The sequence below is a fragment of the Enterococcus xiangfangensis genome (genome assembly GCF_005405365.1).
Taxonomy (GTDB): Bacteria; Bacillota; Bacilli; order Lactobacillales; family Enterococcaceae; genus Enterococcus_A; species Enterococcus_A xiangfangensis.
On the sequence record NZ_BJDX01000005.1, the window covers coordinates 1 to 225,654 of the forward strand.

General features: G+C 40.3%; 223 protein-coding genes, 1 tRNA gene, 1 riboswitch and 2 other annotated features. Of the genes, 44 read left to right on the forward strand and 180 right to left on the reverse strand.

Going from position 1 to position 225,654, the window contains the following annotated elements; translation table 11 throughout:
- Window positions 1–90 precede the first annotated feature (90 nt).
- From kimA to FFM68_RS07130, 14 genes are all read right to left on the reverse strand, one after another.
- Complete coding sequence (kimA, locus tag FFM68_RS07065) at window positions 91–1,914, reverse strand: potassium transporter KimA (protein WP_137618716.1); 1,824 nt, start codon at window positions 1,912–1,914, stop codon at window positions 91–93.
- Between the two features lie 152 nt (window positions 1,915–2,066).
- On the reverse strand, window positions 2,067–4,805 hold the full coding sequence (locus tag FFM68_RS07070) for a YhgE/Pip domain-containing protein (RefSeq protein WP_137618717.1): 2,739 nt from the start codon (window positions 4,803–4,805) through the stop codon (window positions 2,067–2,069).
- Window positions 4,806–4,959: 154 nt separating this feature from the next.
- The gene (locus FFM68_RS07075) at window positions 4,960–5,274 is read right to left on the reverse strand and encodes a hypothetical protein (RefSeq protein WP_137618718.1); all 315 of its coding nucleotides are present in this window, start codon (window positions 5,272–5,274) and stop codon (window positions 4,960–4,962) included.
- Window position 5,275: 1 nt separating this feature from the next.
- The gene (locus FFM68_RS07080; RefSeq protein WP_137618719.1) at window positions 5,276–6,208 is read right to left on the reverse strand and encodes an NADP-dependent oxidoreductase; all 933 of its coding nucleotides are present in this window, start codon (window positions 6,206–6,208) and stop codon (window positions 5,276–5,278) included.
- 228 nt (window positions 6,209–6,436) lie between these two features.
- Complete coding sequence (locus FFM68_RS07085; RefSeq protein WP_137618720.1) at window positions 6,437–8,314, reverse strand: ABC transporter ATP-binding protein; 1,878 nt, start codon at window positions 8,312–8,314, stop codon at window positions 6,437–6,439.
- On the reverse strand, window positions 8,307–10,046 hold the full coding sequence (locus tag FFM68_RS07090; protein WP_137618882.1) for an ABC transporter ATP-binding protein: 1,740 nt from the start codon (window positions 10,044–10,046) through the stop codon (window positions 8,307–8,309). Before FFM68_RS07090 ends, FFM68_RS07085 begins: the two co-directional genes overlap by 8 nt.
- Before the next feature lie 356 nt (window positions 10,047–10,402).
- A complete protein-coding gene (locus FFM68_RS07095; RefSeq protein ID WP_137608874.1) occupies window positions 10,403–10,774 on the reverse strand; it encodes a type II toxin-antitoxin system PemK/MazF family toxin in 372 nt (123 codons plus the stop codon).
- Between the two features lie 110 nt (window positions 10,775–10,884).
- A complete protein-coding gene (alr, locus tag FFM68_RS07100; protein WP_137618721.1) occupies window positions 10,885–12,012 on the reverse strand; it encodes an alanine racemase in 1,128 nt (375 codons plus the stop codon).
- 19 nt (window positions 12,013–12,031) lie between these two features.
- Window positions 12,032–12,382, reverse strand: a complete 351-nt coding sequence (acpS, locus tag FFM68_RS07105; protein ID WP_137608876.1) for a holo-ACP synthase — start codon at window positions 12,380–12,382, stop codon at window positions 12,032–12,034.
- A gap of 145 nt (window positions 12,383–12,527) precedes the next feature.
- Complete coding sequence (gene cshA / locus FFM68_RS07110; RefSeq protein WP_137618722.1) at window positions 12,528–14,102, reverse strand: degradosome RNA helicase CshA; 1,575 nt, start codon at window positions 14,100–14,102, stop codon at window positions 12,528–12,530.
- 330 nt (window positions 14,103–14,432) lie between these two features.
- A complete protein-coding gene (locus FFM68_RS07115) occupies window positions 14,433–15,788 on the reverse strand; it encodes a UDP-N-acetylmuramoyl-tripeptide--D-alanyl-D-alanine ligase (protein ID WP_137618723.1) in 1,356 nt (451 codons plus the stop codon).
- Window positions 15,789–15,941: 153 nt separating this feature from the next.
- The gene (locus FFM68_RS07120) at window positions 15,942–17,006 is read right to left on the reverse strand and encodes a D-alanine--D-alanine ligase (protein WP_137618724.1); all 1,065 of its coding nucleotides are present in this window, start codon (window positions 17,004–17,006) and stop codon (window positions 15,942–15,944) included.
- Window positions 17,007–17,106: 100 nt separating this feature from the next.
- On the reverse strand, window positions 17,107–17,556 hold the full coding sequence (locus tag FFM68_RS07125) for a YaiI/YqxD family protein (RefSeq protein ID WP_137618883.1): 450 nt from the start codon (window positions 17,554–17,556) through the stop codon (window positions 17,107–17,109).
- Window positions 17,557–17,758: 202 nt separating this feature from the next.
- A complete protein-coding gene (locus FFM68_RS07130; RefSeq protein ID WP_137618884.1) occupies window positions 17,759–18,658 on the reverse strand; it encodes a metallophosphoesterase in 900 nt (299 codons plus the stop codon).
- Between the two features lie 128 nt (window positions 18,659–18,786).
- Between FFM68_RS07130 and FFM68_RS07135 the strand changes: the two genes are divergently transcribed.
- Both FFM68_RS07135 and FFM68_RS07140 read left to right on the forward strand, forming a co-directional pair.
- Window positions 18,787–19,185 (forward strand): hypothetical protein, encoded by a 399-nt coding sequence (locus FFM68_RS07135; RefSeq protein WP_137618725.1) that lies wholly within the window; start codon window positions 18,787–18,789, stop codon window positions 19,183–19,185.
- Window positions 19,186–19,214: 29 nt separating this feature from the next.
- Window positions 19,215–19,760, forward strand: a complete 546-nt coding sequence (locus tag FFM68_RS07140) for an LOG family protein (RefSeq protein WP_137618726.1) — start codon at window positions 19,215–19,217, stop codon at window positions 19,758–19,760.
- A gap of 70 nt (window positions 19,761–19,830) precedes the next feature.
- On the opposite strand, the gene gshAB is transcribed toward FFM68_RS07140, so the two are convergent.
- The 10 genes from gshAB to FFM68_RS07190 form a co-directional block, all read right to left on the reverse strand.
- Window positions 19,831–22,092 (reverse strand): bifunctional glutamate--cysteine ligase GshA/glutathione synthetase GshB, encoded by a 2,262-nt coding sequence (gene gshAB / locus FFM68_RS07145; RefSeq protein WP_137618727.1) that lies wholly within the window; start codon window positions 22,090–22,092, stop codon window positions 19,831–19,833.
- A gap of 215 nt (window positions 22,093–22,307) precedes the next feature.
- Entirely contained in the window at window positions 22,308–23,678 is a 1,371-nt protein-coding gene (gene ftsY / locus FFM68_RS07150; RefSeq protein ID WP_137618728.1) for a signal recognition particle-docking protein FtsY, read from the reverse strand.
- A gap of 11 nt (window positions 23,679–23,689) precedes the next feature.
- A complete protein-coding gene (locus FFM68_RS07155) occupies window positions 23,690–24,505 on the reverse strand; it encodes a Cof-type HAD-IIB family hydrolase (protein ID WP_137618729.1) in 816 nt (271 codons plus the stop codon).
- Window positions 24,502–28,095, reverse strand: coding sequence for a chromosome segregation protein SMC (gene smc / locus FFM68_RS07160; RefSeq protein ID WP_137618730.1), 3,594 nt, complete (start codon window positions 28,093–28,095; stop codon window positions 24,502–24,504). Before smc ends, FFM68_RS07155 begins: the two co-directional genes overlap by 4 nt.
- Before the next feature lie 144 nt (window positions 28,096–28,239).
- Complete coding sequence (gene rnc, locus FFM68_RS07165; RefSeq protein ID WP_137618731.1) at window positions 28,240–28,935, reverse strand: ribonuclease III; 696 nt, start codon at window positions 28,933–28,935, stop codon at window positions 28,240–28,242.
- Window positions 28,936–29,167: 232 nt separating this feature from the next.
- A complete protein-coding gene (gene acpP, locus FFM68_RS07170) occupies window positions 29,168–29,413 on the reverse strand; it encodes an acyl carrier protein (RefSeq protein WP_137609056.1) in 246 nt (81 codons plus the stop codon).
- Window positions 29,414–29,530: 117 nt separating this feature from the next.
- Window positions 29,531–30,532: a phosphate acyltransferase PlsX gene (plsX, locus tag FFM68_RS07175; protein ID WP_137618732.1), complete on the reverse strand. Its 1,002-nt coding sequence runs from the start codon at window positions 30,530–30,532 to the stop codon at window positions 29,531–29,533.
- A gap of 103 nt (window positions 30,533–30,635) precedes the next feature.
- A complete protein-coding gene (recG, locus tag FFM68_RS07180; protein ID WP_137618733.1) occupies window positions 30,636–32,669 on the reverse strand; it encodes an ATP-dependent DNA helicase RecG in 2,034 nt (677 codons plus the stop codon).
- 162 nt (window positions 32,670–32,831) lie between these two features.
- Complete coding sequence (locus FFM68_RS07185; RefSeq protein ID WP_137618734.1) at window positions 32,832–34,511, reverse strand: DAK2 domain-containing protein; 1,680 nt, start codon at window positions 34,509–34,511, stop codon at window positions 32,832–32,834.
- A 29-nt stretch (window positions 34,512–34,540) separates the two neighbouring features.
- Window positions 34,541–34,903, reverse strand: a complete 363-nt coding sequence (locus tag FFM68_RS07190) for an Asp23/Gls24 family envelope stress response protein (protein ID WP_137603751.1) — start codon at window positions 34,901–34,903, stop codon at window positions 34,541–34,543.
- Window positions 34,904–35,225: 322 nt separating this feature from the next.
- Between FFM68_RS07190 and rpmB the strand changes: the two genes are divergently transcribed.
- Together rpmB and FFM68_RS07200 are read left to right on the forward strand one after the other, a co-directional pair.
- Window positions 35,226–35,414, forward strand: coding sequence for a 50S ribosomal protein L28 (gene rpmB, locus FFM68_RS07195; RefSeq protein ID WP_010747188.1), 189 nt, complete (start codon window positions 35,226–35,228; stop codon window positions 35,412–35,414).
- Between the two features lie 325 nt (window positions 35,415–35,739).
- Window positions 35,740–38,334 carry a YfhO family protein gene (locus FFM68_RS07200; protein ID WP_137618735.1) on the forward strand — a complete coding sequence of 865 codons (2,595 nt, stop codon included), beginning with the start codon at window positions 35,740–35,742 and terminating at the stop codon, window positions 38,332–38,334.
- A gap of 162 nt (window positions 38,335–38,496) precedes the next feature.
- Here FFM68_RS07200 and truA read toward each other — a convergent pair whose 3' ends face one another.
- The 38 genes from truA to rpsL form a co-directional block, all read right to left on the reverse strand.
- Window positions 38,497–39,243 carry a tRNA pseudouridine(38-40) synthase TruA gene (truA, locus tag FFM68_RS07205; RefSeq protein ID WP_137618736.1) on the reverse strand — a complete coding sequence of 249 codons (747 nt, stop codon included), beginning with the start codon at window positions 39,241–39,243 and terminating at the stop codon, window positions 38,497–38,499.
- A 168-nt stretch (window positions 39,244–39,411) separates the two neighbouring features.
- Window positions 39,412–40,209: an energy-coupling factor transporter transmembrane component T family protein gene (locus tag FFM68_RS07210; RefSeq protein ID WP_137618737.1), complete on the reverse strand. Its 798-nt coding sequence runs from the start codon at window positions 40,207–40,209 to the stop codon at window positions 39,412–39,414.
- Window positions 40,199–41,068 (reverse strand): energy-coupling factor ABC transporter ATP-binding protein, encoded by an 870-nt coding sequence (locus tag FFM68_RS07215; protein ID WP_137618885.1) that lies wholly within the window; start codon window positions 41,066–41,068, stop codon window positions 40,199–40,201. Before FFM68_RS07215 ends, FFM68_RS07210 begins: the two co-directional genes overlap by 11 nt.
- Complete coding sequence (locus FFM68_RS07220; RefSeq protein ID WP_137618738.1) at window positions 41,044–41,880, reverse strand: energy-coupling factor ABC transporter ATP-binding protein; 837 nt, start codon at window positions 41,878–41,880, stop codon at window positions 41,044–41,046. The genes FFM68_RS07215 and FFM68_RS07220 overlap by 25 nt, the downstream gene beginning before the upstream one ends.
- Before the next feature lie 253 nt (window positions 41,881–42,133).
- Window positions 42,134–42,514 (reverse strand): 50S ribosomal protein L17, encoded by a 381-nt coding sequence (gene rplQ / locus FFM68_RS07225; protein ID WP_137603757.1) that lies wholly within the window; start codon window positions 42,512–42,514, stop codon window positions 42,134–42,136.
- 27 nt (window positions 42,515–42,541) lie between these two features.
- Window positions 42,542–43,480, reverse strand: coding sequence for a DNA-directed RNA polymerase subunit alpha (locus FFM68_RS07230; protein ID WP_010742775.1), 939 nt, complete (start codon window positions 43,478–43,480; stop codon window positions 42,542–42,544).
- Window positions 43,481–43,559: 79 nt separating this feature from the next.
- The gene (rpsK, locus tag FFM68_RS07235; protein ID WP_010742774.1) at window positions 43,560–43,949 is read right to left on the reverse strand and encodes a 30S ribosomal protein S11; all 390 of its coding nucleotides are present in this window, start codon (window positions 43,947–43,949) and stop codon (window positions 43,560–43,562) included.
- Window positions 43,950–43,973: 24 nt separating this feature from the next.
- Window positions 43,974–44,339, reverse strand: a complete 366-nt coding sequence (rpsM, locus tag FFM68_RS07240) for a 30S ribosomal protein S13 (RefSeq protein WP_084133244.1) — start codon at window positions 44,337–44,339, stop codon at window positions 43,974–43,976.
- Between the two features lie 18 nt (window positions 44,340–44,357).
- Window positions 44,358–44,474 carry a 50S ribosomal protein L36 gene (rpmJ, locus tag FFM68_RS07245; RefSeq protein ID WP_010742772.1) on the reverse strand — a complete coding sequence of 39 codons (117 nt, stop codon included), beginning with the start codon at window positions 44,472–44,474 and terminating at the stop codon, window positions 44,358–44,360.
- 33 nt (window positions 44,475–44,507) lie between these two features.
- Entirely contained in the window at window positions 44,508–44,726 is a 219-nt protein-coding gene (gene infA, locus FFM68_RS07250; RefSeq protein ID WP_010742771.1) for a translation initiation factor IF-1, read from the reverse strand.
- 174 nt (window positions 44,727–44,900) lie between these two features.
- Window positions 44,901–45,548 (reverse strand): adenylate kinase, encoded by a 648-nt coding sequence (locus tag FFM68_RS07255; RefSeq protein ID WP_137618739.1) that lies wholly within the window; start codon window positions 45,546–45,548, stop codon window positions 44,901–44,903.
- 144 nt (window positions 45,549–45,692) lie between these two features.
- Complete coding sequence (gene secY, locus FFM68_RS07260; RefSeq protein ID WP_137618740.1) at window positions 45,693–46,994, reverse strand: preprotein translocase subunit SecY; 1,302 nt, start codon at window positions 46,992–46,994, stop codon at window positions 45,693–45,695.
- On the reverse strand, window positions 46,994–47,434 hold the full coding sequence (gene rplO, locus FFM68_RS07265) for a 50S ribosomal protein L15 (RefSeq protein ID WP_137608900.1): 441 nt from the start codon (window positions 47,432–47,434) through the stop codon (window positions 46,994–46,996). Before rplO ends, secY begins: the two co-directional genes overlap by 1 nt.
- A 40-nt stretch (window positions 47,435–47,474) precedes the next feature.
- Window positions 47,475–47,654, reverse strand: coding sequence for a 50S ribosomal protein L30 (gene rpmD, locus FFM68_RS07270; RefSeq protein ID WP_010747202.1), 180 nt, complete (start codon window positions 47,652–47,654; stop codon window positions 47,475–47,477).
- Window positions 47,655–47,668: 14 nt separating this feature from the next.
- The gene (gene rpsE / locus FFM68_RS07275) at window positions 47,669–48,169 is read right to left on the reverse strand and encodes a 30S ribosomal protein S5 (RefSeq protein WP_137608901.1); all 501 of its coding nucleotides are present in this window, start codon (window positions 48,167–48,169) and stop codon (window positions 47,669–47,671) included.
- A 20-nt stretch (window positions 48,170–48,189) separates the two neighbouring features.
- Window positions 48,190–48,546: a 50S ribosomal protein L18 gene (gene rplR / locus FFM68_RS07280; RefSeq protein WP_137603763.1), complete on the reverse strand. Its 357-nt coding sequence runs from the start codon at window positions 48,544–48,546 to the stop codon at window positions 48,190–48,192.
- A 52-nt stretch (window positions 48,547–48,598) separates the two neighbouring features.
- Window positions 48,599–49,135, reverse strand: coding sequence for a 50S ribosomal protein L6 (gene rplF / locus FFM68_RS07285; protein WP_137618741.1), 537 nt, complete (start codon window positions 49,133–49,135; stop codon window positions 48,599–48,601).
- Between the two features lie 31 nt (window positions 49,136–49,166).
- Entirely contained in the window at window positions 49,167–49,565 is a 399-nt protein-coding gene (rpsH, locus tag FFM68_RS07290) for a 30S ribosomal protein S8 (protein WP_016179477.1), read from the reverse strand.
- A gap of 32 nt (window positions 49,566–49,597) precedes the next feature.
- Window positions 49,598–49,783 (reverse strand): type Z 30S ribosomal protein S14, encoded by a 186-nt coding sequence (locus tag FFM68_RS07295; RefSeq protein ID WP_028020384.1) that lies wholly within the window; start codon window positions 49,781–49,783, stop codon window positions 49,598–49,600.
- Between the two features lie 17 nt (window positions 49,784–49,800).
- Window positions 49,801–50,340 (reverse strand): 50S ribosomal protein L5, encoded by a 540-nt coding sequence (gene rplE, locus FFM68_RS07300; RefSeq protein WP_137608904.1) that lies wholly within the window; start codon window positions 50,338–50,340, stop codon window positions 49,801–49,803.
- A gap of 26 nt (window positions 50,341–50,366) precedes the next feature.
- Entirely contained in the window at window positions 50,367–50,678 is a 312-nt protein-coding gene (gene rplX / locus FFM68_RS07305) for a 50S ribosomal protein L24 (RefSeq protein ID WP_137608905.1), read from the reverse strand.
- Between the two features lie 35 nt (window positions 50,679–50,713).
- Window positions 50,714–51,082, reverse strand: a complete 369-nt coding sequence (rplN, locus tag FFM68_RS07310) for a 50S ribosomal protein L14 (RefSeq protein ID WP_010742760.1) — start codon at window positions 51,080–51,082, stop codon at window positions 50,714–50,716.
- A gap of 55 nt (window positions 51,083–51,137) precedes the next feature.
- Complete coding sequence (gene rpsQ, locus FFM68_RS07315; protein ID WP_137608906.1) at window positions 51,138–51,404, reverse strand: 30S ribosomal protein S17; 267 nt, start codon at window positions 51,402–51,404, stop codon at window positions 51,138–51,140.
- A 21-nt stretch (window positions 51,405–51,425) separates the two neighbouring features.
- The gene (gene rpmC, locus FFM68_RS07320; protein ID WP_010747210.1) at window positions 51,426–51,617 is read right to left on the reverse strand and encodes a 50S ribosomal protein L29; all 192 of its coding nucleotides are present in this window, start codon (window positions 51,615–51,617) and stop codon (window positions 51,426–51,428) included.
- Window positions 51,607–52,041, reverse strand: a complete 435-nt coding sequence (gene rplP / locus FFM68_RS07325) for a 50S ribosomal protein L16 (protein WP_137603767.1) — start codon at window positions 52,039–52,041, stop codon at window positions 51,607–51,609. Before rplP ends, rpmC begins: the two co-directional genes overlap by 11 nt.
- A gap of 2 nt (window positions 52,042–52,043) precedes the next feature.
- Window positions 52,044–52,700, reverse strand: coding sequence for a 30S ribosomal protein S3 (gene rpsC / locus FFM68_RS07330; RefSeq protein ID WP_137608907.1), 657 nt, complete (start codon window positions 52,698–52,700; stop codon window positions 52,044–52,046).
- Between the two features lie 13 nt (window positions 52,701–52,713).
- Window positions 52,714–53,061 carry a 50S ribosomal protein L22 gene (gene rplV / locus FFM68_RS07335; protein WP_137603768.1) on the reverse strand — a complete coding sequence of 116 codons (348 nt, stop codon included), beginning with the start codon at window positions 53,059–53,061 and terminating at the stop codon, window positions 52,714–52,716.
- 21 nt (window positions 53,062–53,082) lie between these two features.
- Window positions 53,083–53,361, reverse strand: coding sequence for a 30S ribosomal protein S19 (rpsS, locus tag FFM68_RS07340; protein ID WP_071857885.1), 279 nt, complete (start codon window positions 53,359–53,361; stop codon window positions 53,083–53,085).
- Window positions 53,362–53,403: 42 nt separating this feature from the next.
- On the reverse strand, window positions 53,404–54,237 hold the full coding sequence (gene rplB / locus FFM68_RS07345) for a 50S ribosomal protein L2 (RefSeq protein WP_137618742.1): 834 nt from the start codon (window positions 54,235–54,237) through the stop codon (window positions 53,404–53,406).
- A gap of 39 nt (window positions 54,238–54,276) precedes the next feature.
- The gene (rplW, locus tag FFM68_RS07350; RefSeq protein WP_137603770.1) at window positions 54,277–54,564 is read right to left on the reverse strand and encodes a 50S ribosomal protein L23; all 288 of its coding nucleotides are present in this window, start codon (window positions 54,562–54,564) and stop codon (window positions 54,277–54,279) included.
- On the reverse strand, window positions 54,564–55,187 hold the full coding sequence (rplD, locus tag FFM68_RS07355) for a 50S ribosomal protein L4 (RefSeq protein ID WP_137618743.1): 624 nt from the start codon (window positions 55,185–55,187) through the stop codon (window positions 54,564–54,566). The genes rplW and rplD overlap by 1 nt, the downstream gene beginning before the upstream one ends.
- A gap of 28 nt (window positions 55,188–55,215) precedes the next feature.
- Entirely contained in the window at window positions 55,216–55,845 is a 630-nt protein-coding gene (gene rplC / locus FFM68_RS07360) for a 50S ribosomal protein L3 (RefSeq protein ID WP_137603772.1), read from the reverse strand.
- A gap of 21 nt (window positions 55,846–55,866) precedes the next feature.
- Window positions 55,867–56,175, reverse strand: coding sequence for a 30S ribosomal protein S10 (rpsJ, locus tag FFM68_RS07365; protein ID WP_010756438.1), 309 nt, complete (start codon window positions 56,173–56,175; stop codon window positions 55,867–55,869).
- 17 nt (window positions 56,176–56,192) lie between these two features.
- Window positions 56,193–56,480, reverse strand: a complete 288-nt coding sequence (locus FFM68_RS13195) for a hypothetical protein (RefSeq protein ID WP_137618744.1) — start codon at window positions 56,478–56,480, stop codon at window positions 56,193–56,195.
- Window positions 56,481–56,714: 234 nt separating this feature from the next.
- Window positions 56,715–57,902, reverse strand: a complete 1,188-nt coding sequence (tuf, locus tag FFM68_RS07375) for an elongation factor Tu (protein ID WP_137618745.1) — start codon at window positions 57,900–57,902, stop codon at window positions 56,715–56,717.
- Window positions 57,903–58,064: 162 nt separating this feature from the next.
- Entirely contained in the window at window positions 58,065–60,149 is a 2,085-nt protein-coding gene (gene fusA, locus FFM68_RS07380) for an elongation factor G (RefSeq protein ID WP_137618746.1), read from the reverse strand.
- 80 nt (window positions 60,150–60,229) lie between these two features.
- On the reverse strand, window positions 60,230–60,700 hold the full coding sequence (gene rpsG, locus FFM68_RS07385; protein ID WP_137608912.1) for a 30S ribosomal protein S7: 471 nt from the start codon (window positions 60,698–60,700) through the stop codon (window positions 60,230–60,232).
- 45 nt (window positions 60,701–60,745) lie between these two features.
- On the reverse strand, window positions 60,746–61,159 hold the full coding sequence (rpsL, locus tag FFM68_RS07390) for a 30S ribosomal protein S12 (protein ID WP_137618747.1): 414 nt from the start codon (window positions 61,157–61,159) through the stop codon (window positions 60,746–60,748).
- Window positions 61,160–61,568: 409 nt separating this feature from the next.
- Here rpsL and rpiA point away from each other — a divergent pair, with 409 nt between their 5' ends.
- The 3 genes from rpiA (at window position 61,569) to FFM68_RS07405 (ending at window position 63,247) form a co-directional block, all read left to right on the forward strand.
- Entirely contained in the window at window positions 61,569–62,246 is a 678-nt protein-coding gene (gene rpiA / locus FFM68_RS07395) for a ribose-5-phosphate isomerase RpiA (RefSeq protein WP_137618748.1), read from the forward strand.
- Window positions 62,247–62,375: 129 nt separating this feature from the next.
- On the forward strand, window positions 62,376–63,062 hold the full coding sequence (gpmA, locus tag FFM68_RS07400; protein WP_137618749.1) for a 2,3-diphosphoglycerate-dependent phosphoglycerate mutase: 687 nt from the start codon (window positions 62,376–62,378) through the stop codon (window positions 63,060–63,062).
- Between the two features lie 101 nt (window positions 63,063–63,163).
- Window positions 63,164–63,247 (forward strand) — tRNA-Leu (locus tag FFM68_RS07405).
- 134 nt (window positions 63,248–63,381) lie between these two features.
- On the opposite strand, the gene udk is transcribed toward FFM68_RS07405, so the two are convergent.
- The 3 genes from udk to FFM68_RS07420 form a co-directional block, all read right to left on the reverse strand.
- On the reverse strand, window positions 63,382–64,008 hold the full coding sequence (udk, locus tag FFM68_RS07410; protein WP_137618886.1) for a uridine kinase: 627 nt from the start codon (window positions 64,006–64,008) through the stop codon (window positions 63,382–63,384).
- A 70-nt stretch (window positions 64,009–64,078) separates the two neighbouring features.
- Window positions 64,079–64,765 carry a YjjG family noncanonical pyrimidine nucleotidase gene (locus FFM68_RS07415; protein WP_137618750.1) on the reverse strand — a complete coding sequence of 229 codons (687 nt, stop codon included), beginning with the start codon at window positions 64,763–64,765 and terminating at the stop codon, window positions 64,079–64,081.
- Window positions 64,766–64,776: 11 nt separating this feature from the next.
- Complete coding sequence (locus FFM68_RS07420; RefSeq protein ID WP_137618751.1) at window positions 64,777–65,493, reverse strand: 16S rRNA pseudouridine(516) synthase; 717 nt, start codon at window positions 65,491–65,493, stop codon at window positions 64,777–64,779.
- A gap of 408 nt (window positions 65,494–65,901) precedes the next feature.
- On the opposite strand from FFM68_RS07420, the gene FFM68_RS07425 reads away from it, so the two are divergent.
- The 3 genes from FFM68_RS07425 to FFM68_RS07435 all read left to right on the forward strand — a co-directional run bounded on the left by FFM68_RS07425 (window position 65,902) and on the right by FFM68_RS07435 (window position 68,509).
- Window positions 65,902–66,513, forward strand: a complete 612-nt coding sequence (locus FFM68_RS07425; protein WP_137618752.1) for a 50S ribosomal protein L25/general stress protein Ctc — start codon at window positions 65,902–65,904, stop codon at window positions 66,511–66,513.
- A gap of 207 nt (window positions 66,514–66,720) precedes the next feature.
- Window positions 66,721–67,044 (forward strand): DUF960 domain-containing protein, encoded by a 324-nt coding sequence (locus tag FFM68_RS07430; RefSeq protein ID WP_137608919.1) that lies wholly within the window; start codon window positions 66,721–66,723, stop codon window positions 67,042–67,044.
- 106 nt (window positions 67,045–67,150) lie between these two features.
- Window positions 67,151–68,509 carry an MATE family efflux transporter gene (locus FFM68_RS07435; protein WP_137618753.1) on the forward strand — a complete coding sequence of 453 codons (1,359 nt, stop codon included), beginning with the start codon at window positions 67,151–67,153 and terminating at the stop codon, window positions 68,507–68,509.
- A gap of 189 nt (window positions 68,510–68,698) precedes the next feature.
- On the opposite strand, the gene FFM68_RS07440 is transcribed toward FFM68_RS07435, so the two are convergent.
- From FFM68_RS07440 to rpsO, 4 genes are all read right to left on the reverse strand, one after another.
- Window positions 68,699–69,220: a flavodoxin domain-containing protein gene (locus FFM68_RS07440; RefSeq protein WP_137618754.1), complete on the reverse strand. Its 522-nt coding sequence runs from the start codon at window positions 69,218–69,220 to the stop codon at window positions 68,699–68,701.
- 104 nt (window positions 69,221–69,324) lie between these two features.
- Complete coding sequence (locus tag FFM68_RS07445) at window positions 69,325–71,322, reverse strand: KUP/HAK/KT family potassium transporter (protein WP_137618755.1); 1,998 nt, start codon at window positions 71,320–71,322, stop codon at window positions 69,325–69,327.
- A gap of 292 nt (window positions 71,323–71,614) precedes the next feature.
- On the reverse strand, window positions 71,615–73,744 hold the full coding sequence (pnp, locus tag FFM68_RS07450; RefSeq protein ID WP_137608922.1) for a polyribonucleotide nucleotidyltransferase: 2,130 nt from the start codon (window positions 73,742–73,744) through the stop codon (window positions 71,615–71,617).
- Window positions 73,745–74,097: 353 nt separating this feature from the next.
- Window positions 74,098–74,367, reverse strand: coding sequence for a 30S ribosomal protein S15 (rpsO, locus tag FFM68_RS07455; protein ID WP_088934178.1), 270 nt, complete (start codon window positions 74,365–74,367; stop codon window positions 74,098–74,100).
- A 264-nt stretch (window positions 74,368–74,631) separates the two neighbouring features.
- On the opposite strand from rpsO, the gene def reads away from it, so the two are divergent.
- On the forward strand, window positions 74,632–75,195 hold the full coding sequence (def, locus tag FFM68_RS07460) for a peptide deformylase (RefSeq protein ID WP_137618756.1): 564 nt from the start codon (window positions 74,632–74,634) through the stop codon (window positions 75,193–75,195).
- Between the two features lie 29 nt (window positions 75,196–75,224).
- Here def and FFM68_RS07465 read toward each other — a convergent pair whose 3' ends face one another.
- The 8 genes from FFM68_RS07465 to FFM68_RS07500 form a co-directional block, all read right to left on the reverse strand.
- The gene (locus tag FFM68_RS07465; protein WP_137618757.1) at window positions 75,225–75,752 is read right to left on the reverse strand and encodes a transcription repressor NadR; all 528 of its coding nucleotides are present in this window, start codon (window positions 75,750–75,752) and stop codon (window positions 75,225–75,227) included.
- Window positions 75,745–76,587: a chorismate mutase gene (locus FFM68_RS07470; RefSeq protein WP_137618758.1), complete on the reverse strand. Its 843-nt coding sequence runs from the start codon at window positions 76,585–76,587 to the stop codon at window positions 75,745–75,747. The genes FFM68_RS07465 and FFM68_RS07470 overlap by 8 nt, the downstream gene beginning before the upstream one ends.
- Window positions 76,588–76,647: 60 nt before the next feature.
- On the reverse strand, window positions 76,648–77,346 hold the full coding sequence (locus tag FFM68_RS07475; protein ID WP_137618759.1) for an NAD-dependent protein deacylase: 699 nt from the start codon (window positions 77,344–77,346) through the stop codon (window positions 76,648–76,650).
- Window positions 77,347–77,431: 85 nt separating this feature from the next.
- Window positions 77,432–78,382: a transketolase family protein gene (locus FFM68_RS07480; RefSeq protein WP_137618760.1), complete on the reverse strand. Its 951-nt coding sequence runs from the start codon at window positions 78,380–78,382 to the stop codon at window positions 77,432–77,434.
- Between the two features lies 1 nt (window position 78,383).
- Window positions 78,384–79,226, reverse strand: a complete 843-nt coding sequence (locus FFM68_RS07485) for a transketolase (protein WP_137618761.1) — start codon at window positions 79,224–79,226, stop codon at window positions 78,384–78,386.
- Between the two features lie 14 nt (window positions 79,227–79,240).
- Window positions 79,241–80,605 carry a PTS ascorbate transporter subunit IIC gene (ulaA, locus tag FFM68_RS07490; RefSeq protein WP_137618762.1) on the reverse strand — a complete coding sequence of 455 codons (1,365 nt, stop codon included), beginning with the start codon at window positions 80,603–80,605 and terminating at the stop codon, window positions 79,241–79,243.
- A 23-nt stretch (window positions 80,606–80,628) separates the two neighbouring features.
- On the reverse strand, window positions 80,629–80,910 hold the full coding sequence (locus FFM68_RS07495; RefSeq protein ID WP_137618763.1) for a PTS sugar transporter subunit IIB: 282 nt from the start codon (window positions 80,908–80,910) through the stop codon (window positions 80,629–80,631).
- Entirely contained in the window at window positions 80,910–82,943 is a 2,034-nt protein-coding gene (locus FFM68_RS07500) for a BglG family transcription antiterminator (protein WP_137618764.1), read from the reverse strand. The genes FFM68_RS07495 and FFM68_RS07500 overlap by 1 nt, the downstream gene beginning before the upstream one ends.
- Before the next feature lie 339 nt (window positions 82,944–83,282).
- A riboswitch (Lysine riboswitch) is annotated at window positions 83,283–83,456 on the forward strand.
- A 124-nt stretch (window positions 83,457–83,580) separates the two neighbouring features.
- On the opposite strand from FFM68_RS07500, the gene FFM68_RS07505 reads away from it, so the two are divergent.
- From FFM68_RS07505 to FFM68_RS07515, 3 genes are all read left to right on the forward strand, one after another.
- Window positions 83,581–85,176 carry an ABC transporter permease subunit gene (locus tag FFM68_RS07505; protein WP_137618765.1) on the forward strand — a complete coding sequence of 532 codons (1,596 nt, stop codon included), beginning with the start codon at window positions 83,581–83,583 and terminating at the stop codon, window positions 85,174–85,176.
- A 97-nt stretch (window positions 85,177–85,273) separates the two neighbouring features.
- Window positions 85,274–86,017, forward strand: coding sequence for an amino acid ABC transporter ATP-binding protein (locus FFM68_RS07510; protein WP_137618766.1), 744 nt, complete (start codon window positions 85,274–85,276; stop codon window positions 86,015–86,017).
- A 313-nt stretch (window positions 86,018–86,330) separates the two neighbouring features.
- The gene (locus tag FFM68_RS07515) at window positions 86,331–87,833 is read left to right on the forward strand and encodes a helix-turn-helix domain-containing protein (RefSeq protein WP_137618767.1); all 1,503 of its coding nucleotides are present in this window, start codon (window positions 86,331–86,333) and stop codon (window positions 87,831–87,833) included.
- 769 nt (window positions 87,834–88,602) lie between these two features.
- On the opposite strand, the gene FFM68_RS07520 is transcribed toward FFM68_RS07515, so the two are convergent.
- The 7 genes from FFM68_RS07520 to ispE all read right to left on the reverse strand — a co-directional run bounded on the left by FFM68_RS07520 (window position 88,603) and on the right by ispE (window position 96,222).
- The gene (locus FFM68_RS07520) at window positions 88,603–89,574 is read right to left on the reverse strand and encodes a ribose-phosphate diphosphokinase (protein WP_137618768.1); all 972 of its coding nucleotides are present in this window, start codon (window positions 89,572–89,574) and stop codon (window positions 88,603–88,605) included.
- A gap of 97 nt (window positions 89,575–89,671) precedes the next feature.
- On the reverse strand, window positions 89,672–91,039 hold the full coding sequence (gene glmU / locus FFM68_RS07525) for a bifunctional UDP-N-acetylglucosamine diphosphorylase/glucosamine-1-phosphate N-acetyltransferase GlmU (protein ID WP_137618769.1): 1,368 nt from the start codon (window positions 91,037–91,039) through the stop codon (window positions 89,672–89,674).
- Between the two features lie 331 nt (window positions 91,040–91,370).
- The gene (gene purR / locus FFM68_RS07530; protein ID WP_137608936.1) at window positions 91,371–92,189 is read right to left on the reverse strand and encodes a pur operon repressor; all 819 of its coding nucleotides are present in this window, start codon (window positions 92,187–92,189) and stop codon (window positions 91,371–91,373) included.
- A 241-nt stretch (window positions 92,190–92,430) separates the two neighbouring features.
- The gene (locus FFM68_RS07535; protein WP_137618770.1) at window positions 92,431–93,261 is read right to left on the reverse strand and encodes a metal ABC transporter permease; all 831 of its coding nucleotides are present in this window, start codon (window positions 93,259–93,261) and stop codon (window positions 92,431–92,433) included.
- Window positions 93,234–93,914, reverse strand: a complete 681-nt coding sequence (locus FFM68_RS07540; protein WP_137618771.1) for a metal ABC transporter ATP-binding protein — start codon at window positions 93,912–93,914, stop codon at window positions 93,234–93,236. Before FFM68_RS07540 ends, FFM68_RS07535 begins: the two co-directional genes overlap by 28 nt.
- A gap of 156 nt (window positions 93,915–94,070) precedes the next feature.
- The gene (locus FFM68_RS07545; protein WP_174784507.1) at window positions 94,071–95,021 is read right to left on the reverse strand and encodes a metal ABC transporter substrate-binding protein; all 951 of its coding nucleotides are present in this window, start codon (window positions 95,019–95,021) and stop codon (window positions 94,071–94,073) included.
- Between the two features lie 349 nt (window positions 95,022–95,370).
- Window positions 95,371–96,222, reverse strand: a complete 852-nt coding sequence (gene ispE / locus FFM68_RS07550; RefSeq protein ID WP_167483470.1) for a 4-(cytidine 5'-diphospho)-2-C-methyl-D-erythritol kinase — start codon at window positions 96,220–96,222, stop codon at window positions 95,371–95,373.
- Between the two features lie 224 nt (window positions 96,223–96,446).
- Here ispE and FFM68_RS07555 point away from each other — a divergent pair, with 224 nt between their 5' ends.
- Window positions 96,447–96,851, forward strand: coding sequence for an Hsp20/alpha crystallin family protein (locus FFM68_RS07555; protein ID WP_137618772.1), 405 nt, complete (start codon window positions 96,447–96,449; stop codon window positions 96,849–96,851).
- Window positions 96,852–96,882: 31 nt separating this feature from the next.
- Here the strand turns inward: FFM68_RS07555 and mprF are convergent, their stop codons facing one another.
- The 8 genes from mprF to yfmF form a co-directional block, all read right to left on the reverse strand.
- Window positions 96,883–99,444, reverse strand: coding sequence for a bifunctional lysylphosphatidylglycerol flippase/synthetase MprF (gene mprF, locus FFM68_RS07560; protein WP_137618773.1), 2,562 nt, complete (start codon window positions 99,442–99,444; stop codon window positions 96,883–96,885).
- 319 nt (window positions 99,445–99,763) lie between these two features.
- Window positions 99,764–101,320 (reverse strand): ribonuclease Y, encoded by a 1,557-nt coding sequence (rny, locus tag FFM68_RS07565; protein WP_137618774.1) that lies wholly within the window; start codon window positions 101,318–101,320, stop codon window positions 99,764–99,766.
- Window positions 101,321–101,570: 250 nt separating this feature from the next.
- Window positions 101,571–102,626 carry a recombinase RecA gene (gene recA / locus FFM68_RS07570; protein ID WP_137618775.1) on the reverse strand — a complete coding sequence of 352 codons (1,056 nt, stop codon included), beginning with the start codon at window positions 102,624–102,626 and terminating at the stop codon, window positions 101,571–101,573.
- Window positions 102,627–102,837: 211 nt separating this feature from the next.
- Window positions 102,838–104,085, reverse strand: coding sequence for a competence/damage-inducible protein A (locus FFM68_RS07575; protein ID WP_137618776.1), 1,248 nt, complete (start codon window positions 104,083–104,085; stop codon window positions 102,838–102,840).
- A gap of 108 nt (window positions 104,086–104,193) precedes the next feature.
- Window positions 104,194–104,775, reverse strand: a complete 582-nt coding sequence (gene pgsA, locus FFM68_RS07580; protein WP_137608944.1) for a CDP-diacylglycerol--glycerol-3-phosphate 3-phosphatidyltransferase — start codon at window positions 104,773–104,775, stop codon at window positions 104,194–104,196.
- A gap of 118 nt (window positions 104,776–104,893) precedes the next feature.
- Window positions 104,894–105,754 carry a helix-turn-helix domain-containing protein gene (locus FFM68_RS07585; protein WP_137618777.1) on the reverse strand — a complete coding sequence of 287 codons (861 nt, stop codon included), beginning with the start codon at window positions 105,752–105,754 and terminating at the stop codon, window positions 104,894–104,896.
- Between the two features lie 237 nt (window positions 105,755–105,991).
- Entirely contained in the window at window positions 105,992–107,293 is a 1,302-nt protein-coding gene (gene yfmH, locus FFM68_RS07595) for an EF-P 5-aminopentanol modification-associated protein YfmH (protein WP_137618778.1), read from the reverse strand.
- Window positions 107,286–108,548 (reverse strand): EF-P 5-aminopentanol modification-associated protein YfmF, encoded by a 1,263-nt coding sequence (gene yfmF / locus FFM68_RS07600; RefSeq protein ID WP_137618779.1) that lies wholly within the window; start codon window positions 108,546–108,548, stop codon window positions 107,286–107,288. Before yfmF ends, yfmH begins: the two co-directional genes overlap by 8 nt.
- 231 nt (window positions 108,549–108,779) lie before the next feature.
- Here yfmF and mscL point away from each other — a divergent pair, with 231 nt between their 5' ends.
- Window positions 108,780–109,220: a large conductance mechanosensitive channel protein MscL gene (gene mscL / locus FFM68_RS07605; protein WP_137618780.1), complete on the forward strand. Its 441-nt coding sequence runs from the start codon at window positions 108,780–108,782 to the stop codon at window positions 109,218–109,220.
- 28 nt (window positions 109,221–109,248) lie between these two features.
- On the opposite strand, the gene FFM68_RS07610 is transcribed toward mscL, so the two are convergent.
- The 13 genes from FFM68_RS07610 to FFM68_RS07670 form a co-directional block, all read right to left on the reverse strand.
- Window positions 109,249–109,491 (reverse strand): Veg family protein, encoded by a 243-nt coding sequence (locus FFM68_RS07610; RefSeq protein WP_137608949.1) that lies wholly within the window; start codon window positions 109,489–109,491, stop codon window positions 109,249–109,251.
- A gap of 110 nt (window positions 109,492–109,601) precedes the next feature.
- Window positions 109,602–110,159, reverse strand: a complete 558-nt coding sequence (locus FFM68_RS07615) for a sigma-70 family RNA polymerase sigma factor (RefSeq protein ID WP_137618781.1) — start codon at window positions 110,157–110,159, stop codon at window positions 109,602–109,604.
- Window positions 110,160–110,225: 66 nt separating this feature from the next.
- Complete coding sequence (locus tag FFM68_RS07620; protein WP_137618782.1) at window positions 110,226–110,753, reverse strand: NYN domain-containing protein; 528 nt, start codon at window positions 110,751–110,753, stop codon at window positions 110,226–110,228.
- On the reverse strand, window positions 110,753–111,580 hold the full coding sequence (gene rlmB, locus FFM68_RS07625; RefSeq protein ID WP_137618889.1) for a 23S rRNA (guanosine(2251)-2'-O)-methyltransferase RlmB: 828 nt from the start codon (window positions 111,578–111,580) through the stop codon (window positions 110,753–110,755). The genes FFM68_RS07620 and rlmB overlap by 1 nt, the downstream gene beginning before the upstream one ends.
- The gene (locus FFM68_RS07630; protein ID WP_137618783.1) at window positions 111,570–111,968 is read right to left on the reverse strand and encodes a Mini-ribonuclease 3; all 399 of its coding nucleotides are present in this window, start codon (window positions 111,966–111,968) and stop codon (window positions 111,570–111,572) included. The genes rlmB and FFM68_RS07630 overlap by 11 nt, the downstream gene beginning before the upstream one ends.
- Window positions 111,968–113,377, reverse strand: a complete 1,410-nt coding sequence (gene cysS, locus FFM68_RS07635) for a cysteine--tRNA ligase (protein ID WP_137618784.1) — start codon at window positions 113,375–113,377, stop codon at window positions 111,968–111,970. The genes FFM68_RS07630 and cysS overlap by 1 nt, the downstream gene beginning before the upstream one ends.
- Window positions 113,370–113,903 carry a serine O-acetyltransferase EpsC gene (gene epsC, locus FFM68_RS07640; protein WP_137608955.1) on the reverse strand — a complete coding sequence of 178 codons (534 nt, stop codon included), beginning with the start codon at window positions 113,901–113,903 and terminating at the stop codon, window positions 113,370–113,372. The genes cysS and epsC overlap by 8 nt, the downstream gene beginning before the upstream one ends.
- A 143-nt stretch (window positions 113,904–114,046) precedes the next feature.
- Window positions 114,047–114,244 (reverse strand) — a binding site (T-box leader).
- The gene (gene gltX / locus FFM68_RS07645) at window positions 114,241–115,698 is read right to left on the reverse strand and encodes a glutamate--tRNA ligase (protein ID WP_137618785.1); all 1,458 of its coding nucleotides are present in this window, start codon (window positions 115,696–115,698) and stop codon (window positions 114,241–114,243) included. (Overlaps the previous feature by 4 nt.)
- A 97-nt stretch (window positions 115,699–115,795) precedes the next feature.
- On the reverse strand, window positions 115,796–116,950 hold the full coding sequence (locus FFM68_RS07650; RefSeq protein WP_137618786.1) for a PIN/TRAM domain-containing protein: 1,155 nt from the start codon (window positions 116,948–116,950) through the stop codon (window positions 115,796–115,798).
- A 73-nt stretch (window positions 116,951–117,023) separates the two neighbouring features.
- On the reverse strand, window positions 117,024–118,394 hold the full coding sequence (gene radA / locus FFM68_RS07655; protein ID WP_137618787.1) for a DNA repair protein RadA: 1,371 nt from the start codon (window positions 118,392–118,394) through the stop codon (window positions 117,024–117,026).
- Between the two features lie 30 nt (window positions 118,395–118,424).
- Window positions 118,425–118,931, reverse strand: a complete 507-nt coding sequence (locus FFM68_RS07660; protein WP_137618788.1) for a dCTP deaminase/dUTPase family protein — start codon at window positions 118,929–118,931, stop codon at window positions 118,425–118,427.
- A 242-nt stretch (window positions 118,932–119,173) separates the two neighbouring features.
- Window positions 119,174–120,973, reverse strand: a complete 1,800-nt coding sequence (locus FFM68_RS07665) for a glycerophosphoryl diester phosphodiesterase membrane domain-containing protein (RefSeq protein ID WP_137618789.1) — start codon at window positions 120,971–120,973, stop codon at window positions 119,174–119,176.
- 76 nt (window positions 120,974–121,049) lie between these two features.
- Window positions 121,050–122,006: a cation diffusion facilitator family transporter gene (locus FFM68_RS07670; RefSeq protein ID WP_137618790.1), complete on the reverse strand. Its 957-nt coding sequence runs from the start codon at window positions 122,004–122,006 to the stop codon at window positions 121,050–121,052.
- Between the two features lie 243 nt (window positions 122,007–122,249).
- Between FFM68_RS07670 and FFM68_RS07675 the strand changes: the two genes are divergently transcribed.
- Together FFM68_RS07675 and FFM68_RS07680 are read left to right on the forward strand one after the other, a co-directional pair.
- Window positions 122,250–122,465, forward strand: a complete 216-nt coding sequence (locus FFM68_RS07675) for a zinc ribbon domain-containing protein (RefSeq protein ID WP_137618791.1) — start codon at window positions 122,250–122,252, stop codon at window positions 122,463–122,465.
- Between the two features lie 168 nt (window positions 122,466–122,633).
- On the forward strand, window positions 122,634–122,918 hold the full coding sequence (locus FFM68_RS07680) for a hypothetical protein (RefSeq protein ID WP_137618792.1): 285 nt from the start codon (window positions 122,634–122,636) through the stop codon (window positions 122,916–122,918).
- Between the two features lie 30 nt (window positions 122,919–122,948).
- Here FFM68_RS07680 and FFM68_RS07685 read toward each other — a convergent pair whose 3' ends face one another.
- Window positions 122,949–124,490: a zinc ribbon domain-containing protein gene (locus tag FFM68_RS07685; RefSeq protein WP_137618793.1), complete on the reverse strand. Its 1,542-nt coding sequence runs from the start codon at window positions 124,488–124,490 to the stop codon at window positions 122,949–122,951.
- A 232-nt stretch (window positions 124,491–124,722) separates the two neighbouring features.
- Window positions 124,723–125,490, reverse strand: coding sequence for an SDR family NAD(P)-dependent oxidoreductase (locus FFM68_RS07690; protein ID WP_137618794.1), 768 nt, complete (start codon window positions 125,488–125,490; stop codon window positions 124,723–124,725).
- Window positions 125,491–126,017: 527 nt separating this feature from the next.
- On the opposite strand from FFM68_RS07690, the gene FFM68_RS07695 reads away from it, so the two are divergent.
- From FFM68_RS07695 to FFM68_RS07710, 4 genes are all read left to right on the forward strand, one after another.
- Window positions 126,018–126,965: an ABC transporter permease gene (locus tag FFM68_RS07695; protein ID WP_137618795.1), complete on the forward strand. Its 948-nt coding sequence runs from the start codon at window positions 126,018–126,020 to the stop codon at window positions 126,963–126,965.
- Entirely contained in the window at window positions 126,962–127,930 is a 969-nt protein-coding gene (locus tag FFM68_RS07700) for an iron chelate uptake ABC transporter family permease subunit (RefSeq protein ID WP_137618796.1), read from the forward strand. Before FFM68_RS07695 ends, FFM68_RS07700 begins: the two co-directional genes overlap by 4 nt.
- Entirely contained in the window at window positions 127,927–128,685 is a 759-nt protein-coding gene (locus FFM68_RS07705; RefSeq protein WP_137618797.1) for an iron ABC transporter ATP-binding protein, read from the forward strand. The genes FFM68_RS07700 and FFM68_RS07705 overlap by 4 nt, the downstream gene beginning before the upstream one ends.
- Before the next feature lie 76 nt (window positions 128,686–128,761).
- Complete coding sequence (locus tag FFM68_RS07710; protein ID WP_137618798.1) at window positions 128,762–129,721, forward strand: siderophore ABC transporter substrate-binding protein; 960 nt, start codon at window positions 128,762–128,764, stop codon at window positions 129,719–129,721.
- A gap of 56 nt (window positions 129,722–129,777) precedes the next feature.
- On the opposite strand, the gene FFM68_RS07715 is transcribed toward FFM68_RS07710, so the two are convergent.
- The 11 genes from FFM68_RS07715 to FFM68_RS07765 form a co-directional block, all read right to left on the reverse strand.
- Window positions 129,778–130,437, reverse strand: coding sequence for a Crp/Fnr family transcriptional regulator (locus FFM68_RS07715; RefSeq protein WP_137618799.1), 660 nt, complete (start codon window positions 130,435–130,437; stop codon window positions 129,778–129,780).
- 15 nt (window positions 130,438–130,452) lie between these two features.
- A complete protein-coding gene (locus FFM68_RS07720) occupies window positions 130,453–130,986 on the reverse strand; it encodes a ferritin-like domain-containing protein (RefSeq protein WP_137618800.1) in 534 nt (177 codons plus the stop codon).
- Window position 130,987: 1 nt separating this feature from the next.
- Complete coding sequence (locus FFM68_RS07725; RefSeq protein WP_137618801.1) at window positions 130,988–131,218, reverse strand: heavy-metal-associated domain-containing protein; 231 nt, start codon at window positions 131,216–131,218, stop codon at window positions 130,988–130,990.
- Between the two features lie 181 nt (window positions 131,219–131,399).
- Window positions 131,400–132,728: a DUF438 domain-containing protein gene (locus tag FFM68_RS07730; RefSeq protein ID WP_137618802.1), complete on the reverse strand. Its 1,329-nt coding sequence runs from the start codon at window positions 132,726–132,728 to the stop codon at window positions 131,400–131,402.
- Window positions 132,728–132,958 carry a DUF1858 domain-containing protein gene (locus tag FFM68_RS07735; RefSeq protein ID WP_137618803.1) on the reverse strand — a complete coding sequence of 77 codons (231 nt, stop codon included), beginning with the start codon at window positions 132,956–132,958 and terminating at the stop codon, window positions 132,728–132,730. The genes FFM68_RS07730 and FFM68_RS07735 overlap by 1 nt, the downstream gene beginning before the upstream one ends.
- A 101-nt stretch (window positions 132,959–133,059) precedes the next feature.
- Complete coding sequence (locus tag FFM68_RS07740; RefSeq protein ID WP_137618804.1) at window positions 133,060–133,707, reverse strand: HI_0552 family protein; 648 nt, start codon at window positions 133,705–133,707, stop codon at window positions 133,060–133,062.
- Between the two features lie 150 nt (window positions 133,708–133,857).
- Complete coding sequence (locus FFM68_RS07745) at window positions 133,858–134,721, reverse strand: sulfite exporter TauE/SafE family protein (RefSeq protein ID WP_137618805.1); 864 nt, start codon at window positions 134,719–134,721, stop codon at window positions 133,858–133,860.
- Window positions 134,722–135,083: 362 nt separating this feature from the next.
- Window positions 135,084–135,452: a VOC family protein gene (locus FFM68_RS07750; RefSeq protein WP_137618806.1), complete on the reverse strand. Its 369-nt coding sequence runs from the start codon at window positions 135,450–135,452 to the stop codon at window positions 135,084–135,086.
- Window positions 135,445–135,795, reverse strand: coding sequence for an iron chaperone (locus FFM68_RS07755; protein WP_137618807.1), 351 nt, complete (start codon window positions 135,793–135,795; stop codon window positions 135,445–135,447). Before FFM68_RS07755 ends, FFM68_RS07750 begins: the two co-directional genes overlap by 8 nt.
- Window positions 135,796–135,870: 75 nt before the next feature.
- Window positions 135,871–136,176, reverse strand: a complete 306-nt coding sequence (locus FFM68_RS07760) for a hypothetical protein (RefSeq protein ID WP_137618808.1) — start codon at window positions 136,174–136,176, stop codon at window positions 135,871–135,873.
- A complete protein-coding gene (locus FFM68_RS07765) occupies window positions 136,169–137,128 on the reverse strand; it encodes a helix-turn-helix domain-containing protein (RefSeq protein ID WP_137618809.1) in 960 nt (319 codons plus the stop codon). The genes FFM68_RS07760 and FFM68_RS07765 overlap by 8 nt, the downstream gene beginning before the upstream one ends.
- Before the next feature lie 189 nt (window positions 137,129–137,317).
- Here FFM68_RS07765 and proC point away from each other — a divergent pair, with 189 nt between their 5' ends.
- Window positions 137,318–138,130 carry a pyrroline-5-carboxylate reductase gene (gene proC, locus FFM68_RS07770; RefSeq protein ID WP_137618810.1) on the forward strand — a complete coding sequence of 271 codons (813 nt, stop codon included), beginning with the start codon at window positions 137,318–137,320 and terminating at the stop codon, window positions 138,128–138,130.
- A 190-nt stretch (window positions 138,131–138,320) separates the two neighbouring features.
- On the opposite strand, the gene lpdA is transcribed toward proC, so the two are convergent.
- From lpdA to FFM68_RS07810, 8 genes are all read right to left on the reverse strand, one after another.
- Window positions 138,321–139,712 (reverse strand): dihydrolipoyl dehydrogenase, encoded by a 1,392-nt coding sequence (gene lpdA, locus FFM68_RS07775; protein WP_137618811.1) that lies wholly within the window; start codon window positions 139,710–139,712, stop codon window positions 138,321–138,323.
- 11 nt (window positions 139,713–139,723) lie between these two features.
- Window positions 139,724–140,944: a dihydrolipoamide acetyltransferase family protein gene (locus FFM68_RS07780; protein WP_137618812.1), complete on the reverse strand. Its 1,221-nt coding sequence runs from the start codon at window positions 140,942–140,944 to the stop codon at window positions 139,724–139,726.
- A gap of 11 nt (window positions 140,945–140,955) precedes the next feature.
- Window positions 140,956–141,933 (reverse strand): alpha-ketoacid dehydrogenase subunit beta, encoded by a 978-nt coding sequence (locus FFM68_RS07785; protein WP_137618813.1) that lies wholly within the window; start codon window positions 141,931–141,933, stop codon window positions 140,956–140,958.
- A 124-nt stretch (window positions 141,934–142,057) separates the two neighbouring features.
- Window positions 142,058–143,062: a thiamine pyrophosphate-dependent dehydrogenase E1 component subunit alpha gene (locus tag FFM68_RS07790; protein WP_137618814.1), complete on the reverse strand. Its 1,005-nt coding sequence runs from the start codon at window positions 143,060–143,062 to the stop codon at window positions 142,058–142,060.
- 16 nt (window positions 143,063–143,078) lie between these two features.
- The gene (locus FFM68_RS07795) at window positions 143,079–144,035 is read right to left on the reverse strand and encodes a sugar-binding transcriptional regulator (RefSeq protein ID WP_137618815.1); all 957 of its coding nucleotides are present in this window, start codon (window positions 144,033–144,035) and stop codon (window positions 143,079–143,081) included.
- A gap of 347 nt (window positions 144,036–144,382) precedes the next feature.
- Window positions 144,383–146,107, reverse strand: a complete 1,725-nt coding sequence (locus FFM68_RS07800) for an ABC transporter permease/substrate binding protein (RefSeq protein ID WP_137618816.1) — start codon at window positions 146,105–146,107, stop codon at window positions 144,383–144,385.
- Window positions 146,100–147,299, reverse strand: a complete 1,200-nt coding sequence (locus tag FFM68_RS07805; RefSeq protein WP_137618817.1) for a quaternary amine ABC transporter ATP-binding protein — start codon at window positions 147,297–147,299, stop codon at window positions 146,100–146,102. Before FFM68_RS07805 ends, FFM68_RS07800 begins: the two co-directional genes overlap by 8 nt.
- 128 nt (window positions 147,300–147,427) lie before the next feature.
- Entirely contained in the window at window positions 147,428–148,066 is a 639-nt protein-coding gene (locus tag FFM68_RS07810; protein WP_137618818.1) for a GntR family transcriptional regulator, read from the reverse strand.
- A gap of 274 nt (window positions 148,067–148,340) precedes the next feature.
- Between FFM68_RS07810 and FFM68_RS07815 the strand changes: the two genes are divergently transcribed.
- Window positions 148,341–149,516, forward strand: coding sequence for a NupC/NupG family nucleoside CNT transporter (locus tag FFM68_RS07815; RefSeq protein ID WP_137618819.1), 1,176 nt, complete (start codon window positions 148,341–148,343; stop codon window positions 149,514–149,516).
- Between the two features lie 120 nt (window positions 149,517–149,636).
- Here FFM68_RS07815 and FFM68_RS07820 read toward each other — a convergent pair whose 3' ends face one another.
- The 8 genes from FFM68_RS07820 to rbsR all read right to left on the reverse strand — a co-directional run bounded on the left by FFM68_RS07820 (window position 149,637) and on the right by rbsR (window position 154,712).
- Entirely contained in the window at window positions 149,637–149,945 is a 309-nt protein-coding gene (locus tag FFM68_RS07820; RefSeq protein WP_239585119.1) for a hypothetical protein, read from the reverse strand.
- Between the two features lie 3 nt (window positions 149,946–149,948).
- Window positions 149,949–150,278 carry a hypothetical protein gene (locus tag FFM68_RS07825; protein ID WP_137618820.1) on the reverse strand — a complete coding sequence of 110 codons (330 nt, stop codon included), beginning with the start codon at window positions 150,276–150,278 and terminating at the stop codon, window positions 149,949–149,951.
- 194 nt (window positions 150,279–150,472) lie between these two features.
- A complete protein-coding gene (locus tag FFM68_RS07830; RefSeq protein ID WP_137618821.1) occupies window positions 150,473–150,772 on the reverse strand; it encodes a DUF5960 family protein in 300 nt (99 codons plus the stop codon).
- Between the two features lie 40 nt (window positions 150,773–150,812).
- Window positions 150,813–151,214 carry a hypothetical protein gene (locus tag FFM68_RS07835; RefSeq protein ID WP_137618822.1) on the reverse strand — a complete coding sequence of 134 codons (402 nt, stop codon included), beginning with the start codon at window positions 151,212–151,214 and terminating at the stop codon, window positions 150,813–150,815.
- A gap of 167 nt (window positions 151,215–151,381) precedes the next feature.
- A complete protein-coding gene (rbsU, locus tag FFM68_RS07840) occupies window positions 151,382–152,269 on the reverse strand; it encodes a ribose/proton symporter RbsU (protein WP_137618823.1) in 888 nt (295 codons plus the stop codon).
- A 21-nt stretch (window positions 152,270–152,290) separates the two neighbouring features.
- Window positions 152,291–152,686, reverse strand: a complete 396-nt coding sequence (rbsD, locus tag FFM68_RS07845) for a D-ribose pyranase (protein ID WP_137618824.1) — start codon at window positions 152,684–152,686, stop codon at window positions 152,291–152,293.
- Window positions 152,687–152,702: 16 nt separating this feature from the next.
- The gene (rbsK, locus tag FFM68_RS07850; RefSeq protein ID WP_137618825.1) at window positions 152,703–153,608 is read right to left on the reverse strand and encodes a ribokinase; all 906 of its coding nucleotides are present in this window, start codon (window positions 153,606–153,608) and stop codon (window positions 152,703–152,705) included.
- Window positions 153,609–153,719: 111 nt separating this feature from the next.
- Window positions 153,720–154,712, reverse strand: coding sequence for a ribose utilization transcriptional repressor RbsR (gene rbsR, locus FFM68_RS07855; RefSeq protein ID WP_137618826.1), 993 nt, complete (start codon window positions 154,710–154,712; stop codon window positions 153,720–153,722).
- 190 nt (window positions 154,713–154,902) lie between these two features.
- On the opposite strand from rbsR, the gene FFM68_RS07860 reads away from it, so the two are divergent.
- Window positions 154,903–155,823 carry an alpha/beta hydrolase gene (locus tag FFM68_RS07860; RefSeq protein ID WP_137618827.1) on the forward strand — a complete coding sequence of 307 codons (921 nt, stop codon included), beginning with the start codon at window positions 154,903–154,905 and terminating at the stop codon, window positions 155,821–155,823.
- Between the two features lie 22 nt (window positions 155,824–155,845).
- On the opposite strand, the gene FFM68_RS07865 is transcribed toward FFM68_RS07860, so the two are convergent.
- The 24 genes from FFM68_RS07865 to FFM68_RS07980 all read right to left on the reverse strand — a co-directional run bounded on the left by FFM68_RS07865 (window position 155,846) and on the right by FFM68_RS07980 (window position 179,675).
- The gene (locus FFM68_RS07865) at window positions 155,846–156,808 is read right to left on the reverse strand and encodes a sugar-binding transcriptional regulator (RefSeq protein WP_137618828.1); all 963 of its coding nucleotides are present in this window, start codon (window positions 156,806–156,808) and stop codon (window positions 155,846–155,848) included.
- Window positions 156,809–157,030: 222 nt separating this feature from the next.
- Entirely contained in the window at window positions 157,031–157,384 is a 354-nt protein-coding gene (locus FFM68_RS07870) for a PTS glucitol/sorbitol transporter subunit IIA (protein WP_137618829.1), read from the reverse strand.
- A gap of 27 nt (window positions 157,385–157,411) precedes the next feature.
- Window positions 157,412–158,476 carry a PTS glucitol/sorbitol transporter subunit IIB gene (srlE, locus tag FFM68_RS07875; protein ID WP_137618830.1) on the reverse strand — a complete coding sequence of 355 codons (1,065 nt, stop codon included), beginning with the start codon at window positions 158,474–158,476 and terminating at the stop codon, window positions 157,412–157,414.
- Window positions 158,477–158,489: 13 nt separating this feature from the next.
- Window positions 158,490–159,023, reverse strand: coding sequence for a PTS glucitol/sorbitol transporter subunit IIC (srlA, locus tag FFM68_RS07880; protein WP_016179328.1), 534 nt, complete (start codon window positions 159,021–159,023; stop codon window positions 158,490–158,492).
- 18 nt (window positions 159,024–159,041) lie between these two features.
- Window positions 159,042–159,419: a transcriptional regulator GutM gene (locus tag FFM68_RS07885; protein ID WP_137618831.1), complete on the reverse strand. Its 378-nt coding sequence runs from the start codon at window positions 159,417–159,419 to the stop codon at window positions 159,042–159,044.
- A gap of 57 nt (window positions 159,420–159,476) precedes the next feature.
- Window positions 159,477–160,727: an NAD(P)H-dependent oxidoreductase gene (locus FFM68_RS07890; RefSeq protein ID WP_137618832.1), complete on the reverse strand. Its 1,251-nt coding sequence runs from the start codon at window positions 160,725–160,727 to the stop codon at window positions 159,477–159,479.
- Window positions 160,728–161,746: 1,019 nt separating this feature from the next.
- Window positions 161,747–162,388: an L-fuculose-phosphate aldolase gene (locus FFM68_RS07895; RefSeq protein WP_137618833.1), complete on the reverse strand. Its 642-nt coding sequence runs from the start codon at window positions 162,386–162,388 to the stop codon at window positions 161,747–161,749.
- Window positions 162,389–162,401: 13 nt separating this feature from the next.
- Window positions 162,402–163,457, reverse strand: a complete 1,056-nt coding sequence (locus FFM68_RS07900; protein ID WP_137618834.1) for a s-methyl-5-thioribose-1-phosphate isomerase — start codon at window positions 163,455–163,457, stop codon at window positions 162,402–162,404.
- A gap of 1 nt (window position 163,458) precedes the next feature.
- On the reverse strand, window positions 163,459–164,685 hold the full coding sequence (mtnK, locus tag FFM68_RS07905; protein ID WP_137618835.1) for an S-methyl-5-thioribose kinase: 1,227 nt from the start codon (window positions 164,683–164,685) through the stop codon (window positions 163,459–163,461).
- 180 nt (window positions 164,686–164,865) lie between these two features.
- Window positions 164,866–165,219, reverse strand: a complete 354-nt coding sequence (locus FFM68_RS07910) for a PTS glucitol/sorbitol transporter subunit IIA (RefSeq protein WP_137618836.1) — start codon at window positions 165,217–165,219, stop codon at window positions 164,866–164,868.
- Between the two features lie 21 nt (window positions 165,220–165,240).
- Entirely contained in the window at window positions 165,241–166,233 is a 993-nt protein-coding gene (srlE, locus tag FFM68_RS07915; RefSeq protein WP_137618837.1) for a PTS glucitol/sorbitol transporter subunit IIB, read from the reverse strand.
- 62 nt (window positions 166,234–166,295) lie between these two features.
- A complete protein-coding gene (gene srlA, locus FFM68_RS07920) occupies window positions 166,296–166,847 on the reverse strand; it encodes a PTS glucitol/sorbitol transporter subunit IIC (RefSeq protein ID WP_137609004.1) in 552 nt (183 codons plus the stop codon).
- A gap of 2 nt (window positions 166,848–166,849) precedes the next feature.
- Window positions 166,850–167,329: a transcriptional regulator GutM gene (locus tag FFM68_RS07925; RefSeq protein WP_137618838.1), complete on the reverse strand. Its 480-nt coding sequence runs from the start codon at window positions 167,327–167,329 to the stop codon at window positions 166,850–166,852.
- Complete coding sequence (locus FFM68_RS07930; RefSeq protein WP_137618839.1) at window positions 167,326–169,179, reverse strand: BglG family transcription antiterminator; 1,854 nt, start codon at window positions 169,177–169,179, stop codon at window positions 167,326–167,328. Before FFM68_RS07930 ends, FFM68_RS07925 begins: the two co-directional genes overlap by 4 nt.
- A gap of 20 nt (window positions 169,180–169,199) precedes the next feature.
- Window positions 169,200–170,000 (reverse strand): SDR family oxidoreductase, encoded by an 801-nt coding sequence (locus tag FFM68_RS07935; protein ID WP_137618840.1) that lies wholly within the window; start codon window positions 169,998–170,000, stop codon window positions 169,200–169,202.
- A gap of 154 nt (window positions 170,001–170,154) precedes the next feature.
- Entirely contained in the window at window positions 170,155–171,213 is a 1,059-nt protein-coding gene (locus FFM68_RS07940; RefSeq protein WP_137618841.1) for a zinc-binding dehydrogenase, read from the reverse strand.
- Window positions 171,214–171,323: 110 nt separating this feature from the next.
- Complete coding sequence (locus FFM68_RS07945; RefSeq protein WP_137618842.1) at window positions 171,324–172,592, reverse strand: PTS galactitol transporter subunit IIC; 1,269 nt, start codon at window positions 172,590–172,592, stop codon at window positions 171,324–171,326.
- Between the two features lie 267 nt (window positions 172,593–172,859).
- On the reverse strand, window positions 172,860–173,147 hold the full coding sequence (locus tag FFM68_RS07950; protein WP_137618843.1) for a PTS sugar transporter subunit IIB: 288 nt from the start codon (window positions 173,145–173,147) through the stop codon (window positions 172,860–172,862).
- A gap of 17 nt (window positions 173,148–173,164) precedes the next feature.
- Window positions 173,165–173,638 carry a PTS sugar transporter subunit IIA gene (locus tag FFM68_RS07955; protein WP_137618844.1) on the reverse strand — a complete coding sequence of 158 codons (474 nt, stop codon included), beginning with the start codon at window positions 173,636–173,638 and terminating at the stop codon, window positions 173,165–173,167.
- Window positions 173,638–175,713 carry a BglG family transcription antiterminator gene (locus FFM68_RS07960; RefSeq protein ID WP_137618845.1) on the reverse strand — a complete coding sequence of 692 codons (2,076 nt, stop codon included), beginning with the start codon at window positions 175,711–175,713 and terminating at the stop codon, window positions 173,638–173,640. Before FFM68_RS07960 ends, FFM68_RS07955 begins: the two co-directional genes overlap by 1 nt.
- A gap of 416 nt (window positions 175,714–176,129) precedes the next feature.
- The gene (locus FFM68_RS07965; protein ID WP_137618846.1) at window positions 176,130–177,587 is read right to left on the reverse strand and encodes an aldehyde dehydrogenase family protein; all 1,458 of its coding nucleotides are present in this window, start codon (window positions 177,585–177,587) and stop codon (window positions 176,130–176,132) included.
- 213 nt (window positions 177,588–177,800) lie between these two features.
- A complete protein-coding gene (locus tag FFM68_RS07970; RefSeq protein ID WP_137618847.1) occupies window positions 177,801–178,208 on the reverse strand; it encodes a DUF4809 family protein in 408 nt (135 codons plus the stop codon).
- On the reverse strand, window positions 178,201–178,878 hold the full coding sequence (locus FFM68_RS07975) for an HAD family hydrolase (protein WP_137618848.1): 678 nt from the start codon (window positions 178,876–178,878) through the stop codon (window positions 178,201–178,203). Before FFM68_RS07975 ends, FFM68_RS07970 begins: the two co-directional genes overlap by 8 nt.
- Window positions 178,879–179,102: 224 nt before the next feature.
- A complete protein-coding gene (locus FFM68_RS07980; RefSeq protein WP_137618849.1) occupies window positions 179,103–179,675 on the reverse strand; it encodes a TMEM175 family protein in 573 nt (190 codons plus the stop codon).
- Window positions 179,676–179,942: 267 nt separating this feature from the next.
- Between FFM68_RS07980 and FFM68_RS07985 the strand changes: the two genes are divergently transcribed.
- Window positions 179,943–180,137, forward strand: coding sequence for a hypothetical protein (locus FFM68_RS07985; RefSeq protein ID WP_137618850.1), 195 nt, complete (start codon window positions 179,943–179,945; stop codon window positions 180,135–180,137).
- Between the two features lie 318 nt (window positions 180,138–180,455).
- Here the strand turns inward: FFM68_RS07985 and FFM68_RS07990 are convergent, their stop codons facing one another.
- Complete coding sequence (locus FFM68_RS07990) at window positions 180,456–181,274, reverse strand: ZIP family metal transporter (RefSeq protein WP_137609018.1); 819 nt, start codon at window positions 181,272–181,274, stop codon at window positions 180,456–180,458.
- Between the two features lie 316 nt (window positions 181,275–181,590).
- Here FFM68_RS07990 and spxB point away from each other — a divergent pair, with 316 nt between their 5' ends.
- Window positions 181,591–183,312, forward strand: a complete 1,722-nt coding sequence (spxB, locus tag FFM68_RS07995; RefSeq protein ID WP_137618851.1) for a pyruvate oxidase — start codon at window positions 181,591–181,593, stop codon at window positions 183,310–183,312.
- A 39-nt stretch (window positions 183,313–183,351) separates the two neighbouring features.
- Here the strand turns inward: spxB and FFM68_RS08000 are convergent, their stop codons facing one another.
- Complete coding sequence (locus FFM68_RS08000) at window positions 183,352–183,729, reverse strand: PTS sugar transporter subunit IIA (protein WP_239585120.1); 378 nt, start codon at window positions 183,727–183,729, stop codon at window positions 183,352–183,354.
- 138 nt (window positions 183,730–183,867) lie between these two features.
- Between FFM68_RS08000 and FFM68_RS08005 the strand changes: the two genes are divergently transcribed.
- On the forward strand, window positions 183,868–185,487 hold the full coding sequence (locus FFM68_RS08005; protein ID WP_137618853.1) for an ABC-F family ATP-binding cassette domain-containing protein: 1,620 nt from the start codon (window positions 183,868–183,870) through the stop codon (window positions 185,485–185,487).
- A gap of 83 nt (window positions 185,488–185,570) precedes the next feature.
- On the opposite strand, the gene FFM68_RS08010 is transcribed toward FFM68_RS08005, so the two are convergent.
- The 14 genes from FFM68_RS08010 to dnaA all read right to left on the reverse strand — a co-directional run bounded on the left by FFM68_RS08010 (window position 185,571) and on the right by dnaA (window position 202,247).
- Window positions 185,571–186,437, reverse strand: coding sequence for a DegV family protein (locus tag FFM68_RS08010; protein WP_137618854.1), 867 nt, complete (start codon window positions 186,435–186,437; stop codon window positions 185,571–185,573).
- A gap of 75 nt (window positions 186,438–186,512) precedes the next feature.
- A complete protein-coding gene (locus tag FFM68_RS08015) occupies window positions 186,513–187,805 on the reverse strand; it encodes an adenylosuccinate synthase (protein WP_137618855.1) in 1,293 nt (430 codons plus the stop codon).
- A gap of 236 nt (window positions 187,806–188,041) precedes the next feature.
- Window positions 188,042–189,403, reverse strand: coding sequence for a replicative DNA helicase (dnaB, locus tag FFM68_RS08020; RefSeq protein WP_137618856.1), 1,362 nt, complete (start codon window positions 189,401–189,403; stop codon window positions 188,042–188,044).
- Window positions 189,404–189,536: 133 nt separating this feature from the next.
- Window positions 189,537–189,989, reverse strand: coding sequence for a 50S ribosomal protein L9 (gene rplI, locus FFM68_RS08025; RefSeq protein ID WP_137618857.1), 453 nt, complete (start codon window positions 189,987–189,989; stop codon window positions 189,537–189,539).
- A complete protein-coding gene (locus FFM68_RS08030) occupies window positions 189,986–191,956 on the reverse strand; it encodes a DHH family phosphoesterase (RefSeq protein ID WP_137618858.1) in 1,971 nt (656 codons plus the stop codon). Before FFM68_RS08030 ends, rplI begins: the two co-directional genes overlap by 4 nt.
- 148 nt (window positions 191,957–192,104) lie before the next feature.
- Window positions 192,105–192,338: a 30S ribosomal protein S18 gene (gene rpsR, locus FFM68_RS08035; protein ID WP_010742563.1), complete on the reverse strand. Its 234-nt coding sequence runs from the start codon at window positions 192,336–192,338 to the stop codon at window positions 192,105–192,107.
- A gap of 23 nt (window positions 192,339–192,361) precedes the next feature.
- A complete protein-coding gene (gene ssb / locus FFM68_RS08040; protein WP_137618859.1) occupies window positions 192,362–192,874 on the reverse strand; it encodes a single-stranded DNA-binding protein in 513 nt (170 codons plus the stop codon).
- 44 nt (window positions 192,875–192,918) lie between these two features.
- Window positions 192,919–193,221: a 30S ribosomal protein S6 gene (gene rpsF / locus FFM68_RS08045; protein WP_010742561.1), complete on the reverse strand. Its 303-nt coding sequence runs from the start codon at window positions 193,219–193,221 to the stop codon at window positions 192,919–192,921.
- 178 nt (window positions 193,222–193,399) lie between these two features.
- Window positions 193,400–195,916 (reverse strand): DNA gyrase subunit A, encoded by a 2,517-nt coding sequence (gyrA, locus tag FFM68_RS08050; protein ID WP_137618860.1) that lies wholly within the window; start codon window positions 195,914–195,916, stop codon window positions 193,400–193,402.
- Between the two features lie 115 nt (window positions 195,917–196,031).
- Window positions 196,032–197,981: a DNA topoisomerase (ATP-hydrolyzing) subunit B gene (gene gyrB, locus FFM68_RS08055; RefSeq protein WP_137618861.1), complete on the reverse strand. Its 1,950-nt coding sequence runs from the start codon at window positions 197,979–197,981 to the stop codon at window positions 196,032–196,034.
- Window positions 197,982–199,100 carry a DNA replication/repair protein RecF gene (gene recF / locus FFM68_RS08060; RefSeq protein WP_137618862.1) on the reverse strand — a complete coding sequence of 373 codons (1,119 nt, stop codon included), beginning with the start codon at window positions 199,098–199,100 and terminating at the stop codon, window positions 197,982–197,984. It abuts the gene before it with no gap.
- Window positions 199,087–199,329 carry a S4 domain-containing protein YaaA gene (yaaA, locus tag FFM68_RS08065; RefSeq protein ID WP_137609032.1) on the reverse strand — a complete coding sequence of 81 codons (243 nt, stop codon included), beginning with the start codon at window positions 199,327–199,329 and terminating at the stop codon, window positions 199,087–199,089. The genes recF and yaaA overlap by 14 nt, the downstream gene beginning before the upstream one ends.
- Window positions 199,330–199,562: 233 nt before the next feature.
- A complete protein-coding gene (gene dnaN / locus FFM68_RS08070) occupies window positions 199,563–200,693 on the reverse strand; it encodes a DNA polymerase III subunit beta (protein WP_137618863.1) in 1,131 nt (376 codons plus the stop codon).
- Window positions 200,694–200,921: 228 nt separating this feature from the next.
- Window positions 200,922–202,247, reverse strand: coding sequence for a chromosomal replication initiator protein DnaA (gene dnaA / locus FFM68_RS08075; protein WP_137618864.1), 1,326 nt, complete (start codon window positions 202,245–202,247; stop codon window positions 200,922–200,924).
- Window positions 202,248–202,931: 684 nt separating this feature from the next.
- Here dnaA and rpmH point away from each other — a divergent pair.
- From rpmH to FFM68_RS13305, 8 genes are all read left to right on the forward strand, one after another.
- A complete protein-coding gene (gene rpmH, locus FFM68_RS08080; protein ID WP_006703104.1) occupies window positions 202,932–203,066 on the forward strand; it encodes a 50S ribosomal protein L34 in 135 nt (44 codons plus the stop codon).
- A gap of 137 nt (window positions 203,067–203,203) precedes the next feature.
- A complete protein-coding gene (rnpA, locus tag FFM68_RS08085) occupies window positions 203,204–203,539 on the forward strand; it encodes a ribonuclease P protein component (protein ID WP_137609035.1) in 336 nt (111 codons plus the stop codon).
- Between the two features lie 17 nt (window positions 203,540–203,556).
- Window positions 203,557–204,375, forward strand: coding sequence for a YidC/Oxa1 family membrane protein insertase (locus FFM68_RS08090; RefSeq protein ID WP_137618865.1), 819 nt, complete (start codon window positions 203,557–203,559; stop codon window positions 204,373–204,375).
- A gap of 83 nt (window positions 204,376–204,458) precedes the next feature.
- Entirely contained in the window at window positions 204,459–205,220 is a 762-nt protein-coding gene (gene jag, locus FFM68_RS08095) for an RNA-binding cell elongation regulator Jag/EloR (RefSeq protein ID WP_137618866.1), read from the forward strand.
- A gap of 106 nt (window positions 205,221–205,326) precedes the next feature.
- Window positions 205,327–205,974 (forward strand): Dph6-related ATP pyrophosphatase, encoded by a 648-nt coding sequence (locus tag FFM68_RS08100; RefSeq protein WP_137618867.1) that lies wholly within the window; start codon window positions 205,327–205,329, stop codon window positions 205,972–205,974.
- 194 nt (window positions 205,975–206,168) lie between these two features.
- Window positions 206,169–207,566: a tRNA uridine-5-carboxymethylaminomethyl(34) synthesis GTPase MnmE gene (gene mnmE / locus FFM68_RS08105; protein WP_137618868.1), complete on the forward strand. Its 1,398-nt coding sequence runs from the start codon at window positions 206,169–206,171 to the stop codon at window positions 207,564–207,566.
- Window positions 207,567–207,579: 13 nt separating this feature from the next.
- A complete protein-coding gene (mnmG, locus tag FFM68_RS08110; RefSeq protein WP_137618869.1) occupies window positions 207,580–209,481 on the forward strand; it encodes a tRNA uridine-5-carboxymethylaminomethyl(34) synthesis enzyme MnmG in 1,902 nt (633 codons plus the stop codon).
- Between the two features lie 109 nt (window positions 209,482–209,590).
- Window positions 209,591–210,583: a DUF4767 domain-containing protein gene (locus FFM68_RS13305; protein ID WP_137618870.1), complete on the forward strand. Its 993-nt coding sequence runs from the start codon at window positions 209,591–209,593 to the stop codon at window positions 210,581–210,583.
- A 549-nt stretch (window positions 210,584–211,132) separates the two neighbouring features.
- Here FFM68_RS13305 and aroD read toward each other — a convergent pair.
- The 3 genes from aroD to FFM68_RS08130 form a co-directional block, all read right to left on the reverse strand.
- Window positions 211,133–211,888 (reverse strand): type I 3-dehydroquinate dehydratase, encoded by a 756-nt coding sequence (gene aroD, locus FFM68_RS08120; RefSeq protein ID WP_137618871.1) that lies wholly within the window; start codon window positions 211,886–211,888, stop codon window positions 211,133–211,135.
- Window positions 211,889–211,898: 10 nt separating this feature from the next.
- Window positions 211,899–212,777, reverse strand: coding sequence for a shikimate dehydrogenase (locus FFM68_RS08125; protein ID WP_137618872.1), 879 nt, complete (start codon window positions 212,775–212,777; stop codon window positions 211,899–211,901).
- Between the two features lie 172 nt (window positions 212,778–212,949).
- Complete coding sequence (locus FFM68_RS08130; RefSeq protein WP_137618873.1) at window positions 212,950–214,164, reverse strand: MFS transporter; 1,215 nt, start codon at window positions 214,162–214,164, stop codon at window positions 212,950–212,952.
- 147 nt (window positions 214,165–214,311) lie between these two features.
- On the opposite strand from FFM68_RS08130, the gene FFM68_RS08135 reads away from it, so the two are divergent.
- The 8 genes from FFM68_RS08135 to guaB all read left to right on the forward strand — a co-directional run bounded on the left by FFM68_RS08135 (window position 214,312) and on the right by guaB (window position 221,642).
- Window positions 214,312–215,190 (forward strand): LysR family transcriptional regulator, encoded by an 879-nt coding sequence (locus FFM68_RS08135; protein ID WP_137618874.1) that lies wholly within the window; start codon window positions 214,312–214,314, stop codon window positions 215,188–215,190.
- 131 nt (window positions 215,191–215,321) lie between these two features.
- A complete protein-coding gene (gene rsmG / locus FFM68_RS08140) occupies window positions 215,322–216,035 on the forward strand; it encodes a 16S rRNA (guanine(527)-N(7))-methyltransferase RsmG (protein ID WP_137618891.1) in 714 nt (237 codons plus the stop codon).
- Between the two features lie 141 nt (window positions 216,036–216,176).
- Window positions 216,177–216,944: a ParA family protein gene (locus FFM68_RS08145; RefSeq protein ID WP_137618875.1), complete on the forward strand. Its 768-nt coding sequence runs from the start codon at window positions 216,177–216,179 to the stop codon at window positions 216,942–216,944.
- Complete coding sequence (locus FFM68_RS08150; RefSeq protein WP_137618876.1) at window positions 216,931–217,821, forward strand: ParB/RepB/Spo0J family partition protein; 891 nt, start codon at window positions 216,931–216,933, stop codon at window positions 217,819–217,821. The genes FFM68_RS08145 and FFM68_RS08150 overlap by 14 nt, the downstream gene beginning before the upstream one ends.
- Before the next feature lie 60 nt (window positions 217,822–217,881).
- A complete protein-coding gene (locus FFM68_RS08155; RefSeq protein ID WP_137618877.1) occupies window positions 217,882–218,079 on the forward strand; it encodes a DUF951 domain-containing protein in 198 nt (65 codons plus the stop codon).
- Window positions 218,080–218,109: 30 nt separating this feature from the next.
- Window positions 218,110–219,210 carry a redox-regulated ATPase YchF gene (ychF, locus tag FFM68_RS08160; protein ID WP_137618892.1) on the forward strand — a complete coding sequence of 367 codons (1,101 nt, stop codon included), beginning with the start codon at window positions 218,110–218,112 and terminating at the stop codon, window positions 219,208–219,210.
- A gap of 14 nt (window positions 219,211–219,224) precedes the next feature.
- The gene (locus tag FFM68_RS08165; protein WP_137618878.1) at window positions 219,225–219,929 is read left to right on the forward strand and encodes a DUF1129 domain-containing protein; all 705 of its coding nucleotides are present in this window, start codon (window positions 219,225–219,227) and stop codon (window positions 219,927–219,929) included.
- Between the two features lie 228 nt (window positions 219,930–220,157).
- Complete coding sequence (gene guaB, locus FFM68_RS08170) at window positions 220,158–221,642, forward strand: IMP dehydrogenase (protein ID WP_137618879.1); 1,485 nt, start codon at window positions 220,158–220,160, stop codon at window positions 221,640–221,642.
- Window positions 221,643–221,697: 55 nt separating this feature from the next.
- Here the strand turns inward: guaB and serS are convergent, their stop codons facing one another.
- From serS to croR, 3 genes are all read right to left on the reverse strand, one after another.
- A complete protein-coding gene (gene serS / locus FFM68_RS08175) occupies window positions 221,698–222,978 on the reverse strand; it encodes a serine--tRNA ligase (RefSeq protein ID WP_137618880.1) in 1,281 nt (426 codons plus the stop codon).
- Window positions 222,979–223,026: 48 nt separating this feature from the next.
- Window positions 223,027–223,236, reverse strand: a binding site (T-box leader).
- A gap of 30 nt (window positions 223,237–223,266) precedes the next feature.
- Window positions 223,267–224,448, reverse strand: coding sequence for a sensor histidine kinase (locus tag FFM68_RS08180; RefSeq protein WP_137618881.1), 1,182 nt, complete (start codon window positions 224,446–224,448; stop codon window positions 223,267–223,269).
- Entirely contained in the window at window positions 224,438–225,127 is a 690-nt protein-coding gene (gene croR, locus FFM68_RS08185) for a response regulator transcription factor CroR (RefSeq protein WP_137603697.1), read from the reverse strand. The genes FFM68_RS08180 and croR overlap by 11 nt, the downstream gene beginning before the upstream one ends.
- Window positions 225,128–225,654: the final 527 nt, after the last annotated feature.

Genomic DNA, 225,654 nt, shown 5'->3' on the forward strand with positions numbered 1-225,654 from the left:
TGGCTTCCATAAATCACTAAATGATTTATGGAAGCCAATTTTTTCCTATGAAGGACTATGACTTATGTCACGGCCTCCTCTTTAGTGAGATTATTTTTTTAGATGATAGTTATACGTGCCGACAATAATGTCATCACGATAAGATAAACGGAAGCGCAGACGCATCGCTGTTTGATTGTGCAGCGAACGTTTCCACGTACGATTTGGGACAAATTCCGGTATCAAAACGGTCGTAGTATAATTATGTTGTCGTGCATTTTTGCTTACACGGTCAACATAGCGGCTGACTGGATTGACGATTGAACGATACGGTGAACGAACGACAGAGAGTCGAACATCTGGGAATTTCTCACGGAATTCGTGACGGATCTCCCGTTCTTTCTCTTCGTTTTCTTCTAGCGAAACGTGCATAGCGATCACATAGTCACCGATTGAACGCGCGTAGTTGATTGCTCCGATATTTACTTGTGTTACATTTCCGACTAATACGATGACTGTGTTTCCATCATATTCATGCAATTCCACATCATCGACCAAACGTAATTGTTCCGCTACGTTTTTATAGTGTTCATGGATTTTATAAAAACCAAAGATTAAGATTGGCATGATGATAAAGAATGGCCAAATATCTGGTAATCGATAGATGAACAAAATCAAAACGATCGCAAAGGAAATCACCGCACCCACGATATTAGCCAGTGATTTCCTGACCCAATGTGCTCCTTCTTTACGCCATTTCAAGACCATCCCAGTTTGTGACAAGGTAAATGGAATAAATACTCCGACTGAATACAATGGAATCAAACGTTCAGTTGAACCTTGGAAAATAAAAAGCAAAACGATCGAACCAAGTGCCAAAGTGATGATCCCGTTAGAGTAGCCTAATCGATCTCCACGGTCTTGGTAACGATGCGGCAGGAACTTATCCTTAGCCAAGTTGTAAGCCAAGACAGGAAACGCTGAGAATCCTGTGTTGGCTGCTACAGCTAAAATCAAAGCCGTAACAAATTGTAAAACATAATACATGATTCCTTTACCAAAAACTGATTCACCAACTTGTGACAACACGGTAACTTCTGTCGTAGGAACAATCCCGTACCAATAGTTCAAGAATGTGATTCCAGTAAAGAAGAATCCTAATATCAAGCCCATCATAGCTAATGTGCCGGCCGCATTTTTTGCTCGCGGTTTTTTGAAGAATGGAACGGCATTACTAATTGCTTCGACCCCGGTCAATGAAGACGAACCTGATGAGAAAGCCCGCAGCAAAAGCGCCATGGAAATCCCTGGCACGACTGCGCCAACTTGAGCGGTCGCATGCAGAGGGACGGTGCCGGTTAGAATTTTCACTAGACCGACAACAATCAAAATAGTGATGACTGCAATAAAACTATAGACTGGCAACATCAACAGTCCCGCACTTTCGCGCAATCCGCGTAAATTCATCAGCATCAATAATAAAACAATAATGACAGAAATCAAAACACGATGATGATAAAGCGCTGGAATCGCAGAAGCGATGGCTTCAGCACCAGCTGAGACAGAGACGGCTACAGTCAGCATATAATCGACAAGAAGTGAGCCTCCTGCGATCAATCCGGCATTCTTTCCTAAGTTCTCACTGCTGACGACATACGCGCCGCCGCCATGAGGATAGGCATGGATAATTTGACGATAAGATAAAATCAATGACGTTAACAAAACTAAAACGACGATCGCGATCGGCAACGAATACCAAATCGCCGCTGCTGACAAGGTGACTAAAACGACTACGATCTGTTCTGTTCCATAAGCTACAGAAGACAATGCATCTGAAGAAAGCATCGCTAACGCTGCAAAACGCGACAGATTTTGATCATCATTTTCAGATGATTTCAGTGGTCGTCCAACCAGCAAACGTTTAAGATAATCCACTAAGACTCACTCCTTTAATAAAATACAACAAGCGAATATTACTCGTACTCTATCTAAATGTCAATGATTTTTTTACTGACTTTTTACGAGCTGAAAAAAATACAAAAACAGGCAAGAAAACAGCGATCTGCTGTCGTCTTGCCTGTCTTTTTTTAATGGAATATTTTGCTTTCGTGAGCGACTTTCGTCAATTTTTTCAAATGCGGTTGTAAAACAGGATAAGCCCACGTTCCTAAGATCCCAAATACGATGAAAAGTACGACCATCACAATGATATCTTGCGTCGCATTTGGCCAATAAATCCCGCCGGCACTTTCCCGTAACAGATTGACTGCGTGGGTGAATGGCAACCACGGATTGACGGCTTGGAAAAACTTGCCGGATACTTGGATTGGGTAGTTCCCGCCACCACCGGAAATAGAAAGCACTAGGATGATGATTGCGATCCCTTTGCCGACCGTTCCAAAAAGCGCCACGAGCGTGTAAACGATCATCATAAAGGCTAGCGCCACTAAGACCGCAAACAGAATGCTGTACACTGGATTTTTTACGTAAACACCCAGCAAGAAAATATTTCCCAATGTTACGATCAAAGCTTGCCCAACGCTAACTGCTAAATACGTCAGCATACGTGCACCAAATTGTTCACGTTTTGTGTATTTACCGCGCTCTTTTTTATCCAAAAAGAATTCTGTGGTTGTGACACTTGAAAATAGTACCGCGCCGACCCATAAACACAATGCTGTATAAAATGGTGTGCTGGCTGAACCATTATTCGCGATTGGATACATCGCGTTTGTTTGTAGTTCCACTGGTGTTGTGAAGAAATCACTTTCCTTTTGAGCATCCAATTTCAGCAATTTCAAAACTTGGCCAAGATCAACTTTTTGATCTCCTTGCTGGATCGCATTCGCGGCTTTTTGAATACCTGCTCGCAGTGTCGGCCAATCATTTTGAATCAAATCAGTAGCAAGATCTAATGCTTGTTCGACCTCTGGCATTTTATCATTTGCGATTTTCAACCCGCCGGTCAAATCTTCTTTCACCCCTGGCCAATCATTTTGCATGAAGTTTGCGGCTAGAGCTAATTTTTGTTCTACTACCGGCAATTCATTGTTATAAAGATCGGCACCTGTATTGATACCATTCACGATGTCCGTCATATGACCATTCAATAGTACATTCGCATCATGAACTTCCTGACCGATCGCTGGCATTTGTTTTTGATACTTTTCCAAGAAAGTGATCGCGTTGCTGACTGTGCCTTCAGTTGAATTCAAAAGTGAGGCGAAATCAATTTGCTGCGCTTGGTTCAAGACACCTTGGGCCGTGTTGATCATGGCAATCAGCTTATTCAGAACTGTGCTGACTGTCTGCCCTACTTGCTCAGCATTGATACTTCCGACTAAATTAGCAATTCTTCCAGCCGCAGTATTAATTTCGCCTAAATATGCTTTTGCTCTGTCAGTTGTTTCTTCGTTTTGAACAAAGTCATTCAACTGACCGAAACGGTTGCTTAGATCGCCAAGTGAATTACTTATGTTTCCTAGTCGACTTATAATCGTTGCCAAGTTTTGACTTGCATCTGTGTTCCCATTATCATCGGCTACTTTTTTTAAGTCGCTTAAAAATTGGTTTAATTTAGTAATTGCTGCTTGCTGATCAGCTAAATTACTTTGAAAGTCACTAATGATTGCCGCAATATGTGCTTTTTCTTCAGCTGTTAATTTTTCTTTATCTAATAAAGCAGACAGATCACTAGTAATTGATTGTGTCGTCGTAGCTACTTGACCAATGGATTCCAACGTGACTTGAACGCTGCTTGAAATGCTTGGTATAGCCGTTTGGAGTTTTTCTGCGCCGTCTTTTGTTGTATTCGCAAAATCGTTGGCTTGATTGCCAAGCTTTTGAATGTCCGGCAAGATCGTCTGTACTTGATGAATGATGTTCAGCCCTTGTTTGGCTTCATTGATTCCGTCATTCATCGTCGTTTCGATCTCAGAAAAATCATTATCGACTTGGGCGATTTGATCGCCGGCTTGTTGAATCTCAGGGATCTTTTGCTGCAGCGTCAAAATGACACTCGCTTGTTTTTTGATCTCCGGCATTTTTTGATTCAACGTGATCAATTTTTGTCCCATCGCGTCCACTTGCGGCAAATATGCTTGCAATTCATTTGCCTTAGCTAATTTTTCTTTTAGCTCAGGTAGCTTGCCTTGCACTTCGACGACTTCTTGCGTGTATTTATCAATCTCGTCTAAATTATCATTGGTCGTCAGAATCAAATTTTTGACTTTATTGATGCTTACCAAGTTGGCGTCGATGTCGTAGCCAATCTCATTAAAAACTTTCAGCAAGGTCGAACTGGCAGTTTTAATAAATTCTTGGCTAATCTCTTGTTGAATCGAGCTGGCCCCTTTATCAGTGATTTTTGGGGCGATTGCATTGATTTTTTGATTCAAATAATACTCGATTTTTGGTTTTTGGATCTCGCCGGAAGTAAAACTCAATAAATCTTTAGAAAAATTTTCCGGTAAATAAATTCCTGCATAATATTTCCCTGACTTTACACCTTCAACGACTTGTTTTTTCGAGTCGACAAAGCGCCAGCCAAGTTGTTTATTTTTATGCAAATTTTTGACCACTTCATTTCCAATCTCGATATCTTTGTTTTCAAACGTGGCTCCTGCATCCGCACTGTAAACCGCAATTGGCAATTCGCCAGTATTCGAATACGGATCCCATAACGCCTTGATATTGAACCAAGCGTAAAGAGATGGGATGATGACTAAAGCTGCCATCAGAAAAATGGCGATCGGATTTCTAAAAATCCGACGCCAATCTAATTTAAAGAGATTCCATGTATGTTTAAGCGATTGAAAAACGTTCATTGATTTCACCTACTATTTTTTCTTGCTGAACTACTGTAGCATGGATTTTCAGCAAATTTCAATTCTAGCGAGTGTCTGGAATCTGCTTTTTTGACATTCCTAATGATTTGTCACAATTGTATCCCTTTTCATTCAATAAATACTAAAGAAATGCTTAAAAATTAAGATTTTTTCTCATGATAAAGCGTTCCAATAGTTGCTCGGTCAATTCCTCGATCTTAGCTGAATCTGCTTGTGTTAAGTTTAAAATCGGTGTTTCTTCTAAATCGCGCAAGCGAATCGGTTCAACCTGATCATCTACTTGCCGCAATGTCACTTCTGGATGCGGAACTTTTTCGCCGCAAGGGCCGGCTGCTAAATAGGCCAATTGATACCCGTCTTCGATCTCCCGCAACCGATAATAGCCGTCAGCCAGATCTTCTGTGCCATCATAATTTGCTTTTACTAATGACCATTTCTTCTGATCCATGTTATTGCTCCTTTTTTATAATAATTTTTCCCGCCGATGGGTGTCCTTCTAATTTTTCATGTCCGTAAATCACGCTTGCTAGAGTAAACGGCAAAACTTCCGCGATCTTTAACTGGATTTCATCAGCTACTTCTGTTAAAGCTGTTAACGCCTCAAAATCAGAATATTCTTTTGATGGTCCAAACGCCAAATAATTTCCAGTTTTCGTTTGTTCCTTCGGTAAAGCATTCAATGCTACAAAATTTCCGCCGGTTTTCATGATCTGTACGCCCGCTTCTCCAGCAACTCCGCCTTTTGTCGCATCAATCACAGTATCTGCTTGATTGGCAAATACTTTTCCAGCATCTGCTTGATCGTAAGCTGCGAACTGATCTGCGCCCAATCGGGTGACCCATGATTCGTTTCGTTTAGAAGCTGAAGCAAGTATGGTTTTGCCTTGTTTTTTCAAAAATTGGACCAATAATGAACCAACCGCCCCGGAAGCTCCTTGTACCATGACGGTTTGACCGATCGTATCTCCTAATAAATGTGTGACTAGATTATAAGTCGTCAGCCACGGTGTCACCAAACCTGCTGCCACTTCCCACGATAAAGCAGCCGGTTTTTTCACGATTTTTTTCCCTGGAGCAACGATTTCTTCACCGTAAGTCCCGCTGATTGCATGAACGATCACTTCATCACCAACTTTTACATGAGTGACTGCCGCACCAACTTCAGTCACGATCCCTGCACCATCATTTCCTAATACATACGGAAACTTCACTATCCGAAAGTCGCGCATTGCTCCTTGGCGCAAAGCAACATCGTACGGATTAATCGCGAAAGCTAATAACGCTACACGAACATGGGTTTCATCGACTGGACGAGCTTCTGCTTGGATCTCAATCAATACATCTTTGGCTGTTCCATAGTCTTTTAATGCAAATCGTTTCAACTTCATCCATCCTCTCTAACTGCTGAAAATAATTTCTTGCGCCCAATTCTTTTTGATCATAAATTTTTTTACTTCAGGAAACCTGACAAAGCACTTCATAAAATTAAACTCTCCCTTGGAATCGTTTCCTTTTCGAAAATCTTTATCCTTATTGTAGCGATTATCGTTTACTTGTTCCAACAAAAAGGTGTGTCTCGCATATGCAAGACACACCTTTTTTGATAAGCGTTAATCTAATTCAACTTTTCCAGTATACAATTGATAGTACATACCATGTTCAGCCAGTAAACTTTCATGATCGCCACGTTCGATAATTCGACCATGATCCATCACCATGATGACATCTGAGTTTTGAATCGTCGATAACCGATGGGCGATAACAAATACTGTCCGACCTTCCATCAAGCGATCCATCCCCGATTGAACGATACTTTCTGTTCTAGTATCGATACTAGAAGTCGCTTCATCCATGATCATCACTGGCGGATCAGCAATCGCTGCTCGGGCAATCGCTAATAATTGGCGCTGTCCTTGCGACAACCCTTCCCCATCACCGGTAATCACTGTATCGTATTTTTCCGGTAAATGTTGAATAAACGTATCTGCATTCGATAATTTGGCCGCTTGATAGACTTCTTCATCCGTTGCACTCAAATTTCCATAACGAATATTTTCTTTGACTGTCCCAGTAAATAAATGCGTATCTTGCAAGACGATCCCTAACGAAGAACGCAGTGAATTTTTTTCGATTTTCTTGATATTGACTCCGTCATAACGGATTTTTCCTTCTTGAATATCATAGAAACGATTGATCAAATTTGTTATCGTCGTTTTACCGGCACCAGTCGCGCCGACAAAAGCAACTTTTTGTCCTGGTTCAGCGTAAAGATTGATGTCACGCAAGACTAAATGATCATCATTGTACCCAAAATTGACATCCTCAAAACGAACATCACCGGTCAAGCGGACATAAGAGAGTGTGCCATCTTCATGGGGATGTTTCCAAGCCCAGATTCCGGTCCGTTCATTTGTCTCGATCAATTCTCCATTGACCTCTTTGACATTGACTAAAGTCACATAGCCATCGTCAACTTCTGATTCTTCATCTAATAGCTGGAAGATCCGATCTGATCCAGCCAACGCCATGATCACGAAATTGATTTGTTGAGAAATCTGACTGATTGGACCGTTCAATGATCGACTGAGCTGTAAGAATGCAGCGATCATTCCGACTGTCAACGCAGAAACACCATAAACAGCAAATAATCCACCGATGATCGCAACTAAAACATATTGGATGTTCAAAAGATTCATCATAATCGGCATCAACGTATTTGCGGTAGCATTGGCTTTAGTGGCACTTTCTTGCAACTGATCGTTGATTTCATCAAAATCATTGATCGCTGCTGCTTCATGATTGAAAACTTTTACCACTTTTTGACCGTGCATCATTTCTTCAATATAACCATTGACCGCGCCTAAAGAACGTTGTTGTTCGCCAAAATAGCGGCCGCTGCGATTCGTGATGAAACGCAAGATCACAAACATCAGCGTGACTGAAACAAGGACAAAACAAGTTAATGGCACACTCAATGAAAACATTGCGATGAAAACCGAGACAAAAGTCACGAGCGCCATCAGCAAGTTGGGAATACTTTGTGAGATCATTTGTCGCAGCGTATCGGTATCGTTGGTAAAGTGACTCATGATATCACCATCCGCATTTGAATCAAAATAGCGTAGAGGCAATGTCTCCAAATGATTGAACATCTGATCACGGATTTTTTTCTGCGTTCCTTCTGATACTTTTACCATGATCAAATTATATGAGAGCGTCCCTACGATCCCGACAGCATAGATCAACGCCATCGTTAAAATCGCCTTTAATAATCCGGTGAAATTCGGATTGTTTTGTCCAATCAGCGGTGTAATATAATCATCGATCACGACTTGCAAGAACAATGAGCCGCGAACATTGGCAAATGCACTGATTAAGATCATGAAAAAGACAACGATCAGCTGTGCTTTATGTTCTTTTGCCATGATCTTCAATAAGCGTTTGATCGTTCTGAGCGGATTGGATTCAGCTGCAAATTTTTTATTCATCCCGTTCACCAAATCCTTTCTGTTGCGAATCAAAGACTTCTTGATAGATCGTGTTGTCTGCTAACAACTCGTCGTGTGTCCCGACGCCATTGATCTTTCCATCATCTAACACGATGATCCGATCAGCATCTTGGATCGAACTGATCCGTTGCGAGATAATAAATGTAGTGGTACCTGGAATTTCCTTGACTAGACCTTCACGAATTGCTCGATCCGTCTTCGTATCGACCGCACTCGTTGAATCATCCAAAATCAAGATCTTCGGTTTTTTCAATAATGCGCGAGCGATCGTCAAGCGTTGTTTTTGTCCGCCAGAGACATTATTCCCACCTTCAGAGATCATCGTTTCGTATTTGTCAGGAAATTCTTGAATAAAGGGATCCGCCTGTGCGATCGTTGCGGCATGGATCACTTCTTCTTCAGTTGCCTCTGGATTTCCCCAACGGAGATTTTCTGTGATGGTCCCGCTGAATAAAACATTATTTTGTAAAACCATCCCGACTTGATCACGTAGCGTTGCCAAATCATAATGCCGAACATCGTGACCGCCGACTTTGACCATTCCATGTGTCACGTCATAAAGTCTTGGGATCAACTGGACAAGACTCGATTTTGAGCTCCCAGTCCCGCCGACGATCCCAATCACTTCACCAGACGCGATCTTCAAATCAATATTTTCTAAAACTAATTTATTCATGTCATCTTTATAACTAAAACAAACATCTTGAAATTCCACTGAACCATCAGGTACTTCCAGTAACGGTTCAGCCCCATTTTTCAAATCACTTTCTTCACTGAGTACCTCTGTGATCCGTTCAGCAGAAGTACGAGCGATCATCAATTGAACAAAGGTCATCGACATCATCATCAGGCTCATTAAAATTTGCATCGTGTAGTTGAACATGCTGACTAATTCACCAGTTGTCAAATTCCCTTTATCCACGATCAATTCAGCTCCTAGCCATGAAAGCAACAGCATACACGTATAAACTGCAACTTGTAACAGCGGCATATTGAAGGCAACGATCCGCTGAGCTTTCGTAAAATTATCAAAAACCAATTTTGATACTCGGCTGAATTTTTCTTCCTCATATTCTTCTCGAACGTAAGATTTCACTACCCGAATTCCTTGAAGATTTTCATGGACAACGTTGTTCAAGCGGTCATAGGTCCGAAAAACTTTTTCAAATAATGGGTGGGCAAAACGAATGATCAATCCTAGCCCGATGACCATGATCGGTACGATTGCTAAATAGATCATTGATAATTCTCGATTGATGTGAAAAGTCATCACCAAAGAAAAAATCAAGATCAACGGTGAACGGACTAAGATTCGGATTACCATTTGGTAAGCATTTTGCACGTTCGTTACGTCTGTCGTCAAGCGAGTAATCAAGCTGGAACTGGAAAAACGGTCAATGTTTGCAAAAGAAAAACTTTGAATCCGTTCAAATAGATTATGCCGCAGATTTTTAGCAAATCCCGCCGAAGCGACCGCAGCTGTCCGTCCTCCTAGCGTTCCTGTAATTAGTGCGAACAGCGCACACAAAAACAACAATCCGCCATAACGCAAGATCGTATTCGGATTACTTTTGTCAATTCCATGATCGATCAAGCCGGCCATGATCAACGGCATGATCACATCCATCAAGACCTCTCCCATGGTAAACAGTGGCGTTTGTAAACTTTGCTTCTTGTATTCACCGACGTTTGCCAGTAATTTTTTTAACACACACTCACGTCCTTTCATTTCTGTATCCATAATTGCTTCTTATAGTATAGAGACTTTTTCTTAAAAATTCTAATGAATTTATTCCGTTTGATTAAAAAACATGATTGAAATCCCCGTCTTCTTTAGGCCAAATCATTTCCAACCGATAGACAGTTTCAAAGATCAACACCTGTTTTCTAATAGAAAATGTGTTTTTAACCAGCTAGTATAGTACTTGCTGACACCTACTTTTCACACTAACTATCTCCCTCAAACTAATCGCTTCTTTTCATTTCAACGGTTGAATCTTTTTGAACGATTCAAAAAGGACGCAATGCATGATCGCGCCCTTCGAACCAACAAACTTGATTTGATTTTTATGTAAGATTTGGCGCAGCTGCAGACATCGTTTCAATTCCGACACTGATCCGCAAAGCTGCATCTACTTCTGCCATTAAACAGTTGTCTAAATGACACACTTTTTCTTTCAAACGAGTTTTATCGATCGTACGAATTTGTTCCAATAAAATGACCGAATCTCGCTCGATCCCAGTACCATTTGATTTGATTCCAATATGTGTTGGTAATTTAGGTTTCGCCATTTTCGCTGTGATCGCGGCGATGATAATCGTTGGACTAAAATGATTGCCTAAATTATTTTGGATCACCAACACCGGACGAATCCCTCCTTGTTCAGAACCAATAACTGGCGATAAATCTGCGAAATAGATATCACCACGCTTAACCATACTATTCTCCTTACCCCTTTTAAAGTAGCCGTTTTTCTAATGAAAAATGACCCTGCTTAGACCGTTTTTCCAAACACTTTTTACCTTGTTCCATGATATTTTACTTATCTTCATTCTTGATAAATTCTTGGTACCCGTTCTGAAAGCATACAACAAACTTCATAATGGATCGTCCCAAGATGATCGGCTACATCTTGCATCGTGATCTCTTGGTCTTTGCTTTTGCCGATTAAAGTCACTTTTGTTCCGACTTTGAATTCCCGCGGCAATCGGATCATCAATTGATCCATACAAACACGACCAACAATTTCGCAAAATTCGCCTTCTACTAATAACGAAAAACCTTGCATCTTTCGCAGCCAGCCATCCGCATAACCGATTGGAACAGTGCCGATCCATTCCTTTTTAGATGTATCATACGTTTTTCCATAGCCAACACCTTCGCCAGCAGACAATTCTTTGACTTGGATCAATTCAGAAATTAATTCCATCGCCGGTTTCAATGGATACGTTTCAGCTAATTCATGACCCGATGGATTCAACCCGTACATTCCTACACCATAGCGAATCATATTCCCCGGCATGTCTTTATCATGCCATAAAGCCGTCGCGCTGTTGCTGGAATGCACATACCGCGGCAAATGATCAAGTGCCGTGATCACTTTGGTGAAACGATCCGCTTGTTTATGCCAATAGGTCGTGTCTTGTTCATCTGCTGTTGCAAAATGGGTAAACAATCCTTCCCAAAGCAGATTTGGCGAAGCATCAATGATTTCGACCGCCTCTTTGACCGCTTCAGGTGTTTGAAACCCGAGCCGTCCCATCCCTGTATCAGCTTTGATATGAATTTTTATCGGCGTAGTCGTTTTAGTTAAATCTTTTAATACTTCTTGTGCTTCGATCAGCCATTCTTTTGTTGCTACTGTAATCGATAGATCATAGTCGACAACTAATGATAAATAACTTGGAAAAACAACACTCAATACTAAAATCGGTTCAGTGATCCCTGCTTCGCGCAATTCGATGGCTTCGTCCAAAGTAGCTACACAAAATCCAGTCGCGCCGGCAGCTAATGCCTGTTGCGCTGTAGCTACTGCACCGTGTCCGTAGCCATTGGCTTTGACTACTGCAAATAATTCTACCGATTCAGGTAAACGCGCCACCTCATTTTTAATATTTTCGCTCATTGCTTTCCTATGTATGATAGCTCTCGTTGGTCGATGATAGGTTACAACCATAAACTAAGTGTCCTTCTTTCTATTCCTCCAGCAATACTTGTGCAATTGCTAGTTCCTCTGTGTGAGTCAAGCTGACAAAAACTTTTCCCTGATGAGGTGATTTTGTAAAGGCGGGGGCACCATTGTCATTTCGTAAAATCTCTAAATCCTGAAAGCTGACTTTTCCGATGCCGGTTCCCCAGGCTTTAGAAAAAGCTTCTTTACATGCATACCGTCCTGCTAAAAATTCTACCTGACGATGCGGAGAATGACTAGCAAAAAGGGTCTGTTCTGCTGGAGTTAGTATCCGTTCGACAAAATGCGGCCGTCGTTCAATAATTTTTGCGACTCGTTTCAGCTCCGTCGCGTCGATCCCGATTCCTTTGATCATGCTCTCAACCCTTTCAGCAATATCTTTATTTTACCAAAGACTTATTTAAATGCTATGTTTTTTTCAAAGAATTCTTTCAAAAAAACTCCCCAGTCATACAAAAAGGCCATCAATCAAAAAGATCGATGGCTTTTTTACTGATAAATTAATCGTTCGAATTCGTACGGATCACAAAACCGCGTTTTTTGTCATTGCTGCGGTTTGTGTTTTTATTGTTAGTGTGTTGTTTGCTTCCGCCGTAGTTTTTGTTTTTGTTGGTGCTGCTATTGCGGTCACGATCTTTACGATAGTTGTCTTTGCCACGGCCGCCGCCACGGTTGTTACCACCGCCACGATTGTTGCCGCCTCCGCGTTTGCCGCCGTTACCACGATTGAAGCCGCCTTTTTTATTTGAAGGCAATGGACGTTCTGGCGTGATTTTTACAGGTACTGAATCAGCAGGATCTTTCGCAGTCGTCTTCAACAGCATCGCTGCTAATTCTTCTGGCGAATAAGTTGCTAACAATTCTTTTGCTGATTCGGCATATTTTTCTAGACTATCGGAATTTTCTTCCATTTGGCTTTGGATTTGTTCCATCGCCGCGCCTAATTGGCCTTTGAATGCTTCTTTTTCGGTTGGCGGACGAAGTGGTTCCATCCGTTTCTTCGTCAAGTTTTCAATGACATGCAAGTAGCCCATTTCATTTGGTGTAACGAATGTAACGGACATCCCGCCTTTACCTGCACGACCAGTACGGCCGATCCGGTGAACATAGCTTTCTGGATCTTGTGGAATATCATAGTTATACACGTGGGTAACACCTGAGATATCTAATCCGCGAGCGGCAACGTCTGTCGCTACTAAGATGTCAAGATCTCCGCGTTTAAATGAACGCAAAACGCTCATTCGTTTTTGTTGTGATAAATCGCCATGAATTCCTTCAGCTTTATAACCGCGAGCTTCAAGTCCGCGAGCTAATTCATCAACACGACGTTTAGTACGACCAAAGACAATCGCCAAATCTGGTGTTTGTACATCAAACAAACGAGTCATGATATCGAATTTTTCGTAATCTTTTCCACGAACATAATATTGATCGATCAAATCAGCTGTCATTGCTTTAGTCTTGATTTTCACATGTTCAGGATTGTTCATAAATTTAACGCCGATTTTTTTAATTGCATCAGGCATTGTAGCTGAGAACAATAACGTTTGGCGTTCTGCAGGGACTTTACTGATAATTTTTTCGATATCTTCTAGGAAGCCCATGTTCAACATTTCGTCTGCTTCATCTAAGACTAATGTTTCCACTGTTTCTAGTTTTAATGTGTGGCGATTGATATGGTCGAGCATCCGGCCGGGTGTTCCGACAACGATATGCGGACGATCTTTCAATCCACGAATTTGGCGACCGATGTCTGCACCGCCGTAAACAGCTTGAACGCGAACTTTTTTATCGCGGCCTAAACGATACAATTCTTCTTGTGTTTGGATCGCAAGTTCACGAGTTGGTGAGATTACCAATCCTTGTAATGCATTGTTCGTTGTGTCGATTTTGTCTAGCATCGGCAACCCAAATGCTGCAGTTTTACCGGTACCTGTTTGTGCTTGTCCAATAACATCTCTTCCGTCTAAAGCTAAAGGAATAGTTTGTTCTTGAATCGGTGTCGCTTCTTCAAAACCTGCGCGTTCAACCGCGAGCAATAGTTCTGGTGATAATTTTAGTTCTTTGAATTTCAAATGATATCCTCCTAATGTCTGTTGACCTTATCATTTAGAGCGTATGGTCTGGTATCTGCGTTTGGTCTGCAACTGTCCCTTAGTTGCCGTCCTTAGCGATACTACCGAAAAACCGCTCCGCGAAGTCAGGCGGAAGGATCATCTCTCACAAAAAGTGGTTGAGACATCGTTCAATTGAAAAATGCCCCAACCGCTTCTCAAAAATAATTGGTAAGCCAGCAAACAGTTTGCTAGCGAATCTTTAATTTATTGGATGACTCATTCAATCATTACTTCATTTCTCGGCAATGGCTCATTCTAGCACATCATTTCATTTTCTGCAACTTTTCACTACTTCTGTAAAAACTCGACAACTTCCAACAAGCCCATTCCATTACTGCCTTTTAAAACTACGCTGTCATCTGCTTGCAAACTATTTTTTACAGCTTCCATCATTTGAAGTTTTTCTTCTTTATTGAAATAGTGAACGGCTAATGCCGGATAACGATCCGCCAAAGCGACCTTCAATCCCTTCATGTCTTCACCATATAAAAAGATCTCTTGAAAATCTTGATCGTTGATATGTTTTACCATACTGGTATGCAATGATAAAGAATCTGCGCCTAACTCTAGCATATCTGCCAAGACCGCTAATCGGCGACCTTCTGTCGGTAATTTCGCAAATGTATCCAATACAAGACCCATCGCTGTTGGATTGGCATTATAAACATCGCTCAAAATATCTGCACCATTAGCTGCCTTCAACCACTGTGTCCGGTTTTGAGTAACTTGCACATAAGCCAAGCCTTGGAAGATCTCATCATTACTCAAATCAAACCAGCGCCCAATCGCCATTGCGATCAAGGCATTTTGAACATTGTAGCTTCCTGGTAAAGGAATTTGATAGCCGTTGTCTTCTACTGAAAAAACAGTCGCGCCTTTGCTTTCATTCAAGATCGTAGCAGAAAGCTCGCCGTTTTGGATCCCGACTGTTTTGACTGTTTGTGACAATGAGTGCGTCCGTTCTGCTAACAATGGTTCATCTGCTGGAATGATCAACAGTCCATCGGGTGCAAGTCCTGTTGTAATCTCCATTTTGGCATCCGCGATTTTTTCTCGCGAGCCTAAGTTTTCGATGTGGGCTTCTCCGATGATCGTGATTGCAGCAACATCCGGCTCAGCCAATTCAGATAAAACACTGATTTCCCCGGCATGATCCATTCCCATTTCTAAAATTAATTTTTCGGTTCCTTCCGGCATATGCAAAATCGTATAAGGCAAACCGATATCATTATTGTAATTACCTTGGGTTTTATAGGTTCGGAATTTTTGGTTGAGAACCGCTTCCGTCATATCTTTAGTCGTAGTCTTGCCATTTGAGCCTGTGATCGCGATCACGTCTGGATTTTCTTCCAGCAAATAATAGCTTGCTAACGCTTGAAAAGCCAACAATGTATCTTTTACTAAGATCACTGCGATCCCTTCAGGCGCCGTTTCAGCAGCTCGGCTCCACAATGTTGCCGTTGCTCCATTTTCGATCGCTTTTGCTACAAAATCATGGCCGTCGTTTGTCCCTTGCAACGGGATGAACAAATCGCCTGCTTCAATTTTTCGTGAATCGAATTCGACACCAGTAACGGTCACCTCATTTTCCGTCAATACTTCACCTTGAACGGCCTTGCCGATGATTGTCGTTGTAAAATTCATGGTGTTCCTCCCATTTTTTTGGTTTCTGACTTAAAAAGACTACGCAAGCGCGCTAATTTTGATCAAGCAGTCAGCGCATTTGATCCATTAAAAGAAACTTGAGGCATCATTCATCCAGAATCATGTCTCAAGTCCTGTGATTAAGCTGTCTGATTATTCAAAAGCAGCTTGCTGTTCGTAACGTTTCAGTCCTAATTGAATCAATTCTTCAATCAAGTCGCCGTACTTCAGCCCCATGTTTTCCCATAATAATGGGTACATACTGAATTCTGTAAAGCCAGGCATCGTATTTAATTCATTCAAGAACAACTCGTTTTTGTTGGTCAAGAAAAAGTCGCAACGGCTAAGTCCTGATCCGCCTAACATCGTATACGCTAACTTCGCAAAATCACGTGCTTTTTGCATAACATCTTCCGGCACCTCTGCTGGTATTGCCATTTGAATCGTGTTGTCGATATACTTGGCGTTGTAATCGTAAAAAGCAACTTCTTTAACAACTTCACCAGGCAGCGTCGTCCGTACATCGTCGTTGCCTAACACAGCAACCTCGATCTCACGCGCATCGATTCCTTGTTCTACTAACGCCCGTGAATCATAACGATACGCTTCTTGCAGCGCATTTTGTAATTCTTCACGATTTTCTGCACGAGTGATACCAACACTTGAGCCCATGTTGGCTGGTTTGACAAACATTGGGTACAATAACGTTCCTTCACATTTATCAAAAATTTGTTTTGGATTTTCTTTCCATTGATTTTTCAATACAGGTACATATGGAACTTGCGGAATTCCAGCAGCTTGCAAGATATATTTAGTCATGATCTTATCCATCGCACAAGCACTAGTCATCACACCAGTACCCACATACGGCATGTCCAATGTCTCTAAGAATCCTTGAATCGTTCCATCTTCGCCGTTAGGACCATGTAAAACTGGAAAAACAATTGCGTTATCTTCTTTGATATCGCCAGGCGCAATGACTTTTCCGCTGAATCCTTCGACTTCATGACCCGCTGTGTCCCAAGTCAACCGCAATACTTCGTCTGTTTCTGGTGCTTCCGTTAGTAATGGGCCTTGGACCCATTGACCGGTTTTATCGATATAAATAAGCTGTACTTGATAATAGTCAAAATAAACCGCAGAAATAACTGAAAAGGCCGACAAAATTGCAACATCATGTTCTGGACTTTTCCCACCATAAAGTAAAATAATTTTCAAATGAATATCCTCCGTTACTTTCTGATCCTTAATATTTTAGCACAAAAATCAAAATCCCCAAAAAGAAATTTCACAAGTATTACAAAGCTTATCATTTTGATTACATTAAAGACCGTCGAATCAGACTTTCTAAAACTTCTTTAAAATGTTCGCGGTCGTCATTTGTGAAGGGTTTGGGCCCTTTTGTACGCTGCTTGGCTTGCCGCATTTTGCTGCCGATAAATCGTTGGGTCAATAACGCATCAATATTCATTTGAGTATATTCCAACCCGCTCTGATGCAACACGTGCGCCGCTTTTGTCAACGTCAAAGATGCCAATCCATAGTCTTGCGTGATTAAAATATCTTCTGGCTGAATAACTGAAACGATCTTAAAATCAGCCGAATCTGAACCCGGATCGACATAAATAAAAGTCACAAAATCTGGGTATTCTTTTTTTGAATAATGATCGATACTCGTGACGATCACCACTGGCAGCTTGAATTTTCCAGCGACGGCGATCGTTGTATCTTTTACTGGCGAACCATCACCATCGATGATCAAACGCATGTTTATCAACCTCTCCACTTAACCAAGTCTCCTTTGATTGCTTGAGACTTTTTCTCTCCCCATTGTTGCAAGGATCGCAACAGGTTGCAAGTGGTACTGACAGAAAATTTGATCTTTTGTTCTTTCCAGCTGCTGGCTTTGTCATTGAAAACTTGCTGCCTTTTTCGCCAAAAAATTTTTACTGACTCTACGATTCTGCCTTTTAATAAGGAATTAATGTGATTGCTTGGCGGAATTCTTCGATCAAGTGCTGCTCTTGATACGCGGAAAATTCTGCTTGATGTTTTTTTAATAAGCTGCGCATCTTCATCGGAAGATATACTTCTGCTAGTTGATTCGCTAAAACAAAATCTCGTGTAATCTTCCATTCATAATAATAACCTAACGGCCGACAGCTGTAGATCGTATCATGGAATAGTTGATCTTCGAAACGGCGATGGGTATGACCAAAAACGACTTGCCGAATATTGGGGTACTGATCCAGTAATTCGCCTAACGCTTGCGATCCTAAGAAAGCATTTAGTTTGTTCCAAACTTGATAATTGCCACTTTGATGGATCACAAATTCTGCTTTTGGGACAAAATGCGTGGCTAAGATCACTTGATAATTTTTTTGCGCTAAATCATCTAATACTTCCCGCAGTTGGTGCAAAATTGCTTGATTGACTGTCTGATCATCCGAAAAACGTTCAATGATGCGATCAAACCAATAAATATTTTTAATTGAGCGATTCTGCTGCGGATCTTTTGTTTCAGAAAAACTATAATCATACCAGCCGTTGAAACCTAACAAGACTGTCCGCTGATTCAGCGGCAAGTAACGAAGATTTAAAAAATGGCTGTCTGGATAATGTTCAATCATCTGCTCGCCTTTCAGCTTGCCCATCTCGTGATTGCCCAGATTAAACGTTGTCGGCAAGCCGCGGCGGCGGAAAAATTGATTGACCGCCAATGTTTGCTCGATCTGATTGGCCGTGTCGCCTGCAAAGTGCAAACGCGTCACCTGTTGTTCGTTCAACACACTAAAAAGTATTTCCAACTCTTGTTCGTTGAAATGATTGATATCTGCATGCAAATCTGTTATCACAGCTAAATTCCCCATTTGACCGTCTCCTTCTCGTTTACTGTACACAAACCGTTGAAATAATGCGAATCAAATGCTGATCTGCCGGCAAGGTTTTTTTCAGATGTGCTATACTTAATTAACAGATATTTAAGGAGGGAACTTTGATGGTCACTTATCAAAATTTGCAAACCGATTTATTGCAAGCGCTTGATTTACACATCGATATTTTGAAAGAAGTCGATGATATCGAAAAAGAAGAGCTGCCAGGGTTTTTATTTATGATGCGCAGTTTAGGCTTCATGCTGGATCGTGCACCGTTGGTTTTAGCTAGCAGTGACGATGAGGAAATGTACTATATGATGTTCCAATATTACTGCCTCTTAAAAGAATTAAAATTTAATCTGGCGATGAGCTTTCCCCATGCTAAGATCCAAGGCGAGCCTTTGATCGATACTGTCGAGCGCTTCCCTGCCGACTACGAAAAAGAAATGAAAGTTTGGTGGGAAGAAAAAACAGGATTGACTGTTGAAGAAACAAAACAGACGATCGAACTAGCTGAGTAAATTATCCGAATGAATCAGGAGGCGATCGAATGCGCATCGCTGTATATTGCGGAGCTCATCTCGGAACTGATCCAGCCTATCAAAAAGCCGCACAAGAATTAGGCAGCTGGATTGCCGAACAGAATTATGAGCTCGTTTACGGTGGCAGTAAACTAGGGTTGATGGGAACAGTAGCTGACAGTGTGCTGGCTAATGGCGGGACAGTGATCGGAATCATGCCGCGCTTTTTGTATGACGAAGAGCGTGTCCATCCTAACGTGACACGATTGATCACTGTAAATGATTTAGACGAACGCAAGAAAACTATGATGCAGCTGGCAGATGTTTGTCTTGCCCTGCCTGGCGGTATCGGTACATTAGAAGAAATCAGCAAAGCCTATTCATGGTTGCGGGTCGGACAAACGGCTAATCCTTGTATTTTTTTTGATGTAAAAAATTATTATGATTTATTACAAACTTTTTTTGATCAGATGGTCGAACACGCTTTTTTATCAAAAAAAGATCGACAGTTAGTTTTATTTTCCAACTCACTGACCGAAATTCACGCCTTCATCCACACACATTACCAAAAATGACCCGTGCTGACAGCACGGGTCATTTTTTTGAGAATACAACAGAATTGGATGGTTGCTGAAATACTCTTTTTTAGATGTTCATTTCTGGATATAAAAAGCGTAAAACATCTGTCGTCAAACGGCGGCTTTTGCCGATGTATGGATAGATGTGCATATGCATCATCGGATTGAAATTTGCTTCAATGATGCCATAATCTGCTGCTGTTTCATACGGTTTGTCTTTATCCGGGATGATCAAATCGATCCCGCTGATGCTGGCGCCCAAAACAGCGACAGCCTCGATTGCTAATTGTTTGTAGCTTTCATCCATTTCATCAGTTACGTCGATTGAATCGCCGCCAGTCGAGACATTTGAATTTTCCCGTAAGAAGACTTGCTGATCTTTTTCAGGAATACTGTCAATCCGCAGTCCTTGTTCTTTCAACATCAATTGTTCCAACTCGCCTAGTTGAATTTTTTCCAACGGCGACCGATGATTGATTCCTCGCAATGGACTTGCATTTTTTTCAGCAACAAGTTCTTCGATTGATCGTTTTCCATCACCGATAACATTGGCAGGTGTCCGTAATAAAACTGCCTTCACTTGGTGATCGATCACAAAGAAACGATATTCCGTTCCTGCCAAAAATTCTTCAATGATCACTTCATCATCTTCAGCAAAGGCGATCGCTAAACCAGCATTGTAATCAGCAAGTGCCGTCTCGCCTTTAAAGATCGTGATGCCTAAGCCGTAATTCGTCGTTTTGGGTTTAATGACAAAAGCATTTTGGGCAAAACGCGGATAGGCTTTTTGTGCTTCTGCTATCGAAGCGAATGTTTCGCCTTGCGGAACATGGAAACCGGCCCGCGCCAATACGATTTTAGTCACTGTTTTATTCGCCATCAACAAAGGTGCGATGTACGTATCTTTACTGGTCATATTCCCATTTTTAACTAATTCTTGATGATCTTTGTGTTGCAGTTTTACAAATTGATCTTGCCGATCCAATACTTCGGTTTCAATACCTTTTTGGATCGCATCAAACAGCAAGTTCTGCGTGGACAATTCCATTTCTTGGAACCCAGCCAATTGATAAGGGCGAGCCCAAGCTTGTTCATAAAACTGCTGCCCAAGTTCCAACGCGACTGCCGCCTGTCCTTTAGCTTCATCTAAAGCTAAGATTCTAGCTGCCAACGTTTCTTCTGGATGGTCCAACCAACGTTGATAGTTCTTCAATAAGTCAGCACCCGTCAATTCCAACTCATCGACCATTTGCAGCATTTCTGCAAAAATAGCATGGCCTTCTGCTAAATATGCTGTCGTTTCTGTCGGGCGCTCTAATGAAACAGCGTCACTGATACGATTGCCTTCAGCTACCCATTCATCGGCTGACAATTTTTCTTCTGTCCACAACAAATAAAGCATGAATAAATGTAGAAATTCGATCTCATCTGAGCTGATTCCCACACGTTCAAAAGGATTCAAGTCGATATTTCGCAATTCTATATAACGGATTCCGGTTTGGAACAAATCTGCTACTTTTTTCCCGCCGCGCATTCGGATGGGTGCATAAAATTCTTTTTCTTCAGACAAACGTCCTTGCGCAACATTTTCTGCCAATTCTTCACTATAGCGTGCCAACGTTTCATAAGAAACTTGTACGTCTGGCTTATTTACATACCCATAACGGCTCGTTCGAATGCTACGCACCGGTTCTTTCGGGCGGTCAGCGTTGTCAAAATAGCGTGCCTCGCTCAGCGGACTTGCACCAAATAAATAGGTGATCAACCAGCGATAACGTAAAAAATTACGGGCAGTCTTCATATATATCCGGGTCTTGAAGTTTTCCATGGAAGCTTCTTCAGTCTGTGCCAAAAATAATTGTTTGATTAAATCTAAGCCGTATTCAAAATTAAAATGAATCCCGCTCACCATTTGTTTTCGTTTGCCATACTCCCGCGCCAAATAACGCCGATACAAAACATCCGCGTGATTTTCTAATTTTGCGATCTGGATGTCTTCTTCTTTTTCAGGCAGTGCTGGCGGCATCGAAAATGGCCACATCATTTCATCTTTTGGCATACTTCGTTGAGCCACATCGTGAATTGCTTCTAAACTTGCTAACACTTCAGCCACTGATTCAGTAACTGGTGTGATCAATTCTAATTGTGTTTCAGAAAAATCAGTCTGGATGTAAGGGTGGAAGCTCCGACTCCCTACCGAAGCTGGATGATCGGTCCGTACTAGATTGCCTTCCAGTGTAACTCTTTGACTTTCCTTTTCAATTCCATAGCGCGCTTGCAACAAGAAAGGTTTGACCATTTCTTGTACCATCATGTTTTTTGTATTCATTTGTCCATAGCCTCCCATGCTACATTATATAGAAGAACCTCCAGAAACAGAACGGAAATGCTTGGAAAAAAATTTGAAAAATCCCCTAATGCCGTTTCTTTTTAGAAATGTTCCTTGCAGATCCCATTTGGACTCATCCAACGTTTGTTTCAAGTGATAAAAAAAGGCCGCGACAGTTGTCGCAGCCCTTTGCAGCTGAGTTTTGAAATGCTCAACTATTCTTCTTTTAATAATCCTTTGAATAATCCAATCGCAAAATCATTTGAATCAAACACTTCAAGGTCATCGATGCCTTCACCTAACCCTACTAATTTTACCGGCAGATGCAATTCATTGCGGATTGCTAGAACAATTCCGCCTTTAGCTGTTCCGTCGAGCTTAGTCAAAACTAAACCTGTGACATCTGTCGTTTCTTTAAATTGGCGTGCTTGGACTAACGCATTTTGTCCGGTCGTCGCGTCAACAACTAATAGCACTTCATGCGGTGCTGTTGGAAATTCTCGCTGGATCACCCGTTTGATTTTTTCCAACTCATTCATCAAATTGACTTTGTTTTGCAGACGTCCGGCTGTATCAATCAATAAAATATCATAATTTTCATTTTTAGCTTTATCTACCGCATCAAAAACTACTGCCGCTGGATCGCCACCAGCATTACCACGGACTACTTCCACGCCAGACCGTTCACCCCAGACAACTAGCTGGTCGATCGCGCCGGCTCGAAAAGTATCCGCTGCTGCCAATAGAACTTTTTTGCCTTCTGCTTTGTATTGCTTCGCTAATTTCCCGATACTTGTTGTTTTTCCTGTGCCGTTTACTCCGACAAACAAGATCACACTCAAACCAGGTTGTAAATTGATTGCATTATTTTCGTTGATTCCTTCTGCTTCATAGATGTCTACCAATTTTTCGATGATGACATTTTGAATCTGAGCTGGCTTTTTAACATTTTTTAGTTTCACTTCTTGCCGTAGTGAATCTGTCAATTTAATCGCCGTATCAAAACCGACATCGGCACCAATCAATGTTTCCTCTAATTCTTCGAAAAAGTCTTCATCGACTCGACGGAAGCGGGCAAACAATTCGTTCATCCGTTCACCAAATGATTTGCGAGTCTTCTCCAGCCCTTTGTCATATTTTTCTTGAACGCTTACTTCTGCTGAATCTTCTTGTTCAACTGAGACTGCTTGCGGCTCTGCTGGAATCGTTTCTTCCTGTATTTTTTCTTGTGTTTCTTCCAGTGTTTCTTCCAGTGCTTCTTCACTTTCATTTTCTGCTTCTAGTTGTTCAGCTGAAGCATCTGGTGTTGCTTCAAAACGTTCTGGTTCAACTGAAACTTCTGAAGAAAGATCGGGTGACTGTTCAGCCGGTTTCGCAGCATCCGTTATTTCTGCAGTTTCTTCAATTAGTTCAGCAGGCTCTTCATGATCGGTTGCTTTGGTCAATTCGGTCGGTTCTGATTTTTCAGCATCAGCATCGGCATCGACGACATCCGCTGTTTCTTGGTCTTCGATGACTTCTTCTGGTTTTTCAGTTTCTTTTTGTTCACCGGTAAAGGCTTTTTTTATACGGTCAAATAATCCCATTTAAATCCCCCTTAATTCAATTCATCAAAGACAAATTTTTGAATAGCATAGGCAACGCCATCTGCTTGATTCGTTCCAGTTATAAAGTTAGCAGCAACTTTTACTCCATCGGTCGCATTGCCCATTGCCACGCCCATGCCAGCATAGTCGATCATTGAAAGGTCATTGGCTTCATCACCTAACGCCATCATTTCATGGGTCTCGATTCCAAGATGTTTGCCTAAAACAGACAAACCAAAAGCTTTCGTTACGCCTTTAGGCATGAATTCCAATAAATTCGGCCGAGTCTTGAAGATCTCAAAACGTTCATAAGCTTCTGTTGGAATCAAAGCAATCTGTTGATCCAAATATTCTGCGTCGATCGCCGCCACAACTTTATTGTACAACGTATCTTCTTCCAACGCATCGATTGTTTTAGGAACAAAAGTCAATGCTTTGTTCAAACGTGGATAGATTGAAGGATAATCCGCTGCTGTTTCAAATTGGAAACATAAAGCATCTGATAAAACATCCATCGGTAAATCCAGTTTAGTCAGCAGTTGATAAATATCTTTCACATCTGCCAACGGCATCGCTGATTTCCCTAGAATCTCGCCCGTATTCGTTTGAATCAAACCACCGTTGAATGTGATCGAATAATCATTTGCATCAAGCAAGTTCAATTCCGCCAAATAATCTTTGATTGCAACCAATGGGCGGCCTGTACAAATCACGATTTTTACACCGCGAGCTTTTGCTTCTGCTAATATTTTTTTATTTGTATCAGAAATCGTTTTTGCATCTGTCAACAATGTACCATCTAAATCAATCGCAATTAATTTTATCATTCTAAAGAGTCCCTTTCTTTTACTTGAAATTTCCCATCTTCTTTTACTTCTTCAAGCCGAACCGAGATCATTTTGGAAACCCCGGATTCTTGCATCGTTACACCATAAAGGACATCTGCTGCTTCCATCGTGCCCTTTCGATGAGTGACTACGATAAATTGTGTATCGTTTTGGAAAGAACTTAAATAGCGTCCAAAACGTGTGACATTGGCTTCATCCAACGCCGCTTCGACTTCATCTAAAACACAAAACGGTACAGGTCGAACTTGGATGATCGAAAACAACAACGCGATCGCAGTCAGCGCCCGTTCACCACCGGAAAGCAGTGATAAGTTTTGTAATTTTTTACCTGGCGGCTGTGCTTCGATCTCGATACCAGTATTTAACAAATCATCAGGATCCGTTAAAACTAGTTCCGCCCGACCGCCACCAAACATGTTCGGAAAGACTAGATTGAATTTCTCACGGATGGCTTGGAACGTCTTATAAAAACGCGCTTTGACTTCGTCATCCATCTCGCCCATCGTTTCAAACAACTGTTCTTTAGCCGATAATAAATCATCACGCTGGGTCGTGAGAAAATCATACCGTTCTTCAACTTGCTGATATTGTTCGATTGCATTGAGATTAACTGGACCTAAGTCTTCGATTGCTGATTTCAAACGATCCACTTCTGCTTGAACCTTTTGCTGATCGATTTCAAGATCTGCTTGGGCTTTCGCCCCTTCAAAAGTCAAACTATACTCTTCTTGCAAATACGTCAAAGCATTGTCTAATTTTAATTCGTAACGATTTTTTTGGACGTCCGCTTGTGACTGACGTGCCAACAATTGTTTTTGTTCTCGATTGACTTGTGTCAACGCTTGATCAGCTTGATCAATTTGCTGCTGCCATGTTTGCCGTGTTGTTTTCCAAGTTGTTAACTGTTCTTGCAGCTGTTCACGCGCAGTACTCAACTCGATTAAGCGCTGATTCAAACTTTCTTCTGTCTCTTCATGACCCGTCGAATCACTGGAAAGTGCCAGCAGTTGATTTTCCAAACTCGTGATCTGACCATCTAACTCATTGATCTGTTCTTCAAAACTCAACGTTTGCCGCTCCAAATACATCAGCCGCTCGTCTAAGACTGCATGATCTGCACGTAAACGACTCAATTGAGTATTGATGCTAGTGCGTTTTTCTTCTAACTGATCACTTTCTTCATTCAACTGCCGAATTTCTTGATTAATTTTATCTTGTTGGACTTTCAATTCGACTTGCTGGATCTCTAAAATTTCTTTTTGGTCTTGATAGTCCGTTAAAAAGCTTTCCAACTCTTTGACCTCATAAGAGAACAACGCTTGTTCTTTTTGCAAACGCGTCAATTCTGTATTGACCCGTTCTTCGCTGCTTTGCGCTTCTTGATAAGCAAGACGCGTCTGTTCACCTTGTGTTCGCAAAACTTCGATTGCTTCGGTTTGTTCCGCGACTTTTTTCTGTAGCCGACGAACCGTTTGTTCTTTTACTTGCAAAGCTTGATTGATCGCTTCGTGGCGTTTCGTCCACTCCGCCAATTCATGACCTTGATTGAATAAGTTTCCGCGATTGCCTTGCTTGGTCGCCCCGCCGGTCATAGAACCGCCGGCATTCATCACATCACCTTCTAATGAAACGACACGAACTTGATAACGCAATTGTCTTGCAAGTTGATTGGCACTCGTCAAATCCCGCGCGATGACGATTGCGCCTAATAGATTTTGCATGACGGGCGCGACCGTTTCTGAAAAGGAGACTAATTCGCTAGCCAGTCCTAAAAAACCGTCCGCATCTTTGATCGCTTGATATTGATGCGCACCTAAACTGCGTGGCTTAATCGTTGTCAACGGTAAAAATGTGCCACGTCCGCTGCGCTGTTGTTTCAAGAAAGTAATTCCTTGCTGCGCATTTTTTTCGTTTTCCACAATGATGTGCTGGGCAGCTGCTCCTAGTGCTGTCTCGATCGCTAATGTATATTCTTGTGGTACTTGGATCAACTCCGCCACAGCCCCAACGATTCCGTCAAGTTGTTCCTTGTGCTGCAGGACGCTCCGAACCCCTTGATAAAAACCGCTATAATTTTCTTGGATCTCTTGCAGACTTTTTTGCCGTGCACGGGCTTGCTGGACTTGGCTCATCAAGTCATACATCTGTTGCTGGTCTTTTTGTAATTTTTGTTGCGCCGTATTTTTTTCTTCGATCAAATTGCGGTACTTTTCCTGCTCTTCTTTTAAGCGAGCTTCCAATGCTTGTGTCTTGGCTTTTGCGGCATTTTGCTGAGCAGTCAATTCGGTTAACTGTTCCCGCAACGCTTCAAAACGTGTAACGCTCCGTTGATTTTTCGTAGTTTCTTGCGTGTATTGGCGCTCCAAGTGTTTCAATTCATTGCTGACGTTTGCCGATTCTTGCATCAGTTCAACATACGTTCCCCGCAGATCTTCCAATAATTCTTTGGGTGATTTTTGATATTTTTCCGCTTTTTCGGTCAGCTGTTGAATCTCGGCTTCCAATGCCGTTTTTTCTTTTTGTTTGTTAGTTTGCTGTGTTTGAACATCTTGCAGATCCAATTGAGCCGCTGTTTTTTTCTTCCGCTGTTCAGCCAACATCACTTGATACTCCGCACTGGATTTCTGCGTATTTTTTGAACGTTCGCTCAATAATTCTTTTTGGCCTTCAGCTTGTTTCAACGCTTCCGCTAAATGCAATAATTGCTGCTGACCTGTCTCGATTTGTTCATCCAGCGATGTCCGCTTTTCACGTAATCCGCCCAACTGACGTTCAGTTTGTTGAATAAAGCGTCCTTTTTCTTCAACTGTTTTCGACAGCTCATCAAATTCGGTCTTAGCCGCTTGCCAAGTATCGCGAGTTTGTTGAATCTTGGCTACAGTCAAACTGACGTCTGCTGTAGTCAGCTCTTCTTTAAACGTCAAAAACTCCTTGGCCGCTTTGCTTTGCGCAGCTAAAGGAGTCAGCTGATCTTCTAATTCATAAACAATATCTTGGACCCGACTTAAATTGTCCTCTGTCTCAAAAAGTTTTTGTTCTGCTTTGCGCTTGCGCTGTTTATATTTTAAGACGCCGGCAGCTTCTTCAAAGATTCCACGACGATCTTCTGGTTTGCTGGCAAAAATAGCTTCGACCTTTCCTTGAGAAATAATTGAGAAAGATTCTTTTCCTAAACCAGAATCCATGAATAAATCTTGGATATCTTTCAGCCGACAGGCTTTTTTATTGATAAAAAAGTCGCTTTCACCCGATCGGCGATACCGCCGTGTGACGCTCACTTCACTAAAAGCCAGCGGCAAATAGTGATCCGTATTATCCAATACTACCGTTACTTCTGCGAGATTCAGCTGTTTTCGCGAGTCAGAGCCGGCAAAAATGATATCCGGCATTTTTCCTCCCCGTAAACTTTTTGCCGATTGCTCGCCTAAGACCCAGCGAATCGCTTCGGTGATGTTGCTTTTTCCACTGCCGTTTGGTCCAATGACCGCGGTTACCCCTTGCTCAAATTCGATCTTCGTCCGTTCAGCAAAAGATTTAAAACCGGCGATCTCAATTCTTTTTAAATACAAAATGTTCCTCCTAAAATTTCATAAAAAAGGCTGCCTGAATTTTTGGCGGTTTGACTGACCGCTGGGCTGATCAGCACCGTTCACTTTTCCAAACAGGAACTGACAGGAATTGTTTTCCTGCAGCTCACTGTATTTGGAATCGGCTTACTTTGCAGCGATTTTTGCTAACGCTTTTTCAGCGGCATCTTGTTCTGCCAATTTCTTAGATTTTCCTTGTCCTGAACCAATCACTTGATTGTCCGCATACACTGCGATCGTGAAGACTCGTTCGTGCGCTGGTCCTTCTTCATCCACTAACCGATAATCAATCGTCACATCGCCGCCTTTTTGCAAGACTTCTTGCAGACGCGTCTTATGGTCCATTTCACGAGTAAAGACACCCGCTTCGATTTTGGGAAAGACAACGGTTTGGATAAAGTGCAATGCTGTTTCATACCCTTGATCCAAATACAATGCACCTAGGAACGCTTCAAACAAATCACATAAAAGCGCCGCACGCGCACGACCACCAGAATTTTCTTCGCCCTTGCCTAACAGAATATATTGATCAAAATGACATTCTTTCGCAAATTTTGATAAACTTTCTTCCCGTACAATCGCTGAACGCAGTCGTGTCAATCGACCTTCTGGCAAGTTGGGATAATGATGATACAAATAGTCCGATACTTGAAGCTCTAAGACAGCGTCTCCTAAAAATTCTAACCGTTCATTATCTGAAATATTCATGTTACGGTGTTCATTCACATATGATGAGTGGGTAAACGCCTGTTCTAATAAGTTGACATCATGAAAGACGATGCCGTAATTTTCTTTCAATTCGTTGACTAACTGTGTATCCATGGGCTCATTCCTTTTTTTGAGATTTCCATCACGCTCTATTATACTGTTTTTTCTATAAATTTTAAATCAGAAGTCGTGATAGTAAGAAAATTTCAAGGAATCCGTGAAATTTTCGCCTTTATTAAAAAAATCGTTGTCCTAAAAGAAAATTTGCTCGCATCCAACTATTCCTGCGCTCACCGTTCTTTTTCGACAAAAAAGTACACCAGCAAAAGCTGGTGTACTTTTTGTGTTAAGCTTGGTTGTTTTGCATAATGTAATCAACTGCGGCTCCAACAGTTTCAATTTTTTCAGCATCTTCATCTGAGATTTCTGTTCCGAATTCATCTTCTAATTCTAAAACAAATTCCATGATACTGATTGAATCTGCATTTAAGTCGTCTTTGATACTCAATTCAAGAGTCACTTTATCTTTATCGATTTCAAAGTGATTTGAAATTATTTCAGCAACTTGGCTAAATACTTCTTCACGAGTCAACAACATTCACCTCCACTTGATCAACTAATATTCGTCTATGTCTTACCAGAAGGTCACCACTCATTTTACTGGTGTTTGACTTCTTTGTCTAGCTTTTTTAGTAAAATGCTTGGATGCTTACTCGCCTTTAGGTGTCTCGAAAAACTGGACCAATTGTCCAACGACATTCGTCTCTAACATCGTGTGGATTTGACTGATCGTGTTCGCTACTGCTTCAGGCCCGGTCGAACCATGTGTTTTGATCACTGGTGCTTTCAAACCAAACAATACTGCTCCGCCATGAGCAGAATAGTCCAATTTGTCTTTTAGCCCGTATAATGTTTCTTTTAACATCAATGCTCCAAATTTACCTTTGATGCCGGCGTCATTGATGCTGCTTTTGATTAGATTCATAAAGCCCATCGCTGTTCCTTCGATCGTTTTCAAAACGGCATTTCCAGTGAAGCCATCCGTTACAACAACATCCGCAGCACCATTCAAAAGTTCCCGCGCTTCCACGTTACCGATAAAATTGATGCTCTCTTCAGCTTGCAATAATTTGAATGCTTCTTTTGTCAATTCGCTGCCTTTGGTTTCTTCTGTTCCGTTGTTTAACAAACCTACGCGCGGATTTTTTATCCCACGGACATGTTTTGCATAAAAAGAACCTAAAATCGCGTATTGTTGTAGATGTTCTGCTTTATTTTCGGCATTCGCGCCAAGATCCAGCATATCAAATCCACTATCACCGGTTAAAACTGGCAATGTCGACATCAGACCTGGGCGTTCGATCCCTTTGATTCGTCCTACTACGAATAAACCAGCTGCCAATAAAGCTCCCGTATTCCCCGCTGAAAAAATTGCGTCGGCTTTGCCTTCTTTGACTGCTTGCGCAGCTAAAACCATCGATGCCGTTTTTTTACGACGGATTGCTTTGACAGGCTCGTCGTCGCTGTTGATTTTTTCATCTGTATGAATGATCGTGATATTGTTTTCATTCGTAAGGTATTGACGGATCGCATCTTCTTTTCCATATAATTGAAATTCAATATCCGGATGTTTTTTTTGTGCTAACATGACACCTTCAACGATCGCTTTTGGTGCAAAATCCCCACCCATCGCGTCTACAGCAATTCTCATGAAAAACTTCTCTCCTTTTTTCCAATTGATTTATTTTCTAAAAGCCGTTTTATTTAAACGAAACTAAAGTTAAAGCGGCCATGATTTTCTCCAGTATAGCATATTAATCAAAATATGTTTCGCCGGTCTCCGTCGGCTTCAGCGCCTTTGCTAATGCGGAAAAAGCTGGTTGACTCTGCCAATTATCTACTTGCCAGATCTGGTTGGCTTCATCACGTGCAACTTCTAAAACATTGGCATCATTGACAAGATCTGCGATCAAAAATTGCGGCAGCCCCGATTGACGGAAGCCGAATACTTCCCCTGGCCCGCGCAACTCTAAATCTTTTTCGCTCAATACAAATCCGTTGTTCGTCTCTGTCATGATCTTCATCCGTTCTTTTCCCATTTCATTTTTAGGACTAGCGACTAAGATACAATATGAGGCGGCTGATCCGCGTCCGACCCGACCACGTAATTGATGGAGCTGCGCCAAACCGAACCGATCCGCATCCATGATGAACATCACTGTCGCATTCGGAACATTGACACCTACTTCGATCACAGTGGTAGAAACAAGAATCTGACTTTGATTCTCTTTAAACTCTTCCATAATCGCGTCTTTTTCTATATTCTTCATTTTTCCATGCAACAAGCTGACTTGATACGTCGGTGCATAATATTCTTTTAGATGCTCATAAATTTCAGTCGCATTTTTTACATCCAGTGCTTCAGATTCTTCGATCAACGGACAAATCACGTACAGTTGATGTCCGCTTTGCAATTCTTGTTTCGCCCAATCCAACGTGTGTTCTAATTGTTTGGGTTTGATCCAACTAGTTTTAACTGGAATCCGACCCGCCGGCATTTGATCAATGATCGAAACATCCATCTCGCCATATGCTGTGATCGCCAATGTCCGTGGAATCGGTGTCGCCGTCATGAACAAAACATCCGGATGTAATCCTTTTTCTCGCAATACTTTGCGTTGATTCACACCGAAGCGATGCTGTTCGTCAGTAATGACCAAGCCTAAATTAGCAAACTGGACCTCGTCTTGGATCAATGCGTGAGTTCCAATGATCACATCAATCTCCCCATTTTTCAGCCCAGCCAAAATTGCACGGCGCTCTTTTGTCTTCGTTGAGCCGGTCAGCAATGCCGTCGTCAATTCTAACGGATCAAATAACTGATTCAAACTTTCTAAATGCTGCTGCGCCAAAATTTCGGTCGGCACCATCAACGCCCCTTGGAATCCAGCCGTCATCGCTGCATACAGTGCGATCGCCGCGACAACTGTCTTCCCGCTCCCAACATCACCTTGCAACAAGCGCTGCATATGTTTTTTGCTGCGCAGATCGTAACAGATCTCGTTAGTCACTCGTTTTTGCGCATCCGTTAATTCAAAGGGCAGTTTTTGTGTGAATTGTTTTAACCGTTCTACATCGTAACGAACCGCGATCCCATTTTTTTCACTACGTTCATTTTTTTTCAACCCTTGCATTTGCATTTGGAACAAGAAAAATTCTTCAAAGACCACTCGCCGTTTGGCTTGCTGACTCTCTTGAGGATTTTTAGGAAAATGCATTGCCCGCATGGCTTGTTTACGTGGCATCAAACGATATTTTTCTAGCAAATAATCCGGCAGATTTTCTGCCACCTGCTCACCAAATTTATCAAATGCCGTTTTGATCAAATCGACCAGTGTACTTTGACGAATCGACTTTGTCACATGATAGATCGGTGCATATTCTTCCGTCTGTTTGCCGCCTAAGATTTTCATCCCCGTCAAAGACTTGCGTTTCGCATCCCATTTCCCATAGACAGCCAATTCTTCACCGACTTCTATTTTATCTTTCAAATAAGGTTGATTGAAAAAGGAGACCATGAAAACTGCGTGATCTTGCATCATACGAAACTGCAGTCGACTTTTTTTATAACCAAAACGGCTAACAACCGGCGCCGAGACGATCACACCTTTTAAGGTCACTTTTTCTTGGTCGTTGATCTCTAATAGATTTTTTTCTTGAATGTCTTCGTAACGAAACGGGTAATAGCTCAATAAATCTTCGATCGTCACGATCCCCAATTCAATTAATGTCTGTGCACGCTTAGGTCCTACGCCAGGCAAGACCGATACAGATTCTTGCGTTGCCATCACTAGCCTCCTTTCGCTTTTTTAGCTCTTGATTTTTATTTAGGTTCTTCTTTAATTTCTAAAAATTATTGAGAATAAAAATAATTTTTGCTTGCCTTGCCGGAGCTTTTATTAAACTGCAAAAAAAGCCGGGAAAGAATTCCCGACTCTGACTTTATAGGATTATTCCGCTGAAAGCAAGTATGGATAAACTGGTTGTTTTCCTTCGTGGATCTCAACTTCTAAATCAGGATAGCTTGCTTCGATCGCAGCACTTAGTTTTTCGGCTTCTGCTTGTGTACCTTCTTCACCGACGATGATCGTAATGATCTCAATCTCATCATTGATCATTTTGTTCAACGTATCAAAAGTAGCTTGATACTTATCCGCTTCTGAAAGAACGATCTTACCGTCAATCATCCCTAAGTAGTCGCCTTCATGAATTTCCACTCCGTCGATCGCTGTGTCACGGATTGCATTTGTGATTTGTCCGCTGACAACTGATTCAAGCATGTCGGTCATCGCTGTTTTGTTGTCTTCCAAGCTTTGATCGCCATGGAATGCCAACATCGCAGTCATCCCTTGAGAGACTGTTTTACTTGGTACGACTGCAACGGGAATATCTGCGACTTCTGCCGCTTGATCTGCAGCCATGAAGATATTTTTATTGTTCGGTAAAACAACAACTTGATCTGCGTGAACTTCTTTGATTGCTTCTAAGATATCTTCTGTACTTGGATTCATCGTTTGTCCGCCACTGATAACAAAATCAGCACCTAGACTCTTGAATAATTCTTGGACCCCTTCACCTGCCGCGATTGCAATAACCGCTTGTGGTTTGCGTTGAACGGGTGTTGTTTCAACTGTAGATTGTTCATCGTGCTCCAAAATCGTTTCATGTTGCAAACGCATATTATCGACTTTGACTTTGATCAACGCACCAAATTTTTGACCGTAATTCATGACTTCACCCGGATGTTCCGTGTGCACATGAACTTTAACGATCTCATCATCATTGACCACCAATAATGAATCACCGATTCCATCTAAATAATTGCGGAAAGTATCATAGTCGAACTGACTATCCACTGTCGGGCCTTCACCTAAACGAACCATGATTTCAGTACAGTAGCCAAATTTGATATCTGCTGTTGCTAATTGACCTTGGACACTGCGGTGATGTTCAGCATTGACCATTTCGTCCATTTCAGCCGGACTTGGTTCATACGTGTCATCCGCTTGGAATTCGCCATTTAGTGCACTTAAAAAGCCTTCATAAATGAACAACAACCCTTGACCTCCACTATCGACAACGCCGACTTCTTTCAAAACAGGCAGCATATCAGGGGTTTTATCCAATGCTTTTTTCCCATATTGAACAACTGTCGTCATGACTTCGATCACATCATCTGTTTGCTTTGCTTTGCGTTCGCCAGCTTTTGCTGATTCCCGCGCCACGGTTAAAATTGTTCCTTCTACTGGTTTCATGACTGCTTTATAAGCAGTTTCCACTCCGTGAACAAACGCTTTAGCTAAATCTTCAGCGTTCAACGTATCGACTTCTAAGATTGCTTTAGAAAAACCACGGAACAATTGTGACAAGATAACGCCAGAATTTCCGCGTGCTCCCATCAATAATCCTTTAGCTAAAACATTTGCTAATTCGCCGACTTTTTCTGAAGCAGAGTTGACAACAGCAGTCGCGCCGCTGGTCATGGATAAATTCATATTGGTTCCAGTGTCACCATCTGGTACTGGAAATACATTTAACGAATTGACATATTCTGCATTGACTTGCAGACGTTTAGCGCCAGCCTCTACCATTTCTTGGAATTGACTCGCGCTGATTTCTGTTACCTTCACTTACTTAGTCCTCCTTAAGAACGCTGCCTTTAGTCAGGCAGAACACGCACACCTTGAACATAGACATTCACTGAGTTAGCTGTAACTCCAAGCATCGTTTCTAAATTGTATTTCACTTTTTCTTGGACATTGCGCGATACTTCTGAGATCTTCGTGCCGTAGCTGATGATCGTATACACATCGACTGCGATTCCATTCTCTTCTTGACGTACAACAACGCCGCGTGAATAATTTTCTTTTCTTAAAATCTCTGTAATATTGTCTTTGATTTGATTTTTGCTAGCCATACCAACGATACCAAACACGTCAGTAACCGCACCGCCGACAACCGTCGCGATGACGTCGTTTGAAATTTCGATCATACCAGCCTGTGTATTAATTTTCACAGCCATAGTTGTTAGCCTCCTTAAATAGACACACTCGTCCATTTTTTCTACTATAATAGTTTATCATAGCCCTATGACAAATAAAAGAAAGTTCCGTTGCGATTTGCTGATAGGGCGCTCCCTGCTTGCCGCAAATTCCCGCCAACTTTCCTGCATCAAAACTTTTGTTAAAAATTTTTACGCTAACAGTCTATAATTTACCCGCAAATCCCTTGAATGTCAATCTTTCTAAAAAAATTCACTTGCTAAACTTGTTAATCTATGCTAAATTATTTTAGTATGAGCCAAAGAAGCGCTCCAATATCAAGGCAAAAGGAGGAAACATCATATGGCAAAAGTTTGCTATTTTACTGGTCGTAAAACAAGAAGTGCAAATAACCGTTCTCACGCTATGAACGCTACAAAACGTACTGTAAAACCTAATTTACAAAAAGTTCGCGTTTTAGTGGACGGAAAACCTAAAAAAGTTTGGGTCTCAACTCGTGCTTTGAAATCTGGAAAAGTTGAGCGCGTTTAATATTATCCAATCAAGCCAAACCGTTCGATTACGAGCGGTTTTTTTTGTGCCTTCAAAAACTATGTAGCATTTATATATCTATCAAAAAAGACAAGCCGAAAAATCAGGCTTGTCTTTTTTGACTTGCCTTTTCAGTTAGAAAGAAAATCCGTTGTCTTCTCTCATAAAATAACTTATTATCAAAATATTGTTCAGCAGTATTCACACCTGTTTCCATTACAAAATGTTTAAATATTCGTTTGTGTTTCATAGCTCTTTCACAATATTTTGTACTATCTATGGTAAAATTTGGATAGTCTGTTGAAAGAAGTTTGGTGATTTTTATATGAAAAACTATCTTAAAAAAAACCGTTGGTACTTATTGGCCAGTTTTTTTCTGCCACTAGTACTCATGGTAATCGTCTACTTGACGATCGGCATTTATCCTGGCTCGAGCCGCAGTGTTTTAGCTAGCGATGCCTTTTCTCAATTTTCAAATTTCCACGCAAGTTTTCGCAATATGCTTTTAGGCAAACAAGGACTTTTTTATAATTGGAGCGCCTCGATGGGCTTAAATTATCTTTCGTTGATTTCCTACTATCTCGGCGGATTCTTTACACCGTTGGTCCTTTTCTTTCCAAATCAGCTGATGCCAGATGCGCTCTATTTTTTAACCTTGCTGAAGATTGGTTCTGCCGGACTAGCCTTCTGGTTTTATGCGAAAGGCAGTTTCAAATTACCGGATTGGTCGCGTGTGGCGCTAAGTGTCTCTTATGCGTTGATGTCCTTTACCATCGCCCATTCGGAGATCATCATGTGGCTGGATGCCTTTGTCTATCTGCCGCTGATCATCTGGGGCATCAATCGAGTGATGGATTTCAAGAAGCCGACTGTCTTGTTTGTTTCCTATTTAATGTTGTTTTTGACAAGCTTTTACATGGGCTTTATGATCGGAATCTTTTCCGTACTGTATTTTATCGCACGCCTGCTCACGAATTGGCGAACGTATAAAAAAAGTATCATCCCATACGGGATCACATCGCTGTTGGCTGGTTTTGCTTCGATGATCATGATCTTGCCCTCGCTGTTAGATTTACGAACAAACGGCGAAGAATTGACCAAGATTACGACTTTCAAAACCGAAGCAACCGACTGGTGGGATTTTATCGCAAAAAATTTGATTGGTTCTTATGACACAACCAAATACGGTTCGATCCCTTTTATTTACATCGGTCTGTTGCCGTTGGCCTTGTGTCTGTTTTATTTTATCTGTAAGAAGATCCCTTGGAAAAATAAAATTCTTTATGGGGCAGTCGCTGGGATCTTAATCGCTAGTTTTTATATCCAGCCACTAAATTTATTTTGGCAGGGCATGCATGCGCCAAATATGTTCTTATTCCGTTATGCGTACTTGCTTTCCTTTTTAGTGATCACACTTGCCGCTTGGGGCTGGGAAAAATTGGCTCGCGAAAATGTTTTGCAATTAGTCGCCGCCTGCCTTTTATTAATCGCTTGTTTTGCGATTTTCTGGGGCATGAAAGGAAAAGATTATTCTTACCTCAAACCAATCTCGCTTTATATTACTCTCGGCTTTTTAGCAATCTATGCGCTTCTCTTTACCGGTTTTCACTCCAATAAGATTCCTGTGAAAACACTCAGCCTGCTACTTTTGGTATTGATGTGTGCAGAAGCTGCCGTCAATAGCGACTTTATGGTCCGAGGTATTTTAAAAGATTGGAATTATGCTTCACGCAGTCTTTATACCGAACCTTATCCAGCAATCAAAAACTTAGTCGACAAAACAAAAACCGACAATGACGATTTTTATCGTCTTGAAAACTTGGATCCAGTGTCGGCCAATGATTCCTTTAACTATGGTTATAATGGGATTAGCATGTTTTCTTCGATCCGTAATCGCCATTCTTCTGGTTATATGGATCAATTAGGTTTTCGTTCAAGAGGAACTAGTCTGAATATTCGTTATCAAAACAATACGCTGCTAGCAGATGCCTTCACTGGGATCAAATATAACATTGCTAAAGCGAAAAACTTAAATAAATACGGTTTTACGAAGACCGACAGTTCTGGTGAGTACCATCTGTTTGAAAATAATTACGCATTGCCGCTAGCATTTTTGGCACCGACAAGCATCGATAAATTACAGGCATTGCCAAATGATAATCTCGGCACGCAAACACAATTATTTAACGCCTTGTCGCAAGAACAATTCCAATACTTCCAGTTTTTACCAATGACACAAGTTAGAACAAAAAATGCCACTGTCACTAATGCTGGTACTATTACGACCATTACAGAAAAACAAAGCAACGTTTCAAAAGATGTCACTTGGAAAGTTCAAGTCCCAGCAAATACACAGGCCTATTTAAGTCTTTATCCCTATGATTTCTCAGAACTTGAAAGTTCGACAGCAACTATTACAGCTGCTGGTCAAACGCGACAAGCACAGATCAGTATCAGCGGACAATACTACGACTTAGGCTATTATCCAAAAGCCACGACTGTTACTTTTACCGCTAGCTTTTATGGAACAAAATCAATCAGTTTCCAAAATCCACAAGTATTAGCGTTAGATACCATCGCCTATCATCTAGCCATTGATAAAATCAAAGAAAACGGCGTAGCTATGAAGACTGGCAAACAAAGTGCTGAAGGAACAGTAACTACTGAAAAAGCTCAGACACTCATAACGACCATTCCTTACGATAAAGGTTGGACTGCTAAGATCGACGGCAAAAAAGTAAAAACAAAAGCGTTCCAAAACGCTTTTATCAGCATCCATGTGCCAAAAGGCAAACACAAAATAACTTTTAGTTACTTGCCACAAGGCCTTACCATCGGCGCAATTTCGTTTGTCCTTTCGATTGGTCTGTTTCTCCTTTACTTGCGAATATTAAAGCCTAAAAAAGGCCATCGCCATTGAAGAAACTGACACAGAAGCCGCTGAAACAACCTTTATTCAAGAAGAGGAGGTGTGACAAAATGTCACACCTCCTCTTCTTACACAAAAAATAATCAACGGAAAAGCTGCGGACTTGAATAAGCTCGCGGCTTTCGTTGGTTATTTATTCTTAGCTAATTTCCATTATTCATATTTTACTTCTACTAAGTAAAGACCTTCTGGATGTGCCGTTGGTCCAGCGATATTCCGATCTTTTGCTGCAATGATCGCTGGGATACTGTCAGCCGGAATCCGACCATTTCCAATCTTTAATAGCGTTCCTACTAAAATTCGAATCATTTTATACAAAAAGCCGTTTCCGCGAAAAATAAAAGTCAATTCTGTTTCTGCTTCATTTACTTCTAAATCTGCTTGATAGATTGTCCGAACTTTATCTTCAATCGACCCGCCAGTGGCGCAAAAAGAAGTGAAATCATGTGTGCCCAATAAATCTGGCAACGCGCGGCGAATCAGCTCTAAATCGAGTGGGTAGGGATAATAGGCAGCATAATAGCGCCTAAACGGACTCCGCGGTTTAACGATCTGAACTTTGAAATGATAGGTCTTTTCTACCACATGATAACGAGCATGAAAATCATCTGCTGCGAACGCTACCGATGAGACAGCGATGTCATCCGGTGTTTGTGTATCTAAAGCAAAACGCATCCGCTCCAACGGACGCTCTTGCGGATAATCAAAATGGATCACTTGCCCAACCGCATGGACCCCCGCATCTGTTCGCCCCGATCCAAAAATCGTTATCGCTCGACCATCATTCATTTTTTGCAGCGTCTTTTCAACTTCTGCTTGAACCGTGCGGCCATTTGGCTGCCGCTGAAACCCATTAAAATTTGTACCGTCATAAGCAATCACTGCTTTGTATCTAACCATTTTTTTCTCCTTAAAACAACAAAATTCTGCCGGAGTCATTATAACAGCTTTTCTGACAGATTCCAACGCACCAAAATTGAGCATTCATTTTTTCCACATTGATCAATCATTACTGTTAGAAAAAAACGCTGGCAATTTTAAACAAAAAAAGCTTGGATCACTCCAAGCTTAGCTACGTAAAAAGAGCAAAATAATTGTTGCGACTGCAAAAACACCGATAATACTCGTGTCACGTGCTGACCATTGCAATTTCCGATACTTGCTGCGACCTTCGCCGCCGCGATAGCCCCGTGCTTCCATCGCAGTAGCCAGATCTTCTGCTCGATTAAAACTGCTGACAAATAAGGGAATCAACAAAGGCACGATTGCTTTAACTTTTTGAATCAAATTTCCATCACTAAAATCAACCCCACGTGCCCGCTGAGCATTCATGATCTTTTCTGTTTCGTCCATCAACGTTGGTACAAACCGCAAAGCGATCGACAACATCAAAGCGATCTCATGTACCGGCAAATGTAATTTTTTCAATGGATTCAATAAAGATTCGATCGCATCTGACATCGATAATGGCGGTGTCGTTAATGTTAACAGCGTTGACATAAAAATAATCAATACAAATCGGCAAAAGATGAACAAGCCATTTTGAATCCCATAAGATGAAAGACTAAATACGCCCCACGACCAATACAAGGTTCCCCCTTGCGTAAAGAGTACTTGCAATGCGACAGTAAAAATGATCAGCCAGATCAATGGTCTGACTCCTTTTAAGAAGAACGTTAAGTTTATCTTTGATAGCAACACCGCAACCATCGTAAACACCGCTAAAAACAAATAACTTTGCCAATTATTTGCCAAAAAGATGATCCCGATAAAATAAAAACTGGCGACTAATTTCGCACGCGGATCTAGCCGATGGATCAGAGAATCACCGGGGATAAAACGTCCGAATATCAATTTATTCATCATGTGCAGGACCTCCTGCTTGTTCAACGATCCAATCCGCTAATTCATTTTCGGTCAACGGCAGCTTATCAAAAATCGCCCCGCGTGCCTGCATCTCTTCCGCAAAAGCACTAGCTTGAGGAACTCCTAGTTGTTTTTCTTTCAGCCAAGCCACATCATCAAAGACTGCTTGAGGTGCACCAGCTTTTACTACATGCCCTTTTTCCAAAACGTAAACATAATCAGCAAAGTTTGCGACGTCATCCATTAAATGCGTCACCAGTACGATCGTCATGTTCTTTTCTTGATGCAGTCGCCAAAACATCTCCATCATTTCTTTGCGCCCCAATGGATCCAAGCCCGCTGTCGGCTCATCTAAGACTAGAACTTCCGGTTCCATGGCTAATACTCCCGCAATCGCTACACGGCGCATTTGACCGCCAGAAAGCTCAAAAGGCGAACGCTCAAGATATTCTTCATCTAGACCAACTAATTTTAAATTTTCTTTTGCTAATACTTGTGCTTCCTCGTCACTGATCCCAAAATTTTTCGGACCAAAGGCGATATCTTTTGCAACAGTTTCTTCAAATAATTGTGCTTCAGGAAATTGAAAGACGATCCCAACCTTTTTTCGAACCGGTTTCAAATTTTTATTATCCGTCGTCGGTGTGATTCGTCGATCTCCAATGATGACTTGACCCTCCGTTGGTTTCAGCAAAGCATTTAAATGTTGCAGTAAAGTCGACTTTCCACTTCCAGTATGACCGACTAAAGCAGTATAAGAACCTTCTTGGATATTTAGATCGATATCATACAGCGCACGCTGTTCAAAGGGTGTATTTGGTTGATAAACGTAACTTACTTTTTCAAAACGGATGTCCATAACCAATCCATCATCCCTTCTTCATCTAAATAGTTTGTCGGTACATTCACACCGCGCGCTTTTAACGCCGCTTTCAATTTTTCAGGAAACGGTAGATCCAGTCCTAACGCAACTAGCTCTGGTCCAGCAGAAAAAATTTCTTCTGGTGTTCCTTCTTGATACAGTTCGCCTTCACGCATCACAAAGATCCGATTGGCACTAGCTGCTTCATCGATATCATGAGTGATCGAAATAACCGTCAGATCACTTTCTTCTTTGATCTTTTGAATCGTAGAAATGACATCGTCGCGTCCTTCAGGATCCAACATACTCGTTGCCTCATCCAAAATAATGATATCTGGACGCAAAGCTACTACACCAGCAATTGCTACCCGTTGTTTTTGTCCACCAGATAAGCGGGCTGGTTCGCGAGTCGCAAAATCTTGCATCTTTACTTTCTCTAATGCGTCTTGAACTCGACGCTGCATTTCACTTCGTTCGATCCCTTGGTTCTCCAAACCAAAGGCGACATCATCTTCTACAGTTGCTCCGACAAATTGGTTGTCTGGATTTTGAAAGACCATTCCTACCATTCGGCGAATATCCCAAACAGATTCTTCAGACAGCTCCATCCCACCGACTGTTACAGTTCCTTTTTGCGGTAAATGAAGACCATTGATTGTTTTGGCTAAAGTCGACTTTCCTGATCCATTATGTCCGACGATCGCAATCCATTCACCTTTTTTTATCGAAAAGCTGACATCTTTTAATGCCGGTGCTACTTCTTCCTGATAACTAAATTCAATTTGACTGATCTCAATAATTGGCTCCATGGTTACACCTTTCCACTTCTTTGCAAATATGTACTAAGACTAGCAAAAAAGCCACGTTTTATCAATCGTTGATACTCAATAAAATGCTTTTGTATACCGACCTGTCTTGACAGTATTTTTGGGTATAAAAAAACACTTTATGATGAGTGCCAGCTTCCCAGACAATCTGGGAAGCGGCGCTGAGCTAGACTCGGAGAAAATCTCCAACATCATAACACTCTAAAAGAATCATCTATAAAGTGAAGAGTGATTATTATACAAGTTCTAAAACAACCATAGGGGCGTTGTCGCCACGACGAGGTTCAGTTTTTAAGATACGAGTGTATCCACCTTGGCGTTCAGCGTAACGAGGAGCGATGTCATTGAATAATTTTTGTAATGCAGATTCAACAACGATTGCTTCGTTTTCTTCGCGAACATCAGCGACTTCATTACGTACAAAGCTTGCAGCTTGGCGACGTGCATGAAGATCCCCGCGTTTTCCTAAGGTAATCATCTTTTCAGTAGTTGAACGAACTTCTTTCGCACGAGCTTCAGTCGTAACGATACGTTCGTTGATAATTAAGTCAGTTGTTAAGTCACGCAACATTGCCTTACGTTGGCTAGATGTGCGTCCTAATTTACGATAACTCACGTAGGTTTCCCTCCTTTGTCAACAATATTAATCGTCTTTACGTAGTCCTAGACCAAGATCATGTAATTTAGCCTTAACTTCTTCAAGAGATTTACGACCTAAATTACGTACTTTGATCATTTCAGGTTCAGACTTATTCGTTAATTCTTGAACCGTATTAATTCCAGCACGTTTCAAGCAATTATACGAGCGTACAGACAAGTCTAGTTCTTCGATGGTCATTTCCAACATTTTTTCTTTTTGTGTTTCTTCTTTTTCGACCATGATTTCAGCGTTTTTCGCTTCATCAGTAAGATTTACAAAAATATCCAAATGTTCAGTTAAAATTTTCGCTGCAAGACTCAATGCTTCTTGAGCAATGATCGATCCGTCAGTCCAAATTTCCATCGTTAATTTATCGAAGTCATCACGACGACCAACACGTGTATTTTCAACTTGATAGTTTACTTTACGAACAGGTGTATAGATGGAATCGACTGGAAGGACACCAATTGGCATGTCTTCCTTTTTGTTTTCGTCTGCTTGAACATAGCCTCGACCAGGTTTTACCGTTAGGCGGGCATGGAATGTCGCACCTTCAGAAACAGTACAAATGTACATATCTTTATTTAAGATTTCAACGTCGCTGTCAACGATAATATCGCCGGCAGTTACCGTAGCTGGTCCAGTAATATCGATCTCAAGGGTTTTTTCTTCTTCAGCGAATAATTTTAACGCTAAACCTTTAATATTCAAAATGATTTGTACAACGTCTTCTCTTACACCTTTGATGGTTGAAAATTCGTGTAGCACCCCATCGATTTGAATATTTGTAATGGCAGCGCCCGGTAAAGAAGAAAGTAGAATACGACGTAGAGAATTACCTAAAGTAGTTCCATAACCTCTTTCCAGAGGTTCAACAACGAACTTGCCATAATCTCTGTCTTCATCAATTTTTGTGATTCTTGGTTTTTCGAATTCAATCATTCTTGTCTTTTACCCCTTTCAAAACGAAAAGTGTCTTGTTCAATGACGTTCCTGTAAAACTCATAGAGTTGGGCACTCATTAAACACGACGGCGTTTTGGAGGGCGGCATCCATTATGAGGTACTGGAGTCACGTCACGAATTGCAGTTACTTCTAAACCAGTTGCTTGCAATGAACGAATTGCTGCTTCACGACCAGAACCAGGTCCTTTAACAGTTACTTCAACACTTTTCAAACCATGTTCCATTGCAGCTTTTGTTGCAGTTTCAGCAGCCATTTGAGCAGCGAAAGGAGTTGATTTTTTACTACCTTTGAATCCTAACGAACCTGCAGATGACCATGCTACAGCGTTGCCGCTTGCATCAGTAATCATGATGATTGTATTGTTAAAAGTCGAATGAATATGAGCGATACCTGTTTCGATATTCTTCTTCACACGACGTTTACGATTGACTTTCTTTGCTACCATGAAGATTTAAACCTCCTTCACTAATTATTTTTTCTTGCCGGCAATAGCGCGAGCTGGGCCTTTACGTGTACGAGCGTTGTTCTTAGTGTTTTGTCCACGTGTAGGTAAGCCGCGACGATGACGGATTCCACGGTAAGAACCGATTTCCATCAAACGTTTGATGTTTAAGTTAGTTTCACGACGAAGATCGCCTTCAACCTTTAATTTATCAACTTCAGCACGGATAGCGTCTGTTTGTTCGTTTGTTAAGTCACGTACACGAACATCTTCAGAAACGCCTGCATCGGCTAAAATTTGTTTCGCTGTAGTATTTCCAATTCCGAAAATATACGTAAGTGAAATTACCACGCGTTTATCACGAGGAATATCTACTCCTGCAATACGAGCCATACTTAATTACACCTCCAATTATCCTTGACGTTGTTTATGTTTTGGGTTTGCTGGGCAAATCACCATAACACGTCCATTACGACGAATTACTTTACAATGTTCACACATTGGTTTTACTGATGGTCTTACTTTCATGATTATACCTCCTGAAGTTTTACGGAGTACAACTTACTTAAAGCGATAGGTAATACGACCACGGCTCAAATCATAAGGAGAAAGTTCAACTGTAACCTTATCTCCAGGTAAGATTCGAATATAATACATCCGGATTTTACCAGATACGTGCGCAAGAACTTCGTGTCCGTTTTCCAACTCGACTTTAAACATTGCATTCGGCAAAGTTTCGACGACTGTTCCTTCGATTTCAATCATATCTTCTTTTGCCACGCAGAGTACCTCCTTGTAGTTGTTTCGCATTTTCACACGATAAAATGGCGGAAACTGCAGTTCCCACCCTAATTCTAAAGTTAACTTCCAAAAAAGCCAGAAGTCAGACTGACAAATTCTATCATAAAACATCGAACTTGGCAAGATAAACTGCATCTCAAGTCGGTAGGCAAATTATTTCTTGATAATTTTTTCTACATCCGCAAATACGGCATCAATTTCACGATCTCCATCAACTGGATACAACAGACCTTCTTCATCATAATAAGCTAAAATAGGTTCACTATTTTTAACATTAATAGATAAACGATTTTTAACAGTTTCTGGCTTATCATCTTCACGTTGGTAAAACTCATGACCCCCGCAGCGATCACAAGTTCCTTCTACTTTCGTAGGGTTGAAGACTTTATGATAAGTCGCACCACAATTGCGGCACATGAAGCGTCCTGCCAAACGATCAACCAACACTTCTTCTGCTACTTGAATATCAATCACAGCATCAATCTTTTTGTTCAAGTCTGTTAACATTTCAGCTAATGCCTTGGCTTGATCTAAAGTCCGAGGGAACCCGTCCAATAAAAACCCTTTGTCTGTGTCTTTTTGGGCTAAACGTTCCTTCACGATACCGTTAGTAACTTCATCTGGGACCAAATCCCCTGCATCCATATAAGATTTTGCTTTCAATCCGAGTGTTGTCTCGTTTTTGATTGCTTCTCGGAACATATCCCCCGTGCTGATATGCGGAATATTGTACGTCGCAACAATTCTTTCTGCTTGTGTTCCTTTTCCTGCCCCCGGCAGTCCCATTAAGATCAGGTTCATTGCTTTCCCTCCTAGAATATTACCAAAGAATTCAAAAAGAATTCCATTTCATTCATATATAGATTTATTCATTTCAGACTGGCAGCTGACTTCAGTAAATGTAAAAGTGAGAACGGCGTTGAGGAAATCCCTCAACACACGAATCTACTCTTCATCCATGAATCCGACATAGCGTCGTTTCAACATAAGTCCTTCTAATTGTTTCGCAGTTTCTAACGCAACACCGACAACGATCAAAAGACTTGTACCGCCCAAACCAATCGATTGAGGCAAGTTCCAAACCATTTGTGCGATAATCGGAATCAAGGCGATCAGACCTAAGAAAATAGATCCGACTACACTTAAGCGCATCAAAATTGCTGAAACGTATTCTTCTGTTCCTTTACCCGGTCTTACACGCAGAATGTAACTTCCTTGTTTTTGTAAGTTCTCTGCCAATTTCTCAGGATTAACCTGAACAAATGCATAGAAAAAGGTGAAAGCAACGATCAGAACTGTATAAATCGCAGCACCTGGAACCGTGTTATAACTAAATAATTTTGTTAAAACATCGTACCAGCCTTCCGCGCTATATTGGCTAGCTAGTGCTTGCAACACCGCATTGGGAGTAGCAATAAACGAGCTGGCAAAAATAACTGGGATTACTCCGGCAGCATTTACTTTTAACGGTAGATAACTGCTCGTTGGAGCGCCAACGACTTGTTTTGTATATTGAATTGGGATTTTTCTTTCCGCTTGTTGAAAATACGTTACAAAGAAGACAATCAACACGATTGCGATAAGTAAAATTACGACAAAAATAATTGATTTCCATAGATCACTTGGATCGATGTTCACAAAATAATCATCGTAAATATCTTTGATCCCTTGTGGCAAACCAGAAACGATCCCCGCAAAGATGATCATCGATACCCCATTACCGATTCCTTTTTCAGTAATCTGTTCTCCCAGCCAAGTCACGAACATCGTACCGGCTGTAAGAATGATACCGATCGTAACGAACGTTTGAACATTACGATTTGGCACGAAACCAAATTGAGCAAAATAGTCAAATCCAGCCGTGATACTCACAGACTGAATGAAAGCCAAGACTAAAGTCAAATAGCGAGTTGCTTGATTCAACTTCTTACGACCGACTTCCCCTTGTTTTGACCATTCGACAAATTTAGGAACGATATCCATCTGCAACAACTGAATAACAATCGAAGCAGTGATATATGGAGAAACCCCCATTGAGAAGACCGAGAAGTTTTGCATGGCCGAGCCGCTCACCATATTCAGCATTCTGAAAAATGGCATTTCGCTCAACCCTTGCAAACCACGCGCATCAACTCCCGGTACAGTGATCTGTGCACCTAACCGGAAAACCAATAACATTAAAACGGTAAATAAAATCCGTGATCGGATGTTCTTAACTTTGAATGCATCTTTTAAAAGTTTGAACATTAGATCACCTCGATTGAACCACCGGCAGCTTCAATTGTTTCTTGAGCATGTTTAGAGAATTTTGCTGCTTTAACGATTAGTTTTTTATCTAATGATCCGTTTCCTAGAACTTTGATCCCAGCTTTTTCGTTTTTCACGATTCCAGCTTCAACTAAAGCAACTGGCGTTACTTCAGATCCATCTTCAAAACGATTTAAGACATCTAAATTAATTACAGCATATTCTTTACGATTCACGTTAGTAAATCCACGTTTTGGTAAACGACGGAATAAAGGAGTTTGACCACCTTCAAAACCTAGACGCACACCGCCACCTGAACGAGCTTTTTGTCCTTTTTGGCCACGTCCAGCTGTTTTCCCGTTACCTGATGAAGTACCACGTCCAACGCGGTTGCGAACTTTACGAGAACCTTCAGCAGGTTGTAATTCATGAAGTTTCATTATATTGGGCACCTCCTTAGATTTAAATTATCAATATTGATTAAACTTCTTCTACGTCCACTAAATGAGACACTGTGTTAACCATACCTTTGATTGCATCATTGGCAGGTTTAACAACTGTGCTGTTCATTTTTTTAAGACCCAACGCTTTAACAGTGTCGCGTTGGTTTTGAGGACGTCCGATAATACTGCGTTTTAAAGTAATTTTTAATTCAGCCATTTCATTCGTCCTCCTTAATTAGCTAAGTTTTCAACAGAGATACCGCGTAATGCAGCAACATCTTCTGCTTTTTTCAATTGAGTTAAACCTTCAACAGTTGCCCGAACAACGTTGATTGGTGTGTTTGAACCTAAAGATTTAGAAGTTACATCGGCAACCCCAGCTAATTCCAAGACGGCACGAACTGGTCCACCAGCGGCAACTCCAGAACCTTCAACGGCTGGTTTCATCAAGATGCGTCCACCACCGAATACACCAATAACTTCGTGAGGAAGCGTAGTTCCTACCATTGGTACTTCGACTAGGTTTTTCTTAGCGTCTTCGATTGCTTTACGAATTGCTTCAGGTACTTCTTGAGCTTTACCGGTACCAAAGCCTACATGACCGTTTTTGTCACCGACAACAACTAGTGCTGCGAAACGTAGACGACGTCCACCTTTAACAACTTTAGTAACACGGTTGATCGCTACAACGCGGTCTTCTAATTCCAAATGTTTTGGATCGATATAAACCATGAATGGTGTTCCTCCTTCTCCTAAAATTCTAGTCCATTTTCGCGAGCTGCTTCGGCTAAAGCTGCTACACGGCCATGGTAAAGGTATCCACCACGGTCAAAGACTACTTTCTTAATACCTTTTTCTGATGCACGTTCTGCTACTAATTTCCCAACAGCTTGTGCTTGTTCAGTTTTTGTTCCACCTGAAATTTCTTTATCCAAGGCAGAGGCACTTGCTAGCGTCACACCCGCTACGTCATCAATTACTTGCGCGTAGATGTTTTTGTTAGAACGGAAAACGTTCAAGCGTGGGCACTCAGCAGTACCAGAGATCTTACCACGAACGCGCATGTGGCGTTTTTGGCGTGTTTTATTCTTGTCTGGTTTTGTAATCACAATTGTCACCTCTTTAATTAAGCTGGCCTAAGCCGCGTGTAGGTTTGACCTACTATTTACCAGTTTTACCTTCTTTACGACGTACGTATTCGCCAACATAACGGATACCTTTGCCTTTATAAGGTTCTGGAGGACGAGTTCCGCGGATTTTCGCAGCTAATTCGCCTACTACTTCTTTGTCTGATCCTTTAACAACTACTTGAGTGTTAGCAGGAACTTCGATTGTAATACCTTCTGGTGCTACGATCTCAACTGGATGTGAGTAACCAACATTCAACACAAGTTTTGAACCTTGTAATTGTGCACGGTACCCAACCCCGATTAATTCTAGTGCTTTTTGGAACCCTTCTGAAACACCAACAACCATGTTATTGAAGTTTGCACGAGTTGTTCCGTGAATTGTTTTCATTTCTTTGCTGTCATTTGGACGAGTAAATGTTACTTCGTTTCCTTCGATGCTCATTTTGATATCAGAAGAAAAAGTACGAGTTAATTCACCTTTAGGTCCTTTAACAGTAACGTCGTTTCCGTTTTGAGTTACTTCAACTCCTGCAGGTAAAACGACTAATTTATTACCAATACGGCTCACTTATAGACACCTCCTCATGGATTGTTTGATCTTACCAAACGTAAGCTAGCACTTCGCCGCCGACGTTTTTGCCTCTTGCTTCTTTGTCGGTTACTAAACCTTCAGAAGTAGAGATGATTGCGATACCTAAACCGTTTAATACTTTTGGTACTTCGTCAGCTTTGACATAAGCACGCAAGCCTGGTTTAGAAATACGTTTTAAGTTCGTGATAACACGTTCGTCATTTTTACCGTATTTAAGGAAAACACGGATCATGCCTTGTTTGTCATCTTCGATATATTCAACATCACGTACGAAACCTTCACGTTTAAGGATTTCCGCGATGTCACGTTTGATTTTTGAAGCAGGTACTTCTACTGTATCGTGCTTTACCATGTTGGCATTACGAATACGAGTTAGAAAATCTGCAATTGGATCTGTCATGACCATTGAACTATTTACCTCCTTTATGCGAGTATATTTTACCAGCTAGCTTTCTTCACGCCGGGAATTTGACCTTTGTAGGCAAGTTCGCGGAAGCAAATACGGCAAAGATGAAATTTACGATAAACTGAATGTGGACGTCCGCAACGTTCGCAGCGAGTATATTCTTGCGTTGAATGTTTTGCAGGGCGTTTGTTTTTAGCAATCATTGATTTTTTAGCCAATTTTTTCGCCTCCTTGATTATTTTTGGAATGGCATTCCAAGTTGTGTTAATAATTCGCGAGATTCTTCGTCTGTTTTAGCAGTTGTAACAACAACGATATCCATACCGCGGACTTTATCAACTAAATCATAATCTACTTCAGGGAAGATCAGTTGTTCTTTGACACCTAAAGTAAAGTTACCACGGCCATCAAAGGATTTTTTGCTTACTCCGTGGAAGTCACGTACACGGGGAAGTGACACAGTCACTAATTTGTCTAAGAATTCATACATTCTTTCTCCACGTAGTGTTACTTTCGCACCGATAGGCATTCCTTCACGTAAACGGAAACCAGCGATTGATTTTTTAGCTTTTGTGATGATTGGTTTTTGACCAGAGATCAAGGCTAATTCTTCAACAGCTTTATCAAGGTTTTTTGTGTTTGATACCGCATCACCAACACCCATGTTGATGACGATTTTTTCAACTTTAGGAACTTCCATAACTGAATTATAGTTAAATTTTTCCATCAAAGATGGTGTAATTTCACTTACAAATTTTTCTTTTAGGCGGTTCATCTATAAGATCCTCCTTTCTCGTTTAATTATTTATCTAGAGTTTCGCCGGTTTTTTTAGAAACGCGGACTTTCTTGCCGTCAACCACTTTGTAGCCAACGCGTGTCGCTTCTCCATTTGAAGGGTCGATCACCATAACATTAGAAGCGTGAATTGGTGCTTCTACCTCAACGATTCCGCCTTGAGGGGCTTCTTGAGAGGCTTTTTTATGTTTTTTCACGACATTGACACCTTCAACAACGACTTTGTCTTGTTTAGGAAGGGCTTCTAATACAACGCCTTCTTTATTTCTGTCTTTGCCAGAGATAACTTTTACTTTATCGCCTTTTTTAACGAACATTACTGTTGCGCACCTCCTTTAGTTGAATCTCTCGATTATAATACTTCCGGTGCCAATGAAACGATCTTCATGAAGTTGCCTTCGCGTAGTTCACGAGCGACAGGTCCGAAGATACGTGTTCCTCTTGGGCTCTTGTCATCACGAATGATAACAGCTGCATTTTCATCAAATTTAATGTAAGAACCGTCAGTACGACGAGCGCCTGATTTAGTTCGAACGATAACGGCTTTAACGACGTCACCTTTTTTGACAACACCACCTGGCGTTGCTTGTTTAACCGTAGCAACAATCACATCACCGATATTGGCAGTTTTGCGACCAGATCCGCCAAGAACTTTAATAGTTAAAATTTCACGGGCGCCTGAGTTGTCCGCGATTTTTAAACGGCTTTCTGCTTGGATCACTTGTGTATCCTCCTTTCAGATTTAAAGAACATCTATATAGGAAAATCTCGTGTGATTAGATAATCACTGCTTTTTCAACGATTTCAACCAGACGGAAACGTTTGGTAGCTGATAACGGACGAGTTTCCATGATTTTCACGATATCGCCAATTTTTGCTTCATTGTTTTCATCGTGAGCTTTGTACTTTTTAGAATATTTCATGCGTTTACCATAGATTGGGTGGTTCTTTTGGGTTTCAACGATAACAGTGATCGTTTTGTCCATTTTGTCAGATACCACGCGTCCTTGATAAACTTTACGTTGATTTCTTTCTTCAGTCATACTGGAAATGGCCTCCTTCCACTATTTGTCAGCTTGTTCACGCAACACAGTTTTGATGCGTGCAATCGATTTACGTACTTCTTTAATACGTGCAGTGTTTTCTAATTGACCTGTTGCTAATTGGAATCTAAGATTGAACAATTCTTCTTTTAATTGTTTTTCTTGATCTAGCATTTCGGCAGTGGTTAATTCTCTGATTTCTTTAACCTTCATTCGATTCACCACCCATTTCCTCACGTTTTACGATCTTAGTTTTCATTGGTAATTTGTGAGAAGCAAGACGTAATGCTTCACGAGCAACTTCTTCAGGAACGCCGGCGATTTCAAACATGATCTTGCCGCGTTTAACTGGTGAAACCCAGCCTTCAGGAGCACCTTTACCAGATCCCATACGTACACCAATTGCTTTGGCAGTATAAGATTTGTGAGGGAAAATTTTAATCCATACTTTCCCACCACGTTTCATGTAACGAGTCATTGCAATACGGGCAGCTTCGATTTGACGGTTAGTAATCCAATGTGAATCAACAGCTTGTAAGCCGAATTCTCCAAATGCGATTTCTTTACCACCTTTAGCTTCTCCACGCATTTTACCGCGGAATTCACGACGGTGTTTTACACGTTTAGGTACTAACATGATTATTTCCCTCCTTTCTCAGTGTTTTTCTTTGTAGGAAGAATTTCTCCACGATAAATCCACACTTTAACTCCTAGTTTTCCGTATGTTGTATCTGCTTCTTCCCATGCGTAGTCGATGTCAGCACGTAATGTATGAAGAGGAACTGTTCCTTCTGAGTATCCTTCTGAACGGGCGATATCCGCACCGTTTAAACGACCTGATACTTGAGTTTTGATTCCTTTAGCGCCTGAACGCATTGTGCGTTGGATCGCTTGTTTTTGTGCACGACGGAAAGCAACACGGTTTTCTAATTGACGTGCGATTCCTTCTCCGACTAATTTTGCATCTAAATCTGGTTTTTTGATTTCAATGATGTTGATATGAACTCGTTTACCAGTTAATTTATTTAATTCTTTTCTTAGGCTTTCAACTTCAGATCCGCCTTTACCGATAACCATGCCAGGTTTGGCTGTGTGAATTGAAATGTTTACACGATTTGCAGCGCGTTCGATTTCAACAGTTGACACAGCGGCATCAGCAAGCTTAGTTGCGATGAACTTACGGATTCTCAAATCTTCGTGTAGAAATTCAGCATACTCTTTTTCGGCATACCATTTAGCATCCCACTCACGGATAATGCCTACACGCATCCCAATAGGATTTACTTTTTGACCCACTGATTATCCCTCCTTATTTTTCTGATACCACAACGGTAATATGACTTGTACGTTTGTTAATTGGTGAAGCTGAACCTTTTGCACGCGGACGGAAACGTTTCATTGTTGGTCCTTCGTTAACAAATGCTTCAGAAACTACCAAGTTTTCAACATCTAAGTCAAAGTTGTTTTCTGCGTTAGCAACTGCTGACATCATAACTTTTTCGATGATTCCTGCAGATTTATTTGGTGTGAATTTCAAAATTGAAATTGCTTCTGCTACGCTTTTTCCTCTGATAAGATCGATTACTAAACGTGCTTTACGAGGAGAAGTGCGAACTGTTCTCGCAGTTGCCTTAGCTGATGTAATTTGTTCTGCCATGTTAATATCCTCCCCTCAAAATTAACGTTTTGTTTTCTTATCGTCGGCGGCATGTCCACGATAAGTTCTTGATGGTGCAAATTCGCCTAATTTATGTCCTACCATGTCTTCTTGGATGTAAACTGGCACATGTTTGCGTCCGTCATAAACAGCAATTGTAAATCCTACAAAACTAGGGAAAATTGTTGAACGACGAGACCAAGTTTTGATAACTTTTTTCTTTTCAACACCTTGTTGCGCTTCGACCTTTTTCATCAAATGATCATCGACGAAAGGTCCTTTTTTCAAACTACGACCCATGGTGTACCTCCTCTCAAAATATGCGACACATAGTCAATGGTTTTATTTAGTCTTACGACGACGTACGATAAGCTTGTCTGATGCAGCTTTCTTATTACGTGTTTTGTAACCCAATGCAGGTTGTCCCCAAGGAGATACTGGAGCTTTGCGTCCGACTGGAGCTTTACCTTCACCACCACCGTGTGGGTGATCGTTAGGGTTCATTACGCTACCACGTACAGTTGGACGTTTGCGCATCCAACGAGAACGACCAGCTTTACCAATGTTGATCAATTCGTGTTGTTCGTTACCAACAGAACCGATAGTAGCACGGCAAGTAGCTAAGATCATACGAACTTCGCCAGAGTTTAAACGTACTAATACGTATTTTCCTTCTTTACCAAGTACTTGAGCACTTGTACCAGCTGAACGGATTAATTGTCCGCCTTTGCCAGGTTTCATTTCGATGTTGTGGATAACAGTACCAACTGGAATGTTTTCTAGTGGTAGTGCGTTTCCGATTTTGATATCTGCATCTGATCCAGACACGATTGTCATGCCAACTTCTAAGCCTTTAGGGGCTAAAATGTAAGCTTTCACTCCGTCTGTATAATGAACTAATGCAATATTTGCTGAGCGGTTTGGATCGTACTCGATCGTTTGTACTGTAGCAACCACGTTATCTTTATTACGTTTGAAGTCGATAACACGGTATTGACGTTTATGTCCGCCACCTTGATGACGTACAGTGATGCGACCGTTGTTGTTACGACCGGCGTTGTTTTTCAATGGTTGTAATAACGTCTTTTCAGGCGTTGAAGTAGTGATTTCAGCGAAATCAGAACTTGTCATATTACGACGACCATTTGAGGTAGGTTTGTACTTTTTAATCGCCACGTCTAGTTTCCCTCCTATTTACTAGTGATTTTCTAACGCTTATTCAGCGTCGAAAAGTTGGATTTCTTTTGATTCTTCAGATAAAGTCACAACAGCTTTGCGACGTTTTTTTGTGAAGCCTTGGTATTTACCCATACGTTTTGCTTTTGGTTTAGCATTCATAATGTTTACGTTTTTAACTTTAACGTCAAATGCAGCTTCAACCGCTTGTTTGACTAAAGTTTTATTTGCGCGAGTGTCCACTTCGAAAGTATATTTCTTTTCGTCCATGTCTAACATAGATTTTTCAGTGATCACTGGGCGTTTGATTACGTCTAGTAAGTTCATTATGCAAGCACCTCCTCAATTTGAGTAAGAGCGGTTTGCGTTGCTAAGATTTTTTCATTAGCGACTACATCTAATACAGTAACGTTGTTTGAAGTAGTTACAGTCACGTTTGGTAAGTTACGAGCAGCTAAGCCTGCAACTTCGTTTTCTGTTTCTAAAACAACCAATACTTTTGAATCGATAGACAAGCTAGTTAAAACTTGTTTGAATTCTTTTGTTTTAGGAGCGTCAAAGCTTAAAGCGTCAACAGCAACTAAATTATTTTCAGCAACTTTTTCTGATAAAACAGATTTGATTGCTAAGCGACGAACTTTTTTAGGAAGTTTGTAGCTGTATGAACGTGGTGTTGGTCCGAAGACGATACCACCTCCACGCCATTGTGGTGAGCGGATAGAACCTTGACGAGCACGTCCAGTTCCTTTTTGGCGCCATGGTTTGCGACCACCGCCACGAACTGCGCTACGATTTTTCACAGCGTGTGTTCCTTGTCTTAATGAAGCACGTTGCATGATGATTGCATCGTAAACAACATTTTCATTTGGTTCGATTCCGAAGATTTCTTCATTTAAAGTGATGTCACCGTTTTGAGTTCCATCTTGTTTGAATAATGCTACAGTTGGCATTCCTTAGTTCCTCCTTTCCTATAACTAATTATTTAGCTTTCACAGCTGATTTGATAGTGATTAAAGATTTTTTAGCGCCAGGAACATTTCCTTTAACTAAGATAACGTTGCGGTCAGCGTCAACACGAACAACTTCAAGATTTTGAATTGTCACGCGGTTGCCACCCATACGGCCAGCTAAACGTTTGTTTTTAAATACACGGTTTGGTGCAACAGGACCCATAGATCCAGGACGACGGTGGTAACGAGATCCGTGAGCCATTGGGCCGCGGCTTTGTCCATAACGTTTGATAACGCCTTGGAATCCTTTACCTTTAGTCGTTCCGGTAACATCAATGATGTCTCCAGCTTGGAAAGTATCAACTTTCACTTCTTTACCTACTTCATAGTCTCCTAGCTCAACATCTTTGAATTCTCGAATGAAGCGCTTAGGAGCCGTGTTTGCTTTTGCAACATGACCTTTCGCAGGTTTGTTAGACAAAACTTCACGCATATCTTGGTAACCTAATTGAACTGCTTCGTAGCCATCGTTCTCCATTGTTTTCACTTGTAAAACAACGTTTGGAGTAGCTTCGATAACAGTAACTGGAATAAGTTCGCCAGATTCTGTGAAGATTTGAGTCATTCCCACTTTTTTCCCTAAGATTCCTTTGGTCATGATTACACCTCCATTTTCTTATTATAGTTTGATTTCAATATTCACACCTGATGGTAAGTCAAGCTTCATTAAAGCATCAACTGTTTTCGGTGTTGGGTTCACAATGTCAATTAGACGTTTGTGAGTACGCATTTCGAATTGTTCACGCGAATCTTTGTATTTATGAGTCGCACGGATTACAGTGTAAAGACTGCGTTCAGTTGGTAATGGAATTGGACCAGACACGCTAGCTCCAGTTCTTTTTGCAGTTTCCACAATTTTATCCGCTGATTGATCTAAAATACCATGTTCATACGCTTTTAAACGGATACGAATTTTTTGTTTTGCCATCTTATTCCCTCCTTCGCCTATTTTAAAAGTAGACATAGCTCCACGAAAATCTCCGTCACGCTCGTTCGTGGCAAAGCGTCCGGGCGTGTCGCAACCTCTCGTTTCAAAGCCGGTGGATTCTTTTTTTGAACCCCCAGTGTCATTCGCACTTCTGCAAACAGCACCTTTATGATTATATTACATGAGGTTAACGATTGCAAGGATTTTCTCAGCTTTTTTGGATTTTCTAGTACGTTTTCAGAAAACACCCGAAACACATAATCGATAATTTTTTCTTCTATAGTAATAGCATTTATTTTATCCACCCAATCCGATCTTCGCCTTTTAAAAAATCCGCATCCCAATAACTATTTCAGTTTTCGCAACCGCATCCGATCATTGCAATCGATTTCCGTTATATTTTTTCAATAGATTTATTCTCGAGTTAAAAACTTCAGCGTTTTCGGATCATCGAACGTATCAATTAAAGCGACAAAAAAAGAGCCGCCAGAAACTGGCGACTCTTTACGTCCGAGCATAATTTTAAAATGTAAAGCTAATTAAGCTTTGATTGCAGTTACAACGCCTGAACCAACAGTACGTCCGCCTTCACGAATTGAGAAACGAGTTCCGTCTTCGATAGCGATTGGGTGGATTAATTCAACTTCCATAGTTACGTTGTCACCAGGCATTACCATTTCAGTACCTTCTGGTAGATCAACTACACCAGTTACGTCAGTTGTACGGAAGTAGAACTGAGGACGGTAGTTAGTGAAGAATGGAGTATGACGTCCACCTTCTTCTTTAGTTAAAACGTAAACTTCTGCAGAGAATTTTGTATGTGGAGTGATTGAAGCTGGTTTAGCTAAAACTTGTCCACGTTGGATATCTTCACGTGCAACACCACGTAATAATGCACCGATGTTATCGCCGGCTTCAGCGTAGTCTAACAATTTACGGAACATTTCAACACCTGTAACAGTTGTTTTAGCAGTATCTTCAGCGATACCAACGATTTCAACTTCGTCACCAACGCGAACTTGTCCACGTTCAACACGACCAGTTGCAACTGTACCACGACCAGTGATTGAGAATACGTCTTCGACTGGCATCATGAAAGGTTTGTCAGTATCACGAACTGGTGTTGGGATGTATTCGTCAACAGCAGCCATTAATTCTAAGATTTTTTCTTCGTATGAAGCGTCGCCTTCTAAAGCTTTTAAAGCTGAACCTGCGATAACTGGAGTGTCGTCGCCTGGGAAATCGTATTCTGTTAATAGATCACGAACTTCCATTTCAACTAATTCTAGTAATTCTTCGTCATCAACCATATCCATTTTGTTTAAGAATACAACGATGTAAGGAACACCAACGTTACGTGATAACAAGATGTGTTCACGTGTTTGAGGCATAGGGCCATCAGCAGCAGATACTACTAAGATAGCTCCGTCCATTTGAGCAGCACCAGTGATCATGTTTTTAACGTAGTCCGCGTGTCCTGGGCAGTCAACGTGAGCATAGTGACGGTTTTCTGTTTCATACTCAACGTGTGAAGTGTTGATTGTGATTCCGCGTTCGCGTTCTTCTGGAGCGCCATCGATTGAAGCGTAATCCATAGCAGTCGCGCCGCCTTGTTTAGCAAGTACAGTTGTAATTGCAGCTGTTAAAGTTGTTTTACCATGGTCAACGTGTCCGATAGTACCAATGTTAACATGGGGTTTTGAACGGTCAAATTTTTCTTTAGCCATTTAAAATGTTCCTCCTAGTAAATGAGATTAGTTTTTTGATAGGTCCGTACTGCAAAATACAGCACGAGCCCATATCATCAGTTAATAATATTACATGAAATACCATAAAAAATATAGTTCTTTTTAGTAGAAATCTAGCCAAATTCAATTGACTTTTAAGAATTATTCAGCTTTGCCGCCGTTTTTCTTAATAATTTCTTCTTGAACTGATTTAGGTACATCTTCATAGTGGTCAAAGACCATCATGAATGTTCCGCGTCCTTGCGTAGAAGAACGAAGAGTTGTTGCATAGCCGAACATTTCAGCCAACGGCACGATTGCATTCACGATTTGTGAATTACCATGTGCTTCCATACCTTCAACTCGACCACGACGTGCAGTTACGTGACCCATTACATCACCTAAGTAATCTTCTGGAACAGTAATCGTAACTTTCATCATTGGTTCAAGAATTGCTGGGCTAGCTTTTTTAGCAGCAGCACGTAGCGCCATAGAAGCAGCTACACGGAAGGCTGTTTCATTTGAATCGACATCATGGTATGAACCATCATAAAGCTTAGCTTTGATGTCAACTAATGGATAACCAGCTAATACACCGTTTGCCATTGCATCTTCTAAACCTTTTTCAACTGCTGGGATGTATTCACGAGGAACCACACCACCGACAATTGCATTTTCGAATTCGAAGCCAGCACCTTCTTCGTTTGGTGTGAATTCGATCCATACGTGACCGTATTGACCTTTACCACCAGACTGACGTACAAACTTACCTTCTGCATTTGTCGCAGAACGGAATGTTTCACGGTAAGATACTTGAGGCGCACCAACGTTTGCCTCTACTTTGAATTCACGACGCATACGGTCAACTAAAACGTCCAAGTGAAGTTCACCCATACCAGCGATAACAGTTTCGCCAGTTTCAACGTTTGTTTCAACGCGGAATGAAGGATCTTCTTCAGCAAGTTTTTGTAAAGCAACACCCATTTTATCTTGGTCAGCTTTTGATTTAGGTTCAACCGCAACTTCGATAACTGGATCAGGGAATTCGATAGATTCTAAGATAACTGGTGATTTTTCATCACAAAGTGTATCCCCAGTTGTTGTATCTTTCAAACCAACAGCAGCAGCGATATCGCCTGAGTAAACCGTTTCGATTTCTTTACGGGTATTCGCGTGCATTTGTAGGATACGTCCGATACGTTCACGTTTGCCTTTTGATGCGTTCAAGACGTATGAACCAGAATTTAGTACACCTGAGTAAACACGGAAGAATGTTAGACGACCTACGAATGGGTCAGTCATAACTTTAAACGCTAGTGATGAGAATGGAGCTGAATCATCAGCTGGACGTTCAGTTTCTTCGTCAGTTTTAGGATTGAATCCTTGGATTGCTTTTACGTCAGTTGGAGCTGGAAGATAGTCGATGACTGCATCCAACATCAATTGAACACCTTTGTTTTTGAAGGCTGATCCACATAGAACTGGGAAAAAGTCTACAGCTAAAGTAGCATTACGGATACCTGCTTTTAATTCTTCTTCAGTGATTTCTTCACCTTCCAAGAATTTCATCATTAGGTCTTCATCAGTATCAGCAACAGCTTCCACTAATTTTTCGCGCCATTCTTCAGCTTGTTCTTTGTATTCTTCAGGAATTTCAGTCTCTTGGATTTCAGTTCCTAAGTCGTTTGTGTAGATTTCAGCTTTCATTTTAACTAAATCGATGATACCAGTGAAGTCATCTTCTGCACCAATTGGTAATTGGATCGGATGAGCATTCGCTTGTAAACGATCGTGTAAAGTGCTTACTGAGTAAAGGAAGTCCGCACCGATTTTATCCATTTTATTACAGAATACAATACGTGGAACAGAGTATTCTGTTGCTTGACGCCAAACAGTTTCTGTTTGTGGTTCTACACCTGATTGTGAGTCCAAAACAGTTACTGCGCCATCAAGAACACGTAATGAACGTTGTACTTCGATTGTGAAGTCCACGTGTCCTGGAGTATCGATGATGTTTACGCGGTGACCTTTCCATTGCGCTGTTGTAGCGGCAGAAGTGATCGTGATTCCGCGTTCTTGTTCTTGTTCCATCCAGTCCATTTGAGAAGCGCCTTCGTGGGTTTCACCAATTTTATGGATTTTACCAGTGTAGTACAAGATACGCTCAGTTGCTGTAGTTTTACCTGCATCAACGTGGGCCATGATCCCGATATTACGAGTATTGTCTAGAGAAAATTCTCTTGCCATTTCTTTGTTTGCTCCTCTCTTAAATTAAATTCAGCATTGTCTAATCATTTTTCTGTTGGTTTTAACCAACAGAAAAAATCTTACCAACGATAATGAGCAAATGCACGGTTGGCTTCCGCCATTTTGTGTGTATCTTCGCGTTTCTTCACAGAAGCACCAGTGTTGTTAGCTGCATCCATAAGTTCTTTCGCTAAGCGTTCTTCCATTGTGTGTTCGCCGCGCAAACGTGCGAAGTTTACAACCCAACGTAAGCCTAAAGTCGTCCGACGTTCTGGACGTACTTCAACGGGAACTTGATAGTTAGAACCCCCAACACGGCGAGCTTTAACTTCTAATACAGGCATGATGTTTTCCATTGCTTGTTCGAAAACTTCCAACGGATCATTTCCTGTTGATTCTTTGATTGTGCTAAAAGCATTGTATACGATATTTGAAGCAGTACCACGTTTGCCGTCAACCATTACACGGTTGATTAAACGAGTTACTAACTTAGAGTTATACATAGGATCTGGCAAAACATCACGTTTTGCAATAATTCCTTTACGAGTCATACGTAACTCCTCCTTCCGAAAATATGTCTTTATCTATTCGTTTGATTAAGCTTTAGGTTTTTTAGTACCGTATTTAGAACGGCTTTGTTTACGATCGTTAACGCCGGCAGTATCTAGCGCGCCACGAACGATATGGTAACGTACCCCTGGTAAATCTTTTACACGTCCACCACGTAATAGAACAACACTATGTTCTTGTAGGTTATGGCCGATACCTGGAATATAAGCTGTTACTTCGATTAAGTTTGACAAACGAACACGAGCATATTTACGTAACGCTGAGTTAGGTTTCTTAGGTGTCATAGTCCCCACACGTGTACAAACTCCACGTTTTTGTGGTGAGTTCACGTCTGTTTGAGCTTTCTTAAAGCTGTTATATCCTTTGTTCAATGCTGGTGAATTTGATTTTTCCACCTTTGATTTACGAGGTTTACGTACTAATTGGTTAATTGTAGGCATTCCTTGTTTCCTCCTTCCTCGATTCGCATTCTAGTACCACACATCCTGGTGGTTCTTTTTTAGCGATAAAAAATAATGCATCCCTGCATTCTCTATCAAGTGTACTTCGACACAGTCAGCACGTCTCATGTGAGAGACCTGTTCACAAAGCACCTTTGATAGCATATCACGATTAGTTTTAGCTGTCAACAAACTATCCAAGAGTTTTTTTCTTTCATCATAAGTCGATCTTTTTTATTCATAGCCGCTTGATAAGAAAATTCTTATTCTTAAGCAAAAACTGTCTCTTTGTTGCAACTGCAACAATTAAAACGCTTTTTTATTTTTGGTCTTTTCTACTTAAAAGCCTATCTTTTTTCTTTTTTTGCGATTACAATAGAAACAACTTAATAAAAGGTGGGATATTTCAATGAATTTGAAAGAGTTAGTTGGGATCGAGGCGGCTAAATTTGTTAAAGACGGTATGATCGTAGGCTTAGGAACGGGTTCAACAGCTTATTATTTGGTCAAAGAGTTGGGTCGGCGCGTAAATGAAGAAGGTTTAAAAATCACAGGTGTCGTGACCTCTTCAAAAACTGAAGAACAAGCAAAAGAATTAGGGATTCCATTAAAAGCGATCGACGAAGTAGAATCAGTTGACCTTACCATTGATGGTGCTGATGAAATCAGTGCAGATTTTCAAGGAATCAAAGGCGGCGGCGCAGCTTTGCTTTTCGAAAAAGTAGTTGCAACATATTCAAAAGATTGCATTTGGATCGTTGACGAAAGCAAAATGGTCGACAAATTAGGGAAATTTCCTTTACCGATTGAAGTCGTTCCTTTTGGCAGCCACAATATCTTCCGCTTGTTTGAAGCAAAAGGCTACAATCCAACTTGGCGTAAAAATGAAGCCAACGAACTTTTAACAACCGACGGCGGCCATTACATCATCGATCTGCACTTAGATGTCATTGAAGATCCACGGGCCTTAGCAAAAGAATTGGATACTTACGTCGGTGTAGTCGAACACGGCTTATTTATCGACATGATTTCACGCGTGATCGTGGGTACACCGGAAGGACCAAAAACTTTAGAAGTCCCAAATTAATTTGAAAAAAGTCTCCTTAATGCTCCTGATTTAACAAAAATGAACTCAATTTAATGGAAATCACAGCTGAAACATTGTACAATGAATCAGAAATTGAAAATTTCAGAAATTTCAAAAGGAGAGAATGATATGCCAAAATTAGTTTTTTCTCGTCATGGCTTGAGCGAATGGAACAAATTAAACCAATTCACAGGCTGGGCAGACGTTGATTTGGCTCCAGAAGGTGTCGAAGAAGCAAAAGAAGGCGGCCGTAAAATTAAAGAAGCAGGAATTGAATTTGATGTAGCTTACACATCTGTTTTAACTCGTGCGATCAAAACTTGTGACTTGATCTTAGAATATTCAGATCAACTTTGGGTACCAACTTTAAAATCTTGGCGCTTAAACGAACGTCACTATGGTAAATTACAAGGATTGAACAAAAAAGAAACTGCTGAAAAATACGGTGACGAACAAGTTCATATCTGGCGTCGTTCTTACGATGTATTACCTCCATTGATGGAAGCAACTGACGAAGGTTCAGCAGCACAAGACCGTCGTTACGCTACATTAGATCCTCGCGATATTCCTGGTGGAGAAAACTTGAAAGTTACTTTGGAACGTGCATTGCCTTTCTGGCAAGATGAAATCGCTCCTGCATTGAAAGACGGAAAAACTGTCTTAGTTGCCGCTCACGGTAACTCACTACGTGCATTAGCTAAACATATTGAAGGTATTTCTGACGAAGACATCATGGATTTAGAAATCCCAACAGGCCAACCGCTTGTTTATGATTTGAATGATGACTTAACAGTTGCTAAAAAATACTACTTATAGAAATTTTTCCCGACTCGAACTTGAGTCGGGATTTTTTATTTGCTGAGGACTCCCCCTTTCATAATATTTTTTTTGTGCTAAAATAAATAAGTAATTTATTTGCGGTCGTGGCGGAATTGGCAGACGCGCTAGCTTCAGGCGCTAGTGATAGCAATATCGTGGAAGTTCGAGTCTTCTCGGCCGCATAAAAAAGTTGTACAGAAATAGGCAGCTTCAAAAAATAAAAAAGTTTCGAAGACGCCGTTGGAACGCTAAATACAAAAAGAGTCTGTGATACTCACAGACTCTTTTTGTATTTAAATTTTTTGAGACGTTTGATTTAATCATGATTCAAAAAACTTGCGACCTTAGTAGCAATCAGATCGATCGCCACATGATTTTCGCCACCTTCTGGCACAATGATATCTGCATAGCGCTTCGTCGGCTCGATAAATTGGTGATACATTGGTTTTACTACAGTCAAATATTGGCCAATAACTGATTCCAACGTCCGTCCCCGTTCATTCATATCGCGTTTGATTCGGCGGATAATCCGGATGTCGTCATCAGTATCCACATAGATTTTGATATCCATCATATCTCGCAGACGTTCATCTTCTAAAATCAAGATTCCTTCTAATATGATGACTTCTTTTGGTTCTTGGACATAAACTTTTTCACTACGCGTATGAGCGACATAATCATAGATCGGAACTTCGACCGATTGGTATTGTGTCAATTCTTTTAAATGTTCGATCAACAGATCCGTATCGAACGCAAAAGGATGATCGTAGTTTGTTTCTAATCGTTCTTCAAAGCTGATACCACTTTGATCCTTATAATAAGAATCGTGCTCCAACATCATGATGGAATGATCGGGAAACCGATTGTAAATCGCACGGCTGACGCTTGTTTTTCCACTTCCTGAACCGCCCGTTACACCAATAATGATCGGCTTGTTTTTCATGTAAATAAAACCTCTTTCGTTTTTCATTAGTCCTATTATAGCGAAACACCGTCAAATTACTATCAAAAACTTAAAATTCTTCCAAAATCTGATAGAGGTCAGTTAATTCTTTAATCTGAAATGTCGGTTTGATTGCTTGTGCTTGCTTTGCTTGCGGATTCATCCAGATTGTGTCAATCCCTGCCACTTGCCCGCCTTTGATATCTGAAGTCAAAGAATCACCCACGATCACTGCTTTTTCTTTATCAAAATGCGGAATCTCAGCAAAAACAATATCAAAAAATTCTTTCATCGGTTTATGTACACCCAGCTCTTCAGAAATAAAGAACTTTTTGAAATACGGTGCCAAGCCTGATTTGGTCAAACGTTGGTGTTGCGTTGCAGAGACGCCATTAGTCACTACATACAGATCTTTTTTCCGACTCAAGGTTGCGACAACTTCTAAACTATTAGCGATCAGTTGATGGCCTTGATTTAAATAATGACGATAGCGTGCTTCAGTCTTTGGTCCATCCACTGCTTGCTCGTATTGAGCAAAAAATAAACGGAAGCGATTGTCTAACAACTCTTGCCGCGACAGCAAACCGGCTTCATGGTCTCGCCAAAAGCCTTGATTCATTTCTTTGTACGCATTTTTTACTGCGGACGAGGGCTCTATCCCCATATCTTGGAACAGCCAGCTCAATGCTTGTTCTTCTGCTGCTTTGAAATCTAACAGCGTATCATCAATATCAAATAAAATCGTCTCGTAACTCATTATTAACCCTTCTATCTAAAATATGTTTTTAATTGTTGGAGCTCAGCAAGTGTCAGAGGGCGGTACTCGCCTTCAGCTAATTCTTGCGGTAATTCTAACGGCCCCATCGTCAGCCGTGTCAGACTAGTTACTTTTTTTCCGCGGGCCAAAAACATTTTCTTTACTTGATGAAACTTGCCTTCTTTGATTGTCAGCAAAACCTCTGAACGTCCCGCTTCTGCGCTTAAAATGTTTAGTTGTGCCGGTTGACAGCGAACGCCGCCATGAAAAACGATCCCACTAGCAAAAGCAGCTACATCTGTTAATGTTACTTGCTCATTGACTACTGCCCGATAAGTTTTCTCAACTTTTGAATGAGGCTGCAAAAGATCGTAGCCTAACTGTCCATTATCAGTCAACAGCAGCAAACCAGTCGTGTCCCGATCCAATCGTCCAACCGGATACAACTCAAGAGGTCGTTCTCCTTTTGCAATCAATTCGGTTGCAGTTTGAAAGTTCGAATCTTTTTTGGCTGTTACAACACCGGCTGGTTTGTTCAGCAAATAATACACGTGATTGGTCGTTAACGCTTGTCCTCCAACAAAGATTTTATGCAGACGGCTATCCACATTGCGTTGCGGATTAAGTTCGACTCTTCCATCGACAAAAACTTTTTTCATCAGAAAAAGACGCTTCATCTCTTTGCGCGTCGTTTGTAAATTTTGTTCGATTACTTTGTCTAACCGCATCTCGCAAACCTCCAAATATACCGGCCTTATTATACCGAAATTTCATTGAAAGACCAACTGTCCAAAGCGGTACAAATCATTGGAATTCATTTATTATAAAAAAAAATATTATTTTTGCCTAAATTAAAAAGGGTTTATCCTTGCTTTTTATTGGAAGGAGTCCTACACTTTTAATATACGGATCAGAGATTCGTATATTAAGTGAATCGACACCCTGGTGTCAAAGGTTTCTCATACACAGCGTTACGACCTGGTAGAGAAAGTTGAACTTAGACTTTTTTGGACAGTTGTGTAGACAACTGTCTTTTTGCGTTTTTTCGCAAAGCCATTGTGCTGAGAATAACCCGTCACTTAAATAAAATCTGTCTGACAACCGCAGACAGTCACATTTTAAGGAGGAATTTGGTTATGGCAGTATCATTAAAAGTAGAAGAAAGAGCAACTCGTCCCCGTTCCATTCGTAATAAACTTCGTCACGAAGGCAGAGTTCCCGCAGTCGTTAACGGCTACCAAGTGGAAAGCACAACTATCTCAATCGACGAACGTGAATTTTCAAAATTATTACGTGAAAATGGCGCAAACACAGTTTTTGCCATTGAAATTGGTGGAAAAAAGGTAAATACGTTATTACGTGATGCACAATTAGATACCTTCACTCGTCACTTGACCCACATTGAGTTACTATCCGTTAACTTAACAGAACAAACGGAAGCTGAAACAGAAATCAACCTAGTTGGTGAAGCAGCTGGCGTAAAAGCTGGCGGTGTGTTGACTCAAACACTTTACACAGTCACTGTTTCTGCAACTCCAGAAAAACTGCCTGAAGGTATTGATGTCGATATCTCTAAATTAGAAATCGGTCAAACAATCGCAATCAGCGATCTACCTAAGAACGCTGACTACACGATCATTACAGATGCAGAAGAACAAATCGTTGCGATCCAAGAAGCACAAGAACTTCCTGAAGAAACAGCAACTGAAGGCGCTGAACCAGAAGTGATCGGCGAAACTAAAGAATAAACTATTGACCAGAGGTTGTGACAAGAGTCTTGTCACAACCTCTTTTTTTGTACAGACAATTCAACTCGTCAATCCCCCTCTTCAAAAATTATTTTTTAGATATTGAGCGTAATGAGTGGTTTTTTTAGTCAAAAAGAATTACAATTAAACACTACAAAGTTTATTTGTACTTTAAGTAAGTGATTCCAACTAAAGGAGGAAACATCTATGTTTGAAACATTTGATTCGAAAAAAAGCCGTTATGCCTCTGTCGGTGTGGTATCCAGCTTGCCAGGCGAGCTGATTGATAGTATCTGGTATATCATTGACTTAGACTTAAAGGGATTGATTCCCTTAGACAATATCTTAAGTTTTGATCTGGTCAACAACGACGGCCGTGTCACGATGCACTTTTCACAAGAAGGCAGTGAGGTTGAAATGGGGATCGATTTGCCATTTGGCTATTCTTACGATTTCCCACAAGAAGTCTATGCTTATGACGACGGCAGCCGTCAAACGATCTTGTTACCAAACGAGATTCGTCAACGTTAATTTATCAGACAGCCTTAGAGGTTGTCTTTTTTTTGGCAAAAGATTTGTTTCCGATAATTTTTGTGGTACGATCAAGCAGAAAAAATTATTAGAGAGCGGGAAAAAAATGAAAGAATTGACGCACGGGAATCCAGCAAAACTAATTATTTTGTTTGCCTTGCCGTTGTTTGTAGGAAATGTTTTTCAACAGTTTTACAGTATGGTCGATATGGTCGTCGTTGGTCAAACATTAGGCAAGGAAGCGCTGGCAGCTGTAGGCGCTACCAGCAGTGTAAGTTTTTTGATCATTGGGTTTGCGCAAGGTTTGACTGCTGGTTTGTCAATCATAACGGCACAGCGCTTCGGGGCGAAAGATGCCCAAGGTGTCCGAAAAAGTTTTGCGACCTCCATTATCATCAGTCTTGGCGTAACGATTGTTTTAACGACAGTAAGTCTCGTCTTCTTACGCCCTTTATTGCTCTTGATGCAAACTCCGCCTGAGCTTTTAGATCAAGCACAGGAATTTATTTCAGTGATCCTTGGCGGGATTTTTGCCGCAATGAGCTTCAATCTCTTATCAAATATGGTCAGAGCCTTGGGTGACAGCCGAACACCGCTGTTCTTCTTAGCATTTGCGGTAGTAGTCAACGTGGTCTTGGATCTGATTTTTATTACTCGTTTTCATATGGGCGTCGCGGGTGCCGGTTACGCTACTGTGATCGCGCAAATTTTAGCTAGTTTGATGTGTCTTTGGTTCATTCAACGAAAGATCCCTTTACTGCAAATCAGTCGCAAAAATTTTGTTTTTGAAAAAAATGATTTTCGGGTTCATTTGAACGCGGCACTGCCGATGGGATTTCAATCTTCGATCATTGCAATTGGCGCAGTCATCTTACAGGCGGCTCTGAATACATTAGGAACCGATGTCGTAGCGGCTCAGACGACTGCCAATCGTATCGATCAATTTGCTATTTTACCGATGATGTCTTTTGGTATCACTATGGCGACTTTCACCGCCCAAAATTTAGGCGCGAAAGAATACGGTCGGATTTTGAAAGGTGTAAAACAATGTTTAGTGATGAGCGGCGCCTTCAGTATCTTTGCGGGGATTTTAGTGATAACTTGCGGTCATTATTTTGTCGCTCTTTTTGTCAACCGCAGCGAAACGCAGGTCTTTGAACTGGCACAAGTCTATTTCAACATCAATGGTTCCTTGTACTGGATCTTAGCTATTTTATTTATTTTGCGTTATACCTTGCAAGGTTTAGGCCAAGCAACGATTCCCACGATCGCTGGGATTATGGAACTGGTCATGCGTTCCTTTGCTGCGATCATCTTGACGAATGCCTTTGGTTTTATCGGAGCCGCCTTTGCTTCACCACTGGCTTGGATCGGTTCGACTGCCGTCTTGTTAGCTTCATATTTCAAAGCGATGCATCATTTGAAACAGCTAGATCAGGCACAGCAACTCAAAAGCGAGGCATAGGACTCTTGATGAAATTTTTAACAACGGCGTTAAAAGAAGTCACGGCAAAAAGAAATAACTTCAAGAAATAAACAGACCCTCCCCAAAATCGCTGCTCAATTTTCGTGGCCTTTCAGCTTATTTTAAAAGATACTAGAATACCGATTATTCCAAAAAAATGGAGGTGACAAAAATCTTGTCACCTCCATTTTAATTTTGGATTTTTTCTGCAAAAGCCACAAAATCAATGACAGCTGGCGATGTTTTCTCGAAAGCTTGCAACATCATTTGAGCTTGAGCATCTAATTTTTCAGGTTTTTTCTTTTTAAAAACTAACAGCATTGGTTTAATGAGCATTTTGTGTTTCAAAGCCAACGTTTCATAATTTACCGCACCTTGAAGATGGTAGATTCCTCTTAATTCCAACTGTTTTTCCGCGATTTTTTTACGCAGCGGTTGTTGAAGCTCGGTAAGCAACGTGGGATGGGCTGGATCGGTCATTCCGACTGTCACAAGGGTCAAACGATGTTTCTCCGGTTCCAATACTTGCAAAACTTTTTTCAGTCCCGTCATACGTCCAGCATAAAGCGCGCCGACAAAAACTACTTCCGGTTCGTCGATGTTTCGCGGCAGCTTGCGGTAATCAACGGCAGCAGCTCCCATGATCGCCGCTAATTTTTCTGCATAGTTCTTGCTTGTTCCATATTGTGTTCCGTAAATAATCAAGCTCATTTTCTCCACCACCCTTTTTTTAAGTATAACAAAAGCTGCGATCACAACAAAAATTATTGCTGTAATCGCAGCTTTAAATAAACCGTGAGAAGTAATTTTCAACTTTATTGGTTTCGTTCTTTCAACCAAGTCTTTCTTGTCTCACCGACAACTAACGGTACTGTCTCATAGGTGACTTCGCTGTATTCAATTCCGAACCAGCGTTCTGGCGTTACCGCATGATGTTTGATTGCAAGCCGAGCTTGCATAACTTGACGGTCCCATTTATCAATTCTCGTCATATTCGACAACTCTTCTTGGATCATTACAAAACGAAAATCTCCGACTTCTCGGCCTGGTGTCAATGAATAGTGCTGCGGTTGTTTTGGCAATCGGCCTTGTTTCATCAAGTCATGAATGATCTGACGCAAATAGACATTGACTTCTTGCGCGATTCGGAAACCTAAATACAGTTTTACTTTCACGATGAAATCAGTTCCCATCATGTCAACACTGTATTCTTCGGTATAAGGCTCATCAGTCACTTCGACATTGACGAACCAATAAACTTTTGCTCGTTTCAAACGTTTATCTAAAATTGAATAAACAAATTGTTGCGGAATCATGTCTCCTTCTAAACGAGGAACTAAGAAAACGACATTGGTTTGGTAATAAGGGATCGTATCGTCTTCGTGCAGCTCTTGTAGTTGCGGCAGATACTCTTTCAGACTGACATCTTGGCTGGCGTCTTCTTGGACGCGATTGCTGCGATGCCAAATATACATGATAGCTAAGATCAGCAAAGCCATTGCTACTGCTACAAAACCACCATGGAAAAATTTCGTGACACTTGAGATAAAGAAGAAACCTTCTAATGTACCAAAAAAGAGCAGCATCAAACTAGCTAAAATTTTTGGTGTCCCATTTTGTAGCAAATAATGATACAGCAAGAAGGTCGTCATCAACATGGTGACGGTGATCGATAGACCATAAGCCGCCTCCATATGACTAGAAGTCCGGAACGTTAATACGATCAATGAACAGGCTGCCCATAAGATCATATTGACCGCCGGAATGTACATCTGTCCGATACTTTTCCCGGGATAAATGATCCGCATTCTTGGCAACAATTTTAATTTGATTGCTTCAGAGACTAACGTGAATGAGCCGGAAATCAATGCTTGCGAAGCGATGATCGCCGCGATCGTTGCAAAAACAACACCAAAAATCATCCAACCTTCCGGTAAAATTTGGAAAAATGGATTTAAATTTTCGATTCCTTCAATCGCTGGATTGCCTTTTGCGTGCAAGATCCACGCCGCTTGCCCAGCATAATTCAGCATCAAGCAAAGCAAGACGTACGGCCAGCTGAAATGAATATTCTTCTTGCCGACATGGCCCATGTCAGAATACAACGCTTCGGCACCCGTCGTTGCCAAAAAGATACTGCCTAAAATAAAGATCCCTATTTTATTATTAGGATCAAACAGCAAGTGGATCGCGTAATAAGGATTCAATGCTCGAATCACACCAAAATCATAAGGGATATTCAAAAGTCCCATCAATCCTAAAAACGTGAACCACAAAAACATGATTGGTCCAAAAGCTTTGCCGACAAAATCAGTTCCAAAACGTTGAATCAAAAATAAAAAGAGCAAGATCACTAATGTAATGATCACAATAATATTTTGATTATTGCCAAACTCTTGATAAAAACTTGGTATCCCCCGCAGACCTTCGATCGCAGTCGTCACGGTTACCGCTGGCGTCAATACACCGTCAGCTAACAAGGCCGCACCGCCGATCATCGCTGGCACGATCAAATATTTCCCGCCTTTACGCACCAAAGTATATAAAGAGAAAATTCCGCCTTCACCGTGATTGTCCGCCCTTAAAGCAATCAATACATATTTGACTGTCGTTAAAAGCATCACCGTCCAAAAAACTAACGAAACGGCTCCCAGTACAAAATCTTGCGTAACTGTACTCAGCCCGCCATTTTCTTCTAAAATAGCTTTCATTACATACAGCGGACTCGTTCCGATGTCTCCGTAAACGACACCTAATGTGATCAATAACCCAGCTGCTGAAAGCTTTTTGGCATGATCTTTCTTTTTTTCCATTTTGCACACTCCTATTACAGTTAACTACTGAATTTCTCTTTCATTTTTGATACTCGTTAAGTTTTATATTTATTGCAGCAACTGCTTGATCAGAACAATTGAACTAAAAAAAGACCTAAACAACAGCTTTCACTATTGTTTAGGTCTTGCAAATTATCTCTTAGACCAGCGCTAAACGCTAGATGTTGATCTAAAAGCATAGAAGCGATTCTATGTTGCTACTCCCCTAAAACTTATCTCGTATTATCCAGTCTGCAGAGAGAATTGTCAACGAATATCCTCAGAATATAGACTATTTTTCTTCTTTTTTGCTTTCTTCGTCTTTCAATAACGCTTTGCGCGAAGCATTCACACGACCTTGACGATCGATTTCTGTTACTTTGACTAATACTTCGTCGCCTAATTTCACAACATCTTCTACTTTGTTTACACGTTCATTAGCCAGTTGTGAGATGTGGACCAATGCGTCTTTGCCTTTAATCAAGTTTACAAACGCACCAAATTTTTCAATCCGAACGACTTTACCTAAGTAAACTTCACCGACTTTGACTTCTTTCGTTAATTCTTCAATGATCTTGATGGCTTTTTTGATCATATCTGCATCAGAAGAAGCGATGCTGACATTTCCATCTTGATCGATGTCAATCTTCACGCCGGTTTCATCAATGATACCGTTGATTGTGTCGCCGCCTTTACCGATAACTGTCTTGATCTTATCTGGGTCGATTTGGATCATTTCAATTTTCGGTGCATATTGGCTTAATTCTTCACGTGGAGCAGCTAACGTATCCGTCAACACTTCAAGAATTTCCATCCGAGCTTTTTTCGCTTGCGTCAATGCTTCTGTCAAGATTTGTTCAGTGATTCCTTGGATTTTGATATCCATTTGTAATGCAGTGATCCCTGCTTTCGTTCCGGCAACTTTAAAGTCCATATCGCCTAGGTGATCTTCCAACCCTTGGATATCTGTCAAGATTGTGTAATTTTCGCCATCAGAAACAAGTCCCATCGCAATCCCAGCAACTGGTGCTTTGATTGGTACACCCGCATCCATCAAAGCCAATGTTCCGGCACAGATACTTGCTTGTGAGGAAGAGCCGTTTGATTCCAATACTTCCGCTACTAAACGGATTGTATAAGGGAAATCCTCTTCACTTGGAATAATTTGTGCTAACGCACGTTCGCCCAATGCTCCATGTCCAATTTCACGACGACCAGGAGATCCGGCACGTCCTGTTGAACCAACAGAAAATTGTGGGAAGTTATAGTGATGGATGAATCGTTTGCTTTCAACGGAACCTAAACCGTCAATGATTTGATGTTCGCCAAGCGGCGCCAATGTACAAGCAGACAATGCTTGCGTTTGGCCACGAGTGAACAGCCCTGAACCATGAACACGCGGCAATAAACCAGTTTCAGCAGCCAACGGACGAATTTCATCCAACTTACGACCATCTGGACGGATTTTGTCGATCGTGATCAATTCGCGAACAACATCTTTTTCAAGATCCTCAGCGATTTGTTTCACTTCTTTTGTGATTTGAACGATATCTTCAGTTTCGACTGCTGCAAATTTTTCTGCATAGACTTCTTTGACCGTTTCTTTTACTTTTTCGATCTCGTCTTCACGTGCCAATTTGTCCATCGTCATAACAGCTGTTTTCATTGTTTGATAATAGCTGGCAAAGATTTCTTTTTTCAATTCAGGATCGACTTGCAATAAAGCAACTTCCATTTTTTCTTTGCCGACAGCGGCAACGATTTCTTCTTGGAAAGCAACTAATTCTTTGATAGCGTCAAAACCGAATAACAATGCGCCTAACATGTCTTCTTCAGAAACTTCTTTTGCACCGGATTCAACCATGTTGATTGCTTGTTTTGTTCCGGCAACAGTTAAATCAATATCTGATTCTGCATGTTGTTCTACTGTAGGATTCAATACATATTCGCCATTTACACGACCAACATCGACACCTGCGATTGGACCGTTAAATGGGATGTCTGAGATCGATAATGCTAATGAAGAACCAAACATCGCTGCCATTGAAGGGGAACAATCTTGTTCTACACTCATAACAACATTTGTTACTTGTACTTCATTCCGGAAGCCATCCGCAAACATTGGACGGATCGGACGGTCGATCAAACGGGCTGTCAATGTTGCTTCGGTACTTGGACGACCTTCACGTTTGATGAAACCGCCAGGGATTTTCCCTACTGCATACATTTTTTCTTCATAGTTGATCGTCAATGGGAAAAAGTCGGTATCTTTAGCTTCTTTTGAAGCGACTGCCGCACTTAATACAACTGTGTCGCCATAACGAACTAATACTGCGCCATTGGCTTGTTTGGCAAGTTGACCGATTTCAACTTGCAGAGGGCGTCCGCCCCAAGTGGTTTTAAAAACTTGTTTTTCTGACATAATTTCTCCTCTTCCCTTTGACCAGTGCGACGCTACTAAACAAATGGAAACAGCGAAAATTTCGCTTCTTGCATTTGGTTAGTAGAGTGACAACACGCCAATCAAAGGTTTTTTATTTTTCTGAGCACTCTCAGTGTTAGATTGATTTAGAAACAATTAGCGAATACGTTGAGCTTTACACTATCATCCAGCAGTCTACTCATTTTCAAATTATTTTTCTACAAATAAGAAAAATGAACGGATCTTCGGATGCATAAAGTCTATTGCTAGAACACAAATGTTCACTACTGCAAAAAACCAAACTGTCAAAAAAAGTGAGATTCCTAGGAACCTCACTTTCATAGTAGTACGAATTAACGACGTAGTCCTAGACGTTGGATTAATTCACGGTAACGTTGTACTTCATTCTTACGTAGGTAAGCTAACAAGTTACGACGATGACCAACTTTTTTCATTAGACCGCGGTATGAATGGTGGTCTTTTTTGTGGACACGTGCATGCTCATTTAGTTGATTGATTTCTTCCGTTAATACAGCGATTTGTACTTCTGGAGAACCAGTATCTCCTTCATGGCGAGCAAATTCATTGATGATTTCGTTTTTACGTTCTTTTGATAATGCCATGGTTTTCACCTCTTCCTTTTTTCTTCCTATGACTGAGTAAAGCGTTGGTGAATCGCCTAACCAAGTGATAGGTAGTGCGTTATACACACTTTAACACTTTACTTGATTTGTTCCAAAAAATCAAGCTGTACACTAATTTAAGCCGATTTTTTATAATCATTATATTTTTTTAAAGACGCTTGCTGACAAAAATATTTTTTTTACCTTACTTACTTTTTGTGTTAAACTAATATGATGAAATCATGTCTGAGAGGAGACTTTTTATTGATTACAATGGATGATATTATTCGGGAAGGCCATCCAACCTTGCGGGCAGTTGCCAAAGAAGTCCCGCTTCCTCCAACTGCTGAAGAAGTAGAGCTTGGAAAAGAAATGCTGCAATTTCTTAAAAATAGTCAGGATCCCGTAAAGGCAGAAGAACTGCATTTGCGCGGTGGTGTCGGACTGGCAGCTCCCCAATTAAATATTTCAAAACGGATCATTGCTGTCCACGTTCCAAGTATTGATCCAGAAAAACCAGAAAATGGACTTAGTACTGTGATGTACAATCCAAAAATATTAAGCCATTCGGTCCAAGAAGCTTGCTTAGGTGAAGGCGAAGGATGTTTATCTGTTGATCGTGAAGTACCAGGCTATGTTGTTCGTGCGGCACGGATCACTGTTTCTTATTTTGATGACAAAGGGGAAAAACACAAGATCCGTTTGAAAAATTATGAAGCAATCGTTGTACAACATGAGATCGATCATATCAACGGCATCATGTTTTACGATCATATCGATGAGAAAAATCCATTACATTTAAATGACGGCGTTTTAGTCATCGAATAATGGATCCAAGCAAAACAAAACCGTCACGTTTACGCGTGACGGTTTTCTTCATATAAAATACCTTTTTCCGAAAGTGCCTGTTTGATTTTTGTTAGAACCTCCAACGATTCATAAGCAATCGTGTGCAGATGGATTCCTGCTGTCAGCTCTGACAACAGTGTCACACCTGAACTGTCCGCTTCTTTGATGAACATGGCAACGTCTTGCACTGTCGCCAAATGCAGACCGCCGACTAATTCACCGTACAAAGGATGCTCCACTACGACATCAATGACTTCGCCGCCTTGCTCGATGATCGTTCGCAGTTCTTCTTCTGTCTGTTCAGGCGTATGCTGAACGGCCAGTTTGCTGATCAATTTTTCAGATTCACGTTCTAATAAATACCCGCGTGCAGTGGCGATGATCGTCGCGCCGGACGCTCGCAACAATGCCACGTCGCCGACAACGATCTGACGGCTCACGCCAAATTTTTTCGCAAAACTTGTTGCGCTGATCGGTTTTGTTGCCTGCTGCAAGGCAGCTAAAATAGCAGCTTTCCGCTGATCACCATCAATCATCTTGTTTCAACCGCCCTCCTTGATAGTTTCGCGACTGTTTCATAATATCTTTGAAGGTCTCAACGATCGTCTCACGATACTTTTCATCTTGCACCAAATCCGCTACATTTTTCAAAACTGTCTCTTCACGACTAGTGTCTAAGACTGCTTTTTTTGTCTGTGCTTTGTAAGCAACAACTTCGCTGACTGCCGACATCCGTTTTTCTAATAATGCTACGATTTCACGGTCGATGTGATCAATCTTTTCCCGCGCTTGGACCAAGGCATCTTTTTCAGGTTCTTCTTCGATTGTTTTGATAATCTGTGCAGGATTTCCGCCGACCACGACATTGTTTGGAAATGATTTAGTCACCACGGCCCCCGCAGCTACGACTACATTGTCGCCTAGCGTTACGCCAGGAACAATTACTGCCGAGCCGCCGATCCAAACGTTATTGCCAATTTTGATCGGTTTTCCTAGCTCCAACCCACTATTACGCTTCACCGGTTCAATCGGATGGCTGGCCGTATATAATTGAACATTCGGACCAAACATACAATTGTCACCGATTATGATTGGACAAGAATCCAAAAAGATATTGTGAAAGTTACAATAGAAGTTTTCTCCTACAAAAATATTGTAGCCATAGTCAAACGAAATCGAAGGCTCCACATACACATGTTTTTTCGTTCCGCCAAACGCTGCCTTTACAAAGGTTTCCCGTTTTTTCTTATCTTGTTCATGATTGATCGCATGTAATTTAACACGAGCATCTTTTCGATCAGCTATTAATTCAGGATCCCCTGCAAAATATAATTTGCCGGCAATCATTTTTTCTTTTTCAGTCAGCTCCATTACTTGCCTCCTAGTTAGTATTTTCAGCTAATATTCTGCGTCTTCAACATCGCCGCCAGTTTACAATTTTTCAAAAACCGCTACGCCATTTGCTTGGACAAAATTGTTGTCGCCCGCCAATTGGATCGGTGTTTGGTTGATCACCAAAATTTTTGCCGCGCTACTTTTTTCATAAATTAAATCACAAAATGGATGAACTTGGAAGCTCGTTCCAACAATTACGAGCAACTCCGCTTCTTTGACTGCCCTTATCGCTTGCTCAATGACTGACTCTTCAAATCCCTCACCGTACAAAACAATATTCGGCCGAATCTGTCCGCCACAATCCTTGTGCCGATCTGACTTTAAATAGTCTTGCCAAGCCACCGCCTGATGACATTTTTGACAATAACAATCATAAAGCGATCCGTGAAAATTCACCAGCCGCTGACTCCCAGCCGCTTCATGCAACCCATCAATATTTTGCGAAACGACCCAAGTCTTTTTCGTTTTTTCCAACTGTGCCATCGCTTGATGAATAACATTTGGACGCGCTTCTTCATGATACAAATGTTTCACGAAACCATAAAATTTCTCCGGTTCCCGCAACAAACACTCTTTGCTCAGTAAATACTCCGGCGCTTCCAAGCCATGATACACCCCTTGCAATGAACGATAATCCGGCACCCCTGAAGGCGTTGAGACACCTGCTCCTGTTAAAAATGTAATGGCCTTACTTTGCTGAATCATTTCTACCGCTCGCTCGATCGTAATTTCCATTTTTGTCACCTCACAAATAAGTATAGTATAAAAAGAGAGAAAATAAAAAGAGACCCCTGTCAAAAAAGACAGAGGAAACTTCTTTTTACAAACCTGTGATTTGTTCTAAAATCTTTTTCGTAGTTAAACCAAACTCTTCTTGTAAGAAACTTGGTGTTCCAACCTGACCAAAAAGCTCATTAACACCAATGCGTGTCAATGGTATCGCTAATCCGTTATCTGCTAAAACTTCAGCAACGGCACTACCTAATCCGCCTGTGATTGAATGATTTTCAATGGTTATAACAGCCTTTTTCCCAATAAACCGTTCGTTCAATAATGTTTTGTCGAGCGGCTTGATGGTAAACATATCGATTACCTCAGCTGAAATGCCTTTTTCTTCTAGTGCTTCTGCGACTTCTAATGCCTCAGATACAAGTTGTCCCGCGGCAACAATCAAATAATCTTGTCCCTCACGTAACAAATTCCCTTTACCAAGTTCAAAAGTTGCTCCAGGTGCATAAATATTTTTTACACCTTTTCGATTTCCTCGAACGTAATGGACACCATTTAGTTTTGCAAACTCTTTGATGATCCAATCCATTTGTACCTCATCAGCCGCATCACAAATGACGACATTTGGAATCGATCGTAATAATGCGATGTCTTCCCACGTTGTATGTGTACCACCATTATGACCTGCCGTGAAACCTGGATCAGAACCGTAAATATTAATGGTATTCTTTGCATAAGCACCAGAAAGATACAGTTGATCTAATACTCGTCGTGTCGCGAAGGGACCAAAAGTATGGATAAATGGTGTATAGCCCGTCAAGCTTAGTCCTGCTGCTACTCCAACCATATTGGCTTCTGCAATCCCTACATTAATAAAATGATCAGGTGAGCTTTTGACAATATCTGTCCATTTACTTGCTCCGCCAAGATCTGCATCTAGTGCAACAATTTTTTCATTGCTTGATATCAAATCTTTTAAAGCATCAACGACCGTTACTCGTAATTCTTTTCCAACCTCATGATTATCTGCTAATGTAAACATATTAGATATGCCCCTTTCTTAATTCTTTTAGGGCTTTATCTGTTGCTTCTTGCACAGCTACACTGTTAAATTTAACTGAATGATTTGCATCCATTTCTTCAAAGAATTTTACACCTTGCCCTTTAATGGTATCCAAAACGATACAAACAGCTTGATCTTCAATTTTTTTACAGTCTTCGATTGCTTGATCAATTGCTCCTAGATCATCGCCTTTTACTTTTTGGGTAGCAAATCCGAACGCACGCATTTTTTCTGCTATATCAAAAGGATTTAGAATATCTTTTGTTGTTCCATCCAATTGTTTTTTATTCTCATCAATGATTACAATACAGTGATTTAACTTGAAGTGAGCGATATACTGGAAGGCTTCCCAACATTGGCCTTCATTCAATTCTCCATCACCTACAATTAAATAAACATAATTTTCACTGCCTTGCATCCTCAAACCAGTTGCGATTCCAGCTGCTAACGAGGTCCCTTGCCCTAATGAACCTGTGGTAGCATCGACCCCAGGAGTTTTTATCCGATCAGGATGTGAGGGTAAGTTTGTTCCGCCTTCATTCAAAGTCCATAGCCACTCTTCTGGGAAGAAGCCGACTGCTGATAATGCACTATACAAAGCTGGACCTGCATGCCCTTTTGATAGTACCAAACGATCCCGCTTTTCCCATTTCGGATTTTTAGGATCATAGGTCATTTGTTTCCCATAAAGCACAGCTAATAAGTCAGCAATGGAAAGTGAACCTCCAATATGTCCTGATCCGACTTTACGAATCGCTTCGATACTATTGATTCGAATTTTTGCCGCCAAGTCTTCTAATTCTGCAGTTAATTCTTTATTCATTTACTCTTCTCCTCTTATTCTGAAACAGCGTCAACTTTTTTATTTTTAAAGAAGACAGTTAAACCAATTAGGACCGCTAGCACAGCAATGATGCCTGAAATAACTGCGATTTGTCCACCGGCGTTAGCCAAGTTTCCTAAAAAGATTCCTACAACTCCGTAATCAGTATCTGAGAAAGTTGAGCCTTGGAAACCTAAGTCACCCATGACTGGCATTAAAAGAATTGGCATGAAGCTGATAATAACTCCGTGAACAAAAGATCCAATCACAGCACCACGCAATCCACCCGTCGCGTTACCATATACGCCCGCAGTTGCACCACAGAAGAAATGAGGAACAACTCCTGGAATAATAACGGTCGTGCCTGTAAGAACCATGATTACCAAGCTAAAGATTCCGCCAACAAAACTTGTCAAGAAACCAATCAATACAGCATTTGGTGCGTAAGGGAAAACAATCGGACAGTCTAATGCTGGAACAGAATTTGGAACCAATCTTTCTGAAATACCTTTAAATGCTGGGACAATTTCCGCTAATATCAAACGAACTCCAGCCAAAATAACAAATACTCCAGCTGCAAATGAACCTGCTTGTTGTAATGAATAAATAATATAATTTGTACCATCACTTAAATTCTTCGTAACAAAGTCATTTCCTGCAAACAATGCTACGATCACATAAACGACCGCCATTGTTAGAGTGATGCTGACTGTTGAATCCCGTAAGAACGACAATCCTTTTGGAAAGTTGATATCTTCGGTCGATTTTTCTTTGTTACCGACATATTTCCCGATCAGACCGCTGAGTGCATAACCAAAATTTCCGGTATGCCCTAATGCAACGGTATTATTTTTAGTAATTTGTTTCGTAAATGGTTGGGCGATTGCTGGAAAAATCGTATTAGCTATTCCCAATGCCAAACCACCGAAAAAGACTAACGGAACCGTTCCCATTTTTGTTACACTCAAGATTACCGCGATCATACAAGACATATATAGAGTTGCATGACCTGTTAAATAGATGTATTTAAAGCGTGTGAATCGTGCAATCAAAATATTAAAAGCCATTCCTACTAACATAATAAGTGCTGTATAAGTACCATATTTCGTCAAGGCCAATGCAACAATTGCTTCATTGTTAGGCACAACTCCTTGCATATTGAACGCCGCTTGAAACATTTCGCCAAAAGGTGCTAATGACCCTTCAACAACTCCAGCTCCAGCAGTTACAACTAAGAACCCAACAAAAGTTTTAATTCCTCCCTTAACAATTGATGCAGTGTCTTTCTTCTGCAAAACATTTCCCAAGACTGCAATCAGCGCAACTAATAGAGCTGGCGTACTTGCAATATCAATTAATATATCTAAAATCCCGTTCATTTGTATTCCTCCTGTTTAATTGATTATAATAAGTCTTTTTCTTCGCAAACAGATTGAACTTTTGTTTTTAATTCATCCATATCGATGATACTGTCTAAGACGATAACCTCTCCCAAATGTTGCGCGCTATCAGCTAAGTCAGATCCGACAAAAAAGACATCTGCAAGGTCGGGCGTTGCGCTTCCCATGTCATAATGTGAAACTTCCACATCACTTACTCCTAATTCTTTCAAAACACTGTTGATATTCATTTCTACCATAAAGCTTGATCCTAAACCTGATCCACATACTGCCGCAAATTTCATTATTCATTCTCTCCTCTAGCTAAAATAGTCATAATTTCTTCTTTTGTTGTTGCTGCTAATAAATCATCTAAGTTTTCTCGATTAGATAATAATTTAGTTAAACTCGATAAGGCTCGTAAATGGGCTTCATTGTCGATTGCCGCTAGACAAACAAATAATTGAATGTCGTGCTTTTCATCATCTAGCAATAAAACCGGTTTTTCCACCTTCAATAGTGACATCCCTAATGCTTTGACACCTTCTTCTGGTCGTGCATGAGGTAAAGCAATACCTTTACCAATATGAATAAATGGTCCATATTGTTTAACTTTTTCGATCATAGCATCTGAATAGCGGTTCTCAATTTTTTGGCTGTCTACCAAAGGCTGTGCCGCTAAACGAATCGCCGTTTCCCAATCAGCAACTTCATCGCTGATTTGAATCATTTCTGGAGTAATAAGTTCTGTTAGCATTGGACGATTGTCCTCCTTTTGTTCAATTAATCGATTCATTTTTTTATTCAGTACTTTGTATAACTTCTCCTCTGTCACACCTTTTTTCAAGTCAATATATGGACTTAACGCTTTGATGATTTCCTCAGCGCTGGGCATTGAAAAACCGGGAACAAGCAACTCTTCCTGAACTTGATTGATCAATTGATTTTTTTCTAATTGCGACATCAATGGTTTGACAAGGTAGACACGTTTTTTACTATTATCTAAAGGAATCGTTGAGAAAACTACATCGTACTCTTCTTCCGAAACACTCTGCAATTGATTCACCGAACTCGCTTCCTGAAAATGAATAGTTGAGAACATTTTTTTTAATTCTGTTTGTAAAATTAATGAAGAACTAATTCCACTTGGACAAACAATCAATGCTCGTATTTCTTTTTCAACCGCCTCAGCTTGTTGATTCGTAATCTCTCCGCCAAATAAAATTGAAAAGAAACCAACTTCTTCGATTGGAATTTTTTGTTTCATAACTTTTTCTAGCGGAGCTAGAGCTTTTTTTGTGAAATCAAAAATCTCTGGATAATCCATTTGAATATTTTGAATTAAAACATTGGGTAAATAAAAGCCAAAATGAATCCGAAAATATGCTGGAACAAGATGATAAAATAAGTTCATTAACAATTCTCGGAAGTTTGAAAATCGAATTGCCGAATAATTCTCCATACGATGGATTATTTCAGCTGAGCAACTCAGCAAAAAATCTAATTGTAAATCACGAATTTCACCTTGTACGATGGTCATCAGTACAATTGTCATGTATCCTACTTCATCTGGGCTTCCTCCATTAAAAAAGATCTGAAAGAAATTCTTACTAGCTTGATAAACTGTTAATGATTGTAAAAGATTCAGATCAGCTAGATCAATCAAATACTGTTGTTGGATCCGTTTGTAGGATAACCCAATCAATAAACTAACTTCATCGATCCGGCTAGGTACAATAGTCAGTCCCAGCTCACTTGTCTGTTTTTGAATCACATCACGTATTTTGGCATAAAGCGTCAGATCAAATTGATTCAACCAGTAAAATAAACCAAATTTACCAACAGTATCTTGTACTAGGCGTGCAACATAATTTTGTGCAACACGACGAATTTCTAATTCATCTCCAGCTAGAAAAAAACCTTCTTTTCTGGAATAAACAAGCTCAATTTTTTGTGTAATTAAATGTTTACGAAGTTTCTTAACGTCGGCAATTGCCGTCCCCTTCGAGATCTCTAGAAAATCCTGAAAGTGAAAAAGTGATAATTCTTCAAAAGCAGAGTAACTTAGCAAGTAAATTAATGCCTGCCGTTGTTCTTCAGAATATACAAAATACTCTTGTGTTGCATTCACGAGCTTTTTAGTCCATTGTTCTGTCGTTATCGGTGTGATAAATACTTGTTGTTCTTCGGTACCAACAATTGACTCCATAGTCAAATTTAATTCTGCCAATTGAGTCGCGATCTCTCTAGCAGATAAACCGGTTTGTTGTGTCGCTTCTTTTAATGTTACGTAACGATTAAAATTGTTGGATAGGAGATAGCTTATCTTGTAATTCACTTTCTCCTCACCTCCTGACTAAAGTATAGGTTGTAACCGTTTTATTATCGACTGTTCTTCAGTACAATTTACGTTTCAAAAATTCATTTGATTGTACCAAAACCATTTTGGATAGATGTATTGCAATACATAACCCTATCATTAACCATTAAATTTATCAGCTATATCTTGCCAAAAAAATTCGAAAAACGGACTTTTTTAGTCTTTTTAATTAAATAAATTAATATTAATTAAAAAAATGAAACATTTTTTTATTCATTTCAAATGGTTTCCATTGACTTTTTCATTTTTAGCCTTTAGACTGTGAAACATAATAACTGAATACGAGATGCCTCAGTACAATGAGGTAGAGGTCGCGAACCTTATTAACCCTATGGAGTGTAGAGACACGTTGAGATAGGTCTAGGAAGTTTCGCCGAAATATGCAGGATTCTCTTTGTTCTGTATGTTGGGACGCAAGCAAATAACTTGCGGACTGTCTTAGCAGTGATGCTAAGTTGCGCTATGTTTTTGTGAGAGGGGATACCATCTTCTTATTATCTGCAAGCGGCCTTATATTCAAATCGGCGGCTTTTTTTGTTGCAGATTTTCAAAATCACCCTTACCCAATCTCGTCATTTCAAGAAAGGGAAAAATTATGAATAAAAGAAAAGCTTCAGTTGTCGCACTTGTCGCATTGTTTGTCGCATTTTTAGGCGCACCGCTGATCACGCAGGCTGACGAAAAAACACCTGACGGAGAATTACGTGTCGGAATGGAGGCTGGCTATGCACCGTTCAACTGGACGCAAAAAGATGATCGAAATGGTGCTGTACAAATTCAAGGAGACAAAGCATATGCCAGCGGCTATGATGTTCAAATGGCGAAAAAGATCGCCGAGAAAATGGATCGCAAACTAGTCGTTGTTAAAACCGAATGGGATGGTCTGCTGCCTGCCTTGCAATCAGGCAAAATCGATGCCATCATCGCTGGGATGTCGCCAACTGCTGAGCGTCGCAAAGAAGTTGATTTTTCTGATCCTTATTATGAATCACAACTAGTCATCGTTACACGCAAAGATACAACTTATGCAAAAGCGACTTCTATTAAAGATTTTGCTGGTGCAAAAATTACTGCACAATTAAGTACGTTTCATTATGATGTAATTCCGCAGATCCCTGATGTGAAAAAACAAGGTGCGATGGATAATTTTCCAGCGATGCGGGTCGCTTTAGAATCTGGCACGATCGATGGTTATGTCAGCGAACGTCCTGAAGGTGTGACAGCTGAAAGTGTTAACCCAGATCTAAAAATGGTGGAATTCGATGAAGCAAACGGCTTCCAAACAAATCCAGAAGATGTTCAAGTTTCAGTCGGTATGCGTAAAGGCGATACGGACATCGCGCAAGTGAACCAAATTTTAGCTGGAATCTCACAAGATGATCGGGTCGATATCATGGACCAAGCAATCAAAGATCAACCAGCAGCAGATGAAACAGAAAGTTCGACTGGTAAAAAAGAAAATGTTTTTGTTCGTATCTTAAAACAAAATGGTTCGATGTTCTTACGTGGAACCGGTGTAACTTTATTGCTGGCAATCGTTGGTACGACCGTCGGAACATTGATTGGATTATTAGTCGGCGTCTTTCGGACAATTCCCGAATCAGCGAACCGCGCAAAACGCGGACTGCAAAAAGTTTTCGGCTGGTTGTTGAATGCTTATATCGAAATTTTCCGCGGAACGCCGATGATCGTTCAATCCGCTGTGATCTACTACGGAATCGCGATGGCTTTTGGGATCGATTTGAATCGGATAGCAGCCGCTTTGTTCATTGTTTCTATTAATACGGGTGCCTATATGTCTGAAATTGTTCGCGGTGGGATCTTCGCCGTTGATCAAGGACAATTTGAAGCCGCTCATGCAATTGGTATGACTCACGGGCAAACGATGCGCAAAGTCGTTTTACCGCAAGTATTGCGCAATATCTTGCCGGCAACGGGGAATGAATTGATCATCAATATCAAAGATACTTCCGTATTGAGTATCATCTCTGTTTCCGAATTGTTCTTCCAAGGTAAATCAGCAGCGGGAACAAACTACATGTTCTTCCAAACATATTTCATCATTTGTGTGATTTACTTCGTCTTAACATTCACAGCTTCTCGTATCCTGCGGGCAGTTGAGAAGAAAATGGATGGTCCTTCTGCCTATGTTCGTTTAGACGATACTGACGCAGCAGTTGAAGACAACTAATTTTCATCCATTTTAATTGGTAAATGTTGCTTTGGATTTAGTGAACAGCTGAAGTTTCAGCAGAAATGATTGATTGAATCGTATAAGGAGGATCATTATGAGCAGTATCATTGAAATTGAACATCTGAAAAAAAGTTTCGGCGATAATCTCGTCTTAAAAGATATCAGCATGAACGTCAACAAAGGAGAAGTCGTGACCATCATCGGTGCATCCGGTTCTGGTAAATCGACGCTGCTGCGTTGCATCAACTTATTAGAAACACCGACTGACGGAAAAATCATGTACCAAGGAGAAAATGTTTTAACACCCGGTTATAACTTGCCAAAATACCGGACGCATTTAGGAATGGTTTTCCAATCATTCAATCTCTTCAACAATATGAATGTTTTGCAAAACTGTACGAGTGGGCAAATGACTGTCTTAGGCAGAAAAGAAGCCGAAGCCAAAAAAATCGCATTGGAAAACTTGGAGAAAGTTGGTATGGATCGTTTTATCGATGCCAAACCTGCACAACTTTCCGGCGGACAAAAACAACGGGTCGCGATTGCACGTGCTTTATCGATGAACCCGGAAGTAATGTTGTTTGACGAACCAACTTCTGCACTTGATCCAGAAATGGTCGGCGATGTATTGCAAATCATGAAAAAGTTAGCTGGAAGCGGCTTAACGATGGTGATCGTCACTCACGAAATGGCTTTTGCCAAAGAGGTTTCTGATCGGGTAATCTTCATGGATAAAGGCGTTATTGCCGAAGAAGGTAGCTCAGAAGACATCTTTGTTCATCCGAAAGAAGCCCGAACCAAAGAATTCTTACATCGAGTATTGCATCCACAACCTTAAAAAAACGCGACAGGGGCTCCTTCTGTCGCGTTTTTTAATAATATACAACAATAACACGCGTGAGTGTTCAAATAACCTGGATAAAAATAAGAAAAATGAACACAATTTCCTTGTTCAGAAACGCTATCAATCGCAAGCTGGTCGTTTTTTGCGTTCTTTCTTAGAAGAGCATGAAAATTATTTTTTCTTGTATAATTTTACCGGCTCTTTATCAATTAATAACTGACAGGTTTATGTAAATAAAGTACAATATAAGAGAATATACTTAAAATAATTCAGATTAATAACCTTATTTAATAAAGGGGGAAAAAAGATGTTATACGAGGAACTTATGTTTGATACGTCGCTCCTCTTACGTTTTAGTATCTTTAAATACTTGAACCAATCGACTAAAAAAGTTTTGGCGATCAGCCAATTGTCAGAAGACTTAGATTTAAATTATCAACAAAGTGTTATCGAATTAAATGAAATAGATCAAGAATTAGCAGAGATTCGGCCAAATTATGAAACGATCATGATGCGGGCAGGTAAAGTAAACCTGGAAAATTTGAATGCTTCGATTGATGAGTACCGTTATCACTTGCTGAAACAAGCGGTACCTTTTCAATTTATTCTATATTTCTTGAATGAAGAAGAACCCACGATCGAACAGTTTTGCGAGAAATACTTCGTGAGCCGCTCCACCGTTTCCCGTAAGATCGATAAACTAAAAAAACATTTGAAACGTTTCAACATTCGTTTTACTTATACCGAAGCCGGTATGTCTGGTGACGAACGCTTGATTCGGTTGGCTTTGTTTGACCTTCTGTGGCTTGGAACCCGCGGGATCGAGTGTCCAGTAAACGTTGAGCCGCATCAATTGAGTCGGCTGGTCGACAGTTATAAAGATTATTTCCCGCTGTCACGGACCTATTTTGGTACGCAAGAGCTTAGATTGTTCGCTGCTATCGATTTGACCCGCATCAAAAATAAAAAATTTGTCAAATACGATCCGCGCTATAATTTCTTGATGAAAGACAATTCATATTATGATTTTACTTCATTGCGTGAGTTGATCGATGTCCCTATGACGACGCGTCAATTGAAAGGCGAAGCTAGCTTTATTTATTTCTTAGCACATTTTGCGCCATTCTATACGATTCGTGAGGATCAAAGTTTAAAACAAACATTGCTTGATTTTGATGCTAGACAAAATCCCGTGAACGACTTTGTCATGGAGTTTCGTAATTTTGCGAAAAAAGCATTGTTCCCTGATCGAACAGAAATAATGGATGATCCATTAGTCATTGGTAATCTGTTGAATATCACTTTCGGTTACTTTATTTTCCGGCAGCCGTTTCCAAATATCATCGATCTAGTAATGGATCCAAATGAGAAACAAACGCGCGGAGAATATATTTTATTCCAAAATATCCAAAATTTTATCCAAATGGCAAAAGACAATCCGTCTTACAGCTTTATCAGTTCCGTTCATCCATTGATTACACGAGCGTTCAAACGATTATTGTTGCCATATTTCAATCAGTTTCCTTATACACATAATCTAAAAATCGGAATCGCCTTAGAACACAACGCGATCTTCGTTCGCGAACTGTATCGTTTCTTAGAAGATCTGCGCTTTATCGATGCGGAGCCGTATGATATTTCCTTAAAAGATGATTATGATTTGATTATCAGCACTTCTTCTCTGCTGAAAAAAGAAAAACCAAATATTCCATTATTTCAACTGGATTTTCCTTATACGAAGAGCGAACTTATCTCCTTGTATTTAGATCTGCGTAGTATTTACGACAAAAAGAATCGAGTCTACGAATAGAAATCACTAGCTTCAAGAAATAAGAAAAGAGTGTGACAAAATTTTTGTCACACTCTTTTTTTGATAAATTTGTGCATCTTTTTAGCGCTTCAGCACAATTTTTGATAATTAATAGTTTCGCTATTCTTTCATCACATTTTATTCATAACTAGTTGCTATTATATAGACATACCAACAAACAACCCTAATACTTTTTCATTTTTTAACTCCTTTACTCATCGGCCACCCACCGATGGGTTCTTTTTTTATCCGCTCGACAGCCGAAAGATCTTCCATTTTCTTTAAAATTAGTTTGTTTTTATGCCAAACTTCATTCACAAATAATTCACAACTGGTTGCTATTATATAGACATACCAACAAACAACCCTAACACTTTTTCATTTTTAACTCCTTTGCTCATCGGCCACCCACCGATGAGCTCTTTTTCTGCATTATTTACTTATCCAATTAAATTGCATTTTCTTTAATAATTTTTAATTTTTTTGACAAACTTCGTTCACAAATAATTCATATTTAGTTGCTATTATATAAACATACCAACAAACAACCCTAACACTTTTTCATTTTTTAACTCCTTTGCTCATCGGCCACCCACCGATGAGCTCTTTTTTTGTTGACTCAAAACAAAATTCCTCTCTCGTCTTTGTCGACATATCCTTATAAAATCCTTTAAAAATAATTTATCCGACTTAAGCAACAGAAATTACAAAAATTGGACTAACCGTACAAAAAAATAGGTACCCCGCATGGAGTACCTATTGGATAGAACTATTTTTTAGGTGTTTCAAATAATGGACTAACTGGTTTGTTTTCGTGGATCCGTTTGATCGCATCGCCCATCAATTCACCAACACTGATTTCATCAATTTTATCGATTTTACGTTCATCAGATAAGTAGATTGAATCCGTCACAACTAAATGTTCGATGGCTGAATCTTGGATCCGTTGCATTGCTGGACCAGATAAAACAGGATGCGTACATGAAGCATAGACTTGTTTTGCGCCAGCTTCTTTCAACGCATTTGCAGCTAGTGTGATCGTACCCGCTGTATCGATCATATCATCGATGATGACACAAGTTTTGCCATCGACTTTTCCGATAATATTCATTACTTCAGCAACGTTTGCTTTCGGACGACGTTTGTCGATGATCGCGATCGGTGCTTTTAAAAATTCTGCCAATTTACGTGCGCGCGTTACGCCGCCGTGGTCAGGGGATACGACAACAACATCATCGCCGTAAATTCCATTTTCCAAGAAATAATTAGCAATCAATGGTGCACCCATTAAATGATCCACAGGGATATCAAAAAATCCTTGAATTTGAGAAGCATGCAAATCTAAAGTCAATAGCCGTGTTGCACCAGCTTTTTCAATCATATTAGCAACAAGTTTAGCCGTGATTGGTTCCCGTGCACGTGCTTTACGATCCTGACGAGCATAACCGTAATAAGGCATTACGACGTTGATTGTTTTTGCACTCGCCCGTTTTAAAGCATCAATCATAATCAAAAGTTCCATTAGATTATCATTTACAGGACTACTTGTTGACTGAACCACATAGACATGGCAGCCACGAATACTTTCTTCAATGTTTACTTGAATTTCACCATCACTAAATTGGTTTACTGAACTTTTTCCTAGCTCAACACCAACCTCTTCGGCAATTTTCTCAGCTAAGTGACGATTTGAATTCAAAGCAAAAATTTTCAATCTTGGATCAAAATAATGTTTCGACATGGGGACCTCCACTTTCTTTTTAAACATACGTTATCGATTATATACCATTTCAAATAAAATACTAGTCATTTCCATTTAAGAAATCAAGAGATTTCCCTTAGAATGGCAACCGGTTGGCATAGCCGGCTTTATTTATTTGACGTGCACGCGCGATCGCCATATCGCCAGCAGCGATGTCTTCTGTAATCGTTGAACCCGCCGCCGTCACGCTGTTGTCTGCAATCGTGACCGGTGCGATAATATTTGTTCCAGAACCGATGAACACGTGGTCACCCACAGTTGTATGATGTTTGTTTTTGCCATCGTAATTGACAAATACAACGCCGCAGCCGACATTGATGTCTTTGCCAAGTGTTGCATCCCCGACATAAGTTAAGTGGCCAACTTTGGTATTTTCGCCAATCGTCGCTTTTTTCACTTCTACATAATTACCGATATGCGCATTTTCGCCAATTTCTGCCTGCGGACGTAAATGCGCGTTCGGACCGACATCCGCATTTTTGCGTACAATAGCTTCTTCTAAAACAGACGCTTTGATTTCCACCGCATCTTCGATCGTGCTGTCCACAATTTTTGAATGAGCTCCGATGATACAATCTGAACCGATCACGGTATTTCCTTGGATCAGTACACCCGGTTCAATAATTGTATCAGAACCAATCTCAACCCCAGCATCAATATACGTCGTTGCTGGATCAATAAATGTCACCCCATTGACCATATGTTGACGATTGATACGGCGACGCATGATCTCATTAGCCGTGGCTAAAGCGATCCGATCGTTCACACCGATTGATTCTTCAAAATCATCTGTTTGATAAGCCGCAACTGTTTGGCCTTCATTTTTTAAAATTTCAACGATATCCGTTAAATAATATTCGCCTTGCGCATTATTCGTACCAATTTTTTCCAACGCTGCAAATAACTGTTCATTATCAAAACAATACGTTCCCGTATTGATTTCTTGTACACGTGCTTCTTCCGCTGTCGCGTCTTTTTGTTCGACGATTTTTTTCACGATACCAACATGATCCCGTAAGATTCGGCCATAACTGGTTGGATCCTCTGCGTGAGCCGTTAAGATCGTTGCACTCGCTTTTTTTCCTTGATGATAATCAAATAGATTATTCAACGTTTGCGTTGTAAGCAGCGGTGTATCTCCGCTAATAACTAAGGTCGTTCCTTTTTTTCCTTTTAAAAATTCAGCAGCTTGCATGACCGCATGACCCGTTCCTAATTGTTCCGCTTGCAGCGCATATTCGCTGCGCTCGCCCAACTGTTCCTTGACCATTTCTGCACCATGTCCAACAATTGTTACGATCTCAGTCGGCTGTGTTTCGATTACTCGTTCGATAATATGTTCCACCATCGGTTTTCCTGCAACCGAATGCAAGACTTTATATAACTTTGATTTCATTCGGGTCCCTTTACCCGCTGCTAAAATAATCGCATAACGATTTTCCAAAAGAAGTCACTCCTCATTCATTTTAATGAAATAATTTTCTGATAAAATTATCTCTGATTTTCATTCCGTATACCATTCCACTACTATACTACACAAAGTGGAACTGGCATCCTCATTCATTTTAATGAAATAATTTTCTGATAAAACTATCTCTGATTTTCATTCCGTATACCAGTTCACTACTACACTACACAAAGTTGAACTGGCAGTCTATTTTGATTTAATGATTATTTACTTTTGTCTTTTATTATTTTACTAGCCTGACGCAAAAAAGGCTAGCCGGTTAGACTCTTTGTAAAAAAGAATCCAACCAGCTTAGCATTTCTTTCAGCTATTTATCAAAGCAGTTGCCGGGTACAACCGTAATTGTTTTTGTGCTTGTATCAACATCTTGCACAAATAATAATGAGTTGTAGTCGTCGATGGCACGTTCGCCCTTAAACTTAGATTCAGCAAAGACTGTGATCCCTACAAGCTCGGCTTCAAATTCTTCAATTAAGCTCTTCATGCCGTTGACGGTCCCGCCGCCTTTCATGAAGTCATCCACGATCAAGACTTTTGAACCACGTTTCAAGCTGCGTTTTGACAACTCCATTTTTTCTATCCGCTCAGAAGATCCTGAAACATAATTCACACTAACTGTTGAGCCTTCCGTGATTTTAGAATCACGTCGAACGATCACAAACGGCGCATTCAAATAATAAGAAACAGCTTGGGCGATTGGTACGCCTTTTGTCGCAACCGTCATAACTGCATCAACTTTTTTATCTAAATATTGAGCTGCAATGATTCGACCAACTTTACGTAATAAGTCGGGTTGTCCTAACATATCAGATAAATACACATACCCGCCTGGCAATAAACGATCTTCCTCTGATAGACGTTCAGCTAAAGATTCGATATATTCTTGCGCCTCTTCATCCGTAATACTCGGTGTAAAAACGACACCGCCGGCAGCACCAGGAATTGTTTCTAAAAATCCTGTTCCTCGTTCTCTGAAAGTCTTTTTAACAATGGCTAAATCTTCACTGATTGAAGACTTCGCCGAATCATATCTAGCTGCAAAAAAAGTCAATGGGATCAAGTCGTGTGGATGATCCAACAAATATTGTGTCATGTCGATTAATCGTTCGCTTCGACGCACTTTCACGTAATTCACTCCTATTTCATTTTAGTATAATTATTTTTCAGCGCGAAAAACAATTCTGATTCTCACTGTCTGTCATTGCTTTCCCCTTGCGAGCAAAGGACATTGACAACACATTCTGATTTATCGTTTCCCATTATAAGGGTTTAGTTGATAAAATTCGAGCATTTTCTCATTTTAAAGTGTAAAAGTTCGGAGTTTATTAATTATTCCACAAAAAAAGAGGAAAAGCTTTCGCTTTCCTCTATTTTTGTGCTTGTTTTCGTTGGATCATTATCCGTAATTGTCGAATTCCGTTGAGTATTAAGAACAATAAGATAAAACCAAGTGTGATCGTCGCTCCTGGCGGCGTGTCTAAATAATAAGAACTGGTCAATCCACCGATCATCCCAATGAATCCGACAAGAACGCTGACTAAGATCACAATATTAAAACTTTTTCCTACTCGCATGCCAATCGCAGCTGGCAATACCATAATCGCAGAAATCAATAACGCGCCGGCAATCGGAATCATGATCGCAATCGCAATTCCAGTCACTACATTAAAGATCATCGACATCATACGAATCGGCAAACCGTCTACAGCAGCGATATCTTCATCAAACGTCAATACATACATCGGACGCTTGAACAACAAGAACAAGATGCCGACTAAAACAAATAAAATTCCTAGGAAAATAACTTGTTGTTGCGTGATCGTCACGATCGAACCAAATAAATACGATTGGATGCTGACAGCGGAATTTCCCGGTGCTAAGCTCATCAATACCAATGCTACAGCTAAACCAGCTGCCATTAAGATTGCGATCGATATCTCAGAATAAGAGCGGTACATATTTTGCAAATACTCCATGATGATCGCCGCAATCACAACGACAAGCAATGTCGTTCCCGTAGGATTTAAATTCAAGAAAAATCCTAACGCGACCCCAGCCAACGAAACATGTGACAACGTATCTGCCATCAAAGACTGGCGGCGAATAACTAGAAAGACTCCCAGCATTGGCGCGATTCCAGCAATAAAAATCGCGGCTAGAAAGGCTCGTCTCATGAACTCATATGAAAGCAACGCCATTTGGAATTCTCCTTTCGCACCAATCGAATATGACGATCGATATATTTTTTTGTATCTTCATGATCGTGAGTGATCATTAAAATACTTTTATCATGTGCATGCGCACTATGCCGCAATAATTCATAAAAGTCATTCCGTGATTTTTCGTCCATCCCAGTTGTCGGTTCATCCAAGATCAATAAATCAGGATCTTTAGCAAATAAACGCGCCAAACTGATCCGTTGTTTTTGTCCACCAGATAATTCTCCGACTTTTTTATGACGCATATTCCACATATCCACCGATTCTAATGCTTTTTGAACATGCTCATGGTCACGTGCAGATAATTTTTTGAACCATTTGCCTTGCGGGTAACGGCCAGATGATACCAGTTCTAAAACTGTGCTGGGAAACCCAGCATTGAATGACGCTACTTGTTGCGGAATGTAGCCGATACTCAATTTTTTACCTTGAGCATTTTTTTTAGCGATCGTTACTTTCCCGCTAGTCGGTTTTAATAAACCTAATGTCGCTTTGATCAATGTCGATTTTGCGGCACCATTTTCTCCAGTTAAAATGACGAACTCACCCGGATCTACGTGATAAGACACATTTTCTAAAACCGGCTCATTGTCATAATAAAACGAAAGATCTTCCACCTCGATATACGACATTTTCGTCTCCCCTTTTTCCTACTAACGTGGTCTTTTTCAATGAATGAAAAAGACCACACGATCGAGTCTGCCATTTCTCTAAGTACACTTTTTTCAAAAGATTCCTGTCCTTGTCCATTGAACAAAGAAGAACTGGCATCCGTTTTCCTACTACTATTAATGGATCGCTTGCTTCAATGCTGTTAAATTCTCACGCATAATAGAGAGATAATTTTCGCCAGCTTTGATTTGTTTTTCCGTCAAACTTTCTAACGGATTCAATACTGCTAATTTTACACCAGTTTCTTTAGACAGTGTTTCGGCAACTTTTGATGAAGCATTTTCTTCAAAATAGATCACTTCGACTTGATGATCGTCGACATAATGCTTCAATTCGCTCAAGCGACTTGGTGACGGTTCTTGATCTGGTGAAACCCCAGAAATTGCTTCTTGTGTTAGCCCATATTGTTTTGCCAAATACCCAAAAGCCGCATGCTGCGTTACGAATGTTTTGTTTTTCGCATCTTTAAAAGCTGTTTGGTACTCAGCATCCAATGCTTTTAATTCATCGATATAACTTGCAGCATTTTTTTCAAATGTTGCTTGATCATCAGGATATTTTTTACTTAATTGATCACGAATCGTTTCAACTTCTTTGATTGCTAATGCTGGATCTAACCAAACATGCGGATCTAGTTCGTGTTCATGATCATGATCGTCATGGTCGTGATCGTCTTCATGGTCGTGTTCTGCACCATCCATCAACTCGATCTCTTTTGCCGCTTGGATGATCTTCGTCTTGTCAGTATCGATCGTATCAGTCAGGTTTTCTGTCCATGTTTCTAGTTCTGGACTATTATACACAAATACGTCTGAATCTGAAATTTTTGCCAAGTCTTTGGCAGAAGGTTCAAAATCGTGCGGTTCAGTCCCCGCTGGAATCAACAGTTCCACGTCTCCTTTATTGCCCACTACTTCTTTGGTAAATTCATACATGGGATAAAAAGTCGTCATTACTTGAATCTTATCATCAGCTGATGCCTCTTTTTTCTCTTCGCTGCCGCAAGCAGTCAGCAAGATTGATACTAACACAGTTCCTAATAAAAGTAGTCCTTTTTGCATTTTCATTTATCTACACACCTTCTCTTCGCTTTTTAAGACAAGAATTAATTTAACAGATGTTTTTCTATCCGTCAACACAAACCGTAAAATTTACGATTTAAGTCGCCATAAACGTGATAAACCGTAATATAGATGACATTTCATTCATATGTATAACGAAACCTGTATCCGTTTTAAAATCTGTATCGCGTTATTTAATCGCTGATTTATACTCAATAAAAATTCGTTTTTTGAAGCAGACTACTTGAAGGTCCAACAGATCATTTATTTTTTGAACATCGCTGTCAACTTTCGTTTTCCCGACTTCGACTTAACTGAAACAAACAGTCTATTAAAAAAGCAGACCCCGCAGGATCTACTTCAATGTACGAACAAGATAAACTTCCTCACAAAACCCTTTTAACGCATTAAATACGTGCTTGGCGCGCGAGTATTTGTGACACAAGGCATAAACCGTCGGACCACTACCGCTCATCATTGCCGCATCTGCGCCATATTTCAGCATTCGATCTTTTAACTGCTGGATAATTGGATGCTTTTTGATCGTCACGACTTCCATAGAATTACCCAAGTTTTCAGTCATCTTCTGATAATCATTTTCTTCAATAGCAGAAACAAGCGCTGCAATGTCTGGATGATATAAATCTTCCATCACGATTTTAGCAAAAATCGTTCGAGTCGACACACTCATCCGCGGCTTGACTACCACAACCCAGCACTGGGGCATTGGTGCAAGCGGTGTTACTTTTTCGCCGAAGCCTTCTACCAATGACGTTTGACCATAAACACAATAAGGAACGTCTGAACCAACCTCGGCACCAAGGCAAGCTAATTCTTCGATCGACAACCCTAGGTTCCATAAACGATTAACTGCACGCAAAGCCGCCGCTGAGTCTGTTGAACCGCCTCCCAAGCCGGCTGCCACTGGAATTTCCTTATGAATTTTGACTTGCAGGCCTTTTTTTATATCAAAACGTTCTTTGACTAATTCCAACGCTTCATAAACGTGGTTCTTTTTATCCGTGGGCAAAAAAGCCTTATTGGTCTCAATGATGATTTTATCTTCAGGAATCTCTTCTAAGTACAAACGATCTGCTAGATCGATACTCGCCATAACCATCGCCAACTCATGCAACCCATCCGGTCGTTTGCCTAAAATGTCGAGGCCTAAATTAATCTTCGCTGGGGCTTTCTCCATAATTTCCATTTTCTCACCCGTTCAAATTTTTCATTAGACGATTCTATCACAGCCCATAATAAATGTATAGATAATTCATTTTAGCATAGACGCTTCAAATAATTTGAATATTTTTAGCTGAGATTTTATTATTAAAGAAAGGGCTGTCATCAGCACTGCAACACGCTCCAAAATTTCTAGTAAGAACCGATTTCCATAAGATCCAAAAAATTATAATTTAGGAGGAATAGTGTATGAATTTACTACCGAAGAATGATTGGTTGGATGGCGAAGATTTAGTTGGAAAACTGATGAACACGTTTTGGGAAGATCGAAAAATGAGCGTCGATATTCGGGATTTGGATGATCACTATGAAGTGAAAGCAGACTTGCCTGGATTTGAAAAATCAGAGATTTCTGTACACTATAACAATGACCTGTTGTCCATTGATGCTGAACATACTACAGAAAACGAAGTCAAAGACGATGGTCGGTTTGTTCGCAGAGAACGTTCCAGTAGTGCTTATCGTCGGCAATTTGTCGTCAAAGATATTCTTGCAGAACAAATCAACGCAAAATTTGAAAATGGCGTACTTACTTTGAAATTGCCTAAAGCTCCTCATGAAGAGAAAAAAGGCAACTCCATCGCCATTGATTAGCAAAAAAAAGACGAGCCGCGGCTCGTCTTTTTTAAAGTTCGATCATTTCTTCTGAAATGGTCACTCCCTTGTTTTTTCCTCGACCGATTAGCAACAGTAACTGCAAAGCAGAAAATAAGAAGCTGCTGTCTTTCATATAAGCAAAGTAGCGCGGCCGCCAACGATCGACATAGACGGTCTTTTCTTCTGCCACTTGTTGAAAAGCATAGATTGAATGACCATATTTATAGATCAAATTCATGATTCGCTCACCCAAAAAGGCAAACGAAGTCTCTCCGACTTTTGCTAACGGCGCCATTCCTTGATACACTTCCCGATACCCTTGTTCTTTCAATTCATCCATCAAATGCAATTTCAAGAAAGTCGGTAACTCATTGGGAACATCGTTTCGAAAACGTAAAAGATCAAATGAAGCCTTTTCTTGATTGACCGGTTGTTCAGTAATAAAGCCAACGATTCGATTTTGCGGGTCCCGTGCGATTCCGACATTGCTAGTCTCGATATAGGCGCGGTTAAAAAGTCCCACTGAAAAACATTTCTCTTTTTCTCCATTCAACCACTCATCTGAAATCTCTTCTAGTTCTTCAAAGACTTCCTCCGGCAACTTTTCAAAATAAATAAATTGATAGCCTTCATTCGCCAAGCGTTTAAATTCAAAACGATCAGAAAAAACATCGTGCTCGTGACGTGTGAAATCAGTAACTCCGGTCTCACCGATCTTATCAAAATGAAAACCTAAATCGTGTAACAGCAGCACATATTTTTCCGATATCTTATAGAACGCCAGCTGATAACCAAGTTTGTCGGCATGTTCCATAAAAGCAAATGTGGCCGCTTGCCACTTCTCAGGATTTCCTACGGGATCACCTAATACGAAACATTTATTGGCCCGTGTTTGGAAGCCAAAAATAATTTGATCGTTCCCATTTTCTTGATAATAAAAATACTGATACCCAGACACCCGCAAATAATGACTCGCTGGTGTTCCTCCATAACGATTGATCAAATAGTTGAACCGTTTTTCATCCCAAAGATCGCCTAGTTTCGTCTCGCTTTGCGTCAAATATTGATACAAAAGTGCCAAACATAAAATAGATAAAATCAAGCCGACCAACCCTGAAAACCAGATATCGCCTGAAGGAAAAGCAAAATATTTTGTTGTTAAGCGTTCGGTACTCCAGATTTGACCACTATGGTATCCCGCTACCGCATAAAAAACAAACAACAAACCAAACAAGATACCATCAAAAACTAACGCACCCCAAGAATAAACAAATCGTTCACGATAAAATTCCCGCCGTGACAGCCAAACGACCAATAAAATCACCAAGTACACGACGATCAGCCGAATCGAGGCAGTCCGTGCGACAGTATTGATAATTCCAAAGATTAATAACAAAATCGTCGGCCAAAACGCCCGCTTCACTTTTTGCGAGATCCCTCGTGCAAATCCTAACAGTAAAAATCCAATCAATAAATTCAATGTCTGATCCAAAAAATCAAAAGAAAACGGCAGCAAGACTTGAAACATCCGGCTGATGTTAGATAAATTGGTCAATGTAGATAATAAGATCATCATGATCCCCGCAAAATAAACAGCACTGACCATGATCACATGGGCAACTTTTTGTGAAAGTACACGCGGCAAATTATCAAAGTAGCGATTCATTTTAACACTAGTATTTGTCAAAAAGATCACGATTCCTGTGATAAAAGGAATCAAGTAATAAAAGATCCGATAAAACAAGATCCAAACTACTGCGGTACTTTGATCTAATCCGAGATGTCCAAGACCTAAAATCATCATGACATCAAAGGTCCCTGCTCCACCTGGCACCATCGTCAACATTCCTAACCCTGTTGCGATCACAAACATTGGATAGACTTCACCGATATTCAGATCTACGCCCATCAAGTAACCAACGACTAAAAAGACCATCAACGCGCCCAGCCATTGACCTAGCGAAGCTACATACAATTCAAGGATCTGCTTCAGGCGAAATTCTTTGAATATCGTGCGACGGCGGCTATAAACTAGCCAAAACAGCAACGGTGCGAATGCGCCGCCGGCTAACAGCCAAAAACGATAACGAACAAATGAATTTTCCGTTCGAAAAAACAACAGATCTAAAGACGTGATAAATGCCATGATCGAAAGTCCCGCTAACATGAAAATAGCGATCTTAGAAATCACAGCCAGTACTTTTTTCTTTTCCAGTCCTTTACCGTAAAAACTTGAGCGCAGACTCACACCGACGACTCCGCCAAAACCGGCTAAGTTATTGATTGTATTCGTAGTCCATGCAGAAACGAACCACTCTTTGCGATTCATCCGGGGCCGTCCCGTCGATTCAAGTATTGTGATCGCCACATGATCATATAAAAGCATCGGCAGAACACCACATAGCCCGATTCCAAACATACTAAATAAAGCGATATGGTCTTGTTGCTGAATTGTTTGCCAAACTGTCTGCCAACTCATTCCATGGGCAATATTTTTCACTTGATTGGCAACGAAAAATAAGACAATTCCAAAGAATATAATTTTGAGCAAGGTGGCATAGCGTTTAAACCAGCGACTGATAGTCGTCATCCTTCTACTCCCATTCTTTCTTTTCTTATAGTCTATTTTAAATGAATTCTTGTTTTGAAGCTATTCTTTTAAATGCAGCTCCAATAAAAAAAGCCGTTCTTCCGATCCCAAACTAACTGGAGAAACAGTAACAAAAAAAGGGACTCCCAGCTTACTTCCAATGAAATTTGAACTTTATTTATCCAGAAAAAAGGGGATGTGACAAGACTTTTGTCACACCCCCTCTTAACTACAAACGAATCCTATTTTTGAAACAGTTTGTAAAGAAATCGTTTAACTTCATTTCTTTACAAAACTAAATGTTTCATTCACAACTAGTCTATTTTGCGTAGTCAGTTGCTCGTGTTTCGCGAATAACGACCACTTTGATATGTCCTGGATAATCCAATTCATCTTCGATTCTGCGACGAATATCGCGAACTAAACGAGTCGTATCCAAATCAGAGATTTCTTCTGGTTTAACCATAACACGAACTTCACGTCCAGCTTGGACGGCGAAGCTTGATTCTACTCCATCAAAACTATTTGAAATATTTTCTAAGTTTTCTAAACGACGGATGTAGTTTTCTAGCGACTCGCTCCGTGCACCTGGTCTAGCAGCAGACACTGCATCCGCAGCAGCAACTAAAACAGAAATAACTGAAGTTGCTTCAGTATCTCCATGGTGAGAGGCGATCGCGTTGATCACAACCGGGTTTTCACGATATTTAGCGGCAAGTTCTGCCCCAATCTCAACGTGCGAGCCTTCGATCTCATGATCTAACGCTTTACCGATATCATGCAGCAAACCTGCGCGTTGTGCTAACTGAACATTTTCGCCTAATTCTGCGGCTAAGACACCAGTTAATTTAGCAACTTCGATTGAGTGATTCAACACATTTTGACCATAGCTGGTACGGAAATGCAATCGGCCTAAAATCTTGATCAAGTCTGGATGCAAGGTGTGGGCGCCCACTTCAAAGGCCGCTTGTTCCCCGTATTCACGAATACGTTCATCCATTTCTTTGCGAGATTTTTCAACCATTTCTTCGATCCGAGCCGGATGAATCCGACCATCTTGAATCAATTTTTCCAATGTCATCCGGGCAATTTCCCGTCTGATTGGATCAAAACCGGATAAAACAACCGCTTCTGGTGTATCATCGATGATTAAATCGATTCCCGTCAACGTCTCTAATGTACGAATGTTACGGCCTTCACGTCCAATGATGCGACCTTTCATCTCATCATTTGGCAATGTGACTACCGAAACAGTCGTTTCAGAAACAGCATCCGCACCGCAACGTTGAATTGCCATCGCCAAAAGATTTTTCGCTTTGCGATCCGCTTCTTCCTTAGCGCGTTGTTCAGATTCCTTGACCATAACGGTTAATTCATGGTTCAATTCCTCTTCAGTCGTCTTCATGATTATTTCTTTTGCTTCATCTTTCGTTAAAGCAGCGACGTGTTCCAATTTTGTTTGTTGTTCTTCAATTAGTTGTTCTACATCTTTTTCTCGCTCGTCAATTAATTGCTGTCTAGCACTGATTTTTGTTTCTTTTTCTTCCAGTGAGTGCTCACGCTTCTCGAGAGAGTCGTCTTTACGATCTAAAGTCTGTTCTCTTTGAAGCAAGCGATTTTCTTGTGATTTTAATTCTTGTCTGCTTTCTTTCAACTCACTTTCAACTTGTGCGCGATACTGCTGGTTTTCTTCCTTGGCTTCCAACAAAGCTTCTTTCTTCAAGGTTTCCGCTTCTTTATTTGCATGCGTAATGATCCCTCTAGCTGTGTTTTGTGCCCCATCAATTTCCTTTTCATGACGTGCTTTCGCTGCCATGAAACCCAAACCAAGACCGACAATTAAACCGATGATAGCGAGGAGAATAGGAACTAACATTAAATCCACCTCCGTACTATCTTATTTACCTATCTGTAGTTTTTTGATAAACGAATGTCAAATTATCAATATGCCTACTTGCATATGTGCTTGTCACACAACTTTATTCTAATGTTTGTCTGATAGCGTGTCAACTTTATTTCTCTTTTGACGCGTTCAGCCATGCACGGCTTCCATTTAGTACAAAATAGTGCAAAAAAAACACTAATAACTGCGCAAAAGCACGAGGTTATTAGTGTTAATTTTATTTTTATTCTTCTAAAGGCAATTCTTCTTGCCCAGCGTCTTCTTTTTTATCCGTTTCTGTTTCCAGCTCTTCACCAATACCATAAGCTGCTCGTACACGTTTCGCAACTTCTGCCATCATCTCTGGATGATCTGCAAGATATTTCTTCGCATTTTCACGGCCTTGACCGATCCGATCTTCTTTATAGCCATACCAAGCACCGCTTTTATCGACAATGTCCTGTTCGACTGCCATGTCTAATAATTCGCCTTCTTGTGAAATTCCTAAACCGTACATGATATCGACTTCAGCAACTTTGAAAGGCGGCGCAACTTTATTTTTCACGACTTTGATCTTCGTCCGGTTACCAATGATATCTGTTCCGTTTTTCAATTGTTCCGCACGGCGCACTTCTAAACGAACCGTCGCATAGAATTTCAATGCGCGTCCTCCCGGTGTGATCTCTGGATTCCCAAACATGACACCGACTTTTTCCCGAATTTGGTTGATAAAGACTGCGATCGTTTTGGTTTTATTGATCGAACCTGATAATTTACGCAAAGCTTGCGACATCAATCGAGCTTGCAGGCCAACGTGTGAGTCGCCCATTTCGCCATCGATTTCCGCACGGGGAACTAACGCTGCTACAGAGTCGATCACGATGATATCGATCGCGCCACTAGAAACTAAGGCATCAGCAATCTCTAACCCTTGTTCACCCGTATCCGGTTGTGAAAGTAATAGATCGTCAATGTTTACGCCTAGACGTTGTGCATATTGAGGATCCAGCGCATGTTCGGCATCAATAAATGCTGCCGTACCGCCATGTTTTTGCACTTCTGCGATTGCATGAAGCGCAACGGTTGTTTTACCTGAACTTTCTGGACCGTACACTTCGATGATCCGTCCGCGAGGATAGCCGCCTACACCTAATGCGACATCCAATGCCAAAGAGCCACTTGGGATTGTTGAAATTTGTTGATCGATCTTTTCCCCTAATTTCATGATCGAACCTTTTCCGTAATTCTTTTCAATCTTCTTCATTGCAGCATCTAAAGCCGCTTTACGATCATTAGCCAATAGCTGATCCTCCTATTTCTTGATGTAATTTATTTCGTTTAAAAAAATGATTTTGATATTCTTACCGTAGATTTTTCTATCTTGTCAAAAAAATCCACAGCCATTCATCTCCATCAATCATACGGTCACATCATTATTGCTTTTTCAATATCCTTAGTTTATCGGTTTGAAATCAAAAAATCAAGCAAAAAGCGAACAAACATTCGGTTTTTTAATTTTTATTTAGAATTGTTCGACGGACCATATCCAAACCTTTCATTACGGAGCTGTGACGGATATATGAACGGTCGCGAGTAAAGTGATTTTTAGTAACGATCGTTTCGCCATTTTTTTGTGCTAATCCAATATAAACGGTCCCTTTTGCTTGGCCTTCTAGTTCATCCGGACCTGCTACACCGGTAAATGCTAAAGCGTAATCCGTTTTAGCAAGTTGCAGCGCTGCTTCCGCCATTAATTTCGCGCATTCTTCACTAACAACTCCGACACGATCCAATACTGTTGAATCAATACCTAAAAAACTTGCTTTCGTCGCTGAAGAATATGTTACGAATCCGCCTGGAAAGACTTCAGAAACACCGGGGATCGTTCCTAAAGTAGCTTGGAATTCCCCGGCCGTCAAGCTTTCAGCAGCAGTGATCGTCGCCTGCTTCTCTTTTAAAAGTCCAACTACAACTTCAACTAAACTAGTTTCTTCTCCATAACCATAGAAAAATTCACCGACTTTTGCTAGGATCTCTGCTTCTGCTTGATCTAATAAAGTATTGGCCGAGATTGCATCTTCCGTTTTAGCTGTGATCCGCAGTGTTACTTCATTTGGCTTAGCATACGGAGCGATTGTTGGATTGGATTGGTGTTCGATCATTTCCGCCAGATCGGTCACTAATTTCGATTCCCCGATCCCGAAGAACCGTAAAACCCGTGACGTTAATTTTTCCGTTGTTGGAAATTCTTTTTCCAGCAGCGGACGCGCTTGTTCTAAAAACATCGGTTTTAATTCACTTGGTGGTCCCGGTAGTAAAATATAATTATTTTTCTCGCCTTTATATAAACAACCGATTGCTAGTCCCGTTCGATTCGGCAATGGGATTCCATCTTGCAACGTTTCGATCTGACGCAAGTTGTTTGGCGTCATCGTACTTTGACGCTGTTCAAAAAATTCATTCAACGCTGCTAGTCCAGCTTGATTTTGGACTAGCGGCACACCTACATGATCTGCTAAAACATTTTTTGTTAAATCATCATCTGTGGGTCCTAAGCCACCACATAAAACAATCAATTCACTGCGCGTATCTGCTAATTGAAGCAATTCTTCCAAGCGTTTAGGATTGTCTCCTACGACTGTGTGAAAATACACCTCGATTCCCATATCCGCTAATTTTTCTGATAAAAAGGTCGCGTTTGTATTTACGACTTGTCCCAATAAAAGTTCTGTACCTACAGCAATGATCTCTGCTCTCATTTTTTTCTCTTCTTTCTAACATACGCCATTTTTCCTCAACTATAACAGAAAAAACGATCGGTGCGACAAATTTCACATCGCACTGACCGTTTTTTTCTTGCTTTTTTCTTACATTGAACCTTTGAAAAGAGCTGTGTTTTTTGCAAAATAATCATACCCTGAATAAACCGTAAAGAATAAGCAGATGTACAACATGATTTGGTCCATCGGAATGCCGATGAAATTAAACGGCACATTGTTCAAGTATAATAATACGATCCCAACCATTTGTGTGGCAGTTTTGATTTTTCCAGGCATTGCTGCTGCCATAACTCCGCCACCTTGTTCTACGATCAACAACCGTAGCCCAGTTACCGCTAACTCTCGACAAACGATAATAGCGATTACCCAAGAAGGGGCTTTTCCTTGTTCTACTAAAATAATAAACGCCGTCATCACCAACATCTTATCTGCCAGCGGATCCGCAAATTTCCCGAAATTAGTAACCAATCCCCGCGCACGCGCGATTTTTCCATCTAAATGGTCGGTGTAACTAGCTATTGCAAAAATAATTGCTCCGACTAACTGTGTTACTGCTAAACTCGTATTGCCAGCTTGCAGCGTTCCCCAATCCCATGGGACTAAAACAATGACCATAAATAACGGAATCATAAAAATTCGAACAACGGTCAATTTATTTGGTAGATTCATTGTACTTCCTCCTAATTCTTACTAATATACTTGTTTCTCTTCAGCAAAAATATATTGTTCTGATCGTCTTTGATTATTGAAAACACGTCAGATAATTGTTTGCTGCTTCAACACGTCATCAAGCGGCATAGGCAATGTTCAATGTCACATTTTTTTGCAACAGTGACTCTCCCGGTTGGAAATCAAGCGCTTGATCATTGACTTTGATCTCTGCGTATTTTGCCATCCCAACTGTAATGACCGCTTGTGCAGTATCTGCAGGCAGTTCCGTTGTTTGCGACTCTCCTACTTGCAAAGTATATTGATAAGTCAAAGTACCATTGATCTGCACACCGACCCACACGCGCTGTTTACCAGTGAACGTGATCTTTAACGGTTTTTCTGCATGCTCGACTTTCATCGTCGCGGCATTTGCTGTGTTTGATTCCATCGCAAAAGCCATTTGAGGTTTTTCCTGCTTTTGAGAAGACTCCGTCGTTTGCTCTGGTTGAGACGAAACTTGTTCTGTCGATGAAGAAACGCCGGAACGCTCGACTTGAACAGAACTATTTTCTGGAATAATAGCAGTCTCTTGATGATCTAACCAAGTCACATAACCTACCACTGCAATAATGGCCAGTGCTACCAGACCTAAAGAAATCATTGGCAGCGTCGCTCTGAAACGAGCATGGGTAGGATTTTCAGCATGTTTATTTTTTCTCAGCTCGTCAACTGTTTCAAGCTCAGGATAAGACGGCAACGGCCGATCCTTACCATCTAGCACGTCGATCAAATAATCACTGTCTAGTTTTACCTCATCAGCATATTGTCGAATGAACGTCCGCAAATAATAATCACTAGGCAATGCTTGAAACTCATTTTCTTCAATCGCCAGCAAATAACGTTTCTGAATCTTTGTACGCTGTTGCAGTTCATCTAAACTAATTTTTTTGTCGATACGGGCTTTGCGTAACGTTTCTCCAATATTAATACTAGCCACTTAATTTTCTACTCCTAGTTCGTAATAATGAAATTTTTGCTTCTTTCAACATGTCTAAGGATACCATAAAAAAAACTTGCTGAGGATAACGTTTCGGTAAGTCTGAAACGAAATTTAAGACTTTTTTGACGATTAGAGCAGCACAAAGATCTGCTTTACCCAACCGCTTTTTTTCAAACAGCTATCCTCATCGTCTCAGCCGTTGTTCCGTTTGTTTTCAAATCGTTTTTTCCTGATTTAATCCACACTGACCGTTTTTTCCATATAAAATCGGGTGAAGGCTTTTTCTTGGATAAATAATTCACCGGCAGCCAAGATATCCTTCAATTCGATGGCTTGAATAATCTCTGGCATATCAAACAGTGTCCACTCGCCAAATAACGACTGCGTAAATTGATTCGCAACGTATTCCAACGAATTTAGTGATTGGAAATATTTTCCCAACATTTTTTTCTTTAATAAGTCCAGATTTTCTTGATTAACTTCTGAATCGCTGGCAAAGGCCTGCAAAATCTCAGTCAAACGATCCGCAAGCTTTTGCGGTTCTTCACTATCTCCGCCAAAATCTGCAAAATAAAAACTACGATCCAATGAAAATTCAAAACCGAAGCTGTCGTCTAATAATCCTTCATTGTACAAGCGCAAATAATTTTGCGATGTCGGACCAACGAGCATTTGGAATAATAAATCCAATGAGACTTTGAAAATCAGCCGTTTCTTATCATCTTCAGGCAGTTCTGCTAATCCCTTGATCCCAACAATGGCTTTTGGTAGTGTGATCGGCATCTTTTCTTCGCTAAGTCTGATGATTTCTTCGGCAGTTTCTTCTGGGAAGCGCCGTTGAATCGGTTCTGGTGCTTCAAATGTTTTAGCTGCTTGATTTTCACGAATAAAAGTCATCAACGTTTCCGGTTCCAAATTGCCTACGACAAATAGGGTCATATTGCTAGGATGGTAGAAGGTATTGTAACAAATATACAGATCTTCAGCTGTGATCTGTGCGATCGAGTCAATCGTCCCAGCGATATCGATGTGCAGTGGATGCTTGGGATACATATTTTTCAAAATAGCGAAAAATTGTTGCCAACTTGGATCATCTTGGTACATTTGGATTTCCTGTCCGATGATCCCTTGCTCTTTTTGAACCGATTCTTCCGTAAAATAGGGTGCTTGAACAAAGTCTAATAATGTCGCCAAGTTCAATTCCAATTGATCTGTGGTAGAAAACAAATAGCTGGTTCGTGTAAAACTAGTGAATGCATTAGCTGATGCACCTTGTTCACCAAACTTTTGGAAAACATCCCCATCTTCTTTTTCAAACATCTTATGCTCTAAAAAATGGGCAATTCCATCAGGAACTTTGATATAGTCTTTGCCACCACGGGGAATAAACTCATTGTCGATTGAACCGTAATTCGTACTAAATAACCCGTAAGTCTTGTGGTACCCTGCTTTTGGCAGTAAATAGACCGTCAATCCATTTGGCAAAACTTCCTTATATAAGGTCTCATTGATTTTTTGATATGCTACTTTATCCATTTTGCTGTCCTCCATCTAAAAAGAAGATCGCTTGCAGACGAATTTTCTTCGCAACTTTTTGAACATCTTGCGGTGTCACCGCCATCAAATGTCTCAGCCATTCTTCATCCGTTAGTTTACTTTGCGGCAGCCAGTGCGCCAAGTAAGTTGTCTCGATCGTATTTTGCATACTATCTAACCCAAGCAAATAGTGATTTTTTAACATCGCCTTTGTTTGTTGGAAAGCCAATTCAGTAAAATTACCGGCTTGCAATTCAAGCAATTGTTCGTTGATCAAGTGCAAGGCTTTTTCGCGATTGTCCCCGTTGATACCTGTTTGTACTTGCAAATATCCGCGGAAAGTATCTAGCGAGCTAGACGCATAATAAGCCAACCCAGCTTTTTCGCGAACATTCATAAATAATTTCGAATGTGGGAAGCCACCGAATAACCCATTAAAAACTAACAACGCAAAGCGATCCGGATCTTCATAGTAAACATCTGTTGCATAAGCAAGATTTAGTTTCCCTTGGATCACTGCTTCTTGCATTTGTTGTTCACGAATCACATTATCTTGAGTCTGATAATAATAAATTTCCGGAGAATTTTCTTCTCGTTCAACAAACGGCAGTCGCTGGAACAATTCTACTATCTCCGCTTCGTCCACATCGCCGATCACAAATAGATCGACTTGATCTTGTGTGATCATCGCTTGATAATAAGTGGCCAGGCTCGCACTCGTCTCATCTGCTAAAGCTGCTACGGTACCAAAACTTGGCAATTTTTGCGCTTCATCCGTGAAATAAGTCTCTTTGATTTTTAAAGAAGCTAGCGTTTGTTTATCTTCTTGCAACGTTTCGATATAGCTTTGCAAATTTTCTTTTTCTAGTTGGAAAGTGGCTTCGTCAAATTTTCCTTCATGGATATTGGGATAAAACAATACTTCTTTCAAAAAATCCAACGCTGCCGGCAAAAGTTGTGGATCATCAACATATTTTCCATTAACAACACCTAAGCCGATATCTAGCCAATGTAAATTTCCTTTGCGTCCAACATTCAAGCCAAAACTTGCGCCGTAAAGTTCTGCCAACTGGCCGCTTAATTTAGTTTGGTCGGGATAGTGCAGCGAGTTTGTCTCCAATAGATTAGCCAACAATGCTCGTTTAGTCATGATTTCTTTAGTCAAACGAGTTGTAAAACGTCCATAGATTTGAATCGTTTTATATTTTTTGGTCGGGATAACGTGCAGATGCACGCCTGTTTTTAGTTCGATCATTACAAATCTCCTTATTCAATCGATTTATTTTTGTATGGGATCAGCCAATTTTTTGAAAAAAAGTTGGTTCTTAGTTAAAAAATCCAACTACTATTTTTAGTCTTCATACTAAGCCTAATTATAGCACAGGCATAGGCTAAGAATCGCGATTAGCGCTAGCTGAGAATCGCTTTTATTTCAAAATTTTTCTTCTTTCGCTATACTGAAAATAAGAAAGAGAGGAGTGACAAGATGTTTAAAGAATTTAAAGAGTTCTTGATGCGCGGCAACGTCATCGATCTTGCCGTTGGTGTAGTCATCGGGACTGCTTTTACCGCAATCGTAACGAATGTCGTCAATGGATTGATCACGCCGCTAGTTGGATTGATCGTTTCATTATTTACTAAAGGGAAAGATTTGAACGAGGCAATGTCTGTTTTAGACTGGACACCAGTCAAAGGTGTAACTTTTGCTTTTGGCGATGTTGTCAGCGCGTTGATCACCTTTGTTATCACTGGTTTTGTATTATTCTTGATCGTTAAAGCAGCGAATAAAGCCAGAGAAACTGCTGCTAAGAAAGAAGCCGTCGTTCCTGAAGTTCAAATTCCGACAGCCGAAGATTATTTAGCGGATATTCGCGATCTTTTAGTTGAACAAAAAAAAGCGGCGCAAGAAACACACGAGGACAAATAAAAACCATGGAGCAGCTGCTCCATGGTTTTTAAATTGCTTCTAGAAATTCGATTTCTACTGTGCGAGTCAATACATCGGAATAGCTGTATGAAACACGTTCGAAAGAATTTTCCTCTTGATCCAAATCAACTACAAATACGGAAGGGTATGTCTCAGTTAAGATTCCTTTGCGTTGAGTTTGACGCTTGCGCCCTGTTTGAGCTACGAGCATGATTGGCGCACCAATCCGATCTTCCAAATTTTTCTTGATAGACGCTAAAGTTGTTGGCATACAGTTCACCTCAATATACATTATAGCACAATTACAAAACTTTACAATGTTATCATAAGATAAAAAGATTTGCAAACTTTTGTCTATCCAATAAATTCGCACGATTTGCCTTATATTTTTGCGGTGCTTAGTTTTTTCTTCAATTTATTTTTTGCACGATTCAACGCATTATGGACCGCCTTTTCAGACTCACCCAATCGCAGCCCAATCGTCCAAGGCTCTTCCCCTTTTAAATAAAAGTACAGCGCACGTTTTTCTAAAGAGGAGAGTGTGAGCTCGCCACTTAGCAGCATCTCACTGATATAAATGCTTTCTTCCACACACTCATGATAGTGAAACTGCTCACTGAAAGTCTCCAAACCGACTTTTTCGATCGATACGGCTTGTTGCTGTGCCAATCGTTTTTGGGCTTGTTGACGGCGTAAAAGAGAGCGGATCCGATTTTCAAAAACCATCTTATAATACAGCCCAAATGTTGTTCCTTGTCCTTGACGGTAACTGCGCAACGCGTCGTTCAGCGCGATCCGCCCCTCTTGCAACCAATCATCTGCATCAAAATCACGAATCAAGTAACGCGACTGCATGCTGTAAACAATTGGCAAATACTGACTGAACATTTCCTCAAAAGCTATGCCATCGATTTCTTCCAAACGTGTTGTTTCTTTCATTTTCCACACTCCTCTCAACAAAAGCATACACGCTGAGAGGATGGTCAGGGGAAAATAATTAGCGATTTATTTTTTTCGGCTTAATTCGTCCAGTTTTTGCGACAATTTTTGTAATTGTTCATTATCCCATGGAGAATTGCGACGAAAATTTTGAAAATGCGTATCTTTAGTATCTCCAGCAATCAATGCTTCAGTTTGCTGAACCGTTTTGTACAATTCGCGGGCAGATGTTCGGAGTGCTCCTTGAGAAAAAATGGTCCATTGCTCCGCCAAGTCACTAGTTGCCACCGTTACTTGTGTCAATCGATCATTTAATTCACCAGCGATCCGTTCGATGTAACTATCAGCTGTCTCATCTTCCTTTGTAAAAACGACGGTCAGCTGATATTTTTTATAACTCTGCGTGATCCCCGGAACAAATTGTGCATCAAAGACAATAATTGTTTCTAATCCCTGATACTTAGCAAAGTTAGAAAGCCGAAATAGTAGTGCTTCCCGTGCCTCTTCTAATCGATCTTGATTTTTTAATGCGACTAATTCCGGCCAAGCACCGATCATATTATATCCGTCAACAATCAGTAACTGTTTTTTCATCACAGTTCACTTCGCTTTCGGAAAACTTCATACATCAATAAACCCGCAGCCACACCCGCGTTCAAACTTTGAACATGTCCAGTCATGGGAATCGTCAACATTTCATCGACTTCTTTTTTCAAGCCGGCACTCATGCCTTTTCCTTCATTGCCGATGATTAGAGCGATTGGTCCCGCCACTTTCCATTGACGATAATCAGTCCCTGCCATGTCCGTGCCGAAGATCCAGTAACCCGCTTCTTTTAATTGTTTGATACTTTGAGCTAAGTTTGTCACTCGTGCGATCGGTACATATTCTACTGCGCCCGTCGATGCCTTTGTCACAACTGGCGTGATCCCGACTGATCGATGTTTTGGAATGATGACACCCGATACACCGCTCGCATCTGCTGTTCGCAAAATCGAACCAAAATTATGAGGATCTTCTAAACTATCTAAAATAAGCAGAAAAGGCGCTTCTTCCGAAGAAGTTTTTGCTAATAGATCTTCTAGCGTTAAATATTCATAAGGTGTGATCCCTAAAACGACGCCTTGGTGAACACCGCCGTCACTTAAAGTGTCTAATTTTTGTTTTGGTACCCATTTCACTGGAACCGCTTGTTCTTTCGCTAATTTTTTTAACAGATCGATTTTGTCGCCGTGTGCGTCTTCTTGTAAAAACAATTTATTTCCGCGGCCCGCTTGCAACGCCTCAACGCTGGCATGATGACCAAAAGCAAAGTTGTTTTCTTCTGCTTCAGCTGCCTCAACAGGTTCATGCCGTTCTTTTGGGCGGGTATTTCTTTGCTTGCGTCGATCATTTTTTTGCCATTGTTTTTTATCCTTCACTTGCTTCACCTGCTTTCTCTAAACACCATGTAGTCAATTCTTCTAATCGTTCTTGCCGTTCTAATAAATGTAGATAACCCATCAATGCCTCAAATCCTGTCGACATTCGATATGTCATGATATCGGTATTTTTAGCAGAAGTATAACTTTTAGCATTCCGCCCGCGGCGATAGATCCCCTGCTCTTCTTCTGACAACATATTTTCATCCAACATTTTTTGGATCAGTGTCGCTTGGGCTTTAGCTGAAACATAATGCGTCGCTAAATGATGTAGTTTATTAGGCCGTGTCTGACCTTTGCGAACGAGATGATCTCGGACATACGTTTCATAAATCGCATCACCGACATAAGCCAGTGCCAATGCATTCAATTGTTTATAATCTGTCATTATGCTCGTCTCCAACGGACGCCTTGTGGGGTGTCCTCTAAAATAATTCCTTGCTCTTTCAATTGATCACGAATCTCATCACTACGAGCGAAATTTTTATCTTTCCGTGCCTGATTGCGTTCTTCGATCAATTGATCGATCTCTTCATCCAATAATCCCGCCGTTTGAAATTCGATTCCAAATACTGTCAGCATCTTTAAGAATTCATCCAGTGCAGTAGATAAAATCGCTGCAGAAACACGGGCTTGTTCGCTATAGTGATTCAACCATTTGGCAACTTCGTAAACGACTGTGATTCCATTAGCCGCATTGAAATCATCGTCCATCTCTTCGATGAAACGGTCTTTTAAGTGCTGTAATTCTGCTGCTTTTTCTGGATCATCAGGTAATTCTGCTTCAGCGGTCGCTTGACGGAAAGTCGCGTTTTCAAAAGCTGTCCGTAATTTTTGAAGATTTGCTTGTGCATCTTTCATCGTCGCCTGACTGTAGCGAATCGGACGGCGATATTGAGTCGTCGCCATGAAGAAACGCAACACTTGCGGATCAATTTCTTTGACTAGATCATGGACCGTCACAAAGTTGCCTAGCGATTTGCTCATCTTTGCGTCGTCGTCACCAATCGTTACATAACCGTTATGCATCCAATAATTAGCAAAACGTTGACCGGTCTTCGCTTCACTTTGTGCGATCTCATTTTCATGATGAGGAAACTCTAAATCTTGACCGCCGCCATGGATATCGATCGTGTTACCTAAATGTTTCGTCGCCATCACAGAACATTCAATGTGCCAGCCTGGACGTCCTTCGCCCCAAGGAGATTCCCAATGGATCTCATCTGGTTTGGCACTTTTCCATAAAGCAAAGTCTAGCGGATCTTCTTTAATTGCTTGTTCAGCGCCTGTCCGTTGGCTTGCACCAATTTCTAATTCATCGATTGATTGATCACTCAACTCACCATAATGCTCAAATTTACGCGTCCGATAATAGACGTCGCCTTTTGCTTCATACGCAAAGCCTTTTTCAATCAAAACTTCGATGAAGGCAATAATATCTGGAATATGATTGATCACTCGTGGGTGCAAAGTCGCAGGTTTTACATTCAATGCCGCCGTATCTTCTTCAAAGGCAGCGATAAAACGATCCGCTACTTCAGGCGCAGTGATCGATAATTCTTTGGCAGCTTTGATGATCTTGTCATCTACATCGGTAAAATTCGATACATAATTCACTTCATATCCCCGATACTCAAAGTAGCGGCGAATAACATCAAAAGCGATTGTGCTACGGGCATTGCCGATATGGATATAGTTATAAACCGTCGGTCCGCAGATGTACATTCGGACTTTATTCTCTTCAATTGGTTTAAATAGTTCTTTTTCTCGCGTCAACGTATTGTGTATTTTAATCATGTTGAACCTTCTTTCCTTTTATTCTGACTACTTTTGCTGGTACTCCTACAGCAGTCGTCTCAGCTGGTACATTTTTTAAAACTACGGCTCCAGCACCGATCTTGGCTTTTTCACCAATTTCGACGGGACCTAAAATTTGTACATTAGCAGAAATAAATGCGCCTTGCCGTACCGTGGGATGGCGTTTCCCCGTATCTTTTCCTGTTCCGCCCAATGTCACACCATGGAACAAAACCACATCGCGTTCAATTTCCGCCGTTTCGCCGATCACTACACCCATGCCGTGGTCGATAAAAACGCCCGGAGCGATCTTAGCACCCGGATGAATCTCGATCCCCGTCAAACAACGCCAAATCTGTGAGTGGATCCGTGCCAATAAAAAACGCCGATGTCGATAAAGAAAATGCGAAAATTTATGAAAAAATAATGCATGGACTCCCGGATATGTAAGAACTACTTCTAAGCCTGACTTGACTGCCGGATCATTTTTTTTCGCAGCCGTGATCGCTTCTTGCCACCAATTCATTCACTTCAACTCCTTCACCTTCATTTTTTTAACTGTTGTCAGCTCTTCAAACGCTGACTTTGACAACTGTTTTTTTGCGACATTTTTATGTATGCTTGTTCATCAGACTTTTACTAGAAAAAAAAAGCGTCTTTTGAGTTTCCTCAAAAGACGCTTTTACGTGGTCCCACTTTTGTTTGCAGTTATGCCTTGAAACAGGTAACGTCTGTGAACCGTTCCCAGCTACATATCGCTGAAACCACTCCGAGATGCATTTCGTAAACGTTGATTCAACTGCTCTCACCATCCGCAGTCTCTCTGAAAAATCGCCGCTTGCTACTTCTTCTCTTCATCATGTTTAGATTACTTGATTTAAATGTGCTAAGGCTTTTTCTTTGCCTAATAATTCAACTGTTTCTGGTAATTCTGGTCCGTGCACCATGCCGCTGACCGCTACACGAATCGGCATCCAAAGATTTTTACCTTTTATGCCTGTCTCTTTTTGAACTGCTTTGATCGCTGCCAAAACACTTGCCGCGTCCACTGTCTCCAACGCTTCTAATTGTGCTTTAAAAGCATTTAGTACGGTTGAAACATCCTCGCCAGCTAAAACTTCTTTCGCTTCATCTGCTAAATCAAGTTGCTCTTGGAAAAACAAACTAGAAACTTCAGTGATTTCTGCTGTATAACTCATTTGCGGTTGATACAAGCTGACTACTCGTTTCACCCAAGCTTTGCGTTCAGGTGTCGGATTTTCTTCGACTTTACCAGCCTTGATTAAATAAGGCAAGCATAATTCCGTCAATTTATCCAAGTCCAGTGCTTTGATGTAATGGTTGTTCACCCATTCCAATTTCTTCTGATCAAAAGCAGCGGGTGACTTGCTCAAACGTTCCGTATCAAAAATCTTGATCAATTCATCTTGCGAGAAGATTTCCTCTTCCCCCACTGGCGACCAGCCAAGCAAAGCAATAAAATTAAACATCGCTTCTGGTAAATAACCTAATTCACGATATTGTTCGATGAATTGTAAAATACTTTCGTCCCGTTTGCTTAATTTTTTACCAGTTTCGGTATTGATGATCAGCGTCATGTGCCCAAAGATCGGACGCGGCCAGCCAAATGCATCATAAATCATTAATTGTTTCGGTGTATTAGCGATATGATCGTCGCCTCGCAGAACATGCGTGATCTTCATCAAATGATCATCTACTGCCACTGCAAAGTTGTAAGTCGGCATTCCATCACGTTTTTGGATGATGTAGTCGCCGCCGATATTATCAGATTCAAAACTGATCTCACCTTTGACCATGTCGTCAAAAGCAAAGCTAGTATTGCGAGGAACACGGAAGCGAATAACTGATTCCAATCCTTGTGCTTCTTTTTCTGCTTGTTCTTCTGGTGTTAAGTTTGCACATTTCCCTGAGTAGTGGGGCATCTCACCACGCGCACGTTGCGCTTCACGTTCAGCTTCCAACTCTTCAGATGTACAGTAGCATTTGTAGGCTAAGTTGCTGGCTAGTAATTGATCAACTAACGGTTGATAGATTTCACGCCGTTCGGATTGACGATAAGGACCGTACTCGCCAGGATTTTCTGGTGATTCATCCCAGTCAATTCCCAACCATGCTAAATTTTCTAACTGGCTTTTCTCGCCGCCTTCAATATTTCTTTTTAAATCGGTGTCCTCGATTCGAATAATGAAATCTCCATCATTGTGGCGAGCAAATAAATAATTGAACAAAGCTGTTCGGGCATTTCCGATGTGTAAGTGTCCGGTTGGACTTGGTGCGTAGCGCACACGAATTTTCGACATATATTAGTTCCTCTTTCCCGCTTATTTAGCAAATCAAAATCATTTACTACTCAACCCAAATTGTACAATCAATCGACTGTTTAGTAAAGCTGCACCGCTATTTTGCTGCTTTTTCTTGCGTGTAATCCAATTTTTTGTCCGGCGATTCATCTTTGATATTTCGGCTTGAATGCGCTGGTTTAGCAAAAATCATTCGACCGGCAGCCGTTTGCAAGGCACTCGTCACGACAACTTCGATATGTTCATTCATATAATGTTGACCATCTTCTACGACTACCATCGTACCATCATCTAAATAAGCGACCCCTTGTTGTCGCTCAGTTCCTGCTTTTACAACTAAAACATTCATGTTCTCGCCTGGAATCACGACTGGTTTTACAGCATTTGCCAACGCATTGATATTCAATACGGCAACATTTTGGAACTCTGAAACTTTATTTAAATTGTAATCATTCGTCACAATGACGCCGTCTAATAGCTTAGCTAATTTGATCAACTTGCTATCAACTTCGCTGATGTCTTCAAAATCACCATCATACATCTCAACGACGATTCCTTCTTCTTTTTGCAATGCGTTCAAGATATCTAACCCGCGACGGCCTCGGACACGCTTCAAACTGTCGCCGGAATCAGCAATATATTGCAATTCATACAAAACAAAATTAGGAATCATCAAGACACCTTCTAAAAAACCGGTCTTCGCAATATCGTAGATTCGACCATCGATAATGACACTTGTATCTAAAATTTTATATTTGTGAAAATGATCATCGGCTTTGCGTTCAAGCACTTCACCTTCATTTGTTTCCGCTTTTTTATTGCGGCTGCTGAAAAATTTCTTCAATTCATCGATCCGCGTCGTTCCCATCCGAAAGCCCAAATAACCTAACAGCAGCATAATCAAAATCGGCAGCGCGTTATTGATAAACGGAATCGGAATCTGATAAAGCGGAGTTGTTCCGATCAAGCCCAAAGTCAATCCTAAGATCGCACCGACTACTCCAAATAAGATATAAGTCAAGCTGAATTCATTTAATTGTTTTTCAATTCTTTTCACACCAATCGAGATTGGTTCTACGATCGCCAAAGAAATAATATAAAAAATAATTGCACCGATTAGGCCATCCGTAAGTGAATTATTCAGCCATATGTTGTCTGCATAGCCAATTGCTGTCCACGCTGCTGGTAAGAAAGTAATTCCTAAACTGATTCCAACCAGTAACACGATTACTGTCAACACACGTTTTTGCATGCCATCCCTCCTAAATTCTATCAAACTATTTTTTTATAGGCGTGCCAGAAATTAACTCTGGCACTGCCATTTATTAACGAAATACTTTTCTCAATGTTTCTGCTAACGTTGCCACCGGGATCAATTCAATCCCTTTTGGCGGTGTCCAATCGCCCATGTTGTTCTTGGGCAGATAAATTTTCTTAAAACCTAACTTGCTCGCTTCTTTGACCCGTTGTTCGATACTGTTGACTCGCCGGATCTCACCAGTCAAACCAATTTCACCAATAAAACATTCGGTCGCATCCGTACCATTTTCTTTGTAACTGGAAGCAATCGCCACCGCAACAGCCAAATCGATTGCTGGTTCATTCAATTTCACGCCGCCGGCAGCTTTTAAATACGCATCTTGATTTTGCAGCAACAAGCCCGCGCGTTTTTCCAAAACCGCCATGATCAATGAGACACGATTGAAATCAAGCCCCGTCGTCGTTCGTTTGGCATTACCAAAAACAGTCGGTGTCACTAGCGCTTGCACCTCGACTAAGATCGGCCGGCTGCCTTCCATCGCTACCACGATCGCCGAACCGGTCGCACCCTCTAACCGTTCTTCTAAAAAAACTTGCGAAGGGTTCGCAACTTCGACTAACCCGCCTTCCCGCATCTCGAAAATTCCGATTTCATTGGTCGAGCCGAAGCGATTTTTTACTGCTCGTAAAATTCGAAAGCTGTGATGTTTTTCGCCTTCAAAATATAAAACAGTATCGACCATGTGCTCCAACATTCGCGGTCCTGCGATGTTTCCTTCTTTTGTTACATGGCCTACGATAAAAATTGCAATGCCATTCGTTTTTGCCAGCTTTAACAACTCTGCAGTAGTCTCACGAACTTGACTGACTGAACCCGCCACACTGGAAATATCTGGTTGGGTCATCGTTTGAATCGAGTCGATGATTACATAATCTGGTTTGAGGTTTTCAATCGTCCGGCTAATCTCGCCCATGTCCGTTTCCGCATACAAATAAAAATCCGTATCACTTGAACCTAAACGTTCCGCTCGTAATTTTATTTGCTGTGCACTCTCTTCACCGGAAACATACAAAACGTTGCCGCCAGTTGCCGCTAATTGATGAGATACTTGCAACAGCAAAGTCGATTTCCCGATACCGGGATCGCCACCGATCAGTACCAATGAACCTGGAACCACACCACCGCCTAAAACACGATTCAATTCGACTAATTCTGTTTGAACCCGCGTTTCTTTTTTAAAAACGACATCTTTCAGTTTCGTAGGCTGCGCGCGTTCTCCCGTCAGACTGACCCGATTGCGCCGATCGTCGGTATTTTGTTCCACTTCTTCCACCATTGTATTCCAATTGCCGCAGTTAGGACATCGGCCTAAATACTTAGGCGAAACATACCCGCATTCTTGGCAGATAAATTGGGTCTTGGATTTTTTTGCCAAAATATTCGCCTCACTTGTTTGCTTAAATTTTTATTGATTGTCTGAAGAACCGAATCCCCCGGTTCGTTCAACGGTCGCTTCATCATTATCCGCTTTTAGAAACGGTAAGAAGATGCCTTGCCCGATTCGTTCACCTTTTTTGATTTGAACATCGGCCAAACCAAAATTTGAAAATTGGAACATGATATGTCCTTCATTATCAGGATTATCATAATAGTCACTATCAATCACGCCCACACCATTGCTTAATGCCAAAAAACGTTTCAGCGGATTACTCGAACGATTGGCTAATTGTAAATATTCATCCTGATTCATGTATGCCTTAATACCAGTAGGAACTAAGACTGGTTTGACAACTTTTTCGGCAACAGCCGAACCTTTGACAAAATGTTGGATGATCTGTTTCCAAACCGCTGGGATCACGATATCTTCTGCGGCTTCAAAATCATACCCTGCCGCGTTTTTTGTTGCGCGTTTTGGTAAATTGATTGCCTGATCCTGATACGCTGCGATTACTTCAAAACCTCGTTTTCTCATTGTAAACTCCTTTTTATAAAGAATTGATTTTCTAAAAAAAACAATTCTATTTTCAACTAGGAAACTCTCATACTTCTTGAATCACTCTTCAACTCAACCAATTCATTTCGTGCTGAAAACTGCGAAAAGTGAGACAGATTCCTATTGTGAAATCTATTGTTATTCTACCATAGAGCAGGCAGCACTTCGAAAATCTTTTACGAAAACTCTATGGAAATTTAATGAATTTTTTTCGCTTTATTTTATTGTTCGCTGATTCGTTCATCCAACGAAGGCAAACGATTGATATAGATATCGAGCCGCTTCGCATAGGAAGGATTTTCCTTATATATTTCGATTTGTTTTTGCAACGTTTTCAGATCATCCGTCACGATACCATTGACATTCAATGAGACCATTCGATCCATCGAATCTACATCATTGACCGTCCAAGCATAAACATCTTTTCCTGCTTGATGCGCCTGTTGAACAAAATCTCCTGTCAATGTGGTTTCTTCCATTGTATACGCGTCAGCCGACGTTTGTGGAAACACCAAATTGTACGGCAAAACATAACTAACATACAATTTAGGCGCTTTTTGTTTCAACTCGGTCACTACGTCATAGTCTAAAGAATGGATCCGATGCTGATGAGTCAAAATAGTTTGTTGGTACTTTTTGATGAAGCGATCTATCATCTGCTTAGAGTCAGCAGAAGTTGTTTTGATTTCAATCAATAACTTTTGCTGGTGCTCATTAGCAAAAGCTAAATAATCATCAAAACTTGCGATCGGAGCTATGTGGCCATTTTCAACGGCTTGAAGACTTTGCAATTCGCTTAAAGTCAGATCATGCGTCGTTTTGTCCTTGCCAGTCAAATTTTTTAGATTTTCATCATGAAACACAACAAATTGATGGTCTTTGGTTTCTTGTACATCCATCTCAATATAATCTGGTTTTTCTTTGATTGTAGCTGCCATCGCCGGAATCGTATTTTGAACACCATTTCCATTATCAACACCGCGATGAGAGATCGTTAAGGGAATGGAATCTTTTAATCCCGCTAAATAAAGGACATTGTTAAACAACTGCGAGCCGCCGAAAAAGATGCACAAAATAATCGCCGCGATTCGCGTCCACAAACTAGGTCGGATCATCTGCAAAGGACGTTCCCCACTAATCACTAGAGGATAAAATTTTTGAACTAAGATACTAAAGTATAAAACAGTCGCCCAAGCCAACATCAGCTGACTGAAAAATTGGATACTCGTCAACGTGATCATCGCACCGACTGCTGGAAACGGCTGCGGCAACAAATCTATAATAGCTTGCACGATAAAACTTACGCCGTAACCTGCATAAGAGACTAGCGTTAAAAACATCGTTAAAATAAAGATCCGCCAACCATAATGCCAAAAACGCTGATGAGTCAGCGCCAAGCTTTTAGCGACTGCTTGTCTTGGTGCTTGATCTGAAAAAATCATCAGCGGCAGCACGAACAACAGACGAATCCCGATATAAGTGACGACGAATGAAGCAATCAGCAAAAGTGAAAGGATCAATAGATTCTCACTCAAATGTTCCAAAACGAAAACAGGAATCGTCACTTTGCTCAACAATGGTGTCCGAAAAATAGCATTGGCAAATGGCAAGATCAATAAAAAGTAAAATAGAAAGAAAAAGAATGTTCCCGGACGCAAGTGCCGCATGTGATACAGCGATTGTTTCAACAACTCCCACAACGAACGATCTTCTTTTGTTTGGATACTTTTAATCCCGAATAACTGAAAAGTAAATTGCAAAAAAATCAGAGTCAAAACTAACGCTAAAAGCAGTAGCAAAGCCACTAAAACCGCCGGATGTTGCGTTAAAATCGTTAGTATATTTGTATTTGACACATAAGGGATGTTCCCTTGCTGTAAAATAAAGGCGATCAAAAATTGAACGCAAGGAATAACGATCATTTCTAAAGCGATATTCGTTCCAACGATCAGAAGAATGTAACTCCCCCAATGGCGTAAAAACTCTCGTGAATAAGTAAAGAAAAAGCGTAATGAAGACATCTCTTGCCCCTCCTTTCAAATAATTAATGCAGATTCCGACAAGGCGCAAAGAATGTTAAAAAATCGGGCACAAAAATTATGTGCCCGATGGATTCTGACGTTTTCGATCATAGTCAGGATCAAACTCGTCGGTCTCAATATAAATATACGCTTTTTTGTCAGGTAAAGCTCGACGGATTACCTGTTCAATCTGATTCACGACATCATAACTGACCCCTTCATACGCGTCTGCAATGTCGATCTTGGCCGCGATCATAACCTCAGTTGGCCCTAAATGAACAGTTTTGATATCAATCACTTTTTTTACTTCAGCGCGTTTGAAAGCATTCCGAATTTTTTCCAGATCATTTTTAGAAACACTTTCACCGATAATTAGACTATAAAATTCTCGTGCCAAAAAGATAGAAGCAAATAATAGCATCAATCCGATCAATAACCCGCTCAGCGCATCAAATACCGGATTTCCCGTTGCCATCGTCAACAGCGTTCCGACCACTGCTAAGACTAAACCAATCACCGCACAAAAATCTTCCGTAAAAATAATCAAGATCTCGCTGTGACGACTCTCGTGCAAAAACTTTAAGAGCGGTAATTTTTCTGTATTCAACTCGTGAATTTCTTTCACGGCTACTCGCAAAGAACTGCCTTCAACTAAGATTCCGAAAATCAAAATTCCTAATACGATCAAAGGATTTGTGACTTCATGGCTGGGATGAAATAGTTTTTCCAGTGCTTCCCAGATTCCTAACGCGCCCCCACCAAAAAATAGCATTGTCGCTACGATCGTACTGAAAAAATACTTTGCTCGTCCTTCACCAAACTGATGCAGCTCACTTTGTCCCCGAGCTGCTCGGCGATTGCCAAACAATAATAAAATTTGATTGCTACAATCGACAACACTGTGGATACTTTCATTCATCATTGCAGCACTGCCGCTAAGCATGTAGCCGATAAATTTGCTAACAGCCACTAGCACATTAGCTAGCAATGCCGCCAAGACTGCCATCGACCCTTGCGTTTTTCCTTCTTCCATCTAGTTCACTCACTTCCTAATTCATTTCTATTATAAATCAGAAAGTAAAAATCATAAAAGCAAAACCTCTAGTTTGTCCCATGATTTAACAAGTAAAAACTTCGAACTGCTAGTCTAAATCATGCCATTTCAATGATGAATCCGCACTCAGCCACCCATTTGTCTCTAAGAATACTCCTAAAGACGGAGGAAGATCTGCATAAATTTGCTATAATCAACTCATCAAAGAGGAGTGTGGAGAAGATGGAACGGAAACAATATGTTTGTGATAAGTGTGGCGGACAAGAATACACTTCCGATCAGTTCCAAGCAACTGGCGGAAATTTTGCAAAAATGTTCGACGTCCAAAACAAAAAATTTACTACCATCAGCTGTAATCGCTGTGGTTATACAGAGCTTTATCGCAATGCGACTTCCGACGGCTGGAATGTCCTTGACTTCCTGATGGGCGGAAACTAAACACGCCATAATCGATCAGTTGCCAAAATATTTTTTCGGAGTGGAGAAATCCACTCCATTTTTTTATCCAGCGTTATAATTTATAGAAGTTTCTTTTAAAAATAGGCAGAAAAATAATGATGAAAGAGGTATACTACAAATTGAACATGTAAGAAGGAGAAAAATACGATGGATTCAATTATTTGTATCGTTTTAGGTATGCTGTTCGCGAATGGTATTCCACATTTTATCAAAGGAATTACCGCTGAAAGATGGGATGTTCCTTGGAAAAAAGCCGCTTCTGCTCCCACAAATGTATTATGGGGCACCACGAATTGGTTGATTGTCGTGATCCTCGATGCCCTCTTCAAACCAGACATAAATAGTTTCGATGCCGCATGCTTTTTAATTGGTATGGGTATTACTGGTTATTATCTCGCCTTGCATTGGTCAGAGAAGAAAAATAAAGATTAAAAAATGGATGCCGTACTTGGCATCCATTTTTTAATTTCCATTATCCACGGTCTCAAAGTTTTCTACACCGCCAAGATTGTCGATCTGAAACTTGTCTTCGTCCTCGTTATAATGGAGCGTGGCTTTTTTGTAACGGAAGACTTGGTTCACATCAGCGGTGTCATCAAGATAGATTGTGTCGTAATAAATCAAATATTGCACGGTATAGGTATCTTTTCCTGTCATACTGAAGGTTTCTACTTCGGCTTCGGCGTCGACTCGTGATTTATTTTTACTCGTCCGAATATCGTTGATAAATTTCTCAAAATCTTTTTCCTCTGTATTGTTCAGTCCGTTAACGAAATGCTCGGCTAATTCGCTTTTTTCTGATGCACCAAAATCGCTGTACGTTGAAGTGTATGAAGCTACATCACTATATAAACTATCCAAGTAGTTCTGAACATCGGCTTTTGATTGAACATCGGCAAAATCTAAATTGATTTCTGAAGTGTAGCTGTCTTCATTGTACTCATCAGCCAAATATTCGTTGTCGCCAATTTGATACGAATCACTTTTCAGCTGATCATTTGCCGCAGTAAAGGATAGCTGAACATCCAATCCTTGATGCCAAACGACATCTTTGATCTCTGCTTGTCCATTGCTGATCGTTCCGACTTCTTTCCCATTCAGTAAAACTTTTGCCCCATCGATATTCGAAGTGACCTTGAAAGAGATCTTGTGCAAATTGATTGTAAGATGACTATCGGTCTCGAAGTCAGAATTATGATAGCGAACCAAATTTTGAGTAGAGACCGCTTTTTCGCCGGCTAAATCTCCTTCAACTTGGTAACTTCCCGGTGTCAGCGGTCCAAAAGTCGTTTGGTAATCATGACCTTTAGAAGTGGCCAACTTTTTATTGTCCAACGCTAGTCGCATATCTGCTTGATCTGTCGCAACCGTCAAATAAACAGGCTGAATCACTAACTGATAACGAGGAAACAAGCCAAAAAATTTTCCTTTTTCCTGAATCGAAAAATCTGCTAACTGGCTCGGATCATTTTTCAGATCGTTCAAAAAGCTAGCAAAATCTTTCTTATGCGCGTCTTCTTGATAATAACTGACAAATTTTTTGAGCGCGGTCGCCGATACGTTGTAGTTTGGATCTTCTGAAGTAGTGATCTCTGCGATCTTATCTGGATCTTGTGTTTTAAAAGTCGCTGCAAAACGGCTCAACTGTTGCGGGTAACTATAATAATGATGACCAACTATCAAACTGCCCACTAATAATATAAAAACGGCCAATCCCACACCCAATCCAGTTTTTTGTTTCTTTGATAACGACCGTTTCACAGAAGCCGTTGGTCTGATCACTTTTTTTAATCCATGCCCGCAGTTGGGACAAAACGCAACATTCGTTGGCACCGTTTTTCCGCAATTAGGACAAACTTGTTCATCGCCCGATTTCTTTGCCGGCAACTCCTCTTGTAAAATTTTTGTTTCTTTAGAATCTTCCCCTTCAAACACCTGTCCGCATTCTTCACAAAAACGAGCACCTGCCAGATTTTCGTGACCACACTTAGGACAATTTTTCATTTATCTCACCCTGTTCTTTTAACCTTGATTTCAACTACTTAATAATACAAGAATTATTTATTAATTGTAGCAAATATCCCGGTAAAAAAGGAATTTTTTTATAAAATAGCTAATGCTGTGATAAAAGCGGCTAGCTTTGATAATTTTCGACTTGTTTTAAAAAAACATTGCTCACTTATTGGGAAAAAGGACGTGTGACAAAGTTTTTGTCACACGTCCTTCTAAATTTGCTTTAAACAATCGACATACCACCATCAACAACGATAAATTGCCCATTCGTATAACTTGATGCTTCACTTGAGAAATAAAGAATTGTTCCATTCAGTTCTTTGTGTTTTCCCGGACGGCTCATTGGATTCAATTTCTGATATAGATTTAAGAAATCAGCTGATTTGAATAAAGTATCTGAGGTCATCTCGGATTCAAATAGACCAGGCCCAATAGCGTTAGTAGTAATATTATATTTTCCATAACTAGCCGCCATGCCTTTGGTCACCCCTAAGACTGCGGCTTTGCTGGCATTATACGAGTGGCGAATAAATAGGTCTTCTTTATCCGCCATGATTGCATTGATCGAAGCGATGTTGACGATTCTACCATAATTATTAGCGATCATATGTTTCACTACATATTTGCTGACTAAAAAAATTCCTTTCACATTGACATCCATCGACTTATCAAAGTCTTCCACTGATAAAGAGTCTACTCCGCCGCGCACGGCAATCCCTGCGTTGTTCAATAAAATATCCAGCTGACCAAAATAATCATATGCTTGTTGGATCCCGGCTTTGACATTGGCTTCATCGGTTACATCCATTTTGATGGCTAACACATCGCGTCCCATTTTTTTGATTTCTGCTGCTACTTCTTCTAATCGTTCCAAGCGTCTCGCTAATAAAACTAAATTTGCTCCCGCTTCTGCATAGGCGATTGCCGCATCGCGACCTAACCCGCTGCTTGCACCGGTTACCACTGCTACTTTTCCATTCAAATCAAACATTGAACATTCCTCCGCTTCATGATAACGCATTCACAACCGTTTTGTTAACGGTACCTAAAATGATGTAGGTCTGTCAATAGCTGTTGCCAAAAACAGTCTTTAAAAAAGAATTCTTTAAATTCCATGGCTAGAAGTATGTCTGATAAAACAGACTAATTTTTGCTTGTACCGGTTCTTACTGATTGGATTTTTTTCAAGGACGCTTCTCATAACAATGAAAAAATTTAATCGCAATACGCTTTCTTACAGCCGTTAAGAATAATAATAAATAACACTTAGATCTAATCAAGGAAAAACCTTTTACCTCCTTATTTGTCACTTAATTTATTTTTCTCTACCATTCATTTAAAACAAAATCGCTAGCTATTCTCTTTCATTTATTCTACTGAATAGTTCATCGGAACCTCATCTGTTATGAAAAGAAGATTCCTTTTTGCTAAAAACAACTTGCATTTGTTTTGTTTTTCCCCTAAACTTTATAATTAAAGAGAATGAGAATCATTATCATTTATGAAAGAGGTGAGTGATTGAGACGAAGCCGAATTTTTTTTGCATTAATTTTGTTAAGCGCTCTCTCGATTTTTATTGGGGTAAAAGATTTGATGCTGCAAGCGTTACTTCAAGGTGACTCTCAGCAATGGCTGATTCTTTTGACCACGCGGATTCCTCGAACTGTTAGTTTGATTTTAGCTGGAGCAACGATGAGTGTTTGTGGATTGATCATGCAGCACCTGACTCAAAATAAATTTGTTTCACCGACAACTGCTGGGACAATGGACAGCGCGCGCTTAGGAATTTTGATCGTGATGCTTTTTTTACCCAATGCTTCTACTACCGTTCGAACTTTTGCAGCGTTTATCTTCGCCTTTTTCGGAACGATGATCTTTTTAGCATTGAGTCGTTTGCTTCCAACAAAAGATCCCATCTTTCTACCGCTGTTAGGTGTGATGTTCGGTAACATCGTTGGGTCAGTCGCTACGTTTTTTGCCTATCAGTTTCAATTGATTCAAAATATGTCCTCGTGGCTGCAAGGAAATTTTTCGTTAGTGGCTAAAGGCAGCTATGAATTGCTTTATCTGACGATCCCGCTATTTTTTATTATTTATGTATTTGCTTATTTCTTCACAATCGTTGGTTTGGGTGAAGATTTAGCGGTTAATTTAGGGATCAATTATCCTTTGATCCAACTTTTTGGGATTGGGCTAGTTGCCGCTGCCAGCGGATTAGTCTTGATCATGGTCGGGACTGTTCCTTTTTTAGGGGTGATCGTGCCAAATATCGTCTCGCTGATTTACGGCGATCATGTAAAACAAAATTTATTGATCACTGCATTATGCGGCAGCCTCTTTCTGATGTTTTGCGATATTCTTTCACGTATAGTCATTGCGCCTTATGAAATTCCCGTCAGCTTGACCGTAGGCATTTTAGGCAGTCTAATCTTTATTTATTTGTTGGTAAGGAGGCGGCACGCATGAACACTTTTCGACCAAAAAAATTGCTGCTATTGCTTAGCCTCTTCATTCTTGCGGTACTCTTATGTGGATTTTATTTAACTTATAATACTTATGGAAATTTTCAATTTGCATGGATGCTGCGCGGAAAAAAAATTGCTGCTTTTCTATTGGTCGCTTTGGCAACGGGAATGGCTACGGTTAGTTTTCAAACGATGACCCAAAATCAATTTTTGACACCCAATATTCTTGGTCTAGACTCCTTGTACGTTTTGATCCAAACGCTGCTGTTTTTCAGCGTGGGCGGTGTCAATATGTTGGTCCAAAAACAAACGGCGACTTTTTTGATCAGTATTTTATTGATGGCACTCGTGAGTTTATTACTCGCGAAACTATTATTGAAACGCCAGCAAAATGATTTATTTATCTTGTTGATGCTAGGCATGATTTTAGGAACTTTATTCAGCAGTACGAGTAATTTCTTGCAAGTGATGATGGATCCGAATGAATATGATCTGCTACAAGGTCGACTTTTTGCCAGCTTCAGTAATATCAATACCGTCCATCTGAACTGGGCGGCTGGGATCATTTTGCTGGGATCACTTGTTTTATTTGCAGCAAATCATTATTTGGATGTTTTGCATTTAGGTAGTGACCAAGCGACCAATTTAGGGATTTCCCTCAATAAATTTCAGATTTTGTTATTGTTTTTGATCAGTCTTTTGACTGGGACCGCGACTGCTTTAGTTGGACCGATCACCTTTTTAGGTTTCATCGTCGCGAATATCAGTTACCAATTGATGCCGACGTATCGTCACCGTTATCTATTTCCCACCGCGATTTTACTCGGAATCATTTTTTTAGTTGGTAGCCAATTTTTAGTTGAACAAGTTTTTCAATTAAAAACGACAGTCAGCGTCGTTACGCAATTCATCGGCGGACTGTATTTTATCTGGAAAATTATTTATGAGCGGAGGAGACAAAAATGATCGATATCAACGACGTGTCAAAAAATTATGGAACAAAAAAAGTGATCTCCGAGATCTGCTTACCGATCAAAGAAGGTCAGCTGACTGCTTTTATCGGACCTAACGGCGCTGGAAAAAGCACCCTGCTTTCAATGATCAGCCGATTGATCACGATCGACGCGGGACAAATTTACCTCGATCATAATGAAGTGAAAGCTTGGCGCTCCAATGAATTATCAAAAAAATTATCGATCTTAAAACAAAGCAACGGCGTCAATTTGCGGATCACTGTCCGTGAATTGGTCAGTTTTGGCCGCTTCCCATATTCAAAAGGTCGCTTATCGGCTGAAGATCGAACTTGGATCGATTATGCTTTAGAAAAACTAGGATTAAATGAAATGGCAGATGCGATGATCGACACTTTATCTGGTGGGCAGCTGCAACGGGCATACATCGCCATGATCTTGGCACAAGATACAGATTATATTTTACTGGATGAGCCGCTGAATAACTTAGATATGAATCATGCGGTCCATCTTATGCAGACTTTGCGGCGTTTAGTAGCAGAGGATCATAAGACCATACTGCTGGTCATTCATGATATTAATTTTGCGGCCAGTTATGCCGATGAGATCGTTGCGATGAAAGCCGGTCAAATTTTTGCCCATGGAACGACCGATGAAATGATCCAACCGCAGATTTTGAATGCACTATACGAAATGGATATCAAGATTTGCGAACTAGACGGCAAACGTTTTTGCATGTATTTCAACTAAAAAATGATAACTAGTCATTATTTGGGAACTCGTTTTATAAAAACAATACATCATACAGAAACTAGGAGGAAACAAAATGAAAAAATATATCGTTGGATTGTCGATTGCCCTACTGAGTCTAGGATTGGCGGGCTGCGGTTCGACCAATAGCGCTGAGACGGATAGTTCGGCCAATACAACTAACAGCACAAGTACAGAAAAAACCATCGAAGTAACTGATTCTAATGGCAAAGTGACCGTTCCAAAAAATCCGGAAAAAGTCGTCGTTTTCGATAACGGCTCGCTAGATACTTTGGATGCTTTGGGGGTCGGCGGTAAAGTCGTAGCGGCAGCAACTGATAATTTGCCAACTTATTTAAAAGATTATAAAAAAGTGGAATCGGCCGGCGGGATCAAAGAACCTGATTTAGAAAAAATCAATCAGATAAAACCCGATTTGATTATTATTTCTGGTCGGCAAAGTGATTTTCTAGAGCAATTAAAAGCGATCGCACCAACGATGTATTTAGCTGTGGATACTTCTGATACTTGGAATTCGATTAAACAAAACGTTTTGACACTAGGACAAATCTTTGACAAAGAAAAAATGGCTGAAAAACAATTATCTGCACTAGAAGCAGACATCAAAGAAACAAAAACTAAAGCAGAAGAAGGCCAAGATAAAGCTTTGACAGTTTTGATCAATGAAGGCCAACTCTCTACTTATGGAAAAGATTCCCGTTTTGGAATCATTTATGATACGTTTGGTTTTACAGAAGCAGATGATACGATCAAAGCCTCTACTCACGGACAAAGTGTCGCTTATGAATATGTCTTAGACAAAAACCCAGAAATCATCTTTGTCGTGGATCGAACAAAAGCGATCGGCGGCGATACTAGCGACAACAATGTTGCGGACAATGAATTGGTTGCTCAAACAACTGCTGGTAAAAATAATAAAGTCATTACATTGCAGCCCGACGTTTGGTATTTAAGCGGCGGTGGACTAGAATCTGCTAAAATGATGCTAGAAGACGTCAATCAAGCATTTGAATAATCGCAAAAAAAAGGTTGTGACAAAAATTGTCACAACCTTTTTTGCTGATTGAAAAACTATAGATCTTCTAATCCATCTCGATCTAACAAAGTGATGGTTCGTCTCTTACGACTGATCAACTGTTTGCTTTCTAACAGTTTTAGTTTTCTCGACAATGTCTCTGGTGTCGTTCCTAAAAACAAAGCCAACTCTTTCATTTTCATCGGCAAGACTAATTCGTTAGATTCCGCTACTTTTGCCAAATCAAGTAAATATGTCGCTAAACGTTCCTCGACTTTTTCCATCATCAGAAACTGGGTCTGCTGTTCTGTCTTCACCATCTTTGTCGCGTTGATTTCTAATAGTTTTAGACTTAACTGCGGATATTTCAATAACAAGTTAGAAAAATCTTGCTGTCTTAAAATACAAACTTCGGTAGGTTCTAACGCTTCGCCGAACAGCGCATCGTTTTGCACGCCAAATAATTGGTTTTCCCCTTCATATTCACCCGGCTCTACTACCCGTAAAACTTGTTCTTTTCCATTGGAAGAAAGCTGGTACACTTTCATATTTCCACGAGCAACGATGACCAGCTGTTTCTCGCCGTCAGGTGTGAAGATCTGCTCACCTTTATCTACCATCCGATGTTTGACCAGCGCGTGGATCTTTTTTTGATCTGCTACCTCCAGATGATTGAATAATGGTACTAAAGAAACGCATAGGTGTTCTTGACTCATGGAAATCCTCCTCAATTAATCGTCTTCGTCCTCTTCAAGCTCGGTTACGTCATTTCCTAAGTAACGTTGCCAAACTAAGACTTGATGTTTGATCCAAGCATACAATGTTTTTAGAAATTCAGCTAACCCAAATTTCCCTTCTTTTTCGGCCAACACGATTCCGCGAGTGATAAACAAGTTTTGTGTAGCTAAATCTGCCACGATCTCATTAAGGATCGTTTCGGCATCTTCATATTTCAACTTGCCGCTGTCTTTGATCATGGCATACTCTGTAAACTCAGCCAAAGTCGTTGGGATCAGTTCCCCTTCATCTAACACCTTCTGACTCAATTCGTCAAATAACTGATCTTCTTCAGCGATCATAGCTGCTAGCTTAGGTTCTGCAAACCCCCGGACAGATCCTTTCAAATAATAATCAGCTTGTCGTAATTTGACTCTGTGAACAAATAAATTGGACAAAATATGGCTGATCATCGCGCCAGCTGTCGGGGTGTGGTGATCTTGATCGCTTTTGATTTTTTCTGCTTGATACTTTTCTTCAATCGTCATCTTATGCCAACTCCTTTACTTTGATTCCTTCTACTTCATAACCTAAATTCTCGATCACTTGTTTTAAGGCTTCTGGACTAGTCTTATCTGGTTCAATATCCGCTTTGACCTTGCTGGCATTGAACAAAACTTTGACTTTATCGACACCTGATTGTTGACCCACCGCATTTTCGATTTTTTGCATACATGATGGACACGTTAATGTTCCTAATTGGATAATTACTTTTTGCATGACTGTTTCCTCCTCGTTCATTTGATACTCTTATTCTAACGGTTCTTTGGGTTTAACAAATTGACCTCTATCAAGTTTTGCTTGTTTTATTTGACCATTATCGAAAAATCCGCGGATACTTTAAACTAATTGTTTCGAATCAAAAAAAGAGTTCCCGTTGTGACGAGAACTCTACTGATTTTTATTCTGTTTTTCCATCCAACAAACGATTTTGGCCTTTGATTGCTTGGATCTCAGTGATATCTTGCGTTGCTTCTAAACAACCAAGATACTCGCCTTGTTCATTTTTTAATGCAAAGTAGCGGATATAGACTTTCTTACCGCGGATATCGATCCAAAAATCGGCTTCTGAGCGAGCACCCGAACGAAAATCATCTAAAATCTGCTGAACGATATGCATACTTTTTGGCGGATGACAATTCACAACTTCACGTCCGACAACAGATTTTGTCCGTGGAAAGACACGATTTTTGCCTTCTGAGAAAAAGCGAACGCGGTCGTCTTTATCTACAAAAGTCAAATCAACTGGCAATACTTGGAACATCGCAATCATTTCTTCCAACTTCATAGTTCCAGTCGGTAAAACGATTGTTTCTGCTGACGTTTCATTTTCCCAATCATAATGCTCTTCAAGCACGGCTTCCTCAGCTTCAGCAAGACCTGCCGCGATTCCTTCAGTTGTTTCTTTTGCTTGTTGAATCGCCAGCTGGCGGGCTGGTTCGCGTTCTTGCTCTTTTTCTAATGCGGATTTGCTGGCTTTCCATGGAAGCGGTTCTGGAATGAAAGCAAAACCGATATCAAAGCTGTCTTCGGCGATTTTTTCCCAATCCTTCAAACTAAAAACATCAAGTGTCATGGGTGCCATGATTTCTTCTTCTTTAAAAATCATCTCTTCAATTTCATTTTTAGCTTCTTCCCATTTTTCAGCTAGCGGGTTATAAGCAACTTTTTCTGAAGCGACTAATTGGATTAATGCTTTGACTTGGTCACGAACATCATCGTCCACTCCCCACATAACTTTAGGCGGCGCTGTGATTCCATATTTTTCCATGTAAGAAAAAATCAGTGTTTCTTTGCGAGCATAGTGTTTATCGATCTGCATCAGATCTCCTAATGCACGTAGCAAGCGATCTTTTTGCGACCAATCCCCTGCTTTGATCTTTACTAACAGACCATCGATTTCATCTGTCAATAAAGATTGCAAGACTTGATTTTCTAATTTCAGTGTATGGATCGGGTGTCCTGGCTGTTCGTGTTCTAAATTGGAACGATGGATTTCATTGATCGATCCTTTGAAGACTGCCGCATGGATGTTGCATAATTTTTGAATTTCTTGCGGATTCAAGCCACCTTGGATCAGCGCCTTTTCGGCTGCAGTAATCTCAGTGACATCCACCCCTTCAAATTCTTGGTTGAATAAGTCTTTAGCTTCTTCAAATGAACCGCCTTTGTGTAGCAGCGACAAGATCTCTACGATTCTTTCTTGGCGCTGTTCTCTTGTTCGTTCCATTAAACCACTCCCTTCACTGTAAAGCCATTTGCTTCAAATGTTTCGATGATTTGTTCCATCGGGATATGTTTCATTTTTGCTCCTTTAGGGATCGTCACATAGCGGCCTGCCGTTTGCAACATTCCCGGTTTTGCAATCGCGTCAAAACCTAATTTATACATTAAATCCTTAACTTCAGGATAAAGCGTGACCAATTCGAATAAAGATTTAGATAAGTCTAATTCCTTCATATACGGCTCTCCTTTACATGCTGTTTATTCATTATACGCATAACCTAAATATTTCACAGCACTTGTTGAAAAAACTTTGAAAAAATCCTTTGATACCCAGATCAACTTAATGCAAAATACAAAGGCGCAAGTTCTTCTAATGTTCGCACCGTTTCTTGGACGATGCTCGGTGTAGCTTTAAATGTTAATTTTCCTAATTGGAAACTGCGATCTTGCATTGCTGCTTGTAATTTTTGCGGCTGGTTGTTGTCGGCTAAAAATTCTGTCAGCGGCAAGTGATCGTCTAATTCATGTTCTACTTGCGGCCAAATATAATAGTCCTCAATATTTGCCACACCTTTGCTCCATTCATGTAAGCTGGTCAACAATTTATTGTATTCGGCTAAACTCCCTGCCCGTTCGTCGCTTTTATAATGTTGGAACATCAAATAGACTTGAAATTGTTTTCTATTTAACAATGCGGCCAAACAGGCATTTTGATTTCTGTGTTGCGGATCACGATAGGCGCTCCAAAAATGATTCCGTAAATTCCATCCATTGGTCCAACTTTCAATTTTGGGTTTTTCCATATGGTATTCTGTCGGCAGCTCCTTAGCAACAGCTTGCTGCCATGCTTTCCACTTTTGCCAGTGTTCTTTGTACTCTTGTTTTATTTGTTCCACTTCTTCTATTGAATAAAATTCCTTTAATTGTTTGAAGGCAAAAAAATCACGTTCAAATAATTGAAAGTCATCGCTCATTAATTCCATGAAATCGCCTCTTTTCCTTAAATCATCCTTATTGTAAACATTTCAAAATATTTATTCAAACAAAATTTGCAAGCAGAAAAAGACCCCTTCCTCAAACTGAGAAAGGGGTCGAGCGGTTTTAAAATTTTTTTGTAACCGTCCGAACTGTAATTAACGCAAGCCTTTGCGAATATAGGTGACACCTGAGTAGATAACTACTGCGATCACGATCCAAGTCAAAACATCCATGTTTAATCCAGTAACGAATCTAGTCGCAATGACGACGCCGATAATCCCACCGATTGTAATAGCCAAACTAACTTTTCGTGCATAGTCACCAGATTTGATGAAGTTCACGCCGGCAACTGGCATCAAGCCCGCACATGAAGCCATCATGATTGGAAAAGCGACTAATGGATTCAAGCCCAACATATAAACTAAAGCCATACATGGTGCATACAAACCAACACCGATTGTCATCAACGCACCTAAGATAAAGTTTCCAACGATCCCGATGATCAATTTGATTCCCGTCAAGCCAGTCAACGCATTTCCTGTTCCTAACATATCAAGCAAGCCTAATTGTTTCAAAGCCATCAAGCCAGCCGTGATGATCAGAGCGATCCCCATGTAGAACTGTACTTTTTTCTCTGGCAGTTTGCTGACTGTTTTAGAACCTACATAGGAACCAACGATTGCAGCAATAACTAGCGAGAATAATGTCAACGGTGCCACTTTTACAACGGTAATAAAAATAAATGCTTCGATAATTACTGGAACCGTGTGGGCGACATTCAATGTTCCCGGTAGTTTGCGGTCATTGTCTAACTGTTTCGTCATTTCCAACAACATCGTCGTCGGAGCGAAACTTCCAATTCCTAACGTATCCATCGCATCAGTCACCAGACCGATCACTCCTGAGACTATGGCGTTTCCGCTGCCCCAATTTCCTCGTTCCGCAGCTAAATCGCGAATAAAATAAAAAAGATAATAAACTAATAGGACGCCTAGCAATCCCAACAAAATTTGTACCATGATTTTCTCCTTTGACAATTTAATAATAAAGCGCTTTTTCCTTATAAAATAATACAGCAATCCACAAGGAATTTAACTTAAATCAACTAACAGTTTGATGATATTCATCCAATAAACAGTACATTATTCAAAGGGGACTGTCAAATCGTTTTCAAAAAAAAGAAAGCGGATCAAAAGTGAGCCGCTTTAAGAAATAAGCAGGTCTTTTCAAAAATCGCTGTTCAAATTTTTATGAAATTTCAGCGTGTTTCTAAAGATGCTGCTAAAACACCATTGATCCAGAAAAAAAGGCGTGACAAGAATTTTGTCACACCCACATGGTTGCCGCATTCGAAAATTGGATACTGCTGTGTTAATTCTGATTATTCTTCACTCAAGACAAAATAATTATTCTCAGGATCTGAAAAATTGAATAATTTTTTGCCTGCTTGTTCTACGATTGGATTTACCACTGGACTGATCTTTTGCAGTCGCTCATGATAGCCCTCCAAGTTCGATACTTTTAATAATAATGAAGGGAAATTATCGACGACTTCCGGAGAATACTCCGCAATGAATCGCCGATCAAACAAAACTAACTGGACCGACTCAAACAATTCTACCGTTACTTGCTGCGAGCCATCGACCATCGTTTGCTGCGAGCGGATCGTTCCACCCAATCCTTCTTGCCAAAAAGCCGCACAAGCAGCGACATCATTGACATACAACATGATTTCGATTCCTTTAAGCATCGTTAGTCACCACCTCTTCTAAACGAAAATGAACCATTCTTTTGATCAACTCGATCGGTAATTCTTGCTCATACGGAAACTGCACGGCACCTTTTGAAGTTTTGTAGTCTTTCAACTGTTCTTGAAAAGCCGTCAACACGCTAGGTGTCGGGTAAAATCCCAAATGCTTTTTCATCGCGCCAAAGTGGACCAAATTTTCTTTTAAGTAAAAAGTCGGCAGCCCATAAGAAATTTTTTCAGTTGTTTCTGCTGGAACGATTTCTTTGATGAGCTGATAAAGCTCTTTCAGCAAAGCTTGTTGCCCTTTTTCAGCATCGTTGATGTAAATTTCAATCGGCGACATCCATTCAGCTCCTTATTCATAATAGCCTTTTCATCTAGTTTAGCGAAAATAACTAAAAAGCGATATAAATTTGCTCTACTCTTTCAATAAATCGCCTAACGAAAACCCGTCAAAAGTTTCACCGTCATAGTATTTCAACAACTGATCAGCCGTCAATAAAGAAGACGTCATTTCCTCCTCTTTATCCTCAACTTGGTTCAAGGCTACATATTCTTGGTATTGCTCAGCCAATTGGCGATACATCGCTTTTTTTGATGGACCTGCGCCAGTGATAAAAGGCAGTTCTTTGATGTGTCCACGATAAAACGGCAAGCCATCAACCCATTCGATTGGCTGTTCTGCAACAGTCAGCTGAACTTCGGCAAAAATTTCTTCATACATTCATTTTCTTCCTCTCGTTTTTTCGATACTGACTCGGCGTGACTCCTTCGATCTGTTTGAAACGTTTATAGAAAAAGGCTTTGTCTTTATAGCCTAAGCGTTCCACAATCGTTTGCACCGTCAATTCTGTCTGTGCTAAATAACTTTTACATCGCTCGATTTTTCGAAATAAAACAACTTCGGTGAACGATTGACCCGTTTTTTCCTTTAGTAAATTGGACAAATAATTGGGATGAAAATGAAATTTCTGCGCAACTTCTGCTAATGTCACTTGTTCTAATCGTGCATCGATGTATGCTAAGATTTCTTCAGTCAACTGTCCATTCGAAACAATATCATCTTTAGCGACTAAACGTTCCGGCGCCGCCTGACTGATCTCAACGATCAAGAGCACAAACGCTGATTTGGTTACTTTATTATTAAAATAAGCCATTTTGACGATTTGTTTCAACAATAGTAACGCATAAAAATGGACATCCGTCTCCTCAGTAAAATCATAGACCAAATAACGACCAATGCCGCTAAACTCCTCGCTTAACGCCTCAATAAAAAAACGATAAAGCAGCGGTTCTTCGAAAAATTGTCCCAGCAACGACTCAGTGAAATAACTCGGCTTGAAATAAAAGGCGAGTACTTCAGAATCAACATCTCCGCTGTAAGAAAGGTTTGCCGCAGTATTTGTTACGATCAGTCCTCCCGCGTTTAGTGTCGCTGCTGAGTTATCTGTTCTAACAACTGTCGAACCTTTTATCATGTATAAAATCCGAATAAAACCTGTAGGAACACAAATCTGATCACATGTTTTTTTAGTCACGAAGGCTGCAATTTCTCGTTGCGGATTTTCTGTAAAACGCCGAACTTCACCGAGCATTTTACCATTGTCGTCTAAATAGCAATCCAATGTTTTTAGGAATCGATAAAAATCAGCATATTGTGTCGCTGTTACATCCAATGAACTTCCCACCTTAGAATCAAACACTTTCTTCTGTTTCTAAACTATTTTAAATAAATGCCTAACAGCATATACTTACTTTATTGATTGTACCATTTTTTCAAATTTTAAACATTTGATTCAAACACTTTCATCATTAGTTTAATTTTGTAGCTTAAAAACTAGCTGCAAAAAACGGGAGGAATAAACATGAAAATTGGTTTTATCGGTGCCGGCAATATGGCGACGGCAATCGTTACAGGAATTATCCAAAAAGGTTTCAGTCAACCAGAAGACATTTATCTATACGATATCTCAACTAAAAAAGTCCAAGCCTTTGCAAAAGAAGTTGGCGCACACGCATTGGAAAATCCGCAAGAAGTTATCGAAACCGTTGACACTTTGATTTTAGCGGTCAAACCGAACGTCATCAAAGGCGTTTTACTCACCGCAAAAGACGCAATCTTAAAAAATGATCCGCTGATCGTTTCCATCGCCGCTGGAACTAGTACCGAAACGATTTATGAAGTCTTTGAGACCAATCAGCCGATTCGGATTGTCCGTGTGATGCCGAATATGAACGCAATGGTCGGCGAAGGCGCAGCCGCTGTTTGTGGAAACACAAGTGCCACACAAGCAGATATATCAACAATCATCGACCTGTTTAACGCTGTAGGCAAAGCTTGGCCGCTAGAAGAAAAATATTTTTCCATCTTCACAGCGATCGCTGGAAGCTCTCCCGCCTATGCCTTTTTATTTATCGATTCCATCGCTCGTGCTGCGGTGAAAAACGGCTTGCCAAAAGACCTTGCTTTAGAAATGGCGACCCAAGCCATTTTAGGCAGTGCAGAAACGTTGGCTCAGAGCAAAGAAAATCCGTGGACCCTAATCGACCGCGTAAGCTCTCCCGGCGGAACAACCGTTGCTGGCATTGTCGAATTAGAAGACCACGGCTTCATCTCCACTGTGATCAAAGGAATCGACGCAACCATCCGCAAAGACGAAGAATTAGGGAAGAAATAAACTACGGGCAATATTATTAAGGAATATGATTTCTAGAGCCATGAAAATATAAATCGATACCATACACACAGGGTCTAGCTACATTTTAGATATCATGAATTACTTTGGATATTTTTCTATATTGCAATTTACACTCTATAAAAAATTAGATACACAAAAAGGTATGTCGAATATTCAACATACCTTTTTGCTATATATGAATTGGTAGCCCTAATCCAACTTCACAAGTATCCATAACCATTTCTGATAACGTTGGATGGCCATGAATCGTTAGAGCAATATCTTCTAAAGTTAAATATGATTCAATCGCTAAAGTAATCTCAGCCACTAGATCACTAGCGTTAACTCCAACGATTTGGGCACCTAAAACTAATTCTGTCTCTGCTTCAAAGACCAACCGGACAAACCCTTCGGTAGCATTCAAGGATAAGGCACGCCCATTTGCCTGCATTGGAAAGCTCGCAGTCTTAGCTTTAATTCCTAATTCCTTAGCCTCTGACAAAGTATAACCTACAATTGCAACTTCTGGATCAGTGAAACAAATTGCCGGAATTGCTCGATAGTCTTTCGCCACATTTTTCCCACCAATTACTTCTGCTACAACCTTTGCTTCGTAACTTGCTTTATGAGCGAGTGCTAACCCTTCTACAATATCGCCAATCGCAAAAATAGTTCTTTGCGAGGTCCGATATTGTTCATCAACTTTGATTAATTTCCGCTCAGTCAATTTGACACCAGCTTTTTCTAAGCCTATGCCTTCCGTATTTGGCCTCCGACCGACTGTCACCATCACATAATCGGCTTCGATAGTTTGTATCTTACCTTCAGCCTCGAATTCTACGACTACACCATTTACAGATTCTACAGCTTTTTTAGCTTGTGCATCTGTAAAAATCTTCACACCGTTTTGTTTAAAACGTTGTGCAACAATCTTTTGAATATCTGCTTCAAAACTTGGTAGGATATTTGAACTCCCCTCAATAATTGTTACTTCTGAGCCAAGATTTCTATAAGCGCCGCCAAGCTCTGAGCCAATTATTCCACCACCGATAATAATCAATTTCTTTGGAATCTCTTTTAAGTTTAGTCCGCCAGTAGAATTTATTACACGGCTACCAAAGGAAAAACCAGGAATTTCGATTGGATGGCTGCCTGTTGCAACGATTGCATGCTTGAACTCCAGTTTCTCTTCACCCATTTTTGTTGCAATCGTTAGACTCTGTGGACCAGTGAATTTGGCATACCCCATAATAATGTCCACACCATTTTTCTTCAAAAGCATCTCAACACCTGATGTTAGTATTTTTACAACCTGCTGGTCCTTCCATTTTTGTGTCTTAGTAAAATCTAGGTCTGCTGATTTGACACTTAATCCTAGAAAATCAGAGTGCTGTGCTTCTTGATAACGATGCCCTGCTGTGATCAATGCTTTAGATGGAACACATCCTACATTCAAACACACACCACCAATATAATCAGCTTCTATCACGGTGACTTTTTGTCCCAATTGCGCCGCCCGAATTGCTGCTACATAACCACCAGGTCCTGCACCAATTACGACTGTTTCAGTTTTTTTTATCATTTCGGTGCCTCCTATAACAACAAGCTCATTGGATTTTCTAACAGGTCAACGATCATACTTAAAAATGCTGCAGCTGGTGCACCATCTACGACCCGATGATCGAAGGATAGACATAGATTTAATGCAGTAATTGTCGCAACTTGAGAACTTTCTGATGTATCTTTTACAACTAATTTCTCATAACTGCCGCCAATCCCCAAAATTGCCACTTCTGGTAAGTTGATGATTGGATTAAATGTTTGAACTTTACTACGACCTAATGAACTGATTGTAAAGGTTCCTCCACTCATTTCTTTCGGCATCAATTGACCGTCCCGTGCTTTTTTCGTTATGTTTTTTACTGCTACAGTCAACTCACTCAAGCCTTTTTGATCAGCTTGCTTTATGACAGGTACTACTAAACCATCAGTAACTGCTACTGCTACTGCTACTCCAAGATTAACATGATCAAATTGCTGAATACCGTCTTCATAGGCATTGGCATTGAATTCTGGGTATGCTTTCAATGCAACCATCACCGCTTTTGCAATAATTTCTAAGAAAGACAACCGTTCACCAGTACATTCTTCTACCATTGGCAATAATTGCTCCCGTAGTTCGATCACTTTTGTCATATCGACTTCCGCATTCATTGTGACATGCGGGATCGTGTGCTTGCTTTCTGACATCTTGTCTGAGATTACTTTACGCATACCGCTCCAAGGAATCAGCTCGTCTTCAGTTGCTTGTGTTGTCGGCATTGATGCAGTTATAGATTCTTGGTAGTCTTTTACATCTAATGATTGGATTCGTCCTTTCGGCCCTGTTCCTTGAATTTTTTGTAAATCGATTCCTTTTTCCCGTGCAATTCGTCGAGCTGCTGGCGTTGCTCGAATTTTTTTTGTCGCAACCATTGTTTCCTCGTCCGATTCAGCTGCTTCCACTACTTCATCATATTTATTTTCTTCCTTGCCTGCTGTTTCAACCTCGGATATTTTCGAGGGAACGTTCTCACCCACTTCACCGATGTAGGCGATCACTGAATTCACCGGAGCACTTTCACCCTCACCGATGTATTTTCGGAGTAAAATCCCTTCATCATAGGCTTCCACTTCGATCGCGATTTTATCAGTCATCACTTCAAAAATTGCTTCTCCGATTTCTACGGAATCACCTTCACTTTTTAACCAAGTTGTGATTGTTCCAACGTCCATTGTGGAACTTAACTTTGGCATCAATACTTCATTCGCCATCTTTATCCCTCCTATGCCATCAATCCACGACAAGCTTCAACAATATCTTCTACTTGAGGAACGGCTTTTTTTTCGAGCTCTGGATGATAAGGCATCGGAATTTCCTTGCCTGCTAAACGAATGATTGGTGCATCTAAGAAATCAAAACATTCTTCTTCTGCAATCACACTAGCTAGTTCAGCACTGAAACCACTACGTTTTACTGCTTCCGTTACCACGACTGCCTTACCTGTTTTAATAACTGATTCAATAATCGTTTGTTTATCTAATGGCACCAATGTTCGTGGATCAACAACTTCAATCTGAATGTCCTCTTTTGCTAAGATATCTGATGCTTCCAATGCTTTATGAACCATGATTCCTGTAGCTACAACGGAAATATCTGTTCCTTCTCTTTTTATATCTGCTACGCCAATCGGAATTGTATACTTTCCTTCCGGTACATCTGAACTTGTTCGATAGCAAAGCTTGTGTTCATAAAACATTACTGGATTATTATCTTCAATCGCCGCATGCAGTAATCCTTTTGCATCATATGCAGTCGCTGGTTGAATAACTTTCAGCCCCGGGACATGAGCTGTCCAGTTTTCTAAACTTTGTGAATGCTGTGCCGCCGCACCTGTTCCAGACCCCCCAGGAGTTCGCATTACTAAAGGAATTTTCGCTTTTCCACCATACATATAGCGAATTTTCGCTGCTTGATTAACTATTTGATCTAGTGCAATTGTAATGAAATCTGAAAATTGAATTTCAAAAATCGGACGCATCCCTGTCATTGCTGAACCGACTGCCGCACCAGCAATCACAGATTCAGAGATTGGAGTTGAGCGAATTCGCTCTTCACCAAATTCTTCTACCATACCGCGGCTTACCCCGAAAGCGCCTCCATAAACACCGATATCTTCCCCTAACATGAAAATATCTTCATCTTCTCGCATTGCTTCAGACATCGCTTCTCTGACCGCTTCCGCGTACGTGATTTCTCTCATTTTTTCTCCTCCTATTTCATACTGAAGTATTTATTTTTCTAAAAGAAAAATAAATCTGATTTTCACCACGTCTACTATTTTAATAATCTACTAAAGTAGAAAGTAAAACTGGCATCCACTTCTTCTACTCGGAATAAACGTCTTCATACATGCTTTCAATTACTGGCATTGGACTTTCTTCCGCAAAGGCTACTGCATCTTCAATCGCTTGCTTTGCAGCTAAGCGAATCTCTTCCGCCTCTTCTTCAGTAAAGAGTCCCGCTGTAACAAATTTTTCACGAGCCAATTTGATTGGGTCATGATTTTTACGCCAATCTTCTTCCTCTTCTTTTGTACGATATTTTTTCGCATCAGATTTCGAATGTCCTTTCCAGCGATAAGTCATTGCTTCAATTAACGTTGGTCCTTGCCCTCGACGTGCTTTTTCCACCGCATCATAAGTTGTATTAATTACTTCAATAACATCATTTCCTTCAATTGTTATCCCTTCGATTCCATAAGCTTTTGCTCGTTCAGATAAACGTTCGACATTCATCATCGTTTTGAATGGTCCGCTCATGCCATATTGATTATTTTCAATAAAGAAAACGACCGGTAAATCCCAAATAGAGGCTAAATTCAATGATTCATGGAAGCTGCCTTCATTGGTTGAGCCGTCTCCAGCATATGCTAATGCAACCGCATCCTTTTTTTTAAGTTTTGAAGTTAAAGCCGCGCCGGTAGCGATTGGGAATCCTCCCCCTACGATACCATTTGCTCCAAGATTTCCTGTATCAAGATCGGCAATGTGCATAGATCCGCCTTTACCATTATTCGTACCTGTTGTGCGGCCGAATAGTTCCGCCATCATTTCATTGATATTCGTCCCTTTAGCAATTGTTTGTCCATGGCCGCGATGTGTAGCAGTGATCCAATCTGTTTTTCGCAGAACAGCACCACTGCCAGCTGCTGTTGCTTCTTGACCAACCGCTAAGTGTGTTGTCCCGTGAATTAACCCTTTGGCAAATAACTGGTCAACTTTCTCATCAAAGAACCGAATTTCCCACATTCTTCGATAAAGTTCTACCAAATTCTTATCCGTCAAACCCGCTCGATTTGGAATTGAGATATTTTTTGTTGCTACCATCATCTATGCGCCTCCATTTTTATTTATCTTCATCTAGTAATGTTTTAGCTGTTTCTTCATCGGTGATCAAAATATTAACTAATTTTCCTTTTAACGCAGCACGGATTCCACTGACTTTCTCTTTTCCCCCAGATACACCAATACGTTTTTGAATTTTCTTGAGTTCTGCTAGACTAATCGCCAAAACCTGATCGTTCCAAGTGCAGTCTGCTAGTTTGCCCTCCTCATCAATAAAGTTGTAACAAATATCTCCCGACACATTGCCAGCAGATAGTTCCTTTCTTAAAGGTACTTCTTCATTTGGCAAATACGCTTTAGTCATCGTGGAATATGCTGGTAGGCCACCGATTCCAACTAATGCAACATCGGCTTTTTTTCCTTTATCAAAAACTTTCCTGATGAACGACTGTTTCATAAAAACTTTTTTTGCTTCGGCAGAATCTACGGTAATCGGTGCATGTAGTTCTAGCACTGAACCACCACTCTTACGTGCAAAAATCTCACAGACTACATTTGCTTGTAATGCTGTATGCTCTTGACCTAAACCACCAACTAACGGAATAAAACGAACATCGTCCATTTGATTTTTTGGCAAGAAATTTTGTGCTGTTTCGTGAACCGCCATGCCTGCTGAAACACCAACTGTCTCATCTCCTTTTAAAATTCGAGACAAGTATTTTCCCGCCGCAATACCAATTCGTTTGTTTAGCATCTCAGCTCCCACAGGTGCAATACAAATTACTTCCGTTAAACCATACTTCTCTGTCAACTTTTCTTCTAATAAACGATATGGGTGAATTAAATCATCGTGAATTATGATTTCTACTAATCCTAAAGATCGTGCCTTTGCTAAATACTTGGAAACTAGTGAACGGCTGATGTTAAACTTTTTTGCAACATCTGATTGTTTAGCGCCTTCCTCGTAATACATCGAAGCGATCTCTGTCAGTAATCGTGCATCGTCAGAATAACTCATTTTTTATTCCCTCCTAAAGCGAATATTTCCTAGCCGTGTTGTTTTTTGTCATATGCTATACCATTTAACATATGACATAATATCATCATAAAAGTTATCACGCTGAGTGTCAACGCTTTCAATAAAATGATTTTGTTCACAAACTAATATTTACAAAATGTTATGTCTGTGTCATTTTCGGAACATATGTCACAGATTTTCACAGTTATCTAATACTTTCAAATTTTATAGTACATATAAAAATACCATAGTGAAAATCATAAGTTATCGGAACTATTTTGGTAATCAGTCAATTATCTTAGAAAAAAGCATGCAGATTCTTTAGAATCAGCATGCTTTTACATATTTTATTTCTTCCACTCTGCAACTTCTTTTTGGTGGTCTTTGATCCAATCTTTTGCGGCTTGGGAAGGATCTTTGCCTTCATTGATTGCTAACATGACACTTTCCATATCTTTTTGTTTCCAATGGAAATTATTTAATACGTTGTACGCTTCAGGTTGATCTTTTTCCAATCCTTTGCGGGCCATCGTATGAATGGCTTCTGCTGTTCCCATCGTGCCTTTTGGATCTTCTAAGTATTTCAATCCATATTTGGCAAACATCCAATGGGGAGACCAGCCTGTAATGACGATTGGTTGTTTCTTTTTGATTGCTTGATTGAGTGCAACGGTCATAGCGCCTGAAGAGGATGTTGAGACTTTCCAATCTGCAAGGTTTGGATAAGTCTTCACTGTATTCTCTGCTGCAGTGACTACACCCGCACCAGGCTCGATTCCCGTGATTGTTTTATCGGCTTGGTCCGTCAAGTCTTCGATCGAATCCACATCCATATAGTCTGGTACAACGATTCCGACTTTGGCACCTTTTAAATTGACACCAAGATCATCTACTTGATCTTTGTATTGAGCATATTGTGACTTGTGGGTATTTGGCAGCCAAGCAGCGACCATCGCATCCGATTCGCCTTTTACTACAGATTCCCACATGATCGCATTGTCTAGCGGTGTCAGATTGACGTCGTAGCCCATCTCTTTTAAGACTTCGCCGACCACATGTGTCGACGCGACTTCTGAATCCCATTCAACATAGGTCAGGTTGATTGTGCCTTTTGTTTCTTTAGACATTCCGTTAAGGCCAAATGAAGCGAACACGATTACTGCCGCGACTACACCCGCAATGATCCCAATTTTTTTCTTATTTGTTTTTGGTTTCTTTTCAACCGCGTGTTGTTTTGGTTTGTTGATGTTTTGTGTAAACCGGTCAATGATAATGGCTAAAATCACTAACGCCAAGCCATTGACGAAGCCATTTCCGACCTGTGCACGCTGTAAAGCAGATAAGACGCCCCGACCTAGACCGGGAGCACCGATCATCGATGCGATCACAACCATTGATAAAGCTAACATTGTCGTTTGGTTGATCCCGGCTAAAATCGTACTTTTAGCTAACGGTAATTCTAATTTAAACAGTTTTTGTTTTCCGGTTCCGCCAAATGAATCCGAAGCTTCGATCAATTCTTTAGGAATTTGACGGATTCCCAAATTAGTAAAACGAACGGTCGGCGGTAATGCAAAGATCACAGAAGCAAATACCCCAGGTACCATTCCGATTCCAAAGAAAGCAACCGCTGGAATCAGATAGACAAATCCCGGCATCGTCTGCATGAAATCTAAAACCGGTGTGATGATTTTTTTAGCTGTTTCATTTTTAGCCATCAAAATTCCTAGCGGTACCCCGATGATAATCGACAATAGACTAGATAAAAGAACTAATGTAACAGTACTCATCAGATCGATCCATAATCCCTGATTATAAATAAACAATAACCCAATCAATGTAAAACTCGTCAGTCCCCATTTTTTATTCGAGATAAAAAAGGCGATAACAGTCAAAACAAGAATAAATAATAACGGTGGAATCATTGTTAATAGATTGGTCATTCCATCCATCAAAAATTGTCCCGCATGCTGCAAGACAGAAAATAGTCCGGCAAACGTTCCAGTCAGCCAATTAGTAAATCCTTCGACCCAATCAGCAACAGGTAAGGATTGTTGTAAAAAATTAACCATGGATTTCCACCTCTTCCGCTTCTGTATTGGCTAATGCCTCTAACACACTGCCGCGAATGACGACGCCCACTAAGCGATCGCCTTCGACTACCGCCAGCGGTGCCGGCGAGTCAAAAATCAGATTGAAAATATCCGTGACCAGCATATCTTTAGGAATCCGACGGACATTTTTATCGATGACTTCTTTCAACGTTAAATTATTTTTACGAGCTTCTAACGCTTTTTCTGCCGTCAGACTGCCTTTTAATTTTCGTTTGCGATCTACTGCTAAAAGCATGCTGACTTCTTCTTTACGCATTCGATTCAACGCGACATTGGGTCCATCGACTTCGATATTTGTCGTAAATGCCGGAACCATGATATTTTGTGCAGTTAACACTTTTGAACGATCCACATCTTCAACAAAATCGCGTACATACTGATTGGCTGGATGGGTTAAAATTTCTTCGCCGGTACCGATCTGCATGATTTGGCCGTCTTTCATCAATGCGATTCGATCACCGATTCGCAAAGCTTCATTCAAATCATGCGTGATGAAGATGATCGTTTTCTGTACATTTGATTGCAAGTCTAACAATTCATCTTGCATTTCACGGCGAATCAACGGATCCAACGCAGAGAACGCTTCGTCCATCAACAAAATTTCAGGATCATTGGCTAAGGCTCGTGCCAAGCCTACTCGCTGCTGCATTCCGCCAGATAATTGATTGGGATATTGATCTTTGAAGCTCAATAAACCAGAATTTTCTAATGCTTGTTCTGCTTTAGCTTGACGCTCGGCTTTTGGTACGCCGCGCACTTCAAGTCCGTATTCTGTATTTTCTAAAATCGTCCGATGAGGAAACAAACCAAAGTTTTGAAAAACCATATTGATTTTATGGCGGCGCACTTCTCGCAGTGCTTCTTTATCCATTTTGGCAATATTTTCTCCATCGATGTAGATTTCCCCTGAAGTTGGATCGATCAAGCGATTTAATAAACGGATCAGTGTGGATTTTCCGCTACCGGAAAGTCCCATAATAACAAAAATTTCTCCTTCATTGACTTCAAAATTTGCGTCATACACACCAACAGTTGCACCTGTTTGTTCTAAAATTTCAGTCTTTGCGCGATTTTCTTGGATCATCGCAAGGGCTTGTTGCTGTTTCTTACCAAAGATTTTAGTCAGATGTTCTACCTTAACTTTACTCAAAAACATATCCTCCTCTTAAAAGTGACCATACAACCTTAACATCATGTGGTCACTTTTGTCAAAAAAGATGATGAAAATTTTCTGCAAACAAAAAAAGAAAAAACCGCAGCTTTTTCTTTTGGACTAAATTATTTATCTGGATAGAACAAATGCTGCATCCGTTGCAAAACCAATTCATTGCCGACAAAAAATAATGTGTCGCCGGCACAGATCTTGGCGTAAGGTCCAGGAGACAACAACAATTCGTTTTTTTGCTGGATTGCGATGATGGTCGCACCGGTTTCATGCCAAATATTCAACTCATTGATCGTTTTTTCCAAGTGTGCCGCGGCTTCTGTCAGCGTCAATTCATAAGGGACAAACGGCGCAACATTATGGACGCGTTTTGTTTGTAAGATCAATTGATTCAACAGTTTGCTAACAGAATCCAACTCTTGTTTCTGTTTTTCGACACGAGCTTGGATTTCGGTATTTATTTCTTGGATCGATTGCACATCTTGATACTTTTCAAAATAAACTTGCGCTTTTTCCCGCGAACGGACGTAGGCTCCGCTGCCGTGGCGGACTTCCATGATCCCAAGATCTACTAAAACATTGATCGCTTTGCGCGCCGTTTCTGGCGAGACATTAAAATTACTGGCCAATGTCGAACGTGCATGGATCTTTTCTCCTACTTGATATCGTTTATCGGCGATTCGTTCAGCGATTTCTACTGCTACTTGTTGGTAGCGCGGCAACAAAATCCGCTTCTTGTTTTCCCCTTCCATTCCGATCCCTCTTTTTCTGCAGAATTCTTTCCAAGCATAGCATATTTTTTTCAGAAAAGCTGTAATCACCCTGTATCGATAAAATGAATTTGTTAGTGTTTTCCTCTTTAGAATTTAATCATAGAAGCAGATTTTTTTGAGATATCTTTCGCAATTTCGGCTAAAAAAAGTTACGCTATCTCAGATTGCCGATTCTGCTGAATGTTACGGCAGCATGATGAGGGAAAAGGCATGAAAAAAATGAAGTGAATTTATAGAAACTAGGAGTGATTTTTTGCATTTTTTGATAGGTATTATTGGGTTGATCATTGTTTTAGCGTTAAGTTTCTTGATCAGCAGTGATCGTAAAAATATTCGCTATACGCCGATTTTGGTCATGTTAGTATTGCAATTTTTATTAGGATTTATTTTATTACGAACGACTGTAGGAACGACCATTGTCAGCGGCTTAGCGGGTGTATTTGATTCCTTACTGAGTTTTGCCGGTTCAGGGGTCGCATTTGTTTTTGGCGGGATCGCCAACAAAGGCAGTTTTCCGTTTTTCCTAAATGTTCTGATGCCGATCGTCTTCATCTCTGCGATCATTGGAATCTTGCGCTACATTAAGATTTTGCCGCTCTTCATGAAAGGGATCGGGCTCGCACTCAGCAAAATCAATGGCATGGGAAAATTGGAATCTTACAACGGAATTGCTTCGGCGATCTTAGGACAGTCTGAAGTATTTATTTCCATTAAAAAAGAACTTCCTTCATTATCTGAACAACGTTTAACGACTATGGGAATCTCGGCAATGTCGACAGTTTCTATGTCGATTGTTGGTTCTTATATGGCATTGATCCAACCGCAGTATGTGATCACTGCGTTAGTGTTAAATCTATTCGGCGGCTTTTTGATTGCCTCGATCGTGAATCCTTATCAACTGGAAAATGACGAATTAGTGATTGAAGAAGACAAAGATCAGACCTTCTTCCAAATGTTGGGTGAATATATTTTAGACGGCTTCCACGTAGCCGTGACTGTAGCGGCGATGTTGATCGGTTTTGTGGCATTGATCGCGATGATCAACTTTATTTTTGCTAAGATCACCGGTTTGACCTTTCAAGAGATTTTAGGTTATGTATTTGCACCATTGGCTTTCATCACAGGGATTCCTTGGAAAGAAGCAGTTGACGCCGGTAGCTTGATGGCTACAAAACTAGTGACTAACGAATTTGTAGCTATGACTGAGTTAGCAAACGGCAATTGGGATTTCTCAGCTCGTACGACTGCGATTATTTCCGTTTTCTTAGTCTCTTTTGCCAACTTCTCTTCTATCGGGATCATCTCCGGTGCTATGAAGGGTTTGAATGAAGAAAAAGGCAATTTAGTTGCCAAACACGGCTTAAAAATTTTGTTAAGTGCCAGTTTAGTCAGCTTTTTAAGTGCGATTATTACGGGCTTGATCTTCTAGCCAAAAACACCGATCAACACCCAAAACGGGCTGTTGATCGGTGTTTTTTTACATTCTGATAGTCCTACTCCTCTAGGATCAAGGGAGCATGATACTTGTCATCATTTTTATTTTAGCTGATTAGATTGTTTTTAATTTGATAAAATGCCCCGCGGCAGATTCAATAACTTGTTCTACTTGATAATGAGGAACAAATTGCGGCTCATCGATCTCAAATAAAGTGACTTCCTTACCAAAGCCGGGAATCCCCACGACTAAGTTTTCTGTTTCTAAATGCAATTGCATCACATTTTGCAGTTTGCTTGAGATATCCAAGACTGTCTGCTTGTCTTGGCTTTGATACCAACTTTTTTGACGCAGCAGTCGCAAGCCATTTCGCAAGATGGTATTTTGAATCGTTTTTTGGCGAATAACTTCTTTCCACATCATCTGCTAAGCCACCTGCTCTTTTACTGTGACCGTTACTCTGACTCCTAAAGCGCGGCCAGTGTCGATCAGCTGTTCTGCGATTTCTGTAGGGCAATCTAAGTAAAAGACAAACGCTGTATAATTTTTAGCAAACCGCTCTAAAAACTGTTTCCCTTCAGCGAGTAAAGATTCTCCAGTCAGACTTTCATAAAAAATAACTTGTTTGTTGCGTAAGAAGGTCTGCGGAAGACCTTTTTTTACTCCTACGACAGCTACTTTCTCACCTTGATAGTGACGTTTGATATGGTTCCATATCTGTTTTTCTGGTTCCGCTTTCTTTTTAAGAATAAACAATTTATTAACTTCCTTTCAGATTTTAATTCATCGCGTGCAGGAAATAGTCCTGCTGCTGGTAAATCATGCAAGACCATCACCTCCCATTCTTGAAAAAAATAACAAACCATATTATATCTATCATATCAGCTTCTAATTTTAAAGCAAGCCAAAAAAAGACTTTTGAGTTTTTCTAAACTCAAAAGTCTTTGGATTTACGGTTGTTCGTCTTCAACAACTGCGTATTCATAAGGGGAACCTTCATAGAAAAATTGGGTCGAAACTGTCGCTTCATTATCCTGCGCGATCAATTCTTTACGAAATGGAAATCTGACTGCTTGTCCGTTGACTGTTTGATCACTAGGTAAAATGTAGACAAGTTGATCATCTGGGATCGGTTTATTCAACTGTTCCATCACTTCATCGATCACTTGCTGATCGGTCATTGCCGTTTTTGCCACCTTTTGATAATCTTCTAAAAATGCTGTTTGTCCTTCAAAATAGGTCTTATCCATTTTTTCCGTCCTTCCCTCTGCATTTATTTTAAAGACTCGCTCAATCAGCCAAGTCCAGATGCCCTGCTGCTGTTTGATATACTGGCCAACTGCCTGCCAATTCCACCCGAATTAACGTCAATTCCGGATATTTTTTGATCGTTGTCACAATGGAATCAATCAATTTTCCTTGCATCGTCAACTGTTCTTGCGGTGATAACAACGTATCTTGATCGAGTATTTTTCGGTATTCTTGATTTGCTTGAACGATCCCACGAAAAGCTGCTTTAAAAGATCGTTCAATTTTGCGGGCAAATTTTGCTTCATTATCAGTTGTGTAAGCTATTTCTGCCTTTTCTACTGAAAAAGTTGTATAGATTAACGGTACCGTCGAAACCGGTTTGACCGGCGATACATAATAAAAAGCCTCTTCTAAAATATCTAATGAGATTGTTAGTTTCATAACTTCTCCTCTTCTTTACTGAAGGAATTTCCAAAAACAGTCTTCTTTTCTATATTTTGATTATACCATTGCCTTCAACTTTTTTACTTTGATTTATCTCCCGCAAAAAAAAGGGATGCGACAAAAGTCACATCCCTTTTTCCGAATAAATAGTCTGTTACAACCGCTTAGAGCATCACTGTCATCGTTGCGGCAGCTAAAATCAATACCAAGCCAATGATCGTAATCGTCATTTCTTTTTTTGTTTTTCTTTGTCCTAAGAACCAAATACCTGTCAATGTTGCTAATACAACTGATGTTTGAGATAAAATGAAGCCGGTCGCTAAACCGTTCATATTTGGTTGTGCAGAAATTAAGTAAGTCAATGCAGCAAAGGCGAAAAAGAAACCAGAAAAAATATGTTTATAAGAAACGGCTTCTGCAAAAGCAGATTTTTCTTTACCTTTAACACTCAGAAATGCTGAATACACAACAGCAACTAAGAGCATACCGATTGCTTGCGGTAAGAAGGCATGCATGCCATCGATGCTTGTTGCTTGCGGTGCAGCTGAATATGCCCAATAACCAATTTCTCCAACTGCTAATAAAATTACGGCTTTTTTCAAAATGCTTGCTTTTTCTTGTGTTTTTTCTTCTGTCCAAACAGTCATCCATGCACCAAGAATAATTAAAATCAAAGCTAGTCCGCCTAATAATTTTGCGCTTGTTCCTGGCCAGTTTCCTAATGCAAGTACGCCCCAAAGAGAAGCTCCTAACAATTGGAAGGCAGTAGTGATCGGCATTGCTCGTGATGAACCGACCATTGTGAATGATTGGAAAGTAATGATCTGTGCAGTCGCCCAGCCGATACCTGAAAGAATCGAGAAGACCAGATCCATTCCGGTTGGCAAGCTGATACCGTTAACTGCTGCGAAAACTAGAGCAAAGATCAATGTTCCTAAAGTGGAACCTAAAATTTGATTAACTGGCCGTCCGCCAATTTTTGATGCGATTGTAGGATACAATCCCCAACCAAGTAATGGTCCTAATCCGATTAAAAGTGCTGTTGCGTTCATATTTTTTCTCCCTTCACCCGTCTAGAATACGACGCCGCTTTCTAATAAAATATTGGCATAAGGAGTCATTTCTCCTGTCCGAATAAATGCTCGGCTATCATGCAGTGCAGCTTTCATTTCACTATGCGGGATAAACGTTATCGGCATTTCTGGTAATCGTTCTTGAATTTGTTTCAACATTGTTGGATTTTCTGTTTTGATTTCTTCAGCTAAATAAATTCTTTGAACTTCTAATTCTTCCAACACATTATTTAAAACATCCATAAAACTTGGAATACCATTATCGACCGCTAAATCGATTTTTTCTGTTGTCATAGGGACCGGCATACCGGCATCGCCGATACTTATTTGATCGAAGTGCCCCATTTGTGAGATCACGCGTGAAATATCTGAATTAATAACTTTTCCTTTTTTCATTGTAAACATCCTCTCCTTATTTCAATTCATTTTTGTATGGGATAGAAGGTTGCGCACCAAAACGTTGAACAGTTAGTGAGGATGCTTTGTTTCCATATTCGATGGCTTCTTCTAAATTACTAAAATCATGGGCTAAGACACTACTCATCGCACCGATAAATGTATCTCCTGCCGCAGTCGTATCCACTGCATTTACTTTGAACGCTGGTATGATCCCATTTCGGCCTTGCACGTCATAATAGGCTCCTTTGCTGCCGATCGTGATGATCACTGCTTCGATTCCTAATTGGTGTAACTGATCTGCTGCTGCTTTCAAGCTAGCTTCATCTGTAACTTTGATCCCAGTCAAAATTTCTGTCTCAGTTTCATTTGGAACGATCATATCCGTAACTTTCAATAATTCTTCAGGAACATGTTCTAAAGCAGGCGCTGGATTTAAAATTGTCTTTACTCCAGCTTCGCGGGCAATTTTAAAAGCTTCGACAGTGCTTTCTAAAGTGCTTTCAAATTGAGCAATCACGAAGTCACTTGCCTTGATCACATCGGCTTGTTCTTGTACTTGTTGCGGCGTGAATACATTGTTGGCACCTGAATGGATCATGATGCTGTTTTCTCCTTGATCATCCACAATGATGTAAGCTTGACCGGTTGCTTGCTTTTCTAAGGTTTGTACACCAGCCAATTCAATCCCTTCATCCGCTAATAATCCGCGCATCATTTCACCAGCTGCATCGTTTCCGACTGCACCGATAAAATTTGTAGCTGCTTCAGAACGTTTAGCTGCAACGGCTTGATTTGCGCCTTTGCCTCCGCCGGCTGAGAAAATTTCTTTCGTATGCATCGTTTCACCTGGTTTTGGCATTTGCTTCACTCGGATCGTACGATCAAGATTTATACTTCCAATGATTGTAATCGTATTCATTTTATTCACTCCATCTCTAATTCTTAAGATTTATTTGCTCATTTAGTTTGAATTAAAACGTTTTATTAAAACGTTTTAATTCGACACCAAAAATATAGCACAGCTTGAAAACTATTTCAAGTGTGCAGTTGAAAAACGTTTAATTAATTGTACGGGCAAGGTTTTCTCTTCCCAATCTTTCTCAGGCCGTTCCACTCTTTCCAGTAATAATCCCGCCGTTGTCTGCCCCAATTCATAGATGGGCTGAGCGATCGTTGTCAATTGCGGTGTCACGTATTCACACATATCGACATTATCGTAACCAATCACACTATAGTCTTGCGGAATTTTTTTCCCCAGCTCAGCAAAACCTAAATACAAACCAAAAGCCAATTCATCATTAATCGCAAACACCGCCGTCACGTCTGTCTCCACAACTGCTTTGGCTGCTTGGCGCCCACCCTTTTTAGACATTTTTGCATAAATTAAAACAGCATCCGGATAAACTGTTTGAAACCCTATCAGTCGTGTTTGAATATTTTCCGTCGCATTTTCTGGTAAAACAACGGCAACACGTTGATGACCGAATTGTTTCAAATGTTCGGCAGCCATGTTTCCGCCTGAAAAGTCATCAGTCAAAACAGCATCACTGAATCCTTCTGCTTTTTTTTGATCCAAAACAATATATGGAAAATTCTTTTTTCGCAGCGTCTCGTTGATCGCTCGGTTAGAAATCGCCGAACTAGCAATAATGTAGCCGTCGACACCGCGGCGACTCAATTCTTCTAAATAATCCGTCTCTTTTTTTGTATCCAAATCGGCATTGCACAACATCGTCACAAAATTCTCACGATATAAAACGCCTTCAATCCCACGAACTAGCGTACTAAAAAAAGGATTCGTGATGTCTGGGACCAATACACCAATGGTCTTGCTTTTTTTCATGATCATTCGCCGTGCAAAATAATCCGGTTCATAATGCAAATCGGCTTTAGCCGCCAAGACTTTTTCAACTGTTTTCGGACTAAACTTTTGGTCATTTCCATTTAAAATCTGGGAGACTGTGGCAATTGAGACCCCTGATCTTTTGGCAACATCTTTAATGGTGATTTTTTTGTTTTTCATCTGATCTCTCCTGACTCAACTGCTACATTTTCTCATGAAAAATCGACCCTGTAAATACGCTCAGATGTAAACTTGCTATGCCGTGCAGTTTTTTCTATACTGCTAATGATGGCTTGATCAATGTTCTCGGCTCAGTTTTTTTAATTGTAATCGATCGATTAACCGTTAAAAAATAGAAAGAAGTGAAAGAATGAATCGAACGGCAAAAATCATTTTAGGTATCGCTTTGTTTCTAGTTGTTGGACTGATTATTGCGGGAAATTATTTTTACGCGTATGCTGTCATTCCAACCAAAAAAGACTTCATCGCAACGCGTTCTGAGAAAAAATCGACCCAATTAAGCGAAGCTGAAAATTGGTTCAAAAATAATCATCGTACATGGCGGCTCACTTCAAAAGACGGTTTGAAACTAGCGGCGTATTATCTGCCCGCCAAAACGACTCAGCATAAAACAGTTATCATTGCCCATGGCTATATGGGACAAGCAACTGATATGCCGCAATACGCCAAGATCTATCATGATCTCGGCTACAATGTCTTGATGCCTGATGCTCGTGGTCATGGCAAAAGCGAAGGGGATTATATCGGTTTCGGCTGGCCAGAACGAAAAGATTACCTTCAGTGGATTAACCAAATCATTGAAAAAGATTCCCATGCCGAGATCGTGCTTCACGGAGTCAGCATGGGCGGAGCAACAGTAATGATGACTAGCGGTGAAAAATTACCGAATAATGTCAAAGCCTTTGTGGAAGACTGCGGCTACAGCTCAGTCACGGCTGAATTGAGTTATCAATTAAAACAACTCTTCAATCTTCCCGCATTTCCGTTGGTCCCCGTTACTAGTTTGATCACAAAAATTCGAGCAGGTTATTTCTGGAGCGAAGCAGACGCAATCAAACAATTGAAAAAAAATCACCGTCCAATGCTCTTTATTCATGGCGACAAAGATGATTTTGTCCCTTATTCAATGCTTGCTGAAGTCTACCACGCAACAAAAGGACCAAAAGAACGCTATGTCGTCCACGGTGCCAAACACGCTGGATCATTGACCAAAGATCCCGATATGTATCAAGAAAAAGTCACTCATTTTGTTCAGCAATATGTTCCGTGATCTACAAGAGAAAACGAGACTTTCAATATGTCTCGTTTTTTACTTGTTTTAATAAATATTCAGCTATACTATCCGTCACTATAATATGAGTAAAAATTTTCGTTTTCATACCTATATATAGCACATCTTTTTTATTATCTTCATAGCAAACTACTGCAACATTAGGAATTTTTCGTATATCGTCGATACCTAAACCAATTACATTCTCGTTTATCTTACAATTGACTTCCTGTCCTGCCTGATCAATAAACCTTGAATTGATATCCCCGATTACATCAAGCTTTTCCAATTCATCAATATCTTGCTGATTCACATAGCCAATTTCTGTCATTGTATTATTTTTAGAAAACGGGTTAGCAAATCCAACTAATGCAAAATCAACATTCTTTCCTGCCTCCAATACATCGTGGATTCCATCATTTTCAAGCAAGCTTTTTTTTATGAGTATATTATCTACTAATGCCGGTGCATATAAATATTTGCACTTTGCTCGTAGCTTCTTCGCCAAATCATAGGCCAATTGATTAGAATGAACATCCACCATCTCAGTTCCCAATCCACCTATTAGGGGAATGATGGTAGTATCTGAATGATTCTCATAAGGATATTCATCAACAATTCCCCGCATCATTTTACCCCACGAAAGTCCAATTGTCTTTGCTTTTACGATTTCTTTTTGTAAAGCAATGATCGCTGTTTGAATTAATAATCGTTCAATCTCATCTTTTCGCAAACTACTGGTATCTAAGACCACTGCTTGTTTTAGCCCGAATTTCTCTTCTAAATTCATCTCCAATTCAATCGAGTAGGCACTCTCACTCTTAATAAAAATATCAACTATACCTTCATTTTTTGCATCATTTAAATACTTGGAAACTAGCGAACGGGAGATTCCCATGTGTTTAGCAATTTCCGACTGTTTTAGATTTTTTTTATAATACATCGTGGCCACTTTTACGATGTCACGATTATGTTTTATGGCCATTTTGATCCCATCCTCTAAATAGCTTTTGATTCTCATTCACTATACGAGTGATTCTAAGTGCATGCAAGTAGTGTGGGGGACAAAATCTATTTTCTAAAATAACTTAGAACAACAAAGAAAAACTTCTGTCCCAAAAATTTACTTCTCCCCTTATCGTTTTGATAAATAAGTTGAACTAACAAATGAGGATGCACCAGATCTGGTACATCCTCGACCTTTTAACTAAATAATCTCTATCACGCCACCGATTTCAAAAGTTGGAAAAATGCCAGGGGTGACGATAATTGCTCCAGGTAATATTTCTCCAATTTCGTTACGGAAATAAATTGAAATATGTCCTAATTCTTCAAAATTTGAATTAGCTTGTGATCCCACCTCTTCAATTGTGAACTCTTGATCTCCAAACTTGATTTTACCACCAATTTTCAACGTACCTTTAGGGCGATCCTCAAATTCATGAATCACACAAATATCTCTCAATTCTGCTGGCGCAGAAGGACCAAACAAAATAATTAAGCGTTCTTCTTCGAAAGCTGGAACCATGCTACCGATTTCAATAATTTTAGATTTTACCATTCATCTATTCACTCCATTCAAATAATTTTAATACATACCAAAACTAGCTAACCATGCTAAAATTACAGCTGTAAATCCAGTCAACATTCTGCCATATAAAATTGCGGGCACTCCGATTGCCACTGTTTCCGGTTTTGCTTCCCCTAATGATAATCCTACTGGAATAAAGTCACACCCTACGTGAGCATTGATTGCAAACAATGCTGGTAATGCATACTGCACTGGAATTGATCCATTGGCAATTTGAGTACCGATCAACACGCCAATAACTTGTGAGATTACCGCTCCTGGTCCCAAGATTGGAGACAAGATCGGAATGCTACAAATTAAAGCTAGAATGATCATACCTGGTAATGAACCTGCTAATGGTGAAAGTACATTAGCCAACCAATCGCCGATTCCTGTATAATTGATAATACCAACAATCATACTAATAAATGCCATGAATGGGATGATATTTTTCAATAGCATATCTAGTGCATCACGCCCCGATTGATAGAATGTACTCATTACACCACCGATACCGCGAGAAAAACGCACTAAGAAGCTATCTTTTTTTGCTTGTTCTTCCTGATGCTCTTCTTTAATTTTTGAATATCTTTCTCGAAATTCTTCTTCAGTTTCTCGACCTTCAGCTAGCATCTTTTCAGTTGCTGCTGCCGATTCTGCATCTTCAGCATGTGCATGATTGATTGCTGCGATTTGTTGATCTTCTAAATTTGCATCTTCTATCTGGCTTACATCCTCTGGTCGAACACCAGAAACAAAAATATCTTCTGTAATATGTTTTGATAGTGGTCCAGATGGAGATGACGATAACACGTCAACTGTTGGAATTCGTTTCATTGGATAAACACCAATTCGCGCTGTCCCACCACAGTCAATAATAGCGCATAACATTTCGTCTTCTGGGATCGCATTTTTGAACCCATCACACGCAATTCCCCCCGTTAAATCAGCAATTTGCTGCGCTACCGGATGGATACCTCCGCCTGTAACAGAAACAACTTTATTTTTTTTATCCGTTGGTGTTAATTTTAGTCCAACGCCCCAACCTTTATTTCCAGGTTTTACAAATACTGTTTTGTACATCACAATTCCTCCTTTACGCGGTTGCCTTTTTTGCTTCTCTAGCCATCATAAACTTAGTAAGTCTCTCAGTTACGATTCCTCGAATCAAAATCACGACAATCCCAACTAAGAAATAGCGAACAGCCAAACTTGATTGACTAAACCCAGCTTTAGTCACACCATTAGCGATTCCTAAGTAAACAAATAATTCGCCCGCATTAGCGTAAGGAAATAGACCAGTAACCGGATGAACAAATGATACTGCTGCATCATAAAATGCTGGTTTTTCTTCTTCTTTAACAAATTTACCAAACGTATAAGCCATTGGGTTCGTTAGCATCAGAACAGCTAAAATCGGCATTAACGAATAACGTAGAATCATGTATTTTGAACAATAGCGGATAGCCCTGTCAACACGTTCTTCACCAATAAACGCAATAACTGAATAAGTAAAGGTTAAAAGTACAATCAATAATGGTACGATTCCAGTCATATATCCCATGAATTGTTCACCACCGGCTTCAAACATACCAATAAAGTTTTTTCCTGCCCATTCGATATATTTCATTATAAAATCCTCCCTCTTTTAAGTAATCGCTTTCAATTTCCGTGTATAAATTTTCGATAAAGCCTTCTCAATTTGTGATCCTTTTTTCTCTTGTGTAACTTCTCTATAATTGACTAATTGTGCTCCTCTGTAGGACTGTTCTTCTTTAAAACGGGCAAAAATGGTTAATCCTTTGCAGATATAACACTGAATAACTTTCCCCTCTGAATTGACAACAACTGCAACAATTGTACGTAATACTTTCCCTTTAACAACTTCAGTGTAAAACTCATATTCTGTGCCAGCCTGTTCAGTTGTAATTTTTTTGATAAAATTTTGATAGTACTTCACCTGAACGATACTTAGCAAACTTTGGCTAAACATCAAAACAATTAAAATAATCATTAAGCCACTCATGATGTCCATCCTCTCCAAAAGCAGATGAGGAGTATCCCCATCTGCTTTAAATTTATCTTAGTCGCCGAACGTTGAATCTTGAAGTTTCCGTAAGCGATAAACTGTTGTTGATTCATCAATTTCAATATCATCGTAAGTCAAGAAGGTACCATCCTTGATATCACGTTTTGCAACAGAAGATCCACCAACTAAGCCAATCGGTACATTATTATTTTTGACTAAATCTTCGTGGGTCTCTAATACACCCCGTACGCAATACCCACCGATACCATCAATCTTTTCTCCAGCTTTGATATCTTTTTTTGCTACCGCAACTGTTTCTGAAATCGGTGAGCCTAGTGGCACAATCGCGTGATCATGATTTAAGACTGCTTTAGCAATCGTAAGTGGTGTTTCTAAACTAGCCAAGTGGAACGGGCGATATAGAATATGGTGATCGCGATCCCCTTTTTTCATCAAATAACTTAATTCATGACGAACACCTTCATTTTGTCCCTTGACGATGACAAACACACCAGGTGCTAGTCCATCAACATACTCAACCACACCGTATTTATCTAACACTCCGCCATTTTCTTTCAAGTCTAAATCATTAACTACTGAATCTAGGTCTCCACTAATGCCATGCATCCCTACTTTATCAGGAATAAATCCGATAGAATTTGATAATAAATTCATTTCAGCCATGGTCTTCGTACCATCTTGGAAAGCAGCTAACATGTGACTAGACATTTTTTTTGAATCAGCTTCTGCTTGGGCGGTATCAGGATTGGCACCGACTTTTAATTTATTATTTTTACCTTTACCAGCAACTAAAACTTCCATTCCCATACTTTTTGCAAATTCAAATAATTCTGTTGTCGCAGCTGGTTCATCACCGTCAGACCCTGTATAAACTAAGTTTGCTGAATCATACATCTTTTTCATCAATGGCCCAATCGTGATGTCTACTTCCACGTTTAACAAGACAATGTGTTTTTTCGCCAATAGTGTTTCCAAGGAAATTTGTGCGCCTACTTCTGGAACTCCTGTCGCGTCGACAATAACTTCCACTTTATCCGAATGAATAATTTCTTTAAAATCTGAGCTGACTAGAATATCTACTTTTTTCTCAGCACTTGCGTTATAAGCATCTGCCGCACGTTGTGCACTATCCTTATTAATATCACTAATTCCTGTTACTGCCATTCCTGGAATTGTTGAAATTTGCGCAACCATTCCAAACCCCATCTGGCCGGCACCAATTACTCCAACTTTGATTGGCGCACCGTTCTTTTCTCTTTCTAAAAGCTTTCCATAAAGTGTCATTATTACTCCCCCATATTTTTTGACATATGACAATATATTTGTCTTATGCCATAAGATAGCTTTAGTATAACATTAGGTTGTTTTGTGTCAACGCTTTCTTTTCACAAACTATCTTTGTATATTAATTAGAACATATGTTACCAGCTGATTAACATCTATAAAAAAAGTGATATAACTCTAAATTTATGAATTCCCCTATTAAATTAATATGTCTCATTGAAATTAAAATCACAATCATACTATTTTTAAAATAACTAATGTTGGATTAGCTACCCTCTTTAGAATTTTCAATACGAGAGTAACATGATTCTATTTAGACTTTTTTCACAATGTATATAAAATACAACCGATCTATAAACCATGTTATTTATTAGTAAATAATACCTGACTTTTCTTTGCCAAGACAGCTTATTTCCAATTGTTGTGAAAATAAATACTATACGATTTTTTCAGAATTTTTTTCAAATATCAATGTTTTACTGAATAAAAAAATAGCGAATTTATTTAATAGATGGAGTAAGAGCATATACAACTAGTTTTGGGGAATTATTAACAAAAACTAGAAATATCAATTTGAAACACCCAAAATAATAATTTCCCATTCTGTATACCAAATTTTCGTCATATAAATATTAATAAGAGTATTGAAATTAAATCAGATCTATGTAAAGAATAAGCTGTCAGAGAAATTTTTTTCTCTGACAGCTTGACAAGAATATCTCTAGCTTTTTCTGATTCAATTGTACTTACGCAATATCCTTTTGACTAAAAGCTCTCATTCCCATATTGACAGGATAAATTTCTATATTACTCTCAGATAATTGTTGTACTCTTTTTCTTCAAAAACTCAATTAATTGCGTGCTACTTACAATTTCATCTAATGTATGATAAATATTTGTTGCCACTAGACATAGAAAAACTCCCTTCGCTAAATCAGCAGTTGGTAACCACTTATTTTATAGAAGGAAGTTTTTATCGCTAAATCTGGTTTGTCCGTATGTTTCTACATATGATTTTTTTATTGTTGTCCATATGTCGCAAATTTCTCCAAGACTTCTTGCATTTGTGTTTGATTCAATAGTTTTGGTGTCCCGATACAGCGGGCGCGATAGTCTAGTTTTGCTAAGAATTCAATATCTTTTGCCACGCTGAAAGCGCTGGGAAGATCTGGACCAATCGTTAAGACGCCATGATTTCCCAATAAGATTCCATTGTCTTCATGGATAAAATTAAAGGCTTCTTCAGCTAATTCGTAAGTTCCAAAGGTTTTATACGCGCAGCACCGGACTTTTTCACCTACTGAACCGATAATGTAATGCAACGGCTCGATTGCTTGCTGCAGACAGGCAAAAGTCGTCGCGTATTCTGAATGTGTATGAACGACAGAGTGTACCTCTGGTCGATTCGCATAAAAAATACTATGCAGTTCATACTCACTTGATGGTTTACGCGTTCCTTCCAAAACATTTCCTTGTAGATCCATCAAAACGATGTCTTCGGGTTTTGTTTCAAAATAGGGGACACCGCTTGGACTGATCAGCATGACTTGTTCTTCAGGCAAATACAGACTGATATTGCCCCCAGTTCCGGTAGTTAAGTTTTCAGTGATCAGCTTTTTGCCGTATTCGACAATCAACTCGCGTTCTTTTTGGTACTTCATTTTTTTGCTCCTATCAATAAAAATTATTTTCAGGTTGTTCCGCTAAATAGCGAGTTAAATCATAAGGTGAAAAAATTCCCCGATCAGTCACGACCGCACCGATCAATTCCGGTGGCGTGATGTCAAAGGATGGATAAATGGCTTTGACTCCTGCTAACGTGTGTTTGATCCCATTTAATTCCATGACTTGTTCCGGATCACGCATCTCGATCTTGATACTTTTGTGCGTCAGTTTATCTGTATCTGGAATTCCAGTAACAAAATAAGGGATGCCAAAACGTTGCGCTAAAATAGCAATTTGATACGTACCGACTTTATTGGCGATGTAGCCGTCTTGGGCGATTGTATCGGCTGCCGAAGTAAAGAGGTCGATCGTCTCATGTTCCATCAAATACGCGATCATATTATCAGAAACGACTGTCGTATCAAATCCCATTTCCGCACAACAACTAGCAGTCAGCCTAGCCCCTTGCAAATACGGACGTGTTTCAGCACAAAAAAAACGCAGCGTTTTTTGCTGTTCCAGTGCTTCACGCAACAACATTCCGATGATTGTTTCACCGAAACATTGCGTTAAGACGGTTCCGTTGTCAGGAATTTTTGCGATCAAGTATTTTGCCACTTGATTCATTGTGTAATAGCGGCGATTCAAAGAATCAATCGTATTTTGCTTGATTGCTTCGGTGGGATCTTCGCCCTTTGCTAATACTTTTTCTGCGACTGCCACACATTTTTCAGTGATCAATGTCATCCGATTAGCAGTTGTCGGACGCGCATTAGCAATCGTTGTTGCCGCTTTTTTTAAATACAACAGCTGAGCTTCAGGCGCTAAGTTTTTGCTTTCTTCTGCAGCTAATGCCATACCCATTCCTGCTGCAGTGTATGGTCCGGCACTTTGTGTCACCATATCTGTAATGGCTTGTGCGACAGCTTGATGGGTCTCGCATTCGACAAACTCTACCCGTGTCGGATAAATCCGCCGATCTAAGATACGAACTTTACCGTCTTCGTACCAGGCGACATTTTCATATTGCAGCAATGTCGGCATCGTATAATCTTGTCTTTCCAACTTATTCACCTTCTAATTCATTAATTCTATCGATCAATTGACTGCCGCTAGTCATGTGCTGGCGATCGATAATTAATTGGATTCCTAATTTTAATAGCATTTGCTCTGCTTCTACTTTTTTCTCTAACGGGATCAAAGACAGTTCTTTGACCTTTGAGTTGCCTACCACCCGTCGAATGATCTCTGTTCCGGCATAACCCACCGCATCCGTCAAAATCTCTTGCAACAGCGTCTCTTTAAATGCCTGGTGGCGATAAAGCGAAAAAGTCACCGCTTCATCGTAGAATTCAGCTAATTTTCGTCGTACTTGATCATAAACTGTTCCGATTGTCTGTTTGATCCACTGATGGAACGCTTGATCGACTGTCGGATCAAATAAGTTTTTGACTAGCGGAAAATAAAGATGCGCGAGAACATTGCCGATGTCATAGCCCGCTGGTCCATAAAAAGCAAACTCCGGATCGATGACTTTCAACCCGGTTTGATTGATAAAAATAGAACCGGTATGAAGATCCCCATGCACCAATGATTGGGCATTGTTCATAAATTTATTGCGCAATAGTGCGACCTCGACTTGCAGCGGGGCATTCTCATATAAATTTTTGATAACAAACGGCTCGTTGCCAGGAGTCAAAACATTTTGTTTTTTATAGTCATCGTAAGGTTCGGTAAAAACCAAATCTTCACTGATGTCACACATCTCAGGATTAATAAACTTTTTAACCCGCAGCTTTTTCACTTCACGGTCCAAAACAAGATCACTCGTAAAAAGCAGGGTTCGAGCCAAATACTCCGTGATTTCCTCACTAAAATCAGGGAAAATTTTCTTTTCGATCAATTCATAACGCATATTTTGATAATCTGAGATATCTTCCATCGTCAACGCATACATTTTTTGATCATAATGATACACTTCCGGTACAAATCGCGGTGCCAACTCATTTTGCAACCATAAGATTTCCACTTCGATCCGATTGCGATCGATGGTCAATGGCCGCCCAGAAGAACGCAGTAAGACGTCCGCTTGCTTAATGATCAGACTTTCTTGCGTCGCTTGATTTACCACTCGAAAAATATAATTGATGTTCCCATCGCCGATTTCAGTTACCGTTAGCGGATCAGCGCTGGAAAAAGCACCTAATTTCTCCACAACATATTTCTTGACCGCTGCGCTGTCCATTAAAAAATGCTCTTGGTATGCCGTTGTTTCATTCGGTGTGATCCTCATAATATCACCTCATTCATTTCATTTTACTATCGAGAAACGTCTTGCATACTCGATTAGCTTTCTAATACGCCATGTCTTTTTCTTTCGCTATCGGCAAGAAAACCTAGTTTAGCAAGAAAAAAACACCCACCTAAAAGTTTACATTTAAACAAGTCAAATGCAACTTTTCGGTGAGTGTTCTTATTTAATCATAATTTTTGTGCCAATGGTAATGGTCGGTAGTTCTTTGTCTTCCACATAGAGTGTACCCGGAAGTTCCGCCGTTTCTGATCCATCGAAGCGTAAAGTGATATGGCCTAAGTCATCTAAATTTTTCTTTACCACGTCTCCGACTGCGGTGATTTTGTAGCTTTGATCGTCAAAGAAAAATTCCATTCCTGCGATAATCTCATCGGTCGATGGCGACAACTGGATATTGTAACAGTAATCTGCTAATGTTTCCGGTGCGTCATTCCCAAAAAGAATCAACATTTTTTCTTGTCGAAACATCTCTGCTTCAGGTCCAATGTGCGTAACATGTGTCTCAAAAATCATCCTTCATCTCTCCAAACATTTTTAACTATATAATCCAAAACTTGCTAACCAAGCAACAATTACTCTTGGTACCCCATTTAAGAAGCGGGAATACAAAACGGATGGTACCCCAACTTCAACTGTTTCAGCTTCGGCTTCTTCTAATCCTAAACCAACTGGGATAAAGTCACAGGCATTTTGCGTGTTGATCGCAAACAATGCTGGCAATGCTAATTGTGGCGGGATATTTCCTTTTCCGATCTCAACCCCGATTAAAGTTCCTAAAATTTGGCTGATAACCGCCCCAGGTCCTAACAATGGGGATAAGAATGGCAATGAACAGATGAAACCAATAATAATCAATCCAAAAACATTTCCTGCCAGTGGTTTCATTAAATTAGCAAAAACTGTCCCAATCCCAGAACCTTGAATGATCCCAATCAATAATGAAACAAAAGCCATGAACGGAATCACAGTGTTAATCATTGTCTGTACGCCTTCACGTGCAGATTGATTGAAGGTTGCTACAACTTTCCCTGCACCCATCCCGATTTTAGCGATAAAACTTTGCTGTTCTGCTCGTTGTTCCGTAATTTTTTTGTCAGTTGAATATTTGTATTTCTTTTCAGCGGGTTCTTCCGTTGCGTGAAGGGTTGCACCTTCTTCAGTCAATGTGATTTGATTGGGACCTACTGCGGAAACATAAATATCTTCAGTAATATATTGTGCTAACGGACCGCTTTTTCCAGTAGGGACGATATTGATCGTTGGAATATTTTTCTTTGGATAGATTCCACAACGTAATGTTCCGCCACAGTCGATGATTGCTAAAGCGATTTCATCATCAGGAATAGATGTTTTGAATCCATTAACAGATTCCATACCCGTTAACTCAGCAATTTTATCTACGATCGCCGGTTTTTCACCGCCGCCGGTTACATAGATAAATTTATGTTTTTCTTCAGTTGGTGTGATTACTAAAGGGCCGCCGAATCCGCCATTTCCCTTCACTACTTTAATACTATTATAAGCCATGTTTGTTCCTCCTAATAGATTCTTCTCTACTTTTTATCTTGGATACAACGTCATAGATCGTGCTAGTCGACTAATTTAACTTCTTTGCTTAGTTCGATTCCTTGCTGTTTGCAAACAAATGCCGTCGTGAAGTCTGTTACCCAGCCGCCGATAAAGTTCATTACGATCCCAACGAACATATAGCGAATGGCTAGTTCCATCGAGTTTAGACCTAGTTGAGTAATCCCTTGGGCAATCCCCATCCAAACAAATAATTCGCCGGGATTGATATGAGGGAAAACACCGTTACTTGTATGACAAAATTGCGCTTGAGAAGCATAATAACTTGGTTTGTAATATTCTGGTAAAAAGCGCGCCATAGTGAAAGACATTGGATTTCCTAACATAAAAGCGGAAACAAATGGCAAAATTAAATAGCGCGTAAATGGATTTTTTGAAGACGCTTTCGCTATTTTCGTTACACGTTCTTCTCCTAAAAAGGCAATCAATGTGTTCATGGCAACCATCAACATCAAAACAACGGGAACAATCCCCGTCATCCAGCTAATAAAAGTTTCTGCTCCAGTTTGGAAGAGACTCATAAATCCTTCCGCAAATTTTGTAATGTAATCCATTCTTATACACGTCCTTTAGTGAATTTTGTTTGAATCGAATGTTTCATCAACGATAGCTGAGTCCCTAAATTCATCAATGGAGAAACAGGTTTCGTTTCTTGATAATTTCCTTTTTCAACTGCTAAATAGACCTTTTGTGCATTTTCTGCTGCTTGTCGCGTTAATTTATTTTCCTTTGCTAAGATTGTTGACTCCATTAATTGATGGATATCGATCCCGACAAATTGGGGACGTGCTTTGAACCGAGCCACTACGGAGATTCCTTGCATCATCTCTGCTTCTTGAATGACCCCCTCATCTGAAACACCTAATAATAAAATCGTTCCCGAAGCAATTTTTCCAGGTCGGCGGCCAATCGCCACTTTTCCTTTACGTTTCATCCTGATATAGACTGTGTTAAAATTCTTAATTTGCTTCATTCCTAACAAAATCTGAAAAATGTAAGCAATAATAGCAATGACTCCTAAAACGATGATGTTCATTTGACTCCGTCTCCTTCCACCATCAACTGACAGTAATCTTCTTTATTATTGATTCGTTTGACTTCTTTTCGCAGCGTATCATTCGCTGAAATGACAAAAATCGTATCATAAAAACTCAATAATTCTTTTTCCATAGCGAGTGTTAAATTTTCTGGAATTGCCACTAAAAAAACTAATTCAATATCTTCCAAAGAAGAGCCTTCTGCATAGGTTCCAATCATTACTAAAATCTCTTCGATCTGATGATTGATTCCGTGAGGAAAAGCAATTCCATTGCCGATTACGGCAGATTCTTCTTTAGCTTTTTCTAAAATATAACTTCTAAATGTCTCATCAACCTTCTGTTTGACCATCAATTTGTCTAACATCATCGTTAGATTTTCTTCATAAGAACGTTGTTTTTCCAATTGTATGAAGTCCATCTGAATATGATCAAAAATAGCCGCTTTCGTCGCAACGATCCGTTTCCACTCACTCAGCAGCCAATTTTCGTTGAACAAATCCGTCAACTTGATCACTACGGTCGTCGCCTTTGTATGCTTCAATGGAACCGTGGTAAAAACTGCAAAATAACGATCCAGGTCCTTGGTCTCATATTCTTCTTCAGAATAATGCGAGATTCGAATGTTGGGACCTAGGACGGTCTCTAGTTGACGTTTGATCATCAATGCTGTTCCTTTGCCTGTGTTGCAGACGACGGCGATTTCTTTCATCTTTGTCTGATTATCAGATTTTAATGCGAGTTCAAAATAGATCGCCAAGTAAGAGATCTCTGAAATTTGCTTTGGCTTTTGTAAAAATTGTGCCAAAGCATTGATTCCTAATTCTGCCAGTTCATGAGCAAAAGCATGTTTTTGCTTGAATTCCTCGTGAAAGATATCATACGTTTCCACTTGAAAAATCAACCGATTGATTAAAAACATGAAATGAGTGCGCAGATTAATGAACAATTCTGCTTGATCCAAATTAATAATGACCGCAGCATCGATCTGATCCATCATGAATTGAAATAATTTTTTCACTTCAGCATTATCAGCTTTCGTTTCAAGCACCAAATTATTGTTAAAAATATTCAGTGGAAAACATAGAAAGTCAAAATCAAATTGACTAATCGTCAAACTATATTCTGTCGCCAAACTGACAAACAAGTCTTCTAACAGCGAGTCGCCTTCAAAATAATTGATATAATGAGGGACTTTTTGTGTAAGAGCATTGCCTGAACGAATCCGTTGAATAGTTAAAATGATCGTTTTTTTCATCAAACCTAACGTTCGGAAATCTAATTTTTTATCCAACGCGATCGAATCGATTTGCTGCAATAATTCCTCACTCAAGCTCGACTGTTTCAAGTAATCATAAGCATGATGCAAATACAATAGGCGTAGTTGTGCTTCTGCTCCTTCCATCAACAGTCCTTTATTAGGTGTACCAATTAAAGAGACTTGATAATTTTTCATGATTTTTTTCAGATGATTTAAGTCTTTATTCACTGTTGACCGACTGACTCCTAGAATTTCAGATAAATCATCAATCACGATATAGTCTGTTTGGTTCATAAAACAATCAATCAAAACAGCCATTCGCTTCGTACTTGAATTGAAATCTGTTTGTTGTTTTAAACTTCCATTCATGATCTCTGAAAATTGTTGAGAGTCGATTATTTTCAATGAATAAATAGTGTTATTTTCTTCAACAATTGCCGTACGTTCCATCTGATCGTTTAATAATTGAATTGTTTTTTTGGTGGTTTGAGCACTCGTACCAGTTATTTTCTGCAATTCACCCAAACTCAAATAATCTTGAGTAATAAAATGTTGCAGTAATTGATACCAGCGGTTAATTAATGCCATCTTGTTACCCCACCTTCTGTTTATCCGCGAGTTTTTCCTCCAGCAACATTGGTTGTAATACCGGTAATGTAACTAGACCGGTCAGATAGATAATAGCATACCAAATCGGCAACTTCACTGAGTTTTCCACTGCGGCCTAACGGGATGGTGGTTGTCTTGCTATAATTTTTTCGCAAATCATCGACACTGATTCCGCGAGTATAAGCTAATGCCGTTTCATATTTCACCGTTCGCAAGCCTGTTTCTTCCATAATGCCTGGAGCAATTCCTACTACACGAATTCCTTTTTTGCCTAATTCTTTTGCCCATGAACGCGTATAACTATTAACTGCCGCTTTTGTTGCAGCATATGGACTCTGACCTTCTGAACCTTCAAGCCCGCTTTCAGATGACATATTGATGATGACACCTTCACTTCTTCCCACCATATTGCGTACAACAGCTTGCGTCATTAAAAATACACCTTTTTGATTGATGGCTATAATCTTATCAAAGACTGCATCTGACAATTCAAATTCTCCATGAGGATCAGTTGGATCTACTAATAACCGCGGCACATTGATTCCCGCATTGTTCACTAATCCATCAATCTGACCAAAATCTTTCATAACTTGTGCCACGTTTTCTTCCACTTGCTGACGATTAGAAATATCTGTTTGATAAAAGTGCAGATTTTCATGCGCCTGCTTTCCTTCTTGCAGATCAAAATTCGCTACCGTTACATCTTGTTCCAGTAATTCATCAATGATACTTGCGCCAATCCCTGAAGAACCTCCTGTTACGATTACTTTCTTTCCTACAATGTCTAACCAATCTGACATCCATTGTTCCCTCCTCTTATTTACAAACTGAGTATAAAGCGCTTTCCGCAAATGATTAATACACTCTTTTTTTTATCAGCAAAAAAAAAGAGAGACTAATTTGTGAAAAAAAAAAAGCTATACCAGAATTTCTGGTATAGCTTTCTTGATTTAATTAGAATTCTCCGGGATTGGATTCGATCATTACTTTGATCTCATTGCCTTCCATTACTTTGTCAAAGGCTTCGCGCCATTCTGTTAATGGGTATTTTTTCGTGATCATTTCATCGATATTGATCGCACCTTTGGCTAATAGATGGATCGCGATTGGCCAATCGTAAGGATTTTGTGACCGGCTGCCGATGTATTCAATTTCTCGTTGGATAATCGATTCAGTATCTAAGTCCACCATTTTATTAGCAAACAGACCAACTTGGACGAATTGTCCTTGTTTGCGGAGCAATGGCAAGCTGGCATTAACTGCTGGTACCGCTCCTGATGCATCGTACACTTTATCAACCCCGTAGCCATCGGTTACTTCATTGACGATTGCTGCTAAGTCTTCTTTCATTGTGTCGACTACGATATCTGCGCCAAGTTTTTTAGCCAAAGCTAAGCGATGGGCATCTTTTGTGATCCCTGTCATGATGACAAAAGCACCGATTTCTTTAGCGATTTGTAACAGGAATAAGCCGATTGGGCCAGGTCCCATGATAATGATCGTATCTTTTAATTCTAGATGGCTTTTTTGATACATCGCATGGACACAACAAGCCAATGGTTCACTCATCGCAGCACCTTCATAACTTAAATGGTCTGGCAGTAGATGGATACTTTCTTCTCGTGCCAATACGTAATTTGCCATCGAGCCATTTTGCTGCGTCCCGATTCCTTTACGGTGCGGACATAAGTTGTATTGTTTTTCTTTACAGTAGTCACATTCGCCGCAGACATAAAAAGTAGTTTCACTTGTTACGCGATCACCAATTTTGACTTTGGTTACCTTGTCGCCGACTTCCACAACTTCGCCGGAAAATTCATGACCCAGCACAACCGGTGTGGTAGGGTTTTTATATTCGCCCTTAAAAGTGTGGATGTCTGAACCGCAAATACCGGTATAAGCAACTTTGATCAAGACTTTATCTTCTGTCGCTGTGGGAACTGGCAGATCGATAAATGCCATTTTGTCATATCCTGGTTCTTGTTTTGAAACGCCCTTCATCATTTTCGTCATTTCTGTCTCTCCTCATTCATATTAAGGAAAATAATTTTTATCGAAAAAATTATTTTGATTACTTTTTTTTAATTTAAATACCTTTTGATTTTGTAATCATTCGCTAAAGATTAGATCACTTGTGCAACTAGTTCTGAGAATTTCAAGAAGATCCACTTCAAGAAGTTACCGCCAGTGTCTAAGTTTGTGATTTGAGCTGCACCATCAGGAAATTTTACGATTCCTTGCGCCATTTCAGTAATAACTGGTGAAAAATCAGTCGCCATCAATAATGCTAAAGCCATAACGACAGTCAATGAAATAACTGAATGCAAGATATTTCCTTTACGGCTAGGTACAACTAAAGCTGCGAAGAATGGAATCGTTGCTAAATCACCAAATGGTAATACACGGTTTCCTGGTAAAATGACTGCTAAAAATAATGTGATCGGTACCATCAAAAGACCTGTCGATAATGCTGCTGGTGAACCGGTTGCTAAAGCTGCATCCATTCCTAGATAGATCTCGCGATCGCCATAACGGCTTTGTAATAATTTTTGTGCGCCTTCTTGAATTGGGATCAAACCTTCCATCAAGATTTTTACCATCCGCGGCATCAAGAACATTACACCGCCCATGTTCATTCCCATTTGTAAAATACCGATAAAGTCATAACCGCCTAATAAACCAAGGAACATCCCGATGATAATACCCATGATCATTGGTTCCCCAAAAATACCAAAACGTTTTTGAATTGTTTCTGGTTTCACGTCTAACTTGTTGATACCAGGAATTTTATCGACTAACCAGCCAACTGGTAATGCCAAAATAGCATACCCTTGAGCAGAACCGGTTGTAATACTGATTCCTTCTAATCCGTAATACTCTTGAACTTTTGGTGCTGTTTTATCCGCGATGATTTGAATGATAATCGTGAATAAGATGCCGCATAAGATGCCAAAGAAAAAGCTTTTTGTTACAATATAACCAGTTGCTGCTACAGAACTAACGTGCCAGTAGTTCCAGATATCGATGTTTAGTGTTTTGGTCCGATTCAATGCTAACATGATCAAATTTACCACTAAAATGACTGGAATCATTACAGCCGCGATTGGTTGCGCCCATGTCCCGGCTGAGACTGCTGGCCAGCCTGCATCAATAATCGTCAAGTTCAATCCGAACCGTTCAACCATTGCTTGTGCTGCTGGACCTACATTTGTGGTCAAGACATTGATGACCAAGTTGATCCCGATCATCCCAATACCTACAGTGATTCCTGAAATAATTGCTTTTTTAACTGGAACTCTAAAGATAATCCCAACAATAAAGATGATGATTGGCAGCATAACACTTGCGCCAGCACCTAAAACACTCTGTACTGCATTCATTAAACCATCCATAAATTCCTTCCTCCCAATTCGTTTTAGTCTAGTTTTCAAAGACCTTGCTGTTGTTTAACTATCCAGCAAACGGTCGTTACATGGTATTAACATCATTTTTCGTACATCTATTGCACTATACTTCGTCTTATTCAAAATCTGTATTCACAGCTTTGTCACTTATAAAACAGCATTGGAAAATCGCGCTAGTCGCCAAGCATCAGACACCCGTTTACAGAAAAACGAACGTACTTTGAAACTCATGAACTAGCGCCTTGTCCAAAGTTATTAAATTCCTTTAGCTGCTTCAATGATTTGATTTTCAACTTTTTCTGTTCCAATCCCTGTTAAAAATGCCATTGCAGAAATTGCTGGAATTTTGTATTGTGTTGGCAACATTGTTGTTGAAATCAACATGTCTGCACTGTCTTGTCTTCCGGCTGCTTCTGAAATTTTGATTTGTGTGATTTCTACCGGCAAATTATTTTTGGCGAATAACTCCTCAACTTTTTTCATTACTACTGTCGATGTTGCGATTCCTGCTCCACATGCTACTAATACGCGAATTGTTTTCATAATAGTTCTCTCCCTTTTTATAATTGATTGTTTTTAATCGTGCTGATTAACTCAGCTGCTGTTGTCGCTAATAATAATTCTGATAAAACTGTTTCATTTTGTAATAAGCCCATCAACGATTGCAGCATTTCTAATTGCGCATGAGGTTGATTCAGTCCCAATACAAAGACGATCTGAGCTTCTACTTGCTTGCTGTTGTCTTCCATGCTTTTGAAAGCTACTGGGTCTTGCAAAGTCACCACTGCAACAAATTCTTCCAATACACATTCTGCATCAGTATGGGGAACCGCCGCGCCGAAATTCATTAATTGAATACCAGTGGGAAATGTTTCTTCCCGTTTTTTGATTCGTTCTAAAAAGTCTTCTCGAACCCACCCTAGGTCTGAGGCTTTTTGATTAACTTGTTCAAACAACTCATCACTTGAAGAAAAGTTCTCTTGTGCGAAAACTAACGGTTCTTTCACATAGGAACTTAGTGTCGCTTCTGTCATTATTTTGCCCTCCAATATTCATCGTTGAAATCAATCAGCGATTCCCGAATTTCTTCTTTCGTTGTTGCTTTCTCTAATTGTGCCAATTCATCGGCGCCTGCCAAACTCATCATTTCAAAAATCAAATCTAAGTGTTCTTCTTTATCGTTTGAAGCGAGCAAAATTACTGTATGGATTTTTTTGCCATCCTCCGTGAGAATCCCTTTTTTCACCAGTCCTAAACTGATTCCTACACCGATTGCCCCAGCTTCAGCTACTGTATGAGGCAATGCGATTTTATGACGTAAAACGGTATAGGCTGGCGGTAACGGCATTTCTTTTTTCAGCGTCTGTACATAATCAGTTGTGATGACTTGTTGCCGTTCCAACGGTTGTGCCAGCGCTTCTAAAACATCTGGCCAGCTGATCGCTTCTTCAAAAATTTGGATCGTTTCTCCTTTTAAAAGATCGATCAAATGCGGCCGTTTCTTTTCCAGAATTTTAGATTCTTTTGACGCAAATAGGCTTAGCAATTCGTCATAAAAACTCGTTTCGTCTGCGATGACCGCGTGTTTTTTTACCACTGCCAAGATTTTTTCCGGTGTGACGATCTCCGTTTGAATGATCGCTGTGGAACGTAAAACGCGTTCTCTTAATTGCCGTTTTTCTTGTTCTGACAAAAAATTGTTTACGACAAAAATTTTCTTTTCCGTTTTTAGCGGAACTGCCGAGAAAATAAAGTCCACATCATAATCGGTCCGATAAAATTCACGTGCTGACATCGATGTGACAAAATCAATTTCCGGCAATAAGTTTTTCAATGTGTTTTCCAATAAAACGGTGATCGAGATTCCATTCGGACAAACGACAATTGCTTTTTTTCGATTTTCCGGATGGACGATTTCTGAGCTTTCCACGATATGACTGCCGATGAACAACGAAATAAAAAATAATTCCGCATCTGGAACTGATTGTCCAAAATAAATCTCCAACGGTCCGCTAGCTTCCTTGACTAAATAAAATAGTGAAAATAAATTAGCATCTTTATTTTCTTGATAATACTGTGTCTGCAGATTCAAGTGATATTTGATGCGATAGTAAGCTGGCCGCATATGGACAAGCAATCGCTCCAATAATTTTTCTTTTTCCTCTAAGCTGACACTAGCGATTTGTTCAAAATTTGCGATGACTTGTTCTAAAGCTTCCTTCATTTTGTTGATCTCTTTCACCGATAAAATATCACCGCGGGAAAGATTAGTCGTCAGCAGCAGCATCGTCAAGTAAACGCGTTCATTTTCACTTAGACCATCCACATCCCAAATGACCCGATCAGCAGCTAAATATTCTTTCGTGTCTGCAAGTTCGCGATAATTGACTTTAAAACTGTACGAGATCAGCTTGCCTTTTTGCGCCCGACGAATCACTAAAATAATCAATAGCGGTAAGGTTCTTAATCGTTCGTCCGTAAATTGGACTTTCAACTCTTCTTCTACTAACTCCACTCGCTTGCGAAAGACTTCGATCTGTTGCGGATCAATATTGGCAAATTGACCGATAAAATTGATCCCATTGTACATCGCCGCCAAATTATTTAATAAATTGGAAAGAACATTGCGTTTGTTCCACTCATCTCCTTGAATGAAATACCCTTTTTGACGGGTGTATTTCAAAACCAATTGATTTTTCTGCAACTGCTGAGTGACTTCTTTCAAATCCCGCAGTACAGTGTTGCGGCTAACGTTCAATTCATCAATAAAATGATTCAGCGATATATAATCTTCTTTGCTAAGTAACATCAATTCAATTATGGCTGCTCGTTCTTTCCCAGAAAAAACATAATTTTCTGTTGATTCTCCGAGCTGTTCACCACCACCTTTATAATTTGAGAGAATCTCATTTGCGATGAGAAAGTGACCATTTTTTGTTCGTTTGATCTCACTCAACTTTTCATCTAGCAAAGAATCATTGATTTTCTTCAACGCATAATTCAATTGCCCGCGCGTCAAGTCGAATTTCTCGCACAATGTTTTGCTAGTGATCTGTGGATTGTTGATTAACTCAACAAAAATCTGATTGGTTCGTTCTTCTAAGTTCATCCTTATCCCTCTTTACATCCTTAAATTTAAATGAAAAACGCTTACATTTCCATCATATTTGTTCACCATTAATTCAGTGTTCTTTATTTAACCTGGTACTGATAAACCTTATTTTTTTACAAAAAAAATAAGCGAAAATAAGAAACGCTTAAATAATAGCACGAATCAGTCGTCCAATTCCTATTTTTTACTACGTATTATGCAACTTGATTCTCTTATTTTCTCCCCATTCTATCAAGAGTCTCATTGTTTGTCTGTTTTTTATGTAAGCGAGACTTTCTCATTTTTACAGTTAAAATAGCTTTAGCCTAGGTCTAAACGCTAAATAATCTAAAAAAGAGACTGAAATGGACGAATTCTCATCCTTCAGTCTCTTTTTTCGTCATGATTTCTTTGATACTTTTTTCAATGATAATTTAAAAGGGGTACTGTTTTTTTCCAGTTTTGGTTGTCACCCATTGAACACGAGTAAATTCTTCTAATACCCACTCGCCGTTGAAACGTCCGATCCCAGAATTTTTTTCACCGCCAAACGGTGCGTTCGGCTCATCCGCAACAGTTAATCCATTGATGTGGCACATGCCGGATTCTAACTCATTGGCTAACATCCTACCGTGAGTTAAATCCCTGGTAAATAGTGCGCTGGATAACCCATAATCTGTATCATTTGCTGCTGCAATCGCGGCAGCTGTGTCTTTTACTTTTAAAATTGGTAGAACTGGACCGAAAATTTCCTCATGAAAAACTGCTAGGGCAGGATCTTCTGAAACTAAAACGAACGGCTCGACAATCTGTTCTTTGATTGTTCCTTCTATTAAAAATTTCGCCTTAGATGATCGTGCCTGTTGGATGATTTCTTCGATATGGTCGGTTTGTTTTTGATTGATGATCGGACCGATGATTGTCTGCTTATCGGCAGGATCACCGACAACTAATTTTTTCACTCGTTCGACTACTTTTTCGACAAACGCATCAAAAACCGCTTCAACTACGATGGCGCGATTAGCGGCCATACAAATTTGACCGGAATGCATAAATTTGCTGACGACCAGCGCATGGGCAGCTTCATCGAGATCAGCGTCTGCCAATACGATAAATGGGGAATTCCCGCCTAATTCCAAGGCTACTTGTTTAATCCTTTTTCCGCTCAGCGCATGACGGGCAATATTTTTACCGACTGGTGTTGATCCGGTAAAGGAAATGAAGGTGGGAATGGGATGGCTGACAAAATAATCCCCGATCTCGCTGCCGCTGCCGATCGTCACATTCACTAAACCTTTGGGAACACCGGCTGCTTCAAAAATTTTTGCTGGCAGCAGACCACCGGTCACCGGACTGTCGCTTGCTGGTTTGATGACTACACCGTTTCCCGCAGCAAGTGCAGGCGCCAATGAACGCATGGTCAAATGAAAAGGAAAATTCCAGGGACTGATGATTCCAACGACACCGACTGGGCGGCGCATCACAAAACTTTCTTCACCAGTACTTGCTGGCAAGATTCGGCTCTCGATTCTCAATGGAAAACTAGCTGCTTCTTCGGTGATGCCTTTCGCCAAATTGATTTCAAGTCCGGCTTTTATTTTTGTAGCTCCGCCCTCTTTGACTAACCATTCCATAATTTCAGCTTGCTGTTCTTCAATTAAATCTGCCGCTTTTTTTATCACTTGTCGGCGTTCTTGAGGTGTTTTGGCGATCCATTCTTTTTGCGCTTTTTGAGCGGCCTGATAGGCTTCATCAACATCTTGGGTATTTGCACCTTGGATCGTAATGATCGTCTCTTGAGTATACGGATTTTTATCTTCATTCACATGATCTAAATCATTGCCTTGCTTCCATTTTCCGCCAATAAACTGCTTATCGAATTGTCTTTCCATAGTTTCCATCCCTCCTATCTTCTCATCATAGAATACGCTTTCATTAAAAAGCAAAAAATAGGCTTACTCCATTAGAAACTAAAATGAGTTCGCTTATCTATTTACCTAATGGAAACTTTGCTAAGGTTATCGGCAGTAAAGTTTTACAATCTAGCACAGCAAAAAGGAGCTGTGACAAGAAGTCACAACTCCTTTCAATAAAAGGTACGCTCACTAATCAACTGCTATTCTGATTTCGTAAGGGTCGATTTTGAACAGCCTTGCTAAAATTTGATTGACTTGATCAAACAATTGGTCATTGTCATCAAAATTTTTTTGGGTTTGAATCCGTTGTGAGGCTGTTTGATAAATGATTTGGTCCCCAAGCGGTTTAGGTTCAATCACGTCGTTGCCTTTTTTCAAAACGATTGTCTCTTCACCAATCCCTGTCGGAATGACCGCCTCCCGCCAACCATTTTTCTGGACCAATGTTTGAACAAGTGATGGAACATCAAAATTATCCAATACTTCAGACAAATGATCTTCAAAATGAATAGTGAATGTCTCTGTATTCTGCATCTTACAAGCGTTGCATCCGCCATCAACTAAAAATGCTCTACTGGAAATTGCTGCTTTAGGCATGCGGCTCTCTTCCTTTCTGATAAATAGTATTAAGCTTTTTAGCATCCAATTCAGCAAAAGTCGTTATGATTTGATCTGCAAAAGCTAAATCTTGCTTAGGAAAAGCTGGATTGGCAAAGCCGACACAAACCATTCCAGCATTAGAAACAGCACCTGTACCGTTTTTCGTATCTTCAATTCCCAAACAATTTTTAGGATCTACTCCCAACCGTTTAGCGGCCGCTAAATAGACATCCGGCGCTGGTTTTGAATGCGCCACTTCTTCGGTACTGACGACTTCTGAAAAATAGTCAGTCAACCCGAGCGCTGCTAAATTTGTTTTGATCTCTGCTAATGAAGAGGATGACGCCACCGCTAATTTTAATCCGCTTTCATGCAATCGTTTAACAAAATCCTGTACATATGGAATGACTCTGATACCGTCGCGTTCAATCATCGCTTGGCGCAAAGATGTCATTTGCTGAACATATTCTGGTACGGATAAAGGCAATGAAAATTCTTGTTTCATCTGCTCCCACATATATTCTCCAGTTGTGCCCATAAATTGAAAATGGTAACTCTCCGCCACTTCATGACCCGCTTCTTTTAAAATCTGTGATTTGCTTTGAAAATACGTATATTCTGAATCGACTAATACGCCGTCCATATCGAAAATAATCGCTGCTAACATACTGTTCCTCCATGCAAGTATTTGCTTAAACTCTACCATAGATCTCAAAAAGTGGGTAGCCTTCTAGCAAAAAGACTTCTGCTGACCTGTTCTATTGCTTCGCACTTTGACTCCTTCTAAATTTTCCCAAACAAAAAAGCTGTGATTTCTCACAACCTTTTTTGCGCTTCAAGGAGCGTTCAAGCATTCCATGTGTTAATTAATTTTTTGCAACACTAGCCGTTTTATAATATATTCTCAATTGCTTTTTCTGGAATAAACCACATCAATAAAATCAAAACATTGACAATCAACACCGCGATTGGGGCGATCAACTTGCCTAAAATCAACGCCACGATGGCTAAACCGATGGTTAAATATAATTTGGGATAATGTCTGAACATCTGACCAATCTGAGAATCTTTTCCATTCGCGCGAACCAATGCTCGGACTAGTAAATAATAAGCAAAATCGGTCCCTAGAATAATTAGTCCGTACAAAGCTTGCGGCGCCCAATCAAAGGGATAGTTGCCGACCCAAGCCGTCGCATACGGAAACAAGGTCATCATCAAAATCAAAAAATTATTGGCCCATAATACCCAGCCATCTACTTTTTTTACTACTTGAAAGAGATGGTGATGATTGTTCCAATAAATCGCCAAACTAACAAAACTAATTAGATAGACAATAAACTTATGTTTCATAACAAAAAAAGCTGACCATTCAGCTGAAGCAGGCTCATGCAATTCCAAGACGAGCAAAGTCATAATGATCGCAATGACCGCATCGGTAAACGCCTCTATTCGTGATTTTGACATTTTTTTCTCCTAACTTTTTTCTCCTACAGTTACTAACAAAAAATAAGTTCCCTCTATGGCTTCTATTAAACAAAAAAAATCACAAAATATCAAGGATAATACTGCACTATCGGGCGATTATCAGTCGTTTCTCATTATTCAAAGCGGTTGATGTTTCACTTTGAATCAAGAGAAATCTGATCATAAATACGTCTTAAGTTGGACGTAAATCAAAACTTAATTTGCTAAACTAGATTCAGTTAAACAAATGGAAAGAAGGAATTTAAAATGATGAAAGATTATCCTCTAGTTGTCCGAATTTTAGCTGTTATCGGCTTCTTTTTAGTTGGTAGCTTGATTTTAAGTATTGTTGGTCCAGTACTCGCTGGTTTGATCAAATTATTCTTTAAGGTTGCTATTCCGTTAGCCGCAGCCTATTTCTTGGTTAACTGGTTAACTAAACGCCGCGGGCGGACTTATTAAGCAGTCAAAAATCGTAGAAAATCAGCTTTTTACTGATTTTATCTACGATTTTTTTGCTATTTATCTGAGATTCAGTTTATTCAGATCCATTTAAGCTTCAATTAAGCTTCGGCTATTATATTATGTTCATCCCAAATAATCTTTTTCATTTTGCCAGTTGCTTCGGTGACTGGCACCCTTTTTTTATATCGAGAAACGATTTTTTAAAAAAAGAAAAATTTGATTGATCCATTGGGTTTTAGCTGTCTTAGATTTCTATTGTTAAACAAAAAAAGCTGGAAACCTTTTTTATCAAGACTTCCAGCTAATTGGACGTTGCTATCCTAACGCAACATCTAGGATCATCATAATAATAAAACCAGTCATCGCACCAAACACACCGAAATGATGCTTGCTGTCTGTTGTTGCTTGGGCTTCTGGGATCAACTCTTCCACTACAACGTAGATCATAGCACCTGCGGCAAACGATAGTGCATACGGCAAGAGCGGTTCGACACTAGTTACTAGCAGCGCCCCGATCACAGCTGCGATTGGCTCTACTAGACCGGATGCTTGTCCATAAAGGAAGGACTTTGTTCGGCTCAAGCCTTCTTGTCGCAAAGGAATCGAAACTGCGGCACCTTCTGGGAAATTTTGGATCCCGATCCCCAATGAAACAGAGATTGCTGCTAAAACCGCCACCGCTGGATTCGCTGCTTCGCTTGCAGCTCCAAAAGCTACTCCGACTGCCAACCCTTCTGGAATATTGTGCAAGGTGATCGAAAATACCAACAAAATCGTCCGTTTCAAATGACTCGGCAAGCCTTCTTTTTCCTTATTCGGTCCAAAGTGCATATGGGGAATCGTTTTATCCGCGATGTATAAAAACAATCCTCCTAATCCAAAGCCTAAACTAACTACCAGCCACGGAATTGAACCATTCTCTTCTGCAGCTGCGATCGCTGGGTCTAACAATGACCAAAAGCTGGCTGCGATCATTACGCCCGATGCAAAACCTAACATCAAATTTAATACATTCCGATTGATATTCTTAAAGAAGAAGACTAACGCGGCACCTAATGCCGTCATCCCCCAAGTAAACAGTGTTCCTACCAGTGCCTGCTGCCAAGCCGCTAAACCTAATAACCACCCAATCATAACGTCCTCCTACTTTTTATTATTCTGCTATCTAATTATTACAAAAAATTTGATCTGATGATTCCATGACACTTTTTGAAATAGATCACGCATTCCCTTTAGTTTAGGAATTTTCAACAGTCGCTCTTTTGATTATTTGAAAATAATTAAAAAAAACAACTAACTATCCTTTTGAAACCGTTTTGTTCGTACTAACTTTATCATATTTTAGGTATACCTGTAAACTTTTTCTCCCGAGACACTTTCTTTGCCGGTTTTTTTAAGACACGTTATAATTTTTAATAAGAAACTTACAAAAAGAAAGTGAGTGAAGAAAATGTCAGAAATTAATGCAGGCGTTGCAATGGTCAAAGTTTTAGAAGCTTGGGGAATCGATCATATTTATGGAATTCCTGGCGGTTCTTTCAATTCAACAATGGATGCGCTTTATAAAGAACGTGAATCAATCAAATACATCCAAGTTCGTCATGAAGAAGCTGGTGCACTTGCAGCAGCAGCAGATGCAAAATTGACTGGTAAAGTCGGAGCGGTCTTTGGTTCTGCGGGACCGGGGGCTAGTCATTTGATTAATGGACTTTATGATGCACAGATGGATCATGTCCCTCTTTTAGCTTTGTTAGGACAAGTTCCTTCTACTTCGATGAACTACAATGCTTTTCAAGAGTTGAATGAAAATCCGATGTTCGCAGATGTCAGTGTATACAATCGAACAGTGATGACTCCTGAAAGTTTGCCGCATGTAATCGATGAAGCAATCAAAGCAGCCTATCAACAAAATGGGGTCGCCGTTGTTACTATCCCTGTTGATTTTGGTTTTGAAGAAATTGAAAAAGTTGAGATCGCGACTGCAAAAAATCATAAGACCGGCGTACTTCTTCCAGCTGAAGCAGATTTAAAAGCGGCACTGCCATTAATCGAAGCGGCTAAACAACCGGTACTTTACATCGGTCAAGGTGTTCACGGTGGATTTGATGCGATTAAAGCATTCGCTGAACATTTTTCAATGCCAGTTGCATCAGCCGTCTTAGGTAAAGGGATCGTTCCAGATTTATATGAAAATTTTTTAGGCTTTGCGGCACGGGTAGCAACTAAACCCGCAAACGAGGCGTTAGCTGAAGCAGACTTGATCCTATTTGTCGGCAGCGATTTTCCATTTGGACGTTACTTCTTTAATCCCGCTGCGAAATTTATCCAAGTCGATATCGATGCAGCGAAATTTGGCCGGCGCCATCATGTCGATTACTCTGTTTTAGGTGATGGCGCAACGGCGCTTCGTAGATGGGTCGAACTTGGAAAAGCCCGCCCAGCAGACGACTGGTTGAAAGCCAATCAAGCAAATATCCGTAACTGGCACACTTGGCGCAAGAGCTTCTACAATGACGATTCGACGCCATTACGTGTAGAACCAGTCTTTAAAGAAATCAATCGTATCGCTGAACAAGATGCCGTCTATGTTGCCGATGTTGGAAATGTTACTTTGAATGCGATCCGCCACTTAGAAATGAATGGTGAACAGCAATTTACTACTTCCGGCTGGTTTGCGACGATGGGCAATGGTGTCCCTGGCGGAATTGCCGCTCAATTGAGTTATCCAAACAAACAAGTCTTTACATTCAGCGGCGATGGCGGCTTTGCAATGCAAATGCAAGATATCATCACACAAGTAAAATATGATTTGCCAATCATCAACGTTGTTTTTTCTAACAATGCTTTTGGTTTTATCGAAGCTGAACAAGAAGATACAGAACAACAAAAATTCGGTGTCTTTTTAGAAGAAGCAGATTTTGGTAAAGTCGGTGAAGCGCTAGGTGCTGATGGCTTCACGATCACTGAATACAGTCAATTAGAACCTGCGTTCACTGCTGCTAAAGCAAGCAAACGGCCGGTCGTAATCGATGTCAAAATCAAAGACGAACGTCCCTTGCCAGTCGAAGCTTTAGAATTAGAGCCAGAAAAATTCTCAGCAGAACAAATCAATGCCTTCAAAGAAAAATACCAAGTTCACGATATGCCAACTTTGCGAGAATTATTGAAATAAAATAAAAGGAGCTGTGACAGACTTTGTCATAGCTCCTTTTTACATTCTGCGAATCGTTTGTTTTGTTTCTAATTCTAACTGTGTTGTCAACGCTTCAGCTGACAGCTCACGATTCACTAAGGCTTGTAAGACCATCGGCAAATTGACTCCGGTCACTAAAGCTTGCCGGGAATCATTCATCACGCAATAACTGGCGTAGCGAAATGGTGTACCACCGAACATGTCTACTAACCAAACGAGTTCGTCGACTTCTTTCAATAACTCTTCAGCAAAAACTTCGATTTTTTTTTGCAAACCTGTCGCCCCAGGATCAATATTTAATGTTCTTACATAACTTTGTTCACCTAAAATAGCTTCAGCTGTTTTCAACAGACTATCTGCTAAATGGTCATGGGTCGCGATTACTATCCCAATCATGCGGACACATCCCTTCAATTTCCCAGTCTATCCTATTTTAAACTGCAAGTAAATTCTTAAGGAAGCTTGAAACTTCAGATGTTCCCCGATATAATGCAAAGAGGCCTTAAGCCAATACTGATAAAGCGAGGAAAATCATTGATTACAGTAAGTGACGTTAGTTTACAGTTTCCTGACCGTAAATTATTTGATGACGTAAATATTAAATTCACTCCCGGCAATTGTTACGGGTTGATTGGTGCAAATGGTGCCGGCAAATCAACTTTTCTTAAGATTTTAGCAGGTGATATTCAGCCTTCTACCGGCTCTGTTATTTTGGGTCCTAACGAACGAATGGCTGTGTTGAAACAAAACCATTTTGACTTTGAAGAATATACTGTTATGGAAACAGTCATCATGGGCCACCAACGTTTATACCAAGTCATGCAAGAAAAAGACGCCATTTACATGAAGGAAGATTTTTCTGACGAAGATGGTATTCGCGCAGCTGAACTAGAAGGCGAATTTGCTGAACTAGATGGCTGGGAAGCTGAACCTGAAGCAGCCGTCCTATTACAGGGCTTAAACATTCCTGAAGACTTGCACCAACAAAAAATGAGTGAATTGACTGCCGGACAAAGAATCAAAGTTCTTTTAGCACAATCACTTTTCGGTAAGCCCGACGTTCTATTACTAGACGAACCAACGAACGGATTAGATATCCAATCAATTAACTGGCTGGAAGAATTCTTGATCAATTTTGAAAATACCGTAATCGTCGTATCCCATGACCGTCACTTTTTAAACAAAGTGTGTACCCACATGGCCGACCTTGATTTCGGCAAGATCAAATTGTATGTCGGCAACTATGACTTCTGGTTGGAATCAAGCCAATTAGCAGCAAAATTACAATCACAACAAAACACTAAAAAAGAAGAGCAGATCAAAGAGTTGCAAGACTTTATCGCTCGTTTCAGCGCCAACGCATCAAAATCAAAACAAGCGACTTCACGGAAGAAAATGTTGGATAAAATTACACTAGATGATATTCAGCCTTCTTCTCGCCGCTATCCTTTCGTTCAATTCAAACCAGAACGGGAAATCGGCAATGATTTATTACAAGTAGACAATGTCAGTGTGACACTCGATGGCAAGAAGATTCTTGACAACATCTCTTTTACTTTGAACCGCGACGACAAAGTGGCGTTCATCGCTGAAAGCGACTTAGTGACGACGACACTGTTCAAAGTCATCATGGGCGATCTTACACCGGATACAGGTACGATCCGCTGGGGTGTGACAACAAGCCAAGCATACTTGCCAAAAGATACAACAAAAGAATTCGATAACACAATGCCGATTCTTGACTGGCTGCGTCAATATGCCAGCAAAGAAGAAGATGACAATACTTTCTTACGTAGTTTCTTAGGTCGGATGTTGTTTTCTGGCGACGAAGTCATGAAACCAGTCAACGTTTTATCCGGTGGCGAAAAAGTTCGTTGTATGTTATCAAAATTGATGTTGTCAAAATCAAACGTCTTAGTCTTAGATGATCCAACAAATCATTTAGACTTAGAATCGATCTCAGCATTGAACGATGGCTTGATTTCATATAAAGGTTCGCTTTTATTTGCTTCCCATGACCATCAATTCATCCAAACGATCGCCAACCGTATCATCGCGATTTCTGAAAATGGTGTCGTGGATCGTGCTGAAACGACGTACGATGAATTTTTAGAAAATCCTGAAGTTCAAAAACAATTGAGTCAATTGTATTAAACAAAAAAAGACTATGACAAAAATTTTTGTCATAGTCTTTTTTTGTTTAACTGGCATTCCCGCAGCTTCTGTCACAACTTTTTTTAATTGCGTTTTTCACCGCGAGTAAAGACTGCGATACAGCCAAGTCCTGTATGACTGGCGATCGTCGTGCCTAATGGAAAGATCCGAACTTCTTTCGGCTGGATACTTTCTTCTAAATGACGCTTCACTTCTTCGGCGCCTTCTTGGTCAGCACTGGTGGTAATAAAAATCGTTTGATTTGCGGGATCTTTCGTCGCTTCGCTGATTTTATCAGCAACTAACTGCAACGCTTTTTTGCGTCCCCGCACTTTTTCAACATTTTGCAATCGACCTTCAACATCAACCGTGATGATCGGCTTGATGTTCATCAATCCGCCAATTGCGGCACTCGTTTTAGAGATACGACCGCCGCGTTGCAGATGTTTCAAATCATCGACAGTTACCCAATGATGATAGGTTAGTTTATTTTCTTCTAGCCATTCGTACAAATCGGTCAGAGACATTCCTGCTTGCTGTTTCTGAGCCGCTTCATAGACCATTAGCCCTTCACCGCCGCTGGCAGCTAACGAATCGACTACGTAGACTTCTGCCGCTGGCAAATCTTCTTTCAAGATCTCAACTGCCTGCATCGCACTTTGATAAGACCCGCTCATGCCAGAAGAAAAGCAAATATACAAAATCGGGATATTTTTCTCCGCATAGCTGCGGAAAAATTCGACATAGCGGCCAACATTTACTTGTGAAGTTGTCGGCATCGCGCCATCTTTGATTTGTTGATAAAAATCGGCAATCTTAAAATGACGCCCTAAATCATCAGCGAATTCGGTATCGCCGATCGAAACATGCATTGAAATAAAATCAACGTTGTTTTCTTCTAGTAATTCATAAGGCACATCGCAACATGAATCTGTCAGAATTTGATACATTTTTAAAGTCCTCCAAATACCCACTTAATAGTAAATCTATTTTACTAGATAATTGGTTGCTTGTCTCATAATATGTTAGATTTGTGCCCAAACACTCTCCATAATGTTTGTTTGTGTCCGATCAGGGCCGACAGAAAACGTTGAGATACGAACACCGACAAGTTCAGAAACACGACGAACATAATTTCTTGCATTTTCCGGCAGATCAGCTAGATCACGACAACCAGTAATATCTTCGCTCCAGCCAGGTAATTCTTCATAAACTGGTTTGCAGCGATTCAATTCTTTCAAACTTGCTGGATAATGATAAATCAATTCACCGTCTAATTCATAAGCGGTACAAATTTTAACCGTCTCTAATCCGCTCAAGACATCGATTGAATTCAAGGAAAGATTGGTAATGCCTGAAACACGTTTAGAGTGACGCATAACAACAGAATCGAACCAGCCCACACGACGCGGACGGCCGGTTGTCGTTCCATATTCATGACCCACTTCACGAATCTGTTCGCCAACTTCATCAAATAATTCTGTTGGGAAAGGTCCATCACCAACACGTGAGGTATAAGCTTTACATACACCGACAACTTTATCGATCTTCGATGGGCCGACACCGCTGCCGATCGTTACACCGCCGGCAACTGGATTAGATGACGTAACAAATGGATATGTTCCTTGATCGATATCTAACATAACCCCTTGGGCGCCTTCAAACAGTACCCGTTTGCCATGATCCAACGCATCATTCAAAATAACTGAAGTATCCGTTACATATTTTTTGATTTGTTGGCCGTATTCATAATATTCTTCAAAAATATCATCAAAGTTCAATGCTTCATCATCAAACATTTTAACGAATTGACGATTCTTTTCTTCTAAATTGATTTTCAAGCGTTCTTCAAAAATTTCCTTGTCTAATAAATCAGCGATCCGGATACCGACACGAGCAGCTTTATCCATGTAAGCTGGTCCGATTCCTTTGATTGTCGTACCAATCTTGTTTTCGCCTTTTGCATCTTCTTGCAATTGATCCAGTTTGATATGGTACGGTAAAATCACGTGCGCGCGATCAGAGATTCGTAAATTATCCGTCACAATGCCTCGTTCATGTAAATAAGCCAATTCTGTCACTAATGATTTCGGATTGACTACGACACCATTCCCAATAACACTGATCTTTTCTTTGTAGAAGATCCCCGAAGGAATCAAGTGCAATTTATATGTTTCATTGTCAAATTTGATTGTATGACCTGCATTGTCTCCACCTTGGTAGCGAGCAATGACTTCTGCATTCTCACTTAAAAAGTCCGTGATCTTTCCTTTACCTTCATCGCCCCACTGCGTCCCTACAACTACTACAGATGACATCTGAACACCTCATTCAATTTTATTTAATCCTGAATCATTGTATCAAGAATAGCCTGATACTTCAATTGAAATTCGAATATTAAAATAATATATATGAAAAAAACAAGTAAATCACGAACATTATTTTTAGTTTTTTCGATAAATCTAGTGAAGACCCGTCATGCCAAGATTTTTTTATGAGCTGAAGATTATACCGATAAAACACAAAACAAAAAAGCACAAGTTCAAAACTTGCGCTAAAATTCTTCTCTAGGTGATAACGAAGAAAACTTATTGTATTGTTTGATAAAGAGCAGCTCAACGGTTCCTCGTGCTCCGCTCCGATTTTTTTCGATAATTACTTCAATCACGTTTCGGTTTGCAGTCGATTCTTCCTCTTCTTCGCCTTCACGTTCATAATAGTCTTCACGATATAAAAACGCGACGATATCAGCATCTTGCTCAATGGATCCAGACTCTCGGATGTCACTTAATACCGGCCGTTTGTCTTGCCGTTGTTCGACACCACGGGAAAGCTGTGACAACGCAATGATCGGAACTTTTAATTCTTTGGCCAGTTTCTTTAACTGTCGTGAGATTTCAGAAACTTCTTGTTGCCGGTTTTCACGACCTGTTCCTTCGATCAGTTGCAGATAATCAATTAAAATTAAACCAAGATTGCCTTTTTCTTTGGCTAATTTATGACATTTCGCCCGAATCTCGGAAATTTTGATGCCGGGAGTATCATCAATAAAAATATTTGCGCGGGACAAGCTTCCCATCGCAACGATCAAGTTTTGCCATTCTTCTTCAGACAATTGTCCTGTTCTAAGATGGCTCGCTTCAATCGAACCTTCCGCACAAAGCATTCGGTTGACTAACGACTCTGCTCCCATTTCTAAACTGAAAATAGCAACGGATTTATCCGTCTTCGTTCCGACATTTTGTGCGATATTCAAAGCAAATGCTGTTTTCCCTACCGCAGGCCGCGCCGCTAAGATGATCAATTCTTCCGCTTGCAAACCAGCCGTCATTTTATCTAACGCCGCATAGCCCGTTGGTAACCCGGTGATTTCTTCATTGTTTCGCGCTAGCTGATCGATATTTTCGATTGCAGTATTCAGCACCTCGCTGATGGTCAAAAAACCGCTCTTGTTGCGTCGTTCTGATACTTCCATAATATTCCGTTCGGCAGTATCTAAAATGGTCTGTACGTCGTCTCCTTGCTCGAATCCTTGGGTCACGATATTCGTAGCTGTTTGGATTAAGTTTCGCAATAACGATTTTTCTTCAACGATTTTAGCATAATAGCCTACATTCGCTGCTGTTGGAACACTCAAAGCCAGTTCAGACAAATAACTCAAACCGCCAGCATCTTCCAGCTGATTTTGCTGTTCGAGCAATTCTTTGACTGTTACGACATCGATCGCTTCATTGCGATCATTTAATTGAATCATGCCGCGGAAAATCAATTGATGGCCGCGACGATAAAAATCTTCTGGAACTATGTACTCCATGGCTGTAATCAAAGCATCAGTCTCCAAAAAAATAGAGCCTAGCGTCGCTTGTTCGGCTTCAATGCTTTGGGGTGGCACACGATCTTGTAACATTTCGCTCATGTCTATTTACGCTCCTCTTCGTCCATCTATTTTACAAAATCTACCCACTAAATACAACAAAGAAAAGAGTACAAGGGATTCTCTTAATTTCAAGAACTCTCATACTCTCTTGCAATTATTCGTTTATTATAAGTTATTCCTCGACTACATGTACGTTGATGATTCCTTCAACTTCAGTATGAAGTTTGACTGGAACTTTTGTATAGCCAAGTGTGCGAATCGGATTTTCTAATTCGATTTTACGTTTATCGATTTTTAGATCGTATTGTTTCTTCAAACCTTCCGCAATTTGTTTTGAAGGGATTGAACCAAATAAACGACCATCTTCGCCGCCTTTCGCTTTGATTTCAACGACTGTTTCTTCTTTAGCTAAAAATTCGGCTAGTTTTTTAGCTTCGGCCAAAACTTCCGCCGCTTTTTTATCTTGAGCTTTCTTTTGACCGCTCAATTCAGAGATACTACCTTTAGTAGCTTCTTTAGCTAAATTGTTTTTCAATAAATAATTTTGGGCATAACCTGTTGGGACTTCTTTAATATCGCCCTTTTTGCCTTTGCCTTTGACATCTTGTAAAAAAATTACTTTCATTCTTCTGTCCCCTCCGTCAACTGTTTATTAATGACATCTAATAACTGTTTCTTCGCTTCAGCGATCGTACTATCCGTCAATTGAGTCGCCGCATTGGTAAAATGTCCACCGCCGCCTAATGCTTCCATCACTATTTGGACATTAATCGTCCCAGAACTGCGTGCACTGATTGCAATGACTCCGTCGGTTCTTCTAATAATGACAAACGCGGCATTGATATCCACCATCGATAATAATGTATCTGCCGTTTTTGCGGCTGTTACACTATCATATTCTTGTTCATCCGTTCCGGTAGCAACTACAATGTCATCTTTGACGTACTCGCTTTCTCCTACTAGTTTACTAATTTCTAAATAGGATTGAATATCTGTACTCAATAAATATTGTACTAAAGAAGCATCCGCTCCACAAGTCTTTAAATAACTGGCAACATCGAAAGTTCGTGCCGTTGTTCTTATTGCAAAATTCTTTGTATCGACCGTGATACCTGCTAACAACAGACTTGCTTCCATTTTACTCATTCTTTGCCGTTCATTGCTCTCGAATTGGATCAGTTCTGTGACTAATTCTGAAGCTGAAGATGCTGAGGACTCGATATAGGTCAATAAAGATTTTTCAGGAAATTCTTCGCCTCTGCGGTGATGATCGATGATAACAATATTTTCAAACTGTTCATATAATTCTTGATCGATCGATAAAGAAGGACGATGATAATCCACCATTACTAATAAATCACCTAATCGTCGTTGTTTTTTAGCAGCCTCTGGTGCGATCAATAGATCTTCCAACTCGCCATTCTTATGGATTTCCTTCAAACAACGTTCCACATCAGGGATCGTTTCTTCTTCATTGATAACGATTCGAACTTTCTTGTCATGGTAGCGAGCCAGGCAGGCAACACCAAATGCCGAACCGATCGCATCCATGTCAGGAAAACGATGTCCCATCACGAAGACGTTTCCTGTTCGATCAAATACTTTCTTCAGTGCCATTGACATAGCTCGCGAACGAACTCTTGTCCGTTTCGCCGCGCTGGCAGAATTGCCGCCATAAAAGATCGGTTTTTGGCCTTCCTGCGCATTTTTAACGACGACTTGATCGCCGCCGCGAACTAACGCAATATCTAAATTATTTTGCGCCTCAGCTCCGATTGTTTCCACTGACTCTGTTCCATAGCTGATTCCCATGCTGACTGTGATCAACATATCTTGTTTTTCAGCTGAGGTTCGAATATGTTCCAACAAATCAAAATTGTTCTCAATCATTTTTTCCAAATCATCATAACGAGCAAAAATAAAAAAGCGCTCAGGATTCACACGTTTATAAAAGATGTGATAAGAATCCATCCAATCAGAGATGATTGTTGTGATAAATGAATTTAGATTGGAAATTTCCTTATCATCTCGCCGATCGATCACATCATCATAATTATCGACTGAAAGAATCCCAACCACCGCTTGCTGCTGTTTCTCTTTATTTTCTAATGTATATTCTTTGGTGACATCAATTAAATAAACGACTCGTTTTTCCTGATTCAGTTCAAAATGATACAAAATAGTACCTATCTTGTAAATACTCTTGCCTTTTTCTGCTCGCTGCAGCAACTCATTGATCATATCCTGCTGATCTTCTTTAGTTAAATTTCGAACGCTCTCAGTTATTGCTGGATTCGTCCAACTAAACTTATAGTCATCATCCCACGTGATGATTCCCACCGGCATGTCATCAGATACATAAGTCAAAGCCTCTTGAGCTCGTCGAGAAGCGTATTGAATCTTTTGTTGATTGGTGATTTCGATTCGATTACGCAAAACGACCGTATAGATCCACAACAAAAGATCGATTAGTATAACAATTCCCGCCGTCAAAACATTAAAGGTAATTGGCAGTAAAAAAAGCGCAGCTAATTGAATCAGCAGTAAACAGAGCAAGAAAAAGGACCATTTTAACTGAGGATTCTTTTTCATCTATGACCTCCTACTCCTTATCTCTAAGATCAGACAAGCTAACAGTGTAATTTTATCACAGTCTCCTTGCGTGTGCGACTTTCTTGAATGTTTCACGTGGAACACAAAAAAGAGACTTCATAATGAAGTCTCTTTTGAAAAATGCTTTTTATTCTTCAGAAACGAATGCTAATAAGCCCATAATACGTGCGCGTTTGATAGCGATCGTTAATTTACGTTGGTTTTTAGCGCTTGTTCCAGTTACACGACGAGGTAAAATTTTACCACGTTCGCTGATGAAACGTTTCAATAATTCAATATCTTTATAATCGATGTACTCGATATGATTTGCAGCAATATAGTCTACTTTACGACGTTTGCGACCTCTTCTTTGTTGTGCCATTCCGTTTCCCTCCTATTCAATTGTTAGAATGGTAAATCATCATCTGAAATGTCGATTGAGGATCCACTAAATGGATCTGAATCTCGATCGAAGTCAGGCATAGTGTTCTTAGCTGACTGAGAGGATTGATTATAATTGTTGTCAAAACTATTTCCTCCACCTTGGAAGCTGTCGCTAGAACCTGTATTTGGATTCTGTTGACGCTGTTCATTTGCAGAACGCGATTCCAATAACTGGAAGTTTTCAGCAACAACTTCTGTCACATAGACACGTTGCCCTTGCTGATTTTCATAATTTCTGGTTTGGATACGGCCAGTCACACCTAAAAGAGTTCCCTTGCGCGCATAATTAGCTAAAGTTTCAGCCGATTTCCGCCAAATCACACAATTGATAAAGTCCGCTTCGCGATTCCCGCTTTGATTCGTAAAATTACGATTCACCGCTAAGGTAAACGTTGCAACACCTGTACCATTTGCTGTATAGCGCAAATCAGGATCCTTTGTTAAACGACCAACTAATACAACATTATTAATCAAAGTAAAGCCAGCTCCCTTCTCGTCAATTGTTTCACATGAAACAATTATTCTTCAATCTTAACGATCATGTGACGAATAATATCGTCATTGATTTTTGCAAGACGATCGAATTCGTTAACTGCACTAGCTGTTGTTGGCGCAGTTGCATTGACGATATGGTAGATGCCTTCACGGAATCCGTTCATTTCGTAAGCGAAACGGCGTTTTTCCCAATCTTTTGAATCGATAATTTCTGCTCCATTATCTTTCAAAATTGTATCGAAACGTTCTACTAAAGCAGTTTTTGCTTCTTCATCAATGTTCGGACGAATAATGTATGTGATTTCATACTTCGTGTTTTGACTCATTGATTTTCACCTCCCTATGGACTATAAGGCTCTTAAATGTCTTAAGAGCAAGGAGAGCGATCTAAAATATATAGACTACTCACAAATATTCATTATACATAATCATCCTGCAAAAATCAATTGTTTCTTTACTTTAAGTTACGAAAAAAGACTGAGATTGCTCTCAGTCTCTAAAATTTTATTCTTCTGTGTCTGGCGTTTCTTCAGAAACTTCAATAACCTCACTTGTTTCAACTAGCTCAGGTGTCTCTGTCTCAGGTACTTCGTCTTCTTTTTCGACGATCGCCATCGTGACAACTTTTGTGTTTTCTTCCATCTTCATCAGACGAACACCTAATGTTGCACGACCTGTTTGTGAAACACTACCAACGTTGAAGCGGATGATGACACCTTTATCTGTGATCAATAGGATATCTTCATCGCCGTTAACCGTAGCTAAACCAGCTAATGGGCCATTCTTTTCTTTGATATTGGCAGTCTTGATCCCTTTACCGCCGCGACCTTTGATTGGGTATTCAGCAGCTCTCGTCCGTTTGCCGTAACCTTTTTCCGTGATAACTAACACTTCTTGATCTTTCTTCAGCATCGCTGAACCGATTACGTAATCTTCCTCACGCAGTCGGATACCGCGGACCCCGCTTGCTGTTCGACCCATATCTCGGACAGCTTCTTCTTTAAATGTCACAGAATAACCATTGTGTGTCCCGATAATAATCGTTTCATCGCCTTCTGTTGACATCACATTTACCAATTCATCGCCTTCGCGCAAACCGATCGCAATCAGACCATTTGCTCGAATATTTGAAAAGGCGGTAACTGTTGTCCGTTTGACCGTTCCTTTTTTTGTAACGAAGAATAAGAAATGACCGTCTTCTGCTTGTCCGTTGACCGAAATCACCGCTTGGATCGTTTCATTTGAATCGATTCCCAGCAAATTAATGATCGGGATTCCTTTAGCTGTGCGTCCATATTCAGGCACTTCGTAACCTTTCGCCCGATAAACACGTCCGCTGTTTGTAAAGAACAACAACGTATCATGCGTCGAACAAGAAATCAGCGTCTTCACGAAATCATCATTGTGGATGCCCATTCCTTGCACGCCTCGTCCGCCGCGGCGTTGTGCGCGGAACTCTGTTGATGCAACCCGTTTGATATAACCGTTGCTCGTCAAAGTGATAACGACATCTTCTTCTTCAATCAAGTCTTCGTCTTCTAAACTTAAAACTTCACCGATTAAAAGTTCCGTACGGCGAGCATCACCGAATTTTCCAGCAATTTCTGCTAGTTCTGTACGAATGATTTCTGTCACACGCTCAGGACGCGCTAAAATGTCTTCTAAGTCGCTGATTGTCTTCAACAACTCTTGGTATTCATTTTCTATTTTCTCGCGTTCTAAGCCTGTTAAACGGCGCAGGCGCATATCTAAGATTGCTTGAGCTTGGCGATCAGATAAATTGAAACGTTCGATCAATGTCGCTTTCGCAATATCATCTGAAGCGGAACTGCGGATCGTCGCAATGATCTCATCGATATGATCCAATGCGATTCGTAATCCTTCTAAGATATGTGCACGTGCTTCAGCTTTTTTCTTATCAAAAATTGTCCGGCGAGTGATGACTTCTTTTTGATGTTCGATATAGTTTTCCAAGATTTGTTTCAAATTTAAAATTCGAGGAACACCTTTTTCGATTGCTAACATGTTGAAACTAAATGATGTTTGCAACGAAGTCATTTTATACAAATTATTCAAAACAACTGATGCGCTGACATCGCGGCGAACTTCAATCATGATCCGCATGCCTTCGCGAGAAGATTCATCCCGCAAATCAGTGATCCCTTCGATCCGTTTATCACGATGCAGTTCAGAGATGCGCTCGATCAGTTTGGCTTTATTGACCATGTAAGGCAATTCAGTAACGATGATTCGTTCTTTGCCGTTCTTTTGTTCTTCAATCTCGATTTTTGCTCGAACAGTAATCGAACCTTTACCTGTTTCATAGGCCCGACGAATACCAGATTTTCCCATAACTAAACCGCCAGTTGGGAAGTCTGGTCCTGGAATCACTTCCATCAGTTCTTGGGTCGTAACATCAGGATTTTCCATCAATAATTCGATTCCTGCTGTGACTTCTTTAAGATTGTGCGGCGGGATATTGGTCGCCATCCCGACTGCAATCCCGGTAGCTCCGTTGACTAATAAGTTAGGAAAACGTGCCGGCAATACATCTGGTTCTCGTTCGCTGTCGTCATAGTTGCCATGAAAATCAACCGTATCTTTATTGATGTCTCGCAACATTTCCATCGCGATTTTACTTAACCGCGCTTCGGTATAACGCATCGCTGCCGCACCATCACCATCGACAGAACCAAAGTTTCCGTGACCGTCGACCAACATATTGCGGTAGCTGAATGACTGAGCCATCCGTACCATTGATTCATAGATCGCACTGTCGCCGTGGGGATGGTACTTACCCATTACATCCCCAACGATACGCGCAGATTTTTTATGAGGCTTATCAGGGGTGACCCCTAGCTCATTCATTCCGTATAAAATTCGACGATGAACAGGTTTCAATCCATCCCGTACATCGGGTAAAGCACGTGCCACAATAACGCTCATTGCATAATCAATGAAGGATTCTCGCATTTCACTGGTTAGGTTGACGTCATGTATATTCTCTCTTCGATCTTCCAAATTGATCCTCCTAGTTCGTGTTAATGAATTTATTTTTCTTAAAAAATAAATCTGCTCCTCATCACGCGAGTCATTTCGCTACTCACACAAACGTAATGAGAAACTGAAATCCTCACTAAATATCCAAATTCTTAACGTAATGTGCATTTTCTTCAATGAATGCGCGACGTGGTTCTACACGGTCACCCATCAACATTTCAAAGACTTGATCCGCTTCAATCGCATCATCAACACTGACCCGCAGCATCAACCGATTTTCTGGATCCATCGTTGTTTCCCACAATTGATGATCGTCCATTTCACCTAGCCCTTTATAACGTTGGATATTTGGTTTAGGTGATGCAGGCAATTCTGATATTTTTTGCGCCAATTCTTCTTCTGCATTTTTACCTGGTTGGATATACGTAATATTTTTACCTTGCTTGATCCCGTACAATGGTGGCTGTGCGATATAAACGTAACCTGCTTCCACGATTGGTCGCATGTAGCGATAGAATAATGTCAGCAACAGTGTACGAATATGCGCACCATCGACATCGGCATCCGTCATGATAACTAATTTGTGGTAACGAGCTTTTGATACATCAAAATCCGCACCAAAACCAGTTCCCATTGCAGTAAACAATGACCGGATCTCTTCATTGGCCAAAATTTTATCCATTGAGGCTTTTTCCACATTCAAGATTTTCCCACGAATCGGTAAAATCGCTTGAAATTCTCGACTACGGCCTTGTTTAGCTGAACCGCCGGCGGAGTCTCCTTCGACGATGAACAATTCGCATTTTTCTGGATCATTACTTGAACAATCGGCTAATTTCCCTGGCAAATTGCTGATCTCCAATGCGCCTTTGCGCCGGGTTACTTCCCGAGCGCGCTTAGCAGCTAAGCGCGCTTTGGCTGCCAACATTCCTTTTTCGACGATTCGACGGCCAACCGATGGATTTTCCATCAAAAACTTCAAGAAATTCTCTGAGAAAAGACGGTCCGTAACGGTCCGAACTTCAGAATTACCAAGTTTTGTTTTAGTCTGACCTTCAAACTGCGGTTCTGGATGCTTGATTGAGATAACCGCCGTCAACCCTTCTCGTACATCTTCCCCGGAAAGATTTTCGTCGTTGTCTTTCATGATTTTTTGCTTACGAGCATAATCATTGATCACGCGAGTCAACGCTGTTTTAAACCCGAATTCATGGGTCCCGCCCTCATAGGTATGAATGTTGTTCGCAAAACTCAAGATATTGGTGTGATAGCCGTCTGTGTACTGCATAGCCACTTCGACCGTGATATCATGTTGTTCACCTTCCACATAAACCGGTTCGTCAAAAATAACCGCTTTGCTATGGTTTAGATGTTCAACATAACTTTTGATCCCGCCTTCGTAATGAAATTCACGCAAAACAGGATTTTCTGCACGTTTGTCTTCAATCGAAATTTTCAATCCGCGATTCAAAAACGCCAATTCGCGAACACGAGTAGCCAATTTATCAAAATTGAAAACAATCGATTCAGTAAAAATTTCAGGATCGGGAACAAAGTGAACCGTTGTTCCGTGCTGATCAGTATCACCGATCACTTTTAAATCGTCTACGACTGCTCCGCGACGATATTCTTGGAAATAGATTTTACCGTTTTTGAAAACACGCAAATCCAAGCTGGCAGACAAAGCATTTACGACAGACGCCCCAACACCGTGCAACCCGCCAGAAACTTTGTATCCGCCACCGCCAAATTTTCCGCCGGCATGCAAGATTGTATAAACAGTCTCGACCGCTGGACGACCTGTTTTCGCTTGAATATCTACTGGAATTCCGCGTCCATCATCGCTGACCGTGATACTGTTATCTTCTTCAATCACTACATGGATATGCGTCGCAAAACCTGCTAACGCTTCATCGATAGAGTTATCCACGATTTCCCATACAAGGTGGTGCAATCCTTCCGTACTAGTCGAACCAATATACATTCCAGGACGCTTCCGGACAGCTTCTAGTCCTTCTAATACCTGGATCTGACTAGCATCGTACTCTTGAGCACGTTCTAGTAAACTCTTTTCCTCTTCTGTCATCTACGTTTCTTTCCTTTCTATCTGTCCTTGCTGGACATAAAAAATATCCGGATGGACCGTCATTTTTCCTGCAACATGATTCAACGTCGTTGTTGTCAAAAACGTCTGGACTTTGTTTTCGATCGTCTCCAATAAATGGATCTGACGGCTGTCATCAAGCTCACTCATGACGTCATCTAAAAGTAAAATCGGATATTCGCCTGTTTCTTCTTTCATCAAATCGATCTCTGCCAATTTGACGCTTAATGCAGTAGTTCGTTGCTGACCTTGCGATCCATAAGTCTGCACATTTTGCTGATTGACCTTAAAGATCAAATCGTCTCGATGAGGGCCTAAAAATGTATTGCCTTTAAAAATCTCCCGTTTGCGGTTTTTCTGTAATTCAGCCAGAAAAACACTGTGGATCTCTTCAACACTCTCGCCTTTTAAAGGAATACTTGCAGCATATTCAATCGCCAATGCTTCTTTTTGATTAGTGATCTTGCTGTGAAGATCATTGGACCAATATTCCAGCTTTTTAACAAATAGAAGACGACTGGCTAAGACCTTGCTGCCAAAATCTACTAACTGCTCCGTTAAGATATCGAGATAAATCTCATCTGTCTGCTTTTTCTCGGACAGCTGTTTCAAATAAAGGTTGCGCTGTTTCAACGTCTGCTGATATTGGGCTAAGTCATAAAGATAGACCGGATTAATCTGGCCTAATTCCATGTCGATGAAACGTCGTCTCGTTTGCGGACTTCCCTTTACTAAGGAAAGATCTTCTGGCGCAAATAAAATGACGTTCAATTGACCAATATAACTGCTTAGTTTCTTTTGTTCGATATGATTGACTTTGGATTTGCGGCCTTTTTTTGTTAGTAACAGTTCCAACTCCAGCTCGCTCGTCTTGCGTTCGATTCGACCTTTGATCTGAGCAAAATCATCTTGCCAGCCGATTAATTCCTGCTCACTGCTGGTTCGGTGGCTGCGAGTCAACGCTAAAACATAGATACTTTCCAAAAGATTGGTTTTTCCTTGGGCATTCTCCCCTAAAAAAATATTCAATCGATTTGGAAATTCCAACTGAAGTTCTAAATAGTTACGATAATTTCTTAGCTCAAGCTTATTCAGCCGCATCTTGTTCTTCCTTATTTTTGACCATAAAAAAAGTTCCTACCTCAGGAATCTCGATCATCATTCCCGGATAGAGCTTTCGGCCGCGGCGGTTTTCCAACTCGCCATCTACAAATACTGTTTCTTCCGCTAAAAACCACTTGGCTTGTCCACCGCTAGAGATCACATTGATCTCTTTTAATAACTGACCAAGCGTCATGAACTCTGTTTCTAAAAAAATTTTTTGTTTCACATTCATCCCTCATTTTCATGCTAGAAACACCTCTTTATTATACCCTTTTTTTACCGATAAAACAAATGAACTTGTTGTATTTTTCGATTTAAGAAGTTTTAAGCCGTTTTAATTATTTTACTCAAAAAAAAGAAAAAGGTCTTAAAAACGATTTTAAGACCTTTTACTGGAATTTTATTCTTTTCATATTTTTTCATATTTTTCAAAAAACTTGTGAAACTCAGTGTGTTTTTTTAGTTCGTCCGCACTGGCGTAATCAATTGGATAAAGGAAACATCCCCTTCGCTAGGTTCCAACGTAAATGGACGGATCGCTGAGATGAATTGGATCTTGATACTCATATCCCCAAAAGCACGCAACGCATCTTTCATGTAATCAGGATTGAACGAGATCTCTAACGGTTCGCCTTCAACTTTTTCATAGACCAATTCTTCTTCTACTTTACCGATCTCTGGTGAATTCCCGTAAAGAATTACTGAGTTGTCGGCAATAGCTAGACGAACGATATTATTGCGGCCTTCATGTGAAAGTAAGGAAGCCCGTTCAATCGCTGCTAATAAAGTCGGGACGGAGAAAGTCAGTTCCGTATTGAAGCTAGTCGGGATCAAACGATTCGTATCAGGATAGTTTCCTTCAAGCAAACGAGAATAGAAATACATGGACGGTGTTTTGAACAACACTTGATTTTCCATGATGCTGATCTCAACTTCTGCTTCTTCATCAGATAACGAACGGGAAAGTTCAACTAAACTTTTCCCTGGAATCACGATATCAAAATCATTGTTCGCATTTTCAACAGGAACGATTCTTTGACTCAAACGATGAGAATCCGTAGCCACAGCTAAAAGCTGTCCATTTGCCATGGTGAAATGGACACCTGTCAAAATTGGACGGCTTTCATGTTGCGAAACAGAAAAGACCGTTTCACTGATTAATTTTGTCAACATGTGGACAGGTAATTTCAATTGATTTTGTTCTTCCACTACTGGCAGATGTGGATAATTGTCGGCATCTAAGCCATTCACGGTAAAGTGCGCGGCTCCAGAAGTGATCAATACTTGATGATTTTCTTGGACTTCGAGCGTAAAGGTCGCTTCTGGCAAGCGGCGGATGATTTCGCTGAAGAAACGTGCTTGTAAAACAATTGTACCTGTTTCTGCAATCTGTAATTCAGCTTTTTCATCGTCAGCAGCTAAAAAAGTTTCGATAGAAATATCTGCATTGCTCCCGGTTAGGTTCAGCCCTTCATGATTCAACTCGATTTTTACCCCGGTTAAGATCGGAATAGTCGTTTTGGACGAAATAGCACGTTGAACAGTTTGTAATTCTTGAATGAAGCGAGCACGATTGATCGTAAATTTCATAATGGAACTCCTTTTTCAGTTTAATTAGTTTCAAATGTAAGTCGTTAAGATTTCTTTTGTCCAGCGAATAAGCCGTTAGTTTTATTATTTAGTTAATAAATTAAGTAATAACAGTAATAGGCCCTGTTGATCATGTGGAAAAGTCAACTAAAAGCTTGAATTAATAAGTTTTCCACTTGTGGAAAAGGTGTGGATAAGAAAAGTCTTTTTGCACTGATTTTCCACAGGTCAGCCAAGTAGCAGATTTTTGATCTCAGCGAGTTCTTGCTGGATGCTGCTGTCCTCTTTCATTAAACGAGCGATTTTTTCGTGAGCATGGATGACGGTCGTATGATCTTTTCCACCAAATTCAGCTCCGATTTTCGGTAATGAATTTTCGGTCATTTCACGAGCTAAATACATCGCGATCTGCCGTGGGACAACGATTGCTTTGACTCGTTTCTTCCCTTTTAGATCTTTTACTTGGATATGATAGAACTTGGCAACTTCCTCTTGGATCTTGCTGATGGAAAGTTGCGCATTGCTGGTCCCTTTCAAACTTTTCAGGGCATCCGCCGCAATACTTGTAGTGATATCAGCACTATTCATTGTAGCGAAAGCTTGTACGCGGACTAACGCGCCTTCTAATTCGCGAATATTGGAATCAATCTGTCCCGCGATATAACTCAACGTGTCATCAGGGATCTCAAGATTTTCTGCTTGTGCTTTTTTCCGCAAGATCGCTGTTCGCGTTTCTAAATCAGGCGGTGTGATGTCAACAGACAATCCCCAAGCAAAGCGCGAAACAAGCCGCTCTTGCAGTTTAGGAATCTCATTTGGCAGCCGATCACTAGTTAATACAATCTGTTTATTATCATTATATAGATTTTCAAAAGTATGGAAAAATTCTTCTTGGGTCGCTTCTTTGTCCGCGAAAAATTGAATATCGTCGACCAATAACAAGTCAACTTTGCGGTACTCTTGACGAAATTCTTCCGATGTTTTGTTTTTGATCGAATTGATAAAATCATTTGCAAAAGTCTCGCTGGATACATATTTCACTTTTGCTTGCGGGTTGATAGCCAACATTTGATGGCCGATAGCATGCATCAAATGGGTCTTCCCTAAACCAACACCACCATAAAAGAATAGTGGATTATAAATCGACCCCGGTTCTTCCGCTACGACTAATGCTGCAGCGTGGGCCATTTGATTGCCTTTTCCGATGACAAATGTATCAAAGGTATATTTTGGATTGAGTATTGCTCGCTTTGTTGTACCAACTTTAGGAGTTTCTGCTTTTTCTACGATGCTGACGGGCGGTGCTTCATCCGGTGTGACAAATAGCGGCATGATTTCATCCCCTGTTACTTTGAACCCAATCTCAACGATTTTTGCAGCCAAATGTTTCTCCCAATAGCGTTTATGAAGATCACTGGTCACTTCGATCGTTAATTGATTGTTTGTTAAAGCTAAGGGTCTAGCCGTGCCTACCCAGGCATCATAACTGGCGGGATTGAGGTCATTTTTGTAACTATCCTTCAATTCTTGCCAGAAACTTTCCAATGAGGTCAAATAAGTCGCCTCCTCTTTAATAAAATTCAGATAGCCTTACTTTATCATTTTTTCAAAGAGTTTTCCACAACTAGCGAAAAACTAGCTCAAGCTTTTACCTTTTCCACAAATTGTATAAAAATACAAAAAAGTTGTTAACTAGCAGGTAAAAACATATCCACAACCATGGAAAAAAATGTGGGAAGTTCCTGTTTTCCACGAAATTATCGACAAACAAGCCAAAATAGAGCCCTTGATAGGTCAAGCAGAGGAAGAGTTATGAACAAAAGTTATCCACCTTGTGGAAAAGTTGTTAATCACGACTATTTTTGGGGAAAAGCTCGGTAAAAATTCTATACAAGTTTTTTTGCTGAAAAATGTTGTGCACAATTTTAACGGAATTATCCCCAAAATTTGTGGATAATTTTTTTATTTTCATAAAGTTGTTGACTGCTGATTCTTTAGCAGTTTTTGTCCAAAGATTATTTTCAAAAAAATAGAAAAACAAATGAAGAGAAACGAGGAATTGTTTCAAAGATTGTGAATGAAGGAAGTATTTAACAAAAATAAATGGAAAAAAGTCCTTATAATGTGAAAAATCAGCAAGTTCAGCGATCCTTTTTCATTTCATGATTGACAAAGTAGGGGATGAGTCGCTATAATATTCGAGTATGTCTATGTAATGTTATATGGAGGTGTATTTAAATGAAAAGAACTTATCAACCAAATAAACGTAAACGTCAAAAAGTTCATGGATTCCGTAAACGCATGAGCACTAAAAACGGCCGTCGTGTATTAGCAAGCCGTCGTCGTAAAGGAAGAAAAGTACTTGCTGCTTAAGCCACTGCCGGTCAGTGGTTTTTTTTGTATCTAAAATAAGCTTTTTAATGAGTTTTTCTGTTAAATAAGGATGATTCCTTAATTTGAAGTATGGTATTATTGTCAGGTATAGATTTAAAAGAAACGAAGGAAACTAGATGAAAAAAAAATATCGGGTCAAAAAAGAACGAGAATTTCAAAAGGTGTTCCAAGAGGGGGCTTCTTTTGCGAATCGAAAATTCGTAGTTTATCGTCTAGAACCTTCTGGTCAAAAACATTTTCGAGTAGGTCTGTCAGTCGGTAAAAAAGTCGGTAATGCTGTCGCACGAAATCAAGTAAAGCGCCAAATCCGGGCGATTTTACAAGAATTAAAAACCGAATTGCCGCCATTAGATTTTATTGTAATCGCGCGGCCAGCCACAAAAGATCTGCCTCATGATGAAATGCGTTCGAATCTTATACACGTTTTAAAATTAGCAAAAATATTGAGTTAGGAAGGAAACAGATCTAGGTGAAGAAATATAAAAGAATAGTATTAATGACAGGATTACTGAGTCTCGTCTTCTTATTGTCGGCCTGTGGAACTAAAAACATCAGTGCAGACAGTACTGGGATATGGGACCGCTACGTAGTTTATTACTTTGGGCAAGCGATCCAAGGACTCTCTTTTGGCAATGTCGGAGTCGGAATTATTTTATTTACGATCATTGTTCGGATCATTTTGATGCCGTTGATGCATTTCCAAACGAAGAGCATGCGCAAAACACAAGAGCTGCAACCAAAAATCAAAGCATTGCAAGCTAAATACAGTACGCGCGATCAAGAAACACAACAGAAACTGCAAGAAGAAACGAAAAAGTTATACGCGGAAAATAATGTGAGCCCTTACGCTGGTTGTTTACCGCTATTAGTTCAAATGCCGGTCATGATGGCTTTGTATCAAGCGATTTTACGAGTTCCGGAGTTACGTTCGGGTCATTTTTTATGGTTGAATTTGAGTGAAGCGGATCCTTATTTTATCTTGCCAGTCCTTGCGGCAGTCTTTACGTTTGCCAGCACGTACTTATCTAGCATGAGCCAACTTGAATCCAATGCTTCAATGAAAATCATGAACTTCGCGATGCCAGTCATGATCTTCGTGATGGCGTTGAACCTTGCGAGCGGGTTATCCCTTTACTGGGTGATCTCAAATGCTTTCCAAGTCGTTCAAACTTTCTTGATCAATAATCCGTTTAAGATCCGTCGTGAAAGAGAAGAAGCTGCACGTCAGATCCGTGAAAGAGAACGAGCACTTGAAAAAGCAAAACGTCCGAAGAAAAAACGGAAATAGCAACCATTGTTTCAATCAGTGGTTGTTCCGCATTAACATCAGCTTTTCATAAATATCACTTATAAAATAAGGAGGTTTAAAAAATGCCTGTTTATGAAGGTCTAACGATCGATGAAGCAATCGCACATGGATTGCGTACTTTAGGGTTGAAGAAAGAAGCTGTCGATATTGAAATTTTAACGGATGCCAAAAAAGGTTTCCTAGGAATGGGAAAAAAAGCGGCACGTGTTTCGATTGAACCAATCAACGTTGAAGTAGAACAAGAACCAGCAGAAGAACTTGTGAAAGAAGCCGTACAAGAGCCAGTTGAAGCAGCAGAGTTTGAAGAGAAAACTGCAGAAACGGCGCCAAAACAAGCCAGTCACTTAGAGGAATTAGAAAAAGAAGAAGCCGTCAAAGAATTGGCGCTTTACTTGACGACTATCACTAATGACATGGGTGTACCGGCACTAGTCAAGATTCAGCATGAAGCGAATGGTTTGATCGTGATGAATTTAGAGACTAGCAAGCAAGGAATGCTGATCGGTAAACATGGAAAAATCTTGAATGCTCTGCAATACTTAGCACAAGTTTTCTTACACCGAATTGCAAAAGAAAAATTGTCAGTAGTTGTGAATGTTGGGAATTACCGCCAAAAACGCGAAGAAGTTCTTACGCGTTTAGCACAGCGTACAGCAGAAAAAGTAAAAGAAACCGGTCGACCAGTCTTTTTAGAACCAATGCCGGCTTTCGAACGAAAAATGATCCATTCAGCGTTGAGTAAAGATGATTACATCAAAACTCATTCTGAAGGCGAAGATCCTTATCGTTATTTAGTGGTCGAACCAGCGAAGAAGTATTTTTAATTCCTGGAATGGTTAATCAGCGTTAAGTAGCTTTCGTCTGCTTAACGCTTTTTTTGAATCTTTTTTGAAAATTACGGACTGTGAATTGTAAGAAAGAAGGGGTATCGTGGAAAAATTTTATTTAAGCTACAGTTCTGGAAAAGACTGTATTTTGGCATTAGATACATTGACTAAACAAGGCTTTCAACCGGCTGGATTGATCACCAGCTTAAATGAAGAGATCGACCGTTCTTGGTTTCATGGGGTACCTGAACGTGTTTTAGCCAATGCAGCTGCGGCATTAAACTTACCGTTGGTGATCGTGCGGACAAATGGCGAGAACTATGAAGAACAAATGACTCTGGCGCTCAAAAAAATTAGGGAAGCTGGAATTACAAATATTTGTTTTGGTGATATTGACATCGAAGAAAACGGTGATTGGGACAAACGAATCGCAGCAAGTGCCGGACTAACGCCGCATTTGCCATTATGGCAGCGTGGTCGGAAAGAACTTGTAGCAGAATTTCTAGCTAGTGGCTATCAAGCGATGATCAAAACTGTTAGTAAAAAATCAAGCATTCCGTTAGAATTTCTAGGCAAACCGCTAGATAAAAATTTTGTTGAATATTTAGCGAAACATGAATTAGATGTTTGCGGGGAAAATGGGGAGTACCATACACTGGTGACGGATGGACCGCTATTTTCACAGCCGCTAGCTTTCAAAACAAAAGGAATCTATGAAAGTCCGCATGCATATTCTTTGATTATTGAGTAATCAGTTATTTTTTATTTACTAAAATTTTAGAAAATAAACGGATTTCGGTGAGGAAGCTTGAATTGTTAAAAAAAATATGCTAACCTTACACCAGAATTTTGTAGAAAAAGCAGTCAAAGTGCTCAATCTGCTCCTTTAAGGGGTGGAGTAGGCACTTTTTTTATGCTCTTAAAGACAAAATAGGAGGAAAAAAAGTGGCAGAAATCACCTTAGAATTTGATACGATCGCAGCGATTTCGACCCCGCCAGGCGAAGGTGCGATCAGTATTGTCCGCTTGAGCGGCGATCAAGCAGTTGCGATCGCTGACAGTGTGTATCGCAGCGGGAAAAAAAGTTTGACAGATGTCGCAACACATACGATCCATTATGGACACATCGTTGATCCTGCAGATCAGCAAGTAGTTGATGAAGTGATGGTTAGTGTGATGCGGGCACCTAAGACGTTTACTAGAGAAGATGTCGTTGAAATCAATTGTCATGGCGGGATCGTAGTGGTCAATCAATTGCTGCAGCTGATTTTGCGATCAGGCGCGCGCTTGGCAGAACCAGGTGAATTCACTAAAAGAGCGTTCTTGAATGGCCGTGTGGATCTGTCTCAAGCAGAAGCAGTGATGGACTTGATTCGGGCAAAGACAGATCGGGCGATGAACGTTGCGATCAATCAATTGGACGGCAACTTGTCTCAATTGATTCGTCAGCTGAGACAAGAGATTTTAGAAACGTTGGCGCAAGTCGAAGTGAACATCGACTATCCAGAATATGACGATGTCGAAGAATTGACGACACAATTATTATTAGAAAAAGCCCAACAAGTCGGTCAGCAGATCGATGCTTTGTTGCTGAATGCTAAACAAGGAAAGATTTTGCGAGAAGGCCTAAGTACGGCGATTATTGGCCGCCCTAATGTTGGAAAATCAAGTTTATTGAATTACTTGCTGCATGAAGAAAAAGCAATCGTGACAGAGATTGCCGGTACGACTCGCGATGTGATCGAAGAATACGTCAACGTTCGCGGTGTACCGTTGAAATTGATCGATACAGCAGGAATTCGTGAAACAGATGATGTAGTAGAACGAATTGGCGTAGAACGCAGTCGAAAGGCGTTAAAAGAAGCCGATTTGATCTTATTGGTCTTGAATCAAAGTGAGGCTTTGACGGCCGAAGACAAAGGATTATTGGAAGCCACGCAAGGTTTGAAACGAATCGTTCTATTAAATAAAACGGATCTGCCTAGTCAGTTAGCACAAGCAGAACTAGCGGCTTATTTAAGCGAAGATGAAGTTTTTGCAATCTCAGTTTTAGAAAAAGCCGGTTTGGATCAATTGGAAGAAGCCATTGCGAAACTTTTCTTTGGCGGTCAAACAGGAGAAAAAGACGCAACGTATGTGTCGAATACGCGCCACATTGCGTTGCTTGAAAAAGCTGGACAATCACTGAGTGAAGTTCGCAATGGGATCATGGCCGGGATGCCGGTAGATTTAGTTCAAATTGACATGACGCGTTGTTGGGACTATTTAGGCGAGATCGTTGGCGACAGTGTGCAAGACGAACTGATCACACAATTATTCAGCCAATTTTGTTTAGGAAAATAAAAGGAGCAGTGCAATGGAATACAAAGCAGGAAATTATGACGTAATCGTCGTTGGCGCCGGACATGCAGGCTCTGAAGCAGCCTTAGCAGCAGCACGGATGGGTCAAAAAACTTTATTAATTACGATCAATTTAGATATGGTGGCATTTATGCCTTGTAATCCGTCGATCGGCGGGCCAGCTAAAGGTGTCGTTGTACGGGAAATCGATGCACTTGGCGGAGAAATGGGGCGCAACATCGATAAGACCTATATCCAAATGCGGATGTTGAATACTGGGAAAGGCCCAGCAGTACGAGCGTTGCGAGCACAAGCAGACAAACATGCTTACGCAGAAGAAATGAAACATACAATCGAAAAAACTGAAAATCTGACGTTGAAACAAGGCGTGGTGGATCGTTTAGTCGTTGAAGATGGGATCTGCAAAGGAGTAGTGACTTCGACCGGGGCAGTCTATTCAGCCAAAGCTGTAATTATTACAGCAGGAACAGCCTTGCGTGGTGAGATTATTATTGGTGAATTAAAGTATTCATCAGGACCAAATAATTCACAACCAGCGATTAAATTAGCGGATCACCTACAAGAATTAGGTTTGGAGATTCATCGCTTTAAAACTGGAACGCCGCCGCGAGTAAAATCAGGCTCGATTGACTACAGCAAAACAGAGATCCAACCAGGTGATGAGAAACCCAACCATTTTAGTTATCAAACGCCAGACAGTCAATATCTGAAAGAACAAATTCCTTGTTGGCTGACTTATACGAACCTAAAAAGTCATGAGATCATTCAAAATAATTTGCATCGTGCGCCAATGTTCACGGGGATCGTTGATGGAGTAGGTGCTCGTTATTGCCCGTCGATCGAAGACAAGATCGTACGTTTTTCAGATAAAGAGCGTCATCAATTATTTTTAGAGCCAGAAGGTCGCCATACAGAAGAAGTTTATGTGCAAGGATTGTCTACATCATTGCCGGAAGATGTTCAAAATACTATTTTACATTCCATCGAAGGATTGGAAAACGCAGAGATGATGCGGACAGGCTATGCGATAGAATACGATATGGTAGCACCTCATCAATTGCGCCCAACATTAGAAACAAAGGTAATCGAAAATCTTTATACAGCTGGGCAAACCAATGGAACGAGCGGTTATGAAGAAGCTGCCGGACAAGGTTTGATGGCCGGAATCAATGCAGCATTGAAAATCCAAGACAAAGAACCGTTTATTATGAAACGCAGCGATGGCTATATCGGCGTCATGATTGACGACTTAGTAACTAAAGGAACCAATGAACCTTACCGTTTGTTGACTTCACGTGCGGAATACCGTTTGATTTTACGTCATGACAATGCGGATTTGCGTTTGACTGAGATTGGTCACGAGATTGGTTTAGTAGAAGAAGAGAGCTATCAAGCATACTTAGCTAAAAAGGCCCATATTGAGGCAGAGCTGGCTCGTTTACGATCAATTCGGATAAAGCCTAATGAAGCAGTTCAAAGCTTCCTACGAGCTAAAAACAGCGCAGAATTGAAAGACGGTGTTTTGGCGAGTGATTTCTTGAAACGTCCCGAGATCTCTTACCAAGAATTGTTGCAATTCATTCCTGCTAACGACGAATTAGCAGAAAAAGAAATTGAACAAGTAGAGATCCAAATCAAGTATGAAGGCTACATCAAAAAAGCGATGGAAAAAGTAGAAAAATTGAAACGAATGGAAGCAAAACGTATTCCAGAACGGATCAATTACGAAGCGATCAATGGTTTAGCTACAGAAGCAAAACAAAAACTACAAAAAATCCAACCAGAAACAATTGCCCAAGCCAGCCGGATCAGCGGTGTGAATCCCGCAGATATCAGCATTCTTATGGTTTATGTGGAACAAGGGAAAATTGCGAAAGTGGATAGTGAAACGGCTTAGTCTTAAGCCGTTTTTTCTTTTTTCTAGAACTCACAGCAGCTTCAGCAAGAAAAGCTCTTTTAATCCTAGCGGCTATTTGCTAAGCTAGAGGCAGACTGGGAGTGATTAAGTGAAAAAAGTAATAGTTGGTTTCAGCATTGGTCTTTGTTTGCTTGGTTTAGCAGGGTGTAGTAGTAAAAAAGAAGCCAGTGAAACAAAAAGTAAAGATACGATCAAAGTATCAGAGACGTATTCAACAACTGAAAAAAGTGAGCGCAAGTCCAGCAGTTCGAGTGAAAAAACGGCGGAGTCTTCAGCGGAAAAGTCTAAGAGTTCTGCTAAGGAAGCTGCTCTTTGGGATTCTCAAAAGGCCAGCACACTTCAAAGCTTTATGAATGATTGGGGCAGTACGATGGGGCAAACGTACAAGGAATATCAGCCGAAGCAAAACGTTGATTTCTATGGGTTGGATTTGCCGGATGGCGTATTAGGAGATACTAAAATCCAGCCAATCGCAGTCAACGATCAGATTGTCTCAGCAGAATGGTCTGAAAATGGAAAATCAGCAGCTGAGTACACGATTGTTTCCGTCTATTCAGATGCAGAAACAGCCGCTTATGCGGTCAAACACGTTTATTTCTTTGGATTTAATAATAATCAGCCAATTGTACTAGTCTCGATGCAAAACCAAGGAATGCCAGACGGGGCGTTACACTTTAGCGCAACAGAAAATAAAGAGCTGAATGCGGGCTTTCAAAACATCGCAACAGGGACAGCAAGTCAGACGACTCAAACAACTCAGACAAGTAATGCATGGACTATGGATGAAGCCGTTCAATTTTATGAAGAAACGTACAAAAATCCAGCAAATGCAATCAGTAAAGATTTGATTTGGGAAAACTACGATAGAAGTTGTTGGAGTGTAACAGAGCAGAGTGGAGATCGAATCGTCTTACACTGGACTAATCTTGGGGCAGGCGGTAGTTATGATGAATTCATCAAAGGCGGTGATACTACTGAACTGATCGTTTATGGTGGCAATGCTGCGTATCCTAATGATCCCAGCGCCAAATATACGATCCGAAATAGCGATCATGTCGTTATTAAGACAGAAGAATTTTGAGATGAATAACGTAAAAATAAATTATAAATAAAATGTTAGCAGTAAAAACAGCTCCTTGATTTATTCTCAAGAGCTGTTTTTTTACTTAATCCTAATAAGTAGTTGAAACGTATTTAAATGATGAAAACAAGAAATTTTAACGAATCCAACCAATAACAATCATTTTGGTAATAGAAAAAATGGGAATCTAGTTCAAGGAAATCAATCCAAAGCGAATGATGCAAAAACTACTGACGGATTCTTTTTTATCTGAATAAAATTTTGTAATATTCAAGAGTTGTATGGGGTAGAAGGATTCGGAAAAGAAAGTTAGGTAGTAAATTTTTGTTTGAGCCATTAAAAATTTTAACAATGAAACAGGTGTTTTTGTTCTATGTATGTTATTTTCTTGTTGAGAAAAAATTAAAGGTTAGGAATGTTTCATGTGAAACATTCCTAACCTTTTTTGAAAGAGTATTTCTTGCTGAGGTATTTTTAACAGATCAATAAATAACGATAAACGAAAATTAGAATAACGAAAATATATTTTTGTTTATCTGTCAGTATTGATTAAGTTAATTGCAGTGTCGTCAACATTTTTCGTAATTCCGCAACGGGAACTTGTCCGGGCGCAGAAGCTGTGGCAGCTGAGCCAAAAGTTGCGGCCGAGCCGAAGAGTTGACCGGAAACGCGGCTGATCATGCCCAGTGCACCCATTGACATCGTGATCAAAGGAACTTCAGCGTGTTCTTCGTGCATTTCGCGAGTAGCTTCTAACAGCGTCAGCACGTCAGCGGAACTCTGTGGCATCACTGCGATCTTGCAAATATCGGCGCCTTTATTTTGCATCGCTTGCAGACGTGTGACGATCTCATTTTTTTCAGGTGTTTGGTCAAAATCGTGGTTGCACATAATGATTTGAACAGCGTTTTGATGTGCCAAATCAATCGTTTCAGCAACTTGTTTTTCTGGCATGAATAATTCCACATCTAATAAGTCTAAAGCGCCCTCAGTGAGGATCGTTTGATACAAAGCGAAGTAATCATTGTCGGATAATTCATGCACACCACCTTCTTTTTTTGTCCGGAAAGTAATCAATAGCGGTTTTTCCAGCAGCGTTTTTAAGGTGTGTGAAAATGCAGCAACTGCTTGCGCATCTTGAACTTGCTCAAAAAAATCGATCCGCCATTCTACTAAGTCGCAATCCAATGTCTGAATCAATTTTGCTTCTGTTAAGAGTTCTTTTTTGTTTTTTCCCACCATCGGCACGATGATCTTAGGCAGACCGGCACCGATTGTAACGTTGCCAACAGTTACTGTTTTCATGTTGTTCCTCCTAGTCTTTAAATAGCAGCTCTTTGATGTAGCTGACCGGCATGTCTTCACCGGTGAATAATTTGAAGGCTGCGGCACCTTGATAGAGCATCATACCAAGTCCATTGATGGCTTTTTTGGCGCCGTGTTCTTTGGCGAATTTCAATAATTTTGTCTCACGCGGAGCGTAAACGACATCAAAAACAACTAAATCTGGGCGAATGACAGCTGGATCTGTGATCAAACTCAAATCTTCTAATGGCTTCATGCCGACACCTGTTGCATCGATGTAGATACTGCTTTCGGCGATCGATTGTTTGAAAGCTGTTTGATCGGCTAAATCAGTGACTGTTGCGCGACAATCGGTATTTTCGTTGATTTTACGTGCAGTCTCTTTAGCGTTTGCGAAGACACCGTCATTGATATTGAAAATTCGTAACTCTTTCGCACCATCAAAGGCTGCTTGGATCGCAACGGCTGTTCCTGCACCGCCAGCACCTGTTAAGGTAATGATTTGATCGTTTACTTCGACTCCTTCATCTTTCAATGCGGACATCGCGCCAATCCCATCTGTATTGTACCCTACAAGATGACCTTTGCCATCAAGATTGGTTACAGTATTGACTGCACCAATCAATGTTGCTTCAGGCGATACCTCGTCTAAATAAGGAATAATCGCTTGTTTGTTGGGCATTGAAACGTTCGACCCGCGAATTCCCATGGCACGAATGCCTTGCACGGTATCCTTTAATTCTTCATTACCGACTTCAAAAGCTAAATAAGCGTAATCAAGTCCTAACTTAGCGAAAGCTTCGTTGTGCATCGTAGGAGACATGCTGTGACGAATCGGTGTTGCGATCAAGCTGATTAACAAAGTGTGGCCAGTAAGTCGTTCAGTCATTGGTAAATTCCTCTTTTCAAATTTATTTGTTCAATTATTCTCAAGCGAAGCGTTTTCTAAAAGTGCCGCTTATGAATAAAATCACAAGTTGCTATCTCCATTTTAGAATGGAATCTGCTTAAAGACTAATGCTTTATATTGATGAAATCAATAAAGCAAATGAATAAAACGACTAGCTCAAGACTAGTCGTTTCACTAATTTATTGTAACGATAGGCGATCACGAGTGAAGCCGCTAAACCAATTGCATTTAAAAGAATCACGAACCAGAAAACATAAGTAGTTTTTTGCTCGCTGAGCAGACCGGTGATATAGGGGGTGACCATAATCGAAACGGAGGTAGCCAGCGAATAATAGCTAGTGCATTTTCCTTTTTGTTTCGGAAACAATTCCAGCATCAAAGCCAGTCCTAATTGCCAAATACCGCCGGCAGCAAAGATCCCGATACAGATTGCCGCTAAAATGACTGTGACAAAGTTTGGATGGATCAACATAGCCAGCAGCGAAAGTCCTGAGACGCTAAGGCAGAAGCTGATGAACTTTGGAATATTCACGCCTTTTTTTACGATCCCTGAGGTGAAAAAGACTGAAATAAATGAGCCGGTACTGTAAAGACTGACGAGGATCAAACTGTTTTCGTGAGAAACGACCCGCGTATTTTCTGCGTACTGCGGAATCCATAAAATAAAAATATTGAATAATGAAACAGACACAAAAGAAAAGATCAGCAAAGCAACGCCATCGATCTTAAACTTTCCACGATTTTTGGGGAGGGTCGTCGCGACAATGTCCTCGTTGGTTTCTTTTTTTATAATCGTCGCAGATTTTGGAAAACGAGCAAATAATAAATAGAACATATTGGCAAACAAACACAAGGCAGCCAAGATAAACGGCCAGCCGAAAAACAGATCGTGCTGCAGTAAGTAGCGAGTGATAAATGGAAGTAGGAATTGGCCAAGTGAGATGAATGCTTTATTTAAAACACTCAAAGAACTATTTACCCGCTCGTCAGGATACGCTTCCACAAGAGTCGGATAGGTACTAGTGTCCAAAAACGCGTTGCTGACCCCACCGAACATAGCTAAGAAAAAGGCTAGTTGATAGTTTGGGCTGACGAGCATGCCGATAAAAAAGATCATATAAGAAACAATAGCGATTAGCACCGTTTTTTTGCGGCCAAATTTATCTGAAAAGTACCCGGAAAAATACAGGCTCAAGATCCTGCCTAGCCCGATGGCGCTCATAACTAATGTAACTTGAGCAGTAGTGGCTTGCCAATGGAGTTTCAAGTTGGCCATATTTTGTGACAAAAGAATGGCTGCCATTCCTTGAAAAATATAGTTGAAATAGAGACTTGAGATCAATAGCTGATAATTATCTTTTTTCATTGAAGACTCCTCTCATGTGATTTAATTCACTTAAAGTCACACACATACTAACGTAAATTTATTATAAAAACTAATGATTTATATCAATAAAATTGATAAACTCTATTTATTGAAAGCGGCTCAATTTTTAGCAAATGAGGTGAAGAAATGAATTTGCGGCAATTAGAATTTTTTGTGACACTCGCTCAAACGGAACACATGACCCAAGCAGCCAAGAAATCCAACACTTCGCAGCCAAACATCAGCCACGCGATGACGATGTTGGAACAAGAAGTTGGCGTCACGCTGTTTGAAAAAAAAGGACGAAACATTCAGTTGACTCGCCATGGTCGAATTTTTTATGAATATGTTGCACCAGCGTTAGCTGAGATTGAAAAAGGTCAGAAAACATTACAAGAAATGGTCAATCCTGATTCAGGAGAGATCCAGTTTGGATTTATTTTTACGATGGGGGCCGAATTAGCACCGCGATTGGCACAATCTTTCCATCGTCAAGGCAATGACAAAATCACTTTTGAATTTCAGCAAGGAAATTCGAATCAGATCATTCAGATGCTGCTTGAAGATCGAATCGATATTGGTATCTGTTCAAAAGTAGGCAGTGAATCTGAGTTAATCTATCAAATTTTAACACAAGAAGAGATGGTATTGGTAGTTCCGTTGGATCATCCATTAGCAAGTTGCGACAGTATTTCATTAGTTGAAACGGCGGAGTATCCGTATGTTTACTATAATAAACAGAGCGGTCTGCGCCCTTATCTGGATCGGCAAATCAAAAATTTACAGTTAGATTTGGAGATCATTTGCGAATTAGAAGAAGATCACAGTATTTTAGGCTTTGTTGGTCAAGGATATGGGATCGCCATTATGCCTAATATTCCGTCGATCAATTCATTTCCAGTCAAAAAAATTACGATCACAGATACACTGGAGGATCGCAATATTTACTTAGCGGTCAAAAAAACTAATTTGGAAATTCCAGTCTTGAAAAAATTCTATGATTTTTGTCTGGAAAATCGCATTTAAAAATGGGGTTAAAGCTTTCTTAATCTCCTTGTGAAACATACGGAAACCATTGCATGTAACGTAATAATGCGTTAAAGTAGAGGATAGTCTGTGAAACATTTTGCTGTTTCACGAAAATGAAAGGATTTCTTATGACACCAGAAGAATTTCAAGCGGAATTAAAGAAACAAGGGATCGAATTGACTGCAAAACAGCTGGATCAATTCGCAACTTATTTTCACTTATTGGTTGAATGGAACCAAAAGATGAATCTTACCGCGATCACTGAACACGAAGAAGTTTATTTGAAACATTTTTATGATTCGATTACTTTGGCTTTTTCTGATACGTTCAAACCAGCTGGAAAGTTATGCGATGTCGGGTCAGGCGCGGGGTTTCCCAGCTTACCATTAAAAATCGTGTTTCCAGAATTAGAAATTACAATCGTTGATTCATTGAATAAACGAATCACTTTTTTGACCACCTTAGTAGAGGCTTTGCAATTAGAAGGCGTACAGCTTTATCATGATCGTGCTGAAACTTTTGGGCAGAACCCTGAATTTCGTGAAGCATTTGATTTTGTTACCGCTCGAGCGGTGGCACGGTTAAATGTTTTGACGGAACTTTGCTTGCCATTAGTGAAAAAAAATGGCTACTTCTTTGCTTTGAAAGCAGCAAAAAGTGAAGAAGAGTTAACTGAAGCACGACCAGCAATCGCATTATTAGGCGGCAAGCTGATTCAAGCTGAAGATGTCTCGTTGCCCAATGGCGATACACGTCACATCATCACGGTGCAAAAAAAGAAAGAGACCCCCAAAAAATATCCGCGCAAACCTGGGGTACCGAATAAGCAGCCATTGAAATAAGTTGTTTTGAAAACTCAAAACCAATAGAAAAGACCAGTTTTGCAAGTGACTGTTAGGATGCAAAAAAGGCTATGCGGTGAAAATCAGACTTATTTTTCTCAAGAAAAATAAATTCTTTAGTATGAACTAGGAGGAAATTAAATGGCACGGATCATATCTGTTGCAAACCAAAAAGGCGGTGTCGGAAAAACGACAACGACTGTTAATTTGGGTGCGTGCTTAGCCTATGATGGTAAGAAAGTCTTATTGATCGACAGCGATGCGCAAGGAAATGCTACAAGCGGTCTAGGCGTGCGCAAACCAGACGTGAAACAAGATATTTATGATGTTCTAGTCAATGAGGTCCCTATCAAAGAGACGATCATTGAGACCTCACGAGAAAATTTATCAATCGTTCCTGCAACGCTGCAATTAGCCGGTGCAGAGATCGAATTAACTTCTATGATGGCTCGGGAATCTCGCTTAAAGAGTGCACTGGCAGAAATCAGTGACGAGTATGACTTCATTTTGGTGGATTGTCCGCCATCTTTGGGGCACTTGACGATCAATGCTTTTACAGCCAGTGATGCGATTTTGATTCCAGTTCAATGTGAATATTATGCTTTGGAAGGATTGAGCCAACTACTGAACACGGTTCGTTTGGTCCAAAAACATTTTAATCCCGGCTTAGAAATCGAAGGCGTATTGCTGACGATGTATGATGCCCGGACCAACTTAGGCGCGGAAGTGGTCGAAGAAGTTCGTCGTTATTTCCAAGAGAAAGTATATGATACGATCATTCCGAGAAATGTTCGTTTATCGGAAGCGCCTAGTCATGGCAAACCGATCATTGATTATGATCCACGCTCAAAAGGTGCCGAAGTTTATCAAGCTCTAGCAAAGGAAGTGTTAGCTCGTGAGCAAAAATAAAGGGTTAGGCCGCGGAATCGATGCGTTGTTTCAAGATTTGTCTGAGATTGAAGAAGTCGACATGAAAAAAGATCAAGTGATCGAGATCCCATTAAGCGATTTACGTCCCAATCCCTATCAACCACGAAAATCATTTGATGAGGGAACACTGCAAGAATTAGCCAACTCGATTGAGCAATCAGGTGTTTTTCAGCCGATTATCGTCAGAAAATCAGCGGTGAAAGGCTATGAGCTGATTGCTGGCGAACGACGGTTTCGTGCGTCCAAACTAGCGGGCAAAGAAACAATTCCAGCAATCATCCGCGAGTTTGACGAAGAGGCGATGATGCAAGTCGCAGTTTTGGAAAACTTGCAGCGGGAAGATTTGAACCCGTTGGAAGAAGCCGAAGCTTACGAGATGCTGATGAAAAATTTAAAACTGACCCAAGCCGACGTGGCGAACCGTCTAGGTAAAAGTCGACCATATATCGCGAATTATCTGCGCTTGTTGACCTTGCCTAAATTAGTAAAAGAGATGGTCCAAGATGAACGTCTGTCGATGGGCCAAGCCCGGACTTTGTTAGGTTTAAAGAAAAAAGATCAAATTTTAAAATTGGCAAATCGAGCGGTGAAAGAGAATTTGACTGTCCGCCAATTAGAACAGATCGTCAATGAATATAATGAAGGCAAAGCCAAGGACAAGAAAAAAGGTCCGCGGCTGGCTAAAGAAAAACCTTACTACTTGCGTGAAAGCGAAGATCGCTTGATGGATAAATTCGGAACTGGCGTCGAGATCGTTGAAAAAGACGGCAAAGGCAAGATTTCGATCGAATACTTATCGCCATCAGATCTGACCCGTATCTTAGATATTTTGAATATCCATTTTGATGAAGCTTAACAAAATAAAAATAGGATTTCTATTAAAGTATAGAGCTAATAGTGATAGGAGGTTTGCCAGATGTATGACTTAGGTGATATCGTTGAGATGAAAAAACCGCATGCCTGCCAGACAAATCGCTGGGAAATCATTCGGATGGGTGCGGATATTAAAATCAAATGTATCAACTGCGGACATATCGTCATGATGACGCGCCGCGATTTTGAAAAGAAAATGAAAAAAATCCTTGAGAAGAAAATCGATTCGACTCAAGAATAATTCCTTAGTAGAGAAAGAGTGAAGTGGACCATGGCCTTAACAGCCGGAATCGTAGGATTACCTAACGTAGGTAAATCTACCTTATTTAATGCAATTACTAAAGCAGGAGCAGAAGCTGCCAACTATCCGTTTGCGACGATTGATCCCAATGTCGGAATGGTCGAAGTACCTGATTGGCGTTTAGAACGTTTGACTGAGTTGGTTCATCCTAAAAAAACTGTTCCAACAACTTTTGAATTTACCGATATCGCCGGAATCGTCAAAGGTGCCAGTAAAGGTGAGGGATTAGGAAATCAATTTTTAAGCCATATCCGTCAAGTAGATGCTATTTGTCATGTCGTTCGTTGTTTTGACAATGAAAACATCACCCACGTGGAAGGGCGCGTTGATCCGTTAGAAGATATCGAAACGATCAACTTAGAGTTAGTTTTAGCAGATTTGGATTCTATTAACAAACGCTACACTCGAGTAGCAAAAGTAGCAAAAACAAAAGAAAAAAATGCAGTGGCTGAGCTAGCCGTTTTAGATAAATTAAAACCTGTATTAGAAGAAGGCCAATCCGCTCGAACGATTGAGTTTACTGAAGAAGAACAAAAAATCGTCAAAGGATTGTTCTTATTGACAAGTAAACCCGTTCTTTACGTAGCCAATGTCGATGAAGAAACGGTCGCGGACCCAGACGGCAATGAATATGTACAAACTGTTCGAAACTTCGCTGCTAGCGAACACTCAGAAGTGATCGTAGTCTGTGCCGAAGCAGAAGAAGAAATCGCTGAATTGGAAGACGAAGACAAGGCCGAATTTTTAGAAGCGATGGGGATCGAAGAATCTGGTTTGGATCAATTGATTCGTACAGCTTATGATTTATTAGGCTTAGCAACTTACTTTACTGCCGGAGAACAAGAAGTTCGTGCTTGGACGTTCCGTAAAGGGATGAAAGCTCCGCAAGCAGCCGGAATCATCCACACCGATTTCGAACGCGGCTTCATTCGTGCAGAAACAGTATCTTTTGAAGATTTAGATAAATATGGCAGTATGCACGCAGCCAAAGAAGCTGGACGTGTCAGATTAGAAGGGAAAGATTATGTCGTGCAAGATGGCGATGTAATGTTGTTCCGTTTCAACGTTTAGGGAGGAAAGAAACAATGGAACCAGAGAAATTGCAAACGTTGCAGGCAGAAAATGTACAGCTTGAAGCAAAACTGACCAAGCGGAATGAACAATACATTTTTGACTTGAAAAAAGCTTTAAAAGCAGCAAATTTAACGGAAGAACAAACCATCACCGCTTTAAATGAGATGCTGCCAACTTTAGTCGAAGAACAAAAAACAGGAAAGACCGCCCGACAATTATTCGGGACAGTATCCGAACGATTAGATGCGATCGTAAATAAACCTGTTGAAAAGAAAAAATCTACTACCGCTTCATTAATGTGGTTGGATAATTTCTTATTGCTGTTCGGTATGCTAGGGATCGTATCCGGAGTGATGGGGTTGTTTGTTTCACGTGGAACACAACCAGTCACCTATGGGATCACCGCGTTGGTCGTAGCCTCAGCAATCGGTGGGATCGTATTTTACATGATGTATTTATTTGTTTACCAGTATGACCAACCAGGCGCAGATAAATCAAAGAAACCAAAAACTTGGAAGACAGTTCTGATGTTGGCGTCTGTTACGCTCGTCTGGTTTTTAGTATTCAATGGTGCGGCATTACTACCAGCAACATTGAATCCTATTCTTGATCCAATAGTCTTAGTCATAGTATCTGCTTTGGCTTTAGGGCTGCGTTACTATTTGAAAAAACGTTTTGGCATCATCAGCAGTTTGGCCTCAGCACCACGCAAATAAAAAGCAAAGGAAGTTCAGTGACGAACTTCCTTTTTTTGTCTTTTGTTAAACTATATAGCGGCGCCTCATACGGATCAATGATAGAAAAAGCAGAAAATTATTGAGAGAATAAGGTGAATGTTAAGAAAAATAAGGGTTAGATGAGGATTTCGGCACAAGTTGTTGACTTCACTCGCTCATTCTGTTAGTTTTTTTATTAAAAATAATTCTGGGGAGTGGTAACGAACGATGTCTAATTGGGAAACGAAATTTGCAAAAAAAGGTCTGACATTTGATGATGTTTTATTGATTCCGGCGGAGAGTCATGTATTGCCGAATGAAGTGGATATGAGTGTGCAATTAGCCAAAAATATCAAATTGAACATTCCATTGATGAGTGCAAGTATGGATACTGTGACAGATAGTAAAATGGCAATCGCGATGGCCCGACAAGGCGGACTTGGAGTCATCCATAAAAATATGAGTGTCGCAGCCCAAGCAGATGAGGTTCGCAAAGTAAAACGATCAGAAAGTGGCGTAATCATTGATCCATTTTTCTTAACACCAGAACATAAAGTACGAGACGCTGAAGAGTTGATGAGTCGTTATCGGATTAGCGGTGTGCCGATCGTAGAGACATTGGAAAACCGTAAGTTAGTTGGAATCATTACGAACCGTGATATGCGCTTTGTGACAAATTACGAGATCCCCATCCACGAAGTAATGACTAAAGATGGTCTAGTAACAGCCCCCGTTGGTACAAAGTTACAAGATGCTGAAAAAATATTGCAAAAACACAAAATCGAAAAATTACCGATTGTAGATGAGGCGGGGCGTCTAAGCGGCTTGATTACAATCAAAGACATCGAAAAAGTTATCGAATTTCCTAATGCAGCGAAAGACGAGCATGGTCGTTTGTTAGTTGCTGCAGCAGTTGGTGTGACAAGCGATACTTTTGAACGTGCAGAAGCATTGCTGGAAGCTGGAGCTGACGCGATTATTATCGATACTGCTCATGGTCACAGTGCGGGTGTTCTGCGTAAAATCCGTGAAATCCGCGAAACATTTCCCGAAGCAACGTTGATCGCAGGCAATATCGCTACAGCGGAAGGCGCAAAAGCATTGTACGATGCGGGTGTAGATGTAGTGAAAGTCGGGATCGGACCAGGTTCGATTTGTACGACTCGTGTAGTTGCCGGTGTCGGCGTACCTCAATTGACTGCGATTTATGATGCAGCTTCTGTAGCACGCCAATATGGCAAAGCCATCATCGCTGACGGTGGGATCAAATATTCAGGCGATATCGTAAAAGCTTTAGCAGCCGGTGGGCATGCCGTCATGCTTGGTTCAATGCTAGCTGGGACAGATGAATCTCCCGGTGAATTTGAAATTTATCAAGGTCGTCGCTTCAAAACATATCGCGGCATGGGTTCATTAGGCGCAATGGAAAAAGGTTCAAGTGATCGTTATTTCCAAAGTGGCGTTAATGAAGCCAACAAATTAGTTCCAGAAGGAATCGAAGGTCGGGTCGCTTATAAAGGAACGGCTGCAGATATTATTTTCCAAATGATTGGCGGATTGAAAGCCGGTATGGGTTATGTCGGTGCAGGCAATTTGGAACATTTACGTGAAAATGCTCAATTTGTTCAAATGAGTGGCAATGGCTTGAAAGAATCTCATCCCCATGATGTTCAAATTACAAAAGAAGCACCAAACTATTCAGTTGAACAATAAAAATCTAACTAAAAACAGCGGCTTCGCAAAAGCGAAGCCGCTGTTTTTTTACTTGTTATTTTTCTTTTTTGATCACTTTTACATTGCCCATGTATGGTACTAAAACTTCAGGAATTGTTACTGAGCCGTCTTCGTTTTGATAGTTTTCCAAGATTGCAGTCACGGTTCGGCCGACAGCTAAACCTGAACCATTCAATGTGTGAGCATATTGGACTTTGCCAGCTTCATCACGATAACGGATCATTGCACGACGAGCTTGGAAATCTTCACAATTTGAGCAAGAACTGATCTCACGATACGTATTTTGAGCAGGTACCCAAACTTCTAAGTCATAAGTCTTCGCAGCAGAGAAGCCCATATCCCCAGTTGATAAAGCAACGACACGGTACGGCAAGTTTAGTTTTTGTAAAAGGATTTCCGCATTTTGTGTCATTTTTTCTAATTCGTCATATGAAGACTCTTTGTCGCTGAATTTTACCATTTCCACTTTATGGAATTGGTGCAAACGGATCAATCCACGTGTATCGCGTCCAGCGCTACCGGCTTCAGAACGGAAAGAAGGAGAAAGTGCTGTAAAATAGATTGGCAATTCTTTGCCGTCTAAAATTTCATCCGCGTAATAGTTTGTTAAAGGAACTTCTGCAGTTGGGATCAATGTTAAATCACGATCTTCAATTTGGAAGACATCTTCTTTAAATTTAGGGAATTGTCCGGTACCAAACATTGATTTGCTGTTTACTAAGAACGGCGTGATCATTTCAGTATAGCCTTGTTCATAGACATGTTCATCCAGCATGAAGTTATAAACGGCCCGCTCTAATCGTGCACCCAAACCTTTGTAATAAACAAAACGGCTGCCTGATACTTTTGCACCACGTTCAAAATCTAAGATATCTAAATTCTCTGCGACTTCCCAATGAGGCTTTGGTTCAAAAGCAAATTGGCGCGGTGCACTCCAGCGACGCACTTCGATGTTGTCATCTTCGTCTTCGCCAACGGGTACAGAATCATGAGGCAAGTTTGGCAATGTCGTTGCAATCTCTGTCAATTGCGCATCGATATCGGCTACTTGAGTATCAAAGTCTTTGATTTTTGTGCCGACTTCTTTCATTTCCGCGATTTTATCAGCGGCATCATTTTTTTCACGTTTCAATTTGGCGATTTCATTTGATACGTCATTCCGATATTTTTTCAATTCTTCTGTTTTTACCAATAGCTGACGACGTTGTTCGTCTAATTCTAAGAACCGTTTCAAAACTTCTTCCTTTACGCCTCGAGTTGCTAATTTTTCGTTTACTTCCGCAAAGTTGTTGCGAATCATTTTTACATCTAGCATCCTATTCTCCTCCTTTTAAAATAAAAAAACACCGCTTCATCCCATATTAACAGGGACGAAACGGTGTTGAATTTCGCGGTACCACCCAAATTCAGCCTAAGCTGCACTTGATCGACGGTTATCGACGTCACCCGGTTTCTCTTTCGAAAAACGCAGATCATAAAACTGGATTTCCCTAAGTTGTTTTGTTGATTCCCACCAGCCATCAACTCTCTAGAAAAACAAACTTACGTACTTGGTTTCCTGCATCTCTTATTGAGACCAGTATAAGCAATCAAAAATTTAAAGTCAATGATTATCTGGCAGAGATTTTGTTTGATTTTTATAAAGCGGCAAATGAATGATGAAAGAAGTCCAGTCATCGCTCGATTGTGCATAGATATAACCGCCATGAAGATTTACGATATTTTGAGCAATAGCCAGTCCTAAGCCAGTCCCGCTAATTTCTTGCGAACGGGAACCGTCCACTCGATAAAAACGATCAAAAAGTTGTTCCAGTGCTTCTCTTGGGATAGGCTGCCCATTATTTTTGACAGTAACGACTGCTTCATTTTTCATTTTTTCGATTTCAATAATTATTTTGTCAGCGTCAGCGCCATACTTCAATGCATTGGTGATCAAATTATTAAAGACACGTACGAGTTTTTCTGTGTCGCCGTCCATGATCAGCTGATTCTCTGTGGTCTCTACTTGAATTTGAATATTTTTTTTCTTAGCTTCCAACTCAAAATCAGCAGCCAGCTGTTCTAGCAGTTGTACCATATCAAAGGAGACATTATTAACGGGAACAGACGGTTGGCGGACCTTGGAATATTCGAATAAATCTTCAACTAAAGATTTCATTTGTTTGGCTTTATTGTAGGCAATACTTGTATATTTCAGAATCTCTTCGTCATTTTGATACTGACCGTCTTCAATTAAACCAAGATAACCGATGATTGAAGTCAGCGGTGTCCGAATATCATGACTGACATTTGTGATTAATTCATCTTTTGATTTTTCGATTTCGCGTTCATCTTCAATGGCTGCAACAGTACTGTCAACCAAACCATTGATACTATCAACGACTTTGCTGAGATCGCCGCGCAATTCAAAAGGAATCCGATAATCGTAATTCCCGTTAGCGATATAATGCAACTCATTGATGATGTGCCGCAGCTGCATTTGATGATAGCGGCGAATCAACCGCCAAAAAATAATCAGTACATCGATAATAACAAAGAAGGGGATCACAAAATTACGTCCGCTCCAAAAAATATCACTGCCTAGATTATTTGCAAAAATATCTTTTGAACGATAGATCGCATCAGTCAGATCCGGTGAGTTATTCAGCATCTGAGTGAAAAGGACCATAATTGCTACATTTAATAGAAGCAATAAAATAATAGTGATGATTCCTTCCGCGATCAATTCGCTGACTTCTTTGGAGGTAAGGGTGATTCGTCTTTTCTTTTCTCTTTTATTTTGCATCTATTTTATAACCCACACCCCAAACGGTTTGGATCACTTTTTCACCATCCGTCGCTTCTTCGATCTTATCACGCAAGTGGCTGACGTGAACCATGACGGTTTTTGCTGAGACGATACTTTCTTGTTTCCAGACCCGTTCAAAAATTTCATCCGCACTGAAAACACGATTTGGGTGACTTGCTAATAAATATAAAATACCAAATTCCAAAGCAGTCAGCTGGATTTCCTTTCCATCAACTGTTTTAACTTCATGAGAATCTTTGTTGATGATCAACGACTGAATCTCAAGAATGTCAGGCTGGTCTTCAGCGATATGCATTTTTGTCCGGCGTAATAAAGATTTAACCCGAGCCATGACTTCTAAAGGATTAAATGGTTTCGTTACATAGTCATCAGCACCAGCAACCAATCCTTTTATTTTGTCCATATCGGTTGTTTTGGCTGTTAACATAATAATTGGTATTTGCGATTCTTTTCTTAATTCCTTCACAACTTGCATGCCGTCCATCACCGGCATCATAATATCCAATAAGAGCAGTTCAATGTCATTTGTAGTTCGAAGCTTACTCAATGCTTCTTTACCATCATAGGCTTTAACGACATCATACCCTTCATTATGCAAATAAATACTTAATAGTTCGACAATTTCCTTGTCATCATCTGCAACTAATACTTTCATTAAATGTTCCTCCGTCCATCATAAAAATAATTACATCCCTATTTTACCAAAGAAATCATCGGAAGGCGAAAGACAGCACTAGGAGTTAAAGAAAAATCAAAAATAAAATACCGAAAGTTAATCTTTGAAGATCATAGAAAATCTCATTCTTAAAAAGAAAAAACGAACAAAAACCCCATATTTATATTTATTCATCGTGTTTAAAAAAAGTGGATAAAATTACCATCTTTTCGTTGACCAAACTGCATAAAACTGATATATTATTTTATGTTCTGAAGCGGCGATAAACCGTTTGGAACACCTAAAATTATTGTTGACAGGTGACTGATTATCAGTTATTCTATCAAAGTCGCATTAAGCAGTGACAATAATTCATTTGAAAAACTTCAAAAAAGTTATTGACATTCACTCAGCAAGCTGTTAAGATATAAAAGTTGCTGAAACAAAGCGACAAACAATGTAGACCTTTGAAAACTGAACGAATAAAACAAACCAAATGTGTAGGGCGTTTCTATTTAATAGAAACA

Excerpts from the sequence above, each read along its gene's own strand:
- FFM68_RS07070 (WP_137618717.1), bottom strand. The coding sequence starts at position 4,805 with ATGAACGTTTTTCAATCGCTTAAACATACATGGAATCTCTTTAAATTA.
- FFM68_RS07075 (WP_137618718.1), bottom strand. The coding sequence starts at position 5,274 with ATGGATCAGAAGAAATGGTCATTAGTAAAAGCAAATTATGATGGCACA.
- FFM68_RS07085 (WP_137618720.1), bottom strand. The coding sequence starts at position 8,314 with ATGAATAAAAAATTTGCAGCTGAATCCAATCCGCTCAGAACGATCAAA.
- FFM68_RS07095 (WP_137608874.1), bottom strand. The coding sequence starts at position 10,774 with ATGGTTAAGCGTGGTGATATCTATTTCGCAGATTTATCGCCAGTTATT.
- alr (WP_137618721.1), bottom strand. The coding sequence starts at position 12,012 with ATGGTTGTAACCTATCATCGACCAACGAGAGCTATCATACATAGGAAA.
- acpS (WP_137608876.1), bottom strand. The coding sequence starts at position 12,382 with ATGATCAAAGGAATCGGGATCGACGCGACGGAGCTGAAACGAGTCGCA.
- FFM68_RS07115 (WP_137618723.1), bottom strand. The coding sequence starts at position 15,788 with ATGAATTTTACAACGACAATCATCGGCAAGGCCGTTCAAGGTGAAGTA.
- FFM68_RS07125 (WP_137618883.1), bottom strand. The coding sequence starts at position 17,556 with ATGCGTTTGATCATCGATGGTGATGGTTCGCCAGTAAAAGATACAACG.
- FFM68_RS07130 (WP_137618884.1), bottom strand. The coding sequence starts at position 18,658 with ATGGGGAATTTAGCTGTGATAACAGATTTGCATGCAGATATCAATCAT.
- FFM68_RS07135 (WP_137618725.1), top strand. The coding sequence starts at position 18,787 with ATGGTCACTTATCAAAATTTGCAAACCGATTTATTGCAAGCGCTTGAT.
- FFM68_RS07140 (WP_137618726.1), top strand. The coding sequence starts at position 19,215 with ATGCGCATCGCTGTATATTGCGGAGCTCATCTCGGAACTGATCCAGCC.
- gshAB (WP_137618727.1), bottom strand. The coding sequence starts at position 22,092 with ATGAATACAAAAAACATGATGGTACAAGAAATGGTCAAACCTTTCTTG.
- ftsY (WP_137618728.1), bottom strand. The coding sequence starts at position 23,678 with ATGGGATTATTTGACCGTATAAAAAAAGCCTTTACCGGTGAACAAAAA.
- FFM68_RS07155 (WP_137618729.1), bottom strand. The coding sequence starts at position 24,505 with ATGATAAAATTAATTGCGATTGATTTAGATGGTACATTGTTGACAGAT.
- rnc (WP_137618731.1), bottom strand. The coding sequence starts at position 28,935 with ATGGATACACAGTTAGTCAACGAATTGAAAGAAAATTACGGCATCGTC.
- plsX (WP_137618732.1), bottom strand. The coding sequence starts at position 30,532 with ATGAGAATTGCTGTAGACGCGATGGGTGGGGATTTTGCACCAAAAGCG.
- recG (WP_137618733.1), bottom strand. The coding sequence starts at position 32,669 with ATGGCAACGCAAGAATCTGTATCGGTCTTGCCTGGCGTAGGACCTAAG.
- FFM68_RS07190 (WP_137603751.1), bottom strand. The coding sequence starts at position 34,903 with ATGGCTGTGAAAATTAATACACAGGCTGGTATGATCGAAATTTCAAAC.
- rpmB (WP_010747188.1), top strand. The coding sequence starts at position 35,226 with ATGGCAAAAGTTTGCTATTTTACTGGTCGTAAAACAAGAAGTGCAAAT.
- FFM68_RS07200 (WP_137618735.1), top strand. The coding sequence starts at position 35,740 with ATGAAAAACTATCTTAAAAAAAACCGTTGGTACTTATTGGCCAGTTTT.
- truA (WP_137618736.1), bottom strand. The coding sequence starts at position 39,243 with ATGGTTAGATACAAAGCAGTGATTGCTTATGACGGTACAAATTTTAAT.
- FFM68_RS07210 (WP_137618737.1), bottom strand. The coding sequence starts at position 40,209 with ATGATGAATAAATTGATATTCGGACGTTTTATCCCCGGTGATTCTCTG.
- FFM68_RS07215 (WP_137618885.1), bottom strand. The coding sequence starts at position 41,068 with ATGGACATCCGTTTTGAAAAAGTAAGTTACGTTTATCAACCAAATACA.
- FFM68_RS07220 (WP_137618738.1), bottom strand. The coding sequence starts at position 41,880 with ATGGAGCCAATTATTGAGATCAGTCAAATTGAATTTAGTTATCAGGAA.
- FFM68_RS07230 (WP_010742775.1), bottom strand. The coding sequence starts at position 43,480 with ATGATTGAATTCGAAAAACCAAGAATCACAAAAATTGATGAAGACAGA.
- rpsK (WP_010742774.1), bottom strand. The coding sequence starts at position 43,949 with ATGGTAGCAAAGAAAGTCAATCGTAAACGTCGTGTGAAGAAGAATATC.
- rpsM (WP_084133244.1), bottom strand. The coding sequence starts at position 44,339 with ATGGCTCGTATTGCAGGAGTAGATATTCCTCGTGATAAACGCGTGGTA.
- rpmJ (WP_010742772.1), bottom strand. The coding sequence starts at position 44,474 with ATGAAAGTAAGACCATCAGTAAAACCAATGTGTGAACATTGTAAAGTA.
- FFM68_RS07255 (WP_137618739.1), bottom strand. The coding sequence starts at position 45,548 with ATGAACCTGATCTTAATGGGACTGCCGGGGGCAGGAAAAGGAACACAA.
- secY (WP_137618740.1), bottom strand. The coding sequence starts at position 46,994 with ATGTTCAAACTTTTAAAAGATGCATTCAAAGTTAAGAACATCCGATCA.
- rplO (WP_137608900.1), bottom strand. The coding sequence starts at position 47,434 with ATGAAACTTCATGAATTACAACCTGCTGAAGGTTCTCGTAAAGTTCGC.
- rpmD (WP_010747202.1), bottom strand. The coding sequence starts at position 47,654 with ATGGCTGAATTAAAAATTACTTTAAAACGCAGTATTATCGGACGTCCT.
- rpsE (WP_137608901.1), bottom strand. The coding sequence starts at position 48,169 with ATGGTTTATATCGATCCAAAACATTTGGAATTAGAAGACCGCGTTGTA.
- rpsH (WP_016179477.1), bottom strand. The coding sequence starts at position 49,565 with ATGGTCATGACAGATCCAATTGCAGATTTTCTAACTCGTATTCGTAAT.
- rplE (WP_137608904.1), bottom strand. The coding sequence starts at position 50,340 with ATGAACCGCCTAAAAGAAAAATTTGTAAGTGAAATTACACCATCTTTG.
- rplX (WP_137608905.1), bottom strand. The coding sequence starts at position 50,678 with ATGTTCGTTAAAAAAGGCGATAAAGTAAAAGTTATCTCTGGCAAAGAC.
- rpsQ (WP_137608906.1), bottom strand. The coding sequence starts at position 51,404 with ATGACTGAAGAAAGAAATCAACGTAAAGTTTATCAAGGACGCGTGGTA.
- rpmC (WP_010747210.1), bottom strand. The coding sequence starts at position 51,617 with ATGAAGGTTAAAGAAATCAGAGAATTAACCACTGCCGAAATGCTAGAT.
- rplP (WP_137603767.1), bottom strand. The coding sequence starts at position 52,041 with ATGTTAGTACCTAAACGTGTAAAACACCGTCGTGAATTCCGCGGTAAA.
- rplV (WP_137603768.1), bottom strand. The coding sequence starts at position 53,061 with ATGGCAGAACAAATTACATCAGCTAAGGCAACTGCGAGAACAGTTCGC.
- rpsS (WP_071857885.1), bottom strand. The coding sequence starts at position 53,361 with ATGGGTCGTAGTTTGAAAAAAGGACCTTTCGTCGATGATCATTTGATG.
- rplW (WP_137603770.1), bottom strand. The coding sequence starts at position 54,564 with ATGAACTTACTAGACGTAATCAAACGCCCAGTGATCACTGAAAAATCT.
- rplD (WP_137618743.1), bottom strand. The coding sequence starts at position 55,187 with ATGCCAACTGTAGCATTATTCAAACAAGATGGAACTCAAAACGGTGAC.
- rplC (WP_137603772.1), bottom strand. The coding sequence starts at position 55,845 with ATGACCAAAGGAATCTTAGGGAAAAAAGTGGGAATGACTCAAATCTTC.
- rpsJ (WP_010756438.1), bottom strand. The coding sequence starts at position 56,175 with ATGGCAAAACAAAAAATTCGTATCCGTTTAAAAGCGTATGAACATGGT.
- tuf (WP_137618745.1), bottom strand. The coding sequence starts at position 57,902 with ATGGCTAAAGAAAAATTTGACCGTTCAAAACCCCATGTTAACATTGGT.
- fusA (WP_137618746.1), bottom strand. The coding sequence starts at position 60,149 with ATGGCAAGAGAATTTTCTCTAGACAATACTCGTAATATCGGGATCATG.
- rpsG (WP_137608912.1), bottom strand. The coding sequence starts at position 60,700 with ATGACTCGTAAAGGAATTATTGCAAAACGTGATGTTTTGCCAGATCCT.
- rpsL (WP_137618747.1), bottom strand. The coding sequence starts at position 61,159 with ATGCCTACAATTAACCAATTAGTACGTAAACCTCGTAAATCAAAGGTG.
- rpiA (WP_137618748.1), top strand. The coding sequence starts at position 61,569 with ATGAATTTGAAAGAGTTAGTTGGGATCGAGGCGGCTAAATTTGTTAAA.
- gpmA (WP_137618749.1), top strand. The coding sequence starts at position 62,376 with ATGCCAAAATTAGTTTTTTCTCGTCATGGCTTGAGCGAATGGAACAAA.
- udk (WP_137618886.1), bottom strand. The coding sequence starts at position 64,008 with ATGAAAAACAAGCCGATCATTATTGGTGTAACGGGCGGTTCAGGAAGT.
- FFM68_RS07415 (WP_137618750.1), bottom strand. The coding sequence starts at position 64,765 with ATGAGTTACGAGACGATTTTATTTGATATTGATGATACGCTGTTAGAT.
- FFM68_RS07420 (WP_137618751.1), bottom strand. The coding sequence starts at position 65,493 with ATGCGGTTAGACAAAGTAATCGAACAAAATTTACAAACGACGCGCAAA.
- FFM68_RS07425 (WP_137618752.1), top strand. The coding sequence starts at position 65,902 with ATGGCAGTATCATTAAAAGTAGAAGAAAGAGCAACTCGTCCCCGTTCC.
- FFM68_RS07430 (WP_137608919.1), top strand. The coding sequence starts at position 66,721 with ATGTTTGAAACATTTGATTCGAAAAAAAGCCGTTATGCCTCTGTCGGT.
- FFM68_RS07435 (WP_137618753.1), top strand. The coding sequence starts at position 67,151 with ATGAAAGAATTGACGCACGGGAATCCAGCAAAACTAATTATTTTGTTT.
- FFM68_RS07440 (WP_137618754.1), bottom strand. The coding sequence starts at position 69,220 with ATGAGCTTGATTATTTACGGAACACAATATGGAACAAGCAAGAACTAT.
- FFM68_RS07445 (WP_137618755.1), bottom strand. The coding sequence starts at position 71,322 with ATGGAAAAAAAGAAAGATCATGCCAAAAAGCTTTCAGCAGCTGGGTTA.
- pnp (WP_137608922.1), bottom strand. The coding sequence starts at position 73,744 with ATGTCAGAAAAACAAGTTTTTAAAACCACTTGGGGCGGACGCCCTCTG.
- rpsO (WP_088934178.1), bottom strand. The coding sequence starts at position 74,367 with ATGGCATTATCAAAAGAACGTAAAAACGAAATCATCAATGAATTTGCT.
- FFM68_RS07465 (WP_137618757.1), bottom strand. The coding sequence starts at position 75,752 with ATGATTGATGGTGATCAGCGGAAAGCTGCTATTTTAGCTGCCTTGCAG.
- FFM68_RS07470 (WP_137618758.1), bottom strand. The coding sequence starts at position 76,587 with ATGGAGCTGACTGAAAAAGAAAAAATGATTGCCGGCAAATTATATTTT.
- FFM68_RS07475 (WP_137618759.1), bottom strand. The coding sequence starts at position 77,346 with ATGGAAATTACGATCGAGCGAGCGGTAGAAATGATTCAGCAAAGTAAG.
- FFM68_RS07480 (WP_137618760.1), bottom strand. The coding sequence starts at position 78,382 with ATGTTTACATTAGCAGATAATCATGAGGTTGGAAAAGAATTACGAGTA.
- FFM68_RS07485 (WP_137618761.1), bottom strand. The coding sequence starts at position 79,226 with ATGAATAAAGAATTAACTGCAGAATTAGAAGACTTGGCGGCAAAAATT.
- ulaA (WP_137618762.1), bottom strand. The coding sequence starts at position 80,605 with ATGAACGGGATTTTAGATATATTAATTGATATTGCAAGTACGCCAGCT.
- FFM68_RS07495 (WP_137618763.1), bottom strand. The coding sequence starts at position 80,910 with ATGAAATTTGCGGCAGTATGTGGATCAGGTTTAGGATCAAGCTTTATG.
- FFM68_RS07505 (WP_137618765.1), top strand. The coding sequence starts at position 83,581 with ATGAATAAAAGAAAAGCTTCAGTTGTCGCACTTGTCGCATTGTTTGTC.
- FFM68_RS07510 (WP_137618766.1), top strand. The coding sequence starts at position 85,274 with ATGAGCAGTATCATTGAAATTGAACATCTGAAAAAAAGTTTCGGCGAT.
- FFM68_RS07515 (WP_137618767.1), top strand. The coding sequence starts at position 86,331 with ATGTTATACGAGGAACTTATGTTTGATACGTCGCTCCTCTTACGTTTT.
- FFM68_RS07520 (WP_137618768.1), bottom strand. The coding sequence starts at position 89,574 with ATGTCGAAACATTATTTTGATCCAAGATTGAAAATTTTTGCTTTGAAT.
- FFM68_RS07535 (WP_137618770.1), bottom strand. The coding sequence starts at position 93,261 with ATGGCGTTGCTTTCATATGAGTTCATGAGACGAGCCTTTCTAGCCGCG.
- FFM68_RS07540 (WP_137618771.1), bottom strand. The coding sequence starts at position 93,914 with ATGTCGTATATCGAGGTGGAAGATCTTTCGTTTTATTATGACAATGAG.
- FFM68_RS07545 (WP_174784507.1), bottom strand. The coding sequence starts at position 95,021 with ATGAAAATGCAAAAAGGACTACTTTTATTAGGAACTGTGTTAGTATCA.
- ispE (WP_167483470.1), bottom strand. The coding sequence starts at position 96,222 with ATGGAAATTATGGAGAAAGCCCCAGCGAAGATTAATTTAGGCCTCGAC.
- FFM68_RS07555 (WP_137618772.1), top strand. The coding sequence starts at position 96,447 with ATGAATTTACTACCGAAGAATGATTGGTTGGATGGCGAAGATTTAGTT.
- mprF (WP_137618773.1), bottom strand. The coding sequence starts at position 99,444 with ATGACGACTATCAGTCGCTGGTTTAAACGCTATGCCACCTTGCTCAAA.
- rny (WP_137618774.1), bottom strand. The coding sequence starts at position 101,320 with ATGTTAGTTCCTATTCTCCTCGCTATCATCGGTTTAATTGTCGGTCTT.
- FFM68_RS07575 (WP_137618776.1), bottom strand. The coding sequence starts at position 104,085 with ATGAGAGCAGAGATCATTGCTGTAGGTACAGAACTTTTATTGGGACAA.
- pgsA (WP_137608944.1), bottom strand. The coding sequence starts at position 104,775 with ATGAATCTACCAAATAAATTGACCGTTGTTCGAATTTTTATGATTCCG.
- yfmH (WP_137618778.1), bottom strand. The coding sequence starts at position 107,293 with ATGGATAAAGTAGCATATCAAAAAATCAATGAGACCTTATATAAGGAA.
- yfmF (WP_137618779.1), bottom strand. The coding sequence starts at position 108,548 with ATGATCGAACTAAAAACAGGCGTGCATCTGCACGTTATCCCGACCAAA.
- mscL (WP_137618780.1), top strand. The coding sequence starts at position 108,780 with ATGTTTAAAGAATTTAAAGAGTTCTTGATGCGCGGCAACGTCATCGAT.
- FFM68_RS07610 (WP_137608949.1), bottom strand. The coding sequence starts at position 109,491 with ATGCCAACAACTTTAGCGTCTATCAAGAAAAATTTGGAAGATCGGATT.
- FFM68_RS07615 (WP_137618781.1), bottom strand. The coding sequence starts at position 110,159 with ATGAAAGAAACAACACGTTTGGAAGAAATCGATGGCATAGCTTTTGAG.
- FFM68_RS07620 (WP_137618782.1), bottom strand. The coding sequence starts at position 110,753 with ATGAAAAAACAGTTACTGATTGTTGACGGATATAATATGATCGGTGCT.
- FFM68_RS07630 (WP_137618783.1), bottom strand. The coding sequence starts at position 111,968 with ATGACAGATTATAAACAATTGAATGCATTGGCACTGGCTTATGTCGGT.
- cysS (WP_137618784.1), bottom strand. The coding sequence starts at position 113,377 with ATGATTAAAATACACAATACGTTGACGCGAGAAAAAGAACTATTTAAA.
- epsC (WP_137608955.1), bottom strand. The coding sequence starts at position 113,903 with ATGAATTGGTGGCAAGAAGCGATCACGGCTGCGAAAAAAAATGATCCG.
- gltX (WP_137618785.1), bottom strand. The coding sequence starts at position 115,698 with ATGTCGAAAATTCGTGTGCGCTACGCACCAAGTCCAACCGGACACTTA.
- FFM68_RS07650 (WP_137618786.1), bottom strand. The coding sequence starts at position 116,950 with ATGCAAAAACGTGTGTTGACAGTAATCGTGTTACTGGTTGGAATCAGT.
- FFM68_RS07660 (WP_137618788.1), bottom strand. The coding sequence starts at position 118,931 with ATGAGAAAACGAGGTTTTGAAGTAATCGCAGCGTATCAGGATCAGGCA.
- FFM68_RS07665 (WP_137618789.1), bottom strand. The coding sequence starts at position 120,973 with ATGTCTTCATTACGCTTTTTCTTTACTTATTCACGAGAGTTTTTACGC.
- FFM68_RS07670 (WP_137618790.1), bottom strand. The coding sequence starts at position 122,006 with ATGGAAGAAGGAAAAACGCAAGGGTCGATGGCAGTCTTGGCGGCATTG.
- FFM68_RS07675 (WP_137618791.1), top strand. The coding sequence starts at position 122,250 with ATGGAACGGAAACAATATGTTTGTGATAAGTGTGGCGGACAAGAATAC.
- FFM68_RS07680 (WP_137618792.1), top strand. The coding sequence starts at position 122,634 with ATGGATTCAATTATTTGTATCGTTTTAGGTATGCTGTTCGCGAATGGT.
- FFM68_RS07685 (WP_137618793.1), bottom strand. The coding sequence starts at position 124,490 with ATGAAAAATTGTCCTAAGTGTGGTCACGAAAATCTGGCAGGTGCTCGT.
- FFM68_RS07690 (WP_137618794.1), bottom strand. The coding sequence starts at position 125,490 with ATGTTTGATTTGAATGGAAAAGTAGCAGTGGTAACCGGTGCAAGCAGC.
- FFM68_RS07700 (WP_137618796.1), top strand. The coding sequence starts at position 126,962 with ATGAACACTTTTCGACCAAAAAAATTGCTGCTATTGCTTAGCCTCTTC.
- FFM68_RS07705 (WP_137618797.1), top strand. The coding sequence starts at position 127,927 with ATGATCGATATCAACGACGTGTCAAAAAATTATGGAACAAAAAAAGTG.
- FFM68_RS07710 (WP_137618798.1), top strand. The coding sequence starts at position 128,762 with ATGAAAAAATATATCGTTGGATTGTCGATTGCCCTACTGAGTCTAGGA.
- FFM68_RS07715 (WP_137618799.1), bottom strand. The coding sequence starts at position 130,437 with ATGAGTCAAGAACACCTATGCGTTTCTTTAGTACCATTATTCAATCAT.
- FFM68_RS07720 (WP_137618800.1), bottom strand. The coding sequence starts at position 130,986 with ATGACGATTGAAGAAAAGTATCAAGCAGAAAAAATCAAAAGCGATCAA.
- FFM68_RS07725 (WP_137618801.1), bottom strand. The coding sequence starts at position 131,218 with ATGCAAAAAGTAATTATCCAATTAGGAACATTAACGTGTCCATCATGT.
- FFM68_RS07730 (WP_137618802.1), bottom strand. The coding sequence starts at position 132,728 with ATGGAACGAACAAGAGAACAGCGCCAAGAAAGAATCGTAGAGATCTTG.
- FFM68_RS07735 (WP_137618803.1), bottom strand. The coding sequence starts at position 132,958 with ATGAAGGAATTAGACTTATCTAAATCTTTATTCGAATTGGTCACGCTT.
- FFM68_RS07740 (WP_137618804.1), bottom strand. The coding sequence starts at position 133,707 with ATGGAATTAATGAGCGATGACTTTCAATTATTTGAACGTGATTTTTTT.
- FFM68_RS07745 (WP_137618805.1), bottom strand. The coding sequence starts at position 134,721 with ATGGTACAAATTTTGTTGGGATTGCTAGGCGTCCTATTAGTTTATTAT.
- FFM68_RS07750 (WP_137618806.1), bottom strand. The coding sequence starts at position 135,452 with ATGCTTAAAGGAATCGAAATCATGTTGTATGTCAATGATGTCGCTGCT.
- FFM68_RS07755 (WP_137618807.1), bottom strand. The coding sequence starts at position 135,795 with ATGTCGCCGATTGAAATTTACATCAACGATGCTGAAAAAGGGCAACAA.
- FFM68_RS07760 (WP_137618808.1), bottom strand. The coding sequence starts at position 136,176 with ATGTATGAAGAAATTTTTGCCGAAGTTCAGCTGACTGTTGCAGAACAG.
- proC (WP_137618810.1), top strand. The coding sequence starts at position 137,318 with ATGAAAATTGGTTTTATCGGTGCCGGCAATATGGCGACGGCAATCGTT.
- lpdA (WP_137618811.1), bottom strand. The coding sequence starts at position 139,712 with ATGATAAAAAAAACTGAAACAGTCGTAATTGGTGCAGGACCTGGTGGT.
- FFM68_RS07780 (WP_137618812.1), bottom strand. The coding sequence starts at position 140,944 with ATGGCGAATGAAGTATTGATGCCAAAGTTAAGTTCCACAATGGACGTT.
- FFM68_RS07785 (WP_137618813.1), bottom strand. The coding sequence starts at position 141,933 with ATGAGAGAAATCACGTACGCGGAAGCGGTCAGAGAAGCGATGTCTGAA.
- FFM68_RS07790 (WP_137618814.1), bottom strand. The coding sequence starts at position 143,062 with ATGATGGTAGCAACAAAAAATATCTCAATTCCAAATCGAGCGGGTTTG.
- FFM68_RS07795 (WP_137618815.1), bottom strand. The coding sequence starts at position 144,035 with ATGAGTTATTCTGACGATGCACGATTACTGACAGAGATCGCTTCGATG.
- FFM68_RS07800 (WP_137618816.1), bottom strand. The coding sequence starts at position 146,107 with ATGGTTAATTTTTTACAACAATCCTTACCTGTTGCTGATTGGGTCGAA.
- FFM68_RS07810 (WP_137618818.1), bottom strand. The coding sequence starts at position 148,066 with ATGGAAGGGGAAAACAAGAAGCGGATTTTGTTGCCGCGCTACCAACAA.
- FFM68_RS07820 (WP_239585119.1), bottom strand. The coding sequence starts at position 149,945 with ATGATGTGGAAAGAAGTTATTCGCCAAAAAACGATTCAAAATACCATC.
- FFM68_RS07830 (WP_137618821.1), bottom strand. The coding sequence starts at position 150,772 with ATGGATAAGACCTATTTTGAAGGACAAACAGCATTTTTAGAAGATTAT.
- FFM68_RS07835 (WP_137618822.1), bottom strand. The coding sequence starts at position 151,214 with ATGAAACTAACAATCTCATTAGATATTTTAGAAGAGGCTTTTTATTAT.
- rbsU (WP_137618823.1), bottom strand. The coding sequence starts at position 152,269 with ATGAACGCAACAGCACTTTTAATCGGATTAGGACCATTACTTGGTTGG.
- rbsD (WP_137618824.1), bottom strand. The coding sequence starts at position 152,686 with ATGAAAAAAGGAAAAGTTATTAATTCAGATATTTCACGCGTGATCTCA.
- rbsK (WP_137618825.1), bottom strand. The coding sequence starts at position 153,608 with ATGAATACGATTACAATCATTGGAAGTATAAATCTTGATCGTACGATC.
- rbsR (WP_137618826.1), bottom strand. The coding sequence starts at position 154,712 with ATGAAAAACAAAAAAATCACCATTAAAGATGTTGCCAAAAGATCAGGG.
- FFM68_RS07860 (WP_137618827.1), top strand. The coding sequence starts at position 154,903 with ATGAATCGAACGGCAAAAATCATTTTAGGTATCGCTTTGTTTCTAGTT.
- FFM68_RS07865 (WP_137618828.1), bottom strand. The coding sequence starts at position 156,808 with ATGGCCATAAAACATAATCGTGACATCGTAAAAGTGGCCACGATGTAT.
- FFM68_RS07870 (WP_137618829.1), bottom strand. The coding sequence starts at position 157,384 with ATGGTAAAATCTAAAATTATTGAAATCGGTAGCATGGTTCCAGCTTTC.
- srlE (WP_137618830.1), bottom strand. The coding sequence starts at position 158,476 with ATGTACAAAACAGTATTTGTAAAACCTGGAAATAAAGGTTGGGGCGTT.
- srlA (WP_016179328.1), bottom strand. The coding sequence starts at position 159,023 with ATGAAATATATCGAATGGGCAGGAAAAAACTTTATTGGTATGTTTGAA.
- FFM68_RS07885 (WP_137618831.1), bottom strand. The coding sequence starts at position 159,419 with ATGAGTGGCTTAATGATTATTTTAATTGTTTTGATGTTTAGCCAAAGT.
- FFM68_RS07890 (WP_137618832.1), bottom strand. The coding sequence starts at position 160,727 with ATGACACTTTATGGAAAGCTTTTAGAAAGAGAAAAGAACGGTGCGCCA.
- FFM68_RS07895 (WP_137618833.1), bottom strand. The coding sequence starts at position 162,388 with ATGAAGTACCAAAAAGAACGCGAGTTGATTGTCGAATACGGCAAAAAG.
- mtnK (WP_137618835.1), bottom strand. The coding sequence starts at position 164,685 with ATGAGGATCACACCGAATGAAACAACGGCATACCAAGAGCATTTTTTA.
- FFM68_RS07910 (WP_137618836.1), bottom strand. The coding sequence starts at position 165,219 with ATGATTTTTGAGACACATGTTACGCACATTGGACCTGAAGCAGAGATG.
- srlE (WP_137618837.1), bottom strand. The coding sequence starts at position 166,233 with ATGGCTTATAATAGTATTAAAGTAGTGAAGGGAAATGGCGGATTCGGC.
- srlA (WP_137609004.1), bottom strand. The coding sequence starts at position 166,847 with ATGGATTACATTACAAAATTTGCGGAAGGATTTATGAGTCTCTTCCAA.
- FFM68_RS07925 (WP_137618838.1), bottom strand. The coding sequence starts at position 167,329 with ATGAACATCATCGTTTTAGGAGTCATTGCTATTATTGCTTACATTTTT.
- FFM68_RS07930 (WP_137618839.1), bottom strand. The coding sequence starts at position 169,179 with ATGGCATTAATTAACCGCTGGTATCAATTACTGCAACATTTTATTACT.
- FFM68_RS07935 (WP_137618840.1), bottom strand. The coding sequence starts at position 170,000 with ATGTCAGATTGGTTAGACATTGTAGGAAAGAAAGTAATCGTAACAGGA.
- FFM68_RS07940 (WP_137618841.1), bottom strand. The coding sequence starts at position 171,213 with ATGACGAAAATGATGAAGGGCGTTTCAAAACAAGAACCAGGATATGAC.
- FFM68_RS07945 (WP_137618842.1), bottom strand. The coding sequence starts at position 172,592 with ATGGATGGTTTAATGAATGCAGTACAGAGTGTTTTAGGTGCTGGCGCA.
- FFM68_RS07950 (WP_137618843.1), bottom strand. The coding sequence starts at position 173,147 with ATGAAAACAATTCGCGTATTAGTAGCATGTGGAGCAGGAATCGCAACA.
- FFM68_RS07955 (WP_137618844.1), bottom strand. The coding sequence starts at position 173,638 with ATGACAGAAGCGACACTAAGTTCCTATGTGAAAGAACCGTTAGTTTTC.
- FFM68_RS07960 (WP_137618845.1), bottom strand. The coding sequence starts at position 175,713 with ATGAACTTAGAAGAACGAACCAATCAGATTTTTGTTGAGTTAATCAAC.
- FFM68_RS07965 (WP_137618846.1), bottom strand. The coding sequence starts at position 177,587 with ATGGAAAGACAATTCGATAAGCAGTTTATTGGCGGAAAATGGAAGCAA.
- FFM68_RS07970 (WP_137618847.1), bottom strand. The coding sequence starts at position 178,208 with ATGCCTAAAGCAGCAATTTCCAGTAGAGCATTTTTAGTTGATGGCGGA.
- FFM68_RS07975 (WP_137618848.1), bottom strand. The coding sequence starts at position 178,878 with ATGTTAGCAGCGATTATTTTCGATATGGACGGCGTATTAGTCGATTCA.
- FFM68_RS07980 (WP_137618849.1), bottom strand. The coding sequence starts at position 179,675 with ATGTCAAAATCACGAATAGAGGCGTTTACCGATGCGGTCATTGCGATC.
- FFM68_RS07985 (WP_137618850.1), top strand. The coding sequence starts at position 179,943 with ATGATGAAAGATTATCCTCTAGTTGTCCGAATTTTAGCTGTTATCGGC.
- FFM68_RS07990 (WP_137609018.1), bottom strand. The coding sequence starts at position 181,274 with ATGATTGGGTGGTTATTAGGTTTAGCGGCTTGGCAGCAGGCACTGGTA.
- spxB (WP_137618851.1), top strand. The coding sequence starts at position 181,591 with ATGTCAGAAATTAATGCAGGCGTTGCAATGGTCAAAGTTTTAGAAGCT.
- FFM68_RS08000 (WP_239585120.1), bottom strand. The coding sequence starts at position 183,729 with ATGATTGGGATAGTAATCGCGACCCATGACCATTTAGCAGATAGTCTG.
- FFM68_RS08010 (WP_137618854.1), bottom strand. The coding sequence starts at position 186,437 with ATGTATCAAATTCTGACAGATTCATGTTGCGATGTGCCTTATGAATTA.
- FFM68_RS08015 (WP_137618855.1), bottom strand. The coding sequence starts at position 187,805 with ATGTCATCTGTAGTAGTTGTAGGGACGCAGTGGGGCGATGAAGGTAAA.
- dnaB (WP_137618856.1), bottom strand. The coding sequence starts at position 189,403 with ATGAGCGAAATGTTACAAGATCGTGTGCCACCCCAAAGCATTGAAGCC.
- rplI (WP_137618857.1), bottom strand. The coding sequence starts at position 189,989 with ATGAAAGTAATTTTTTTACAAGATGTCAAAGGCAAAGGCAAAAAGGGC.
- FFM68_RS08030 (WP_137618858.1), bottom strand. The coding sequence starts at position 191,956 with ATGAAAAAGAATCCTCAGTTAAAATGGTCCTTTTTCTTGCTCTGTTTA.
- rpsR (WP_010742563.1), bottom strand. The coding sequence starts at position 192,338 with ATGGCACAACAAAGAAGAGGTCGCAAACGTCGTAAAGTAGACTATATT.
- rpsF (WP_010742561.1), bottom strand. The coding sequence starts at position 193,221 with ATGAGTCAAAACACGAAGTATGAAATCACATACATTATTCGTCCGAAC.
- gyrB (WP_137618861.1), bottom strand. The coding sequence starts at position 197,981 with ATGACAGAAGAGGAAAAGAGTTTACTAGAACGTGCTCAAGAGTACGAT.
- recF (WP_137618862.1), bottom strand. The coding sequence starts at position 199,100 with ATGCGGCTGAATAAGCTTGAGCTAAGAAATTATCGTAACTATTTAGAA.
- dnaN (WP_137618863.1), bottom strand. The coding sequence starts at position 200,693 with ATGAAATTTACGATCAATCGTGCTCGCTTCATTCAAGAATTACAAACT.
- rpmH (WP_006703104.1), top strand. The coding sequence starts at position 202,932 with ATGAAAAGAACTTATCAACCAAATAAACGTAAACGTCAAAAAGTTCAT.
- rnpA (WP_137609035.1), top strand. The coding sequence starts at position 203,204 with ATGAAAAAAAAATATCGGGTCAAAAAAGAACGAGAATTTCAAAAGGTG.
- jag (WP_137618866.1), top strand. The coding sequence starts at position 204,459 with ATGCCTGTTTATGAAGGTCTAACGATCGATGAAGCAATCGCACATGGA.
- mnmG (WP_137618869.1), top strand. The coding sequence starts at position 207,580 with ATGGAATACAAAGCAGGAAATTATGACGTAATCGTCGTTGGCGCCGGA.
- aroD (WP_137618871.1), bottom strand. The coding sequence starts at position 211,888 with ATGAAAACAGTAACTGTTGGCAACGTTACAATCGGTGCCGGTCTGCCT.
- FFM68_RS08125 (WP_137618872.1), bottom strand. The coding sequence starts at position 212,777 with ATGACTGAACGACTTACTGGCCACACTTTGTTAATCAGCTTGATCGCA.
- FFM68_RS08130 (WP_137618873.1), bottom strand. The coding sequence starts at position 214,164 with ATGAAAAAAGATAATTATCAGCTATTGATCTCAAGTCTCTATTTCAAC.
- FFM68_RS08135 (WP_137618874.1), top strand. The coding sequence starts at position 214,312 with ATGAATTTGCGGCAATTAGAATTTTTTGTGACACTCGCTCAAACGGAA.
- rsmG (WP_137618891.1), top strand. The coding sequence starts at position 215,322 with ATGACACCAGAAGAATTTCAAGCGGAATTAAAGAAACAAGGGATCGAA.
- FFM68_RS08145 (WP_137618875.1), top strand. The coding sequence starts at position 216,177 with ATGGCACGGATCATATCTGTTGCAAACCAAAAAGGCGGTGTCGGAAAA.
- FFM68_RS08155 (WP_137618877.1), top strand. The coding sequence starts at position 217,882 with ATGTATGACTTAGGTGATATCGTTGAGATGAAAAAACCGCATGCCTGC.
- ychF (WP_137618892.1), top strand. The coding sequence starts at position 218,110 with ATGGCCTTAACAGCCGGAATCGTAGGATTACCTAACGTAGGTAAATCT.
- FFM68_RS08165 (WP_137618878.1), top strand. The coding sequence starts at position 219,225 with ATGGAACCAGAGAAATTGCAAACGTTGCAGGCAGAAAATGTACAGCTT.
- guaB (WP_137618879.1), top strand. The coding sequence starts at position 220,158 with ATGTCTAATTGGGAAACGAAATTTGCAAAAAAAGGTCTGACATTTGAT.
- serS (WP_137618880.1), bottom strand. The coding sequence starts at position 222,978 with ATGCTAGATGTAAAAATGATTCGCAACAACTTTGCGGAAGTAAACGAA.
- FFM68_RS08180 (WP_137618881.1), bottom strand. The coding sequence starts at position 224,448 with ATGCAAAATAAAAGAGAAAAGAAAAGACGAATCACCCTTACCTCCAAA.
- croR (WP_137603697.1), bottom strand. The coding sequence starts at position 225,127 with ATGAAAGTATTAGTTGCAGATGATGACAAGGAAATTGTCGAACTATTA.